General features: G+C 68.5%; 213 protein-coding genes, 2 tRNA genes and 1 pseudogene (1 of these 216 cut by a window edge). 113 read left to right on the top strand and 103 right to left on the bottom strand.

Annotated elements, in window-relative coordinates; all coding sequences use genetic code 11:
- Positions 1-416, top strand: the 3' portion of a protein-coding gene (gene pknB, locus IFR14_RS01075) for a Stk1 family PASTA domain-containing Ser/Thr kinase (RefSeq protein ID WP_191939954.1). Its footprint begins 1,276 nt before the window's first position; the window shows 416 of its 1,692 coding nt (coding positions 1,277-1,692); its start codon lies off the left edge, out of view; its stop codon occupies positions 414-416.
- Between the two features lie 30 nt (positions 417-446).
- Here pknB and IFR14_RS01070 read toward each other — a convergent pair whose 3' ends face one another.
- From IFR14_RS01070 to IFR14_RS01060, 3 genes are read right to left on the bottom strand one after another with little or no spacing between them, the layout of a single operon-like run.
- Positions 447-1,082, bottom strand: coding sequence for an anthranilate synthase component II (locus IFR14_RS01070; protein ID WP_137242928.1), 636 nt, complete (start codon positions 1,080-1,082; stop codon positions 447-449).
- A complete protein-coding gene (locus IFR14_RS01065; RefSeq protein WP_162852296.1) occupies positions 1,079-1,240 on the bottom strand; it encodes a hypothetical protein in 162 nt (53 codons plus the stop codon). Before IFR14_RS01065 ends, IFR14_RS01070 begins: the two co-directional genes overlap by 4 nt.
- Positions 1,241-1,242: 2 nt before the next feature.
- On the bottom strand, positions 1,243-2,049 hold the full coding sequence (locus tag IFR14_RS01060; RefSeq protein WP_191939953.1) for a class E sortase: 807 nt from the start codon (positions 2,047-2,049) through the stop codon (positions 1,243-1,245).
- 78 nt (positions 2,050-2,127) lie between these two features.
- Between IFR14_RS01060 and IFR14_RS01055 the strand changes: the two genes are divergently transcribed.
- A complete protein-coding gene (locus tag IFR14_RS01055; RefSeq protein WP_064294026.1) occupies positions 2,128-2,373 on the top strand; it encodes a cell division protein CrgA in 246 nt (81 codons plus the stop codon).
- Positions 2,374-2,772: 399 nt separating this feature from the next.
- Here IFR14_RS01055 and IFR14_RS01050 read toward each other — a convergent pair whose 3' ends face one another.
- Positions 2,773-3,465, bottom strand: a complete 693-nt coding sequence (locus IFR14_RS01050) for a rhomboid family intramembrane serine protease (RefSeq protein WP_228501411.1) — start codon at positions 3,463-3,465, stop codon at positions 2,773-2,775.
- 165 nt (positions 3,466-3,630) lie between these two features.
- The gene (locus IFR14_RS01045) at positions 3,631-4,188 is read right to left on the bottom strand and encodes a peptidylprolyl isomerase (RefSeq protein ID WP_064294028.1); all 558 of its coding nucleotides are present in this window, start codon (positions 4,186-4,188) and stop codon (positions 3,631-3,633) included.
- Between the two features lie 104 nt (positions 4,189-4,292).
- On the opposite strand from IFR14_RS01045, the gene IFR14_RS01040 reads away from it, so the two are divergent.
- Positions 4,293-4,817: a hypothetical protein gene (locus IFR14_RS01040; RefSeq protein ID WP_079704327.1), complete on the top strand. Its 525-nt coding sequence runs from the start codon at positions 4,293-4,295 to the stop codon at positions 4,815-4,817.
- Positions 4,818-4,887: 70 nt separating this feature from the next.
- Here IFR14_RS01040 and IFR14_RS01035 read toward each other — a convergent pair whose 3' ends face one another.
- From IFR14_RS01035 to dnaA, 11 genes are all read right to left on the bottom strand, one after another.
- Positions 4,888-5,310, bottom strand: coding sequence for an NUDIX hydrolase (locus IFR14_RS01035; protein WP_079704326.1), 423 nt, complete (start codon positions 5,308-5,310; stop codon positions 4,888-4,890).
- A gap of 74 nt (positions 5,311-5,384) precedes the next feature.
- A tRNA-Ala gene (locus tag IFR14_RS01030) sits at positions 5,385-5,457 on the bottom strand.
- A gap of 55 nt (positions 5,458-5,512) precedes the next feature.
- Positions 5,513-5,586: transfer RNA gene (locus IFR14_RS01025), tRNA-Ile, on the bottom strand.
- A gap of 87 nt (positions 5,587-5,673) precedes the next feature.
- Positions 5,674-6,081 (bottom strand): DUF3566 domain-containing protein, encoded by a 408-nt coding sequence (locus IFR14_RS01020; RefSeq protein ID WP_056010202.1) that lies wholly within the window; start codon positions 6,079-6,081, stop codon positions 5,674-5,676.
- The gene (gene gyrA, locus IFR14_RS01015; RefSeq protein WP_079704324.1) at positions 6,071-8,695 is read right to left on the bottom strand and encodes a DNA gyrase subunit A; all 2,625 of its coding nucleotides are present in this window, start codon (positions 8,693-8,695) and stop codon (positions 6,071-6,073) included. Before gyrA ends, IFR14_RS01020 begins: the two co-directional genes overlap by 11 nt.
- Positions 8,696-8,821: 126 nt before the next feature.
- Positions 8,822-10,831 carry a DNA topoisomerase (ATP-hydrolyzing) subunit B gene (gyrB, locus tag IFR14_RS01010; protein ID WP_064294034.1) on the bottom strand — a complete coding sequence of 670 codons (2,010 nt, stop codon included), beginning with the start codon at positions 10,829-10,831 and terminating at the stop codon, positions 8,822-8,824.
- 123 nt (positions 10,832-10,954) lie between these two features.
- A complete protein-coding gene (locus IFR14_RS01005; RefSeq protein WP_137242931.1) occupies positions 10,955-11,479 on the bottom strand; it encodes a DUF721 domain-containing protein in 525 nt (174 codons plus the stop codon).
- The gene (recF, locus tag IFR14_RS01000) at positions 11,472-12,692 is read right to left on the bottom strand and encodes a DNA replication/repair protein RecF (RefSeq protein ID WP_191939951.1); all 1,221 of its coding nucleotides are present in this window, start codon (positions 12,690-12,692) and stop codon (positions 11,472-11,474) included. The genes IFR14_RS01005 and recF overlap by 8 nt, the downstream gene beginning before the upstream one ends.
- 160 nt (positions 12,693-12,852) lie before the next feature.
- Positions 12,853-13,743: a phosphogluconate dehydrogenase (NAD(+)-dependent, decarboxylating) gene (gnd, locus tag IFR14_RS00995; RefSeq protein ID WP_056010210.1), complete on the bottom strand. Its 891-nt coding sequence runs from the start codon at positions 13,741-13,743 to the stop codon at positions 12,853-12,855.
- 17 nt (positions 13,744-13,760) lie between these two features.
- Positions 13,761-14,912 carry a DNA polymerase III subunit beta gene (dnaN, locus tag IFR14_RS00990; protein ID WP_064294037.1) on the bottom strand — a complete coding sequence of 384 codons (1,152 nt, stop codon included), beginning with the start codon at positions 14,910-14,912 and terminating at the stop codon, positions 13,761-13,763.
- 560 nt (positions 14,913-15,472) lie between these two features.
- Positions 15,473-16,894, bottom strand: coding sequence for a chromosomal replication initiator protein DnaA (dnaA, locus tag IFR14_RS00985; RefSeq protein WP_064294038.1), 1,422 nt, complete (start codon positions 16,892-16,894; stop codon positions 15,473-15,475).
- Between the two features lie 327 nt (positions 16,895-17,221).
- Here dnaA and rpmH point away from each other — a divergent pair, with 327 nt between their 5' ends.
- From rpmH to IFR14_RS00945, 8 genes are all read left to right on the top strand, one after another.
- Positions 17,222-17,359, top strand: coding sequence for a 50S ribosomal protein L34 (rpmH, locus tag IFR14_RS00980; protein ID WP_056010217.1), 138 nt, complete (start codon positions 17,222-17,224; stop codon positions 17,357-17,359).
- Positions 17,298-17,729, top strand: a complete 432-nt coding sequence (gene rnpA / locus IFR14_RS00975; RefSeq protein ID WP_342365615.1) for a ribonuclease P protein component — start codon at positions 17,298-17,300, stop codon at positions 17,727-17,729. Before rpmH ends, rnpA begins: the two co-directional genes overlap by 62 nt.
- Positions 17,726-18,037 carry a membrane protein insertion efficiency factor YidD gene (yidD, locus tag IFR14_RS00970; protein WP_079003764.1) on the top strand — a complete coding sequence of 104 codons (312 nt, stop codon included), beginning with the start codon at positions 17,726-17,728 and terminating at the stop codon, positions 18,035-18,037. The genes rnpA and yidD overlap by 4 nt, the downstream gene beginning before the upstream one ends.
- 9 nt (positions 18,038-18,046) lie before the next feature.
- Positions 18,047-19,030, top strand: coding sequence for a membrane protein insertase YidC (yidC, locus tag IFR14_RS00965; RefSeq protein ID WP_064294040.1), 984 nt, complete (start codon positions 18,047-18,049; stop codon positions 19,028-19,030).
- An 8-nt stretch (positions 19,031-19,038) separates the two neighbouring features.
- A complete protein-coding gene (locus IFR14_RS00960; RefSeq protein WP_064294041.1) occupies positions 19,039-19,542 on the top strand; it encodes a Jag family protein in 504 nt (167 codons plus the stop codon).
- 30 nt (positions 19,543-19,572) lie between these two features.
- Positions 19,573-20,214, top strand: coding sequence for a 16S rRNA (guanine(527)-N(7))-methyltransferase RsmG (gene rsmG, locus IFR14_RS00955; RefSeq protein ID WP_191939950.1), 642 nt, complete (start codon positions 19,573-19,575; stop codon positions 20,212-20,214).
- Positions 20,215-22,412: 2,198 nt separating this feature from the next.
- Positions 22,413-23,315, top strand: coding sequence for a ParA family protein (locus IFR14_RS00950; protein WP_274500041.1), 903 nt, complete (start codon positions 22,413-22,415; stop codon positions 23,313-23,315).
- Positions 23,315-24,373 (top strand): ParB/RepB/Spo0J family partition protein, encoded by a 1,059-nt coding sequence (locus IFR14_RS00945; RefSeq protein ID WP_137242936.1) that lies wholly within the window; start codon positions 23,315-23,317, stop codon positions 24,371-24,373. Before IFR14_RS00950 ends, IFR14_RS00945 begins: the two co-directional genes overlap by 1 nt.
- A gap of 268 nt (positions 24,374-24,641) precedes the next feature.
- Here IFR14_RS00945 and trxA read toward each other — a convergent pair whose 3' ends face one another.
- From trxA to IFR14_RS00910, 7 genes are all read right to left on the bottom strand, one after another.
- Positions 24,642-24,962 (bottom strand): thioredoxin, encoded by a 321-nt coding sequence (trxA, locus tag IFR14_RS00940; protein ID WP_064294045.1) that lies wholly within the window; start codon positions 24,960-24,962, stop codon positions 24,642-24,644.
- 45 nt (positions 24,963-25,007) lie between these two features.
- Positions 25,008-26,018 (bottom strand): thioredoxin-disulfide reductase, encoded by a 1,011-nt coding sequence (gene trxB / locus IFR14_RS00935; RefSeq protein WP_137242937.1) that lies wholly within the window; start codon positions 26,016-26,018, stop codon positions 25,008-25,010.
- 151 nt (positions 26,019-26,169) lie between these two features.
- Positions 26,170-27,786: a murein biosynthesis integral membrane protein MurJ gene (gene murJ, locus IFR14_RS00930; RefSeq protein WP_191939949.1), complete on the bottom strand. Its 1,617-nt coding sequence runs from the start codon at positions 27,784-27,786 to the stop codon at positions 26,170-26,172.
- Complete coding sequence (locus IFR14_RS00925) at positions 27,779-30,118, bottom strand: DUF6049 family protein (protein WP_137242939.1); 2,340 nt, start codon at positions 30,116-30,118, stop codon at positions 27,779-27,781. Before IFR14_RS00925 ends, murJ begins: the two co-directional genes overlap by 8 nt.
- Positions 30,119-30,252: 134 nt before the next feature.
- Positions 30,253-31,932: a DHA2 family efflux MFS transporter permease subunit gene (locus IFR14_RS00920; RefSeq protein WP_191939948.1), complete on the bottom strand. Its 1,680-nt coding sequence runs from the start codon at positions 31,930-31,932 to the stop codon at positions 30,253-30,255.
- A 76-nt stretch (positions 31,933-32,008) separates the two neighbouring features.
- Positions 32,009-32,734, bottom strand: coding sequence for an IclR family transcriptional regulator (locus IFR14_RS00915; protein ID WP_137242941.1), 726 nt, complete (start codon positions 32,732-32,734; stop codon positions 32,009-32,011).
- Positions 32,731-34,221, bottom strand: a complete 1,491-nt coding sequence (locus IFR14_RS00910; RefSeq protein ID WP_191939947.1) for an amino acid permease — start codon at positions 34,219-34,221, stop codon at positions 32,731-32,733. Before IFR14_RS00910 ends, IFR14_RS00915 begins: the two co-directional genes overlap by 4 nt.
- A 212-nt stretch (positions 34,222-34,433) precedes the next feature.
- On the opposite strand from IFR14_RS00910, the gene IFR14_RS00905 reads away from it, so the two are divergent.
- From IFR14_RS00905 to IFR14_RS00895, 3 genes are all read left to right on the top strand, one after another.
- Positions 34,434-35,912: an APC family permease gene (locus tag IFR14_RS00905; protein ID WP_086472465.1), complete on the top strand. Its 1,479-nt coding sequence runs from the start codon at positions 34,434-34,436 to the stop codon at positions 35,910-35,912.
- Positions 35,913-35,973: 61 nt separating this feature from the next.
- Positions 35,974-38,016: a primary-amine oxidase gene (locus IFR14_RS00900; RefSeq protein WP_191939946.1), complete on the top strand. Its 2,043-nt coding sequence runs from the start codon at positions 35,974-35,976 to the stop codon at positions 38,014-38,016.
- Between the two features lie 9 nt (positions 38,017-38,025).
- Positions 38,026-38,598, top strand: coding sequence for a hypothetical protein (locus tag IFR14_RS00895; protein WP_191939945.1), 573 nt, complete (start codon positions 38,026-38,028; stop codon positions 38,596-38,598).
- 19 nt (positions 38,599-38,617) lie between these two features.
- On the opposite strand, the gene IFR14_RS00890 is transcribed toward IFR14_RS00895, so the two are convergent.
- Positions 38,618-38,998 (bottom strand): hypothetical protein, encoded by a 381-nt coding sequence (locus IFR14_RS00890; protein WP_064294055.1) that lies wholly within the window; start codon positions 38,996-38,998, stop codon positions 38,618-38,620.
- Between the two features lie 256 nt (positions 38,999-39,254).
- On the opposite strand from IFR14_RS00890, the gene IFR14_RS20675 reads away from it, so the two are divergent.
- Together IFR14_RS20675 and IFR14_RS00880 are read left to right on the top strand one after the other, a co-directional pair.
- On the top strand, positions 39,255-42,836 hold the full coding sequence (locus IFR14_RS20675) for an efflux RND transporter permease subunit (RefSeq protein WP_249406881.1): 3,582 nt from the start codon (positions 39,255-39,257) through the stop codon (positions 42,834-42,836).
- Entirely contained in the window at positions 42,799-44,424 is a 1,626-nt protein-coding gene (locus tag IFR14_RS00880; protein ID WP_191939944.1) for a DUF7059 domain-containing protein, read from the top strand. Before IFR14_RS20675 ends, IFR14_RS00880 begins: the two co-directional genes overlap by 38 nt.
- Positions 44,425-44,444: 20 nt before the next feature.
- On the opposite strand, the gene IFR14_RS00875 is transcribed toward IFR14_RS00880, so the two are convergent.
- Positions 44,445-44,702, bottom strand: a complete 258-nt coding sequence (locus tag IFR14_RS00875) for a Txe/YoeB family addiction module toxin (protein ID WP_064294057.1) — start codon at positions 44,700-44,702, stop codon at positions 44,445-44,447.
- A gap of 5 nt (positions 44,703-44,707) precedes the next feature.
- A complete protein-coding gene (locus IFR14_RS00870; RefSeq protein ID WP_064294058.1) occupies positions 44,708-44,959 on the bottom strand; it encodes a type II toxin-antitoxin system Phd/YefM family antitoxin in 252 nt (83 codons plus the stop codon).
- A gap of 150 nt (positions 44,960-45,109) precedes the next feature.
- Between IFR14_RS00870 and IFR14_RS00865 the strand changes: the two genes are divergently transcribed.
- The 3 genes from IFR14_RS00865 to IFR14_RS00855 all read left to right on the top strand — a co-directional run bounded on the left by IFR14_RS00865 (position 45,110) and on the right by IFR14_RS00855 (position 47,751).
- On the top strand, positions 45,110-46,054 hold the full coding sequence (locus IFR14_RS00865) for a J domain-containing protein (RefSeq protein WP_191939943.1): 945 nt from the start codon (positions 45,110-45,112) through the stop codon (positions 46,052-46,054).
- A gap of 88 nt (positions 46,055-46,142) precedes the next feature.
- Positions 46,143-47,090, top strand: coding sequence for a G5 domain-containing protein (locus IFR14_RS00860; RefSeq protein ID WP_191939942.1), 948 nt, complete (start codon positions 46,143-46,145; stop codon positions 47,088-47,090).
- A 109-nt stretch (positions 47,091-47,199) separates the two neighbouring features.
- Positions 47,200-47,751, top strand: a complete 552-nt coding sequence (locus IFR14_RS00855; RefSeq protein WP_079003748.1) for a type 1 glutamine amidotransferase domain-containing protein — start codon at positions 47,200-47,202, stop codon at positions 47,749-47,751.
- Between the two features lie 296 nt (positions 47,752-48,047).
- On the opposite strand, the gene IFR14_RS00850 is transcribed toward IFR14_RS00855, so the two are convergent.
- Positions 48,048-48,311 (bottom strand): GlsB/YeaQ/YmgE family stress response membrane protein, encoded by a 264-nt coding sequence (locus tag IFR14_RS00850; RefSeq protein ID WP_064294061.1) that lies wholly within the window; start codon positions 48,309-48,311, stop codon positions 48,048-48,050.
- 96 nt (positions 48,312-48,407) lie between these two features.
- On the bottom strand, positions 48,408-48,581 hold the full coding sequence (locus IFR14_RS00845) for a CsbD family protein (RefSeq protein ID WP_064294062.1): 174 nt from the start codon (positions 48,579-48,581) through the stop codon (positions 48,408-48,410).
- A gap of 194 nt (positions 48,582-48,775) precedes the next feature.
- Between IFR14_RS00845 and IFR14_RS00840 the strand changes: the two genes are divergently transcribed.
- Positions 48,776-49,858, top strand: coding sequence for an alpha/beta hydrolase (locus IFR14_RS00840; protein WP_161578587.1), 1,083 nt, complete (start codon positions 48,776-48,778; stop codon positions 49,856-49,858).
- A 10-nt stretch (positions 49,859-49,868) separates the two neighbouring features.
- On the opposite strand, the gene IFR14_RS00835 is transcribed toward IFR14_RS00840, so the two are convergent.
- Together IFR14_RS00835 and IFR14_RS00830 are read right to left on the bottom strand one after the other, a co-directional pair.
- Positions 49,869-50,789, bottom strand: a complete 921-nt coding sequence (locus IFR14_RS00835; RefSeq protein ID WP_124767816.1) for a hypothetical protein — start codon at positions 50,787-50,789, stop codon at positions 49,869-49,871.
- Positions 50,790-50,900: 111 nt separating this feature from the next.
- Positions 50,901-51,674: a lysophospholipid acyltransferase family protein gene (locus IFR14_RS00830; protein WP_124767815.1), complete on the bottom strand. Its 774-nt coding sequence runs from the start codon at positions 51,672-51,674 to the stop codon at positions 50,901-50,903.
- A gap of 119 nt (positions 51,675-51,793) precedes the next feature.
- Between IFR14_RS00830 and IFR14_RS00825 the strand changes: the two genes are divergently transcribed.
- From IFR14_RS00825 to IFR14_RS00815, 3 genes are all read left to right on the top strand, one after another.
- Positions 51,794-52,405, top strand: a complete 612-nt coding sequence (locus tag IFR14_RS00825) for a TetR/AcrR family transcriptional regulator (RefSeq protein WP_064294065.1) — start codon at positions 51,794-51,796, stop codon at positions 52,403-52,405.
- Between the two features lie 156 nt (positions 52,406-52,561).
- Positions 52,562-53,008: a Fur family transcriptional regulator gene (locus IFR14_RS00820; RefSeq protein ID WP_191939941.1), complete on the top strand. Its 447-nt coding sequence runs from the start codon at positions 52,562-52,564 to the stop codon at positions 53,006-53,008.
- Positions 53,009-53,123: 115 nt separating this feature from the next.
- Positions 53,124-54,581, top strand: coding sequence for a catalase (locus IFR14_RS00815; RefSeq protein WP_191939940.1), 1,458 nt, complete (start codon positions 53,124-53,126; stop codon positions 54,579-54,581).
- Positions 54,582-54,653: 72 nt separating this feature from the next.
- Here the strand turns inward: IFR14_RS00815 and IFR14_RS00810 are convergent, their stop codons facing one another.
- A complete protein-coding gene (locus tag IFR14_RS00810; RefSeq protein ID WP_079704298.1) occupies positions 54,654-54,866 on the bottom strand; it encodes a hypothetical protein in 213 nt (70 codons plus the stop codon).
- Between the two features lie 98 nt (positions 54,867-54,964).
- The gene (locus IFR14_RS00805; protein WP_158596626.1) at positions 54,965-55,600 is read right to left on the bottom strand and encodes a uracil-DNA glycosylase; all 636 of its coding nucleotides are present in this window, start codon (positions 55,598-55,600) and stop codon (positions 54,965-54,967) included.
- Positions 55,601-55,736: 136 nt separating this feature from the next.
- On the opposite strand from IFR14_RS00805, the gene IFR14_RS00800 reads away from it, so the two are divergent.
- The 3 genes from IFR14_RS00800 (at position 55,737) to IFR14_RS00790 (ending at position 59,097) form a co-directional block, all read left to right on the top strand.
- Positions 55,737-57,215 (top strand): MFS transporter, encoded by a 1,479-nt coding sequence (locus IFR14_RS00800; protein WP_124767811.1) that lies wholly within the window; start codon positions 55,737-55,739, stop codon positions 57,213-57,215.
- 63 nt (positions 57,216-57,278) lie between these two features.
- Positions 57,279-58,112, top strand: a complete 834-nt coding sequence (locus tag IFR14_RS00795; protein ID WP_124767810.1) for a siderophore-interacting protein — start codon at positions 57,279-57,281, stop codon at positions 58,110-58,112.
- Between the two features lie 109 nt (positions 58,113-58,221).
- Positions 58,222-59,097, top strand: coding sequence for a hypothetical protein (locus tag IFR14_RS00790; RefSeq protein ID WP_124767809.1), 876 nt, complete (start codon positions 58,222-58,224; stop codon positions 59,095-59,097).
- Between the two features lie 18 nt (positions 59,098-59,115).
- Here the strand turns inward: IFR14_RS00790 and IFR14_RS00785 are convergent, their stop codons facing one another.
- Positions 59,116-59,508: a (deoxy)nucleoside triphosphate pyrophosphohydrolase gene (locus tag IFR14_RS00785; protein WP_124767808.1), complete on the bottom strand. Its 393-nt coding sequence runs from the start codon at positions 59,506-59,508 to the stop codon at positions 59,116-59,118.
- A 214-nt stretch (positions 59,509-59,722) separates the two neighbouring features.
- Between IFR14_RS00785 and IFR14_RS00780 the strand changes: the two genes are divergently transcribed.
- Entirely contained in the window at positions 59,723-63,256 is a 3,534-nt protein-coding gene (locus tag IFR14_RS00780) for a TM0106 family RecB-like putative nuclease (RefSeq protein ID WP_191939939.1), read from the top strand.
- On the opposite strand, the gene IFR14_RS00775 is transcribed toward IFR14_RS00780, so the two are convergent.
- Positions 63,231-63,854: an NAD(P)H-dependent oxidoreductase gene (locus IFR14_RS00775; protein ID WP_137242957.1), complete on the bottom strand. Its 624-nt coding sequence runs from the start codon at positions 63,852-63,854 to the stop codon at positions 63,231-63,233. The two genes, IFR14_RS00780 and IFR14_RS00775, sit on opposite strands and share 26 nt — an antisense overlap.
- Positions 63,855-63,947: 93 nt before the next feature.
- Between IFR14_RS00775 and IFR14_RS00770 the strand changes: the two genes are divergently transcribed.
- The 3 genes from IFR14_RS00770 (at position 63,948) to IFR14_RS00760 (ending at position 67,566) form a co-directional block, all read left to right on the top strand.
- A complete protein-coding gene (locus IFR14_RS00770; RefSeq protein ID WP_229939165.1) occupies positions 63,948-64,529 on the top strand; it encodes a TetR/AcrR family transcriptional regulator in 582 nt (193 codons plus the stop codon).
- A 143-nt stretch (positions 64,530-64,672) separates the two neighbouring features.
- The gene (locus IFR14_RS20590) at positions 64,673-66,223 is read left to right on the top strand and encodes a S1C family serine protease (protein WP_342365614.1); all 1,551 of its coding nucleotides are present in this window, start codon (positions 64,673-64,675) and stop codon (positions 66,221-66,223) included.
- Between the two features lie 125 nt (positions 66,224-66,348).
- On the top strand, positions 66,349-67,566 hold the full coding sequence (locus IFR14_RS00760) for a DUF429 domain-containing protein (RefSeq protein WP_191939937.1): 1,218 nt from the start codon (positions 66,349-66,351) through the stop codon (positions 67,564-67,566).
- Positions 67,567-67,574: 8 nt separating this feature from the next.
- On the opposite strand, the gene IFR14_RS00755 is transcribed toward IFR14_RS00760, so the two are convergent.
- Positions 67,575-68,072, bottom strand: a complete 498-nt coding sequence (locus tag IFR14_RS00755; RefSeq protein ID WP_124767802.1) for a ribosomal maturation YjgA family protein — start codon at positions 68,070-68,072, stop codon at positions 67,575-67,577.
- Complete coding sequence (locus tag IFR14_RS00750) at positions 68,069-69,433, bottom strand: LssY C-terminal domain-containing protein (RefSeq protein ID WP_342365613.1); 1,365 nt, start codon at positions 69,431-69,433, stop codon at positions 68,069-68,071. The genes IFR14_RS00755 and IFR14_RS00750 overlap by 4 nt, the downstream gene beginning before the upstream one ends.
- A 63-nt stretch (positions 69,434-69,496) precedes the next feature.
- Here IFR14_RS00750 and IFR14_RS00745 point away from each other — a divergent pair, with 63 nt between their 5' ends.
- Positions 69,497-70,780, top strand: a complete 1,284-nt coding sequence (locus IFR14_RS00745) for a M18 family aminopeptidase (protein WP_191939936.1) — start codon at positions 69,497-69,499, stop codon at positions 70,778-70,780.
- Between the two features lie 91 nt (positions 70,781-70,871).
- On the opposite strand, the gene IFR14_RS00740 is transcribed toward IFR14_RS00745, so the two are convergent.
- Positions 70,872-71,957: an NYN domain-containing protein gene (locus IFR14_RS00740; protein WP_079704288.1), complete on the bottom strand. Its 1,086-nt coding sequence runs from the start codon at positions 71,955-71,957 to the stop codon at positions 70,872-70,874.
- A 201-nt stretch (positions 71,958-72,158) separates the two neighbouring features.
- Between IFR14_RS00740 and IFR14_RS00735 the strand changes: the two genes are divergently transcribed.
- Both IFR14_RS00735 and IFR14_RS00730 read left to right on the top strand, forming a co-directional pair.
- Positions 72,159-72,416 (top strand): CopG family ribbon-helix-helix protein, encoded by a 258-nt coding sequence (locus IFR14_RS00735; RefSeq protein ID WP_159876470.1) that lies wholly within the window; start codon positions 72,159-72,161, stop codon positions 72,414-72,416.
- The gene (locus IFR14_RS00730; protein ID WP_342365612.1) at positions 72,413-72,757 is read left to right on the top strand and encodes a type II toxin-antitoxin system PemK/MazF family toxin; all 345 of its coding nucleotides are present in this window, start codon (positions 72,413-72,415) and stop codon (positions 72,755-72,757) included. The genes IFR14_RS00735 and IFR14_RS00730 overlap by 4 nt, the downstream gene beginning before the upstream one ends.
- Positions 72,758-72,778: 21 nt before the next feature.
- Here the strand turns inward: IFR14_RS00730 and IFR14_RS00725 are convergent, their stop codons facing one another.
- The gene (locus tag IFR14_RS00725) at positions 72,779-74,257 is read right to left on the bottom strand and encodes a SulP family inorganic anion transporter (protein WP_191941195.1); all 1,479 of its coding nucleotides are present in this window, start codon (positions 74,255-74,257) and stop codon (positions 72,779-72,781) included.
- A gap of 131 nt (positions 74,258-74,388) precedes the next feature.
- On the bottom strand, positions 74,389-75,801 hold the full coding sequence (locus IFR14_RS00720; RefSeq protein WP_191939934.1) for an aminopeptidase P family protein: 1,413 nt from the start codon (positions 75,799-75,801) through the stop codon (positions 74,389-74,391).
- Between the two features lie 181 nt (positions 75,802-75,982).
- On the opposite strand from IFR14_RS00720, the gene IFR14_RS00715 reads away from it, so the two are divergent.
- Positions 75,983-76,366: a hypothetical protein gene (locus tag IFR14_RS00715; protein ID WP_198425018.1), complete on the top strand. Its 384-nt coding sequence runs from the start codon at positions 75,983-75,985 to the stop codon at positions 76,364-76,366.
- Between the two features lie 23 nt (positions 76,367-76,389).
- Here the strand turns inward: IFR14_RS00715 and IFR14_RS00710 are convergent, their stop codons facing one another.
- Positions 76,390-76,950, bottom strand: a complete 561-nt coding sequence (locus IFR14_RS00710; RefSeq protein ID WP_079003723.1) for an Lrp/AsnC family transcriptional regulator — start codon at positions 76,948-76,950, stop codon at positions 76,390-76,392.
- A 174-nt stretch (positions 76,951-77,124) separates the two neighbouring features.
- Here IFR14_RS00710 and IFR14_RS00705 point away from each other — a divergent pair, with 174 nt between their 5' ends.
- Genes IFR14_RS00705 through IFR14_RS00685 form a run of 5 tightly spaced genes read left to right on the top strand, consistent with a single transcriptional unit; the run spans position 77,125 to position 82,279 of the window.
- The gene (locus IFR14_RS00705; RefSeq protein ID WP_197977346.1) at positions 77,125-78,708 is read left to right on the top strand and encodes an ABC transporter substrate-binding protein; all 1,584 of its coding nucleotides are present in this window, start codon (positions 77,125-77,127) and stop codon (positions 78,706-78,708) included.
- Complete coding sequence (locus IFR14_RS00700; protein WP_228501403.1) at positions 78,692-79,765, top strand: ABC transporter permease; 1,074 nt, start codon at positions 78,692-78,694, stop codon at positions 79,763-79,765. Before IFR14_RS00705 ends, IFR14_RS00700 begins: the two co-directional genes overlap by 17 nt.
- Positions 79,762-80,643, top strand: a complete 882-nt coding sequence (locus IFR14_RS00695; protein ID WP_079704282.1) for an ABC transporter permease — start codon at positions 79,762-79,764, stop codon at positions 80,641-80,643. Before IFR14_RS00700 ends, IFR14_RS00695 begins: the two co-directional genes overlap by 4 nt.
- Positions 80,644-80,681: 38 nt before the next feature.
- The gene (locus IFR14_RS00690; protein ID WP_159876468.1) at positions 80,682-81,503 is read left to right on the top strand and encodes an ABC transporter ATP-binding protein; all 822 of its coding nucleotides are present in this window, start codon (positions 80,682-80,684) and stop codon (positions 81,501-81,503) included.
- On the top strand, positions 81,500-82,279 hold the full coding sequence (locus IFR14_RS00685; protein WP_079003721.1) for an ABC transporter ATP-binding protein: 780 nt from the start codon (positions 81,500-81,502) through the stop codon (positions 82,277-82,279). The genes IFR14_RS00690 and IFR14_RS00685 overlap by 4 nt, the downstream gene beginning before the upstream one ends.
- 94 nt (positions 82,280-82,373) lie before the next feature.
- On the opposite strand, the gene IFR14_RS00680 is transcribed toward IFR14_RS00685, so the two are convergent.
- Entirely contained in the window at positions 82,374-83,141 is a 768-nt protein-coding gene (locus IFR14_RS00680) for a DUF1353 domain-containing protein (RefSeq protein ID WP_124767795.1), read from the bottom strand.
- Between the two features lie 179 nt (positions 83,142-83,320).
- On the opposite strand from IFR14_RS00680, the gene IFR14_RS00675 reads away from it, so the two are divergent.
- Positions 83,321-84,259 (top strand): phosphodiesterase, encoded by a 939-nt coding sequence (locus IFR14_RS00675; RefSeq protein WP_234994036.1) that lies wholly within the window; start codon positions 83,321-83,323, stop codon positions 84,257-84,259.
- Between the two features lie 136 nt (positions 84,260-84,395).
- Positions 84,396-85,475: an SDR family oxidoreductase gene (locus IFR14_RS00670; protein WP_124767794.1), complete on the top strand. Its 1,080-nt coding sequence runs from the start codon at positions 84,396-84,398 to the stop codon at positions 85,473-85,475.
- 90 nt (positions 85,476-85,565) lie between these two features.
- Here the strand turns inward: IFR14_RS00670 and IFR14_RS00665 are convergent, their stop codons facing one another.
- The gene (locus IFR14_RS00665; protein ID WP_124767793.1) at positions 85,566-87,311 is read right to left on the bottom strand and encodes a stealth family protein; all 1,746 of its coding nucleotides are present in this window, start codon (positions 87,309-87,311) and stop codon (positions 85,566-85,568) included.
- Positions 87,312-87,394: 83 nt separating this feature from the next.
- Here IFR14_RS00665 and IFR14_RS00660 point away from each other — a divergent pair, with 83 nt between their 5' ends.
- The 7 genes from IFR14_RS00660 (at position 87,395) to IFR14_RS00630 (ending at position 97,264) form a co-directional block, all read left to right on the top strand.
- Positions 87,395-88,846 carry a CCA tRNA nucleotidyltransferase gene (locus IFR14_RS00660; RefSeq protein WP_124767792.1) on the top strand — a complete coding sequence of 484 codons (1,452 nt, stop codon included), beginning with the start codon at positions 87,395-87,397 and terminating at the stop codon, positions 88,844-88,846.
- Between the two features lie 129 nt (positions 88,847-88,975).
- The gene (locus tag IFR14_RS00655) at positions 88,976-90,292 is read left to right on the top strand and encodes an ABC transporter substrate-binding protein (protein WP_191939933.1); all 1,317 of its coding nucleotides are present in this window, start codon (positions 88,976-88,978) and stop codon (positions 90,290-90,292) included.
- A 38-nt stretch (positions 90,293-90,330) separates the two neighbouring features.
- Entirely contained in the window at positions 90,331-91,350 is a 1,020-nt protein-coding gene (locus IFR14_RS00650) for a D-2-hydroxyacid dehydrogenase (RefSeq protein ID WP_124767790.1), read from the top strand.
- A 242-nt stretch (positions 91,351-91,592) separates the two neighbouring features.
- A complete protein-coding gene (locus IFR14_RS00645) occupies positions 91,593-93,221 on the top strand; it encodes an ABC transporter substrate-binding protein (protein ID WP_124767789.1) in 1,629 nt (542 codons plus the stop codon).
- 124 nt (positions 93,222-93,345) lie between these two features.
- Positions 93,346-94,419, top strand: a complete 1,074-nt coding sequence (locus IFR14_RS00640; RefSeq protein ID WP_124767788.1) for an ABC transporter permease — start codon at positions 93,346-93,348, stop codon at positions 94,417-94,419.
- A gap of 2 nt (positions 94,420-94,421) precedes the next feature.
- Positions 94,422-95,546, top strand: a complete 1,125-nt coding sequence (locus IFR14_RS00635) for an ABC transporter permease (RefSeq protein ID WP_124767787.1) — start codon at positions 94,422-94,424, stop codon at positions 95,544-95,546.
- Positions 95,543-97,264 carry a dipeptide ABC transporter ATP-binding protein gene (locus IFR14_RS00630; protein WP_191939932.1) on the top strand — a complete coding sequence of 574 codons (1,722 nt, stop codon included), beginning with the start codon at positions 95,543-95,545 and terminating at the stop codon, positions 97,262-97,264. The genes IFR14_RS00635 and IFR14_RS00630 overlap by 4 nt, the downstream gene beginning before the upstream one ends.
- A gap of 186 nt (positions 97,265-97,450) precedes the next feature.
- On the opposite strand, the gene IFR14_RS00625 is transcribed toward IFR14_RS00630, so the two are convergent.
- Positions 97,451-97,765: a YbjQ family protein gene (locus tag IFR14_RS00625; protein WP_064294105.1), complete on the bottom strand. Its 315-nt coding sequence runs from the start codon at positions 97,763-97,765 to the stop codon at positions 97,451-97,453.
- A gap of 218 nt (positions 97,766-97,983) precedes the next feature.
- Between IFR14_RS00625 and IFR14_RS00620 the strand changes: the two genes are divergently transcribed.
- Positions 97,984-99,702, top strand: a complete 1,719-nt coding sequence (locus tag IFR14_RS00620) for a bifunctional 3'-5' exonuclease/DNA polymerase (protein WP_191939931.1) — start codon at positions 97,984-97,986, stop codon at positions 99,700-99,702.
- A 70-nt stretch (positions 99,703-99,772) separates the two neighbouring features.
- On the opposite strand, the gene IFR14_RS00615 is transcribed toward IFR14_RS00620, so the two are convergent.
- The 10 genes from IFR14_RS00615 to IFR14_RS00570 all read right to left on the bottom strand — a co-directional run bounded on the left by IFR14_RS00615 (position 99,773) and on the right by IFR14_RS00570 (position 114,621).
- Positions 99,773-100,915, bottom strand: a complete 1,143-nt coding sequence (locus IFR14_RS00615; protein ID WP_191939930.1) for a M20/M25/M40 family metallo-hydrolase — start codon at positions 100,913-100,915, stop codon at positions 99,773-99,775.
- Positions 100,916-100,917: 2 nt separating this feature from the next.
- Entirely contained in the window at positions 100,918-102,051 is a 1,134-nt protein-coding gene (locus IFR14_RS00610; protein WP_191939929.1) for a membrane dipeptidase, read from the bottom strand.
- Positions 102,048-103,178: an o-succinylbenzoate synthase gene (gene menC / locus IFR14_RS00605; RefSeq protein WP_191939928.1), complete on the bottom strand. Its 1,131-nt coding sequence runs from the start codon at positions 103,176-103,178 to the stop codon at positions 102,048-102,050. The genes IFR14_RS00610 and menC overlap by 4 nt, the downstream gene beginning before the upstream one ends.
- Positions 103,165-104,046, bottom strand: coding sequence for a GNAT family N-acetyltransferase (locus IFR14_RS00600; protein WP_191939927.1), 882 nt, complete (start codon positions 104,044-104,046; stop codon positions 103,165-103,167). Before IFR14_RS00600 ends, menC begins: the two co-directional genes overlap by 14 nt.
- The gene (locus IFR14_RS00595) at positions 104,043-107,537 is read right to left on the bottom strand and encodes a serine hydrolase (protein WP_191939926.1); all 3,495 of its coding nucleotides are present in this window, start codon (positions 107,535-107,537) and stop codon (positions 104,043-104,045) included. Before IFR14_RS00595 ends, IFR14_RS00600 begins: the two co-directional genes overlap by 4 nt.
- Positions 107,534-108,361, bottom strand: a complete 828-nt coding sequence (locus IFR14_RS00590; protein WP_124767781.1) for an ABC transporter ATP-binding protein — start codon at positions 108,359-108,361, stop codon at positions 107,534-107,536. The genes IFR14_RS00595 and IFR14_RS00590 overlap by 4 nt, the downstream gene beginning before the upstream one ends.
- Entirely contained in the window at positions 108,358-110,199 is a 1,842-nt protein-coding gene (locus IFR14_RS00585) for a dipeptide/oligopeptide/nickel ABC transporter permease/ATP-binding protein (protein WP_191939925.1), read from the bottom strand. The genes IFR14_RS00590 and IFR14_RS00585 overlap by 4 nt, the downstream gene beginning before the upstream one ends.
- 1 nt (position 110,200) lies before the next feature.
- Positions 110,201-111,226: an ABC transporter permease gene (locus IFR14_RS00580; RefSeq protein WP_191939924.1), complete on the bottom strand. Its 1,026-nt coding sequence runs from the start codon at positions 111,224-111,226 to the stop codon at positions 110,201-110,203.
- Between the two features lie 14 nt (positions 111,227-111,240).
- Positions 111,241-112,845 carry an ABC transporter substrate-binding protein gene (locus IFR14_RS00575; RefSeq protein WP_191939923.1) on the bottom strand — a complete coding sequence of 535 codons (1,605 nt, stop codon included), beginning with the start codon at positions 112,843-112,845 and terminating at the stop codon, positions 111,241-111,243.
- Positions 112,846-112,992: 147 nt separating this feature from the next.
- Positions 112,993-114,621 carry a PucR family transcriptional regulator gene (locus IFR14_RS00570; protein ID WP_161578588.1) on the bottom strand — a complete coding sequence of 543 codons (1,629 nt, stop codon included), beginning with the start codon at positions 114,619-114,621 and terminating at the stop codon, positions 112,993-112,995.
- 93 nt (positions 114,622-114,714) lie between these two features.
- Here IFR14_RS00570 and IFR14_RS00565 point away from each other — a divergent pair, with 93 nt between their 5' ends.
- Together IFR14_RS00565 and IFR14_RS00560 are read left to right on the top strand one after the other, a co-directional pair.
- Positions 114,715-115,656: a serine hydrolase gene (locus tag IFR14_RS00565; RefSeq protein WP_191939922.1), complete on the top strand. Its 942-nt coding sequence runs from the start codon at positions 114,715-114,717 to the stop codon at positions 115,654-115,656.
- Positions 115,653-116,507: a M55 family metallopeptidase gene (locus IFR14_RS00560; protein ID WP_194718733.1), complete on the top strand. Its 855-nt coding sequence runs from the start codon at positions 115,653-115,655 to the stop codon at positions 116,505-116,507. The genes IFR14_RS00565 and IFR14_RS00560 overlap by 4 nt, the downstream gene beginning before the upstream one ends.
- 77 nt (positions 116,508-116,584) lie before the next feature.
- Here IFR14_RS00560 and IFR14_RS00555 read toward each other — a convergent pair whose 3' ends face one another.
- Together IFR14_RS00555 and IFR14_RS00550 are read right to left on the bottom strand one after the other, a co-directional pair.
- Positions 116,585-117,688, bottom strand: a complete 1,104-nt coding sequence (locus IFR14_RS00555) for a hypothetical protein (protein WP_191939921.1) — start codon at positions 117,686-117,688, stop codon at positions 116,585-116,587.
- Positions 117,685-118,992 carry a heparan-alpha-glucosaminide N-acetyltransferase domain-containing protein gene (locus IFR14_RS00550; RefSeq protein ID WP_191939920.1) on the bottom strand — a complete coding sequence of 436 codons (1,308 nt, stop codon included), beginning with the start codon at positions 118,990-118,992 and terminating at the stop codon, positions 117,685-117,687. Before IFR14_RS00550 ends, IFR14_RS00555 begins: the two co-directional genes overlap by 4 nt.
- Positions 118,993-119,196: 204 nt before the next feature.
- On the opposite strand from IFR14_RS00550, the gene rpsF reads away from it, so the two are divergent.
- The 5 genes from rpsF (at position 119,197) to dnaB (ending at position 122,874) form a co-directional block, all read left to right on the top strand.
- Positions 119,197-119,604 (top strand): 30S ribosomal protein S6, encoded by a 408-nt coding sequence (rpsF, locus tag IFR14_RS00545; protein WP_194718777.1) that lies wholly within the window; start codon positions 119,197-119,199, stop codon positions 119,602-119,604.
- 5 nt (positions 119,605-119,609) lie between these two features.
- Positions 119,610-120,131, top strand: coding sequence for a single-stranded DNA-binding protein (locus tag IFR14_RS00540; RefSeq protein WP_064295656.1), 522 nt, complete (start codon positions 119,610-119,612; stop codon positions 120,129-120,131).
- 65 nt (positions 120,132-120,196) lie between these two features.
- The gene (gene rpsR / locus IFR14_RS00535; protein WP_056010351.1) at positions 120,197-120,460 is read left to right on the top strand and encodes a 30S ribosomal protein S18; all 264 of its coding nucleotides are present in this window, start codon (positions 120,197-120,199) and stop codon (positions 120,458-120,460) included.
- Between the two features lie 12 nt (positions 120,461-120,472).
- The gene (gene rplI / locus IFR14_RS00530) at positions 120,473-120,925 is read left to right on the top strand and encodes a 50S ribosomal protein L9 (RefSeq protein WP_056010352.1); all 453 of its coding nucleotides are present in this window, start codon (positions 120,473-120,475) and stop codon (positions 120,923-120,925) included.
- Between the two features lie 575 nt (positions 120,926-121,500).
- Complete coding sequence (gene dnaB / locus IFR14_RS00525) at positions 121,501-122,874, top strand: replicative DNA helicase (protein WP_369808454.1); 1,374 nt, start codon at positions 121,501-121,503, stop codon at positions 122,872-122,874.
- 155 nt (positions 122,875-123,029) lie between these two features.
- Here the strand turns inward: dnaB and IFR14_RS00520 are convergent, their stop codons facing one another.
- The gene (locus IFR14_RS00520) at positions 123,030-125,678 is read right to left on the bottom strand and encodes an alpha-L-rhamnosidase (RefSeq protein ID WP_137242986.1); all 2,649 of its coding nucleotides are present in this window, start codon (positions 125,676-125,678) and stop codon (positions 123,030-123,032) included.
- Between the two features lie 21 nt (positions 125,679-125,699).
- Positions 125,700-127,058: an MFS transporter gene (locus IFR14_RS00515; protein ID WP_194718732.1), complete on the bottom strand. Its 1,359-nt coding sequence runs from the start codon at positions 127,056-127,058 to the stop codon at positions 125,700-125,702.
- 108 nt (positions 127,059-127,166) lie between these two features.
- Here IFR14_RS00515 and IFR14_RS00510 point away from each other — a divergent pair, with 108 nt between their 5' ends.
- Positions 127,167-127,751: a MarR family winged helix-turn-helix transcriptional regulator gene (locus tag IFR14_RS00510; RefSeq protein WP_124767772.1), complete on the top strand. Its 585-nt coding sequence runs from the start codon at positions 127,167-127,169 to the stop codon at positions 127,749-127,751.
- Positions 127,752-128,628: 877 nt separating this feature from the next.
- Here IFR14_RS00510 and IFR14_RS00505 read toward each other — a convergent pair.
- Positions 128,629-129,222 carry a TetR/AcrR family transcriptional regulator gene (locus IFR14_RS00505; RefSeq protein WP_079704262.1) on the bottom strand — a complete coding sequence of 198 codons (594 nt, stop codon included), beginning with the start codon at positions 129,220-129,222 and terminating at the stop codon, positions 128,629-128,631.
- Between the two features lie 98 nt (positions 129,223-129,320).
- On the opposite strand from IFR14_RS00505, the gene IFR14_RS00500 reads away from it, so the two are divergent.
- A complete protein-coding gene (locus IFR14_RS00500) occupies positions 129,321-131,492 on the top strand; it encodes a glycoside hydrolase family 3 protein (RefSeq protein WP_244650515.1) in 2,172 nt (723 codons plus the stop codon).
- A gap of 154 nt (positions 131,493-131,646) precedes the next feature.
- Here the strand turns inward: IFR14_RS00500 and IFR14_RS00495 are convergent, their stop codons facing one another.
- Positions 131,647-132,597 carry a LacI family DNA-binding transcriptional regulator gene (locus tag IFR14_RS00495; RefSeq protein ID WP_191939918.1) on the bottom strand — a complete coding sequence of 317 codons (951 nt, stop codon included), beginning with the start codon at positions 132,595-132,597 and terminating at the stop codon, positions 131,647-131,649.
- 224 nt (positions 132,598-132,821) lie between these two features.
- On the opposite strand from IFR14_RS00495, the gene IFR14_RS00490 reads away from it, so the two are divergent.
- Together IFR14_RS00490 and IFR14_RS00485 are read left to right on the top strand one after the other, a co-directional pair.
- Positions 132,822-134,036, top strand: a complete 1,215-nt coding sequence (locus tag IFR14_RS00490) for an MFS transporter (RefSeq protein WP_191939917.1) — start codon at positions 132,822-132,824, stop codon at positions 134,034-134,036.
- Positions 134,037-134,088: 52 nt separating this feature from the next.
- Positions 134,089-136,512 carry a glycoside hydrolase family 2 TIM barrel-domain containing protein gene (locus IFR14_RS00485; RefSeq protein WP_191939916.1) on the top strand — a complete coding sequence of 808 codons (2,424 nt, stop codon included), beginning with the start codon at positions 134,089-134,091 and terminating at the stop codon, positions 136,510-136,512.
- Positions 136,513-136,927: 415 nt separating this feature from the next.
- On the opposite strand, the gene IFR14_RS00480 is transcribed toward IFR14_RS00485, so the two are convergent.
- Both IFR14_RS00480 and IFR14_RS00475 read right to left on the bottom strand, forming a co-directional pair.
- A complete protein-coding gene (locus IFR14_RS00480) occupies positions 136,928-138,598 on the bottom strand; it encodes a CTP synthase (protein ID WP_191939915.1) in 1,671 nt (556 codons plus the stop codon).
- 145 nt (positions 138,599-138,743) lie between these two features.
- Positions 138,744-139,127 carry a MerR family transcriptional regulator gene (locus IFR14_RS00475; RefSeq protein ID WP_056781292.1) on the bottom strand — a complete coding sequence of 128 codons (384 nt, stop codon included), beginning with the start codon at positions 139,125-139,127 and terminating at the stop codon, positions 138,744-138,746.
- A gap of 114 nt (positions 139,128-139,241) precedes the next feature.
- On the opposite strand from IFR14_RS00475, the gene IFR14_RS00470 reads away from it, so the two are divergent.
- Together IFR14_RS00470 and IFR14_RS00465 are read left to right on the top strand one after the other, a co-directional pair.
- On the top strand, positions 139,242-140,183 hold the full coding sequence (locus tag IFR14_RS00470; RefSeq protein ID WP_191939914.1) for an aromatic alcohol reductase: 942 nt from the start codon (positions 139,242-139,244) through the stop codon (positions 140,181-140,183).
- A gap of 142 nt (positions 140,184-140,325) precedes the next feature.
- Positions 140,326-140,613, top strand: coding sequence for a hypothetical protein (locus IFR14_RS00465; protein ID WP_139382337.1), 288 nt, complete (start codon positions 140,326-140,328; stop codon positions 140,611-140,613).
- A 571-nt stretch (positions 140,614-141,184) separates the two neighbouring features.
- On the opposite strand, the gene IFR14_RS21305 is transcribed toward IFR14_RS00465, so the two are convergent.
- Positions 141,185-142,195: a substrate-binding domain-containing protein gene (locus IFR14_RS21305; RefSeq protein WP_191939913.1), complete on the bottom strand. Its 1,011-nt coding sequence runs from the start codon at positions 142,193-142,195 to the stop codon at positions 141,185-141,187.
- 102 nt (positions 142,196-142,297) lie between these two features.
- Here IFR14_RS21305 and IFR14_RS00455 point away from each other — a divergent pair, with 102 nt between their 5' ends.
- From IFR14_RS00455 to IFR14_RS00435, 5 genes are all read left to right on the top strand, one after another.
- Complete coding sequence (locus IFR14_RS00455) at positions 142,298-143,650, top strand: MFS transporter (protein ID WP_191939912.1); 1,353 nt, start codon at positions 142,298-142,300, stop codon at positions 143,648-143,650.
- A gap of 27 nt (positions 143,651-143,677) precedes the next feature.
- Positions 143,678-146,173, top strand: a complete 2,496-nt coding sequence (locus IFR14_RS00450) for an alpha-L-rhamnosidase (RefSeq protein WP_191939911.1) — start codon at positions 143,678-143,680, stop codon at positions 146,171-146,173.
- Positions 146,170-148,422 (top strand): glycoside hydrolase family 3 C-terminal domain-containing protein, encoded by a 2,253-nt coding sequence (locus tag IFR14_RS00445; protein ID WP_191939910.1) that lies wholly within the window; start codon positions 146,170-146,172, stop codon positions 148,420-148,422. Before IFR14_RS00450 ends, IFR14_RS00445 begins: the two co-directional genes overlap by 4 nt.
- Positions 148,423-148,508: 86 nt before the next feature.
- Positions 148,509-149,294: an SDR family NAD(P)-dependent oxidoreductase gene (locus IFR14_RS00440; protein WP_191939909.1), complete on the top strand. Its 786-nt coding sequence runs from the start codon at positions 148,509-148,511 to the stop codon at positions 149,292-149,294.
- 61 nt (positions 149,295-149,355) lie between these two features.
- Positions 149,356-149,865 (top strand): RES family NAD+ phosphorylase, encoded by a 510-nt coding sequence (locus IFR14_RS00435; RefSeq protein WP_342365611.1) that lies wholly within the window; start codon positions 149,356-149,358, stop codon positions 149,863-149,865.
- Between the two features lie 46 nt (positions 149,866-149,911).
- Here the strand turns inward: IFR14_RS00435 and IFR14_RS00430 are convergent, their stop codons facing one another.
- Positions 149,912-150,409, bottom strand: a complete 498-nt coding sequence (locus IFR14_RS00430; protein WP_191939908.1) for a CGNR zinc finger domain-containing protein — start codon at positions 150,407-150,409, stop codon at positions 149,912-149,914.
- Between the two features lie 85 nt (positions 150,410-150,494).
- Between IFR14_RS00430 and IFR14_RS00425 the strand changes: the two genes are divergently transcribed.
- Positions 150,495-151,367 (top strand): alpha/beta fold hydrolase, encoded by an 873-nt coding sequence (locus tag IFR14_RS00425; protein WP_191939907.1) that lies wholly within the window; start codon positions 150,495-150,497, stop codon positions 151,365-151,367.
- 62 nt (positions 151,368-151,429) lie between these two features.
- Here the strand turns inward: IFR14_RS00425 and IFR14_RS00420 are convergent, their stop codons facing one another.
- From IFR14_RS00420 to IFR14_RS00405, 4 genes are all read right to left on the bottom strand, one after another.
- Positions 151,430-152,227, bottom strand: coding sequence for a hypothetical protein (locus IFR14_RS00420; protein WP_191939906.1), 798 nt, complete (start codon positions 152,225-152,227; stop codon positions 151,430-151,432).
- Positions 152,228-152,398: 171 nt separating this feature from the next.
- Positions 152,399-153,328, bottom strand: a complete 930-nt coding sequence (locus tag IFR14_RS00415) for a hypothetical protein (RefSeq protein WP_191939905.1) — start codon at positions 153,326-153,328, stop codon at positions 152,399-152,401.
- A gap of 129 nt (positions 153,329-153,457) precedes the next feature.
- Positions 153,458-153,634 carry a hypothetical protein gene (locus tag IFR14_RS00410; RefSeq protein WP_191939904.1) on the bottom strand — a complete coding sequence of 59 codons (177 nt, stop codon included), beginning with the start codon at positions 153,632-153,634 and terminating at the stop codon, positions 153,458-153,460.
- Between the two features lie 32 nt (positions 153,635-153,666).
- Positions 153,667-154,557: a hypothetical protein gene (locus IFR14_RS00405; RefSeq protein ID WP_191939903.1), complete on the bottom strand. Its 891-nt coding sequence runs from the start codon at positions 154,555-154,557 to the stop codon at positions 153,667-153,669.
- Between the two features lie 138 nt (positions 154,558-154,695).
- Here IFR14_RS00405 and IFR14_RS00400 point away from each other — a divergent pair, with 138 nt between their 5' ends.
- Positions 154,696-155,583: a MerR family transcriptional regulator gene (locus tag IFR14_RS00400; RefSeq protein ID WP_191939902.1), complete on the top strand. Its 888-nt coding sequence runs from the start codon at positions 154,696-154,698 to the stop codon at positions 155,581-155,583.
- A 112-nt stretch (positions 155,584-155,695) separates the two neighbouring features.
- Positions 155,696-156,202: a hypothetical protein gene (locus tag IFR14_RS00395; RefSeq protein WP_191939901.1), complete on the top strand. Its 507-nt coding sequence runs from the start codon at positions 155,696-155,698 to the stop codon at positions 156,200-156,202.
- A 29-nt stretch (positions 156,203-156,231) separates the two neighbouring features.
- On the opposite strand, the gene IFR14_RS21300 is transcribed toward IFR14_RS00395, so the two are convergent.
- Complete coding sequence (locus tag IFR14_RS21300; RefSeq protein ID WP_342365610.1) at positions 156,232-156,435, bottom strand: winged helix-turn-helix domain-containing protein; 204 nt, start codon at positions 156,433-156,435, stop codon at positions 156,232-156,234.
- Positions 156,436-156,515: 80 nt separating this feature from the next.
- Between IFR14_RS21300 and IFR14_RS00385 the strand changes: the two genes are divergently transcribed.
- Positions 156,516-156,914, top strand: a complete 399-nt coding sequence (locus IFR14_RS00385; RefSeq protein WP_137242998.1) for a hypothetical protein — start codon at positions 156,516-156,518, stop codon at positions 156,912-156,914.
- A gap of 153 nt (positions 156,915-157,067) precedes the next feature.
- Here IFR14_RS00385 and IFR14_RS00380 read toward each other — a convergent pair whose 3' ends face one another.
- The 3 genes from IFR14_RS00380 to IFR14_RS00370 all read right to left on the bottom strand — a co-directional run bounded on the left by IFR14_RS00380 (position 157,068) and on the right by IFR14_RS00370 (position 159,631).
- The gene (locus IFR14_RS00380) at positions 157,068-157,412 is read right to left on the bottom strand and encodes a cupin domain-containing protein (protein ID WP_191939900.1); all 345 of its coding nucleotides are present in this window, start codon (positions 157,410-157,412) and stop codon (positions 157,068-157,070) included.
- A gap of 51 nt (positions 157,413-157,463) precedes the next feature.
- Positions 157,464-158,681 carry a Fic family protein gene (locus IFR14_RS00375; RefSeq protein WP_191939899.1) on the bottom strand — a complete coding sequence of 406 codons (1,218 nt, stop codon included), beginning with the start codon at positions 158,679-158,681 and terminating at the stop codon, positions 157,464-157,466.
- A gap of 113 nt (positions 158,682-158,794) precedes the next feature.
- Positions 158,795-159,631: a hypothetical protein gene (locus IFR14_RS00370; protein WP_137243001.1), complete on the bottom strand. Its 837-nt coding sequence runs from the start codon at positions 159,629-159,631 to the stop codon at positions 158,795-158,797.
- Positions 159,632-159,763: 132 nt separating this feature from the next.
- Between IFR14_RS00370 and IFR14_RS00365 the strand changes: the two genes are divergently transcribed.
- The gene (locus IFR14_RS00365; protein WP_191939898.1) at positions 159,764-160,477 is read left to right on the top strand and encodes a hypothetical protein; all 714 of its coding nucleotides are present in this window, start codon (positions 159,764-159,766) and stop codon (positions 160,475-160,477) included.
- A gap of 81 nt (positions 160,478-160,558) precedes the next feature.
- Positions 160,559-161,245: an ankyrin repeat domain-containing protein gene (locus tag IFR14_RS00360; protein WP_137243004.1), complete on the top strand. Its 687-nt coding sequence runs from the start codon at positions 160,559-160,561 to the stop codon at positions 161,243-161,245.
- 124 nt (positions 161,246-161,369) lie between these two features.
- Here IFR14_RS00360 and IFR14_RS00355 read toward each other — a convergent pair whose 3' ends face one another.
- From IFR14_RS00355 to IFR14_RS00330, 6 genes are all read right to left on the bottom strand, one after another.
- Positions 161,370-161,732, bottom strand: a complete 363-nt coding sequence (locus IFR14_RS00355; protein ID WP_191939897.1) for a hypothetical protein — start codon at positions 161,730-161,732, stop codon at positions 161,370-161,372.
- A 64-nt stretch (positions 161,733-161,796) separates the two neighbouring features.
- Positions 161,797-164,610 (bottom strand): FAD-binding and (Fe-S)-binding domain-containing protein, encoded by a 2,814-nt coding sequence (locus IFR14_RS00350; RefSeq protein ID WP_191941192.1) that lies wholly within the window; start codon positions 164,608-164,610, stop codon positions 161,797-161,799.
- Positions 164,611-164,770: 160 nt separating this feature from the next.
- A complete protein-coding gene (gene nagB / locus IFR14_RS00345) occupies positions 164,771-165,556 on the bottom strand; it encodes a glucosamine-6-phosphate deaminase (RefSeq protein WP_137243006.1) in 786 nt (261 codons plus the stop codon).
- A 19-nt stretch (positions 165,557-165,575) separates the two neighbouring features.
- Positions 165,576-166,472, bottom strand: coding sequence for an N-acetylmuramic acid 6-phosphate etherase (gene murQ, locus IFR14_RS00340; protein ID WP_191939896.1), 897 nt, complete (start codon positions 166,470-166,472; stop codon positions 165,576-165,578).
- 87 nt (positions 166,473-166,559) lie between these two features.
- Positions 166,560-167,723 carry an anhydro-N-acetylmuramic acid kinase gene (locus IFR14_RS00335; RefSeq protein ID WP_342365609.1) on the bottom strand — a complete coding sequence of 388 codons (1,164 nt, stop codon included), beginning with the start codon at positions 167,721-167,723 and terminating at the stop codon, positions 166,560-166,562.
- Positions 167,720-169,042 carry an MFS transporter gene (locus tag IFR14_RS00330; RefSeq protein ID WP_198425017.1) on the bottom strand — a complete coding sequence of 441 codons (1,323 nt, stop codon included), beginning with the start codon at positions 169,040-169,042 and terminating at the stop codon, positions 167,720-167,722. Before IFR14_RS00330 ends, IFR14_RS00335 begins: the two co-directional genes overlap by 4 nt.
- Positions 169,043-169,244: 202 nt before the next feature.
- Between IFR14_RS00330 and IFR14_RS00325 the strand changes: the two genes are divergently transcribed.
- The gene (locus IFR14_RS00325) at positions 169,245-170,135 is read left to right on the top strand and encodes a MurR/RpiR family transcriptional regulator (protein ID WP_191939894.1); all 891 of its coding nucleotides are present in this window, start codon (positions 169,245-169,247) and stop codon (positions 170,133-170,135) included.
- 229 nt (positions 170,136-170,364) lie between these two features.
- Positions 170,365-171,681: a DUF7507 domain-containing protein gene (locus IFR14_RS00320; RefSeq protein ID WP_137243011.1), complete on the top strand. Its 1,317-nt coding sequence runs from the start codon at positions 170,365-170,367 to the stop codon at positions 171,679-171,681.
- A 58-nt stretch (positions 171,682-171,739) separates the two neighbouring features.
- On the opposite strand, the gene IFR14_RS00315 is transcribed toward IFR14_RS00320, so the two are convergent.
- On the bottom strand, positions 171,740-172,531 hold the full coding sequence (locus tag IFR14_RS00315; RefSeq protein WP_191939893.1) for an SDR family NAD(P)-dependent oxidoreductase: 792 nt from the start codon (positions 172,529-172,531) through the stop codon (positions 171,740-171,742).
- Positions 172,532-172,627: 96 nt separating this feature from the next.
- Here IFR14_RS00315 and IFR14_RS00310 point away from each other — a divergent pair, with 96 nt between their 5' ends.
- A complete protein-coding gene (locus IFR14_RS00310) occupies positions 172,628-173,116 on the top strand; it encodes a MarR family winged helix-turn-helix transcriptional regulator (RefSeq protein ID WP_137243013.1) in 489 nt (162 codons plus the stop codon).
- Between the two features lie 53 nt (positions 173,117-173,169).
- Positions 173,170-173,574: a VOC family protein gene (locus IFR14_RS00305; protein ID WP_124767731.1), complete on the top strand. Its 405-nt coding sequence runs from the start codon at positions 173,170-173,172 to the stop codon at positions 173,572-173,574.
- On the opposite strand, the gene IFR14_RS00300 is transcribed toward IFR14_RS00305, so the two are convergent.
- From IFR14_RS00300 to IFR14_RS00285, 4 genes are all read right to left on the bottom strand, one after another.
- Positions 173,529-174,038 (bottom strand): hypothetical protein, encoded by a 510-nt coding sequence (locus IFR14_RS00300; RefSeq protein ID WP_191939892.1) that lies wholly within the window; start codon positions 174,036-174,038, stop codon positions 173,529-173,531. The two genes, IFR14_RS00305 and IFR14_RS00300, sit on opposite strands and share 46 nt — an antisense overlap.
- A 143-nt stretch (positions 174,039-174,181) precedes the next feature.
- The gene (locus IFR14_RS00295; protein WP_191939891.1) at positions 174,182-174,655 is read right to left on the bottom strand and encodes a GNAT family N-acetyltransferase; all 474 of its coding nucleotides are present in this window, start codon (positions 174,653-174,655) and stop codon (positions 174,182-174,184) included.
- A 101-nt stretch (positions 174,656-174,756) separates the two neighbouring features.
- Positions 174,757-175,539, bottom strand: a complete 783-nt coding sequence (locus IFR14_RS00290; RefSeq protein WP_198425016.1) for a phosphotransferase — start codon at positions 175,537-175,539, stop codon at positions 174,757-174,759.
- Between the two features lie 49 nt (positions 175,540-175,588).
- Positions 175,589-176,224 (bottom strand): phosphatase PAP2 family protein, encoded by a 636-nt coding sequence (locus IFR14_RS00285; RefSeq protein WP_191939890.1) that lies wholly within the window; start codon positions 176,222-176,224, stop codon positions 175,589-175,591.
- Between the two features lie 230 nt (positions 176,225-176,454).
- On the opposite strand from IFR14_RS00285, the gene IFR14_RS00280 reads away from it, so the two are divergent.
- From IFR14_RS00280 to IFR14_RS00260, 5 genes are all read left to right on the top strand, one after another.
- The gene (locus IFR14_RS00280) at positions 176,455-177,483 is read left to right on the top strand and encodes a hypothetical protein (RefSeq protein ID WP_191939889.1); all 1,029 of its coding nucleotides are present in this window, start codon (positions 176,455-176,457) and stop codon (positions 177,481-177,483) included.
- Complete coding sequence (locus tag IFR14_RS00275) at positions 177,480-177,851, top strand: GntR family transcriptional regulator (RefSeq protein ID WP_086472357.1); 372 nt, start codon at positions 177,480-177,482, stop codon at positions 177,849-177,851. Before IFR14_RS00280 ends, IFR14_RS00275 begins: the two co-directional genes overlap by 4 nt.
- A 73-nt stretch (positions 177,852-177,924) precedes the next feature.
- Positions 177,925-178,308, top strand: coding sequence for a cupin domain-containing protein (locus IFR14_RS00270; RefSeq protein ID WP_191939888.1), 384 nt, complete (start codon positions 177,925-177,927; stop codon positions 178,306-178,308).
- A 41-nt stretch (positions 178,309-178,349) separates the two neighbouring features.
- A complete protein-coding gene (locus IFR14_RS00265; protein WP_191939887.1) occupies positions 178,350-178,925 on the top strand; it encodes an NUDIX hydrolase in 576 nt (191 codons plus the stop codon).
- A gap of 75 nt (positions 178,926-179,000) precedes the next feature.
- Positions 179,001-179,459 (top strand): NUDIX hydrolase, encoded by a 459-nt coding sequence (locus IFR14_RS00260; RefSeq protein WP_191939886.1) that lies wholly within the window; start codon positions 179,001-179,003, stop codon positions 179,457-179,459.
- 9 nt (positions 179,460-179,468) lie between these two features.
- Here the strand turns inward: IFR14_RS00260 and IFR14_RS00255 are convergent, their stop codons facing one another.
- Both IFR14_RS00255 and IFR14_RS00250 read right to left on the bottom strand, forming a co-directional pair.
- Entirely contained in the window at positions 179,469-179,867 is a 399-nt protein-coding gene (locus IFR14_RS00255; protein WP_342365608.1) for a GyrI-like domain-containing protein, read from the bottom strand.
- Positions 179,868-180,010: 143 nt separating this feature from the next.
- Positions 180,011-180,847, bottom strand: coding sequence for an alpha/beta fold hydrolase (locus IFR14_RS00250; protein ID WP_086472353.1), 837 nt, complete (start codon positions 180,845-180,847; stop codon positions 180,011-180,013).
- A 239-nt stretch (positions 180,848-181,086) separates the two neighbouring features.
- Between IFR14_RS00250 and IFR14_RS00245 the strand changes: the two genes are divergently transcribed.
- The gene (locus IFR14_RS00245; RefSeq protein WP_191939884.1) at positions 181,087-181,401 is read left to right on the top strand and encodes a DUF6412 domain-containing protein; all 315 of its coding nucleotides are present in this window, start codon (positions 181,087-181,089) and stop codon (positions 181,399-181,401) included.
- A gap of 62 nt (positions 181,402-181,463) precedes the next feature.
- Positions 181,464-182,234: a membrane protein insertase YidC gene (gene yidC / locus IFR14_RS00240; RefSeq protein WP_191939883.1), complete on the top strand. Its 771-nt coding sequence runs from the start codon at positions 181,464-181,466 to the stop codon at positions 182,232-182,234.
- Positions 182,235-182,345: 111 nt separating this feature from the next.
- Here the strand turns inward: yidC (IFR14_RS00240) and IFR14_RS00235 are convergent, their stop codons facing one another.
- Entirely contained in the window at positions 182,346-182,954 is a 609-nt protein-coding gene (locus IFR14_RS00235) for a hypothetical protein (RefSeq protein ID WP_137243026.1), read from the bottom strand.
- Positions 182,955-183,128: 174 nt separating this feature from the next.
- Here IFR14_RS00235 and IFR14_RS00230 point away from each other — a divergent pair, with 174 nt between their 5' ends.
- The 3 genes from IFR14_RS00230 to bla all read left to right on the top strand — a co-directional run bounded on the left by IFR14_RS00230 (position 183,129) and on the right by bla (position 184,760).
- Positions 183,129-183,509, top strand: coding sequence for an SRPBCC family protein (locus IFR14_RS00230; protein ID WP_137243027.1), 381 nt, complete (start codon positions 183,129-183,131; stop codon positions 183,507-183,509).
- Positions 183,510-183,585: 76 nt separating this feature from the next.
- Positions 183,586-183,837 (top strand): hypothetical protein, encoded by a 252-nt coding sequence (locus tag IFR14_RS00225; protein WP_137243028.1) that lies wholly within the window; start codon positions 183,586-183,588, stop codon positions 183,835-183,837.
- 131 nt (positions 183,838-183,968) lie between these two features.
- Positions 183,969-184,760, top strand: coding sequence for a class A beta-lactamase (gene bla / locus IFR14_RS00220; RefSeq protein ID WP_198425015.1), 792 nt, complete (start codon positions 183,969-183,971; stop codon positions 184,758-184,760).
- 36 nt (positions 184,761-184,796) lie between these two features.
- Here the strand turns inward: bla and IFR14_RS00215 are convergent, their stop codons facing one another.
- Positions 184,797-185,291 (bottom strand): hypothetical protein, encoded by a 495-nt coding sequence (locus IFR14_RS00215; RefSeq protein WP_191939880.1) that lies wholly within the window; start codon positions 185,289-185,291, stop codon positions 184,797-184,799.
- A gap of 88 nt (positions 185,292-185,379) precedes the next feature.
- Entirely contained in the window at positions 185,380-186,429 is a 1,050-nt protein-coding gene (locus IFR14_RS00210; RefSeq protein ID WP_191939879.1) for an SDR family oxidoreductase, read from the bottom strand.
- A gap of 85 nt (positions 186,430-186,514) precedes the next feature.
- On the opposite strand from IFR14_RS00210, the gene IFR14_RS00205 reads away from it, so the two are divergent.
- The 8 genes from IFR14_RS00205 (at position 186,515) to IFR14_RS00170 (ending at position 191,557) form a co-directional block, all read left to right on the top strand.
- Positions 186,515-186,829, top strand: coding sequence for an ArsR/SmtB family transcription factor (locus IFR14_RS00205; protein ID WP_191939878.1), 315 nt, complete (start codon positions 186,515-186,517; stop codon positions 186,827-186,829).
- A gap of 119 nt (positions 186,830-186,948) precedes the next feature.
- A complete protein-coding gene (locus IFR14_RS00200; RefSeq protein ID WP_191939877.1) occupies positions 186,949-187,365 on the top strand; it encodes a hypothetical protein in 417 nt (138 codons plus the stop codon).
- Positions 187,366-187,374: 9 nt separating this feature from the next.
- Entirely contained in the window at positions 187,375-187,791 is a 417-nt protein-coding gene (locus IFR14_RS00195) for a MerR family transcriptional regulator (protein ID WP_191939876.1), read from the top strand.
- Between the two features lie 107 nt (positions 187,792-187,898).
- Positions 187,899-188,342: a hypothetical protein gene (locus tag IFR14_RS00190; protein WP_191939875.1), complete on the top strand. Its 444-nt coding sequence runs from the start codon at positions 187,899-187,901 to the stop codon at positions 188,340-188,342.
- Entirely contained in the window at positions 188,335-188,661 is a 327-nt protein-coding gene (locus tag IFR14_RS00185; protein ID WP_191939874.1) for a transcriptional regulator, read from the top strand. Before IFR14_RS00190 ends, IFR14_RS00185 begins: the two co-directional genes overlap by 8 nt.
- 119 nt (positions 188,662-188,780) lie before the next feature.
- Complete coding sequence (locus IFR14_RS00180) at positions 188,781-189,920, top strand: FAD binding domain-containing protein (RefSeq protein ID WP_191939873.1); 1,140 nt, start codon at positions 188,781-188,783, stop codon at positions 189,918-189,920.
- A 27-nt stretch (positions 189,921-189,947) separates the two neighbouring features.
- A complete protein-coding gene (locus IFR14_RS00175) occupies positions 189,948-190,301 on the top strand; it encodes a UBP-type zinc finger domain-containing protein (protein ID WP_191939872.1) in 354 nt (117 codons plus the stop codon).
- Positions 190,298-191,557, top strand: coding sequence for an FAD-dependent oxidoreductase (locus tag IFR14_RS00170; RefSeq protein WP_191939871.1), 1,260 nt, complete (start codon positions 190,298-190,300; stop codon positions 191,555-191,557). The genes IFR14_RS00175 and IFR14_RS00170 overlap by 4 nt, the downstream gene beginning before the upstream one ends.
- A 41-nt stretch (positions 191,558-191,598) precedes the next feature.
- Here the strand turns inward: IFR14_RS00170 and IFR14_RS00165 are convergent, their stop codons facing one another.
- Positions 191,599-192,819: an MFS transporter gene (locus tag IFR14_RS00165; protein WP_191939870.1), complete on the bottom strand. Its 1,221-nt coding sequence runs from the start codon at positions 192,817-192,819 to the stop codon at positions 191,599-191,601.
- Between the two features lie 31 nt (positions 192,820-192,850).
- On the bottom strand, positions 192,851-193,666 hold the full coding sequence (locus IFR14_RS00160) for an SDR family NAD(P)-dependent oxidoreductase (RefSeq protein WP_194718731.1): 816 nt from the start codon (positions 193,664-193,666) through the stop codon (positions 192,851-192,853).
- Positions 193,667-193,840: 174 nt separating this feature from the next.
- Here IFR14_RS00160 and IFR14_RS00155 point away from each other — a divergent pair, with 174 nt between their 5' ends.
- Entirely contained in the window at positions 193,841-194,920 is a 1,080-nt protein-coding gene (locus tag IFR14_RS00155) for a GlxA family transcriptional regulator (RefSeq protein ID WP_191939869.1), read from the top strand.
- Here IFR14_RS00155 and IFR14_RS00150 read toward each other — a convergent pair.
- The 5 genes from IFR14_RS00150 to IFR14_RS00130 all read right to left on the bottom strand — a co-directional run bounded on the left by IFR14_RS00150 (position 194,917) and on the right by IFR14_RS00130 (position 199,683).
- Complete coding sequence (locus IFR14_RS00150; RefSeq protein ID WP_191939868.1) at positions 194,917-195,720, bottom strand: family 1 encapsulin nanocompartment shell protein; 804 nt, start codon at positions 195,718-195,720, stop codon at positions 194,917-194,919. The genes IFR14_RS00155 and IFR14_RS00150 overlap by 4 nt on opposite strands.
- A 2-nt stretch (positions 195,721-195,722) precedes the next feature.
- A complete protein-coding gene (locus tag IFR14_RS00145; protein ID WP_342365607.1) occupies positions 195,723-196,790 on the bottom strand; it encodes a Dyp-type peroxidase in 1,068 nt (355 codons plus the stop codon).
- Positions 196,791-196,798: 8 nt separating this feature from the next.
- Positions 196,799-197,698: a helix-turn-helix domain-containing protein gene (locus tag IFR14_RS20660; RefSeq protein WP_191939867.1), complete on the bottom strand. Its 900-nt coding sequence runs from the start codon at positions 197,696-197,698 to the stop codon at positions 196,799-196,801.
- Positions 197,699-197,793: 95 nt separating this feature from the next.
- A complete protein-coding gene (locus IFR14_RS00135; RefSeq protein WP_159876330.1) occupies positions 197,794-199,011 on the bottom strand; it encodes a cupin domain-containing protein in 1,218 nt (405 codons plus the stop codon).
- A gap of 126 nt (positions 199,012-199,137) precedes the next feature.
- Positions 199,138-199,683 carry an MmyB family transcriptional regulator gene (locus IFR14_RS00130; RefSeq protein ID WP_191939866.1) on the bottom strand — a complete coding sequence of 182 codons (546 nt, stop codon included), beginning with the start codon at positions 199,681-199,683 and terminating at the stop codon, positions 199,138-199,140.
- A gap of 184 nt (positions 199,684-199,867) precedes the next feature.
- Here IFR14_RS00130 and IFR14_RS00125 point away from each other — a divergent pair.
- Positions 199,868-200,689 (top strand): annotated as a pseudogene (locus tag IFR14_RS00125) (helix-turn-helix transcriptional regulator); the annotation flags it as partial.
- Positions 200,690-200,727: 38 nt separating this feature from the next.
- On the opposite strand, the gene IFR14_RS20655 reads toward IFR14_RS00125, so the two are convergent.
- The 6 genes from IFR14_RS20655 to IFR14_RS00100 all read right to left on the bottom strand — a co-directional run bounded on the left by IFR14_RS20655 (position 200,728) and on the right by IFR14_RS00100 (position 207,101).
- Positions 200,728-201,297: an MmyB family transcriptional regulator gene (locus IFR14_RS20655; RefSeq protein ID WP_159876324.1), complete on the bottom strand. Its 570-nt coding sequence runs from the start codon at positions 201,295-201,297 to the stop codon at positions 200,728-200,730.
- A gap of 97 nt (positions 201,298-201,394) precedes the next feature.
- Positions 201,395-202,255: a helix-turn-helix transcriptional regulator gene (locus tag IFR14_RS00120; RefSeq protein ID WP_191939865.1), complete on the bottom strand. Its 861-nt coding sequence runs from the start codon at positions 202,253-202,255 to the stop codon at positions 201,395-201,397.
- Positions 202,256-202,262: 7 nt separating this feature from the next.
- A complete protein-coding gene (locus IFR14_RS00115; RefSeq protein WP_191939864.1) occupies positions 202,263-203,894 on the bottom strand; it encodes a chromosome partitioning protein ParA in 1,632 nt (543 codons plus the stop codon).
- Between the two features lie 124 nt (positions 203,895-204,018).
- Complete coding sequence (locus IFR14_RS00110) at positions 204,019-204,753, bottom strand: FadR/GntR family transcriptional regulator (RefSeq protein WP_137243039.1); 735 nt, start codon at positions 204,751-204,753, stop codon at positions 204,019-204,021.
- A 41-nt stretch (positions 204,754-204,794) separates the two neighbouring features.
- The gene (locus IFR14_RS00105; protein WP_137243040.1) at positions 204,795-206,261 is read right to left on the bottom strand and encodes an APC family permease; all 1,467 of its coding nucleotides are present in this window, start codon (positions 206,259-206,261) and stop codon (positions 204,795-204,797) included.
- A 60-nt stretch (positions 206,262-206,321) separates the two neighbouring features.
- Positions 206,322-207,101 carry a carbon-nitrogen hydrolase family protein gene (locus IFR14_RS00100; RefSeq protein ID WP_191939863.1) on the bottom strand — a complete coding sequence of 260 codons (780 nt, stop codon included), beginning with the start codon at positions 207,099-207,101 and terminating at the stop codon, positions 206,322-206,324.
- A 124-nt stretch (positions 207,102-207,225) separates the two neighbouring features.
- Here IFR14_RS00100 and IFR14_RS00095 point away from each other — a divergent pair, with 124 nt between their 5' ends.
- The 3 genes from IFR14_RS00095 to IFR14_RS00085 all read left to right on the top strand — a co-directional run bounded on the left by IFR14_RS00095 (position 207,226) and on the right by IFR14_RS00085 (position 209,274).
- A complete protein-coding gene (locus tag IFR14_RS00095) occupies positions 207,226-208,281 on the top strand; it encodes a nitronate monooxygenase (protein WP_191939862.1) in 1,056 nt (351 codons plus the stop codon).
- 70 nt (positions 208,282-208,351) lie between these two features.
- The gene (locus IFR14_RS00090) at positions 208,352-209,011 is read left to right on the top strand and encodes a hypothetical protein (RefSeq protein ID WP_191939861.1); all 660 of its coding nucleotides are present in this window, start codon (positions 208,352-208,354) and stop codon (positions 209,009-209,011) included.
- Positions 209,008-209,274 carry a hypothetical protein gene (locus tag IFR14_RS00085; RefSeq protein WP_056010480.1) on the top strand — a complete coding sequence of 89 codons (267 nt, stop codon included), beginning with the start codon at positions 209,008-209,010 and terminating at the stop codon, positions 209,272-209,274. The genes IFR14_RS00090 and IFR14_RS00085 overlap by 4 nt, the downstream gene beginning before the upstream one ends.
- Positions 209,275-209,467: 193 nt before the next feature.
- Here the strand turns inward: IFR14_RS00085 and purB are convergent, their stop codons facing one another.
- Both purB and IFR14_RS00075 read right to left on the bottom strand, forming a co-directional pair.
- Positions 209,468-210,850, bottom strand: coding sequence for an adenylosuccinate lyase (purB, locus tag IFR14_RS00080; RefSeq protein ID WP_191939860.1), 1,383 nt, complete (start codon positions 210,848-210,850; stop codon positions 209,468-209,470).
- Positions 210,847-211,374: a low molecular weight protein-tyrosine-phosphatase gene (locus IFR14_RS00075; protein ID WP_191939859.1), complete on the bottom strand. Its 528-nt coding sequence runs from the start codon at positions 211,372-211,374 to the stop codon at positions 210,847-210,849. The genes purB and IFR14_RS00075 overlap by 4 nt, the downstream gene beginning before the upstream one ends.
- A gap of 206 nt (positions 211,375-211,580) precedes the next feature.
- Here IFR14_RS00075 and IFR14_RS00070 point away from each other — a divergent pair, with 206 nt between their 5' ends.
- Both IFR14_RS00070 and IFR14_RS00065 read left to right on the top strand, forming a co-directional pair.
- On the top strand, positions 211,581-211,859 hold the full coding sequence (locus IFR14_RS00070; RefSeq protein ID WP_191939858.1) for a hypothetical protein: 279 nt from the start codon (positions 211,581-211,583) through the stop codon (positions 211,857-211,859).
- Entirely contained in the window at positions 211,856-213,310 is a 1,455-nt protein-coding gene (locus IFR14_RS00065; RefSeq protein WP_191939857.1) for a hypothetical protein, read from the top strand. Before IFR14_RS00070 ends, IFR14_RS00065 begins: the two co-directional genes overlap by 4 nt.
- A gap of 29 nt (positions 213,311-213,339) precedes the next feature.
- Here IFR14_RS00065 and IFR14_RS00060 read toward each other — a convergent pair whose 3' ends face one another.
- Positions 213,340-213,732, bottom strand: coding sequence for a phage holin family protein (locus IFR14_RS00060; RefSeq protein WP_191939856.1), 393 nt, complete (start codon positions 213,730-213,732; stop codon positions 213,340-213,342).
- 100 nt (positions 213,733-213,832) lie between these two features.
- Between IFR14_RS00060 and IFR14_RS00055 the strand changes: the two genes are divergently transcribed.
- The 11 genes from IFR14_RS00055 to IFR14_RS00005 all read left to right on the top strand — a co-directional run bounded on the left by IFR14_RS00055 (position 213,833) and on the right by IFR14_RS00005 (position 225,167).
- Positions 213,833-214,984, top strand: coding sequence for a histidinol-phosphate transaminase (locus IFR14_RS00055; protein ID WP_342365606.1), 1,152 nt, complete (start codon positions 213,833-213,835; stop codon positions 214,982-214,984).
- Positions 214,981-216,120: a thiamine pyrophosphate-dependent enzyme gene (locus tag IFR14_RS00050; RefSeq protein ID WP_079704171.1), complete on the top strand. Its 1,140-nt coding sequence runs from the start codon at positions 214,981-214,983 to the stop codon at positions 216,118-216,120. The genes IFR14_RS00055 and IFR14_RS00050 overlap by 4 nt, the downstream gene beginning before the upstream one ends.
- Positions 216,117-217,097 carry an alpha-ketoacid dehydrogenase subunit beta gene (locus IFR14_RS00045; protein ID WP_370282136.1) on the top strand — a complete coding sequence of 327 codons (981 nt, stop codon included), beginning with the start codon at positions 216,117-216,119 and terminating at the stop codon, positions 217,095-217,097. The genes IFR14_RS00050 and IFR14_RS00045 overlap by 4 nt, the downstream gene beginning before the upstream one ends.
- Before the next feature lie 26 nt (positions 217,098-217,123).
- Positions 217,124-218,497 (top strand): dihydrolipoamide acetyltransferase family protein, encoded by a 1,374-nt coding sequence (locus IFR14_RS00040; protein WP_191939855.1) that lies wholly within the window; start codon positions 217,124-217,126, stop codon positions 218,495-218,497.
- Between the two features lie 97 nt (positions 218,498-218,594).
- The gene (locus IFR14_RS00035) at positions 218,595-219,569 is read left to right on the top strand and encodes a metal ABC transporter solute-binding protein, Zn/Mn family (protein ID WP_191939854.1); all 975 of its coding nucleotides are present in this window, start codon (positions 218,595-218,597) and stop codon (positions 219,567-219,569) included.
- Complete coding sequence (locus tag IFR14_RS00030) at positions 219,566-220,420, top strand: metal ABC transporter ATP-binding protein (protein WP_191939853.1); 855 nt, start codon at positions 219,566-219,568, stop codon at positions 220,418-220,420. The genes IFR14_RS00035 and IFR14_RS00030 overlap by 4 nt, the downstream gene beginning before the upstream one ends.
- Complete coding sequence (locus tag IFR14_RS00025; protein ID WP_079704166.1) at positions 220,417-221,313, top strand: metal ABC transporter permease; 897 nt, start codon at positions 220,417-220,419, stop codon at positions 221,311-221,313. The genes IFR14_RS00030 and IFR14_RS00025 overlap by 4 nt, the downstream gene beginning before the upstream one ends.
- Positions 221,314-221,408: 95 nt before the next feature.
- Complete coding sequence (locus IFR14_RS00020; protein WP_079704165.1) at positions 221,409-221,810, top strand: Fur family transcriptional regulator; 402 nt, start codon at positions 221,409-221,411, stop codon at positions 221,808-221,810.
- Between the two features lie 7 nt (positions 221,811-221,817).
- The gene (locus tag IFR14_RS00015) at positions 221,818-222,906 is read left to right on the top strand and encodes a permease (RefSeq protein WP_369821859.1); all 1,089 of its coding nucleotides are present in this window, start codon (positions 221,818-221,820) and stop codon (positions 222,904-222,906) included.
- Entirely contained in the window at positions 222,899-223,711 is an 813-nt protein-coding gene (locus IFR14_RS00010; RefSeq protein ID WP_244175350.1) for a TIGR03943 family putative permease subunit, read from the top strand. The genes IFR14_RS00015 and IFR14_RS00010 overlap by 8 nt, the downstream gene beginning before the upstream one ends.
- Complete coding sequence (locus IFR14_RS00005) at positions 223,701-225,167, top strand: hypothetical protein (RefSeq protein WP_191939852.1); 1,467 nt, start codon at positions 223,701-223,703, stop codon at positions 225,165-225,167. The genes IFR14_RS00010 and IFR14_RS00005 overlap by 11 nt, the downstream gene beginning before the upstream one ends.
- Positions 225,168-225,544: the final 377 nt, after the last annotated feature.

Raw genomic sequence — 225,544 nt, 5'->3', positions numbered from 1 at the left:
CCGGTCGCGCTCAGGTCGAGGTACCCGACGTCACCAACCAATCCTCCGAGGCCGCGTGGGCCGCGGTCACCGCTGCCGGCCTCACCCAAGGCTCCGTGACCCGCGAGAACTCGCCGACCGTGCCGGCAGGTGTCGTGCTGCGGATGGATCCCGGAGCGGGTACCTCCGTCGACCAGGGGTCCACGGTGAACCTCGTCGTCTCCAGCGGGAACGTCACGCTGACGGACGTCGTCGGGCAGCCACTCCTCGACGCGACGAACTACCTGCAGGATGCGACGAGGCAGTTCACCGTGCAGCCGCAGGCCGACGCGACGTGCAAGGCCGTCGCCGGCGACCCGGTGACGGCCATGTCACCCGCACCGGGCGACATCCCGCAGAAGTCGGTCATCACACTCACCTACTGCACCGGTCCGTAGGCTCTCCGGTCCCTGAGCCTGTCGAAGGGCCTACCGGGTCATGAGCGGACTGAGCCCTCGTGCCCGCTCATGCGCACCGGTGAGCCCGGCCGTCTCGAGCCAGTTCGCCAGGAGCTGGTAGCCGCCCTCGGAGAGCACCGACTCCGGATGGAACTGCACGCCGTGGATCGGGGCGTCACGATGGCGGAGGCCCATGATGACGCCGCCGGTCGTCCGGCTCGTCACGACGAGCTCCTCGGGAACGCTGCCGTCGACGACGGCCAGCGAGTGGTACCGGGTGGCGTTGAACTGCTGCGGGATCCCGCGGTAGAGGGCACTACCGTCGTGTTCCACGAGCGAACTCTGCCCGTGCATCAGCTCGTCGGCGGTGTGCACGGTCGCTCCGAACGCCTCGGCGATCGCCTGGTGGCCGAGGCACACCCCGAGGAGCGGTGTCCCGGTGCGGTACGCGGCGCGCACGGTGGCCAGCGAGATCCCGGCGTCACCGGGCCGGCCGGGTCCGGGCGAGACGAGCACGCCGTCGAACTCGAGGATCCGCTGCTCGAGGTCGTCGAGCGCGATGCCGTCGTTCTGCACGACGAGGGTCTCTGCACCCAGTTGTTCGACGTACCCGTTCAGCGTGTAGACGAAGCTGTCGTAGTTGTCGATGACCAGGACTCGGGTCATTCGTCGCCGACGGTCACATTCTGATCGACGATGAACGAGTCCACGTAGGGGAACACCCACGTGAAGAGGGCGGCCACGACCGCCACGAACAGGACGACGAGGATGATGATCCTCAGCCAGACGGGTCCGGGCAGGACCCTCCAGAGTGCGCCGTACATCGTCAGCCTCCAGCGGCCGCGACGGACGCGGCGATCTCGGCGGGCGGCCCGGCGGACAGCGGCTGCCAGGACTCGTACACCGCGTAAGCGATACTGCGTTCCGCTGTCGAATAGAGCGGGTTGCAGGTGGTCAGGGTGAGGATGCGCTGCGTGGGTGCGACGCCGTCCACCTGTGGGACGGGATTGAGGACGTCCACCTGGGTGGGCAACACGTAGGTGATGTTCCGGAACACGTAGGTGTAATAGCCGTCGGCCGTCTGGACGTAGACCTTGTCGCCGATCTGCAGGTCACTGATCAGGGTCATCGCGCCGCCGTAAGCCTTGCGGTGACCGGCGACGACGAAGTTGCCGACCTCTCCGGGCATCTGGGTGCTCGGGTAGTGACCGACGCCGAGGTCGAAGCTGTTGAGGACGGTCGCGGTGTCGACACCCTCGGCGACCACGCGGCGGTAGTCGGCACCGTACCGCGGCACGTAGAGCACCGCGAACGGGTCGCCCGGCGCGGGCCGGGCGGTCACGGGCGGCTCACCGTAGTTCGGCGCGCCGGTCGCATCGACGGTCGGTTCGGGCGCCGGAGCGCTCTCGGCGTTCTTGATCCACTCCTGCGACTGGTTCGACGCGGCGTTCGCCTGGCTGCCGGCCATGATCATGTCGTTCCACCAGAGCTGCCAGGCGAGGAACAGCAGGACCACCATGCCCGCGGTGATGAGCAGCTCCCCGGCCACCCCGAAGACGCTGATCCGGTGCTTCGACGGCGCTCTGCGCTCAGCGGCGCGTGCGCTCGCTCGCGAAGGTAGGTCGTCGGTCACGCATGGATTCTACCGAGAAGAACCCGGGATCGGCTGATCCCCAAGGCACCGATTGGGGTGAACAGGTAGAATGTCGGCATGGCACGCACGAAGTCACGAAGCAAACCGTCCCGCGAACCCGAGCAGACGAGCGGCGAACCCGCACCGAACGCGGTCTGGTTCAAGCCGGTCATGTTCGGCTTCATGCTCCTCGGCCTCGCCTGGATCGTCGTCTACTACCTGAGCGGCACGCTGCTCCCGATCCAGTCGCTCGGCCCGTGGAACATCCTCGTCGGCTTCGGCATCGCTTTCATCGGCTTCCTCATGACCACCAGGTGGCGCTAGCCTCTCTCACTTCACGTCGTGCACAGCGGGTCGTCCTCTCGGACGGCCCGCTGTTTCGTTGTACTCGGGATCCGGCGTATCGAGTTCTCCACAGGAATGTGGAGAACTTCCGAGTTATCCACATGCCGGTGTGGAGAACCGCAGGGAGTCCCGGAAACACGGGGAACCACACCGGTGTAATTATCCCCAGTGTTCATAACTCTGTGGATAACTCGAGAAACCTTCAACGTCTGCTGCACGGTTGTGGCGCGCCGCCGGGCGCACCACTGGTCGACGCGGGTCACCGGGCAGTACCCGGTCACGGATTCGAGCCCGGTCACCGAGCCACACCGGGTCACCGAGCCAAACCCGGTCACTGAGCCAAACCCGGTCACTGAGCCTGTCGAAGTGCGGTCCCGCTCAGAGGAGGGCGGGCAGCAGGCTGGCACCCACGAGGACGACGCTCAAGGCGCCGATCAGGACCGCCTGGAGCGGCTGCTGCGTGCGCTTGCGGGTGTTGACGAGGATGAGGCCGACGAGGGCGCCTCCGACGAGCCCGCCCAGGTGGGCCTGCCAGGCGATGTTCACGCCGGGGATGAAACCGATGACGAGGTTGATACCCAGGAGCACCAGCAGCCCGCGGGTGTCGGCACCCATGCGTCGCTGGATGACGAGGAACGCCCCGAGGAGACCGAAGATCGCGCCCGAGGCGCCGACGACGGCCGTCCTCGGGTCGGCGAGGAACAGGACACCGACCGAACCGGCGAACCCGGCGACCAGGTAGAGGGCGAGGAACCGCCAGTGCCCGAGCATCGTCTCGAGGATCCGGCCGAAGATCCAGAGCGTGTACATGTTCAGCAGGATGTGGAAGATGAACCCCTGCGAGTGCACGAACACGGCGGTCAGCATCCGCCAGGGCTGGAAGGCGCCGTACGACGGATCGGAGTACACGCCGGCGTAGAGGAGCGCGTTCGTGACGCCGAGCCCGGGGATCCACTGCAACAGGAACACGAACGCCGTCACGGCGATGATCGCGTACGTGACGATGGGGGAGGAGTTGCTGATCCTCGCGCCGAGGCGGTTGCGAGGGGCGCTCTGTCGTTGCGCCTTCATGTCCTCCGGACAGATGAAACCGACTGCCCCGGGCGTCTGGCATTCTCCACAGATCGTCCGACCGCAACGCTGGCAGAGCACGAAGCTCTGTCGGTCGGGGTGGCGATAGCAGAAGTTGGCCGACGGATCCCGGGGCAGGGTCACGGTCTGTCCTCCGAGCGGGGCCTAGGCCTCGGAGATGGTGACGCTCTCGAGGACGACGGGCTCGATCGGCTTGTCGCCGGCACCGGTCGGGACGGCCTGGATGGCGTCGACGACCGCGCGGGACTCAGCGTCGGCGACCTCACCGAAGATGGTGTGCTTGCCCTGGAGCCACTGCGTGGGAACGGTGGTGATGAAGAACTGCGAACCGTTCGTGCCCTCGACGGCGCCCGTGATGGCGTTGCGGCGCTTGCCGGCGTTCGCCATGGCGAGGATGTAGGGCTCGTCGAAGTTGAGCTCCGGGTGGATCTCGTCGTCGAAGTTGTAGCCCGGGCCACCGGTGCCGGTTCCGAGCGGGTCGCCGCCCTGGATCATGAACGCCGGGATGATGCGGTGGAAGATGAGGTCGCTGTACAGCGCGTCGTTCCGGGTCTGGCCCGTCTTCGAGTCCGTCCACTCGCGCCCGCCGGTCGCCAGGTCGGTGAAGTTCTTGACCGTCTTGGGAGCGTGGTCCCCGAAGAGGTTGACCTTGATCTCACCGTGGTTGGTGTGCAACGTGGCGACTGCGGTGTGCTTTGACATACTCCCAATTCTTGCACAAGGGTTCGGGACTCTCGGATGGTATCCAGGGGTCTAAGTGGCAAGATGGAGGTTACGTTGTTGCCGCGATCATTGGAGATGACCACATGAGCCTGTCACGCAAGCGCCGGAAAGAGCTCAAGAAGCTCAAGGGTTCCGCTGCCGACCTCTGGGACTCCCAGCAGGATGTCCTGAACCACGCCAACGAAGTCGCTCGTGAGGTGAGCCGTCAGCTCGGGAACTTCTCGAAGGAGCAGGTGGTCCCCGTCGTGCGCGACACCTACGAGCACCGCGTCGTCCCGACGGTCGACCGGGGGATCAAGGTCTCCCGCAACGCCGTCGACGGCGTGCGCAAGGGCATCTCGGATGGCGTCGTCCCCGCTGTCGGTGGCGTCGTCGGTACGGTGCTGAGCATCGGCGACATCGCCAAGGACACCCGCGTGCAGGCGGCCCTCCGTCGCCTCCACGTCCCCGAGCAGGTGCTGCCCGCCAAGAAGGGCGCGAGCGCCGGTACCGTCATCGCGATCGGCCTCGGCGTCCTCGCCGCTGCCGGTGTCGCCTACGCCGTCTGGCAGACGTTCCGCGCAGACGACGAGCTGTGGGTCTCCGACGAGGAGCCTGCCGCTTCCTGATCTCGCTTCGCACGACGCAGCCCCTCGCCGGTTCCGACCGGGGAGGGGCTTCGTGTTGTGACGGCTGTGCTCAGATGAGGCCGGCGAAGCGTCGTCCGACGTCGACGAGGCTGACGCGGTCGAGTGAGCCGACCTCCTCGAGCGGGTACCACGCGGCGTAGTCGGTGCTGCCGTCGGCCTCGTAGGTCAGCGTGCCGCCGGTGAGGTGCGCCCGGTAGACGATGCGCAGCGTGTGGAGCGGCCCGGTGGCCGTCGTGCTGAGGCGACGCTCCGCCGGCACGACCTGCGAGTCGACGCCGATCAGGTCGTCGAGCTCGGCGTGGTAGCCGGTCTCCTCGAACACCTCGCGGACCGCAGCGTCGGCCGGGTCCTCACCGGGGTCGATCCCGCCGCCCGGGAGCGTCCATCCGCTGTGTCCGCTCTCGTTCCAGTGGGAGAGGAGCATGCCCCGTTCGTCGACGATGACGGCATATGCAGCGACGCGGATATCCATGCCGCCAGCCTAACCGCCGGTCCCCGCGACAACGGAGAACGCCCCCGGCGTCTGCCGAGGGCGTTTCTGGACTGTGGAGCCTGGGAGAATCGAACTCCCGACATCCTGCTTGCAAAGCAGGCGCTCTACCAACTGAGCTAAGGCCCCGGATGGAGCAGATCCGGGGATCCGATCCAATCGGTGTATTACTGGTCGTGCAGGGTGGGGCTACCAGGACTTGAACCTGGGACCTCTTCGTTATCAGCGAAGCGCTCTAACCGCCTGAGCTATAGCCCCGTTTTGAACCTTGTTGAGACTACCCGATTCCCGCCGCAACTCATAATCGAGCGGCGCCGCACGGGGCGGCGCCGACCCGAAGGAGCGTCAGTTGTTGGTGAACCCGACGAGGAGGCCACCCGTGATCTTCACGCTGAGGTTGTAGAGCCCCGCGAGAAGGGCTCCCATCAGCGTGATGACGATGAGGTTGAGCAGCGCCACGATGCCGGCGAAGGCCATGACCTGCGGCAGGTTGACGTACTGGAGGATGTTGTTCCCCGGGCCGGCGATGTCGGTGAACAGGCCACCGACCTTCGTGAAGACACCGGTGGTGTTGAGCACCGTGTAGACGAGGAAGAAGAACACCACGATGACCACGGCGACCGCGATCGCCGCCAGGAACGACAGCTTCACCGCCGACCAGAAGTCGATGTACACCAGCTTCAGGCGCACCTGCTTGGTGCTGGTGCGTTTGGTCGACTTCTTGGCCAACTTCTCTGCGACGCTACTGCTCATCTACTTCTTCCTTCATCGCCGGAGTCTCGTCCGGCACGGATGCCTCGGGTTCTGCACCCTCCGTGGCGGCTGCGTCTGCAACCGTCTCCGGAACATCCTGGGTCTCAAGGTTTCGGTCACTGTTCTTGGCCAGCGCGATGATTCGGTCGCTCTCCGCGAAACGTGCGAAGACGACGCCCATCGTGTCGCGCCCCTTCGCTGGAACTTCGGCCACGGCAGACCTTACCACCTTGCCACTGGCAAGAACCACAAGGACCTCGTCGCTCTCGTCGACGATCAACGCGCCCGCGAGCGTGCCTCGATCGTCGTTCAGCTTGGCCACCTTGATGCCCAGACCGCCGCGGTTCTGGCCGCGGTACTGGTCGATGTTGGTGCGCTTCGCGTAGCCGCCCTCGGTCACGACGAAGACGAACGCCTCGCGTTCCTCACCCTCGACTGACGGCAGCACCGACGCCGAGAGCAGCTTGTCGTCGTCGCGGAAGTGCATGCCGATCACGCCGCTCGTCGCTCGTCCCATCGGCCGCAGGGTCTCGTCGCTCGCCGTGAAGCGGATCGACATACCCTTGCGGGACACCAGCAGGACGTCGCTGTCGTTCTCCACGAGCAGTGCGGAGGTGAGCTCGTCGCCCTCGCGCAGGTTGATCGCGATGATGCCGCCCGAGCGGTTCGTGTCGTACTCCGAGAGCGCCGTCTTCTTGACGAGGCCGTCGTGTGTCGCGAGGACCAGGTACGTCGCGGCCTCGTAGTCGCGGATGTCGAGGATCTCGGCGATCTCCTCATCCGGCTGCATGGCGAGCAGGTTGGCGACGTGCTGGCCCTTGGCGTCGCGGCCGGCCTCCTGCAACTCGTAGGCCTTCGCGCGGTACACGCGGCCCTTCGTGGTGAAGAAGAGGAGCCAGTGGTGCGTCGTCGTCACGAAGAAGTGGTCGACCACGTCGTCCGCGCGCAGCTGGGCACCCTTGACACCCTTGCCACCGCGGTGCTGCTGACGGTAGTTGTCGCTCCGCGTGCGCTTGATGTACCCGCCGCGGGTGACGGTGATGACCATCTCCTCTTCGGGGATCAGGTCTTCCATGTTCATGTCGCCGTCGAAGCCGAACATGATCTCGGTGCGGCGGTCGTCGCCGTACTTGTCGACGATCGCGGTCAGTTCCTCGCTGACGATCTCACGCTGGCGGACCGGCTTCGCGAGGATGTCCTTGAGGTCGGCGATCTGCGCTTCGATCTCGGCGGCCTCGTCGATGATCTTCTGACGCTCGAGGGCGGCGAGACGACGCAGCTGCATGTCGAGGATCGCGCTGGCCTGGAGCTCGTCGATCTCGAGGAGGTCCATGAGGCCCGTGCGCGCCTCGTCGGCGGACGGCGAACGGCGGATGAGCGCGATGACCTCGTCCAGGGCGTCGAGCGCCTTCAGGTAGCCGCGGAGGATGTGTGCGCGCTCCTCCTTCTTGCGGAGTCGGAACACGGTGCGGCGGACGATGACCTCGACCTGGTGCGTCACCCAGTTGGTGATGAACCCGTCGAGCGGCAGCGTGCGCGGGATGCCGTCGACGATCGCGAGCATGTTCGCGCCGAAGTTGTCCTGCAGCTGCGTGTGCTTGTAGAGGTTGTTGAGGACGACCTTCGCGACCGCATCGCGCTTCAGCACGATGACGAGCCGCTGGCCGGTGCGACCGGAGGTCTCGTCGCGGATGTCGGCGACGCCGCCGAGACGGCCCTCCTTGACGAGGTCGGCGATCTTCAGCGCGAGGTTGTCGGGGTTCACCTGGTACGGGAGCTCGGTGACGACGAGGCAGGTCCGGCCCTGGATCTCCTCGACGTTCACGACGGCCCGCATGGTGATGGAACCGCGACCCGTGCGGTAGGCGTCCTGGATGCCCTTGATACCGAGGATCTGCGCGCCGGTCGGGAAGTCCGGCCCCTTGATGCGCTGCATGAGCGCCTCGAGGAGCTCTTCCCGGCTGGCCTCGGGGTTCGCCAGGTGCCACAGGGCACCGTCGGCGACCTCGCGGAGGTTGTGCGGCGGGATGTTCGTGGCCATGCCGACCGCGATGCCGACGGAACCGTTGACGAGGAGGTTCGGGAAGCGCGCCGGCAGGACGACCGGCTCCTGGGACTCGCCGTCGTAGTTGGGCTGGAAGTCGACGGTCTCCTCGTCGATGTCGCGCACCATCTCCATGGCGAGTGGGGCCATCTTCGTCTCGGTGTACCGAGGGGCGGCCGCGCCGTCGTTGCCCGGTGAGCCGAAGTTGCCCTGGCCGAGCGCCAACGGGTACCGAAGGCTCCACGGCTGGACGAGGCGGACGAGCGCGTCGTAGATGGCCGTGTCGCCGTGCGGGTGGAACTGACCCATGACGTCGCCGACGACGCGCGCGCACTTGGAGAACGAGCGGTCGGGGCGGTAGCCGCCGTCGTACATCGCGTAGATCACGCGGCGGTGGACGGGCTTCAGACCGTCGCGGACGTCGGGCAGGGCGCGGCCGACGATGACGCTCATCGCGTAGTCGAGGTAGCTGCGCTGCATCTCGAGCTGCAGGTCGACCTGGTCGATCCGTCCGTGCACGCCGTGGTCCTCGTCCGGGACCGTGATCTCGTCGTTGGTTTCGTCTGCCATGTGTCTACTGACTCTTTCGATTGCGGAGCTGAACGATCTTCGCTCCCCGAGCTTGTCGAGGGGCTATGTCGGGGCCGGACGGTCCTCGAGGCTGTCGCACTTCGACAAGCTCAGTGACCGGGCCGGCTAGATGTCGAGGAAGCGGACGTCTTTCGCGTTCTTCTGGATGAAGGTCCGGCGGGACTCCACGTCCTCGCCCATGAGCGTGGAGAAGATCTCATCGGCAGCCGCGGCGTCGTCGAGGGTGACCTGGAGGAGCGTCCGCGTCTGCGGGTCCATCGTGGTCTCCCACAACTCCTTGTAGTTCATCTCGCCGAGACCCTTGTAGCGCTGGATCCCGTTCTCCTTCGGGATGCGCTTGCCCGAGGCGACACCGTCGGTGAGGAGGGCGTCGCGTTCGCGGTCGCTGTACACGTACTGGTGGTCGGCGTTCGACCACTTCAGGCGGTAGAGCGGCGGCTGCGCGAGGTACACGTATCCGAGGTCGACGAGCGGGCGCATGTAGCGGAACAGGAGGGTCAGCAGCAGCGTCGTGATGTGCTGGCCGTCGACATCGGCATCGGCCATGAGCACGATCTTGTGGTACCGCACCTTGTCGGGGTTGAAGTCCTCACCGATGCCGGCACCGAAGGCCGTGATCATGGCCTGGACCTCGTTGTTCGCGAGCGCGCGGTCGAGGCGTGCCTTCTCGACGTTGAGGATCTTGCCACGGAGCGGGAGGATCGCCTGGGTCTCCGGGTTGCGCCCCTGCACGGCGGAGCCGCCTGCGGAGTCACCCTCGACGATGAAGATCTCGGACAGCGACGGGTCCTTCGACTGGCAGTCCTTGAGCTTGCCGGGCATGCCGCCACCCTCGAGGAGGCCCTTGCGACGGGCCGTCTCGCGGGCCTTGCGGGCGGCGAGACGAGCGGTCGCGGCCTGCAGCGCCTTCCGGATGATCTCCTTGGCCTGGTTCGGGTTGCGGTCGAACCAGTCGTTGAGCTGCTCGCTGACGACCTTCTGCACGAACGCCTTCGCCTCGGTGTTGCCGAGCTTGGTCTTCGTCTGGCCCTCGAACTGCGGCTCGGAGAGCTTCACGGAGATGACGGCGGTGAGGCCCTCGCGGACGTCGTCGCCGGAGAGGTTGTCGTCCTTCTCCTTGAGGATGCCCTTCTCACGTGCGTAGCGGTTCACGAGCGTGGTGAGCGCCGCGCGGAACCCTTCTTCGTGGGTGCCACCCTCGTGCGTGTTGATCGTGTTCGCGTAGGTGTGGACGCTCTCGTTGTACGCCGTCGTCCACTGCATCGCGACCTCGAGCGCGATCTTGCGCTCGGTGTTCTCCGACTCGAAGGAGATGATCTCGTCGTGGACGAGCTCGGCACGCTTGGCCTTGTTCAGGTACTCGACGTAGTCCTCGAGACCGCGCTCGTAGAAGAAGACGTCCTTGCGCTGCGAGTGTGCCGCCGAGTTGTCGTCGACGTCGTCGGCCTCGATGGCGTCGCGCAACGGACGCTCGTCGGCGAGCTCGATGCGGAGGCCCTTGTTGAGGAAGGCCATCTGCTGGAAGCGGGTCCGGAGCGTCTCGTAGTCGAACTCCGTCGTCTCGAACGTCTCGGCGGACGGCCAGAAGGTGATCGTGGTGCCCGTCTCGGAGGACGGCTCGTCCTCGTGGAGCGGGGCGTCGGGGACACCGTGCTGGAAGCTCTGGCGCCAGACCGAACCCTGACGACGGACCTCGACGGAGAGGCGCGTGGACAGTGCGTTGACGACGGACGAACCGACGCCGTGGAGCCCACCGGAGACCGCGTACCCGCCGCCGCCGAACTTGCCGCCGGCGTGCAGGATGGTCAGGACGACCTCGACGGTCGACTTCTTCTCCACCGGGTGGATGTCGACCGGGATGCCTCGACCGTTGTCGATGACGCGGACGCCGCCGTCCTCCAGGATGGTCACGAGGATCGTGTCGCAGTAGCCGGCGAGGGCCTCGTCCACGGAGTTGTCGACGATCTCGTAGACCAGGTGGTGCAGACCACGTGGACCGGTGGACCCGATGTACATACCGGGCCGCTTCCGGACGGCTTCGAGACCTTCGAGAACCTGGATGGCACTTGCGCCGTAATCAGAGTCTTGGGCGTGCGTGTTGGGTTCTGATGTCATAGGAAAAGAGGGCTCCAAACCGTCGAGATTCGACCGTTCCATCCTACCAAACAGACCCCGTGAAGCCGCGAGAAAACGCCCGTTTGAGGCACTTTTCCATGCCCGGAGGCCGTATTTGCCTCCCTAGCCGTAAGTATCGCGTGGACCACGCCCTGGGATCGACCTGGGGCCTCTTTTCCAGGAGGGTGCTCCGGGGCCCTGGAAACGGATCGTGTCGACACCGGCGTCGGGATAGCGTTCGGCGATGCGGACGAGGATCTCATGGCGCATGTGCCGGAGTTGCGTCGCCCAGGCCGTGGACTGGCATTGGACGATCAGGACGCCGTCCGCGATCGACACCGGTTCGGAGTATCTGGCGGTGTCCTCGCCGCACAACTCCGCCCAGTTCCCGAGGACCTCGTGCTGGGCGAGCGGCGAGTTCCACCCGAGTCCGGCGGTCAGTGAATCGATGACCGTCCCGAGGCCCTTCGGGTCGCGACCGACACCGTACGGCACCGAGTCCTGCGGCCCCTCGGCCGAGCGTTCGCGGCGCTTGCGATCACGGGAGACCCGTTCGCCGCCGAAGATCTCCTTGAACCGGAGGTACACCGTGGCGGAGAGTTCCCCCGCCGGGTCGGCGTCCCGTCCGAGTCGCCGCGGCTCAGTCATGCGTCGACTCCGTGGGGCTCACGAAGGAGGCCGCCTCGTCCGGACCGTCCACGATCCGTCCGGCCTCGATGCGCACGACGTGCGCGGTGAACCGTTCGGGGACGTCGTCGAACACGGCCGCGGTGATGATGACCTGGTCGTACTCCGCGACCGCGGCCGCGAGGCGTTCCCGGCGACGCGAATCGAGCTCGGCGAAGACGTCGTCGAGGATGAGCACCGGATCGCCGAGGGACGAGTCGGCCCGGAGGAGCTCGGCCGAGGCGAGTTTGGCGGCGAGCGCGAACGACCACGATTCACCGTGGCTCGCGTACCCCTTGACCGGCAGCCCGTTGAGACCGAAGAACACGTCGTCGCGGTGCGGTCCGACGAGCGTCAGGCCCCGCTCGAGCTCGGCCGGCCGGCGCTGCGCGAGCGCCGCACGGAACCGTTCCGCGATGCGCGCCAGATCGACGGGGGCGCCCGGCTCCACGCCCTCCGTGGGATCGGCGGCTGCCGACTCGTCCTCGGCATCGGTGCCGGCGATACTGAGCACGGGCAGGAGGACCGGTCGGTGATCGTCGCCGGCCACGGCCTCGTACGCTCCGCGCAGTGGTCCACCGAGCATGGCCAGGAGCTGCAGACGTTCGGCGATGATCTCCGTGCCGTACTGCACGAGTCGGTCGTCCCAGAGGTCGAGCGTCGCCAGGGGCCCGGATTTCAGCCCACGCGCCCTCGCCGATTTGAGGAGCGAGTTCCGCTGCTTCAGGGAGCGGTCGTAGTCGGCCATCACGCCGGCCAGCCGGGGGATCCGCTGCACGAGGAGCTGGTCGATGAACCGCCGGCGCGCCGACGGGTCGCCGCGGACGATCAGGAGGTCCTCCGGGGCGAACAGCACGGTGGACACGTATCGCGGCAGTTCGCGCGGCTTGATCTGGGACCGGTTCACCTGGGCGCGGTTGGCCGAACCCCGGTTGAGCTGCACCTCGGCGAGCAGCTCACGACCGTCGTGCACGATGCGCGCCCTGATGATCGCCGCGTCGGCACCGTGTCGGATGAGCGCCTGCTCGGAGGAGACCCGATGGGACCCGAGGCTGCTGAGGTATCCGATCGCCTCGACGAGGTTGGTCTTGCCCTGGCCGTTGCGACCCACGAACAGATTGGGTCCGGGTTCGAGCGCCACGTCGACCACCGCGTAGTTGCGGTAGTCGGTGAGATTCAAGTGCCGCACGATCACCACGTCACCCTACCGCCTCGCCCTGACGCCGAACGGGTCGGGGCGCCGTCGGACGTCTGAGCGCGCCCGTCACGACGACGCAGGGTGAACGAAATCGACCCTCCAGCGAAGCGGAATGCTCCGGGAGGGTCGATTTCGTTCGTCAGGAGACGTCGTGTCGTCAGTCGTCGGCCTTCTTGACCGCGTGACCGCCGAACTGGTTGCGGAGTGCCGCGACCGCCTTCATGGCCGGCGAGTCCTCCTGGCGCGACACGAAGCGGGCGAAGATCGATGCCGAGATGGTCGGGACGGGCACCGCGTTCGCGATGGCCTCCTCGATCGTCCAGCGGCCCTCGCCCGAGTCCTCGACGTAGCCCTCGATCTGCTCGAAATCAGGGTCCTCCTCGAGGGCGCGGACGAGCAGCTCGAGCAGCCAGGACCGCACGACGGTCCCGCGCTGCCAGGCCTTGAAGGTGCCCGGGACGTCCTTGATGATGTCTTCGCGCTTGTCCAGGAGCTCGAAGCCCTCGGCGTACGCCTGCATGAGCGCGTACTCGATGCCGTTGTGCACCATCTTCGCGTAGTGGCCGGCGCCGACCTCTCCGACGTGGACGAAGCCCTCATCGCGCGGGCCTTCAGGACGCAGCGCGTCGAAGACGGGCATGACCCGCTCCACCTGCTCCTTGGAACCGCCGACCATGAGGCCGTAGCCGTTGTCGACACCCCAGACACCGCCGGAGACGCCGGCGTCGATGTAGTCGATGCCCTTCGCCGACAGCAGTTCAGCGTGCTTGAAGTCGTCCGTGAAGCGGCTGTTGCCGCCGTCGATGACCAGGTCGCCGGCCTCGAGCAGGCCGTTCAGCTCCTCGACGACGGAGTCGGTGATGGCCCCGGCGGGGACCATGACCCAGACCGTGCGAGGTGCCGGGAGCGCAGCGACGAGGTCGCTGATCGTCGCGACGTCGGTGACATCGGGGTTCCGGTCGAAACCGGTGACCTCGATGCCGTTCGCACGCAGGCGCGTGCGCATGTTGTTGCCCATCTTGCCGAGACCGACGAGACCGATGTGCATGGAGGATCCTTTGCGTGTCAGCGCAGCAGCAGGTTCGGCTGCAGCAGGTACTTGTAACTGTCGGCACCCGGCTGATCCTTGGAGGATTGGCTCGTGATGAGCATGGGTCCCGGCTTGTTCGTGTTCTCCGTCTTCGTGAACGAGAACCGCACATACTCGCTCCGGACCGCGGTCAGACCGTCGATCAGGAACTGCGGCTTGAGGGAGAGCACGATGTCGTCGCCGGTGAGGAGGGCGTCGATGCCCTCAGATGCCTGCGCCTGCTCGGATCCGACGGCCTCGAGCGTGAGGCCGTCGATGGTGAAGGTGAAGCGGAGGGCCGCTTCGCGCTCGAGGACGAGCGACATACGCCTGGTCGCCTCGATGAGTTCCGCGGTGTTGATGATCGCGTAGTTGTCGGTCGTCTCGGGGAAGAGCCGCTTGACCGGCGGGAAGTTGCCCTTGATCAGCAGCGAGGTGACCGTCTTGCGGTCAGCCCGGAACGCGATGAGCTCGCGGTCGTCGCGATTCGTGATCGCGACGTTGATGTTGCCGCTGTGGCCGAAGGTCTTGCCGACCTCCTGGAGCGTGCGGGCCGGCACGAGGGCCGTGATCGTCTCGCTGGAACCGTCGCCCTGGCCCGAGTCCCAGTCGATCTCGCGCACCGCGACCCGGTAGCGGTCGGTCGCGACGAGGCTGAGGCTCGTCTTGGAGACCTCGAGCTGCACGCCGGTGATGACCGGGGTCACGTCGTCGCGGCTTGCCGCGACGGCCACCTGGCTCACTGCAGTGGCGAACTCGTCGGCGGGCACGAGACCGAAGTCGGCGTCGACCTGCGGGATCGTCGGGTACTCCTCGACGGGCATCGATCCGAGCGTGAACCGGGCTGAACCACAGGTGACCTCGATGCGGTTCTCGACCTTGCTGAACCGGACGGGCGCGTTCGGGAGTCGGCTGGCGATCTCCGAGAGCAGCCGGCCGTTGACGAGTGCCGTACCGGCCTCCTCGACTTCGGCTGCGATTCCGGTCTGGCTGGACACCTCGTAGTCGAAGGAGGACAGGATGAGACCGTCGTCACCGGCTTCGATGAGGATGCCGTTGAGGATCGGCAGCGTCGGGCGCTGCGGGAGCAGCTTCACTGCGAACGAGACGGCTTCGCTGAATACATCCCGGTTGACGCTGAATCGCACGACAAGTCCCCTGTCTCTGGCTCTCGATGACGTCACCAATGCTAGTGGGTCTGCTTCCGGGGTCGAGTGGGACGAGGTGCTGTGGAGAAGCGAGCCTGGGGAAAGGTTGTTTGGCGGAGAGATCATTGAATTAACGGTTAACAGTCTTAACCGGTGTGGAAACTGTGGATAAGTCCGCCGAACCCGCTCGAACACAGGGAACTACATGTGTGTAACTTGGTGGCGGCCTGTGGAGAGAACGACGCGAGGGTGTGGGACGCGGAGGCGGGTGAACGGTGTTCACTCACAAGCGTGCCCGGAGCTTCCACATCCCTCCACAGGTTATCCACAGGGCTGCGAGGCCGGAATGTGGACAGATCGGACGCGGATCATGTCGTCGAATGAGCGCTCGTCGTCGCCTGATGAACGAAATCGGCCCCTTGAGCGCACCGAGTGCGTCGAGGGGCCGGAAACGTTCATCAGGACGCCTCAGGCGCCGTAGCGGTTCCCCGGTCCCCGAGCCTGTCGAGGGCCCTTCGACAAGCTCAGGGACCGAGTGAGGCTCAGTGACCGAACAGGGGTCAGGCGCCGTAGCGGAGGTTCTGCTTGATGCGGCTCGTGAGCTCGGTCACCTGGTTGTAGATCGAGCGCTTCTCCTGCATGAGGTCGGTGATCTTCCGGTTGGCGTACATGACCGTCGTGTGGTCCCGGTTGCCGAACAGCTGACCGATCTTCGGGAGCGAGAGGTTCGTGAGCTCGCGACAGAGGTACATCGCGATCTGCCGCGCCGTCGCCACGGCCTGCGACCGACTCGAGCCGTACAGGTCGTCGACCGAGAGCTTGAAGTAGTCGGCCGTGGTGTTGATGATGTCGATCGGCGAGATGACGTTGTCGTCGTCGAGGCTGATGACGTCCTTCAGCACCGTCTGGGCCAACGTCATGTCGACGGCGGTCCGGTTCAGGCTCGCGAATGCGACGACCCGGATGAGCGTGCCCTCCAGCTCACGGATGTTGCTCGACACCTTGGTGGCGATGAATTCGAGGACCTCGTCCGGGATGTGCAGCTTCTCGTTCTGCGCCTTCTTGCGCAGGATCGCGATGCGCGTCTCGAGGTCGGGAGCCTGGACGTCGGTGATGAGTCCCCACTCGAAGCGTGAACGCATCCGCTCTTCGAAGCCGGTGAGCGCCTTCGGGGGCAGGTCGCTGGTGATGACCACCTGCTTGTTGTGATCGTGCAGGGTGTTGAAGGTGTGGAAGAACGCCTCCTGCGTCTCCGCCTTGCCCTGGAGGAACTGGATGTCGTCGATCAGCAGGATGTCGATGTCGCGGTACCGCGACTGGAAGAACGAGCCGCGGTTGTTGGCGATCGAGTTGATGAAATCGTTCGTGAACTCCTCGCTGGACACGTACCGGACGCGGATCCCCGCGTAGAGGTTCATCGCGTAGTGGCCGATGGCGTGGAGGAGGTGGGTCTTGCCGAGCCCGGAGTCGCCGTACACGAACAGCGGGTTGTAGGCCTTCGCCGGCGCTTCGGCCACGGCGACCGCGGCCGCGTGCGCGAACCGGTTGGACTGGCCGATGACGAAGTTGTCGAAGCTGTACTTCGGGTTGAGTCGGGTGTCGTTCTCGCGCGCCGGCAGCGTGGGCGTCGGGGTCAGCTGCGGCTGCGGCGACTCGAGCGGTGCCGGGTCGATGTGCTGGAAGCCGGTCTGCTCGTACCGTTCCTCGACGATGTCGGGGTTGACGACGATCGCGTAGTTGCCGACGGGACCGCCGTCGACGATGGACGCGAGTGCGGCGAGGATCGGTGCCCGCATGCGCTGGTTGAGCATGCCCATCGTGAACTCGTTGGGCACCTCGAGGTAGAAGGTGCCGCCCATGATGCCCTTGGGGACGATGAGGTTGAGGAACCCGCGGAGTGGCGGGGTGATGCGGTCGTCGACGGAGAGGATCTCGAGCACCGATTGCCAGGTCTCAGCGATCGCATCGTCGGCGTCCGACATAGTTCTCCCCACACATACTCACAGGTTCATCCACAGGCTCTCCCCTGAGTATTCGGGGCTGAGCGCGGTGCTATCCACACGCTGTGCATAACCCGAGGGCTTACGCTAACAACACGTCGCCCCAGTCCCAAATCACTGTACGGCCGCCCTGCGTGTCACTGCTACAATTTCTGAGAATCCTGTGGATAATCATTCGTTTGGGCGCCGCTGGTTTGACCTTCGCGCGAGTAGACCGTAGGTTTAATCAGTTGACTTCTGCCCACGGGCACCCTTCCGTACCCTGCTGCCACCTGTGCAGTGGTGGGTCATGATCCGGAGATCGTAATTATGAGCAAGAGAACCTTCCAGCCGAACAACCGTCGTCGCGCCAAGAAGCACGGCTTCCGTCTGCGCATGCGCACGCGTGCCGGCCGCGGCATCCTGTCGGCTCGTCGCGCCAAGGGCCGCACCGAACTCTCCGCGTAGAGCCGTCGTGCTCGAGCGTGCGAGCCGGATCACGTCCGGCGACGACTACCGAGGGGTAGTTCGTCGCGGGTCCCGGTTCGTCGGCGAGCACACGGTCATGTACGTACGCATGAACCCGAAGGGCGGACAGCCGCGCTTCGGGTTCATCGTTGCGAAAACGGTCGGTAACGCAGTGACCCGCAATCTCGTCAGACGTCGCCTGAAGGCCATCTGCCACGACAGCGTCGTTCAGGCTGCCCACGGCGCTGACGTGGTCATCCGAGCACTGCCGTCTGCAGCAACGGCGCCGTTCGCCTCGCTCCATGCCGAGGTCGATCGTGCCTTCGCCAAACGCGGCGTCATCGTCGAGGCTTCGGACGCGCACCGATGAACGGCGTCCTCGCTGCCACCTGCCTCGCGCCCCGCAATGCTGCGGTGCTGGCGCTCCGCGGGTATCGCGCCGCGATCTCCCCGCTGTACGGCGACGTCTGCCGGTATTACCCCAGCTGTTCCGCGTACGCTCTGGGAGCGGTGCAGCAACATGGTGTCGTCGTCGGTTCGGCGATGGCAGCGGCCCGCATCGCGAGATGCCACCCCTGGGCTGCACCTCGTTTCGACGAGGTACCACCCAAGAAGAACTTTCGGTACAGCGTCACTTCTCACGGATTTGTCGTGCAACCGAGCCACGGAAAGGGCTGACCCGCACCTATGGACATCATCGGCACAATTCTCTGGCCGCTCAAATGGGCGGTCGAGCTGCTCCTCGTGGGCTGGCACCTGCTGTGGACGGCCATCGGACTCGACCCCGCGGCCGGTCTCACCTGGGTCCTCTCGATCGTCGGGCTCGTCCTCGTCGTCCGTGCCGCGCTCATCCCCCTGTTCATCAAGCAGATCAAGAGCCAGCGCAAGATGCTCGAGATCGCGCCGCAGATGAAGAAGGTGCAGGAGAAGTACAAGGGCAAACGCGACCAGGCCAGCCGCGAGGCGATGTCCCGCGAGACGATGGAGCTGTACAAGAAGCACGGCACCTCCCCCGTCAGCGGATGTCTGCCGCTGCTCGTCCAGATGCCGATCTTCTTCGCTCTGTTCTCCGTGCTCAACGACGCCCAGAAGAGCAAAGCCGGCGTCGGTCCCCTGAACGAGACCCTCGCCGTGCAGTTCGGCGACGCGAACCTGTTCGGGATCGCTCCGCTGCACACGAGCATGCAGGCGGCACTCGCCGGCAACCCGGTCAACTGGGCGGTCGTCATCATCGCCGCCGTCATGGTCATCCTCATGTGCGCGTCGCAGTTCATCACGCAGCTGCAGATCGTGTCGAAGAACATGTCGGCCGAGACGAAGGCCAGCCCGCAGTTCAAGCAGCAGCGGATCCTCCTCTACATCCTGCCCTTCGTGTTCCTCTTCTCCGGCTTCGCCTTCCCGCTCGGCGTCATGTTCTACTGGCTGACGTCCAACGCGTGGACGATGGTGCAGCAGTTCCTCGTCATCCGGAACATGCCGACGCCTGGTTCCGACGCTGCGAAGGCTCGTGAGGAGCGTCTCGCGCGGAAGGGCAAGCTCATGACGCCGAACGGCGACGTCATCTCGATCTCCGAGGCGCCGGTACCCGAGAAGAAGACCCCGACGCAGCGCCAGCAGCCCATGGGCAAGGCGCGTGCGAAGAAGCAGCAGACCGACGGACGAGACAAGTAGGAGTATCGGTGACTGACCAGGAACTGGCCCCGGCCCAGGACGAAGCACCCACCATCACGCAGCTCGAAGAAGAGGGCGACGTCGCAGCGGACTACATCGAGGAGTTCCTCGACATCTGCGACATCGATGGCGACATCGACATCGATGCCCGCAATGGTCGTGCGTACGTGTCGATCGACTCCCCCACGGAGAGCAACCTGCGTCTCCTGTCGCGTCCCGACACGGTCAACGCGCTGCAGGAGCTGACCCGCCTAGCTGTTCAGAACCGTACCGGTGGCTTCTCCCGGCTCATCCTCGACATCGGCGGATCCCGCGAAGCGCGTCAGCAGGAGCTCGGCGCCCTCGTGGAGCGAGCGGTCGAGCGCATCGAGGCTGGTTCCACCGAGGCGGCACTCCCCCCGATGTCGAGCTACGAGCGCAAGCTCGTCCACGACATCGTGTCGGCTCGCGGCTTCGTGTCCGAGTCGCACGGCGAAGGCCGCGACCGTCACACCGTCATCACCCGCGGCTGACGCGGCCTGATCGTTTCACGTGAAACTGCGATGACTGACGTGCCTGCAGGACTCGAACCGGAACCGGCGGAAGCGTCCGAGTTGTTCGGTGACCGGATCGATGTCGGTCGTGCATTCGCCGCGAACCTGGCGGAGTTCGGTGAGCCACTCGGGCTGATCGGGCCCCTGGAGCTTCCGCGTCTCTGGACGCGCCACATCCTCAACAGCGTGATTGTGGCTCCGCTCCTTCGTCCCGGCAGAGTCGGGGATGTCGGCACTGGCGCGGGGCTGCCTGGACTGGTCCTCGCGATCGCCCGGCCGGACGTCGAGTTCGTGCTCATCGAGCCGATGGAACGTCGAGTCGCCTGGCTCAACGATCAGGTCGGAGTCCTCGGGCTCGAGAACGTCACCGTCGTGCGAGCGCGCGCTGAGGAGGTTCGTCTTGATGAGCCCCTCGACCAGGTGACCGCGCGCGCGGTCAGTGCGCTCCGCAAGTTGCTCCCCCTCACCGCTCCCCTGCTTCGGGACGGCGGAGAGCTGGTCCTCATGAAGGGTGCCGGCGCGCAGGCGGAGGTCGATGCATCGACCAAGGAGCTTCGCAAGTACCGGGTCTCCGGTGTCGAGGTTCGAACGCTTGGCGAGGGCGTTCTCGCGGAGCCGACCCGAGTCATCGTTGGAACCGTCCGCGGCTGAGGTCAGTCGGGAACGCTCGGGGCCTCCGCGAGGGGCACCGCAGACAATCTTCCGCGGCTTGCGAGCTCTCGGGAGAATGGCTCCTGACGAACCGGCCCGGAACCTGCGGCCAATTCAGAGGTCCTGAGTTCGTCAGGAACGATTCTCCGGTCTAATTTGACACGAATCTGGGGTGCCGGGTGGGCCGGATTCGAGTGTTTTCTGACGTTTGCCAGCGGTAATGCTTCTGGTATCTCATATATGTTCTTCACTTGGCCTGTAGCCCCAGTCTTGTGACGCGGCGCCGGCACCGCGATCGACGGGCGGCGATGCTCCGCGCTTCGGTGGTCGGCGCCCCCAGACGTCGATGCTGTTGTGCGCGGTGGCCGGCCAGCTAGCTGCCCCCTCGGAGATGACGGACGAGTGCGGGTGGCAACGGTGGACCTCCCAGGTTGGTGATCCGGTCGGGCGTGTCAGTGATCTGTGGCCTTCGTTCGAACCCCGGGTAGGTCCGAGGCGTTCCTTGGTTGCAGGGAAGATGCGTCACCCCGTCCCCGTCCCACACGTTCAACTGACTCGCGGGGGTGCATCACGTGGCGGACCTGTCGTTGGAGAACTGCTGCGAGATGCGCATTCCGCCAGTTCCCTATGTGCCTGCGGGCCGACTGGCGCCCGACCGTCGGCAAGCTCATGTGCACCGGCGGGTCGGCGCTGGCTGAGGTGTGGGTGAGCTGCCGGCCGAAGAAGGAGAGGATGGTCGGCCTGTTGCTATCGCGTGCGTCGAAGGCGCCCCGGTCTTGGAGGCTCTGGCGCCGTGCGGTGCGGTCACGCCGGAGCCCCTGCTGCTACTCCGAGCGCTTTCCCCGACGGGGCTGCGACGCACGGTGCACGGCGGCCACTCGGCGTAACGATGTGTCGAAGTGCGCCGGCGCTGCGGAGGTCGTGCTCGTGACTCCTGTCAGCTTGGAATGAGCTGGTGTACTTCCGACTGACGATGCATGGTTCTGCGCCCAGATAGGCTCGGCGGAGCGTGCTTGCCGCCGGAAGGATGAGATTGAGCGACGTTTCACGTGGAACGTGGGACGATGCCACTCGCTTGAGTTCTTCGTTTTCAGGAGTGGTTCCTATCGGCCTGGAGTCGTGTGTGCCAGTTCACTCAGTGAGTGCGCTCCCAGGCCGTCGTGCCGGGACCGCCGCGGTGTTCGATGTTTCACGTGGAACATGGGTGGCGGTCTGCTCCTGCGCGGCTGTAGCGCGGCGGTGGAGACAAGTTGAGTTCGACGAGCACAGGGCGCGGTAGCAGTCTGGCCTGCGCTCGAGACCACCCCATCCGTTGCGTTGGTCCTGTCGAGAGTGTTTCACGTGAAACAGCGGGCGGGTACGACGGACCGCGTGTGGGATCGGACCGGTTGCGTGATGCTTCGTCGCTACCGCTCCCCCACTGTCGGATCACCCCGGTGAGGCGGACAGCGGGCTGTGGCCAGAGGCTGGAAAGGCGCCTATCGATGTGAGCCGCGGGACGGCTCGGCGTGCACGGAGTCTTGGTTTCACGTGAAACGCTGGCGCGGACTTGCGCCAGTCGTACAGCTCTCCACCATACGAGCGCGTGGAGATAGCGCCTGTGGATAACTCTGTGGACAGTTCTCGCACGTAGCCGGAGGAACCGGCGATCCTCCGTGAAGAACCGGGCCCCAACCGGCGTACCACCGAACTGTGGTCAACACGCACCGGGGCAAGAGCCTGGACGTACTGGACCCGGCGTGGGGCGATCGGGTGCGAACTTCCGCGGAAAGACGCGGATCTCTGACTGATTGCAGAGGCACTTCCCCCATGGTTGTCAACATACGTCCGCCGGGCTCGTCTCGTGTTGATCTGACCAGCTTCGACCTGCACGCCCGAGGCGCACGCGGTTCCGCGGCATCGGGTATCTCGGAGCCCTGTGGATAACCCTGTGGAAGAGAGAGGGCGAGGCGTCCCTTCTGGGCGCCATGCGGGGCGATCGACGACATGCGGGTGTCGCGAAACGGCGCTCGAGGGCCGCGACGCTTCCACACTCCCCCGATCGCTGTCGGAGATCGCTCCCCTGGCGTCAGCCCACGCTGGTACGGTTGAAGTACACGTTTCGAGCAAGAAGGTTTCACGTGAAACAACCCGAACCAACGCATTCCGCGGCTCCCGAGCGCGACTCCGTTGGTAGCGCCTTCGACGCGTCCACGCCGTTGGCTCGCGAGCTCCATCATCTGACTGAGAGGCGTAAAGCCTTGGCTCACGCAACCTTGCCGACGCCCGACCACACTCGGGTCTTCACGGTCTCCAACCAGAAGGGTGGAGTCGGCAAGACGACGACCACCGTCAACATCGGCGCCGCCCTCGCCCGTTCGGGTGCACGTGTCCTCGTGATCGATCTGGATCCCCAGGGGAACGCGTCCACCGCACTCGGCGTCGAGCATCACTCGGATGTCCCGAGTGTCTACGACGTCCTGATCGACGACTTCCCCCTAGCCGATGTCGTCCAGCAGAGCCCCGAGTTCCCCACGCTCTTCTGCGCTCCCTCGACGATCCATCTCGCCGGCGCGGAGATCGAACTCGTGTCACAGGTCGCGCGTGAGCACCGTCTCCGCACGGCCCTCGAACAGTTCATCCAGGACGCCGAAGAGCCGTTCCACTATGTCTTGATCGATTGCCCGCCGTCCCTCGGACTCCTGACGATCAATGCCTTCGTCGCGGCCAAGGAAGTCCTCATCCCCATCCAGTGCGAGTACTACGCGCTCGAGGGATTGAGTCAGCTCCTCAGTAGCATCCAGCTGATCCAGCGGCACCTGAACCCAGGGCTCGCCGTCAGCACCATCCTCCTGACGATGTACGACGGGCGCACCAACCTCGCGCAGCAGGTGGCTCAGGACGTCCGAGACCATTTCACCGGGCAGGTCCTCGAGTCGGTCATCCCACGAGCGGTGCGTATCTCTGAAGCCCCCAGCTTCGGGCAGAGCGTCATCAGCTACGACCCCACGTCGCTCGGCGCGGTGTCCTATCTCGAAGCAGCGGCGGAGATCGCCAACCGATGGGCCGCAGGCTCCTCCGATACACCCGATACGAACCACCCTGAGGGAGTCAGTCACTGATGGCAACGAAACGAACTGGACTCGGTCGCGGGATCGGTGCACTCATTCCGACGACGAGTTCAGACTCGCAGGCGAACCGTCCCGTCGACGTCTTCTTCCCCGACAACCAGGGCACTGCCCGCAAGGCAGCGAAGGACGCGGCTACCGCCGCTGCGGACGCCGCCGCAGCAGAGGCGGCGGCAGCTGACGCCCCCACTGCACCGGACGCCGCTGCTACCACGGCAGATGGGCCGCAGCTCGTGGCCGTCCCCGGTGCCCGGTTGGCGTACCTCTCCCCCGAACTGATCGTGCCGAACGCCAACCAGCCGCGCACGGTCTTCGATGAGGACCACCTCGCCGAACTCGTCACGAGCATCCGTGAGGTCGGCGTACTGCAGCCGATCGTGGTCCGGCCGATCCCTGGCGACGACGAGCGATACGAACTCATCATGGGTGAGCGGCGTCTTCGCGCTTCGAAGGAGGTGGGTCTCGACCGCATCCCCGCGATCATCAAGGACACCGCCGACGAGGACATGCTGCGCGATGCGCTGCTCGAGAACCTGCACCGATCCGAGCTGAATCCGCTCGAGGAGGCTTCTGCATACCAGCAGCTCCTGGCCGACTTCGGAATCACCCAGGACGAGCTTGCCAACCGCATCGGTCGTTCCCGCCCCCAGATCAGCAACACCATCCGCCTGCTCAAGCTGCCGGCGGCCGTGCAGCAGCGCGTCGCTGCCGGTGTGCTGAGCGCCGGACATGCCCGCGCCATCCTGTCGCTGACCGATCCTGAGGCACAGCAGCGCTTGGCCGACAAGATCGTGAACGAAGACTTGTCGGTGCGTGCCGCGGAAGCTGCGGCGGCTCAGGGCGTTCAGGCGAAGAAGCCGCGTCCGATCGCCGGATCGCGACGCGGGCAACTCGACGAAATCGCAGACCGCCTCGGCGACCGTCTGAACACCCGCGTGAAGGTGACGCTCGGCGCGAAGAAGGGACAGATGGTCGTGGAGTTCGCGACCATCGCCGACCTCAACCGAATCCTGAGCGAGCTTGGCGAGTCGGGATTCGGTCAGTCCTCCTGACGCTGTTTCACGTGAAACATGGGCCAGTCGGCCGCGGGGTACCGTATGCCCTTCGACAAGCTCAGGGACCAAGGCGGCGGAATCCGTGGATTGGCGGACGGCCGCCCCATCTCGGTTACTGAGCCTGTCGAAGTGCCGCGCGCGTGCTCTGTGATTGATAAAACCTGATCAGAGCGATAATTCGGGATGTTTCACGTGAAACACCCCGACAACGAAGAACCGCCCGACTCGGATGAGTCGGGCGGTTCCGTGATTTAGAAAAACCTGATCAGGCGAGGAAAGCTGCAAGATCCTTCTCGAGTGCTGCCTTCGGCTTGGCACCGATGACGGTCTGCACGACCTCGCCGCCCTTGAAGACCTTCATCGCGGGGATGGAGGTGATCTGGTACTTCATGGCCAGGTTCGGGTTCTCGTCGACGTTCAGCTTGAGAACGGTGATCTTGTCGCTGTTCTCGGAACCGATCGTGTCGAGGATCGGGCCGACCGCGCGACACGGACCGCACCAGGCGGCCCAGAAGTCGACGAGGACGGGCTTGTCGCTGTTGATGACCAGTTCGTCGAACGTGGCCTCGGTGACTGCATCTGACATGAGTGTTCTCCTTCGTGGTGGCCAGGCCGACAGCCTGGCCGTCGATCAAACGGTGGTGGTGAGCACTGGGTCGGCCGGCTGCGGACGACCGGCCGTCTGTGCTTCGCCGATGGCCGACGCTTCCCCAGCAGCCTGCTCGAGGTCTGCGAGGTAGTGCTCCGCGTCGAGGGCGGCGATGGTGCCGCTGCCGGCCGCGGTGATGGCCTGTCGGTACGTGGGGTCGATGACGTCGCCCGCGGCGAAGACGCCGGGGAGGTTGGTCTTCGACGAGCGGCCCTTGACGGCGATCGTGCCCTCGGGGGCGAGCTCCAGCTGGCCGTGGATGAGGTGCGTGCGCGGGTCGTTGCCGATCGCGATGAACAGGCCACCGAGCGGCAGATGGGTCTCCGTGCCGTCGGTGGTCGAGCGCAGCGTCACGCCGTCGACCGCGTCGGCACCGGTGATGCCGGCGACTTCGCTGTTCCAGATGAACTCGATCTTCTCGTTCGCGAACGCACGGTCCTGCATGATCTTCGACGCCCGCAGGGTGTCCTTGCGGTGGATGACGTACACCTTCGACGCGAACCGTGTGAGGAAGGTGGCCTCCTCCATGGCGCTGTCGCCGCCGCCGATGACCGCGATCGTCTTCTCCTTGAAGAAGAAGCCGTCGCAGGTGGCGCACCAGGACACACCGTGGCCGGAGAGCCGCTCTTCGTCTTGCAGACCGAGCTTGCGGTAGGCGGAGCCGGTGGCGAAGATCACGGTGTGGGCCTCGTGCACCTGTCCGTTGCCGAGGGTGACCGTCTTGACGTCGCCGTCGAGCTTGAGCTCGGTGACGTCGTCGTAGAGGACCTCCGTGCCGAACCGCTCGGCCTGCTCCTGGAGCTTCATCATGAGCTCGGGGCCCTGGATGCCCTCGGGGAAGCCGGGGAAGTTCTCGATCTCGGTGGTGTTCATGAGCTCGCCGCCGGCCTCGACCGATGACGCGACGAGCAGCGGCTGCAGCGAGGCGCGGGCAGCGTAGATCGCCGCCGTGTAGCCGGCGGGTCCTGATCCGATGATGATGACCTGACGCACGATGCTCCTCAGTGGTTCGTGGGCTCCCGGACCAGGTGGGTTCCGGGGTTCCGAGTGGTGTAACACATCCTAACCGGCCGCTATTCCGCTCCCCCCGGGGCCTCGGGCAGCTCTCAGCCGGTGTGCGTGAGGTGGTGTCGACGCGTGGGTGTCAGCGCCCGAACCGGGCGAGGACGGGCGCCAAGGCCGCCTTGAGCTCCGGCGTGCGCAGGAGGGCGAGCACCGCGAGGTACACGGCGGCCATCGCCGCCCCGACGACGGCCATGGTGACGATGGCGCCGGGGATCGTGGCGGTCGGGAACCCCTCCTCGCTGACACCGCCGAGCAGCAGCAGCACGACGACTCCGACCACAGCCGCAGGCACGGCGGCGGCGATGAACCGGACCAGGCTCAGGACGATACGTCGGCCGTCGAGACCCCCCAGCCGGCGCCGGAGCAGCAGTGCGGCGACCACGGTCTGTGCGATGCACGCGATCGTGATGGCGAGCGCGACGCCGGCACCCACCAGATGCGGTGGGAGGACCAGGAGCACGATCAGCGCCAGGAGGACGAACAGGAGGGTCTGGAACAGGGTGAAGAAGAAGGGCGTCTTCGTGTCTCCGAGGGCGTAGAAGGCGCGCTGGAGGACGAAGAGGATGCAGAAGGGCACGAGTCCGATCACGAACGCGATGATGATGCCGCCCATCGCCTGCGCCTGTTCGAACGTCTCGGCGAAGACACTGCCGAACGGCACGGCGACCACCATGATGACGGCCGCGGCGAGCACGATGAGCACGCTCGCGACGCGGACGGCCCCGGAGATGTCGGCCTGCAGCCGCTGGATGTCCCGTCCGCGATCGCGTGTGCCTTGCGCGTGCTCGCTCATCCGGGTGAAATAGGCCGTCGCGATCGAGACGGTGATGATCGAGTGCGGGAGCATGAAGATCAGCCAGGCGTAGTTGAGGATCGCGACCGAGGGTCCCTGCTTGCTCACGGAAGCGACGATCTGGGTCTCGACGATCCCCGCACCGGTCGTCAGGAGCAGCATGCCGAAGGTCCAGCTGGCGATCCGCCCAGTGGCGCGGAGGCCGACGCCTCGCCACTGGAAGTCCGGTCGGAAACGCAGTCCGGCTCGACGCCAGAACAGCATGAGGAAGGCGGCCTGGACGACGACGCCGAGGGTGGCGGAGCCTGCGAGGAGCACCGTTCGACCGTCGGTCCACTCGCTGACCGCGAGGTCGCCGCGGCCGTACAGCGTGATGAAGGCGATCAGCCCGGCGATCGCGATGACGTTGTTGAGCACCGGTGCCCAGGTGAACGGCCCGAACATCTTGCGTGCGTTCAGGACCTCGCCGAGGACGGTGTAGAGCGCGTAGAACAGGATCTGCGGGAGACACCAGTAGGCGAACGCCGTCGCGAGCGCGAATTGATCAGGAGACAGCGTCGCGGCGACGATGAACACGAACACGGGTGCGAGCAGGGTGATGAGCGCGGTGGCCCCGCCGATGAAGACGAGGGTGATGGTGACGAGCTTGTTGATGTAGGCGTTGCCACCGTCGGCATGGATCCCCGCACGGACGATCTGCGGCACGAGCACGGCGCTGAGCACGCCGCCGCCGATGATGACGTAGATCGTGTTCGGGAGCTGGTTGGCGATCGCGAAGGTGTCGCCGATGACCAGGACGCCGATGGCCTGAGCCACGAGTACCGCTTTGACGAAGCCGAGCAGTCGGGAGACGAGCGTTCCCGAGGCGAGGAGCGCGCTCGCCCTGCCGATGCCGTCAGCCATTCGTCTCCTGTCGTCCGGGTGACGACTCTACCGGGGGCTCACCGCCGGGGGGCTGACCGCTGTCCGGAGCATCTGCGGAGGCGGCGGAGGCGGCACCCGGGCCGCGTCGCTTGGCTCGTCGACTGAGGACCATGCGGACCACACCGCTGACGAACAGCAGGGCGACGAGCAGGGCGAGGACGACGGCACCGATGCCCTCCCAGTCGGCGCGGACGTTCACGCCCACGAAGGACTGTTCACCGATCGCCTGCCCGCTGGTGCTGAAGAGTTGCAGACGGAGGGTGACGTCGCCGTTGCCGATCTGCGACTGCACGGGGACGAGCACGGTGGCGCGCGAGTCCGCGGCGATCTCCTGCGTCACGGAACCGGAGATGCTCAGTCGACCGTTGCTCGGCGAGGCCTCCATGACCACGGTGACGGGATAGGGCAGGTCGTTGCGCACGGCGAACGGCAGGGACACCTCGCCGCCGACCATGTTGATGCGACTGCTGTCGGTGACGCGCACCGACGCGAGGACCGTGTCCGTCCGTTCCTGCTGTGCGGTGACCGCCGATCCCCAGCCGCCCTCCGCACGCAGCCAGCCGGCCGCGAGGGTGGAGAGCAGGGTGGCGCGCTCCCGTCCGGTCAGCAGCTCGGGTTCGTCGAGCACCGAGGAGAAGGCGGTGACGTCCTGTTCCTCGTCGAGGAGGACCTGCACGTCGGACACGCGTTCACTGTCGGGTGCCATCGCCCCGAGCGTCGCCGCGGCCGGAGGCTCGGCGAGCGTCGCCGCCAGGGAGGTCTGCGTCGTGGCCGGCAGGGAGCGGAGCGCGTTCACGGTGTCGGCGAGGGCGGGCAGGGTCGCGTCCACTCCCCGAGGCAGCACGGCGACGACCGTTCCGCCGGCCGAACCCTCCGTGCCGATGGCGGCCGCCCGCGCGTTCACGTCGGCGATGGCGCTCTCGAACGCGGCGTCCGTCGTGGCCGCGGCGGCCTCGTCCAGTGACTCGGCAAGGCCGTGGTCGGCCAGCAGCGTCTGTGTCGTGCCGACCGTCGCCGAGGCGCGCACGGACTGTCCGGTGTCGGTCGTGTTCGCGGAGTCGAGCATCGTGACCGTTCCGCCCGATGCGGCGAAGACGGCGAGATCCGCATCGGTCACCGCGCCTCCCGCCCACACGATGCTGGGGAGCGAGTAACTCCACCTGAGGAGCTCGTCCATCGTCGGAACGGTCGGCACCGCCTGGCCGGGCGTCTCGGAGGGGCTCGGTGTGGGTGTCGGCTCGTCCGACGGAGTGACTGCCGCCGACGGGTCGGACGCCGTGGCCGGCGAGGACCCCGCCTGCGGCGTCGGCTGGACGTCGTCGGGCCCGATGGTCGGCGACCCGGTCGGGGTGGGCGTCTCGGTCGGCTGCACGACGGGGAAGTCGGCGACGTTCAGGGCGAAGGAGAACGAACTCGGGGTCAGCAGTCGGTCGAGGCCGGCTTCGGCCTGTACAGCGGGTTCGGCGTCGCCGTACTGGAGCGCGAACGTCTCGTTCGGTGCGGCCTCGAGGCGGGCGAGCCAGGCGACAGCGCTCTCCGGTGCGCGCGTGCCGAGCGCGCGGACGGACGCGATGATGCGTGGGTCGATCCCGAGCGCGATCTGCTCGCCGAAGAGTGCGTCGAGCTGCGTCGTGAGCGCACCGTCGTCGGCCGTGAGCTCGGCGAGTTCGTCCGCATCGAGGAGTCCGCCGTAGCTGAGGGGCACGGTGAGCGGGGCCACGAGCGCGACGGTGGCTGACGTGGGTTGTCCTTGCGCCCGCCAGACCAGCGCCGTCCGACCTCCGGCTGCCGTGTCGCCCGCGACGTAGCCGGCTGAGACGCCGTAGGAGCCCCACGCGTCGGCGTCGTCGAAGCCCAGCGCCGGAGGCGTGAAGTCGAGCCCACTGACGACGTACTGCTGTCCGGCGATGAGCTCGGGGATGTCGATCGTCCGTACCACGGTGGTGCCGGCGGGCGTCGCAGCGGCGTCCGCCCCGGTCGTGTCGAGCCAGGCGTCGAGCGCCGCGGTGCCCGTGATCCGCGCCGTGGTGACCGCCACGGACACGGAGCCGGCGGGGAGGTCGGCGTCGGTGCCGTTCGTGAGCGTGATGCCGAACGAGGTGAGGGACGAGGGTTCGACCGCTCCTCCGTCGCTCGGGCTCACCTCGACGGACACGAGGCCGTCGGGAGTCGATGCCGTGTTCGCGCTCAGCTCGGGCGAGGCGACTGCGCCGGAACCCGTGGACCATGCGCCGGCGGACACCACGGCGAACGACAGCGCGGCTGCGGCGAGGGCGCTGAGGAGGCGTGGGCGGTGGCGGTGGCGTGTCATGGGCGGTGGGGACGGTCCGCTCGGGCGGAGCCGTCCGGTGACGATTGTACGGGGGCCTCCCAGTCGAACCTGGGTGCTTGTGTCCTGGGAGACGCCGATGCGGAGGTCGCCGGGGTGTGAGGCGGCCTCGAGCCCTACGTCCGCGAGGTCGGGTCGGACGTCTCGGAGGAGTCCGTCCCGCCTGCTCGTGCTCCGGCGTCGCCCGGTCGGTCCTCTCGGCGCCCGGCGCCGAGCGACAGGGTGGCGAGGAAGCCGACCGCGAGGAATCCTGCGGCGGCGAACGCCGCGGAGCGGGTGCCGTCCGACAGGGCGATCCTGGCGTCCTCGGCCACCGTCGCGGTCGCCGGGTTCGCGTCGAGACCGGCGATGGCGGCGCCCGAGCTGTCGACGACGCTCGTCACGAGAGCGTCGCGCTGGGCGGTCGGCACACCGGCGTCCTCGAGTCGTTCGTCGAGGACCGACGCCGTGCTCACGAAGAGGATGGTCCCGAGGACGGCGATACCGAGCGCCGAGCCGATCTGCCTCGCCGTGCTCTGTGTTCCGGAGCCCTGGCCGCTCTGCTCGACGGGCACGTCCTTCAGAACGACGCCCGTCAGCTGTGCGGTGGCGAGACCGACGCCGAAGCCGTAGACGAACAGGAACGGCACGATCGCGAACCATTCGGTCGCCGGCCCGACGACCAGCCCGATGCCCGCGACACCGATGATCTCCGCGACGATGCCGACGCGGACGATCAGGACGGGCGCGACCCGGTTGCCGAACGCGCCGGCGAACCCGCTCGCGACGAAGGAACCGATCGCGAGGGCCAGGAGGATCAGACCGGTCTGCAGCGCGCTGTAGCCGAGGACGAACTGGAGCCAGATCGGCAGCGAGAGGATGATGCCGAACTCCCCCAGCGAGACGATGAGGGCGGCGATGTTGCCGTTCCGGAACGACGGCAGCGAGAACAGGGAGAACGCGATGATCGTGCTGCGCCCCTGGCGCATCCGGTGGCGTCCCCAGAGGACGAACGCGACACCTGCGACGACCGTGACCATGAGGGCCACAGGTACCGGTGAGAGGCTGAACGGCCAGGTCCAGTCCCCGATGACGAGCGGGTTGTCCGTGAGCCACCACCCGAGACTCCGGCCCTCGATGAGTCCGTAGACGAGGGACGCGCTCGTCAGGATCGACAGGACGGCTCCGACGGCGTCGATGCGGTCGGTCGCGGGTTCTCGGGACTCCCCCACGAACAGGAGGAGTCCGACGATGATGAGGACACCGAGCGGCACGTTGATCCCGAACGCCCAGCGCCAGGAGAAGTCGGTGGTGAGCCAGCCGCCGAGGAGCGGACCGACCGCCACCATGCCCCCGATCGTGGAGCCCCACACCGCGAAGGCGATCGCACGGTCGCGGCCTCGGAAGGTCGCGTTGATGATCGAGAGGGTCGTCGGCAGGATCATCGCGCCGCCGACGCCCTGGATGACCCGGGACAGGATCAGGAGGTCGCCCGTCGGCGCGATGGCGGCGAAGACGGAGGCTCCGCCGAAGACCACGACACCGACGAGCAGCATGCGACGACGGCCGAACCGGTCGGCGAGCGTGCCGAACACGATCAGCAGTGCGGCGAAGACGAGCGTGTAGGACTCCTGGACCCACTGCACCTGGGTCGAGGAGATCCCGAGGTCGTCGACGATCGACGGGATCGCCACGTTGACGATCGTCGAGTCGACGATGATGAGGGCGACGGCGATGCTGATGACGACGAGGCCGAACCATTTGCGACGGTCCGACGGCGAGCGCTCAGGCTTCGCGGAAGGCGTGGACTCCGTCATGCGCGGAAACGATCAGCTGGCTGCATATTCTGATTATGCGCCTTCTCGAGGCTGATGTCACACGGACGTCCGGCGGTCAGACGAGGAGCGGCTGCAGCTGACGCGAGCCGTCGATCAGGAGGTCGAGGAGTGCGGCGGGGCGCTCGATCCGCTCACTCGGTGCCGAGAGCGACAGCCCCGCGACGAGACCGCCGCGGTCGTCCCGGATCGGGACCACGAGGCAACCGTGACCGGGCGTGACCTCACCCACTTGCCGTGCGTACCCGAGTCGTTCGACGTCGTGGATCAAGGGCTCGGCGTCCCGGAACGGCCGCTGGACGAGTCCTGACCAGTCGTATCCGCCGTGAGCGAGCTCGTGCAGGAGCAGACGCCCGATCGCGGAGGTGTCGAGACGCCTGACGATCCGCTGCTCGTCACTCAACGGGAAGTCGGGATCCGCATCCGCGATCCTGATCCGATCGCCCTCGTACCGTACGAGGTGGACGCCGCCTCGCACGCTCGACCGCAATCGTCCGATCACCTCGCGCGCAGCGAGCGGGGGTGGTGCTGGAGCGACGAGATGGGCGAGCTCGACGACCTTCCGTCCGAGCGCGAATCCACGGAGATCGGGCATGCGGACGAGGTATTCGTCCTGGACGAGGAGGTTGAGGAGTCGGTACGTGGTCGCCCTCGGCATGTCGAGTCCGGCCGAGACCTCCTGCGCCGTCACACCGGCACCGCATCGCGCGACCTCCTCGAGCACGGTGAGCGCGCTGTGCACGGCCTTCGGTTGTCGGGCGCGGAGCTCGCCCGAGCCGCTCACCGGGGCTCCGCGGACGGTCCGCCGAGCACGTCGGCGCTCACCGTCTCGTCGTAGACCCCCACGGTCGAACTCAGCCACGGTCGGCGTCGATGCCGGATCGCCCAGATCGCGATGCCGAGCGCCATCGTGATGAGGAACACCCAGACGCCGACAGCCCGCTCGCCGGCGCTCTCGACGACCAGATAGACGACGAGCGCGACGGACAGCAGCACCCCGGCCACCACCGCTCGGAGGAGCGGCCAGAGCGTCAGTTCTCCGATCCGCCAGAGGAAGACCGGGGCTGCGATGCAGACGAGGACGTAGGCGGTGATGTACCCGGCCGCGGCCACGACGATGAGGACCTGCATCGCCGCCCAGGCTCCTCCGGTCAGTACGAGCGCGAGCACCGAGACGGGCGTGACGATCGCCAGAGCCGTGATGATCGCCACATGGGGCGTACGGAACCGGCCGTGCGTGGTCCCGAGGCGCGACGGGAGGACCCCTTCTCGACCCATCGAGAACACGACCCGCGAGAACGCCGTGATGGAGGCGATCGCACAGGCGAGGAACGACGCCGCGACGGACAGGTCGAGCAGCAGCCCCATCCATTCGACGCCGAAGGCCAGCGCCAGGTCGTTGATGGGCGTCCGTGTCGCGGTGATGTCCTTCCCCAACGCCGCGAAGCCCGCCAGCTGACTGTACGAGGTGACGAGGAAGAGGAGACCCGCGCCGACGACGGTCCAGACCAGGGACCGGGGGATGCTCGCGAACGGCCGACGGGCTTCGACGCCGAGTGTCGAGGAGCTCTCGAATCCGACGAAGGCGGTCACGGCGAGGACCGATCCGACCGCGAGGTGCTCCGGGGAGGCGTCCAGCCCGAGCACGGCCCAGTCGGGCGTCGGTCCGAGCTGCGAGAGGAGCACGCCCACGAGGATGAGGATGGTCGCGACCGAGGCGCTCTCCACGATCAGGGTCACCCGGGTGGACAGGTGGATCCCGCGGACGAGCACGACGAGGCAGACGACGGCCATGCACACGAGGAGTGCGGAAACGACACCCGTCGAACTCGGCATACCGGGCCAGAACCGGTGCAGCAGGATCGACAGGTAGTACCCGGCACCGGCCAGGGCGAACATGGCGATGAAGCCGTACCCGATGAGCAGCGCGACGCCCGTGACGAAGGCCGCACCTGTTCCGAGCCCCTTCGACACGAAGGTGTACAGCGAGCCGGTTGCGGCGATGCGCTTCGCGAACACGTTCACGGTGGTGGCGACGAGCAATGACAGCAGCATCGCGATGGCGAGCGACCACATGGTCGCCCCGCCCGCGGTCACGGTGACGATCAACGGGATCGTCGTCGCAGCGGCGGACGGCGCCACCGCCGAGACGGACTGGGCGAACACGTCGATGAACCCGACACTGCGCCGCTGGAGGCCGTCGACCGGTGACCGGGACTCGAGACCGCGGACGCTCGGAGGATTGCTGATCGCGCGTTCCAGAGCCGTCACGTCCTTCACCTCCTCCTCGTCGTTCAGGCTAGGCGCGTCCCGTTGCACCGGCGTGGCGGGCGTGTTTCGGCTTCATGACCGTCAAATGAGACAGCGGTGTCGACCGGTCTCATTCGGTGCCGAGCAGGTGTTACGGCGACGAGACGAGGCGGCAACAGGAGACCGGGATGCTGGCCTCGTCCCGATACCGCCGCATTGCTCGAGGAGTGTCCATGACCGTCACGAAAGGTCCGGCCACCGATGCCGGACAGCCCACCCGGTCCCTGAAGGGATCGCTCGGCGTCACCGCCATCGTCTTCATGGTCGTCGCCGCGGCGTCGCCGTTGACGGTCGTCGGTGGAGCCGCACCGCTCGGCATCCTGCTCGGCAACGGGGTCGGGTTCCCGAGCATGTACGTCGTGTCCGCGGTGATCCTCCTGCTGTTCGCCGTCGGACTCTCGGCCATGACCCGGCATGTGCCCAAGCCGGGTGCCTTCTTCACCTTCGTCGGATACGGACTCGGCAAACCGGCCGGTCTCGCGTCGGCGTTCCTCGCCCTCCTGACCTACACGACCATACAGGTGTCGGTGTACGGCTACATCGGCTACCTGTTGAGCGTGACCTTCGCCGGTCTCGGCGCTCCGGAGATCCCCTGGTACCTCTACTCGCTCGCGTCGATCGCCGTCGTCGGTCTGCTCGGCTACCGCCACATCGACCTCAGCTCGAAGGTCCTCGGCGTCCTGCTTGTGGCGGAGGTCGGGATCGTCCTCGTCCTCGCCGGGGCGGTCATCGTGACCGGCGGTGCCGACGGGCTGTCGGCCGAGCCGTTCGTGCCCGAGCAGGTGTTCTCCGGGTCGCCCGGTGTCGGACTGATGTTCGCGATCGCGGCGTTCATCGGGTTCGAGGCGACCGCGATCTTCCGCGACGAGGCGAAGGACCCGTCCCGCACGATCCCACGGGCGACCTACATCGCGGTGATCGGGATCGGCCTGTTCTACACCCTCGCCTCCTGGGCGCTCGTCATGGCCTGGGGCCCGGACGACGTCCTCGCCGTGGCCGGTGAGGATCCCGGCGCGATGATCCTCCGCACCACCCTGCTCTACCTCGGCCCGGTCGGAGAGCTCGTCATCAACGTCCTCCTCATCACGAGCATGTTCGCCTGCGTCCTGTCCTTCCACAACGTCATCACCCGGTACCAGCACACGATGTCGAACGCCGGCGTCCTGCCGGGCCGGCTCGGCGGCGTCCACCCCAAGCACCTCTCGCCGCACACCTCGTCGCTCGTCCAGAGCGCCACCGCGGCGATCCTGATCGTCGTCTTCGCCGTGCTCGGTCTCGACCCCGTCCTGCAGGTGTTCACGTGGTTCGCCGGCGTCGCTACCCTCGCGATCGCGATCCTCATGGCGGTCACGAGCCTCGCGGTGATCGTGTACTTCGCTCGCACGAAGCAGGATCGGCGGGTGTGGAACACGGTCGTCGCACCCGGCCTCGGGTTCATCGGACTCGTCGGTTCGGCCGTCGTGATCGTCGTCTACTTCCCGATGCTGGTGGGAGACGTGGATGCGGGCGGCAACCCCGTGTTCGGAACCGTGAGCGCCGTCCTCCTCGCCCTCATCGCGGTCTGCCCCGTCGTCGGCCTCGTGCAGGCCGCGTACCTGCGTCGTCGTCGCCCGGCCGCCTACGCCGACGTCATGGACGCCATCGGCGGTTGACCATCCGACCCTTCCCCTCACCTTCCGAGACCAGCCGCATCACCGAACCAGGAGCCTCACGATGACCATCACCGACCCCACAAACCTGCGCAGCGCCGACGACGACGCCCCCGTCCAGCACCCGCTCGCCAGCCTGTCCGCACCCGAGTTCGACCGCATCCGCGACATCGTCACCGGCTTCGACGACTTCACCGAGACGACCCGGTTCGCCTACGTCGGCCTCGAGGAGCCCCACAAGCGGGCGGTGCTCGCCTGGCAGGCCGGCGACGGTCCACTGCCGGAACGCCTCGCCCGCGTGATGTTGCTCGACATGGCCACGGGTCGATCGACGGACAACGTGGTGTCCATCGACAGCGGGTCCCTGCTCAGCACGGTCGTGCTGGACGGCTCCCGCGGCCAACTGCCGATCCTCATCGAGGAGTTCGACGCCATCGCGGAGATCGTGGCGGAGGACGAGGGGTGGGTCGCCGCCCTCGCCGCCCGTGGCTGCACGGTCGACGAGGTGAAGGTCGTCCCGCTGTCGGCCGGCTTCTACGACTATCCCGAGGAGGTCGGGCGCCGGATCGTCCGGGTCCTCGCCTTCCGTCAGGACTACCCGGCCGACCACCCGTGGGCCCACCCCGTCGACGGACTGAGCGCCTATGTCGACACCGCGGCGCGGCGGATCACCCGGCTGATCGACGCGACTGCGCTGGCCATTCCGGCGGAGCCGGGGAACTTCGACGACCCGGCGGTCCAGGGTGCTCCGCTCTCCTCGCTCAAGCCGATCGTCATCACCCAGCCGGAGGGTCCGAGCTTCCAGGTCGACGGCGAGTTCGTCGAGTGGGGCAATTGGCGGTTCCAGGTCGGGTTCGACGTCCGCGAGGGCCTCGTCCTCCGTCAGCTGTCGTTCGACGACGCCGGCGAGGAACGACCGATCATCTACCGGGCGTCGATCAACGAGATGCTGGTCCCCTACGGCGACCCCTCCCCCGTGCGCTTCTGGCAGAACTACTTCGACACCGGCGAGTACCTGTTCGGCCGGTTCACGAACTCCTTGGCGCTCGGGTGCGACTGCGTGGGCGAGATCAAGTACTTCGACGCGGTCCTCGCCGATGAGCTCGGCAACCCGTTCACGATCGAGAACGGGATCTGCATGCACGAGGAGGACTTCGGCACCCTCTGGAAGCACTCCGACCTGTACACCGGCTCGAACGAGGTCCGGCGGTCGCGTCGGCTGGTCCTCTCCTTCTTCACGACCGTCGGCAACTACGACTACGGGTTCTACTGGTACCTGTACCTCGACGGCACCATCGAGTGCGAGTCGAAGCTGACGGGCATCCTCTTCACCTCCGCGTACCCCGGGCTCGACGCGGAGGGCGCCGACTACCCGTACGCCTCGGAGGTCGCGCCCGGGCTCGGTGGGCCCTACCACCAGCACCTCTTCTCGGCCCGTCTGGACATGATGGTCGACGGTCTGTCGAACGCGGTCGAGGAGGTGGACGCGGTCCGGGTGCCGATCGGGCCGGGGAACGAGCACGGCAACGGCTTCACGAAGCGGGTCACGCGGCTCAGCACGGAAGCGGGATCCGGACGCGTGGCGGACGGCTCGGCCGCTCGAGCCTGGCACATCGTCAACACGGAGAAGACGAACCGGATGGGACGCCCGACGGGGTACGTGCTGTACCCGCAGGAGTCGCCGACGCTCATGGCCGACGCGTCGTCGTCGATCGCCAAGCGGGCGGAGTTCGCGACGAAGCACCTCTTCGTCACGAAGTACGACCCGGCTGAACGATACGCGGCGGGCGACTTCGTCCACCAGAACCCGGGTGGCGACGGCATCACGCGGTTCATCGAGGGCGACGAGTCGATCGACGGCGAGGACATCGTGCTCTGGCACACCTTCGGACCGACGCACTTCCCCCGTCCAGAGGACTGGCCGGTGATGCCGGTGGACTACGCCCGGTTCACGCTCAAGCCCTACGGTTTCTTCGGCAAGAACCCGACCCTGAACGTCCCGCCGAACGAAGCGGTCGGGCACTGTTCGCACGACACCGGCGCCGCGCACGCGGGACAAGGAGGTCACGACCAGGGCGCCGAGGAGCACTGTGGCCACGGGCACTAGGTCGCGGCGATGAGCGAGGTCCTCCACCTCGGGGCGCTCGTCCCGGCCGCCGTCGGCGCCTGTTGCACCGTCGGCGGCCGACGCGGACCCCTCGACCTCGTGGCCGCGATCGTCATGCTCGCGGCGATGCTCGACCTGGCGACCGGTGTCGGGATGCTGCATCCGTTGCTCTGGGCCGTCGTCCTGATCGTCCTCGCCGTCGCCTCGGCGGTCCGGCTGCGGTCCATCGCCGGGCTGCCGTCTCCGGTCGACGACGCTGTGTCGCTCGCCGTCACGCGCCACCGTGCGGCGATGACCGTGCACACCTCAGGCGGTCTCGTCATCATGGCGGCGCTCGTGTGCACCATGGCGGGTCATGCCGCCGGGAGCATATATGCCGGATCGGGTATACATCCGGCAGGCCATCAGTTCGGAACCAGTGCCCTCCCCGCCGTGCTCCTGGCGGGCGGCATGGCGGGGTTCGTCGCCCTGTCCACGCGGCTGGCGGTCGAGACGGCTCGACGGCGTGAGCGGGTCGTGGTCGTCGAGGTGGTGAGCATGACGGTCTCCGTCGTCACCATGGGGCTCGCCGCGGCGCTGTGACCTGGGCGGCGGCGTCGATCTACTCGGCGTCGTCGCCCTCCCACGGCGGCCGGGCTACCTTGCCGGACATCCGCCATACCGCTCGGGTCAACTCGGGGTGCACGCGGGCGATCTCACGGAGTACCTCGTACTCCAAGTGGTCCGCGTTGTCGCGGTGGTCCTGGGCGTCGTCGAGCGACGAGTACCCGGCGAGCCGCGCCATCGCGTGCTGGGCGGCCAGACCCCGGGCGTGCAGCGCGTCGTCCCGGAGGACGGCGACGACGAGCTCGTCGACCGTCGGCATCGAGGGCAGGAAGTCCCAGGGGTCCTCACCGTCGCGGGCGCGGTGCTCGATGATCACCTCGCGCTCGAGCTGTGCGTCGCGGCGCAACCTGGGGAGGTCGACGGCCTGCAGATCCACGTACCCTCCTCGCTCCGGCGCACCCCGCGGCGCGCACTCGGGTATCAAGGGTACGCCCGGTATCGGTGGACCATGCCGTCAAGGCGCAGCACCCTCGCGGCCGAGGCTGGTACCGCAGGACCACCGATGTCGTCCGATCGGCGGATGCCGGGGTCGCATCAGGTCCATCCTCATGCGGATGTGGTCGGTGGCGGCGCTCCATAGCGTGGAGTGGGGCGGATCGCGCCCACTCCGCGACCGAGAGGCCCGTCCTTCCATGTCATTCCTCACGAGGCTCAGCCTCGCCAATCGACTGATCGTCGGCCTCATCACCGCGGCGATCGTGGCCTTCGGACTCTTCGCGGTCGGTTCCTTGAAGCAGGAACTGCTGCCGTCCGTGCAGCAGCCGGGTGCCGTCGTGGCCGCGACCTACCCCGGCGCCTCACCGTCGTCGGTGGAGCGCGAGGTCACGAAGCCCGTCGAGCAGGCGGTGCAGGGGGTCAAGGGCGTCACCGGCGTCACCTCGACGTCGGTCAGCGGTTCCACGTCCGTGCAGGTGAGCTGGGACTTCGGCCAGGACGACGAGAAGATCGTCGGTGACATCCGCAGCGCCCTCGCCGGCTTGAAGAGCACGCTTCCGAACGACACGACCACCGAGGTCTATGCCGGTGGAAGCGAGGACATCCCCGTGCTGCAGCTCGCGGTCGCGTCCGAGGACGAGTCCGGTGAGTTCGCGGGCAAGGTCGAGAGCACGGTGCTCCCCGCGCTCCGTGGGATCGCCGGCGTGCGTCAGGTCGATCTCGCCGGTGAGAACGCCACGCAGCTCGTCATCACGATGCGTCCGGCCGACCTCGCGGCCAAGAAGGTGACCGCGGAGGAGGTCATGGCGGCCGTCCAAGCGAGTGGTGTCATCACGGCTGCCGGGACGAGTGTCGACGCCGGCAAGGAGCTCTCGATCGAGGTCGGCTCGCCCGTCGGCTCGCTGGCCGAGGTGCAGGCCCTGCCAATCCAGCACGAGGACGGGCCCTTCGCGCTCTCCGCCGTCGCGGACGTGGAGCTCGTGCCCGCAGCCGAGACCTCCATCGCCCGGGCGGACGGTCTCCCGTCGCTGTCGCTCACCATCCTCAAGGACCCGTCGGCCAACGCCGTCCAACTCGCCCACACCATCCGTGACGCCCTCCCCGGGCTGGAGCAGGAGCTCGGCTCGGGTGCGGCGTTCACCGTCGTCTTCGACCAGTCGCCGATGGTCGAGCAGTCCATCCACGACCTCTCCGTCGAGGGCGGGCTCGGGCTGTTGTTCGCGATCATCGTGATCCTGGTCTTCCTGCTGTCGATCCGGTCCACGATCATCACGGCCGTGTCGATCCCGCTCTCCCTCCTCATCGCGATGATCGGTCTGTGGATCGGCGACTACTCGCTCAACATCTTCACGCTCGCAGCGCTGACCGTCGCGGTCGGGCGGGTGGTCGACGACTCGATCGTGGTGATCGAGAACATCAAACGTCGGCACACCGGGCGGGCGATGACGACCACGAGTGTCGTCGAGGCGGTCCGCGAGGTCGCCGGGGCCGTGACCGCGTCGACGATCACGACCGTGGCCGTGTTCCTCCCGGTCGCCTTCGTCGGCGGGACGGTCGGCGAGCTGTTCCGACCGTTCGCCGTCACCGTGTCGGTCGCGCTCATCGCGTCGCTCGTGGTGTCGCTCACGATCGTGCCGGTGCTCGCCTACTGGTTCAGGCGAGGCTCCTCCGCCCCGGTTGTGGGCAAGGTCACCGACGAGGCGTCCGTCGTCGAGGACGAGTCCGAGGCGTACTCCAAGCTCCAGCGCGCCTACCTGCCGGTCCTGCGCACCGCCTTGAAGCGTCCGGTCGTGACCCTGCTCGTGGCCGCGGTCGTGTTCGCCGGGACGATCGTCTCGGCCGGGTTCCTGAAGACCGACTACCTCGGCGACATCGGGGGCGAGAACACCGTCACGGTCACGCAGGAGCTCCCCGAGGGGACGAGCCTCGACGTGACCAGCGACGCGGCCGCGGCCGTCGAAGCGGTCCTCGCGAAGACCGCCGGCGTCTCCGGATACCTGACAACCGTCGGTGGGAACGGCTCGAGCAACACGGCACAGATCAGCGTGACCGTCGGTGAGGAGAGCTCACGTGAGGGCGTCGCCGACACCATCCGGGACGCCGTGGCGAAGCTCGACGACGTGGGCGAGGTCACCGTCGGTGACGCCGGAGGCGGCTTCACCGGTGGCGGAGGCGGCATGGAGGTCACACTGCAGGGTGAGGACCCCGCGGCGCTCGCCACAGCGGCGGCAGCGGTACAAGACATGCTCAGCGGTACGGACGGCCTCCGCGATGCGACGAGCGACCTCGCCGACGAGCAGGGTCTGCTCAAGGTGAACGTCGACCGCGCCGCCGCCGCCCGGTACGGCTTCACGCAGGAACAGATCGGCCAGGCCATCGCCAGTGCGCTCCGAGGCACGCCGATGGGTTCGGTCATCCTCGAGGGCTCGTCTCGCGACATCATCGTGCGCTCGCAGCGGGTCGGCACGACACCGGCCGAGATCGCCGCGCTCCCCCTTCCGGTCAGCGCGCTGCAGCAGGCCGCGGCTCAGAAGGCCGCGACCGACGCCCTCACGGCCGAGCAGGACGAGGCCACCCAGCGTGCGAAGGACGAGGCGGCATCCCAGGCCGCGACCCAGCGCTCGGAACTCCAGGAGGCCCGCTCGACCGCGGCGTCGCAGCTCGACGCCCTGCGGGCTCAGCTGAGCGCGTTGCAAGCGGCTCCCGTCGAGGTGCCACCGGTCACGCCCACGACACCGGAGGAGGAGGCGGCACGGCAGGCCTATGAGGCCCGCGCCGCCCAACTCGTCGGGCTGAGCGACGCCATCTCCCAGCTCCAGGGTTCGATCACGACCATCGACGAGCAGCTGACCGCGATGCGGGACGCCGAGAGCGAGGCGGCCGAGCAGCAGGCGGAGGCGGACCGCCTCACCCAGGCGCAGAAGGACCTCGCCAACGTCAGCGCCGTCCCGATCCCGGTCAGCGCCGTCGCGCAGGTGGGCGAGGAACGCGCCGCAGCGGCGATCACGCGCATCGACGGCGTCCGGACCGTGACCGTGTCGGCGACGCCGACGGGTGACGACCTCAGCGCGACGACGCTCGCCGTCCGGGAGGGCCTCGACGGCCTGGACCTGCCGAGCGGGGTCACCGCCTCGGTCGGTGGTGTCGCCCAGGACCAGGAGGAGTCGTTCGCGCAGCTCGGCCTCGCGATGCTCATCGCGATCGTGCTCGTCTTCATCGTCATGGTGGCGACGTTCCGGAGCCTCCTGCAGCCGCTCATCCTGCTGGTCTCCGTGCCCTTCGCGGCGACCGGCGCGATCGCGGCCCTGCTCATCACGGGGACCCCGCTCGGCATCCCGTCGATGATCGGCCTCCTCATGCTCATCGGCATCGTCGTCACGAACGCGATCGTCCTCATCGACCTGGTCAACTCGTACCGGGCTCGGGGCGACGGCATCGACGACGCGGTCCTGCACGGAGCCCGACTCCGTCTGCGGCCGATCATCATGACCGCCTGCGCGACGATCTTCGCGCTCGTGCCGATGTCGCTCGGCCTCACCGGCGGTGGGGTGTTCATCTCGCAGTCGCTCGCGATCGTCGTGATCGGCGGCCTGGTGTCGTCGACGCTCCTGACGCTCATCCTCGTGCCCGTGCTGTACCTGCTGCTGGAGCGCCGGACCGAGCGCCGTCTGGCGAAGCGCGAGCGGAAGCGCACGGCGAAGGCCGCGCAGCGCGAGGTCGAGGAGCACGACGAGCAGACCGATGAGGACCTCGACGCGATCCTCACCACGGATCGCTGACGGCGGCTGCAGGGTGGGCGGCTCGGCCCACCCCGCAGCTGGCACACTGGTGGGCGTGGACCAGCGACTGATCGACCTCCTCCGTTCCGACCTCGATGCGGCCGGGTACACGGTGGAACGGGTGCGTGGTCTCTGGGGTGAGACGGCCGAGGCCGCCCTGCACCGCTCCAACCGGGTCGTGGCGATCCGCTCGCTCGACGAACGCCGCTGGACGGCGGGAGCGGAACCGCTCGCGACACTGGCGACACTCTTCGTGCTCGGTGTCGCCGTGGGGGCCGATGACGCGACGCGTGCTCTGCCGTCGCTCGGTCTCGACGGCGCGGTGGCGCTCGGTCTCGTCGGTTTGAGCGACGACGGATCGGTCGCCCCGGCCATCGACCTGCGTCCGTACGCCTGGGTCGACGCCAACGGGAGCGGTGCCTGGTGGATCGCCTCCGACCTGGGCGAGCTCGCTCTGGGTCATGAGCTCGGCGAGGAGCACGTCCTCGGGGTCGGCGGCGCATCGATGACCCTGAGCGGCATCATCCTCCCCGAGCGGATCGGAACGGCACTGGACCTCGGTACCGGGTGCGGCATCCAGGCGCTCCACCTGTCGCGGATCGCCGATCACGTGGTCGCGACGGACATCTCCGAACGGGCCCTCGAGCTCGCCGCACTCAACGCGCACCTGAACGGCATCGACTCGATCGAATTCCGCCACGGCAGCATGTTCGAACCCGTCGTCGGTGAACGGTTCGACCGCATCGTCTCCAACCCCCCGTTCGTCATCACCCCGCGTGCCGAGGGCGTGCCGAGCTACGAGTACCGCGACGGCGGTCTCGTCGGCGATGCGCTCGTCGAGTCCGTGTTCCTCGAGGCCGCCCGGCACTTGACGCCCGGCGGCGTGGCGCAGTTCCTCGGGAACTGGGAGTACCGCGACGGCGCCGACGGGCTCGAGCGCGTCGCCGAGTGGGTGGATCGCAGTCCGGAACCGGTCGACGCCTGGGTCATCGAGCGCGAGGTGCAGGATCCGGCCGAATACGCGGAGACCTGGATCCGGGACGGTGGCACCCGCCTCGGGACGCCGGAGTTCGAGCGCCTCGCGGGAGCCTGGCTCGACGACTTCGCGGCTCGGGCCGTGACCGGCGTCGGCTTCGGGTATGTCCTGCTCCGTCGATCGGACCCGTCCACTCCGCTGCGCCGTTTCGAGCGGCTGCACGGGCAGGCGGGTTCGAACGCCGCCGGGCTCGGTGCGCACCTCGCCGTGTGTCTCCTCGCACACGACTGGCAGGTCGCGCTCGACGACGAGCAGCTGCTCGGCGAACGCGTCATCCTCGCGGGCGACGTCACCGAGGAGCGCCACTACTGGCCCGGGGACGAGGACCCGACGGCGATGACCCTGCGGCAGGGTGGCGGCTTGGCCCGCTCGGTGGGCATCGACACAGGCCTGGCGGGGCTCGTCGGGGCCTGCGACGGCGAGTTGACCCTGGGAGCCATCATCGACGCGATCGCCCAGCTCGTCGAGGTCGATGCGGCGGAACTCCGCGCCGAACTCCTCCCCCGGGTCCGCGCATTGCTGGACGACGGCATCCTCCTGCCGAGCTCCTGAGGTGTTCCGGCACGCTGGCCCTACTCGTAGTGGAAGCGTGCCTGGGCGATGAGGACGCCGTCGTCCGTGAGGCGGTAGACCAGTCGATGTTCGTCGGTGATCCGTCGTGACCAGAATCCCTGGAAGCCGTGCTTGAGCGCCTCAGGTTTGCCGATGCCCTCGTTGCCGTTCCGGATGATGTCCTTCAGGAGGAGATTGATCCGTTTGACGATGCGCCGATCCTGTTGCTGCCAGTGGCAGTAGTCCTCCCAGGCGGCGTCGGACCAGATGAGCCGCACGCCGACTACTCGACCAGGTCGTGCTCGGTGCCCGCGCCGGCCTCGAGGTCGTCGATGGCCTGGAGGAGCCGACGTGCGTTCGACGGCGTGCGGAGCAGATACGCCGATTCCTTCAAGGACTCGTAGTCGTCGAGCGCGACGATCACGACCGGGTCGCGCCCCGCTCTGGTGATGATCACCTCCTCGCGGTCGTCGAGGACCGAATCGAGGGTGGCCGCGTAGTTCGCGCGGGATTCCGAATAACTGAGGGTACGCATCGACATCCTCCAAGTACAACAAACTGTACGTCGGCTCGCTGGAGTTGTCCACAGCCCCGACAGGGTGCCGGTTCGGGCGGTCTTCCAGGTGATGGCGATAGTCTGCCGTGTCGGACCGACCGACGCCGCCGACGAAAGCGACCACCCTCCATGCCGGAGAGCCCACTCTCAGCCAGCCCGTACGAGGTGCTCGGCGTGAGCACGACGGCGACGCAGGACGAGCTCCGGAGGGCCTACCGACGGCTCATGCGCGAGACCCACCCCGACCTCGGCGGAAGCGCGCGGCAGTTCAACGCCGTCCAGCTCGCCTGGGAGCGCGTCGGAACCGAGCAGGACCGGGCCGCCTACGACCGCGGTCGCAACGTGCCGTCCTCCGACGCGGGCGACGACGACGCTCCGACCTGGTCGGCGTCGACCACTGGTCGGTCGGGTACGCAGCGCGCCGACTCACGACCCCGCGCTCGAGCCTACGGACACCCCGGCGGAGACTCGCGCGAGGCCTACCTCGGGCTCATCCGCGAATGGGTCGGCCGTGGTGTCCCGCTCGACGACCCCTACGACCCGAAGCTCGTGCGCTCGGCTCCGCGCGAGATCCGGCACCAGTTGGCCAACGCGCTCGCCGAGGAGCAGACGGCGCGCACCGTGGCGACGCTCGGCATCGGATACACGGTCTGGCACGACGTCCTGGCGCCGGGCGAGGCGAAGCTCGACCATGTCATCCTCGGCCCGACCGGCCTCTTCGCGGTCAAGTCGGAGGACTGGGGTGGGTCGGTCCGGGTGCACCGTGGAGAGGTCGTCGGGGAGACGCTCGATCCTCGCGAGGAGCCCGTCCGGTCGATCGTGCGCTCGGCGCGGACCGTCGCGAAGGCGGCCCGCGTGAAGTTCACGGCCTCCGTCATCGTCGTGCCGGACGGCGCCACCCCGGAGTCGGTGGAGTTCATCGGTCGCAAGCATCCGGTGACGGTCCTCGTCGAGCGCTCCCGCCTGGCCGACCTCCTCCGCACCGGTCTCCCGGGCCTCGACCGCATGGGCGGCAACCAGCTGTTCGACATCCGCACGCGCCTGCAGCAGACCATCCGCTTCGTCGGCCTCTGACACGCGCCGCGACACGGCACGGGAGGAATCCCCTCCAGCCCCACTCGGGGACCTTGTGTCGTCGTGCTCCAGGCCCCAGCATCAGGGCATGACGTCTCCCGCGGGCTGGTATCCCGATCCCGAGCAGCCCGGCCAGCAACGATGGTGGACCGGAGTCGGCTGGGGTGGGCAACGCGTGCCGACGGCCGTGCCCGCTCCCCCGGCCACCGTCCCTGCTGCAGCTGCAGCTGCCGGGGCCACGCGTACGCGCCGCCTCGGTCCGCTCCACATCGTCCTGCTCAGCCTCGTCGGAGCGCTGTTGCTCGTCAGCGCCGTCGGTGGCGCGTTCTGGGCGATGCTCGCACTCGTCGCCCTGGTGGCCGTGGTGATCGGCGTGGTCGCGCTCGTCCGTGGTCGCGTCTCCTCCCTCGGGATCCGCAACCGCGGGATCGCGGCCGCGGTGATCGGAGCGGCCCTGTGCGTGTTCGTCGTGGGCGGGAGCGCCAATGCGGCCATCCACCCGGTCGGGAGCCGGCCCGCGGCACTGCTGTCGGCTCCGGAGGGGACGTCCGTCGCCAAGCCGAGTGCCACGCCGTCCCCCACCCCGACCGACGTCGTCACCGAGGTGACGGAGGTCGTGGAGATCCCGTTCGCTGCGACCGAGGTCCAAGACCCGAACGTCGACGTCGGCCAAGTCGTCGTGACGACCACGGGCGTCCCCGGACAGCAGACGAACACCTACCGCGTCACCACGCGAGCCGGGGTCGAGATCACTCGAGAGCTCGTCGCGCAGCTCGTGTCGGTCCAACCGGTCGCGCAGGTGACGTCCGTCGGGACGCGGCAACCCGCTCCGCCGCCTCCCGCCCCAGTCGCCGATCCGGCCGGCGGAGGGTGCGACCCGAACTACGAGGGGCAGTGCGTTCCGGTCGCGAGCGACGTCGACTGCGCCGGCGGAAGCGGCAACGGGCCGGCGTACACGCCCGGCCCGGTGTACGTCGTCGGGAGCGACGTCTACGACCTCGATAGGGACGGCGACGGCATCGCCTGCGACACCTGAGCAACCCCGTTCGCGCTCGGCGGAAGCCCGGGTCCGCGAGGTGGAGCCGAGCGTATCGTCGCTGGCGAGGCGCCGGACGGTGCCTCGACGCTGACGGATTGGAGCGACGATGAGCGCAGAACTCAACGGCAAGCAGGTGGCCTTCCTGCTCACGGACGGCTACGAGGACAGTGAACTGACGAGCCCCTGGGAGGCGGTCACCGGAGCCGGAGCGACCGCCCGACTGGTGTCGCCCGCCACCCAGGACGTGACCGGCAAGAACGGACACGTCCAGCCCGTCGACGTCGCGGTCGCCGAGGCGTCCTCCGACGACTACCACGCACTCGTGCTGCCGGGCGGCGTCGTCAACGCGGACGACCTCCGCGTGGACGAGTCCTCGGTCGCCTTCGCGAAGGCGTTCTTCGAGCAGGGCAAGCCGGTCGGGGTGATCTGCCACGGCGCCTGGATCCTCATCGAGGCGGACGTCGTCCGTGGTCGTGAGCTCACGAGCTACCCGAGCCTCAAGACGGACCTGCGGAACGCGGGTGCATCCTGGGTGGACGAGGAGGTCGTCGTCGACCAGGGACTCGTCTCGAGCCGGACGCCCGACGACCTCCCGGCCTTCAACGCGAAGCTCGTCGAGGAGATCGGCGAAGGCGAGCACGAGGGCCAGCACGCCTGACTCCGGTCGCAACGCGACGCACGAACGCCCGGTCCTGGTGGACCGGGCGTTCGTCCGTGCGGGTCAGACCCAGCCGCAGATCGCGCGGAGCAGCTCGAGCAGCTTCCGGTAGAAGTCCATGAGACCCCCTCCTCTCATATCAGATGCTGATATCGGACATCAGTCATCCTGGCAGAGCACAGGAGGTCGCACAGTCCCCGGAACGGCGGACACCGTGCTGTCGGCGTTGTCGTCCAGCACGCACGAACGCCCGGCCCCTTGGAGGGGCCGGGCGTCCGAGTGCTGTGTGGAGGCGCTTACGCCTTCTTGTTGCGGGTCAGTGCGCCGTAGATGAGCAGCACGACGATCGATCCGCCGATGGCGAGGAGCCACGTCTGCAGCGAGAAGAACTCCTGCAGGTTCGCGCCGAAGAGGATGCCGCCGAGCCAGCCGCCGAGCAGTGCTCCGACGACGCCGAGCAGCAGCGTGATCAACCAGCCGCCGCCCTGACGGCCCGGAAGGATTGCCTTGGCGAGGGCGCCGGCGATGAGGCCGAGCAGCAGGAAGCCGAGAAAACTCATGATGTCTCCAAATGTGATTACTGGATCGAACGGGGTGCCGGTCGACCGTGTTACCGCCCCCGCCGGTGGGCGGGGGCAGCCACTGTATCGCGAGGACTAGTGCTTGAACGCGTCCTTGACATTCTCGCCGGCCTTCTTGGCGTCGGCCTTCGTCTGGTCGGCCTTGCCCTCTGCGACCTTGCTGTCGTCGCCGGTGACCTTGCCCAGAGCTTCCTTCGCCTTGCCCGCGAGGTCCTCAGCGGCGTTCTGGATCTTGTCCGATGCACTCATGGCGTTCTCCTTCGTCTGCGTTGGAAACCGGTGATGATGTCCGGTCATCGGGTAAGACGCAGCTCGGCGGGCATTCGTCACGGAATCCGTCGAAAAACTTCCCGGGCGCCGGCGGAGTGCGATCGAATGCGAGACTGGAGGTTCGTGTTCCGCCAGGCAGCGCCGCCGTCCAGACCCGCCAGGAGGTGAATCGCTTGAGGACAGCACCCCCTCGCTCGGGCTTCGCGCGCTTCCTGCGTGTCGTCCGCAACACGATGTTCTGGATCATCGGCGTGATCCTCGCCATCGCGCTGGTGATCTTCGTCTGGTTGCAGCTGACCCCGTGGCCGGGCTCGATGGTCATCCGCATGGCCTTCGACGAGCGGGCGAAGGTCGTGCAATCCGACCTCGTGAAGTACGTCCCAGACGGTGTCGACGTCCGACAGGACATCCCGTACCGCTCCGGCGACGCGGACGCGCTGCTCGACGTCTACACGCCCGACGGGGTGCGCGGCAGCGGTGCCGCCCTCCCGACGATCGTGTGGGTGCACGGTGGAGCGTGGATCTCCGGCAGCAAGGAACTCATCTCCAACTACATGCGCGTGCTGGCCGGCGAGGGGTACACGGCGATCGCGGTCGAGTACACGATCGCGCCAGAGGGCCAGTACCCGTTGCCCATCGAGCAGGTCGCCGACTCGCTCGGCTACCTCGACGCCAACGCTCGCGCACTCAACGTGGATTCGTCCAAGCTCATCCTCGCCGGTGACTCCGCCGGTGCCCAGATCGCCGCCCAGGTCGCGAACGTGGTCACGAGTTCCGAGTACGCCAGCTCCATCAAGGTCGAATCGCCGATCGAACCGGAGCAGCTCGCCGGGGTGGTCCTCGCCTGCGGGGCCTACGACCTCAGCCTGGTCAACGCCGAGGGCAGCTTCGGGTGGTTCCTCGACACGGTGCTCTGGTCGTACTTCGGAGCGCGCGACTACAAGACCCGACCGGAGGTGGCGTCCGCGTCCGTCGTCGACTATCTGACGGCGAAGTATCCACCGACGTACATCACGGTCGGCAACTGGGATCCGCTCTACCCGCAGTCGGTCGAGTTCAAGGCGAAGCTCCAGGGCCTCGGTGTCGACGTGCAATCGATGATCTTCAACCCGGACTTCCGACCGGGGCTCGAGCACGAGTACCAGTTCCTGCTCAACGACCAGGGCCGGTTCAACCTCCAGCGCATGGACGCCTTCATCGACGGCGTCACCGACACGAGTCTGCCGTTCGGCCAGCAGGGTCCGCCCGTCCGCTGAACGATCGGCGTCAGGGCAGGCGGATGCGTTCGCCGTCCTCGACGAGACGACCGTGGAGCACCGCCTGGGCGAGCGTGAGGTCGAGCCAACGTCGAGCGGTCTCGCCGAGGCGACCGTAGCCGAGCACGGACGCCGCCTGCATCGGCAGCTGCTCGCGGTCGACCTCGTGCTCGGGGCTCGCGGTGATCACGAGCTCCATGGCGTTGCAGATCTCCGCGGGACTGATGTCGGTGACCGCGCGGTGATCGCGATGCACGACCCGGCGGACGCCTCGCCACGTGACGACGTCGAGTCCGGTGGGCCAGGCGAAGCCGTTCTGGACGACGAACGCCTCCGTCACCAGCGCTGACAGCTCGGTGCGGGACTCCTCGGACGGTCGGTCGACGCCGAAGCGCCGGGCGACGATGGTCACGAGTCGCGGGACGGCGATCGGGCCCTCGGTCGTGAGGATCGTCGATGCGACGCGGGTCACGGCGGCCTTCGTGAGCTCGAGGTTGTCGAGGACGGACGCGGGGCCGATGACGGAGTCGTCGGCGAGCTCGAAATCGGTGATGGCGACGCTCAGGGGGACGACCGGGGCCGACGCGGTGACGGGGAGGGCGACCGGGTCGACCAGGCCGGTCGTGGACCGGTCATGGGCTGGTGCTACCTCGCCGACGTCCGGGCCGGCGACGGGCGTCCGGGGTGCGTGCGCGTCGCGGTCGTCCAGCGGCGCCGAGTCGTCGGGCTGCTGAGTAGGGGGTGTCGGCGTCGCCCGGGATGTGGGATCCGGCGTGCGCCGTGGCGAGTGGTCCGCTGCGGACTCGGCGTCGTTCGTGTCCGGCGTGGCCGGCGTCGAGGGGTCCTCCGAGAGCGCACGTTCAGCGCGTTCGCGCCAGGCCTTCGGGAGCCATGTCGACTTCGCGACGAAGCCGTTCCACCCGCGACTCACGGTGCCACGCTCCGCTCGGAGCGCGGGCTGGCAGAGCGACGATGCCCTGCGGGGTGGGTCGACGAGGTCAGAGGTGGCACCTCCACAGGATAGACCGCGGCGGACGTGCGCTCAGCTCGCCGTCTGCCGACGCGCCTCACGTCGGCGCTCGCGTTCGAGGTCGGCGGCTGCAGCCTCGGCAGGCGTGGGAGCCGTTCCGCCCAGGGCGCGAGGTTGCCACCACGCCCCGGTCCCATCGACGGGATAGTCGCGTTGCAGCTCGTCGACCATGCCCTGCAGACGGTCGCGGAGCTGCTCGGTACTCGTGCCGACGTCATCACCGGGCGCGACGATGATCGGCTCGCCGAACGAGAAGTGCACGGGGACCCCGAACCGCTCGCGGAAGCCGACCCGGTGGTTCTTCGTCATGAGGCGATGACCGCCCCAGACCGCGACGGGGATGATCGGCACGCCGGCCTCCTGCGCGAGGCGCACCGCGCCCGACTTGAGCTCGCGGACGGTGAACGAGGCGCTGACACCGGCCTCGGGGAAGACCCCGACCAGCTCGCCGCTGCGGAGCGCTGCGACGGCGTCGGCATAGGCGGCCGCACCGGCACGCATGTCGACGGCGATGTGCCGCATGCTCCGGAGGAGACGGCCCACGATGGGCTGGTCGAAGGCACCCTGCTTGGCCATGAAGCGGATACGGCGGCGGTTGTGGAGCACGGTCGCCCACTCGACGAGTGCGAACTCGAGGTACCCGAAGTGGGTCATCGCGACCACCGCGCCCCCCTCGTCGGGGAGGTGCTCGATGCCGGTGGCGTGACGGCGCAGGCGCCAGAAGCCGAAGAGGGAGCGACCGACACCGACGGCGGTGTCGTACACGGGCTCGATGCGGCGTCTCATGGCGACACCGTACGACAGGGACCTGGGGAAGTACCGGGCTGGACACCTGGGGAAGGACCGGGCTAGGGGCGCCTCGGGAACCCTTCGCCGGCGGACCGCACGCCCGATACGATCGCAGGATGACGGTGACGCAGACGGGCCGCTCCCGCGGCAGTTACGCCAAGACGGCGGCGAGACGCCGGGAGATCCTCGAGGCGGGGATGGACGTCTTCGCCGAGCAGGGGTTCCGCAGTGGATCGCTCCGCGAGGTCGCGGAGCGCGTGGGCATGAGCCAGGCCGGCCTCCTCCACCATTTCTCGACCAAGAACGATCTACTCGCCGCGATCCTCGACTTCCGGGACGACCGGGATCGCGAGGAGTCCGGCATCGAGATCGGGAGCGGCATCGAAGGCATCCGCGGGCTCCTCCGCCTCGTCGAGCACAACATGCGCGTCCCCGGTCTCGTCGAGCTCCACTGCGTCCTGTCCGCCGAGGCGACCTCACCGGACCACCCGGCGCACGAGCACTTCGTCCGGCGGTACAGCTGGTTGATCGACGGGATGACCGTCTCCTTCGAGGTGATGGCGCGCGAGGGCCAGCTGGTGGCCGGCGTCGAGCCTGCGAGCGCGGCACGCATGCTCATCGCGATGATGGACGGTCTCCAGCTGCAGTGGCTGCTCGACCGTGATTCGGTGGACATGGCCGAGGAGACCCGACGTTCGCTGCGGCCCCTGTTGACCGTCGAGCTGTAGCCCGCGCTCCCCCGCCGTGACCGGGAATTCTCCACATCCGGCGTCATCCATCGGTCCACAACTCATATCTGATATTAGAGTTGGGGTGGCTGCGGGACAACGCGGAGGGGAAGTCCTTATTTTGACTAATTCAAAACAACTCGGTACGGTGGCTGCATGAACGGATTGGAGGTGGAGTCGGCGACGTTCGACTTCAACACGAAGATCCGGGCAGCCGGGCTGCGGGTGACCACGGGACGCCTCGCCGTCCTCGAGATCCTCGCCCGGACACCGCACGCTGATGTGGAGCAGGTGGTCGCGTCCTTGAAGCCGCGAGCCCCGCAGACCTCCCCACAGGCCGTGTACAGCGTGCTCAACGCCTTCGTCGCAGCCGGTCTCGTGCGCAGGATCGAACCGGACGGCCATCCCGGCCGGTACGAGCTGCGCGTCGACGACAACCACCATCACCTGGTGTGCAGCTCGTGCGGCGCCGTGGTCGACGTCGACTGCACGCAGGGTGCGGCGCCATGCATGCACCCCGACGACACGGCTGGGTACGTCATCGACACGGCCGAGATCACGTTCTGGGGCGTATGCCCCGCGTGCCAGGCGGATGCTGCCTGACGCCGTTCCACAGACCACTCGACGGCACCTCCATGCCGATCGTCAGCTGTCACCGCCAAGGTGGCAGTGCTGAATCCATCCGACCGTCCGACCAGCCCCACCCTCGAGGAGAGACATGTCCGAGACCAGCTACACCACCACCAACAGCGGAGCACCCGTCGCGAGCGACGAGCACTCCCAGAGCGTCGGCGCAGACGGAGCGATCGCGCTCCACGACCACTACCTGGTCGAGAAGCTCGCGCAGTTCAACCGCGAACGGGTGCCGGAGCGTGTCGTCCACGCCAAGGGCGGCGGTGCGTTCGGACGGTTCGTCACGACCGGTGACGTCTCCCAGTTCACGCGCGCCGCGCTGTTCCAGCCGGGCGTCGAGACCGAGATGCTCGCACGCTTCTCCACCGTCGCCGGTGAGCAGGGCAGCCCCGACACCTGGCGCGACCCCCGTGGCTTCGCGCTGAAGTTCTACACGAGCGAGGGCAACTACGACCTCGTCGGCAACAACACGCCGGTGTTCTTCATCCGCGACGGCATCAAGTTCCCCGACTTCATCCGCTCGCAGAAGCGTCTCCCGGGTTCGCACCTGCGCGACCACGACATGCAGTGGGACTTCTGGACGCTCTCCCCCGAGAGCGCGCACCAGGTCACCTGGCTCATGGGCGACCGCGGTCTGCCGGGCTCCTGGCGCCACATGGACGGCTTCGGGTCGCACACCTACCAGTGGGTCAACGCCGCAGGCGAGCGGTTCTGGGTGAAGTACCACTTCAAGACCGACCAGGGCATCGAGATCCTCACGCAGGACCAGGCCGACCAGATCGCCGGCGAGGACGCCGACTTCCACATTCGCGACCTCTCCGAGGCCATCACGCGAGGGGAGCACCCGAGCTGGACGCTCTCCGTGCAGGTCATGCCCTACGCCGACGCCGCGGGCTACCGCTTCAACCCGTTCGACCTCACCAAGGTCTGGCCGCACAGCGACTACCCGCTCATCGAGGTCGGCAAGATGACCCTCGACCGCAACCCGGAGAACTACTTCGCGCAGATCGAGCAGGCGACCTTCGCGCCGTCGAACTTCGTCCCCGGAATCGCTGCGAGCCCCGACAAGATGCTCCTGGCCCGCATCTTCAGCTACGCGGACGCACACCGCTACCGCGTGGGCACCAACCACGCACAGCTGCCGGTCAACGCGCCGCACGCGCCGATGCACACGTACTCGAAGGAAGGCGCCATGCGCTACACCTTCAACGACGCGGACGCGCCGGTCTACGCACCCAACTCGGTCGGTGGCGCCCACGCCGACCCTGCGCGTGCCGCTGAATCCAACGGCTGGCAGTCCGACGGCGAGCTCGTGCGGGCAGCCGCGACGCTGCACGCCGAGGACGACGACTTCGGCCAGGCCGGGACCCTCGTGCGCGAGGTGCTCGACGACGCCGCCCGCGACCGTCTCGTCGGCAACATCATCGGCCACGTCTCGAAGGTGACGCGCCCCGAGCTCCGTGCGCGGGTCATCGCCTACTGGACCGCCGTCGACGGCACGCTGGGCGCGCGCGTCGCAGCCGGCCTCCCGCCGCTCGTCTAGAGCTCACCGCCGAACACGCGGAAACGGTCGCCATCCTTTGCGGATGGCGACCGTTTCTGCGATCTCGTGGGTTCAGACGCCCATCGGGCCGCCACCACGGCGCGGAACGCCGCCGGTGCCTTCGGCCAGGCCTCTCGCGCGTTCGCGCTCGACCTCCGCGTCGTTGTCGTGCGAATGGTGTTCGTCGGCCGAGCGCGCGGCGCGGTCTCGCCGTGACACGTACCAGACGGCCGCGATCGCCAGGAGGACGAGCGCGGCGAGGATGACGATGGTGCCGATGTCCATGTGATGCTCCTCTCCTCGTCCATCGACCCTAACGAGGCCTCAGATGCACGCAACCCCCTCGCCCGACGGGCGAGGGGGTTGCGGAACGGGGTGTGTGATCAGCCGGCGACCTGTTTGGCGCGGGCGAAGACCTTCTCGATCTCCTCACGACGACCCGGCTGCTTCAGGGACAACGGCGAGGGGTGCGGAGCGTTGAAGGCGCTGTAGGTGTTGCCGAGCAGGGGCTCGACGTGCTTCCACCAACCGTCCTGGGCGTGGGGTCCGCAGAGGACGACGACGCGCAGGTTCTTGAGGAGGGGCAGGAGGGCACGCAGTTCCATCGCTCCCTGAGCGACCTCGGGCGCGTTCGGCTTCTTCCGCCCGGCGCTCAGGTACCACGGGACGATGTTCCACACCATGACGTCGTCGAAGCCGATGTCGTTCCGCAGATTCCAGAGGCTCTCGGCGATCGGGTCGTCGTTGTCGACCGAGGCGAAGCCGGATCCCGGGGCGTCGAGGCTGTCGGGGGCCAGGGTCCCCGGGGCGTCGAGGAGGATCAGTGTCTTCGCGTTGACGGCCGCATCGGCCGGGTCGACGAGCGGGAGGACGAGGTCCGCCTGCCGCCGTCCTCGGCGGGTCATCATCGCGTCCGACCAGTCGCGCAGCGGCGCGAGTGCCGGCGACTCGGCCAGCATGCGGTGTCGTTCGGCCAGTTCGTCGGGGTCTTGCAGCCCGCGAGGGGCATCCATATGCATCTTCCGAGCGTAGCCCGTGACGGCTGCCCCGTCATCGTCTGAGCCGGTTCTGAGGGTGAAGATGCTGCACAGGACGGCGGATCCGTGCCCGTCAAGCCGGCGTGGCCCGGGTTGACGCGGGCCTAGGCTGGCCAGGATGACTGACGAGCGAACCGCCCCCGACGACCGGACGAAGTGGCGCGCGTTCGCCATCTGCGTGTCGGTCGCCGCCCTCACGATCCTCGACCTCTCGAAGGTCAATGTCGGACTGCCGTCGATCGAGCAGGCGCTCGACGCCGGCCCGACCGCCCTGCAGCTGATCGTCGCCGGGTACGCCCTGGCCTTCGGTCTCATCCTCGTGCCCGCCGGGCGTTACGGCGACCTGCACTCGCGGCGTCGCATGTTCATGATCGGCCTGAGCGTGTTCGGGGCGGCCAGTCTCGCGTGCGCCGTCGCACCGAGCGTCGGCATCCTCATCGGCGGGCGGATCCTCCAGGGCATCGCCGCGGGTCTGCTGATGCCGCAGGTCATCGGGCTCATCCAGCAGTTGTTCGTGGGGAAGGAGCGCGGCCGCGCCTTCGGGCTCTTCGGAGCCATCATCGGCCTCTCGACGGCGTTCGGACCGACGCTCGGCGGTCTGCTCATCGCCATCGGCGGCCCGGAGGACGGCTGGCGCCTGCTCTTCTGGATGAACGTCCCGCTCGCGATCATTCTGTTGCCGATCGCCGCCCGATTGCTGCCCAAGCAGCAGCCGCACGAGGCGGGTGCCGGATCGCTCGACCCGGTGGGCATCGTGTTCCTCGGTCTCGCCGTGCTGTCGCTCATGCTGCCGTTCGTCCTGACGACCGGTTCCCCGGGCGACGACCCGGCGCGTTGGTGGTTGCTGGTCGCGTTCGCCGTCTTCGCCGGCCTCTTCGCCTGGTGGGAGGGTCGCTACCAACGCGCCGGGAAGACACCCGTCGTCGACTTCTCCCTGTTCAAGCTCGGCAGCTACCGCAACGGCGTCCTGATCTCCACGACGTACTTCGCGGCGATGCCGGCCACCTTCCTCACGCTCACGCTGTTCGTGCAGCAGGGGCTCGGGCTCGAGCCGGTCTTCGCGGGCATGATCACGATCCCCTTCGCCCTCGCCTCGGCCGTCAGCTCGTGGTTGAGCGGGCGGGTCGTCGACCGCCTCGGACGCCCCCTGGTCGTCGGTGGGCTCGTACTGGTCGTGGTGGGGTTCAGTCTCAACTCGCTCCTCGCGTTCATCACGCCCCCGGAGATCACGCCGTACGCGATGGGTGCCGCGATGCTCCTGGCCGGCATCGGCGGCGGCGCGGTGATCTCTCCCAACCAGACGCTGATGCTCGCGGACATCCCCGTGGCCTCCGGTGGTGTCGCCGGATCGATCGGTCAGCTCGGCCAGCGCATCGGCACCGCGGTCGGGCTCGCCGCCGCGACGGCCACCTTCTACGCGACCGTGTACTCGGAGAACGGCGGCGATGCGTCGGGCGCCTCGCTCGACGTCTATCACGACGCGTACCGCAACAGCACCCTCGTGACGATCGGCTTCGTCGTCGTGGCGCTCGTCTTCGCGCTGCTCGACACCCGTTCGCGGAAGGTCAACGCCGTCGCACCCGAATCCTCCAAGTAAGGGTGACCTGAGTTAGGGTAGCCTCAGTCGCGGCCGCCGGAGCCGCCGGAGGAAGGGGCTCGAGTGGCTCGCACGAATGCCGAGACGGCGCGCATCAAACCCGAGGCGGCGACACTCCTCACGCTGCGGGTCGTCCGCCGCTCGCGTATCTCGCCGAACATCGCCAGGGTCACCCTCGGTGGCGGTGACATCGCCGACTTCACGTTCCTCGGTTACGACCAGTGGTTCCGGTTCTTCATCCCGGTCTCCGAGGGCGGGCTCGAGCGGCTGCCGACCAAGCTCGACATGCTGGCCTACGCCAAGTACCTCGCGATCTCCAAGTCCGTGCGACCGGTGCTCCGGAACTACACGGTGCGGGATTTCCGGCGCGACGGGCCCGACGGGCCGGAGCTGGACGTCGACTTCGTCATCCACGGGTCGGCCGCCGAGGGGACTGCGGGGCCTGCGGCGAGCTGGGCCCAGTCATGCGAGGTGGGCGATGCGGTGGCACTGCTGGACGAGGGGCGCATGTTCAACCTCCCGGCCGACGTCGACCGGGTGCTGCTGGTCGCGGACGAGACCGGACTCCCCGCCGTCGCAGGCATCCTGACCTCGCTTCCGGCGTCGACCGTCGGGACGGCGATCGTCGAGATCCCCTCCGCCGCCGACGCGCAGGACGTGCGAGTCCCGGACGGGGTCGAGCTGCGATGGGTGGTCCGAGAGGATCCGCACGACATCCCTGGACGAGCGGCGCTGGCGGCCGCGACGGCCCTCGGCGTGCCGCCCAGCCCGTGCTACGGATGGGTCGTCGGAGAGCAGTCCCTGGCCGCGAACGTGCGTCGGCTCTGGGTCCGTGGTGGCATGCCGAAGGACCGTGTCATGTTCTGTGGCTACTGGAAGGCCGGCAAGGCGCACTGATCGGCCGCTGGTGTCGGCGTTCTGGTCGACCTCGCCGCTAATTGGGTCGATCGCCCGAATTCGGGGTGTCCCCGACGCGCTGGGCTGACGGCTCCACTAACCTCACGACATGCCTTCTCCCGCCGGTGCGACCGGAAACACGATCGGCGCGCTGCCGACCGGCGTCGCGACGGGTCTGATCCGGACGGTGACCGGTGGATCCGCCGACCGGGCGTTCGAGGTCGATGTCCCCGAAACAGCCTCGAGCGCTGCGGACACGTCGTCGCACTCGCACGACGCCCTCCGCAGCTGGGACGTCGTCCGCTCCACCTTCCGACCAGGTGAGGCCCTGACCTTCGACGAGCGCTACCGGTACGCCCAGCTCCCCCTGATCGACGCCGACCACCCGCTCGCGCTCGCGGCGAGTCCTGACGGCGTCTACCGTGGCGGGCGGTACGCCGAGGCGCGCCTGGCGGTCGTCGTCCCCGTCCCGATCGAACGACTGTTCGTCGATCCGATCTTCCTGAGCTACGAGGCCGATCTCGCCTCGGCACCCTTCGCCCCCAAACTCGCACGAGGCATCGAGCTCCGACGCGCCCACCGCTTGCACGCGACGCTCTCCTCCATCGATGCGGACTCCGGGTTCCTCGACGGGCTGCGGACGAGCGTCGGCGCGTTCACGCCCTTCCGGGTCAGGCTGGCGGGCCCCGTCATCGGCGGCTTCAACCGCGGACGCTGTTACCTCCCCGCCATCGCGGACGCCTTCGGCCCCATCCAGCGGGCCGTCGGTGGGCGTCCATCACCGCTCGTCGGGGTGGGCCTGCACCACTTCCGCGATGAGCTCGACGCTGCCGAGACCGCGGCGCTCGCCGCATTCCTCGAGCGTTGGCGCGACGTCACCCTGTTCGAGTGGACGGTCACCGAGCTGGCGATCACCTCGACCAACGACGATCTCGTGCTCAGTGGACGCACGCTCGCGCGCATTCCGCTCCACGCGGCCGACTGACACGCCGCGTCTCCGGGGTCAGCTCGCGGTGAGTCGCCTGACCATCGGGAGGTCGGGGGTCGCCCAGTCCAGTCCGAGGAGCTGTTCGCGGGTGACCCAGCGCAGTTCGTCATGGTCCGTGCTGTGGACCGGGGGTGCCCCTCGGAAGACGACCTCGTAGCAGGCGAGGTCGATGACGAGCTCGCCCACGGTGACGGTGGAGCGGTCCAGCAGCGCCCCCACAGCGACGTCGGCGTCGAGCTCCTCGCGCAGCTCACGAGCCAGCGCGTCCTGCGGTTGCTCGCCGGGCTCGACCTTGCCGCCGGGGAACTCCCACAGTCCACCGGACGCCCGCCCGGGTGCCCGCCGACATGCGAGCACGGTGTCGTCCTGTGAGGCGACACCCGCGACGACCTGGATCGTGGTGGTCATCATGCGCTCCTGTCCCGTGGCGTCGTGGTCGCTGTCCAGGCTAGGGGACGCGGGATTGAGGGTGCCCGACGCCGCTCCACAGACGGCTCCCCCTCGGCTGACGACAGCCTGCGTCCCGCGGCGGCGCCGTGGTCGGTGGTGCGTGCCAGACTGACAGCGATCGGAGGCGGACCAGCCCCCGCAGTAGTCGTCTCGAAAGGCACCCACCGCACCGATGTTCCTCCTCGACGGTTCCGCCATCACGAGCGCCAGCGACCTCTCCAACGCCTCCTACTGCGAGTTCGCCTTCCTGCGCACGGTCGACGCGAAGCTCGGTCGGATCGAACCGATCGTCGAGCCCGAGGACGAGATGCTGATGCGCACCTCCAAGCTCGGCGACCAGCACGAGCTGCGCGTCCTCGAGTCGTACCGCGCCGAGTTCGGCACCGGCGTCGTCGAGCTCGACCGCCCCGACGTCCGAGACGCGGTGGCGCTCGCCGCAGCCGTCGAGTCGACGATCACGGCGTTCCGCGACGGAGCCCCGGTCGTCTTCCAGGCCGCGTTCTTCGACGGATCGTTCATCGGCTTCGCCGACTTCATCGTGCGCCGGCCCGACGGCCGGTATCGCGTGCAGGACACCAAACTCGCGCGCTCACCGAAGGTGACCGCCCTCCTCCAGCTCGCCGCCTACGTGGAGCAGCTGGAGACGGCCGGGATCCCGGTCGACGACGACGTCGACCTCATCCTGGGAGACGGCACCGTCAGCACCCACGCGGTGGCCGACATCCTGCCGGTGTACCGTCGCCGCCGTGCGCGCCTGCTGCGGATCGTCGCCGAACGGCTCGAAGCCGACGCCCCGGTGGCCTGGGGCGATCAGCGCTACAGCGTCTGCGGACGATGCGCGTGGTGCGACGCCGAGATCACAGCCTCACGCGACGTCCTGCTGGTGGCCGGGCTCCGGTTGACGCAGCGCGACCGCCTGCTGGCGGCCGGCATCGCCACGATCGACGATCTGGCGTCGCTCACGCTCACCGGGTCGACCGAGCGACCAGGGCCGCACGGGCCGTCGGGTGGCGCCGGCGGGACGGTCGACGGCATCGCCGAGAGCACGCTCGCTGCGCTGCGCGAGCAGGCGCACCTGCAGCTCGAGCCGTCACCCGCCGCCGGCGTGCCGGCGTTCCGCGTGCACGACGCCGCGGCGCTCGGGCTCCTGCCGCAACCCGATCCGGGCGACGTCTTCTTCGATTTCGAGGGCGACCCGCTGTACACCGAGGGCGAGCCGGGCGACTCCCGACGGGGCGACCGCACGAGGTGGGGCATCGACTACCTGTTCGGCCTGGTCGACACCGACGGCCGGTTCCGATCCTGGTGGGCGCACGACTTCCATGAGGAGCGCACGGCCCTGATCGACTTCCTCGCCTACCTCACCGCCCGCCGTGCCGAGTTCCCGGGCATGCACGTGTACCACTACGCCGCCTACGAGCGGACGCACCTGCTCTCGCTGGCCGCCCGGCACGGGGTCGGGGAGGACACGATCGACGACCTCCTCCGCGAGGCCGTGCTGTTCGACCTCTACCCGTTCGTCCGCAAGACGGTGCGTGTCGGATCGCGGTCGTACTCGATCAAGAAGCTCGAGCCGCTCTACATGGGTGAGGACCACCGCGACAGCGACGTCACCGACGCCGCGGCATCCATCACCGCCTACGCGGAGGCGCGCGAGCTGAGTCGGAGCGGCGACCCGGAGCTCGTCGCCGAAGGCGAACGGAAGCTCGCCGAGATCGCCGAGTACAACGCGTACGACTGCGAGTCGACCCGTCGGCTGCGGAACTGGTTGCTCGACCTCGGTGCGGAACGGGGCGTGCTGCCGGGCACCTTCGTCACCGACGCACCTGAGCCCCTGGTGGACGAACCGACGCCGCTCCACGACGCGCTGACGGCGTTGGCCGGAGACCCCCTCGACCCCGAACGCTCCGACGACGCCACCGCGTATGCGCTCGCGGCGGCCGCCATCGACTACCACCGGCGTGAGCACAAATCGTTCTGGCAGGAGCACTTCTCCCGACTCATCGCCGCGCGCGACGAATGGGAGGACACCCGGAACGTCTTCACCGTCACCTCGGGAATTGTCGAGCGCGACTGGTTCCGCGAGGGACGGCAGCGCAGCGACCGCCGTCACGTCCGACTCCGCGGCCGATGGGCTCCCGGCAGCAGTGTGAAGGTCGGCGCCGACCCGTTCGCCGTCTACGACCACCCGGGACCGTACACGCTCCCCCGCGCCGAGCCCGGCTCGCGACCGGCGGGGCAGATCACGGTCCTCGAGGTCGACGACGACTCCCTGCTCATCCAGGAGACGCTCAAGACGGATCGTGAGCCCTACACGGAGCTGCCGGTCGCGCTCACGCCGTCTCCTCCCCCGCGACCCGGAACACAGGTCGACGCGATCGCCGAGTGGGGGCAAGCGGTCCTCGACGCCTCTCCAGGGTGGCCGGACGACGGCGTCGTCGACATCCTGCGGCGACGGCCGCCCCGCACGAGCTCGGGTGAGCCGCTCCCCCACCGCGGAGACGGGCGGACGATCGAGGACGTGACCGCCGCGTTGCTCGACCTCGACGACTCGGCGCTCGCCGTCCAGGGGCCGCCCGGAACCGGCAAGACCTACGTCGCCTCGCACGTCATCACGGCCCTCGTGCAGCAGCACGGCTGGCGGATCGGGGTCGTGGCGCAGTCGCACGACGTCGTCGAGAACCTCCTCGAGCGTGTGGTGAAGGCGGGGCTCTCCCCCGCGCTCGTGGCGAAGACCCTACGATCCGGTGCCGACCCGGATGCTGAGCGCGGCTACACGGTCCTCCCGGCCAATGGTCATGGCGCGTTCATGGCCGAGCAGACCGGCGGCTTCGTCATCGGCGGGACGGCCTGGGACTTCAGCAACCCCAACCGGTTCGACCGGAGATCGCTCGACCTCCTCGTCGTCGACGAAGCCGGTCAGTTCTCGCTCGCCTACACGATCGCGGCGAGCGTCGCCGCGCGGAACCTCCTGCTCCTGGGCGACCCGCAGCAGCTGCCGCAGGTGAGCCAGGGGACGCATCCCGAACCGATCGACACCTCGGCCCTCGGATTCGTGGCCGACGGTCGCGACGTCCTCCCTCCGGAACTCGGCTACTTCCTCCACGAGACCTGGCGGATGGATGCCGCGGTCACCGAGCCGGTCTCGCGGTTGTCGTACGGCGGCGAGCTGCGCTCAGCAGCGGCCACGACGAAGCGGCGTCTGGAGGGTCGTGCGCCGGGACTGCACGTCGTCCCGGTCCACCACGTCGGAAACGCGACGAGTTCGCAGGAGGAGGCCGACCGCGTCGCCGAGCTCGTCCGGTCGAGCATCGGGCTCCGTTGGACCGATCCGGATGCCGGCCGCATCGACGACCCGGTGGGCGAGGCCGACATCATCGTCGTCTGTCCCTACAACGCCCACGTCGCCGTCGTCCGAGCGACGCTCGACGCGGCCGGGTTCGACGGGGTGCGCGTCGGGACCGTCGACAAGTTCCAGGGTCAGGAGGCCGTCATCGCGATCGTGTCGCTGGCCGCGTCCTCCCCCGCCGACGTCCCGCGGGGCATGTCGTTCCTCTTGATGAAGAACCGACTGAACGTCGGGATCTCCCGCGCCCAGTGGGCGGCGTACCTCGTGCACTCCCCCGCGCTCACCGAGTACCTGCCGGTCACGCCGGAGGGCGTGGCCGAGCTCAGTGCCTTCATCCGGTTGGTCGACGGCCACTGACCAGCTCCGCCGGGGCTGCGGAGGGGCGAGGATTCCGTCGCGCCGCGTCGGTGCGACCGTTCTGCGCCGCCTTCGCGAGCCACCGCTGACGCTGCTCCACGGTCGAATCCTTCACCCGACCGAACCGGTTCACGGCGACCGGCTTGATCCCGCAGAACCGGAGGGTGGTGGTACGGAGTTGCTTCACCGTCGTGTCGCCGACGAGCGGCAGGTACCACGAGGGCGAGTCCGACGTGACGATCACCCGCCCGGTACGGCCCGCCAGCAGCCCCTCAGGGAGGCCGTTGGACTTCATCCGGTAGGCGCGACGGGGCAGCAGCAGGCGATCGAAGAACCCCTTGAGCAGTGCGGGCATCGATCCCCACCAGACCGGAGCCACGATCACGATGTGGTCCGCGGCGAGGATCTGCTCCCACGCCCGTTCGAGGTCGGGTTCCAGGTCTTGACGGCGGGTGTAACCGAGGCGGAGGTTCGGGTCGAACGCGAGGTCGCGGACGGCGAGGACGGTGGCGTCGCCGTGCGCCTCCGCGTAGCTGGTGGCGAGGGCGGCGCAGAGGGACCCGGGGTTCGGGTGTCCGTCGATGACGAGGGCGGGCATGAGTTCTCCAACAGTTGTAGGTCTGGACAGTGCCAAGAATCTGGACACTGTCCACTTCCGGCTGGAACCGACTCTACGGGTACGATGTTGCTTGTGTCAAGATCGACGACGACGTACCACCACGGCAACCTCGGGCCGGCGCTCGAGGACGCTGCACTCGAACTCATGCGGACGCAGGGCCATGCTTCGTTGAGCCTGCGGGAGGTCGCACGCCGTGCCGGGGTCAGTCACAACGCGCCGTACCACCACTTCGGCGACCGGACCGCGCTCCTGAAGCGGCTGAGTGAACGCGGCATGGCCGAGCTCTTGGACGCCATGCGCGAAGAGCGGGAGGCGACGGCGGGTCGAGACCCACGGGAGGCGGCCGTCCGGATCGGTTCGACGTATGTGCACTACGCGGCGCAGCACCCGGAGCGGTTCCGCCTGATTTACGACCCCGAAGTCTGTGTCCCCGGCTCACCGAGTGAGGCTATGGCGCCACTCATCGGAGGCGTCGAGGCGCTGCTCGCCGAGACGACGGCGTCGCTGGCCCCCGGCGCCGAGCCGCAGGTCATCGCCGCCCTGACCACGGCGGTCTGGGCGGCGGTCCACGGGCTCGCGGAACTCGTCGTCGCCGGACACATCTCCGAGGCAGCGGCCCGCCCTGCGCTGGAGGCGTTGCTCACGCGACCCTGAGGTGGCGTCTCGCATGGAGCCTGTACACGATCGTCATCCGGGAAACGGTCGGGAAGCTCAAAGGTCGTTCATGGTCGAACCAGACGATTCACTCGGATTGCGGGAGTCAGATGATCTCAGCACCCCCGCCGAGAGGAATCCCCGTGAACACCACCCCAGACCCAGAACGCCCTGAGCCGCGTCCAACGGACGGCACTCGAGCGGCGGAGACGCCACAGTCGTCCCCCGCTCTCGATCCGTACCAGCCGCCCACCGGCTCGTACCAGCCCCAGCCCGGTGTGGACGTCACTCCCCCGGCCGGCTACCCCGGGAACACGGCCGCGGGTGGTCAACGACGCGAGCCCACGACGCCCTTCGGTTACGCGACGGCTCCCCACGCGACGAGCGGTCAAGTGTGGCCCGGTCATCACCAGGGCCCGCAGGGTCAGTACGGACCGTACGCCGCCGGCCAGGGCCAGTACGCGCCCTCCGGCACCTGGCAGCCCCAACCGTACGGACAGCAGACGATCCCTCAGCCGCTGTCGACCACGGGTACTCCCGCGAAGAAGCAGCCCATCGGCTGGATCATCGCCGCTGCGACGGCCGCCACGGTCGTGTCCCTCGTGACCGGTGGCCTCGGCCTCGCTTCGCTGGCGGCCGGCGCGTTCCAGAGCGTCGCCGCCTCCTCACAGGTGATGGAGACGGTGCCGGACGACGGCGGTCAGAGCTTCCGCGCTCCCGGTGGGCAGCCTGGGCCGCAGCAGGCGACGCCGGATGCCGCGACGGCGAACACCCGGAGTGCCACCGCCGCTGAATCCGTGGGAGTCGTCGACATCGACACCGAGCTGGCCTACCAGGGGGCCGCCGCCGCGGGAACCGGGATGATCCTCACCGCCGATGGCCAGATCCTGACCAACAACCACGTCGTCGCGGGAGCGACGAGCATCGTCGTCACCGTCGTGGCGACCGGAGAGAAGTACGACGCACGCGTCGTCGGGACGGATGCCACGAACGACGTCGCGCTCCTGCAGCTCGACGGCGCCTCAGGGCTGGACACCGTCACGATCGACGACGACGGCGGCGCAGCCGTCGGTGACGCCGTCACCGGGGTCGGGAACGCGGGAGGCACGGGTGGGACGCCCAGCGCGGCGGACGGGTCCGTGACCGCCCTCGAGCAGGACATCACGGTCCAGGATGAGGCGACCGGGGCGGGCAAGCAGCTGACCGGATTGATCCAGACGGACGCGGACATCCAGTCGGGCGACTCCGGCGGGCCGCTCTACGACTCGGAGGGCGAGGTCGTCGGCGTCGACACCGCTGCCTCCTCCGGTGGGACCGACATCGACGGATTCGCCATCCCGATCGACGACGCGTTGTCCATCGTCGACCAGATCCGCACCGGCGTCGAGACCGATACCGTCTCGATCGGCTACCCGGCCTTCATCGGGATCGGGCTGGCCGCGTCCGGCGCAGCCCAGACCGTGCCGGGTGCCGTGGTCGGTTCGGTGATCGAGAACACGCCGGCGGCGTCGATCGGCCTCGCAGCCGGCGACGTCATCACCGGCATCAACGGTGCCGCCATCGACTCCGCTCAGACCCTGACGGCGACCATGGCCACGCTCGAGCCCGGCCAGACGGTCTCCGTCACCTGGACCACGGCGAGTGGGACCTCCCAGACCGCTGACGTGACGCTGATCGAGGGCCCGGTCGGCTGATCGCGCGCTCGGGACGCTCGACGACTTCTCACCTCCGGCCCGCCGCCGGATCCGAGGAGTCGTCGACGTCTGCCCAGTAGGCTCGGGAGGCGGTGCCTCGCCGCGTCCACCGGAAGGAACCGCTCGTGACCCGCTTCCTCGGAGTCGACCTCGCCTGGGGCGAGGGGACCGGCTCCCGCGCCGCGAACGAGTCGGGACTGGTGTGCATCGACGAGACCGGGACGGTCATCGAGGCCGGGTGGGCCGTGGGCATCGACGCCGTCGTCGCCTGGATCGTCGCCACCGCCTCACCGGGCGCCGTGATCGCAGTCGACGCCCCTCTGCTCGTCCAGAACGAGACCGGCATGCGTCTCTGTGAACGTGAGGTCGGGCAGCGGTACGGGCGCTGGCAGGTCTCGGCCTACCCGTCGAACCTCGGCCTGCCCGCGCTCGGTGGTGTCGCGCTCTTCACGGCGCTGGAGGCGGCGGGGTTCCAGTACTTCGACGGACTGAGCACGCCGGCGGCGGATGCCGTCGTGTTCTTCGAGGCCTATCCCCACACCACGTTGGTGGGTGCCGAGGAGTTCGGGTATCCGGATGCGCGGCCCCGCTACAAGCGCCTCGACCCCGGTCTCCCCGTCGCCGAGCGACGGCGACGCCGCGCGGAGGTCTGTGACGACCTCATCTCGCGCCTGCAGGCGCTGACCTCGGCGACTCCGCCACTCGACCTCGACACCCACCCGGTGACGGCGCTCCTCGTCGCGGAACCGTCGCCGCTGAAGGAGTCGGCGCACAAGCACCGCGAGGACCTCATCGACGCGGCCATCTGCGCGTGGACGGCATCCGCTTGGTCCCGTTGGGGGCTCGAACGGTTCCAGGTCCTCGGTGCCTCGGATGCTCCGGACGACCGTGGGCGTGTTCCGACGCTCCTCGCGGTGGCGCGACCCGAACAGCGCCCCAAGCCGGACATTCCGCTGTCGGCATATATCACTTCTTGTCCAGGACTGGCATCCTCGCCACCATTGGAGCCCGTCGCGCCGCAAGCCACAACAGTTCACAACCTCGATGAAGGACATATGAAGAAGAAGGCATACGCTCAGGACGACGCTCCGGCGGAATCGAACACGATCGAGTTCGTCCCCGGCGGAGCGGCGAACGCCGACGCGTCACCCGCAGCCTCGACGCGAGCGCCCTCCCCCGCTCCGACGACCGTCGAACTCCTGCGCAGTGCCACCTGGCACCTCGAGCACGCACGGGTGGTGGGCCACCCCGACGACGTCGAGTTCGAAGCGGCGAGGTCGGCGTTGGCGGAGGCCGTCTTCGACCTCGAGCACGTCCAGTACGGGGAGACGACTCGCGGCTAGGGCACCCGTCAGGCGGGTCCTGAGTCCGATCGGCGCCGCGCCGCCCGGTCCGCCCGTGCGCGTCGTTCGAGGATGTCGTTGCGAACCCAACGGATCACCAGCGACATGGCGAGCGACAGGAACAGGAACGCCGCCGCGCCCAGGGCGTAGGAGATGAAGTCCGTCGGGATGAACGTCGTGCCGAGCACGAGCGCCGAGGGCGGCCACTGGTCCGCGAGTGCGGCCGGCACGCCCGTGGCCTGGAAGCACTCGATCGCCGCCGAGAAGCCGAACGCGCCGAGGGCGATCTGCCACAGCGGACGCCGTGGGGCGGCGAAGGCCAGGAGGAGCGCGACGAGCACCGTGTAGAGCGCGTTGGTCACGGGGTTCGCCCAGGCCGCTGCCACCGACCAGTGCACCGTCAGCCCGGCGACGATCGTGATGATGGCTGCGCCGAGGAGCAGCGCGCGCTTGAGCGAGGTGGCGGGGCGTGGCCCCTCGTCCGTCTGGTCGGGTGCGTCGGTCATGCTTTCGTCCTCCGGGTGCGTCGTTGTCGCCCGCGGGCCCAGTCACGGGCCTCGGTTCCGGAGAGGGCGAGGATGATGGAACAGTCGACCGCGAAGCCGATCAGGTTGGTCTGCAGCGTCAATCCGCCGGCGCCGGCGACATAGCTCGCGGCGAGGGTGGCGATGGACGTCGAGCTGAAGGTCATGGCGAGCAGGCGCGCGAGGTTGCCTCCCCGATGGACCCGCCAGGCGAGGACGAGGTAGCAGAGCGTCACCACGGCCGACAGGGCCAGCACGGCTCCGACGACCCACGGGATGAGGACGACGTCGTCGGCCGTCGCGGCCGTCGCGCGGGCCTCCGAGATGACCTGCTTCCAATCGGAGACCAGGAGGACACCGGAGAGCACGGTGGACAGTGCCGCGACGACCATAAGGACCACACCGACGGTGGTGTCCAGGGGCCGCGGGTCGCCGGCCCGGATGAGGGAGCGCGTCGGGGGAGCGTCGGCGGCCGGCAGGGTCGCCGCCGCCGGCACGACCACGGCGCTGAGATCGATGATCGGCAGGTCGCCGTCGGTGACGATCGCGTCGCCTCCGCCGTTCCGCGAGTGGTAGCCGGTGGAGAAGTTGTCGATCACGGACGTCGACGCCCCGAGGTCCGCGGCCGCGATCGACGCGACGATGTGATCGCGTTCGTCGTCGACGTCGTCGGCGATCCGATGGGTCACCTGCAGGGTGAAGACGCTGATGCCGACCGATCTGTCGTACGTCCCGGCGGCCAGCCAATCCGCCTGGTAGCCGCCCGGGAGCAGCCAGCCCTCGGGGGTCGGCCAGAACCGGACGTGGTGCCGCTTCCCCGGACTGCCGTCGACCTCCTGCTGGTAGCAGAACGCCTGGGGACGACCGAACAGGTAGAGCGACGAGACGGGTGCCTCGGAGTAGCTGCGCCTGGTCAGCGTCGAGGTCACGATCCGCAGGTTCGCGCGCAGGCCGAGGTCGTCGGCGAGCGTCCAGCCCGCCGAGAGCATCGCCATGTGGATCTGCTCCTCCCGACCTCGGAGGCCGAGGTTCACGGGATCACCGAGGATGCCCTCGCGCGTGCGGGTGCGTCCGATGAAGTAGTCAGGCAGGTAGACGCGCGACAGCACGGTGTGCAGGCGGGGGAGGATCAGGTAGGCGATGACGAGGTAGATGACGAGGATGAACCAGGCTTGGGCCCAACCGCGGGCGAACGCCTCGGTGAGCAGCACGTACGCCAGGAAGACGGCCGCCGCCGTGCCGAAGGCGAAGAACCAACCGTCGACGATGCGTGCGATCCGTCCGCGACGATCCTCGGACAGGCCGCTTGCGGGCCCGATGAGGTCGCTGCGGGTCTTCGTCACCCGTCCAGGGTAGGGCCTGGTGCATCCACGTGCCGGGTGCGTGGGTGGTGGGAGGATGGTGGGATGGACTCCGTCGCCCACATCACCGACCTCGCCGACTTCATCGTCGCCTCGCCCACCTCGTATCACGCGGTCGCGGAGAGTGCTCGGCGCCTCACGGCGGCCGGCTTCACCCGGCGGCTCGAGACCGAGTCCTGGGACGGCGGCGCCGGCCGGTTCTTCGTCGAACGCGAGGGCGCGGTGATCGCCTGGGTGCAGCCCGAGCAGGCCCACGCCACGACGCCGTTCCGCATCCTCGGCTCGCATACCGACTCGCCGAGCTTCAAACTCAAGCCGAAGCCGACGACCGGCGCTCACGGGTGGCTGCAGGCCGGCGTGGAGGTCTACGGGGGACCGCTCCTCAACTCCTGGCTCGACCGCGAGCTCGAACTCGCCGGACGCCTGGTGACGCTCGACGGCACCGTGCACCTCGTCCGGACCGGTCCGTTCCTGCGCATCCCGCAGCTCGCCGTGCACCTCGATCGAGGTGTCAACGACGGCCTCGTCCTCGATCGCCAGCGCCACCTGCAGCCGGTGTACGGGGTCGGCGACCTCGCCTACGCCGACGTGCTCGCGCACCTGGCGACGATCGCAGGTGTCGACCCCACCGCGATCGCCGGGTACGACGTGCTCGTCGCCGACACCCAGGAGCCTCGGCGATTCGGTCTCGACGGTCAGCTGTTCGCCGCCGGACGCATGGACAACCTGACCTCGGTCCACGCGGGACTCGCGGCGTTGCTGGCCGCGAGCGACGGGGGAGCGACGGACGACGCCGGACACATCACGGTCTTCGCCGCCTTCGACCACGAGGAGCTCGGTTCGGCCTCGACGTCCGGTGCCAGCGGTCCGTTCCTCGACGACGTCCTCACCCGCATCGGCGCATCGCTGGGCGCGACGACGTCCGAACGGCTCCAGGCCTATGCGGCCTCCTGGTGCCTGTCAGCAGACGCCGGCCACGCGATCCACCCGAACTACCCGGAGCGCCACGACCCGGCCAACCGTCCGATCGCCGGTGGCGGGCCACTGCTCAAGATCAACGCGAACCAGCGTTACGCCACCGACGCCCTCGGGGCCGCACTGTGGGCCCGGAGCTGCGCCGCCGCAGGTGTGCCCTCGCAGGACTTCGTGTCGAACAACACGGTGCCGTGCGGCTCGACCATCGGTCCACTCACCGCGACACGGCTCGGCATCCGGACGGTCGACGTCGGGACGCCGCTGCTGTCGATGCATTCCGCCCGCGAGCTGTGCCACATCGACGATCCGACCGCCCTGAGTGCAGCGGTCCAGGCGTTCTTCCGAGGCGCCTGAGCAGCGCCGCAGCAGGACATCCGCGCGGGAACAGGACGCCCGAAGGCGGACGGTCCTGCTGCGGCGCTGATCTCCGGCTGCGGGGCCGGCCTCAGCCCAGTTCGCGCAGTCGCAGACGACGTCCGTCGGGGCTCGCGTCCGGGTTCACCTCGACGAGGTCGGAGCGCGAGTTGATGAAGTCGCTGAACGAGCGGTAGCCGAGCGGCTTCTCCTTGAACGCCGGATCCATGCGGATCATCTGGTTCTTCACCTCGGCGTTCAGCAGCCAGTCCTCGTCGTCGTTCTTGGCGTGCACGAGGCGGAGCGCCCGCACGAGGAGCTCGGTCGCCGCACGCTGTGCGTCGGGGCCGGAGGGGTCCGCGGTCTCCTCGTCGGTGTCGTCCAGGTCGTCGGCGTCGCGGTGGCTGAAGACCGGTTCAGTGAAGAGGCCGCCGATGCGGGGAGGTGTCTGGGCGACCGGCGCTTCGGCCGTCGGCGTGGACCCGGACGAGGCGCGACGACGCCCGCCGGACTTGGGCGCGGACTTCGGCGCCTCCTCCGGGGAGACCTCCGCCGTGCTCTCGACGGCGGCAGGGGTCCGGGGCGTGCGCGTGACGACCGGCCGGACGATCCCGGGGATGTCGTCGTAGTCGGAGAACTCGTCACACGCCGCCATGAGCGCACGACTCGTCGCACCGGCGACACCGATCCCGATCACGTGGCGACCGAGGCGTCGGCAGCGCTGCGCGAGGGAGATGTAGTCCGAGTCACCGGCGACGATCACGATGTGGGTGAGGTCGGGGAGGCGGAAGAGGTCCTCGACGACGTCGACGGCGAGGCGGATGTCGGCACCGTTCTTCATCGCCTTCGTCGTGGGGAACATCTGCGTGAGGTCGACCGCACGGTCCACGAGGTCCTTCTGATACGCGGAGTTGACCGGCTCGGACCAGTCGGCGTAGGAACGGCTGATGACGATGTTCCCGAACGACGAGGTGTAGTCGAGGATGGCGCCCACGTCGACGCGAGCGGCCTGCAGGCGCTCGGAGATCTCGTCGCCTTCGGGTGCGGCGGAGGGCACGTGGGACCGCGCGCGATCCCGGCTGAACGCCGCCTTCCCGTAGAGCTGGTTGTAGCGCGAGATGACGATGTTGTCGAAGTCGATGTAGACCGCGACTCTGGGCGTTCCGGTTTCTGCCATGACTCCATCATCCTCTGGTGGCCCGCGAATCGGCGACTTCAGTCCTCCACAGCCCGGCTTGCGGGGCTCCTCTCCACCGCCGCTGCGCCGGCCAGGCCGTGACCGACCTGGGCTGCGTACCGTGGTCGCATGCCCAGTCACGCCGTCGACATCTTCAGCCCAGGGTCGCAACCCAAGTTATACCCGGTTATACTCTCACCTGTGAAGACCGCCATCTCGTTGCCTGATGAACTGTTCACCCGCGTCGAGGCTCGCGCCGCCGAGCTCGGTGTCAACCGGTCCGAATTCTTCGCGGCGGCGGCGAGTCGGTATCTCGACGAGACCGATGCCGCCGGTCTCACTGACGCAGTGGACACCGCGCTGCGGCGTGCGGGAGTCGCTTCAGCGGAGGAAGCACGGGGCGTCGCCGCGGCCGGACGCGACCGCCTTGCCGAACTCACTGCCGGAGACGATTGGTGATCCGCCGCGGTGACATCCGGTGGGTCGATCTCGGCCCTCGCGGACGGGGGAGTGCGCCCGCCGGTCGGCGCCCGGTCGTCGTCGTCCAACATGACGCCTACACGCGGAGCGCACTCCGGACCGTAATCATCGCGGTCGTCACGTCGAACACGGCGCTCGCCGAGCTCCCGGGCAACGTGTTCCTCCCTGCGACGGCCTCCGGCCTGCCGAAGGACTCGGTCGTGAACACCACGCAGCTGCTCACCCTCGATGAGGACGACCTCGGTCCGGCCGCCGGGAGGGTTCCCGTCACCCTGTCACTGGATCTGGATGCGGGGCTCCGGCGAGTGCTGCACCTCTGAGGTGGTGCCGGAGCGATCGGCTCAGAGGTGGCCGGTGAGCTTTCCGTGGAACGCCGAGCTTCGTTCGTCGAGTCCGGTGAACACGACCTGCTTGCCGTGTGCGGCGTACTTCTCCTGCACGGCGTCGAGGACGGCGACGCTCGAGGCGTCCCAGATCTGCGAGGCGGTGAAGTCGACGACGACGTCAGTGGGATCGGCCGCGTAGTCGAACTGTTCGACCAGGTCGTTGCTGCTGCCGAAGAACAGGGGGCCGATGACGCTGTAGCGGACGGAGGCGGCGTCGTCCGCGAGGACCCGGCGGACGCGGATCACGTGGGCCACGCGCCGCGCGAAGAGCACCATCGCGAGGACGGCTCCTGCAGCGACGCCGATTGCGAGGTTGTGTGTGATGACGACCACCGCGACGGTCACCACCATCACGACCGTCTCGGGGATCGGCATCCGTCGCAGGGTCGCCGGGCGCACGCTGTGCCAGTCGACGGTCTTGATGGCGACGATCATCATCACGGCGGCCAGCGCGACCATCGGGATCTGCGCCATCACCGGGCTGAGCGCGGTCACGAGCAGCAGGAGGAAGACGCCGGCGACGAAGGTGGAGATCCTCGTCCGAGCTCGGCCCAGTTTGACGTTCACGACCGTCTGACCGATCATCGCGCAGCCGGCGATCCCGCCGTACCAACCGGCCAGGATGTTGGCGACGCCGAGGGCCCACGACTCACGCCCCTTCGACGAGGTCGTGTCGGTGATGTCGTCGACGAGTTTCGCCGTGAGGAGGGTCTCCATGAGCCCCACGAACGCGACGCTCAGCGCGGTCGGCCAGATGATGCCGAGCGTCTCGAGGTTCAGCGGCACGAGCAGCGCGGTCAGGCCGGGGAGGCCGCCGGAGACGTCGCCCTGGTCGCCGACGGTCGGCACGGCGGCGTGCGCGATCATCGTGATCGCGGTGACGACGACGATGGCGACGAGCGGCGCCGGCACCGCGGTGGTGAGCTTGGGGAGCAGCAGGACGATCAGCACCGTGATGACGAACAGGGGGTAGACGAGCCACGGGACGCCGAGCAGGTGGGGGACCTGGGCGACGAAGATGAGGATGCCGAGCGCGTTGACGAACCCGATCATCACCGAGCGGGGGATGAACCGCATGAGCCGGGAGAGACCGGTGACGCCGAACACGATCTGGATGAGGCCCGCGAGGATGACGGCGGGGAGCAGGTACTCCACGCCGTTTTCCTTGACGAGCGGCGCGACGACGAGGGCGACGGCTCCCGCGGCGGCCGTGATCATCGCCGGACGCCCGCCGAGGATCGACATCGAGATGGCGAGCACGACGGAGGCGATGAGGCTGACCTTCGGGTCGACGCCGGCGATGATCGAGAAGGAGATGACCTCGGGGATGAGCGCCAGCGTCGTCACGATCCCGGCGAGGATCTCGACACTGAAGGCCCTGGGGTTCCGCAGGGTCGCGATGACGCCCGGGCTCGGGCGGACGGCGGTGCGCATGGGGGCGTCGGGCTGACTCACCGTGCAAGCCTAGGCTCGTTCGCAACGCAGGACGCACCGGGCGAGTCGCTGCTGGTGCCGCAGGGGCGCGTCGCGACACGCGGCGACCGTCCTGAGTTGTGAACCGTCGGTCAGCTCCGCAACCAGGCCTCGAGACCGTCCGCGCTGATCGGGAGTGCTGCGGAGAGGACCTCGTGGCCGGTGGCGGTCACGAGCAGGTCGTCCTCGATGCGGACGCCGATACCGCGCAGCTCCGGCGGCACGGTGAGGTCGTTCGCGTGGAAGTAGAGGCCGGGTTCGACCGTCAGGACGGCGCCCGGTTGCAACGGCCCGTCGAGGTACCGCTCGTCACCGATGCGGGCGCAGTCGTGCACGTCGAGTCCGAGATGGTGGCCGGTGCCGCTCGGCAGGTAGCGGCGGTGCTGCTGGCCGTTCGGCGACATCGCCTCGTCGACCGACACCTGCAGGATGCCGAGGTCGCGGAGGCTCGTGGCGATCTGCTCGTAGGCCGTGTTCCGCATGTCGATGAACGACCGGCCGGGGCCGACCTGTGACATCGCGGCGCGGTGGGCCCGCTCGACGTGGTCGTGGACCTCGCGCTGGGCCGCGGTGTAGGACCCGCTCGCCGGGAAGGTCCTCGTGACGTCGGCTGTGTACAGCGAGCGCGCTTCGACACCGGCGTCCATGAGGATGAGGTGCTCGGGGAGGACCGGACCGTCGCAGCGCGTCCAGTGCAGCGTGGGAGCGTGTGGTCCGCTGCCGATGATGGTCGAGTACCCGACACCGTTGCCGAAGGTGCGGGCGTGGCGCTCGAAGGTCGACTGCAACCAGCGTTCGCCGCCGAACTCGATGGCGGCGGACAGTTCGCGTGCCACGGAGCGGAACCCGCCGACCGTGGCGTCCACGGCGGCGCGGAGCTGCGCGATCTCCCAGTCGTCCTTGACGAGCTTCGCGGCGGACAGGGCGATGAGGAGCGCTCGCGACGCCGCGAATCGACCGTCGACCCGGGGTTCCGGGGCGCCTGCGCGGAGCGCGTCGGCGGGCACGAGCGCGAGGGACTCCTCCAGCACCTCGAGTGAGCGGACCTCGATGCCGAGCGCCTCCGCCCACTGGGGGAGTCCGGCGGACGGGCCGATCCAGAGCTCGCCGCGCATGGCGTCGGCGTAGAACGCCTCCTCACCGGGACCGACGGGCTCGGCGAGGTACAGCGTCGCGTCGTGCCCACCGGCGGTCGGCTGCATGACGAGGACCGAGCCCTCCGCCTGACAGGAGGTGAGCCACACAAAATCGCTGTCGGGCCGGAACGGGAACTCGGTGTCGTTCGCGCGCGTCACGGCGCGTCCCGCGGTGACCGCGAGCCACTGGCCGGGGAACTGCGCGCTGACGACGTCGCGGTGACGCCCGGCGGCTGCGCCGGCACCCTCGGCGAGGTCGACGGAGCGGTCCACTGCGCCCCAGCCCGTCGCGAGGTACTCGCGGAACGCGTCGTCCCGGGGGAGTGGCTGGGTGCGGGGGTCGCGGAACTGCAGGCTGTCTGGACACATGGAGATCAGTAAGCCACCCGAGGTGGACGCCGTCAAGCTGCGGGTCCCGGAGCCACCGGAACATCTCGGCCGTACCGTCTGATCCGGCGTTTCGTCCTGTCCGACCGGCTCAGGCGACCGGCGGGATGGACGGATCGTCGGCAGGTTGACACCTGTTCGGACGCCTCCGCAGAATGACGGCATGACAGGAACCGCCGACACCGGCACCAGCGCCACGCTCGATTTCAACCTCGACGCGAAGGTGTTCGACATGGTGTCGTCGTCCGCGAGCGTCGTCGACGCCGACGCGCCCACGCGATTCGTCTACCACGAGACGCACGGCGTGCTCTGGGGCGAATACGTCGGCGACACCGTCTCCGTCGGACGGTTCTGCGGGGTGCGCACCGGCGAACGCATCGACATCTCGTTCGTGCACCGCAATCGTGCCGGCGACCTGACGACGCGCGGCGAAGCGAGCTCGATCATCTCCCGCGCCGAGGACGGCTCGTTCGTCCTCACCGAGGACTTCATCGGCCCGGACGGGCAGGCCCACGTCAGCGTCTGTCGGGAGATCGCCGCCGCCTGAACCGGCCAGCCACCCTCGCTGGGTCAGCGTCCGCGTCGCTCCGGCACCCGCTGGGCGCGCTCGTCGCTCGTGCGGACGAACCGCGTCATGCCGAAGCGCTCGCCGGAGTCCTCGACGCTCGTGCGCTCGGACCTCGTCATGCGGAGCGACACGTTCGACCGCTCCTCGTCCATGAGGAAGACGGTCGTCGTCGCCTTGATGGACGGCCACTGCGCGAGCCGGGTGGCGACCAGTTCGTGGATCGCCGCCACGTCGGGGGCCCGGATCAGCATCATCGCGTCGTGCTCGCCGGTCGTGACGGCGAAGTACTCCAGCTCCGGGACCGAGGACAGCCGCGCGCGGAAGTCCGCCCATTGGCTCTGGCGCAGCGTGATGAAGACCATGGCCGCGACACCGAGCCCGACCGTGGCCGGCTCGATCTCCGCGTGGACCCCCTTCAGGACGCCGGCGCGGAGCATCGCCTCGTAGCGCGAGTAGGCGTTCGAGCGGGAGATCCCGAGTTCCTCCGCGAGTGCGGCGACCGAAGCCCGCCCGTCCTCCCGGAGCAGCTCCAACATGCGGATGTGGGTGTCGTCGAGTTGCATCGATTGCTCCAAACGTCCAGATTCAGCGGTGGTCCTGGCGGTCGATTGAGAGGATATGGCAGATTCGCCGCGAAATCGAGACAATTCTTCTTTGGTAACGGCTTGTGGATTGACGAATGATCGCGTATCGCACTACTTTCAGCTCATCCCTCCAACCAGATAAGGAGCTCCACCTTGTCACGATCCTTCAGCCGCACGAGCCGGCGCGGCATGGCGGCCCTCGGCCTCGCCCTCGCCGCCGGCCTCGCGCTCAGCGCCTGCTCCCCCTCAGGTGGCTCCGATGACAGCGCGGGCAAGTCGCTCGTCGTCGACGCGTCCTTCGACCTCAAGACCGCCGACCCGAACCGCGAGTACGAGACGACCGGCTCGATCGTCGCGAAGGCGCTCTACGAGACCCTCCTCACCTTCAAGGGCGACGACGTCACCGCCCCCGTCGACGGCCTCGCGAGCTACGAGATGAACGCCGACAACACGGTGATGACCCTCACGATGAAGGACGGCAAGAAGTTCTCCGACGGCTCCGACGTGACCGTCGACGACGCGGTGTTCTCGCTGCAGCGCGTCCAGGGCGTGAAGGGCAACCCGTCCTTCCTGCTCGACGGCGTCACGATCGAGAAGACCTCGGACACGACCCTCACGCTCACCTCGGCGACGCCGAACCCCGCCCTCCCGTTCATCCTGCCGAACCCAGCCCTCGGCGTCGTGAACAAGAAGGTCGTCGAAGAGAACGGTGGCAGCGCGACCGCCGACGACGCGGCCGAGTCGTTCCTCAACACCACTTCCGCGGGCTCCGGCCCGTACAAGCTCGAATCCTTCGACGCCGCCTCGCAGGTCGTCTTCACGGCGAACCCCGAGTACACGGGGACCAAGCCCGCGTACGAGCGCGTCGTCCTCCGCAACGTGCAGGGCCCGACCCAGAAGCTCAACGTCGAGGCCGGTGACTCGCAGGTCGCCCTCGACCTGAACCCCGACCAGGTCTCCGAGCTCGACGACTCGAAGGTGAAGATCATCGCGAACCCCTCGCGCTACATGATCTTCCTCATGCTCAACCAGGACCCCGCGATCAGCGACATCACGAGCAACCCGAAGTTCCTCGAGGCCGTCAAGCTCGGCATCGACTACGACAAGATCGTCGACCTCGCCGGCGACGGTTCCGTCCGTCCCGGTGGCTTCATCCCCTCGATCTTCAACGGGGCGCTCGACGCGGCCGACGGCAACCAGTTCGACGCCGATGCGGCGAAGGCGGCCCTCAAGGAGTCCGGCTACGCCGGTGAAGCCGTCACGCTGAACTTCCCGAACGACATCACGGTGCAGGGGCTGTCGCTCCAGAGCATCGCCGAGTCGGTCCAGGCGCAGCTGAAGTCGGTCGGCATCACCATCACGCTGGCCCCGGCTCCGGTCGCCACCGAGCTGGACGCCTACCGCGACGGCAAGGAGACCGTGGGTCTCTGGTACTGGGGCCCGGACTTCCCGGACCCGTCGAACTACCTCGCGTTCACGCCGGGTGAGCTCGTCGGCCTCCGCGCGGGCTGGCCGGCCGGCGCCGACCCGACCGTGACCGACCTCGCGAACGCGGCGCTCGCCGCGACCGACACGGACGCCCGTGCCGCCGCGTACCAGGACCTCCAGAAGGCGCAGAACGCGAGCGGACCGTTCATCCCGCTCCTGCAGCCGGCGCAGAACGTGGTCACCGCGACCACGATCACCGAGGTTCCGCTGAACCCGACGTGGACCGTCGATCTTGCCGGAATCAAGTAGCGTCGCACCGACGACGTCCAGCGCGCGAGCGGGTCTCCACCCGCTCGCGCGCTACCTCGGCATCCGGCTCGGACTCACGGTCCTCCTGATGTTCGGGGTGACGCTCGTCACCTTCACGCTGACCAACCTCGTCCCCGCGGACCCCGTGCAGGCGGCGCTCGGTGAGCAGGCCGCGGCTGATCCGACGATCGTCGCGCAGTTCCGCGAGAGCGCCGGCCTCGACAAGCCACTGCCCGTCCAGTACGTCACGTACGTCGCGAACCTGTTCCAGGGTGACCTCGGGACTTCGCAGCAGACCCGCGGCGCCGTCGCGGACGAACTCGGTCGTGCCTTCCCGGCCACGGCCGAGCTGGCGCTCACCGCCATCGTCATCTCGATCATCATCGGCGTCGGTCTCGGCATGTGGGCCGCGCTGCGCCGCAAGACGATCACCGACCAGGTCATCCGGGTCGTGAGCCTCATCGGCATCTCGGTGCCGTCGTTCTGGCTCGCACTCGTCGTCTACTTCGTGTTCTTCTCCCAGCTGCACTGGTTCCCGGGCTCCGGGCGGCTCTCGCCCGCGGCGATCCCGCCGCCGAAGGTCACCGGGATGTACACGATCGACGCGTTGCTCGCCGGCCAGTGGTCGACCTTCGGCGACGCCATCGCCCACCTGATCCTGCCCGCCTCGGTCCTGGCGCTCTACACGATCGGTCTGCTCACCCGGTTCGCACGGTCGGCGATCCTCGAGGTGCTCGACCTCGATTACGTGCGTGCAGCGCGGGCGAAGGGCCTTCCCGGCCACGTCGTCGTGACCCGGTACGTGCTCCGCGGGGCGCTCGTCCCCATCATCACCGTGCTCGGCGTCGCCTTCGGGTCGCTGCTGTCCGGGACGGTCCTCGTCGAGAAGGTGTACTCGTGGCACGGCCTCGGCGAGTACGCGTACTCCGCGGCGACCAAACTCGACCTGCCCGCGATCATGGGCGTCGGGCTCATCGTTGGCTTCGTGTACATCGGCCTGAACTTCCTGGTCGACGTGCTGTACGGCTTCATCGACCCGAGAGTGAGGGTGGCATGACCGACGTCCTCGCCGTCCAGACCAAGCGCAAGGGCCGCCTCCGCATCTCGAAGCAGCTGCGCACCCCGCTCGCCGTCGCGGGTGGTGTGATCGTGCTCTTCTGGCTGCTCGTCGCGGTGCTCGCGCCGTGGATCCGGCCGTTCGACCCGCTCGCCCAGGACTTCGACCGGCTGCAGGCCCCGAGTGCCGCGCACTGGTTCGGCACCGACCAGGTGGGCCGCGACGTCCTGTCCCGGGTCGTCAGCGGCGCACAGGTCTCGATCCCGCTCGCCCTCATGCTCGTGATCTTCGCGATGCTCATCGGTTCGCTGCTCGGGGCGATCGCCGGCTACTTCGGCAAGGCCCTCGACGAGACCATCATGCGGATCGCGGACCTCGTGTTCGCGTTCCCGACGATCATCCTCGCGATGGTCATCGCGGCTGCGCTCGGCCCGAGCCTCACGAACGCCGTCATCGCGATGCTCATCGTGTCGTGGCCGGCCTACGCCCGAGTGACGCGTTCACTCGTCATCGGAGCCAGGGGTGCCGAGTACGTCATCGCCGGTCGTCTGCTCGGCAACGGGCCGTTCACCTCGCTCGGCAAGGACATCCTGCCGAACGTCGTGTCGCCGGTCGTCGTGCTCGCCACACTCGACGTCGGTACGGCCATCCTGCTGCTGTCGGGGCTCTCGTTCCTCGGCCTCGGTGCCGTCCCGCCGACGCCGGACTGGGGCGCGATGGTGTCCGACGGGGTGCAGAACTTCTCCTCCTGGTGGATCGCGGTCTTCCCTGGACTCGCCATCCTCACGGTGGTGCTCGCCTTCAACTTCCTCGGCGACGCCCTCCGCGACGCCCTCGACCCCCGGTCGCAGGAAGCCGTCCAGGGGCGCGCGCTGTGAGCGGCGAGCACGGAGTGACCGATCCGAAAGGACGCGACATGACCCAGTCAGCAGGCAGCAGCGGTGGCGGGATCGTCATCGAGGGGCTCACGCTCGGCTTCGGTCGCGGCGCCGCCGCCAAGCAGATCCTCCGCGGCATCGACCTCGAGGTCCCCGCCGGTCGCATCACGGGGCTGGCCGGTGAGTCGGGGTCAGGTAAGACCATGACCGGGCTCGCGATCTGCGGGCTCCTGCCGGCCGGCGCGGACCTCGGCGGCAGCATCCGATTCGACGGCACCGAACTCGTCGGGCTCAAGCAGCGCACCATGAACCGGTACCGCGGCACGGAGATCGCGATGATCTTCCAGGACCCGACCGCGAGCCTGCACCCCATGCTCACGGTCGAGGCCCAGCTCGTCGACCACTACCGGCACCACACGGGAGCCTCGAAGGCGGCCGCCCACGCGCGGGCGCTGGAGATGCTCGGCCTCGTCGCCGTCCCGAACCCGGAGGCGGCGCTGCGCAAGTACCCGCACCAGTTCTCGGGCGGGCAGCTGCAGCGCATCGCGATCGCCTCGGCGCTCATGTGCGAGCCCTCGGTGCTCATCGCCGACGAACCGACCACGGCCCTCGACGTCACGGTCCAGGCCGGCATCCTCCGCCTGCTGCGGAAGCTGTGCGACGAGCTCGGGATCGCGATCATCCTCGTCACCCACGACCTCGGAGTGATGTCGGCGCTCGCCGACACGATCGCGGTCATGCGGCTCGGCGAGATCGTCGAGCACGGCAGCCGGTACCAGGTCATCACCGATCCGCAGCACGAGTACACCAAGGCGCTCATCGACGCGCTGCCCGACACGGGAACGGAGGCGGCGTCATGACGCTGCTGCACCTCGACGACGTCCACGTGACGTACAAGCTGCCCGGTCGCGGCACGCTGAACGCGGTCGACGGCGTGAGCTTCGACCTCGAACCCCGACAGGTGCTCGGCCTGGTGGGGGAGTCGGGCTGCGGCAAGTCGACCCTCGCGCGAGCGGTCTGCGGGCTGGAACCGACCTCGGGTGGCGCGATCACGTTCAACGGGACGCCGATCGGCAAGCTGGGTCTCCGGAAGCGCGCACCGGAGCTGCTGCGGATCCAGATGGTCTTCCAGAACCCGTACGCCTCGCTGAACCCGCGCCGCACGGTCGGGAGTCAGATCGAGGACGGCCTCCGGGTCAACCCGGTGCGCGACGCGTGGGACGTCGGTCAGCTGCTCGAGCACGTCGAACTCGACGCCGCCAGCCGCACCCGCTACCCGCACCAGTTCTCGGGCGGCCAGCGGCAGCGCATCGCGATCGCCCGGGCCATCGCGGCGGGCCCCGAGCTGCTCATCGGTGACGAGCCGATCGCGTCGCTCGACGCCTCCCTGCAGGCACGGGTGGCGAAGCTCATGCGGAAGCTCGCGGTCGAGACCGGCGCGGCGCTCCTGTTCATCAGCCACGACCTGTCCGTCGTGCGGGTCATCGCGGACGACGTGGCGGTCATGAGCGCCGGGCGCATCGTCGAGCACGGTCCGGTCGACCGCGTCTGGTCCGACCCGCAGGACGCCTACACGCAGCGGCTCCTCGCGGCGATCCCGGTCGTGGACGGACTCGGCACCCTCCCCGGCGCCTAGCCGGACCCCTGCTCCGTCCCTGTCTCAGGAGCGTCTCGGCGTGTCGGGTCCCCCGCGCTCGACACGCCGAGGCGTTCCTGAGTCAGGGAACGGGTCAGCGGAGGGTCGGCGGGCCGACGGGGCCGGGGGAGTCGTCGATGAACGGGCGGTCGATGGTCTCCCGCACGAGGAGTTCGAGGAGGCGGAACGCGCCGACCGCTGCGAGCTGGACGAGGAGGAGCGGCCCGAGGAGTGCACCGGCGTACGGCAACCAGACGAGGAGTCTCCGTTCCTCCCGCCAGCACACGGCGAGGACGGCGGGTGCCATCGCGAGGCCGAGCCACCCGGGCGTCGGAGCGCCGAGCACGGGCGTGACGAGTCCGATCGTCGCGACCCAGACGGCCAGGACGCCGAGGACCGACTGCCCGATCAGCACGGCGGCGACGCCAGGAGCGTGTCGGACGTACCGCTCGACCGACACGACGGCCCACATGAGCCAGGCCCGGAGGAGCGGCACCCGCTGGTGGCGGAGGCCGACGCGGAACTGTCGGTCGTCCTCGAACCGCTGCTCGAGTGCCTGGTCCGGCGGGAGCCCGAGCGCGAGGAGTGCCCGGTGGTCGTGCACGACGGCCGGCGCGGATTGCCGGCCGTAGCTGCCGATGAAGCTCCACAGGACGCCCGGGACGGACGCGAGGTCGGTCCATCCCTCCGCCCGGTCGCCGTCGTGCCCGTCGTCGGACGCCGGTGCCCACACGACGGGACCGTCAGGAGCGTGCTCCTGGAACCCGATCCGCCGCTCGAGCCGGAACCGGCGTCCGGTCGGGGGGATCTGCGCCAGATCGATCCGCTGCAGCGGCTGCTCATCGTCGTCGAGGTAGGGCATGCGGACATCCTCCCGCAGCCCACCGTCAGGTGTGAGTCCCCTGGATGTCGGCTCCTGACCTTGCTCACGAGTTTCCCGCGTCGTAGCGTGGCGTTCCGTTGCCGTTCAACCGAGTCTGGTCAGATGGTCAAACAGCTGCGATGCGGTTCGGAGAGCATCGCTCGAACGAGAGTTGTCACGTGAGTCTTCGCACGGCCGAGTACCCGAGGCCCGATCACTTCCTGCTCCATGTGAGCGACACGCACCTCCTCGCCGGCGGGGGGAGCCTCTACGACAGTGTCGACAGCGAGACGCACCTGCGTCGCCTGTTCGCCGAGTTCGAGGCGTCCGGCGGTCGGCCCGAAGCGATCGTCTTCACGGGTGACCTCGCCGACAAGGGCGAACCCGACGCGTACGACCGCATCCGCTCGATCGTCGAGCCGGTCGCCGAGCGCCTCGGATCGCAGATCATCTGGGTGATGGGCAACCACGACGACCGCCAGGCGTTCCGGGCCGGGCTGTTCGGTGAAGTGCCGACCACCCGTCCGGTCGACCGCGTCTACGACGTCAACGGCCTCCGCGTCATCACCCTCGACTCGAGCGTCCCCGGGCACCACCACGGTGAGGTGTCGGACGAGCAGCTCGACTGGCTCGCCGAGGAACTCTCGACGAAGGCGCCCCACGGCACGATCCTCGCGATGCACCACCCGCCCGTCCCGAGCGTGCTCGACCTCGCCGTGAGCGTCGAGCTGCGCGATCAGGCGAAGCTCGCCGAAGTGCTCGAGGGATCCGACGTCCGGAGCATCATCGCCGGGCACCTGCACTACTCCTCGACCGCGACCTTCGCGGGCATCCCGGTGTCGGTCGCCTCGGCCACGTGCTACACGCAGGACCTCAACGTGCCCGTCGGCGGGACGCGTGGTCGCGACGGCGCGCGGGCGTTCAACCTCGTCCACGTCTACGGCAAGACGGTCCTGCACTCGGTGGTGCCGCTGGGTGAGACCCCGCCGTTGCACTACATCGACGCCGAGGAGAGTGCGCGCCTGCTCGCTCGCGACGGCATCGAGCTGCCCGTGTCCGACACGGTGCCCGTGCAGCCGGAGCCGCCGCTGACGATGCCGATCGGCGTCCTCGTCTAGGGCGGCACCTCCCCGGTCCCTGAACTTCCCTCCGGTCCCCGAACTTGTCGAAGGGCCGCAGCCGGGCAGGGTACCGCAGCCCGGCGGGTCCGCCGTTCCGGGAGCCTCCCCAGACCGACGCGCCTATCGTGGACGGATGACCTCCCCAGAAGCACCACGCACCGCACTCGTCGTCGGCGCCAGCGGCATCACCGGTTCCGCGATCGTGTCGCAGCTCCTCGAGGACGGTGGCTGGCGGATCCTCGCCCTCGCTCGCCGAGCGCCGGCGGCCCACCCGCAGGTCGAGCACGTCGCGGCCGACCTCCGGGACGCGGACGACCTCGCGCGCGCCCTCGGCGGCACCGGCGTCACCCACGTGTTCTTCACCGCCTGGTCACGTCAGGACACCGAGGCCGAGAACATCCGGGTCAACGGCGGCATGGTCCGCGACCTGCTGGCAGCCCTCTCCGCCGAGCCCGTTCAGCACGTCGCCCTGGTCACCGGCCTGAAGCACTACCTCGGCCCGTTCGAGGCCTATGCGGCGGGCGAGATGCCCGACACCCCGTTCCACGAGGACGAGGACCGACTCGACACGCCCAACTTCTACTACGAGCAGGAGGACGAGCTCTTCGCCGCGGCTGCGCGAGCGGGGTTCACCTGGTCGGTACACCGCTCCCACACCGTGATCGGACATGCGGTCGGCAACGCGATGAACATGGCGTCCACGCTCGCGGTGCAGGCGGCGCTCTGCAAGCGGCTCGACCGACCGTTCGTGTTCCCCGGTTCCGAGACCCAGTGGAACGGCCTCACCGACATGACCGACGCCGGACTCCTCGCCGAGCAGATGCTCTGGGCTGCGACCTCACCGGCCGGTGCGGACGAGGCGTTCAACATCGTCAACGGCGACGTCTTCCGCTGGCGCTGGATGTGGCCGCGACTGGCTGCGCACCTCGGCGTCGAGCCGGAGGGTTTCGACACCGAGCCGCGTCCGCTCGAGCAGCAGATGGCGGGCGTCGAGGGCACCTGGGCCGAGCTGGTGGCCGAACACGGTCTCGTCGAGGCCGATCTCTCCCGCGTGGCGTCGTGGTGGCACACCGACGGCGATCTCGGCCGGGACATCGAGGTGGTCACCGACATGAGCAAGAGCCGACTCGCCGGCTTCACCGGCTACCGGCGGACGCTGGACGCCTTCACCGCGATCTTCGACCGCCTCCGCGCAGAGCGCATCGTCCCCTGACCGGCCCCGGTCCCCGGGCGCCCTTCCGGCCCCTGGGCACCCGTCCGGTCCCTGGGCGCCCGTCCGGTCCCTGAGCCTGTCGAAGGGCGGTCAGCTGAGCTTGGCGGGCTCGACCTCGAGCGCGTTCGGCACGGCGGCCTCGCGCTCCCACGGGGCCGGGAACGGGAAGTACCGCTCGAGGAAGTCGATCACCGCGGTGGTGCGCTGTTCCACCGAGATCTCCGGCCTGCTGCCGTCGTTCAAGCAGAACATGTCCTGGTCGCGTCGCTTGAGGAGTCGCTCCATCTGCCCGAGCGACTGCTTGAGGGTCGTCTCGATGTAGCGGACCTTCGCCTGGGTCTGCTGCACCGCGCGACCCGTCATGAGGCCGTAGTAGTGGTAGAACGAGTTCGTCACCGAGATGTTGTCCGCCGCACGGAACGCGCTGTGGGAGGTCGCGCGGAACTCCTCGGCGAACTCCTGCTCCATCTCCGCCATGATGCTCCGGCGGAGGGGCGCGGCGCAGTGCTCGAGGTGACGGGTGGTGACGCGGCCGAAGCGCTCGTGCAGGAGCCGGCGGTTCACGCGGGCCGCGTTCTCGAAGCCGCTGCGCGAGGGGTCGTTCGCCCCGAGGCCGATGCGGGTGGTCGCCTCCACGAACTTGCTGATGCCGCCCGGTGAGAAGAACAGTTCGGGACTGATCGGTCGGCCGAGGAACATGTCGTCGTTGGAGTAGAGGAAGTGCTCCGACAGCCCCTCGATGCGATGCAGCTGGCTCTCGACGGCCATGGAGTTGTGCGTCGGGAGAGCGTCGAGGTCGCCGAAGAACTCCTCGCTGCGAACGATGGTGACCTTCGGGTGCTCCGCCAGCCATTCGGGCGCGGGGGAGTCGGTCGCGATGAAGATGCGCCGGATCCAGGGGGCGAAGGTGTGCACGCTCCGGAGGGCGTACTTGAGCTCGTTGATCTGGCGGAAGCGGGCGTCGGAGTCGTCGCCGTCGCCGACGACGTAGCTCTGCATCCGCTTGGCGCGGGCGCGCTGGAACTCCTCGGAGGAGCCGTCCACCCACGAGAAGACGAGGTCGATGTCGAAGGTGACGTCGCTCGCGAGCGCGCCGAACATGTGCTCGAGCGTCCGCCAGCTGCGGCCGTATCGTTCCACGGTCGTCTCGACGGCCTCCGTCCGCGGCATGTACGTCCGCATGAGGACGTTCTCCACGGGAGCGGTGATCTCCTCGTCGCCGAAGCGCCAGAGTTCGAGCTGCAGGGCGGTCTCCATGCCGTAGCGGAGGCGGCCGAGCGGTTCGATGCGCGGCCGGTACAGCCGGAACACCTCGGCCTTGCGGGCGCCGGTGAGCAGGCCGTCGGAGAGGAGGTGAGGATCGCCGGCCGGCTTCACCGTCGACATGCGCGCTTTGAGCGGCACGCTGTAGAAGGGCTCGTCGGCGAACGCCTCCGCGAGTGCGGTCTGCAAGCGCTTGCGCAGGGAGCGGTCGACGACGATGACGGGGCGGTCGTGCTCGCCCCGGATGAGGAGGTATTCGATCTCGGCCGCGTCGAGCACGTCGGCGACGGCGAGCAGGTCCTCCACCATCGACTGCTGTGGGGTCAGGTGACCGTTGATGAGGGTGTACACGCCCTTGCGCTGCACGACGTCGGGGCGGTCGAAGCGCTGCGATCGGGAGCCACCGGTCACGAGGACGAGCTCAGGGGCGGTGGTGAACGGGAGTTCCGGCGGAATCGGGTCCTTCACGGTACTGGTGAAGGCCGTCGGTGCCTGAGTGCCGACGGTTGGCCGCTGGTCGTCGAGTTCGTTCGTGATCGTGTCCGCCTCTGGTCTGCTGGGGAGTGGGTTCATCGTTATTGTACGGCCGTCGCCCGGGACCGCTCGCGGCTTGACGGCGACGGGGTCGCAGGCGGCGTCCGGGTACGATTGACCCCATGGTGAGCGTGGCGGAATCCTTGGTGCGCCTGCAGGACCTGGCCTCGTCGCCCGTGGTCGCTCGGGTGGCGTCGGCGTTCGCCGAAGCCGGGTACGAACTGGCCCTCGTCGGCGGACCGGTTCGCGATGCGATGCTCGGTCGCACCGTGAGCGACCTCGACTTCACGTCGAACGCCTCGCCCGACCAGATCCTCGCGGTCCTCAAGCCGATGGCGAGCGCCTGGTGGGACGTCGGCCGCGACTTCGGGACGATCGGCGCGAAGGTCACCGTCACCGACGACGACGGCGTCGAGCACGCCGACACGGTCGAGATCACGACCTATCGGGCCGACGCCTACGACGGCGTGACCCGCAAGCCGGTCGTCGCGTTCGGCGACACCCTCGAAGACGATCTGCGTCGGCGCGACTTCACCGTCAACTCGATGGCGCTCCGCATCCCCGAGATCACCCTCGTCGACCCGTCCGGCGGCGTCGAGGACCTCGTCGCCCACCTGCTGCGGACGCCGAGCTCGCCCGAGGTCTCCTTCGGCGACGACCCGTTGCGTATGCTCCGAGCCGCGCGGTTCGCTTCGCAGCTCGGCTTCCGGCCCACCGACGACGTGATCGAGGCGATGGAGGAGCGTCGCGAGACCATCTCCATCGTGAGTCCGGAACGGATCCAGGCGGAGCTCGGCAAGCTGCTCGCGACCGACCACCCGCGCGCGGGCCTCGAGCTCCTCGTCGACACCGGCATCGCCGATATCGTGCTGCCCGAGCTGCCGGCGCTGCGACTCGAGCCCGACGAGCACCACCACCACAAGGACGTCTACCAGCACTCGCTCACGGTGCTCGAGCAGGCGATCGGCTACGAGCACTCGCGGCACCCCGGCGAGGCGCCCGACCTCGTTCTGCGTTGGGCCGCGCTGCTCCATGACATCGGCAAGCCGGCGACGAAGAAGACCGGCCCCGGCGCAGCCGTCACCTTCTACCACCACGACCTCGTGGGTGCGAAGCTGGCGAAGAAACGCCTCACCGCGCTCCGCTACGACGGCGACACGATCAAGAGCGTCGCGCGGCTCGTCGAGCTGCACATGCGGTTCTTCGGGTACTCCGAGGGCGTGTGGGCCGACTCAGCGGTGCGGCGCTACGTCCGCGACGCCGGTCCGCTGCTCGAGCGGCTGCACATGCTCGTCCGCGCCGATGTCACGACCCGCAACCGGCGCAAGGCCGACCGCCTCGGCTTCGCCTACGACGACCTCGAGCAGCGCATCGTCGAGCTCCAGGAGCAGGAGGAGCTCGAGTCCGTCCGGCCCGACCTCGACGGCAACCGCATCCAGGAGGTGTTGGGCATCGCACCCGGTCGCGAGGTCGGCGAGGCGTACCGCTGGCTGCTGGAGCTGCGCCTCGACGAGGGCCCGCTCGGCGAGGAGGAGGCCACCCGCCGCCTCCTCGACTGGTGGTCCTCCCGGTGACAGCCCCACCTGCCCGCGAACTGTCACAAACGCACAGTCAGACGGCGTCACACTGGCCGTTTCTGACAGCTCGCGGGCGTTCAGACTGAACTGCTAGCCTCCCTGAGGTTCACGGAACGAAGGATTCTCATGCTCAAGCGCCACGCCGCCCTCGCGATCGCGGCCGCCTCCGCCCTGATGCTGAGCGGTTGCGCCGCCGGATCCACGGAGCGCACGACGGTCACGGTGCGCGTCTGGGATGCCGCCGTCGCCGACGCCTATGAGACCTCATTCGCCGCCTTCGAGCGCGAGAACCCCGACATCCGCGTCCGCGTCGACGTCGTCGAGTGGGCCGACTACTGGACGAAGCTCCGCACCGACGTCGCGGCGGACACCGCTCCCGACGTCTTCTGGTTGAACAACTCCTACCTCGCCGGGTACGCGGACAGCGGGAGCGTCCTCGACGTCGGGCAGACGCTCGGCAAGGACGCCTCGAAGGACTGGGCACCGAGCGTGGTCAGCCAGTTCACCCGGAACGACAAGCTCTGGGCCGTCCCGCAGCTGTCCGACGCCGGCATCGCGGTCTACTACAACGCCGACCTCCTCGACGCGGCCGGCGTGAAGCCCGCCGAGCTCGAGGACGCGACCTGGTCGCCCGACGCGACGAAGGACACGTTCCTGCCCCTGGCGAAGAAGCTGACGAAGGACGCGGCCGGGGTCTCGGCCGACCAGCCCGGCTTCAACCCCGCGGCGCCCGCGACCTACGGCACCGGCCTCGGGTACGACCTGCAGGCCGTGCTCCTGCCGTTCATCGGCTCGAACGGCGGGAAGTACCAGGACGGCGACGACTTCGCGTTCAACGACCCGAAGACGAGCGAGTCCGTGAGCTACCTCGTCAACGCGATCAACGGTGCCAAGGTCGCCCCGCCGGCCGCCTCCACGAACGCCGACGGCGACTTCGCCCGCGACGCCTTCCTCCAAGGCAAGGTCGCGATGTTCCAGTCGGGGCTCTACAGTCTGAAGGCCGTGCACGACGGCGCCGACTTCCGCTGGGGTGTCGCGGAGCTCCCGTCCGGCCCTGCGGGCAAGGTCAGCGTCACGAACGGGATCGCCGCAGCGGGCAACGCGGCCACGAAGCACCCCGACCAGGTGAAGAAGGTGCTCGCGTGGCTGGGCAGCACCGAGGGCAACGCGCCCGTCGGTGCGTCCGGCTCGGCGGTCCCCGCCGTCACCGCGGCCCAGAAGCAGTACTTCGACTACTGGAAGGGCCAGGACGTCGACGTGCAGCCCTTCTTCGACGTGATCGCCGACGACGCGAAGACCATCGCGCCACCGACCGGTGCCGGGTATGCGAAGGGACTCGCCGCCTACGACCCGATCTTCAAGGAGATCTTCGCCGGCACGACGCCCGTCGCCGACGGCCTCAAGAAGGCGCAGGAGGCGGCCAACGCCGCCATCAACGACTGACCCCGGGCGCAGGGCATCGCAGGGCATGATGGACCATCATGCGGATCCTCATCGCGAGCCACCTCGAGCCTGAGCACGTCGAGGCGATCAGCGCCTCCCTCCCCGATGTCGAGGTGCTGTACGACCCGACGCTCGTCGCGGTCCCGCAGTACGTCGCCGATCACCGCGGGCCGTCACCCGAGCTGTCCGCAGCGGACCAGCAGCGGTGGGAGGACATGCTCGCCCGGGCGGACGTCGCGTTCGACTTCGACTGGCAGGACCCGGCCGCGCTCCCGCAGCGCGCCCCGAACCTGAGATGGATCCAGGCGACGAGCGCCGGCATCGGTGCGTTCATGCGTCGCACCGGACTCGACCGCAGCGGCATCACCGTCACGACGGCAGGTGGCGTGCATGCCGTCCCACTCGCCGAGTTCGCCCTCACCGGTGCGCTCTTCGTCGTGAAGGGTGTTCCGTTCCTCCAGCGCCGGCAGCGGGAGCGCCGGTTCGAGCGATACACGACCAGACAGTTGGCCGGGATGCGCGTCACCGTCGTCGGCGTCGGCGGCATGGGGTCGAACGTGGTGCGGACCTTCGACACCATCGGCGCACGGGTGACCGCGGTGGGTCGGGTCGGCGGCACCTATGAGCTCCCCGACGGCGTCGAGCTGAGCGATGTGGACCGGCTCGACGAGGTGCTGCCGGGCACCGACGTGCTCGTGCTCTGCACGGCGCTCACGCCCGAGACCGAGAACCTCATCGGCGCCGACCGGATCGCGCTCCTGCGCGACGGCGCCGCCATCGTCAACATCTCCCGTGGGCAGGTCGTCGACGAGGACGCGCTGATCGAGGCGCTCCGCTCGGGCAAGCTGGGTGGCGCGGCGCTCGACGTCTTCCGCGAGGAGCCGCTGCCCTCGGACTCACCGCTCTGGGACCTCGACAACGTGCTCATCTCGCCCCACTCGGCGTCCACGGTCGAGAGCGAGAACGCGACACTCACGGCACTGTTCATCGAGAACCTCGCCCGTTACCGCGCAGGCGAACCACTGCTGAACCGGTTCGACGCCGAGCGCGGGTACTGACCGACCCCGGCTGTGCGTCTGTCGGGCGCGGGATCTCGGTAGCGTCCGAACCGGACGAAACGCGCGGTCATTGCGCTACAGATGTCGCTCGCGCACGTTTCGTGCTCGTAACGAATCTGCACCGGAAGCCTTCTCGGTTTGAGTGATTTGTTCGGAGCGTGCTGTAATCCTCTACAAGCACGTGCGAAGAACCTGCACACAGCCGTGCCGTCTCTCACACACAGAAAATGAGGTCGACATCAATGTCATCCCCACGTAGTGGATTCCGGAAGAGCGCCGTCGCGCTCGCGGGTCTGTCCATCACCGCCCTCGCCCTCGCCGGCTGCGCCGCCGGTGGCAGCGGCTCCAGCAGCGGTGCCAGCGGCACGATCGTCATCGGCACGACCGACAAGGTCACGACGCTCGACCCGGCCGGATCCTACGACAACGGCTCCTTCGCCGTCATGAACCAGGTCTACCCCTTCCTCCTGAACACGCCGTACAACAGCCCGGACGTCGAGCCCGACATCGCCGAGTCGGCCGAGTTCACCTCGCCGACCGAGTACACGGTGAAGCTCAAGAAGGGCCTCAAGTGGGCCAACGGCAACGACCTCACCTCGTCCGACGTGAAGTTCAGCTTCGACCGTCAGCTCGCCATCGCCGACGACAACGGCCCGTCGTCGCTCCTCGGCAACCTCGAGAAGACCGATGCGCCCGACGACCTCACCGTCGTCTTCACGCTGAAGACCGAGAACGACCAGACCTTCCCGCAGGTGCTCTCGAGCCCCGTCGGTCCGATCGTCGACGAGGACGTCTTCTCCGCCACCGAGCTCACGCCTGACAACGACATCGTCAAGGGCAAGGCGTTCGCCGGTCAGTACACGATCGACAGCTACAAGTTCAACGAGCTCATCTCGTACAAGAAGTACGCCGACTACCAGGGCCTCCTCGGCGAGGCGAAGAACGACACCGTCAACGTGAAGTACTACACCGACGAGTCCAACCTGAAGCTCGACGTCAAGCAGGGCAACATCGACGTCGCGTCGCGCAGCCTCTCCGCGACCGACATCGAAGACCTGAAGAAGGACAAGAACGTCAAGGTCGTCGACGGCCCCGGTGGCGAGATCCGCTACTTCGTCTTCAACTTCGACACGATGCCCTACGGAGCGACCACCGCTGACGCCGACGCCGCGAAGGCGCTCGCCGTCCGCCAGGCCGCTGCCGACTTGATCGACCGCGCTGCGATCGCCAAGGACGTCTACAAAGACACCTACACGCCGCTCTACTCCTACGTGCCCGCCGGCCTGACCGGTGCCACCGAGTCCCTCAAGGGCCTCTACGGCGACGGCGACGGCGGCCCGGACGCCGCGAAGGCCAAGGAGACGCTCGAGGCAGCCGGTGTGACCGTTCCGGTCGCGCTCAACCTCCAGTACAACGGTGACCACTACGGTTCCGGCTCCGGCGACGAGTACGCGCTCATCAAGGACCAGCTCGAGGCCGACGGCCTGTTCACCGTCAACCTGCAGCAGACCGAGTGGGTGCAGTACTCGAAGGACCGCACGACGGACGTCTACCCGGCCTACCAGCTGGGTTGGTTCCCGGACTACTCCGACGCCGACAACTACCTGTCGCCGTTCTTCGCCACGGACAACTTCCTCGCGAACCACTACGACAACCCGGCCGTCAACGATCTGATCAACGAGCAGCGCTCGACGACGGACGCCGATGCGCGGACGAAGCTCATCGAGCAGATCCAGGACACGGAGGCGGCCGACCTGTCGACCATCCCGCTGCTCCAGGGCGCTCAGGTGGCGGTCGTCGGCAAGGACATCGAGGGCACCGTCCTCGACGCGTCGTTCAAGTTCCGCTACGCACCCATCACCAAGGGCTGAGTAGCCTGACCAACTGATATCCGACTATGGTGAGTCGGACGTCGCGATCGGGGTGGCTCCACAGAGCCGCCCCGATCGTCTGTCCGGGCTCTACCGAGTCGGTGATCGAGGAGGATCCACTGCAATGACGGCAGCTGTCGCAACCCCACCCCCCAAGGCGGCCAGACGTTCCGGAGGTGGCGGACTCTGGCGGTACCTCGTCATCCGCTTCCTGCTGATCATCCCGACGGTGTTCATCCTCGTCACCATGGTCTTCTTCCTGATGCGCCTGACCGGTGACCCGATCACCGCGGCGCTCGGAGGCCGCCTCCCGGCCGATCAGCTCGCGGAACGCATCAGCGCCGCCGGCTACGACCGGCCGCTCTTCGTCCAGTACTTCGAGTTCCTCGGGCAGATCGCCGTCGGCAACTTCGGCACGACGATCTCCGACAACCGGCCGGTCATCGAGGTCCTCCTCACGTACGGCTCCGCGACCCTCGAACTCGCGATCTACGCCCTCATCGTCGCGTTCATCGTCGGCATCCCGCTCGGCATGCTCGCCGCGGCCCGCCGCGACCGCTGGCAGGACGCGGGCCTCCGCGTCTTCGCCATCCTCAGCTACGCCACCCCGGTGTTCTTCGCCGGCCTGCTGCTCAAGCTCGTCTTCTCCGTCTGGCTCGGGATCCTCCCGGTCGCCGGTCGAGCCAGCACCGGCACCGAGCTGACCCTCCAGACCATCTCCAACCCGTCCGGCATCTACCTGATCGACGCGATCCGCCTCGGCGACCCGACGGCGATCAGCGACGTCCTCGCCCACGCGGTGCTCCCGGCGATCGCCCTCGGCCTGCTGACGGCGGGCGTGTTCCTGCGGCTGGTCCGCACCAACGTCATCGGCACGCTCGGTTCCGGCTACGTCGACGCGGCCCGGTCGCGCGGCGTCAGCGAGTTCCGGCTCGTGACGAAGCACGCCTATCGTCCGGCGCTCATCCCGATCATCACGGTCATCGGCCTGCAGATCGCGCTCCTCCTCGCGGGCGCGGTCCTCACCGAGACGACGTTCGAATGGAAGGGCCTCGGCTTCATGCTGAGCGAGTACCTGAAGGCGCGTGACTTCGTCGCCGTCCAGGGGATCGTCGCGCTGCTGGCCGTCATCGTCGCCCTGACCAACTTCATCGTCGACATCATCGCGGCGATCATCGACCCGAGGGTGAGGTACTGAGCATGAGTGCTCCGACAGCCACCACCGCCGTGCAGACCGCGCCGGCGAAGCGTCCGCTGCGCGACCGCCTGCCCGTCGTCAAGCAGTTCCGCCAGTCGGTCGGGCTGCAGCGGGCGATGCTCGTCATCGGTCTCGTCGTCACGGGCGTGTTCGTGCTCATCGCGATCCTCGCGCCGCTCGTCGCGCCGTACCGCTACAACCAGCTGCGCGGCGACGACGGTTCGTTCGGTACGCAGCAGGCGCCGAACGCGACGAACCTCCTCGGCACGACCGTCGGTGGGTACGACGTCCTGTCCCGGGTGCTCTGGGGCGCCCAGACCGCGCTCTTCGTCATCGTGTCCGCGATCATCCTGTCGATCTTCATCGGCGTCCTGCTCGGGCTCGTCGCCGGGTACTTCGGTGGCTGGCTCGACCGCGTGCTCGTGGTCGTGTGCGACGCGGTCTATGCCTTCCCGTCGCTGCTGCTCGCGATCGTCATGTCGATCGTCATCAGCCGGGGCCAGTCGAGTCTCTGGGGTGGCATCCTCGCCGCCGCGATCTCGATCACCGTGGTCTTCATCCCGCAGTACTTCCGGGTGATCCGCTCCGAGGTCGTGCGCATCAAGAGCGAGGCGTTCGTCGAGTCGGCGAAGGTCATCGGTGCGTCGAGCTCCCGCATCATGTTCCGTCACGTGCTGCGGAACGCGACGCGGACCCTGCCGCTCATCATCACCCTCAACGCCTCCGAGGCCATCCTCACGCTCGCGGGGCTCGGCTTCCTCGGGTTCGGCATCGAGCCGACTGCGGCCGCCGAGTGGGGCTACGACCTCAACCGGTCCGTCTCCGACGTCACGAGCGGGATCTGGTGGACCGCGCTGTTCCCCGGCCTCGCGATCGTCCTCGTCGTGCTCGGCATCACGCTCGTCGGTGAGAGCCTCAACGACCTGTCCGACCCGCGTCTGCGCAGCCGTCGTCGTGTCGGCGCGTCGAGCGGATCGGTCGCTGCGACGTCGAGCATCACGACCACCGGTGGCACGCCCGACAGCCCCGGTGGCGCCGGGATGATGGACGCCGAGTCGCTGGGAGCCGTGAGCGACGCCGCGGCGGACAGCGATCTGGAGAACCGACGAGAGGACGAGCGCTCATGAGCCAGTCGACGCCGACCACCGGTCCACGCGACCTCGGCACCAAGGACATCGTCAGCATCCGCGACCTCGGGGTCTCGTTCTCGACCGACGCCGGCGCCGTGAAGGCGATCAACGACATCTCGCTGTCGGTCGCACCGCGCGAGATCGTCGCGATCGTCGGTGAGTCCGGCTCGGGCAAGACGGTCACGGCCAAGACCATCCTCGGTCTGCTCCCGGAGACGGCCACGGCCTCCGGCGCGGTCGTCCTGCGCTCGCGCGACGGTTCGACCGAGCAGGACGTCGTCACGGCGTCGGCGGAGCAGCTGCGGTCCATCCGCGGCAGCGACGCGGCGATGGTGTTCCAGGAGCCGTCCACGGCCCTCAACCCCGTCTACAAGGTGGGGTGGCAGATCGCCGAAGGTCTCCGCGCGCACGGGTCGTACACGAAGGCCGAGGCGCGGGCCAAGGCCATCGACATCCTGCGTCGCGTCGGCATCCCGGAGCCGGAGGAGCGGGTCGACTACTTCCCGCACCAGTTCTCCGGCGGGCAGAAGCAGCGCATCGTCATCGCGATGGCGCTCGTGCTCGACCCCGGACTGATCGTGGCGGACGAGCCGACGACGGCGCTCGACGTCACAGTGCAGGCGGAGATCCTCGACCTCCTGCGTCGGTGCCGCGACGAGTTCGGCACGGCCATCGTCCTCATCACCCACAACATGGGCGTCGTGGCCGACCTCGCCGACCGCGTCGTGGTCATGTACCAGGGCGACATCGTCGAGGAGGCCCCCGTCCAGGAGCTGTTCTCCTCACCGAAGGCCGAGTACACCAAGAAGCTCCTGTCGTCGGTGCCGCACGTCGGCCGCGGCAAGAGCTCTACGCCGGCCGAGGTCGAGCGCGGCAAGCAGTTGCAGCTCGGTGAGCCGGTGGTCGTCGCGAAGGGGCTCGAGATCGAGTACCCGGGTCGTTTCGGCCGTGCCGGGTTCCGTGCGGTCAAGGGCGTCGACTTCACGATCCACGCGGGCGAGGTCCTCGGCCTGGTGGGGGAGTCGGGGTCGGGCAAGACCACGATCGGCCGCGCGATCGCCGGGCTCACCAAGGTGACCGGCGGCTCGCTGTCGGTGCTCGGTGTGGAGATGAACCGGGTGAAGGAGCGCGAGTTCGCCCCGAAGCGCCGCGAGATCGGGTTCGTGTTCCAAGACCCGGCGACGAGCTTCAACCCACTGCTCACGATCGCGGAGTGCGTGGCGGAGCCGCTCATCGTGCACGGCCGCTTCGGCGACGCACGGGCGGCCCGTCGTCGGGTGGACGAGCTCCTCGAGGCGGTCCAGCTGCCGAAGGCGTTCGGCGACCGGTTCCCGCACGAGCTCTCCGGTGGGCAGCGGCAGCGCGCTTCGCTTGCGCGGGCGTTGGCGCTCGAACCGGCACTGCTGGTCGCCGACGAACCGACCTCGGCACTCGACGTGTCGGTGCAGGCCCGCGTGCTGGAACTCTTCGCCGAGCTGCAGCGTGAGTTCGGGTTCGCGTCGCTGTTCATCAGCCACGACCTCGCGGTCGTCGACATCCTCGCCGACCGCATCGTCGTGTTGTATCGCGGCGACATCGTGGAGGAGGGGCCCGGCTCAGTGGTGCTCGGTGCGCCGAGCGACGTCTACACGCGTCGTCTCCTCGCGTCTCTCCCCGTGCCCGACCCGGCCGAACAGGCCGTGCGTCGCGAGGAGCTCAAGCGCCTCCGCGCCTGATCCTTCTTCGGTCCCTGAGCCTGTCGAAGGGCCCGGTCCCTGAGCCTCACCCCCCGGTCCCTGAGCCTCACCCCCCGGTCCCTGAGCCTCACCCCCCCCCGGTCACTGAGCTTGTCGAAGTGCGCCCTTCGACAAGCTCAGTGACCGGGATGGAGCTCAGGGACCGCGTCGGTTCATGCCCCGCACTCAGCCGAGCTTGACGGCGGTGCCGTAGGCGACGACCTCCTGGTAGTTCTGGCCGACCTCGGCCGCGTCGAACCGCATCGCGAGCACCGCGTCGGCACCGAGCGCGGTGGCCGCCTCGATGAGTCGCTGCTTCGCCTCCTCGCGGCTCTCAGCGAGCTGCTTGGTGAGCCCGGAGAGCTCACCGCCCAGCAGTGCCTTGAAGTTGGCGCCGAGTTGCACGCCCGCGTTGCGTGCACGGACCGTGAGGCCGGTCACTTCGCCCAGCACCTCGGTGACCTGGCGGCCGGGGACATCGTTCATCGTCGAGATCAGCATGCTCGCAGTCTGGCACCGCTGCGCCCGCCCCCATAGGGGGGATGTCCCGTCTTCGGGGGACTGCTTGGCCGTGCCTGCCGCCCAGCGAGCCCGCCCCCCGCTCCGTCCCTGCGCTGCCCGCACGGGACCCGGACGGAATCCGCGATTCCGTCCGGGTCTCGTGTCTCCAGCGAGAGGTCGCGTCGGGCGAGGTCGGCGGGTGACGGCAGACTGGAGTGGTGCACATCGTCCTCCAGCAGCTCGACGGCGCCCGCGTGCGCGTCGTGCACCTCGAGGACCGCCCCACTCCGTCCGGCGAGCCACCTCCGGTCTCCGAGACCACCATCCCGCGCGCCGACCTCGCGGCTTTCGTCCGGCGTCTCGAAGCCGAGCCGAACCCGCCGCGCTGGGTCTGGGACGACACCACGCTCTGGTACCCGGCGCTCCTCGCCGCGGGTGTCCGGGTCGCCCGCTGCGTCGACCTCCGGCTCTCCCACAACCTCCTCCGCAACGCCTCCTTCACCGCCGACTCCGCCCTCGCGACGGCTCCGGCCGGCCCGTGGGACGAGGTCCTCGATCCGCGCGTCGCCCAGCGTGCGGAGGCCGTCGGGACCCTCTTCGACCTCGACCTCCCGGGTGGCGAGCGCGATCCCATCGCCGAGTTCACGCTCCAGCGTGACGCCGTCGACGGCGCGACACCGCAGGGACGCTCGCAGCTCGGACTCCTCCTCGCGGCCGAGTCCGCCGGTGCCCTCATCGCCACGGAGATGACCTTCGCCGGTCTTCCGTGGGACGCCGAGGCCCACGACCGCATCCTCGCCGAGGCCCTCGGCCCCAAGGTGCCGCCCGGTGTCCGTCCGGCGAAGCTGGCCGCGGTCCTCGAGGAGGTCAAGGCCGCCCTCGGGGTGCAGGAGCTCAGCCCCGAGTCGCCTGGCGAACTCCTCAAGGCCCTGCAGCGTGCCGGCATCAACGCGACGTCCACTCGCCAGTGGGAGCTGCAGGAGATCGAGCACCCCGTCATCGAGCCGCTGCTCCGGTACAAGAAGCTGTCCCGCCTCCTCACCGCGAACGGTTGGACGTGGGTCGAGACCTGGGTGAAGGACGGACGCTTCCGCCCCACCTACGTGCCCGGAGGGGTCGTCACCGGCCGCTGGGCGTCCGACGGCGGCGGTGCCCTCCAGCTGCCGCACCAGGTCCGCGGTGCCGTCCTCGCGGACGAGGGCTGGCGTTTCGTCGTCGCCGACGCCGCGCAGCTCGAGCCACGGATCCTCACGGCGATGTCCGGCGACCGCGCGATGGCCGATGCCGGACGCGGCGTCGACCTCTACCAGGGCATGGTCGACGTCGGCGCGGTCGACACCAGACCGCATGCGAAGATCGCGATGCTCGGTGCCATGTACGGCGCGACGACGGGGGAGAGCGGGCGCCTCCTGCCCCGGCTCACGAGGGCGTTCCCGCGGGCGATCGAGTTCGTCGAGACGGCCGCCAGAGCCGGTGAACGCGGTGAGCGGGTCAGCACCCGGCTCGGTCGTACGTCACCGCTGCCCGGCGAGACCTGGCGGGAGATCCAGTCGGCCGCGTCGATGGAGGGCGCCAACGCCGCCGCGACACAGCGCGCCCGCATGGAGGCGCGCAGCTGGGGTCGCTTCACCCGCAACTTCGTGGTGCAGGGCACTGCCGCCGAATGGGCGCTGTGCTGGATGGCCGGCCTCCGGACACGGCTGCGGGCGCTCGCCGCAGAGACGGTCGGTCCGGCGGCCGCGCTCACCGAGTCGGCCCACCTCGTCTTCTTCCTCCACGACGAGATCGTCGTCCACTGCCCCGAGCACCAGACCGAGCGGGTCGTGGCCCTCGTGCGTGAGGCGGCGGCGGAGGCCGGTCGCCTGATCTTCGGCACCGCGCCGGTCGAGTTCCCGGTCACCACCGCCGTCGTCACCTCCTACGCCGACGCCAAGTAGCCCGCGAACTGTCAGTTGATGCGGGTGCGCGTGGCCCGCACTGTTCCGAAGTGACAGTTCGCGAGCCAGCTCAGGGGAGGAGGTCCGCGACGAGGTGAACCAGGAGCGCCGTCCGCGGGGCGATCGAGTCCACGAGCGCGTGCTCATCGGCCGCGTGAGCGCCGCCACCGACCGCGCCGAGACCGTCCAGCGTGGGTACCCCGATCCCCGCAGTGAAGTTGCCGTCGGAACCGCCGCCGACATCGATCCCCGTCAGTGGGCCGAGGTCGTGCTCTGCCGCGAGTCGGAGCGCACGGGCGAACACCGGTCCGGTGTGCTCGTGGTCCATGGGCGGTCGGTTCGGTGCGCCGTCCACCGTGACCAGCGCACCGGCCAGGACCGGTGTGAGTGCATGCATCGCGGCATCGACGCGCGACTGTTCGTCGAGACTCGTCGCACGCGAGTCCACGAGGAGGTGCGCGGCGGCCGGAACGGTGTTCGACGTGGTGCCGACACCGGCGGCGGTGGGGGTGACGGTGGTTCCGAGCGCCGACCGGCCGAACTCGCTGATCCGGAGGATCTGGTGCGCCAACTCGACACCGGCATTGACGCCCAGCTCCGGCTCGAGCCCGGCATGGGCGGCCCGACCGGTGATGTCCACGCGGTACACCGCGACGCCCTTGCGTCCGATCTTCAGCGCACCGCCGTCACCGGAGGCCTCCAGGACGAGCGCGGCCGAGCAGCCGACTGCGTCCGCCTCGATGAGTTCGCGCGAATCGGGGGAGCCGAGCTCCTCATCGCCGGTCACCAGCAGCTCGATCCCGTCGAGTGCCTCGTCGCCGCCGCGGTCACGGAGCGTCGCCATGGCGTGGATGGCCTGCACGAGGCCGACCTTCATGTCGAAGCACCCGGGACCCCGGATGACCCCGTCCACGATGGAGAACGGCTGGACGGCGAGGGAGCCGAGCGGCCACACCGTGTCGTGATGGGCGAGCAGGAGCACCCGAGTCGTGCCGAACCGCAGCCGGACATGGGTGCAGCCGTTCTCCACGAGTATCTCGGGCGTGCGGCCCAGTCGCTGCTCGACCAGCTCCGCGACGACGGCGGCGCTCGCTGCGACCGCTGCGTGATCCCCCGACGGAGACTCGGTCTCGACGAGGCGTTGCAGGTCGGAGAGCATCTCGGGCAGTCGCAGGGTCGTGTCGTCGAGGACCGTCGTCTCGTTCGCTGGCATGGTCAGGGTCCTTCCGGAGATGGTGTGCGCCCGCTCCCGGGTGCCCGTCGGTCGAGGTCGTCGGTGACGCCCGGCACTGAGCGCTCTGTGTCGCCGATGACGCGGAGGGCGTTCAGGCCCGCGAGCCGGTCCAGGTCGTCGTCGCTCCACCGTCGCTCGCGGAGCGCATCACGCACGCGGGCGTAGGAGGTCACGTCGTCCATGCCGACCGGGAAGTCGTCGAAGCCGTCGTAGTCGCCGCCGAGCCCGATGTGCTCGATGCCGGCGACATCACGAGCGTGCTCGATGTGGCGGACGACGTCGTCGATGGTCACCGTCGGCTTCGGCCCGTGCCGACCGCCGCGCCACCAGTCGGCGTACTCGTCGCTCAGGAAGGGCGGGACGAACGCCACCATGACGACGCCGCCGTTGCCGGGGAGTCGTTCGAGGACCGCGTCGGGGACGTTGCGCTCGTGCGAGCAGAGCGCTCGGCAGGACGAGTGACTGAAGATCACGGGGGCGGTCGTCGCGTCGAGCGCGTCCGTCATCGTGCTGGTCGCGACGTGTGAGAGGTCGACGATCATCCCGATGCGGTTCATCTCGGCGACGATCTCCCTCCCGCGTTCGGTGAGTCCACCGTGCACCGGCTCGTCCGTCGCCGAGTCCGCCCAGGGGGTGTTGTCGTTGTGGGTCAGCGTGAGGTACCGGACACCGAGTCGTGCGAGCATCCGCAGGGTCGGGAGTGAGTCGCCGATGCTGTGTCCACCCTCCGCGCCGAGGAGTGAGGCGATGCGTCCGGTCGCCCAGGCGTGCCTGACGTCCTCGGCGGTGCGGGCGAGGGACAGGCGATCGGGGTACTGGGCGATGAGCCGGTGTACGAAGTCGATCTGCTCGAGGGTGGCCTGGACCGCATCGCCGGGAGCGAGTTCGACCGGGACGTAGACGGACCAGAACTGCCCTCGGACGCCGCCGCGTTCGAGCCGCGCGAGGTCGGTCTGGAAAGCGGATGCGCCGCCGTCGCCGTCCAAGCCGGCGACGGCGTACCCGGAACCCTCCCTGGCCGCCCAGGGCAGGTCGTTGTGTCCGTCGATCACGGGGAAGCTCCCGGGGGCGACGCCCGTCGGCCGCCCCGGGGAGACCTTCGACGCGTTCGTCACGAGGCGCGCAGGGTGACCGTGTGCACCGTCACGTCGGCGAGGACCTCGGGGATCGGCTCGACCCCGAGACCTGGACCGGTCGGGATCGCGATGTCGCCGCCGTCGAGGACGAACGGCGCCGTGATGTCCTCGCGGTAGAAGCGGTCGGACGCGGAGATGTCGCCGGGTAGCGTGAAGCCCGGCATACCGGCCAGCGCCGCGTTGGCCGCTCTCCCGATGCCGGTCTCGAGCATGCCGCCGCACCAGACTGCGACTCCGTTCGCGCTCGCGATGTCGTGGATGCGTTTCGCCTCCAGGTACCCGCCCACCCGCCCGGGTTTGATGTTGATGATGGCGGCCGCGCCCCACGCGATGGCGTCGGCGGCGCGTGCCGCGGAGACGATGGACTCGTCGAGGCACATGGGGGTGGTCATCAGCGTCGCCAACTGCGCGTGCTGCCGGAGGTCGTCCTCGGCGAGCGGCTGCTCGATCAGGAGGAGGTCGAAGGCGTCGAGTCGCCGGAGCAAGGGTGCGTCGAGCAGGGTGTAGGCGGCGTTCGCGTCGACCTGCAGGGGGATGTCGCCGAACCGCTCGCGTACGGCGCGCACGGGTTCGATGTCCCAGCCGGGCTTGATCTTCAGCTTGATGCGCACGTAGCCCTGCTCGAGGTACCCGCCGACCGCGTCGAGTAGTTGCGCGGTGGACTCGTGGATACCGACGGACACCCCGGACGGCACCCGGTCGACCGTTGCGCCGAAGAAGTCCGCGAAGGAGCGGCCCGCCGCGCGCAGCTGGGCGTCCAGCACGGCCATCTCCAGTGCGGACTTCGCCATGCGGTGTCCGACGATGTGCCGGAGGACGTGGCCGACCCGCTCTGCGGTGATGTCCGTCCCGGCCGCCTGTGCTGCGAACAGGATCGGGATCAGATAGCTCTCGAGCATCGATCGCGCGCCGTCGAGGTACTCCTCGGAGTACACCGGGTCGTTCAGGGCGACGCACTCGCCCCACCCGACGGTGCGGACGCCGTCCTCGAGCGCCGTGACCTTGACGAGGAGCGGGGTCCGCTCGGTCTGGGTGCTGAAGGAGGTGGTGAACGGGCTGACCAGGGGGAGCCGGACGGTGATGAGCTCGACGTCAAGGATGTGCATGGGTGGTCCTCTCCGCGCGGTAGAACCCGCGGCGGTCGAAATCGGTGAGCTGCCAGCCGTCGGCGAGCAGTCCTGTCGTGACTGAGCGCAACGCGTCGCGCCAGGCACGAGCGGTCGTCGCGTCCCGCGCTCGGAGGGCTTCGACGTCTTCCGGGAGGTCGATGCGGATGGCGTTGACGCCGTCTGCGGGTGCTGAGCCGATGATCGGCCCCTCGGGACCGCGGAGCAGCAACGCGACCGCCGGTTGCTCGAGCGGAGCGGCTCGGACAAGCGGTGACTCCAGGTCCCATTCGAGCAGCATGCGGTCGCTCGGTTGGCCCAGGTTCAGCTCGTCGAGCATCGGCCCGTAGAAGTCGGGTAGGTATGCCACCGCTCGCCCGCCGAGTTTGCGGAGGTTGAAATACGCGTTGCGGGCGACGAGCGGGTCGAACGTCCACGTCATGGTGGTGACCGATCGCTCGAGGCACCAGGCGCGCTGGTGGAACTTCAGCGCCGCGCCGATCCCGTGTCCCGAGTACGCACGCAGCACACCCGTGATGTGGGAGTGCATCGCGTGGGCGAGCGGCGGGTGGAAGAAGCCGACCGACGCGGCGACGAGCGCGTCGTCGACGAACGCTCCTGCGACGTAGTTGCCGGAGTGCACCATGGCGACGAGCATGCTGGGATCGAGCCTCGAGTGCTTCGCCTCCATGCCCCAGACGTCGGCCAGGAGGGCGGCCGCCGCCGCCATCTCGGCGGGCGACGCGAGCAGGCGGACGACGACCCCGCTCTGCTCGGCGTATCGACCCGCCGTCGTCTGCGCCTCGTCGAGGACGGACGCGGGTGATGGAGACGACCGCGGTACCTCCGCGGTCGTCCGGCTGCTCATACCTCGACCTCGTCACGGACCTCACGCGGCAGGAATCGCAGGCCGACGTAGGTGCCGCCGCGGTGCGGTCGCACCTGCGCCCAGCCGGCGCTGCCCGGCGCCCGCATCACCCAGACGCCGGGAAGGGAAGACGGCATCAGCTTGACGACGTTCGCCGGCGTCGGTGCCGGGTCGGCGGTCCGGGTGTCGTCCGTCGAGGAGTCCGCCGAATCGTCGGTCGCATCCACCGCGCTCTCGTCCGCTGGTTCGGTGACGGCGCTCGCCGCCTCGGCCGCCGCGGTGGCGACCTCCGGTTCGCTCTCCGAGGGCACCACCTGGACCCGCTCGGTGACGACCATCTCGAGGTGCTCCTCGGCCTCGCGGATCTCGATGCCGAGGCCGCTGGTCCCGTAGGTGCCGAGCGCGACCTCCGCGGGGACCTCGGCGCGATCGATCGGACTGGCTCCCGCCGGTGCGTGCAGCCCGGCGATGGTCGACGCGGCGCTCTCGAAGAGGTCGTGGTAGAGCCCGTCCGGGCGGCCACCCGTCGTGAGGAGACCGATCGCGAGCTGCTGCTCGGGGAACACCCGGAGGTAGGCGCGCTGACCGATCGTGCCACCGTCGTGGCCGTACACGCGTGCACCGGACCATTCCTCGAGGAACCAGCCGAGTCCCCAGCCGGTGAGCGACGGGTAGATGTCGGTCAGGTCGATCTGCTCCTGCTGCATCAGCACGGCGGACTCGCGGGAGAGGATCCGCGTCCCGTCGGCGGTCTCGCCCAGGCGGAGCCCCAACTCGGCGAAGGTGAGCAGGTCGCCGATGCTCGCCACGATGTTGCCGGCCGCCCCCATCGAACGGGTGATCGGCCAGACCGACGCGGGAACGCCGTCTGGGCGGTGTCCGGCGGCCGCAGCGAACCGGGGGACGTCCTCCAGGAGCGTCACGGTGTGCTCGAGACCGAGCGGCTGGATGAGCCGCTCGCGCAGGATCGCGTCGTACTGCCCGTCGCGGAGCACCTCGACGATCCGACCGAGGATGACGAAGCCGGAGTTGCAGTAGGAGAAGCCGTCGTCGAGGGCGTGGACCTGGCGGGCGGTCTGCAGCGTCGCGACGTACAGCTCGATGCAGTCGTCGCCGCGCCCCGTGTTCGTGAACAGGTCGCCGTCGATGCCGCTCCGGTGGGAGAGCAGCGACCTGATGGTGACGTTCGCCGCGGTCTCCTCGTCGTCGAGCGCGAAGTCGGGCAGCACGGATCGGACGGTGTCCTCCAGCGACAGCAGCCCCTCGTCCACGAGCTGCATGATGAGCGTGGTGGTCCAGACCTTGGTGATGGAACCGATCTGGAAGATGGCGTCCACACCGGCCGGTGCGCCCGTCGCGGCGTTCAGGACTCCGGAGGCGACCGTGGTGCGGGAGAGCGGTCGACCCTCCGCGGTCAGTTCGACGATGCCGAACTGCGCGCCGGTGACGCCGTATCGCTCACGCAGCACGTCGAGCTCGGACTGCCAGGCGGCGGTGTCGAGGGCGGCGCGGGCGGGACCGACGGAGCGGGCGGGCACGGGCGGCGTGTAGCGCTCGACCCAGTCGATGACGCGACGGTTGTAATCCATCCGCTGGCTGAGCGATCCCGTGACGACGAACGCGTGGGTGGCGCCGGGGTACGAGACCAGACGCACGGGCACCTCCTGCGATCGCAGGCCCGAGAACCACTGCTCGGCCTGGTTGAGCGGGCAGCGCTGGTCTTCGGCGCCGTGCAGGATGAGCGTCGGCGTCGTCACATTCCCGACCGCGCTGATCGGCGATGCGGCGAGGAACTTCTCGGCGTCGTCGACGACCGTGCCGCCGACGGAGATCTTCGCGAGGTAGCCTCCGGCGTCGGACGCCCCGGCCACCGCCGTGAAGTCGCAGACCAGACCGCCCGCGACGGCCGCCGCGAACCGGTCACTGTGAGCGGTGAGGTACGCGGTGCTGAAACCGCCGTAGCTGTAGCCGGTCACCGCGAGGCGGTCGGCGTCGACGAGACCCTCCGCGATCAGCGCGTCGATCGGTTCGTGGAAGTCGGGGCCGTCGGCACTGCCCCAGCCGCCGATGACGGCGCGCATGAACTCCTCGCCGTAGCCGTCGGAACCGCGCGGGTTCAGCGTGAGGATCCGCCAGCCCGAGGCCGCGAGCACCTGGTGGTACAGGTGGGCGCTGTCCGCGACGCCGGTCCACGAGTTGTGTGGTCCGCCGTGGATGTCGAGGAGGAGTGGCGCGGCACCGTCGGTCTCGGGAGCGGAGAGCAGCCACCCGTGAACCGTGCCGCCGTCGGAGATCGCGAACTCGCGCTGCTCGGCGGCGAGGACCGTGACGTCGGGCAGGGCGTCCGCGGTGAGGGTCGTGAGGACGGACACCTCGCCGGTGTCCAGATCGACGACGGCCACCTCGCCGAAGCTCGACTGCGTCGTCAGGATCACCGAAGCGCGGCGGGCGTCGCGGGCGACGGACAGGGCGGAGACCACCTCGTCCTCGTTCGCGATCACCGTGCGGATGCCGTTGCCGTCGGTGCCGATGGCGTACAAGTGGGTCCATCCGCGATCACGGACGCAGAAGACGATCTCCGCGGCCCCGCCGACGTGATGGCTGAGACCTGGCCGGCCGCCGGGGTAGCCGGGGCCGCCGAGCATCACGTTCCGGTCCAGGTCCGCCGTGAGGGCGACGTCCGGCTCGTCGGCGCCACCGCCGAGCAGGATGAGATCCGCGTTCCCGACACGGAGGTCGGCGCCTCCGACCGCGACCAGTCCGTCGTCGTCGAGGCGCAGCAGCGGCCCGCCGATGAAGGCGGCCGAGCCGACTGGCGCCGGGGCGACGATCGGGTCGTCGACGACGATCCGGTAGGCACGCGAGACGTTGTCGAGATCGCCGTCCGGTTCGAGGTCGGCGGTGAATGCGAGGCCGGTGCCGTCGGTCGACCAGGCGGGCTCTCCCGCGTTCCAGTCACCGTCGGTCAGGCGTCGTGCGGGCGCGTCCCCGGTCGTGTCGACGACGAACAGGTGCATGCGCTTGTCGCCCAACCAGCCGACACCGTCCGCCTTGTAGCCGAGACGGTCGGTGACGATCGGTGCTTCGGGATCGGCGCCCGCCGTGCGGGTGACCGGCGCGGTGAAGGCGATCCGAGTGCCGTCCGGGCTCCAGGCGGCTGCTCCGGCGCCCATCGGAAGCGTCGACGCCGAGGTCAGGCGGACGGGCTCGCCGCCGTCGAGGTCGAGGCGGTGCAGCTGCGGTGCCCCCTCGACGACTCGGAGGAACGCGAGGGATCCGCCGTCGGGGGAGAAGCGCGGGCTGCTGTCGCCGGGGCCCGCCGTCATCCGCCGGGCTGCGCTGCCGGACCGGACGCTCCAGAGCGACGTCGTGGTCTTGCCGGCGACCACCTCGGAGCGGGTGAACACCACGAGTCCACCGTCCGGCGAGATGGCGGTGTCGGTCGGGGTGACGAGTCGTGCGAGGTCGTCGATGGTGAGTGAGCGGGTCATGCGTTGGTTCCTTCCGAGGTGAACAGCGGGACGCCGAGGCGAGGTACGGCGCCGATGAGTTCGCGGGTGTAGTCGTGTGCGGGGCGTTCGAGGACGTCGAGGACGGGGCCGTGTTCGACGATGCGACCGTCGCGCATCACGGCGACCTCGTCGCAGAGCTGGCGTACGACGGCGAGGTTGTGGCTGATGAAGAGGACGGTCAGGGAGAGCCGCTCGCGGATCTCCGACAGGAGGTTGAGCACGGACCCCTGCACCGACACGTCGAGCGCGGAGGTGATCTCGTCCGCGAGGAGCACGTCGGGTTCCGCAGCGAGTGCCCTGGCGATCGCGACGCGCTGCCGCTGGCCACCGGAGAGACCGCCCGGCAGCGACGACGCCCGGTCGGGATCGAGGTGGACCAACTGCAGGAGTTCGGCGGTCCGTTGCCGGCGTCGTGCCGCCGTGCTGCGGCCCGTCGACGATCCCTCGCGGCGCGAACGACGGTCGGTGACCTCGATGGCCTCCTCGATCGAGGCGCCGATCGTCATCCGTGGGTCGAGACAGGAGTACGGGTCTTGGAACACCATCTGGATGCGCTGGCGACGGATGGCGTTCTTGCCGCGGGCATGGGCGACATCGACCCCATCGAGGAGGATCCGACCATCGCTCGGCTCGTGCAGCCCGACGGCCGCCCGCGCGATGGTCGACTTGCCGGAACCGGACTCGCCGACGAGACCGACCATCGCCCCTGACGCGATGAACAGGTCGACCTCGGACACGGCGTGGACGGCCGACCGGCCTGCTCCGAAACGGACGTCGAGGCCCTGGAACTCGAGACTGCTCATGCGTTCACTCCCTGTGTCTCCGTCGTCCGGGTCCGCGCCGCTTCGGTCTGGAAGTCGGTCCCCTCGGCGATCGTCGCGAACGGTGTTCCTGGCTCGGCATCGAAGTCCGGCACGGCGTCGAGCAGCGCCCGCGTGTAGGGGTGCTGCGCTTCGCCGGCCAGGAGTGCGTCCACGCTCAGGTCCTCGACCATGCGGCCTCGGTACATCACCATCACGCGGGTGCAGAGGCCCGTGACCACGGCGATGTCGTGCGACACGAGCAGCACGGCGGCCCCCGTCTCGCGGTTCACCGCGTGCAGCAGGCTGAGCACCTCGCGCTGCACCGTGACGTCGAGCGCGGTGGTGGGCTCGTCCGCGATGATGAGCGCCGGTTCGCCCATGAGTCCCATGGCGATCATCGCCCGTTGCCGCATGCCGCCGGAGAACTCGTGCGGATACTGCTTCGCGCGTCGCTCCGGGTCGGAGATCCGGACGTCGGCGAGGCGCCCGACGGCCCGCTCGGCTGCTGCACGGCGACCGAGGCCCTCGTGCAGGAGGCCGATCTCCGCGACCTGTGGGCCGATGCGCAGGGCCGGGTTGAGGGAGGTCGAGGGGTCCTGGAACACCATCGCCAGGCGGGTGCCGAGCTGCTTCGCGAGTGCACGGGTGGAGGCTCGACCGGGGACGACGCCGTGGCGGGTGAGTTCGCTACCGTCAAAGCGCACGTGCCCCGCGGTGACGACGAGCGGATCCTCGAGCAGCGCCGCGACGGCCATGCAGGTGAGCGACTTCCCGGAGCCCGATTCGCCGACGAGCCCGACGATCTCCCCGGGGGCGATGTCGAAGTCGACGCCCGCGACGGGGTGGGTCCATCCGTCCCCGGACGGAGCCGCCACGTGCAGGTCGCGGACGCTGAGCACGGCGCCGGACGCCGTGTCGAGCGCTGCGGGGTCGGCCTCGACGCGGGCCGAACGCGGGGCGCGCGTGGTCTGGCGTCGGCTGCCCAGCGAATCGATCCCGAACGCACGCGACAGGGTCTCGCCGAGGAGGGTGAAGACGACACCGGCGAAGATGACCGCCGCGCCGGGGGCCAGCGCCGTCGCCGGGTTCACATAGATCTTCGCGAGCCCTTCGTTGAGCATGCGGCCCCAGTCCGTCTCCGGTGCCTGCACCCCGAGACCGAGGAAGGACAGTCCGGCGAACGCGATGAGCGACCCGCCGGCGCCGATGCTGGCGTTGACGATGAGTGGTTCCCGGACGTTCGGCAGGATGTGCCGGACGAGGATGCGCCACCGCGGGACGCCGAGGATCCGCGCGGCCGACACGAAGTCGCGACCGGCGATACTCGCGGACATCGTCTGTGCGAGCCGTGCGAAGAACGGGATCATGGCGAACCCGATCGCGAGGACGGCGCCGAGTGACGACGCTCCCACCGAGATCGAGAGCACGATGGCGAGCAGCAGCGACGGGAAGGCGAGGGCGATGCCAGTGCCGCTCACGATGAAGGCGGCTGCCGGTCGCGGGAGGATCGACGGCAGGAACCCGACGACGATACCGAGCGTGACGCCGATCGCGGTGGCGGCGAGTGCCATGACCACCGACAGCCGGGTCGCGGTCATCACTCTCGCGAACACGTCGCGTCCGGCCGCGTCGGTGCCGAACGGGTGCGCGGCACTCGGCTTCGCGGACAGCTGGGTGACGTCCGTCACCATCGACTGCGTGCCCCAGATGACGGGGCCGAGGACGGTCGCGGTGATGAGGATGGCGAGCCCGACGACGGTGGCGATGCCGAGCGGGGATCGAAGCACGCGTGAGAGCCGGCTCGGGCCACGTCGGTCGGAGGACTGCACGGTCGCCATGTCAGTTCTCCTTCAGGGCGCTGCGGGGGTCGAGCAGGACGAGGACCACGTCGACGAGCAGCGTGACGAGCAGGACGATGAGTCCGTAGAGGATGATGACGCCCTGGGCGACCGGGTAGTCCTTGTCCCTGATCGAGTTGACGATCGTGAGCCCGAGTCCCGGCCAGGAGAAGATCGTCTCCACGAGGACCGTTCCGGCGATGAGTCCGCCGAGGACCAGTCCGCCGATGGTGAGCGCCGAGGTGAGGAGGTTGGGCAGCGCGTGCCGCAGGTAGACGCGCCAGGCGGGCATGCGTTTCGCCCGAGCCGTCCGGATGTAGTCCTGGTCGAGCACGGTGAGGGCCTCGGCCCGCACGATGCGCGACATGGCCGCGATGCTCCCGATCGAGAGTGCTGCCACGGGGAGCAGGTACGACGCAGGGCCGGTCCGGCCGGCGACCGGCAGGAGGTGGAGCTGGACGGCGAACACGTAGATGAGGCCGACGCCGATGAGGAACTCCGGCACGACGGCGAAGAATCCGCTCACCGAGGTGTAGCCGAGCTCGAGACCGCGTCGCCGCCCGCCGCGGGTGAGTGCGGCGGCGGCGAGACCGATCGGGATCGCGAACACGAGCATCGTCACCAGGGCGAGGAGTGCGAGTTCCAGGGTGGCCGGGAGGCGCTGGGCGATGATCTGCGAGACGGGGATCTGGAGCGAGAACGACTCGCCCAGATCGCCCGTGAACAGCCCCTGCCAGAAACGCAGGTACTGCTCCCAGAGCGGCAGGTTCAGCCCGAGGGCCTCCCTGCGGGCCTCCACGACAGCGGTCGTGGCGTTGATGCCGAGCGCGTTCCGGATGGGGTCACCGGGGACCAGGCGGATCATGAAGAAGGACACGGTCACCAGCACCACGATCGAGATCGCGAGGCGACCGAGCCTCCGGAGGAGGAACGCGCTCCAGGTGCCGCGGGCGCGGCCCTGGCGGCGTCGACGCGTCGCCGTGAGGACGCCGCTCCCGGTCGTCGCTGCGATCTGCTGCTGCGTCATGATGCCGGCGACCGCTACTTCAGGACCCGGATGCCGGCACCGGGGATGAGCCCGCCGGAGGGGTCGATCACGGTCGTGGCACCGTTGAAGTACATGTTGCTCTTCGTGATCGAGATCGGGATGATGTCGGCCGACTCGAACAGTGCGCGCTCCGCCTGCTCCCAGGTCGCGCAGGACTCGTCGCCGGCGAGCGATGCGGCCGTGGTGGCCAGCTCGGTGTACTCCGGGTTGTCGACCGAGGCGAAGTTGATGCCGTCCGGCGGGATCGCTCCGGAGAGGTACGGCGGGAGGATCGACGGGGTGTTGGTCTGGATCGTGAGACCGAGCACGACGCTCCAGGAGCTCGGGTCGGGCGCCGAGAAGGTGTTCGACAGGAGCGCGTTGCGGTCGCCACCGACGAGCTTGACGGTGACGCCGAGCTCCTCCCAGAGCCCGGCGAGGTATTCCGCACCGGCGCTCTGCGCATCGATCGAGTTGATGTACACGACGCTGATGGCGAGTGGACTGCCGTCGCGCTCCAGCTTGCCGCCGGCGCCCTTCGTCCAGCCGGCGTCGGCGAGCGTCTTGGCGGCCGCCTTCGCGTCGAAGCCCGGGACCGCGCCGTCGACGCTGTCGTAGGTGCACATGAGCGGTTCGGGAGCGAGGAGGGAGGTCGCCCGCACGCCCTTCTCCGCGGTGTTGATCGTCGTGTACGTGTCGAGGTCGGCGGCTTGGATGAGCGCCTGGCGTACCGCGACATCGGCCGTCGGCAGCCCCTCGTACTGGTTGAACATGATCTCGCCGGACATCGCGGAGTAGGAGCGGGAGTCGAGCGACGCGCCGATCACGCGTTCCTCATCGGCGCCGGTGACGGGAGCGGCGTTCAGCTCGCCGGCGAGGAGCAGGTTCGCGGCGGTGCTCGGGTCGGTGACGATCTTGACGGTCACCGTCTTCGGCACCCCGGCTGCGGCGGTCGTGAGACCGTCAGGACCCCAGGCGTAGTCGTCACGACGCTCGAGCGTGATGTGGTCGTTCGGCACGACCTCGGTGATGGTGAACGGACCGGTGCCGACGCTGGCTGCGCTGGCCGCCTTCGGGTCCTCGAGCGCGGCGGGACATGCGAGGGCGGCGGAGCCGATGATCTTCAGGAGGAAGGGCGACGGGCCGGGCGTCGTGACGGTCAGGACGTCACCCTCGGCGGTCGCGACGGTACCGGCCGGGACGGTCGTGCCCATGAGCGGGGAGCCGTTGGCGGGGTCGGCGACCCAGGAGAAGTTGTCGGCAGCGACCTGGGCGGTGAACGGTGTGCCGTCTGAGCAGGTGATGTCGTCCCGCAGCGTGAAGGAGACGCGGTCCGCGCCGTCCTCCCAGCTCGTGGCGAGATACGGCTTGGGGTCGCCAGTCGACGGCTCGACGAAGAGCAGGGAGTCGTAGGCGTAGGCGTTGACGAACTGGGCGGAGACGAGGTTGGTGACGAGCGGGTTCAGGTCGCCGGGGTCCTGGGAGATCATCGTCGTGAACGTGCCGTCCTCGGCGAAGTCCTCGGAGGACGACCCTCCCGGTGCGGCGGCGCTGCAGGAGACGAGGGCGAGCATGCCGACTGCGGCGAGGGCCGCGGTGGCGAGGGCGCGTACGGTCATTCGATCGGCCTTCTGTTCGATGTGCGGGCGGCGGATGACGGTTACGTCACCGGTTGTTCAACCTTGCGCCCTGCCCTCGAACCGATCATCGTGTGATCGGACGAGTATCGACGTCCCGATCGTCGGATCGAACAGTCCGCGATCGCGTCAGCCGAGGAGCCGGAGCTGCAACATCAGACCGAACCGGCTGCCGGCATCGTCGAGGTCGATGCCGGCGATCTCGGACAGTCGACCCAGTCGGTAGCGGAACGTGTTCGTGTGCACATGCATCGCCTGGGAGGCCGAACGGACGTCCCCGAAGTGGTCCAACCAGGAGCGCAGTGTCGCGACGAACTCGGTCCCGTGCTGCGCGTCGTAGGTGCGGAGGGTCGCGAGCGGGCCGGTGGCGACGATCCCGTCGACCGCCAGCGAATCGGAGATCCGCAGCATCAGCCAATCCACCTGCACCTCGTCGGCGGTCGCCACCTGCTCGCCGACGACCGCACGGCTCCGGAGCACACGGAGGGCTCCGTCGGCCTCGGCCTTCGACTCGGTGAGCTCCGACACGCTCGGGACCACGCTCCCCACACCGGCGAAGAACCGGCTCGGCGCGTCCATCCGCGACACGAACTCCCGCGCGAGCTGCACCATCTCGGACTGCATCCGCTCCTCGGCCGCGCGCAGCGGGACGACCGCATAGATGACTCCGCCGAGGAGCGCGGCGATGGCCCTCGGGTAGATCGGCTGCAGGTACATGTTCAAGGTGCTCGTCACCCGCTGCAGCTCCGCCTCCGATTTCGCTTCGTCCCCAGCTCCGCGCTCGCCGGGCCCGAGGGCGATGACGCACGCGGCGTCGGCGGCGATGTCGAGCTGTGTCGCCGCCTCCCGCGCGCGGATACCGCCGTCGAGCAGCATGCTGACGAGCCCGAGCCGCAGTCGAGCGGAAGCGTCGAACGCCACGCGCGCTCGCAGCATGGTGAGCGCGACGACACGCGCGGCTTCCACCATGCCCTGGGCCCGCTGGGCCGTGAGCGGCTCCTCGACGACCGCCCAGATCGACCCGAGGACCTCCTCGCCGGCCTTCACCCGCATCGCGACCCGCGGGAGGCTTCCGCTGACGACGGACTTCACGAACACCGGTGTCGGCGAGGTGTAGATCTGGCGGAACACCCCCTGGGCGCGGTGCATGTCGCCGTAGACGTCGGGCACCTGCAGGCCGAGGATGGTCTGCCGCCGCGGTTCATCCGTGCCGGCCTGGTCGGCGGAGAAGGCCAGCACACGTGAGGACAGGTTCTCGATCGTGACGGGTGCCTGCAGCAAGGCGGCGACCGCGTCGGCGAGTTCGAAGAGCTCGGCCGCCGCATCCGTCCCCGAGCCGACGATTCCGCTCTCCGAGCCCTCGGGGCTCAGTGTCGAGTTCAGCATGGTCGCCACCTGGATCCACGAGGCGCCGCGGATCAGCCCGAGGAGCACCATGTCGCTCTCGGCGATGGCCTCGGCGACCTCGCGACTCGTCGGCACCGGTTCACGCACCACGAGCGCGACCGCCCCGTCCGCCGCGAGGGAGCGGATCTGGGCCGCCATCTGCTCCGGGCCGGTGAGGCCGACGCCGAGCACGATCGTGCCGCTCGTGATCGTCGGCGGGTCGAGCGGGTCGTAGAGGACGACCGCAGACACCTGCGTGCTCGCATCCAGGTGCCCTGCCTCCAGCGAGAGCAGCGTGGAGCCGAGTCGATCGAACAGCCGCCCCAGCGTCGCTGCAGTGGTGACTCGATCCGGTGAGCGCTGCTCGTTCATCTGACCCGTTTCTGCTCGATCGAACAGCTCGAACCCCCAAGAGTTGGACTCTTGGACGAATCGGCTCCATTGGTGCACGAAGATACTGGGTGGATGACGATCACTCAAGACTCCGATCCGGTCATCGCAGCTCGGATCGAATCGGTCCTCGTGCCGCTCGGTGTCCGCGGATACGTGCACGCCGTCGACATCGACTCGGGCGTCGAGGTCGGGCTGGACGCCGACACCGACGTCGTCACCGCGAGCGTCTTCAAGCTGCCCGTGCTCGTCGAGCTCGCTCGGCAGTACGAGGCCGGAGCCCTCGACCCACGACAGCGGATCCACGTCGGAGCCGATGAACGCCGCACCGACGGGCCGACCGGCCTCTCGATCCTCCTCGACGACGTCGAGCTGTCGCTCCGTGACCTCTCCGTCCTGATGATGTCGGTCAGCGACAACCGCGCCACCGACCTCATCACCGATCTCGTCGGCCTCGACGCGGTGAACGCCACGATGCGGAGCTTCGGGCTCGAGCGGACGGTCGTCCCGGTGGACTGCGACGCACTGTTCCGCATGATGGCCGAGGACCTCGGCGAGTCACTGGGCGAACTGGAGGTTCGCCTCCGGGCCGGGACCCTGACCGCCGCCGACCTCGCGCAGCTGCAGTCCTCACGGGTCTCGAACCCCGAGTCGAACGACCGGACGACGCCCCGCGAGATCACGACGCTGCTGGCGGCCGTCTGGCGCGACGAGGTCATCGGGGCGGCTGCTGCGGCCGAGGTGCGCCGGGTGCTCGGGCTGCAGGCCTGGTCACATCGACTCGTTGCAGGATTCCCCGATTCCCGCGTGAAGGTCAGTGGCAAGACGGGCACGCTCTTCTTCATCCGCAACGAGGCGGGCGTCGTGGAGTACCCGGACGGCGGACGGTACGCGGTGGGGGTGTTCCTCCGGGAGTCGAGCCTCGAACTGCGCCACCCCGATGCCGACCGCGCGATCGGCACGGTGGCCCGCGTCGCCGTCGACGCTCTGCGTTCGAGCCAGGGACTGCCGGTATGAGTGCGGTGAAGGTGTACCTGTCGGTCGACATGGAGGGCATCGCGGGGATCGCGACGTTCGACCAGGTGGTCCGCGGCGGGCATGGATACCCGCGTTCCCAGGAGCTCATGACGCTGGAGACGAACGCGGCGATCTCCGGTGCGTTCGACGGGGGTGCCACGGAGGTCGTCGTCAACGACTCGCACGGCACGATGGACAACCTCCTGCACGAACTGCTCGATCCCAGGGCCCGTCTCGTCTTCGGGAGCCCGAAGCTGCAGTGCATGGCCGAGGGGCTCACGGCCGACTGCGACCTCGCGCTCTTCATCGGCTACCACGCGCCCGCCGGCGGGCCGGGAGTCCTCGCGCACACCTTCTCCAGTCACTTCACGGGCGTCCGGATCAACGGTCAGGCGGTGTCCGAGGCGGAGGTCAACGCCCTGTACGCGGCGTCGCTCGGTGTTCCGGTCGGTCTCGTGACGGGCGACGATGTCATCTGCGAGGTCGTGCGGGATCGGATCCCCGGTGCTGCGGTCGCCGAGGTGAAGATCGCTCACGGGTACGCCGCGACGAATTCGCTCGCGCCGTCGGTGGCCAGAGAGGTCGTGCGTTCAGCCGCAGAGCGTGCCGTCCGGGGTCACGCCGAGCTGCCGCGACCGGTGCTGCCGGAGGAGCTGGTCCTGGAGGTCGATCTGCCACTCACCGTCGCGGCCGAGATGGCCGTCGGGATCCCGGGTGTCGAGCGCGTCGGTGACCGCACCGTGCGCCGGACCCTGGCCACGACGGATGAGGTCATCGGCATCATCACGGTCTACTACCAGCTCGCCGCAGCAGCCGTCGCCGCGCGCCAAGCACTCATCACTCGCGTTTGAGCCCGCGAACTGTCACTTGATGCGAGTGTGCGCGGCTCGCACTGTTCCGAAGTGACAGTTCGCGAGCTGGGACGGGCTCAGCCGCCGGTGATCGCCCGGACCGCGTCGCCGATGATGAGATACCACCCGTAGACGGCGAGGGCGAGCCCGATCACCCACCACCATCCCGTCCGCCGGGACAGACGTCGGCCCTGCCCGGCCACCCCTCGGGGCGGACGGATCAGCGGGAACGAACCCGGCATCATCGCCGCGTCGACCGGTTCCAGACGGCGATCCCGCCAACGCTCCCACTGCGTGATGCGCTCGGTCAGGATGTCGACGACCGACATCAGCCACCTCCACACCTCGGGCTCGAGGGTCGAGAGGTCCTTCGGCGAGTAGAGGAAGAGGTGGTCGTCGACGATCTCGACATCGAGCTCGGCGACGGTGTCGATGAACCTCGCCATGATGTCGGGCGTGAAGAGGTAGAGGGCGTCGGTCTCGTAGCCGCGCGGGCAGTACAGCTCGAAGTGGCGGTCGAAGTCGCCTTCGAGTGAGAGCCGCTGGTCCTTGGCGTAGGTGACGGGCAAGCGGGGGTGCAGGAGCGAGTTGTTGCCGACGGCGTCCAAGACGATGTGGGGGAGCGCCACCGGCAGCCGGAGCGCCACGTAGCCCCACCGATGCTCCTTGCGGTTCCGTCCCGAACCGATGGTCGTGCGCAGGTTCCCGACGGACAACGGCGACCGGCCGCCCCGCCACAGCATGTCCCTGACCACGCTCGTCCCGCCCATCGTGAAGATGAGGCCGGGCAACGCCACCGGTATGGCGAACGGTCGGTAGCTCAGGCCGTTCGCCCGCGCGAACCGGTCCAGCCGGAACTGGCGGACGCCGCTGCGTCGTCGGACCGTGCGCACCAGCAGGACGAGCATGCCGACGGGCAGCGCGAGGTAGGGCAGGAGGATCAGGGCCGACCAGTCCCAGGGCTCATCCGACATCGAGCCGTCTTCGAGCACGAACCACCAGGCGGAGAGGAAGCCGATCGGCAGCACCGCCAGCACGACGGCGGGCCAGATCGCCGCCATGAGTGGTGGACGGACCTCGCCCGGGAGGCCCGTGCGGTACTCGCGAAGCGCGCGTCGGTCGATCCGTTCGGTGAGTGGTCGCGTGTCCAGCGTCGTGGTTCGTGTCGTCGGAGCGGTCATCGTACGTGCGGTGTTCCGTGGGGTACGGGCGTGGGCGTCATCGTCGCGGGCGTCCGGCCAGAGCGGTTCGCGGCGACCGTGAGTGCCCGGCCGGCCGCGTGGACGAGCGCCTCGAGCGGACCGCGACGCTTGATGAGGGCGATGATCCAGCCGAGGAGGAGCGCACCGGCGACGTGGATGAGCCAGAGCTGCGAGCTCGAGATCAGCCACGCCGTGTCCGCATACGTCCCGGCGATCGCGGCGATCAAGGCACCCACCGACGCCATGAAGACGTGCGCCGAATAGACGGTGAGCGGAGCGGCTCCGGCGCCGGTCGCCGGCAGGAGTGCGAGCGACCAGCCGCGGTTCAGGACCGTGCCGAGTGCCAGGCACAGGCCGATGACGACCGCCGCGATCCCGATCGTGAAGACGAGGTCGAGCGTGGTGCCCGAGTGCGGGGCGCGGGCGATGAGCCACCAGAAGGACTCCGTAGGGCTCGTGCCGTACATCCCTTCGGCGAGGGCGTCCTCGACGGCGGTGATCGTCGTCGGATCGGGCTCGAGGCCGCCGGTCCAGGCGCGCGCGATGCCCTGCACGCCGCCGACGGGACCGAGGAGCAGGGCGGCGAGGCGATCCGCGGCGATGGCGACGACGAGTCCGATCGCCGCAAGCCGGAGTGCGAAACGCCGCAGGGTCCCGTCCGCCCGAGCATCCATGAGCAGCCGACCGACCGCCATCCCGACGAGGACGTAGACGATCCAGGTGAGCGCCGGGTACACGCCGGTGAGGAGCAGCCCGCGGGCGAACCCGCCGCCCGAGACGTCGAACCAGGACGCACTGCCGATCTCGGGGGAGTCGACGCCACTGAGCGGCACCCGGAGCGCCTGCGAGCAGATCGGCCAGACCACCGCCCAGACGGCCGCGACGATCAGCAACGTGCGCGGACGCCACGTGACGGCCGGGATCGCGAGCCAGAAGGTCACGCCGTAGTAGGCGATGATCACGTAGATGCCGCCGGGCAGGACGCCGAGGGTGAGGCCGAGGACGAGCAGGGCGAAGCCGCGCCCGAAGAGGTTGAGGCGCGCTGCCGCGGGGGAACCGGCGGCGAGGTCGCGGCGGCTCGTGAGCACGATCCCGATCCCGGCCAGCACGGCGAACAGGGCCGCGGCCTTGCCCGAGAGGACCGCCGTGATCGGCGTGTGTCCACCGGTCGCGATGTCGAAGGCCCAGACGTGCGTGGCCATCATGCCGATGAGCGCGAGGAAGCGCGCGAGGTCGAGACCGATCAGTCGGTCGGCGCGCTGTCGGCTGGCTGGGCTGCTCATCGGGTCCAGCATCCCACGCGCGGCGGCTCCGCGACAGGCCCGCGGTGGCGGTACGGGCTCCCGTCCGGTACGCTGTGAAGGTTGCCCGGGTGCGTCCGCTCTGTTCTCGCCCGATCGCAACGATGCTTACACCCTCCTGCCACAGAAAGTCTGTGGCCGTTCGAGTCCGAAGGAGGTGGGTTAGTGACGCATCAGTACGAACTCATGGTCATCCTCGACCCCGAGATTGACGAGCGCACGGTTGCACCGAGCCTCGACAAGTTCCTCAACGTCATCCGCAACGATGGTGGAACCATCGACAAGGTCGACATCTGGGGCCGTCGTCGTCTCGCTTACGAGATCAACAAGAAGACCGAAGGCATCTACGCCGTCGTGGACTTCACTGCATCGAGCGCTGCCACGCAGGAGCTCGACCGCCAGCTGAAGCTCTCCGAGGCCGTCATGCGCACCAAGGTGCTGCGTGCCGAAGAGGCCATCGCTCAGGTCGCCACCGAGACGAAGCGAAGCGAAGAGAAGGCCGCCCGCAAGGCTGCCGCCAAGCCCGCTGCTGCTGTCGCCGCGGCTCCCAAGGCAGACGCGGCTCCGGCTGCGGCTGAGACCAAGGAAGCCTAGGGCTCATGGCCGGCGAGACCGTCATCACCGTGGTGGGCAACCTGACCAGCGATCCGGAACTGCGTTTCACGCAGAACGGCCTGGCTGTCGCCAACTTCACCATCGCTTCCACGCCGCGCAACTTCGATCGCGCGACGAACGAATGGAAGGACGGCGAAGCGCTGTTCCTGCGCGCGAGCGTCTGGCGTGAATTCGCCGAGCACGTGGCCGGATCGCTCACCAAGGGAAGCCGCGTCATCGCGACCGGGCGTCTCAAGCAGCGTTCCTACGAGACGAAGGAAGGCGAGAAGCGGACTTCGATGGAACTCGAAGTCGACGAGATCGGCCCTTCGCTCCGGTACGCGACCGCGACCATCAGCCGTGCACCCTCGGGTGGCGGCGGCGGTGGTCAGCAGCGCGGCGGCGGAGCTCCGCAGGTGCAGCAGAACGAGCCCTGGGCTCAGAGCGCACCCGCAGCTTCCGGCGGCAACGGCGGTGCAGATGCCTGGAACACTCCGGGCAGCTACAGCGACGAGACCCCCTTCTAAACAGATTCGATCGGTCCGGTTCTGCCGGCTAGCCGATCACTCCATTCACACGCAAAGGAACAACCATGGCTGGAAAGTCGAGCGGCGACCGCCGCAAGCCTGCCCGCGGTGCTAAGGGCGGCAAGAACGTCGCTCCCGCGAAGGCGATCCGCGTTGGTGTCATCGATTACAAGGATGTCGCCACGCTTCGCAAGTTCATCTCCGAGCGGGGAAAGATCCGCGCTCGTCGTATCACCGGTGTCAACGTCCAGGAGCAGCGACTCATCGCACGTGCGGTCAAGAACGCACGCGAGATGGCGCTCCTGCCCTACGCCGGCTCTGGCCGCTAGGAGGCGCCGCACATGTCGAAAGTGATTCTGACGCACGAGGTCTCCGGCCTCGGCTCCGCTGGTGACGTCGTCGACGTCAAGAACGGCTACGCTCGCAACTTCCTCGTTCCCCAGGGTTTCGCGACCCCGTGGACCCGCGGTGGCGAGAAGCAGGTCGAGCAGATCAAGTCGGCCCGCGCTGCGCGCGAGCACGCCACGATCGAAGAGGCCCAGGACCTGAAGGCTCGCCTCCAGGCCACCAAGGTCAAGCTCACGGTCAAGACGGGTGGCGAAGGCCGTCTGTTCGGTTCCGTGAAGCCTGCCGACATCGCGAAGGCCGTGGCGGAAGCCGGGCTGGGCGAGGTCGACAAGCGCAAGATCGAGATCCACACCCCGATCAAGTACGTCGGCGAGCACGAGGCCACCATCAGCCTCCGCGACGAGATCGTCGCCACGATCACCCTTCAGGTGGTCGCGGCCAAGTAGTACCCGCCGTGCGGTGTCGGGCCTTCGGGTCCGGCGCCTCATGCACGTCGTGATGAGCGCGATGGCGGTGGACCGAGAGGTCTGCCGCCATCGCGTTTTTCTGTGCCCAGAACGGGGGCGACGCGTCGCCCCGACAGCTGTGTGCTACACCCGTTTCGCCCTCTGCGTCAAGCAAGTTGTACACAGGTGACCCCCGTTCTCCCCAACGTTCGACACAGGATCGAAAGAACTTTCCACACACAGCCTGTGGAATCAGAATCTCCTGGTCAGCGACGTATTGCGCGGCAGAAAAACTTCTCTCTCCACAGGGTTTCCCACAGCTTGTGCACACGACACGCGGCGTTTCCCCCGATCTCTCCACAGAGTTATCCACAGGCAGAGTTGGTTGTGGAGACGAGTGGCCCTATCGTGAGTCATCGGCGTCTCGGAACAGCCGGACGAGCAGGCTGAGCAGCCCTCGTCCGTGGCCCTCGAGCGCCCCGCAGGGCCCGTGCGTGTCGCATGCTCCTGCTACACCTGAGTCGTCACCACCCGCACCACCCGAGTCCACATCGAGAAGGGATGTCCACTTGTCGATCGCTCACCTCAACCGCTCCGAAGGCGGCGGATCGTACGACGAGCCGCGCGGCAACGAGCGGGTCCCTCCGCACGACCTCCTCGCGGAGCAGAGTGCACTCGGCGGCATGCTGCTGTCGAAGGACGCGGTCGCCGACGTGGTCGAGACGCTCCGTGGCGTGGACTTCTACATCCCGAAGCATGAGGTCATCTACGACGCCCTGCTGACGCTGTACTCGCACGGTGAGCCCACCGACGTCATCACCGTCACCGACGAGCTCGTCAAGACGGGCGAGCTGTCCCGCGCCGGTGGAGCTGACTACCTCCACACGCTGACGAGCCTCGTGCCGACCGCGGCGAACGCCGGCTACTACGCCCGCATCGTCGCGGAGCGCGCGCTGCTGCGTCGTCTCGTCGAGGCTGGCACCCGCATCGTGCAGATGGGCTATGCGGCCGAGGGTGAGGCCGTGGAGCTCGTCAACTCCGCCCAGGCCGAGATCTACGCCGTCTCCGGTAACCAGGAGGTCGAGGACTACGTCCCGCTGACCGACGCGGTGAGTGCCGCGATCGACGAGATCGAGGCCGCCAAGCACACCGATGGTTCCATGACCGGCGTGCCGACGGGCTTCCGCGAGCTCGACGAACTGACGAACGGTCTGCACCCGGGTCAGCTCATCATCGTCGCCGCCCGACCCGCTATCGGTAAATCCACGCTCGCGCTCGACTTCGCCCGTGCAGCCTCGGTTCACTACAACCAGCCGTCGATCTTCTTCTCGCTCGAGATGGGGCGCAGCGAGATCGCGATGCGTCTCATGAGCGCGGAGGCGTCCGTGCCGCTGCAGCTCATGCGTAAGGGCACGGTGGACTCGCAGGACTGGACGAAGATCGCGCAGGTGCGTGGCCGCATCAACGACGCACCGCTCTACATCGACGACAGCCCGAACATGACGCTCGTCGAGATCCGCGCGAAGTGCCGTCGGCTCAAGCAGCGCGTGGGGCTGAAGATGGTCGTCATCGACTACCTGCAGCTGCTGACGTCCGGTAAGCGTGTCGAGAGCCGTCAGCAGGAGGTCTCGGAGTTCTCCCGTGCGCTGAAGCTCATGGCGAAGGAGCTCCAGGTCCCCGTCATCGCGCTGTCACAGCTGAACCGTGGTGCTGAGCAGCGTGCCGACAAGATGCCGGCGCTGTCCGACCTCCGTGAGTCGGGCTCGATCGAGCAGGATGCCGACATGGTGGTGCTCCTGCACCGCGAGTCCGCCTACGAGAAGGACAGCCCGCGAGCCGGCGAGGCCGACCTTATCATCGCCAAGCACCGTAACGGTCCGACGCGCACGATCACCGTCGGCTTCCACGGGCACTTCTCGCGCTTCGCCGACATGGCGCCGGGGATGTAGTGTGAACGCTCAACGCAAAGTGTCGCTTCGCAACCTAAAGCGTCGCTTTCTGTTCGGAGCGACACTTTAGGCTGCGAGAACGCTCCGGTGGCGGCTTGGTGGCGGTGAGACCCTCCGAGGTGCAGTGCAGCCATCTGAGCGTTGCTGAAGGGTGGCTACTGGCTGCTGCGGGCCGTCTCCGATGCGTTCGAGGTGAACCGGTGAGTCCCAGATCCTACTTCTGTCGAGATTTCTCCGAACACGATGTCCGCCCGGACGCCGGGGGGTACTTCGACGGTGAGGGAGACCGCTCCGGTGTCGTCACGAGCCCAGGCCGACGACGCACGGCCGAACGGGGTGTCGATCGTGACCGCGGCGGAGGTCAGGCCCCCGCCGATGATGGGGGCGATGCGGAGGCGGGCGTATCCAGGAGCTGCGGGCGCGAGGCCGGCTATGCGCTCCTGCAGGAATGCGGCGACGGCACCGAATGCGTAGTGGTTGTGTGATGCTTCGGGTTCGCCCTCCTTGTAGCCGGCCCAGGTCTCCCAGGTGGTCGTTGCTCCGCGTTCGACGGCCTGCAGCCAGGATGGGGCGCTGGTCTGGAGCAGGATGCTCAGAGCGACGTCGGGGTGGCCGGTGTTGACGAGTGTGTCGAGGAGCATCGGTGTGCTCAGGAATCCGGTGGCCAGGTGGTTCCCTGCCTGCTGGACGAGTCCGACGAGGCGGGTAGCCGCTCGGTCGCGGTGCTGTGGTTCCAGGAGGTCGAACGCGAGGGCGCGGACGTAGTCGTCCTGCCGGTCGTCACCGATGCGCCCTCCGCCGTCGGCCACGAAGGCGGCCCGCCAGGCGGAGCTGGCGTTCTCGGCCAGGGTGGCGTAGCGATGGGAATCCGCGTCTTCGCCCAGGACGTCGGCGATCCGGGACAGGAGTCGTGCGGAGTGGGCGAGGTAGGCCGTTGCGACGCTGGTGCGTCGTCCGAGGAAGTTCCCGGGCATCTCCGACGCGAGAGATTCTCCGGGTCGGAGCCACTCTCCCCAGTGATAGCCGGTGTCGACGACGTACCGCTCGAGTTGTCCGACGCCGCGCCGCAACCTGCGCCTGATGCCTCGTTTGCGCGCGGCGCGCGTCGCCAGCTGGTCCACCCACGCCTTCGAGCTGGCGTACTGGTCGCGAAGTGCCGCGGTGTCGCCGTAGTACTGGTACAGCGTCCACGGGAGCATGACAGCGACATCGCCCCATCCTGCCGAGGTGCGGGTGAAGCCCAAGGGGTTGCGGCTGATCCCTGGTGCTGCCTCCGAGGGGATGAACGGAGGGATCGTTCCGTCTGAGTGCTGCTCTGCCGCGAGGTTGCGGAGGTAGCGGCGAAGGTAGGCGCCGGCGTCGACGAGTTGCACGGCGGTGGTCCCGAACACTTGGATGTCTCCCGTCCAGCCGCTGCGTTCTCGGGTCGGGCAGTCGGTCGGGGTGTCGGTGAAGTTCGAGCGCAGTGACCACACGACGTTTTTCCACAGCTGGTTCAGCCGGTCATCCGAACTGTGGAACTCGCTGACCGCAGGGAGTGGCGTCGAGAGGACGATGGCCTCGACGTCGTCCGCGGAGATCGGGTCGGCGGGCCCCTCGATGCTCAGGTAGCGGAAGCCTTTGATCGTGGCGCCGGGGGTGTAGACGACGGGTTCGGCTGCCAGGATCGCCTCATCGCGCTGGAACCAATCCTTCTTGGACGGGCCGCCCCCGAGGTAGCCGGTCGCGATCTCCCCGCTCGAGGCCAGCACCTCGCTGTACAGCAGCCGCACCGTGGCGCCCTCGGGGCCTGACAGGCGGACGCGTGCGACGCCGGAGAGGTTCTGGCCGAAGTCGATCAGCTGCTTGCCCGATGGGGTCCGTGACACTGTCCCGGGGCGTTGGTCGATCTGCTCGACCCGTGCGACGGATTCCGCGATCATCCGGCGCCGCTCAGGGACGACCACCGCTGAGACGGAGCCTTCCGCGGGACCCTGCAGCCACGGCAATTCCGGGAGGCGAAGGTCGACCCGCTCACCGTCCTTCGGGTCCGCGACCCGCACCCGCCCGTGGCTGGCAGTCCAACCTGCGTCACTCGTCGCCTGGACCGTAGTGCCGTCGGCGAGTTCCAGTTCCAGCTGCAGGAGCGCGGCGAGTTGGTCGCCGTAGCGGTTGGGGAGGGAGAAGGCGCCGAGGCGTCCGCGGAATCGTCCTTCGGAGACGATGATGCCGATGGTGTTGGTGCCGGCCCGCAGCGCGTGGACGGTGTCGTACACCTGGTACTCCGTGTACTCGTGGAACGGTGTCCACCGCGGCACCAGGGCGGTACCGGTGATGTCGTGCTCGTTGATGAAGAGCCGGTACCAACCAAGCGCGCTCGCGTACGCACGCGCTCGGACGACGTCCCCTGGAAGCTCGATCGTCGTCGAGAGGTAGATGCTGCGGGGGTCGTTCTTTTTGGTGAGCGGGTGGCTGATCCAGTCGGCCTGCCAGTCGCTCGGACTCAGAAGCCCGGTCTCGAACGACGCGGCAGCCCACTCACTGACGGCGCCTTCGGCTCCGTGCACCCGCACCCGCCAGTGGTACTCGGTGCGGGACCGGAGCGCGACGCCGGCATAGAAGACGCCGTAGGGGGTCGTGCTCCTCACCCGGCCGCTCGTCCAGAGGACGTCGTGAAGGGCGAACGACGAGTCGGTGGAGACTTCGATCTCGTATCCAAGCTGTGAAGGTGCGTCGTTCGGGAGCTTCCAGGCGAATTCCGGGGTGGCTGAGTCGATGCCGAACGGCGCGGGGCGTCGATCGACGGTGAGCGAGTGCGGGGTCATGGTGGAGTCCTCTTGACAGGGTTAGTGGAAGGCGATCGGCGCGGAGCGTTCTGCTGGTTCAGTCGCACCGGCCTCTGACTCGAACTCGTCGTGTCGGTCGCGGGTGCGGAACACGATCCAGGCCCAGCCGACTCCGATGGCGGAGCCGACGGTCAGGATGCCGAACAGGAGTGACGGCCCGCCGATGAGGAGGGTCGGGGTGACGCTCGCGAGGGCGGCTGCCGTGAAGCGCTGGATGGCGATGATGCTGCCCTGCGCCGTCGTGCGCAGGAGCGTGGGGAACTGTTCCTGTGCCCACACTCGTTGGATGCCTTCGAATGCGAAGGCCGAACCGACGCCCATGAGCAGCAGGCTGACGAGGTAGACGGGGACGCTTGCGCCGAAGAGTGCGACGACCAGCGGAGAGAGCACGAATGCGATGCCTCCCGCCTGGAAGTAGCGGAACCGGACGGGCTTGTCGGCGATCTTCATGAACCAGAGGTACCCGATGATGCTCACCGGTAGCAGCGGAAGGGTGACCAGTGATGCCTGGCTGATCGAGACGTCCCCGAAGTTCACGAGGATGTAGGTGCCGTAACTGCCGATCGTGCTCGCGATGAGGTTGGTCAGCGAGGCGAACATGATCAGAGCGAGGAAGACCGTGCCGTAAGGGCCACGGAACAGGATGCGAATGCCGGCGCGCTCCGCGCGGACCGTCTTCACGCCGGCCCGTCGTTCGGCCCGGGCTGCGAGCCACGTTGCCGACTCGGGGATCGTCAGCCGTCCGAGGAGGATCAGGGCGCCGACCACGGCGATGTGCCCGAACAGGATCATCGGTGCCACTGCGCCCAGATCGCCGACGAGGGTGCTGATGACGATGTTCGCGATGATGCCTGCCATCCACAGGAGGTTGGTGAACCCGATGAGGCGGCCCCGGTTGTGCTCGGTCGCCGCCTCGGAGATGGTCGACAGTGAGACCGGTAGGTCGGCACCGCTTGCGAATCCGAGCATGATCGCCCCGATGAGGATGACGGGGAACGAGGATGCGAACACCAGCACGACAGCGCCGATGATGAGCGCGATCATCGTCGCGGTGAACACTGGACGACGACCGAAGCGATCGCCGAGCCGGCCGCCGACGAGCGCGCCGATGGCCATGGAAGCGGTGAGTGCTCCGCCGGCCATGCCGATCTGGATCTCGTTCAGCCCGAGGATCTGCTGGAAGACGACGATCGCGGTGGCGAAGCCGGTGATGGCGGCAGCGTCGACGTACGAGGCCATGCCGGAAACAACGGCGACCCACCACGGGCGGGGGGCTGGTTTTGATGTGAGTGACACGGGACTTCTCCTTTGAAGTGCACGAGCGCGGGAATCGTCGGGGGACGAAATGAAACGAATCAACGCGCCAACAGTGCCACCAAGTATGTTCCTGAGTCAAATAGTTTTACAGGATTCTCTCGCGGAGCGCTCTATGCTGGGGAGCCCGAGTCGTAGAAAGAGTCCCGTCCGATGCCGAGAAGCAAGAACACGCTCCCGCTGGACGCCCTCGCGGCCGAGGACGTTGCTCCACTCGTTGGAGGCGATGCGCCGAGCTTCCAATCGGCGTTCCAGGCCATCGTTGCGTGGGGGACGTCGCGGTCGTACCGCGAGCAAGTCATGCGCGACAGCGGGTTCCCATTTCCGAAGGATCTGCCAGCGTTCCTGGTGATCAACCAGCTCATCTATCGCGGATTGGCGACGCCCACCGCACTTGCCGACGCGGTCGACACGACGCGGTCGAACATGAGCCGGGTCATCGCTCGTCTGGAGAGCGCTGGCCTGGTGTTCCGCGCGCACGACCCGCGAGACGCGCGCGGTGCTGTCATCGGGCTGACTGCCTCGGGCCGAGCGCTCGGCTCCCGCGTGTTGGACGCCATGCAGGATGTCAGTGTGCTGACCGGGTGGAGCGCAGAGGAGATCGAGACGCTCGAGCGGTTGACGATCAAGCTCGCGAGCACGCTTGATGCGTTTCCGAATCATCCGCTCACGGTTACCGCGGGCGTTCCGTTTGCCTCTGTGCAGCGATGGCCGGCTGTGGTTGAACAGGGCCGCTGACATCGCTCCCGTTGGCGAGGGCACAGCCGGAGGCTGATGAATGCCACGAGTGAGGCACGATCCGGACCCAAATGCCCCATGAGCAGATCCGTTCCCGGGATTCACCGTGGAGATCCCTTCGGCTCTCCGATCGCGCCAACACGAGCGCTGTCACGCGTCCGTGCAGGGGCAAGTATTCGGTTTCTACGGCGCCGATAACGCAGCCGGTGTCGTCGAGCTGGTCGGTGCTTGCCGGGAGCACAAGGCAGCGGGAGAGTTCGAGGACGCCCGCCCCTAGTTCGACGAAAGTTTGGGGCTGATGGCATCGAGCCGACGTGCTTTACGGACGAGAGGCAGCGCCACCAGATGACCCCAAGTCGGCCTCAAACCCCGGAATCACGCAGGCGTGTTCGGGGCGACACTTTGCGCTGGAAACGGCGGCGACACTTTATGTTGGAAACCCGCTCGTTCACTGGCCCCGCGGCGACACTTTACGTCCGCGTTCACATGTAGTGTGAACGCACGTCGTAAAGTGTCGCTTTGCAGTCTAAATTGTCGCTTTCTGTTCGGAGCGACGTTTTAGATTGCAAAACGTCCTCGCGGCGATGTCTTGTGGCAGTCGCGGCTGCATCCGAGCGGCTTGAGCGGTCCAGCCGCCGAAGCTAGCAAGTGAGCGCCCCGGCGGCGAGGCCGGTGCCTCGGATTGCCGGAGTGTGTGGGTGGCGTTCAGGCCGCGGTGTCAGTAGGTATCGTTGGTCCAGAAGACATGCTGGCGGCCGCCGGTGAATGCGTAGTCGACACCGATCAAAACTGCAATCGCGACCCGGGAGCCGCCCAGCGCTGCCCGGAATCGCTGACCCGCTGACGGGTCGTCTCGATGGCGAGACCAGAACTGTTTTCACGCCGTCTTGCGAGCCAGCGCGCCTCCGGCGCCCTTCCATAGGGCGACCAGGTCTTCGTCGGGGAAGCGCAGCCATTGGAGCTGCAGCCCGTCGAGGACCGCGAGCACTGCGAGCGCGAAGGCCCGTGGTTGCGGGTGCCATGAACCGGACAGGTCCGCGAGCAGGTCGCGTGCAGTTCGAGTGCGCTCAGCAAAGTAGTCATGTGCCGGGTGCTGCGGATCAAGCGCCTCGGCGCCGAGGATCGTGTAGAGCCGCAGGAGCTCAGGTTGCCCCGCATTTCGTATCACCAGGTTGTCGAGCACTTTCCACGCGCTGTCCTCATCGAAGGTCCGGGGGTCTCGTCCCTCGACGGGTGTGGTGATCGCGAAGGCGTCGAGGTCGTCCCGATGGAGGAGGACGGCGATCAGTAGCTCCTCGCGCGACGAGAAGTGATGCTCGATACCTGCTCGAGTCATCCCGCAGTCCTCGGCCAGCTTGGAAAGAGTGAACGTGTTGTATCCGCCCTCTGCGATCTGACGGGTTGCCGCGTCGATGATCAGCGCTCGTCGCTCACTGGGCGCAAGGCGCGTTCTCCGCTGCTGCTCGGTCATGGACTCAAGCGTCGCATATCCGTCCTTGTGAAATTTGTTGCGGCTCCCTACAATTCCCTTACCTGCATCGGTGCAGGTAAGGGATGAAAGGTTTTGTGATGTCGACGAAGACGACGGAGTTCTCGCGCAGTCTCGAACGCGTCAAGAGCGGTGCCGAGCTTGCTACCGAAGTGGACGCGCTGCTCGCGTTGCTGACGGACGAGGAGAAGCTGTGGCTGCTTGACGGGGATGATGAGTTCTGGCCCGGCATGGGCGAGATGAGCGCTGGTTACAACATGCGGCCGATCATCATGGGACGCGTGGATCGACTCGGGATCCCTGGGTTGCGGTTCAGCGACGGGCCGCGGGGCGTCGTCATGGGCAACTCCACAGCATTCCCGGTCGCGATGGCGCGCGGCGCCACCTGGGATGTCGACCTGGAGGAACGCATCGGAACGGCGATCGGCGCCGAGATGCGGGCACAGGGAGCGAACTTCTTCGGAGGCGTCTGCATCAACCTCCCTCGGCACCCTGCCTGGGGGCGGGCCCAGGAGACGTACGGCGAGGACAGTCTGCTGCTCGGGGAGTTCGGGGTGGCGCTGACCCGCGGTGTCCGTCGGCACGCCATGGCTGTTGCGAAGCACTACGCGCTGAACTCGATGGAGAACGCCCGGTTCACGATCGACGTCACGGCCGATGATGCCACCTTGCACGAGGTGTATCTGCCGCACTTCCGCCGCGTCGTCGAGGCAGGTGTCGACGGCATCATGACCGCATACAACAGCGTTAACGGCGAGTGGGCAGGCGAGAACGAACGACTCATGGAGGGCATTCTCCGCGAAGAGTGGGGATTCGCCGGCGTCACCGTCTCCGACTTCATCTTCGGCCTGCGCGACGCGGCCAAGTCCCTCCGAGCCGGTCTCGACGTTGAAGAGCCGTTCCGACAGCAGCGGGCCGGGCAACTGCCTGCCGACCTCGAAGCGGGTCGAGTGGTGTGGTCCGACGTCGATCGGGCGGCACGTCGGATCCTCGCGACGCAGCTCGCATTCTTCGCTCGGCCGCTCGATGCGGAGCCAGGCCTCGAGGTCGTCTTTTCGCCCGAGCACCGTGCACTGTCGCGGGAGGCCGCCGCGACGGCGATCGTGCTCCTCAAGAACGACGACGTCAACGGTGCACCGCTCCTCCCGCTGAACCGTGAGGGGCTGGATCGGGTTGCGGTCATCGGGCGTCTCGCCGACCTGCCGAACACGGGCGACGGCGGTTCCTCGAATGTCCGCTCACCCGAGGTCATCACGCCGTTGCGCGGTCTGCAGGCCGCGCTGCCGGACGCTACGGTGACGTTCGCCGGCGAAGACGACCCACAAGCAGCCGCTATCGCGGCAGCAGGAGCCGATGTGGCGATCGTTGTCGTTGGATACACCGCGGCCGACGAAGGTGAATACATGGGCGATCTCACATCACAGCCCGAGCTGTTGAACCTGTTTCCACCAGCTCCCGAGGGCGTGGACCTCGCCGCACTCATGGCCGGCGCCGGCGACTCGCAGCACACCATGGGAACAGCGCTCGGCGGTGACCGGCGCTCCCTCCGCGTCCGCCCAGTCGATGCCGAGATCATCCGAGCGACCGCGGCCGCGAATCCGCGGACCGTCGTCGTCATCGTCACCGCCGGTGCGGTGATCACGGAAGAATGGCGCGACGCTGTCCCCGCCGTGCTCGTCGGCTGGTACAGCGGCAGCGAAGGCGGCACGGCACTGGCGGACGTCATCCTCGGCGAACGCGATGCAACCGGACGACTCCCGTATTCGATTCCCACCAGTGAAGACCACCTCCCCCCGTTCGACATCGACGCCGCCGCCATCACCTACGACCGTTGGCACGGTCAGCGACTGCTCGACCGGGACGGCCACCAGGCCGCCTTCCCTCTCGGCTTCGGTATGTCGTACACCTCGTTCGACATCGAGACGATTGAGCTCGGCGACGTCGACGGCGAGGAATTCTCCGCCTTCGTCACCGTCCGGAACACCGGTAAACGTCCCGGACGACACGTGGTGCAGCTCTACGCTGCGGTCGAGGCTCCGGACTTTCCAAAGCGGGTCCTCGTCGGATTCGCTCCGCTGACGCTTGAGGCAGGAAAGGCCCGGACGGTCCGCCTCGCGGGTTCCACCCGTCCACTTCAGCGATGGACAGACGCCGGGTTCGCGCCTGCCGCAGACAGTGTTCGCATCGAGGCAGCAGCGTACTCGGGCGACCACGACGCCGTATCGGCAGGGCTGCATCTAGCGCGCTCCTGACGAGTATCGCCACCGCGGCGCACGGCTTCCGTCCTGGCTGGCCGGCGCCGCGGCTAGCAGGACGAGTTTCGGTCGCTGCGCCACCCTGGCCGAGAAAGCGAGATCCGACTGGGCAAGCAACCTGGTGACCAATGGGGCATCTCAGTGCCCGCCGTCAGGCGGAGCCGCCGTGTACGACGTTGAGCACAAGTCGATCCGCGAGGGAGTCGACGGGAACAGAACCGGACAGCTGGCTCACGATGTTGTCGACCATTGCGTGCAAAGCGGTCGTCGTGTCGACCGCGATGGTGGTCAGCCGGGGCGACATGAGGGCACCGATCCGAGTCGCGTCCACTCCAAGCAGAGCGACATCCTCCGGAACGCGACGTCCGAGTTCTCGTGCTGCGGCGAGGAGCGCGATAGCCACGTCGTCGTTGTAGCAGGCGATGGCCACTCCGGTAGGAAGGTCGCGCAAGACGGACACTGCGTCCACCAGGTCGACAGACAGCCGAATCGATTTCGGCGCTGCAATCGCGTGCTCGCGGCAGGAATCGGCGAGTCCTCGTTCCCGCATGTCGCCGTACACGTCGATGCGGGCGTCGTGCAGGTGCGCGTAGACGAGCGCCTGGTGCCCCTTCGATACCAGATACTCGCCTTGCATTTGACCGATGCGATAGTTCACATCCTCTCCCGCGGCCAGATCGATCAGGGTAACCCCGCTGCCTTCTATGAACTTCCGCTCCGCAGCCGTGGCAGCGACGAAGGGCGCGACCACTGCGCGCGGTCGAACGGTCGTGACGAAGTGCTCGAGCAGTTCCACGGGAGAACTCGCGAAACGCAGAACGAGCGTCAGGCCGACTTGAGCGAGCTCTGCGGTGAGCACGTCGATGACGTCTTGCAGATTGGTGCCGAACGTGGTGTTGGGCACGAGAGCGACCACGACGTCGCTCGTTCCGGTGGCAAGCGTCCGAGCGGCCGCTGACGGGCGGTAGTTCATGGCCGCAGCCATCTCTTCCACTCGTCGGATGGTCTCCGGAGCGAACCGTCCTCGCCCGTTCAGGATCTGACTGACTGCCGGCCGAGATACCCCCGCAGCGCGTGCAACGTCATCGCTCGTGACTGCCATCCCGCGTTCCCCCTTGTGTCTGTCCGACCAGTGTAGTTGACGCGCGTAATCAGATGATGTTAGATGAGGCGATAACGCGCGTAAGCGTTTCCCTCACAGAGCCGTGGAGATCCTCAATGTCGACCAACAGCGTTCAACCCGAAACCGGCCCTCATCAAGCCCCTGTACCCGGTTCAGCAGTTACACCGGATGCCCTTCTCGAGCCATCGACGGGTCCCCAGCACATGAGCCGATGGCTCTGGGTCATCTATCCGCTGGCGATGATCAGTGTCAACGTCGTCTGGGGTGGCGTGCTTCAGGTGATGCTCGGCAGACAGGTCGCCGAGCTGCTCGGAGAGACGACCGGGGCAGCCGGCATGCTGGGCCTCGTGATCAGTGCTGGTGCGATCTCGAGCTTGGTGGCGCAGCCACTGCTCGGACTCCTCTCAGACAAGACGAGCAGCCGTTTCCTTGGCCGGCGCAACATCTGGATCTTGGGATCCGCGGTCGCCGCGGCCCTCGCCCTGCTCGTCACCGCCAGCAGCCCGAGCCCGCTCGTCCTCGCCATCACGTGGGCGATCGCGATGTGGCCTCTGAGCGGTTTGCAGGCGGCCCTGACCGCCGTTCTCCCCGAACGCGTCCCGATCCGGAACCGGGGGACCATGTCCGGATTGGTCGGAGCGTCGTCGATCCTTGGTGCATTCGGAGGGATCACGATCGCCGGCCTGACGACGAACCTCTTCGTAGGGTACGTGGGCATCGCTGCGGTTGTGCTCGTCCTTGGGACGATCTTCGCGTTGACGACGAAGGACTACGTGCCGGTCCGTGCCGCGGTTCACGCCTCCAAGGCCGAGCGTCGGGCGGCGGCTCGCTTTCCGAGCTTCCGGAGCGCGCCTGACTTCTGGTGGACGTTCGCCGGCCGGTTCCTGATCATCTTCGGCTACAACTTCATGTCCGGCATGCAGCTGTACATCCTCGCTGACTACATCGGTGTCGGTACGGTCACGGAAGCCGCCGCCGTCCTCGTCGCTGTGCAGGGAGTGAGCACGCTCGGACTCCTCGTCTTCTCGATCATCGGCGGATGGCTGTCGGACAGGTTCGGACGAATCCGTGTGTTCGTGGGCCTGTCGAGTCTCCTCTTCGCCCCGGGCGCCCTCGTCTACCTCCTGGTGCCCACGCTCACCGGCGCTTTCATCGCCAGCGGCATCTTCGGCGTCGCCTTCGGCGTCTACCTCGCCGTCGACCAATCGCTGATCACTCGAGTCCTCCCGAATATGGACAACGCCGCACGGGATCTTGGCGTGATGAACGTCGCCAATGCCGGACCGCAGGTGATCGCCCCCGTTCTGGCCGGCGCCGTCGTCGCGGCGACCGGGCTCTACCAGCCGCTCTTCATCGTGACCATCGTCGCCGTCATCCTCGGTGCCATCAGCGTCCGATTCATCAAGGGCGTTCGGTGACCACCCATCCCGCATCCGACCACCTATCGCACATCGCCAGAAAGGCACTCGCATGATCCGTACACCCTTCAACAGCGACTGGACCGTCGGTCACAAGGGTTCACCCTTCGACGCCTTCAGCGGCGGATCAGCCAAGACGGCCGTCACGCTCCCGCACGATGGCCTCCGAGACTTGCCGCGGTCCGCAGACAGCCCCAATGGCAGTCACACCGGTTACTACCCGAGCGCGCACCTCGAGTACACCAAGACCATCGATGTGCCGGCCCAATGGCGTGATCAGAGCGTCGTCCTCGACATCGAGGGTGCCTACCGTGATGCTGTCGTGTACGTCAACGGCGACTTCGCCGCTCAGCGCCCGAACGGGTACGTCGGGTTCTCCGTTGCGCTGGACCCGTTTCTCCGGTTCGGTGAGGCGAACACCATCAGCGTCGAGGTCCGTACCCACGAAGACAGCCGGTGGTACGCCGGCGCCGGTCTCTATCGCAACGTGTGGCTCGTCACCGCCGAGCCGGTGCACATCCCGCTCGATGGTGTGCGCATCACCACCCCCGTCATCGAGCCCGACCTGGCATCCGTGATCACCACCGTCGAGGTCGCCAACGAGACCCGTCACACGCGCACCGTCCGGGTCGAAACAGAGATCCGCGACGATGCCGATGTGGTGCTCAGCCTGCAGACCGCGCCGATCACCCTGCTCCCCGGGACGACTGGACGAGTGCACCTCCGTCACTACCTCCCCGAGCCAGCACTCTGGAATGTCGACGACCCGCGACTGCACACCGCGCACACTCGGGTGCGAGAGGGCGACACCCTGCTCGATGAGGACGAATCCGTCTTCGGTGTACGATCCGTCACCGTCGATCCGGTGCATGGTCTGCGGATCAACGGGCGCTCGGTGAAGCTTCGGGGTGGCTGCATCCACCACGACAACGGCCCGCTCGGCAGTGCAGCCCACCCGCGCGCGGAGGAGCGTCGCGTGCAACTGCTCAAGGCGGCGGGCTACAACGCCGTCCGTAGTTCCCACAACAACATCAGCCGTGCCTTTCTCGACGCCTGTGACCGCCACGGGCTCCTTGTCTGGGACGAAGTGTCCGACGTATGGACGAAGAGCAAGACCGCTTTCGACTACTCGCTCGACTTCCCGGAGTGGTGGGAACGAGACGTCGAGTCGATGGTCGCCAAGGACTTCAATCACCCAAGCGTCATCATGTACTCGACCGGCAACGAGATCTTCGAGACCGGCAGCGCTATCGGATCTACTTGGGGGCGGGCGCTTGCAGAGAAAGTGCGCTCGCTCGACGACTCGCGACTCATCACCAATGCCATCAACGGGATGGTCGCCACCATGGACGTCTTCGCCGCACAGATGGCCTCGGGCGACACCCCGATGAACATCAACGCGCTCATGGGGTCGATGGAAGACATGATGAACACGCTCGGCTCCACGGCGTTGGTCTCCGATCGAATCGAAGAATCCCAGTCGCAGCTCGACGTCAGTGGGATCAACTACGCCGAAGCCCGCTACGCGATCGACGCCGAGCATCACCCGAACCGCATCCTCGTAGGATCCGAGACCTTCCCGCGCGCGCTCGACCGGATCTGGCCGCTGGTCGAGCAGCACCCGACGGTGATCGGTGACTTCGCCTGGACCGCTTGGGACTACATCGGGGAAGCGAGCATCGGTCGACCGGTCTACCCGGACGACGCTGATGTGCCGACAGGCACGAGCTCCCCCTATCCCTGGATGCTCGCCCAATCCGGCACGATCGACATCCTCGGGAATCGTCGCCCCGTCTCGTTCTGGCAGGAAACCGTCTGGGGGCTGCGAAGCCAACCGTACATCGCAGTGCAACGACCCGAGCATCACGGACGCGAGGTGCTCGTGGGTGGGTGGTCCTGGGATGACGTCGTCAGCAGCTGGAGTTGGGCCGTCCCGCCAGGATCAGCGATCAAGGTCGACGTGTACAGCGATGCGGACGAGGTCGAGCTCCGTCGCGACGGCACGATCATCGGTCGTGCTCAGGTCGGCGTCCACAAGGCGTGCATCGCGAAATTCGACACCGAATATCACCCGGGTGAGCTCACGGCGATCGCCATACGAGACGGGATCGAGGTCGGCAGCAGCACGCTCCGCACTCGCAGCGACATCATCCAGTTGGCCCTCACGCCAGATCGCACCGAACTGACAGCTGATGGCGGAGATCTCGCGTATCTCAGCGTCGAACTCTCCGACGAGACGGGGACGATCGCGACTGACGTCGCCACCGCCGTCTCGGTGGAGATCGAGGGCCCCGGAATCCTCGCCGGCTTCGGCAGCGCCCAGCCGGACAGCATCGAAGAGTTCGCGGCGGCGACAAGGACCACCTACGACGGACGGGCCCTGGCCATCATCCGTCCAACCGGCCCCGGGACGATCACCGTGCGCGCTGCAGCGGCGGGCCTTCCGCCGCAGTACGTGAATCTCACGGCCCGGTGAGCACGACGGGTGGTCAGTGCACCCATGAAGCACTGACCACCCCGGCGCCCGGCTAGCGACGACCGTCGGACTTGATGCGGCCTGCGGTGGCCATCCGTATGGGCTGTCTGGTTGGGATCGAGGGGATCACCGGGCGCTCTTCACCGCGACGCCAGATGCCCTCGAATAGGGTGCTCATTCTGAGCGGCTGTCCCGACTGCTGGCCTGAGTGACGACAGCGAGCTTCTCCGCGGCGAGGTGGGAGATGGGCGCGGCCACTCGAACCTAGGGCGCTCCTCACATGGGCGATGCCGGCTTCGCGGGACGAGCGAGCCACGCAAGGGTTCGGCCATCCGGCTGGTGCGGATCCGAGCGGAGGGAAAGGTGCCGCTCGTGTCGAGCACGACAGTCGGGTGGGTGTCCTTGCAGAGGATCATCACGCTTGGATCTGTTCTGAGTTGATCTCTCGAGTGAAGAGTCTGGATGAGTCACGCCTCGTCATGGCCGCGCCGACCAGTCCTGCGAACAAGGGGTGTGGGTTGGTCGGGCGAGAGCGGAGTTCAGGATGTGCCTGGGTACCGATGTAGAACGGGTGCACGCCGCGGTCGAGCTCGACGTACTCGACGAGAGTGCCGTCAGGTGATGTGCCGGAGAAAGCGAGTCCGGCCGCCGCGATCTGATCACGGTAAGTGTTGTTGACCTCGTAGCGGTGACGGTGCCGCTCGGATGCTGTCACAGCGCCGTACAGGTCGGCGGCTAGAGAGCCCGTCGTGAACGAAGCCGGATAGAGCCCAAGGCGCATCGTGCCACCCAGCTCGCCCGTCGCGATGATGTCGACCTGCGCGGCCATGGTCGCTATGACCGGGGTCGATGTCTCCGGGTCGAATTCGGTGCTCGAGGCCTCCGGCAGGGCGGCTTCGTGGCGGGCGTATTCAATGACCATGCACTGCATCCCGAGGCACAGGCCAAGCGTCGGGATGCTCTGTTCGCGAGCGAATTTCAGCGCTCCGACTTTGCCCTCGATGCCGCGCACACCGAACCCGCCGGGCACGCAGATGCCGTCCACGTCGCCGAGCTGCTCCGCGGCGCCCTCCGCTGTGATGCAGTCGTCCGAAGCGATCCACTTCAGATTCACCGTGGTGCGGTGTGCGAAGCCGCCCGCCCGGAGGGCTGCGGTGACGGACAGGTACGCATCTGGCAAGTCGATGTACTTGCCGACCAGGGCGATGGTGACATCCCCCTCCGGCTCGTGCACGGCATCAAGAACCGGCTTCCAAGCCGACCAGTCCATGTCATGCGCGTCGAGCTGCAGTGCGTCGATGATGACCTGGTCGAGGCTCTGGTCATGGAGCAGCGTCGGTAGGTCATAGATCGACGGCACGTCTATGGCGTTCACCACGGCGTTTTCGTCGACATCGCACATCAGGGCGATCTTCGTCTTGTTCGACCCGCTGACTGGACGGTCGCTGCGCAGGACGAGCGCGTCAGGTTGGATTCCAAGGGAGCGGAGCTGTGCCACCGAATGCTGTGTTGGCTTGGTCTTCTGCTCACCAGAAGTGCCCATGTACGGCACGAGGGAGATGTGTACGAAGAAGACGTTGTCACGGCCGAGCTCGTGACGCACCTGTCGGGCCGCCTCGATGAACGGCTGGGACTCGATGTCGCCGATCGTGCCGCCGACCTCGGTGATGATGACGTCGGGCTGGGGGGAATCGGAAGCTTGCAACCGCATGCGGCGCTTGATCTCGTCGGTGATGTGCGGGATGACCTGGACGGTGTCCCCGAGGTACTCGCCGCGGCGCTCCTTCGCGATGACCGTCGAGTAGATCTGGCCGGTCGTGACATTCGCGCCCTGGTTGAGGTTGATGCCAAGGAAGCGTTCGTAGTGCCCGATGTCGAGATCCGTCTCGGCTCCATCGTCGGTCACGAAGACCTCACCGTGCTGGAACGGATTCATCGTTCCCGGGTCGACGTTGAGGTACGGGTCGAGCTTCTGCATCACGACGTTGATACCCCGGGCCGTGAGCAGGTTGCCGAGGCTGGCCGCCGTCAGGCCTTTGCCGAGCGAGGAGACGACCCCGCCCGTGACGAAGATCTGTTTCGTCACTCTGGGAGCTGAGATCGAGGGCGGGGTGCTGGTTCCGTTGCTTCGAGTATTCGCCACGGGACTCCATACTAACTTCACGCCGCGGTTAGTTCAGCGCTCGATCAGTGTCTGCACCGTGCGCCGGGATTCCTCTGGCAGCGACGGTTCAGGGCCGCGCGGGCGACAGCAGATCGGCGTGGTCGGTGTGCTGGAGGTAGTGGATGACCGCGTCACGGCTTTTCTCAAGACACACGATCCTGTCTTCCACGACGCGCAATTCTCGTGCCAGATCCTCCGCCAATGCGCGACTGCACGAGGCAGACTGCTGTCCCGGCTGTGGTGCTTCGATGTCCAGAACGATTTTGATCATGCGTGTGGACAAGCCGGCTTGGACCAGGGCGCGGACATGGCGGGCGTGTTCGACCTGCTCGTCGGAGTACTCGCGGTAGCCGTTCGCCGATCGCGTCGACTGGATCAGTCCTTGTTGTTCGTAGTAGCGCAGCATGCGCGTCGGAGCGCCGACCACAGCAGCCGCTTCACCGATCTTCATCCTTCAGCCATCCCTTCACCGCACCCGGAGTTGACATTGACACTGGTGTCAAACTTTACGCTGGCTGACATGATGGGCGCCCAACCGTTGGGCGACCAAAGGAAGGACACACCTATGTCGGCGACCGCCTCCAGCGCCCCCTCGCGGAACATTCTCGTCATCGGAGCAGGAGAACTCGGCATGCCTGTCCTCCGCAACGTCGTGAGGCGCGCCTCACCAGCTCTGGAAGCGTCCGTCGATGTGCTCCTGCGGTCGAACACGATCGACTCCACCACTCCCGCGAAGCAGCGCAACGTCGCTGAGATCCGCGCTTTGGGAGTCGGCATCGTTCAAGGGGATCTCGTTGGGCAGTCAATCGATGAACTCGCGGCCATCTTCGCGGAATATGACACCGTGATCGGCTGCACCGGGATCACAGCCGGCGTTGAAACTCCGATGAAAGTCGCACAGGCCGCTTTGCAGGCGAAGATTCCGCGGTACTTCCCGTGGCAGTTCGGCGTCGACTTCGATGTGATCGGGCGTGGCAGTCCACAGGACATTTTCGACTCGCAACTCGACGTGCGAGATCTGCTCAGGGCGCAGCACGACACCGAGTGGGTGATCATCTCCACCGGCATGTTCATGAACTACCTCTTCGAGCCAGGCTCGGGAATGGTCGACCTGCCGAACCACACCGTCAACGCGCTCGGCAGCCCCGACACCGCGGTCACGGTGACCACGCCGGAAGACATCGGTGCACTCACGGCGGAGATTCTGTTCGAGGAGCCCCGGATCCGCAACGAGATCGTCTACGTAGCAGGCGACACGATCACGTATCGCCAGGTCGCTGAAACCCTGGAAGCAGTCCTTGGTCGTCCGTTCGAACTTGCAGTTTGGACAGAGTCGTCGCTGATGAACGAGCTGGCGAACGACCCAGACAACATGACCCGGAAGTACCGCGCCGTGTTCGCGCAGGGGCGAGGCGTAGCCTGGGACAAGAGCGACACGTTTAACGAGCGCCGGTCGATCCCGACTACAACGCTCCGGGAGTGGGCCCAGCAGAACCTCGTCGCCTGAGTACCGGATCCAAGCGGCGTAGAGCTCGAGAGGAGGCGCCCATGAGCACTCCACGCGGGGCGCACTGCTTGACACTTTGCGCGCGCGTTCACAAGTAGCTGTCTTATGTCTTCCAGGTGAAGATGTCATATTCCACGCCCGGTTGACCTTCACCGAAGGCGACGTGCGATACAGCACGCTCGCCACGGGGCTGTTCCTGACCGAAGGAGGCGGGGCGATGTCCAATGTCCCATCGCAAATCCTCGTCCCGGTCATGCACGGTGTGACATTCGAGGAGCTCGATCAAGTCACCCCCACCCTTGCGTCGCGCGGTGGATTCAGCACGGCCGAAGAGCCAATGGAGGACATTGCCGTGAAGATAGCCGAGCTCGTCGGAATCGTCACGGAAGAAGAAGCCGACGAACTCAACATGGTGCCTGCCACCAGCTAGCCCCGGGGAAACGAATCGTGCTTCACTCCAGTCGCGGCCCTGCAGACGCCTGGATGCGACTGCTCTCGGTTCCATCAAATAGCGGTTAGTCGCCTTCGTTATCCGGCGCAACCGTTAGCGGAACGGAGGAGGAGCGTTCGCGGCCTCCTAGAGGATGACCCGCGAGACGCCCCATGAACAACGAGTTGCAGGACGGTTGCCGGTGAACCACTACGTGGCTCGGCGGGTTGGGGTCAATGGTCTAGGTGTTTCAGGGCCGTCGAGTTCGAGCGAAGATCTGCGATGTCGCGGCACACATCCTGACGGTGAGTGTGGGGCCGCGCTACTGTCGAGCGCGACAACTATGCAGACCGGTCACTCCAGGCCGGGCCTCGGCGGAGGGCGCCACCAAATGCCCCCAGCCCGTCCTCAGATCCGCGGAATCACGCGGGCATGTTCGGAGCGACACGTTGTGTTGGAAACGCCGGCGACACTTTACGTTGGAAACCCGCTGATTCAGCGGGACCGTGGCGACACTTTGCGTGCGCGTTCACATGTAGGTAGGACCGCGTTTCGCGAGGTCGCCCGCCGTTCAGCGAACGAGCTGGTCCGAGGCGGGTATCGCGGCGCAGGAGTCACGGACGATGACCTGTTCCAGGACCGCTTCGGAGAGATCCGGCAGCTCGGTCCCGCTGGCTTGGGCGATTGCGACGGCTGCGAAGTTCGCGCCGTCGGCTTCTTCGTTGCGGCGTACGGTCGTCAGGGAGGGGACGAAGAGGGCTGCGATCGGTGCGTCGTCGTGGCCGATCACGGAGAGATCGTTCGGCACGCTGAGGCCGAGTCGCAGAGCCGCTCCCACGATGAGGGCCGCGACGTCGTCGTTGTAGGCGGCTACGGCGGTGACTCCGGCGGCGCGCCAGTCACGGACCGCTTCGATCGCATCGTCCTGCCCGGCCAGTGTCCGCACGTCGAGTGGAACCCGGTCGTGTCGTTGCTCGTGCTGCTGAGCTGCCTGGACGCGCACGCTGGCGAGATCAGTCAGCCGGGGATCAGCCGTCGAGGCATAAGCGATGCGGCGGTGTCCGAGGCCGTGCAGGAACCTGAGTTGCTCGGCAGGTCCCGTATCGGGTGAGGCGCTGCCGCCGATGTCGTCGGGGAAGATGTGATTGATGCCCTGAGCGCGCATGCTCAAGAGTTGCTCCGGCGTGAACGGGGCGAACCCCATCACGACCTCCGGCTCCAGCAGCTCCCACAGTGGCCGAACGGCGCTTTCGCGGCGAGGCGTATACGTCACCAGGGTGTACCCCGCATCGTCGAGCACGCTGCTGGCTGCCTCGATCAACCGCTGCATGCTCGCGCCGACAGGCCAGTCGGGGAGGACGAGGAGGACGATGCGGCTCGCCCCTCGGGCGAGTGCCTGCGCTCCGGCGTGCGGCCGGTAGCCGATCCGCTCGGCCGCCTCCAACACGCGTGCGCGGGTACTCGACGAGATCGTCTGTCCGGCGGTCTGGTTGAAGACGAACCCGACGGTCGCGCGCGACACTCCGGCTTCGCGTCCGACGTCGGCGGCCGTTGGGCGTTTCTTCACGAGGGGATCGCTCACCGGACCACTCTGCCGTACTTGTGCTTGCGCGTGCTAGTTCGATCGGACTAGAGTGCAGAACTAGCGCGCGCTACCCGGCGCCATTTCGACAACGGAGTCCCCATGACACACGAGCCCCCACGCAACGAGACGCCGCGAGCGTCCGCTGCCCCCGCCCAGCCGTTCCCTGCAGCGCCGGCAGCCGTCGAGGAGGTCATCGACAGCGCACCCACCCGGGCCGAGCCGCAGGCGAGCCCGTCCTACATCTGGTTCCAGGTACTGGGGCAGTTCGGCGTCTTCGTCGCCTTCATCACTCCGCTGGCGATCTCCCTGGCGATCCGCCTCTCGGAGCTTGCTCCCGGCCGTGACGAGTACCTCGGCTACATCACCGGGTCGGGTGCCCTCGTCGTGATGCTCACCGCTCCGTTGTTCGGGGTGCTCAGCGACCGCACGCGTACGCGGATCGGGCGTCGTCGTCCGTTCATGATCGCGGGCACGGTGTTGGGTGTGGTCTCCCTCGTGGTGATGGCGCTCGCTCCATCCGTGTTGGTGCTCGGTTTCGGCTGGGTTCTCGCGCAGATCGGCTGGGGTCAGGTGCTGCAGAATCTGCAGACGTCGATGGCGGACAAGCTGTCTGAAACACAGCGTGGCAAGGTCGCCGGACTCGCGGGGTTCGCGACCCAGGTGGCGCCGGTGTTCGGTGTCGTGATCGCCGGGTCGTTCTCCGGGAACGCTCTGCTCCTCTTCCTGCTCCCGGGGCTCGTCGGAGTGATCTTCGTCGCCATGTTCGTGCTCTTCACGCGGGAACCGGACACGCGGGGGGCCCGCTTCGATGAGCGGCTCTCGCCGAAGACCTTGTTCAGTAAGTATCTGTACAACCCGCGGCGGTTCCCGGACTTCTCGCTGGTCTGGCTGGGGCGGTTCCTCTTCTACTTCGGTCTCACCCTGAACACGACCTTCACCGCGTTCTTCTTCGCCTCACGGCTCGGCGTCGAGGTGACCGAGGTCGCACCGATCATCGCCACCCTCGGCCTGTTCGGGATCGGAGCGACGACCCTGGGCGCGATCGGGGGCGGGTTCCTGTCGGACAAGGTCCGCCGCCGACGCGTCTTCGTCCTCCTCGGCGCCGTGCTGTTCGCCGTCGGCGCGATCGTGATGGCCCTGGCTTCCGACGTCCCGGTGCTGTACACCGGGTCGCTGATCACGTCGGTCGGCATCGGGATGTTCGCCGCGGTCGATCAGGCGCTGATCCTGGACGTCCTGCCGGAGAAGGCCACCAACGCCGGGCGGTACATGGGGATCATCGGCTTCGCCGTGTCGATCCCGCAGGCCGTCGCGCCGTTCATCGCGCCCGTCTTCCTCGCGATCGGCGTGACCGCCGGCGGCGGTAAGAACTACACACTGCTCTACATCATCGCCGCAGCGTTCACCCTGCTCGGAGGGCTCGTGGTCCTGAGAATCCGATCCGTCCGATAGCCCGTCACCACCGCTCGAGGAGCCACCATGTCGACCTGGACCGCGTCCTTCATCACTTCAGCCACCCCCAGTCCAGCGCCCGAGGGCCCTGCCGCGTACCTTCGCAAGGAATTCACGCTCACGAGACAGCCTGCTGCCGCGACACTGCGAGTCACCGCCGTGGGGTTGATCGAACCCCACCTCAACGGATCAGTGGTCGGTGATGAGGTCCTCACTCCGGGCTGGACGTCCTATCGTCACCGCCTCGTGGTGAGCAGCCACGAGGTGACCGATCGCATCCGCATAGGCGGCAACGTGATCGGTGCCGTCTTGGGCGAGGGGTGGGCGCTGGGGCGACTCGGGTGGGAGGGCAAGCGCCACCACTACTCGGAGCGACCCGCCGGCTGGTTGCAGCTCGAGCTCGAATACGCCGACGGCAGCACCGAGGTGATCGTGAGCGACGACACCTTCCGATCCAGCACCGGTGGGGGGCTGACCGACAGCATCTACGACGGTGAAGAGTTCGACGCGCGCCTGGAGCCATCAGGGTGGGACGCGCCGGGCTTCGACGACAGTGCTTGGGATGGTGTGTCCCTGATGGACTGGCCGCAGGAGTCCCTCGTCGAACCCATCGCCCCGCCGATCCGGCGCATCGAGGAGCTCGCGCCGGTGGACATCCTCACCACACCCGCTGGTCTCACCGTGCTGGACTTCGGCCAGATCATCTCCGGATGGGTGCGACTGCAGGTCACGGGCCCCGCCGGCACGACCATCGCGCTCCGCCACGCAGAGGTCATGACCGACGGCGAGCCTGACTACGAGACGATCCGCACAGCGCGGGCGACGGACCGGTACACCTTGAGCGGTGGTGGCCCCGAGGTGTGGGAGCCGCGCTTCACGTTCCACGGCTTCCGGTACGTGCAGGTCGACGGGTGGCCCGGTGAACTCACCGCCGATTCGGTTCGCGCGATCGTCGTGCACTCCGACATGCGGCGCACCGGGTGGCTCGAGACGTCCGATCCGCTGCTGAACCAACTCCACGCGAATGCCGTCTGGTCGATGCGCGACAACTTCGTCGGCGTGCCCACCGACTGCCCGCAGCGGGACGAGCGGCTGGGCTGGACCGGCGACATCAACGCCTTCGCGCCCTCCGCCGCGTTCCTCTACGACGTCCGCGGTGTGCTCGGATCCTGGCTGCGCGACCTCGCCGCCGAGCAGGCGGTGCGGGGCTTCGTGCCCTGGGTCGTCCCCGACGTCCTGTCCACGCCGTCCTCGCCGACGGCCCTGTGGAGCGACGTGGCCGTCAGCCTGCCCTGGACGCTCTATCGGGAGTACGGCGACCCGCGGATCCTCGCAGAGGCCTACCCCTCGATGACCGCGTTCATCCGCCAGGTGGCCGATCTGCTCGACGAGAACGGGCTGTGGAGCAGCGGATTCCAGTACGGGGACTGGCTCGACCCCGATGCGCCGGCCGACAACCCGGCCGGCGGGAAGACCGATCGGCACCTGGTCGCTGCGGCCTATCTCTGCCGGACCACTCGGGAGATGGCCGACACCGCCGGCGTCCTCGAGCGGCCCGACGATGCAGCGGAGTTCCGAGCGCTGGCCGAACGCGTGCGGACCGCCTTCCTGAATGAATACGTCAGTGCGAACGGGCGAGTGGTCGACGAGACCGCGACCGCCTACGCGCTGGCGATCGCGTTCGACATCCTCGACGAGTCCCAGCGGGCACACGCGGGGGACCGGCTCGCAGCGATCGTCGCGAAGGCCGGCTACCGCATCTCGACCGGATTCGCCGGCACTCCGTTGGTCACCGACGCCCTGTCCTCGACAGGCCACCTCGATGCGGCCTACCTGCTCCTCCTGGAGACGGGCTGCCCGTCGTTCCTGTACCCCGTGACCATGGGGGCCACGACCGTCTGGGAGCGATGGGACTCGATCCGTCCCGACGGCTCGATCAACCCGTCCGGCATGACCTCCCTGAACCACTACGCGCTCGGCGCCGTCGTCGACTGGATGCACCGCACGATCGGCGGCCTCACCCCGGTCGAGCCCGGCTACTGCAGGATGCGCATCGCGCCCCGGCCTGGCCGCGGTGTCACTTCCGCAGTGCTCAGACACACCACTGTCCACGGCGACGTCCTCGTCGACTGGCGGATCGTCGACGGCGAGGGCCGTGTGCTCGTCACCATCCCGGACGGCACGACCGCCGAGGTCGAGCTCCCCCTGCACCCGGATGCGGCAGTGTTCGAGATCGTTGCCGGGTCGCACGAGTGGAACTACCCCGTGGAGGACGCGGGCCAGGGCGGTTCGTACAACTTGGACTCGACCCTGGGCGATATCGCCGCCGACCCGAACGCCTGGCGCCTGTTCACCGACGCGTTCGGCCGACACGTCCCTGGCGTGCCACTGGACGGCGACGACCCCGGCGCCTCGGCCCTGTCCATCAGAACACTCCTGGACTACATCCCGGGCGCATCCGAGGAACTGAAGACCGACATCGAAGCGTCCCTCGACGCCGCAACCACTGGAGCATCAGCATGACGTTCGATCCATCCGCACTGACCCTCGCGCAGAAGGCAGCCCTCCTCTCCGGCGCCGACTTCTGGTCCACGAAGAGCCTGCCCGACGCGGGCATCCCGTCGATCGTGCTCACCGACGGACCCCACGGCGTGCGACGCCAGGCCGGGGACGCCGACCACCTCGGGATCAACGACAGCCTGCCCTCGACGTGCTTCCCCCTCGCCGTGGCGGTGGGGAGCAGCTGGGACCCGCAGCTCGCCGCAGAGGTGGGTGCCGCCGTCGGCCGGGAAGCACGGGCGTTCGGAGTCTCCGTCGTCCTCGGACCGGGGGTGAACATCAAACGCAGCCCGCTGTGCGGCCGGAACTTCGAGTACTACTCAGAGGACCCCTACCTCTCCGGAGTGCTCGGCGCCGCTCACGTCACCGCGATGCAGGAGACGGGGGTGGGGGCTTCGGTCAAGCACTTCGCCGCGAACAACCAGGAACACGAACGGATGCGCATCAGCGCAGACGTGGACGAGCGCACCCTCCGGGAGATCTACTTCCCGGCCTTCGAACGAGTCGTCCGGGAGGCCAGGCCCGCCACCGTGATGTGTTCGTACAACAAGATCAACGGGGTCTACGCCTCCCACAACCGATGGCTGCTTACGGACATCCTGCGCACCGATTGGGGCTTCGAGGGCTCGGTGGTCTCCGATTGGGGCGCCGTCAGTGACCGCGTCGCAGGTGTGGCAGCCGGGATGGACCTGGAGATGCCCGGCAGTGGAGGAGCCACCGACCAGCAGATCGTCGACGCCGTGCTGGCCGGGCGACTCGACGAAGAGCTCGTGGACGAATCCGTCCGCAGGGTCGTGGCGCTCACCGAGCTGGCAAGCGATGCCACCGGTGATCTCGACGTGGACGGCCACCACACGCTGGCCCGACAGGTCGCGGCGGATTCGATCGTGCTGCTCAAGAACGATGAGTCCACCCTCCCCATCCGGCCGGACACCCGCATCGCCGTGCTCGGCGCCTTCGCGACCACGCCCCGGTATCAGGGAGGCGGCAGCTCCCACATCAACGCCACCCGCGTGGACGCCGCCCTCGACGCCATCCGCGACCAGTCGTGGGCGGAGGGGGTGACCATCGAGCACGCGACCGGGTTCACCGAGGACGGCTCCGGTGACACCGCCGCGCTCCTCGACGAAGCGGTCGCCGTCGCCGCCCGTGCAGACGTCGCCATGCTGTTCGTCGGGCTGGGAGACCGCGACGAGTCCGAAGGGTTCGACCGCGACACCCTCGCCCTCCCGGCCCCGCAGGTCGATCTCATCCACGCCGTCGCAGCGACAGCGGCGAAGACCGTCGTCGTGCTCTCGAATGGAGGCGTCGTCTCGCTCGAAGGCTGGCACGACGAGGTCGACGCGATCCTGGAAGGGTGGCTGCTCGGTCAGGCGAGCGGCTCAGCCATGTCGGATGTGCTGTTCGGCCGGGTCAACCCGTCCGGCCACCTGGCGGAATCGATCCCGCTCCGTTTGGAAGACACCCCCAGCTGGGTGAACTTCCCCGGCGAGCAAGGCCACGTGCGGTACGGCGAAGGCGTCTTCGTCGGGTACCGGTACTACACCTCGGCGGAGGTGCCGGTGCGGTACCCGTTCGGTCGCGGACTCAGTTACACCACGTTCTCCACCGAGAGCGTCGTCGCCCGGGTCGTCGGTGACGCCGAGGTCGAGGTCGACGTCACCGTGACCAACACCGGTGAGCGCACTGGCAAGCACGTCGTCCAGCTCTACGTCGCCCCGGCACCGGCGCCGGTGCGCCGCCCGGTTCGAGAGCTGCGCGGTTTCGCGAAGGTCGACCTCGGTGCCGGCGAGAGCACCACGGTCACGCTGCGGCTCGATCGGCGCGCCTTCGCCTATTGGGACATCGAGCTCGACCGGTGGGTCGTCACCGCCGGCGACCACCTGATCCAGGTCGGCTCGGACGCCGCCACCATCACCCGCGAGACGGCCGTGACGCTGAGCGGAGACACGATCGTCCGCGAACTCACCCTGGCGTCCACGGTCGGCGACTGGTTCGGTCACCCCGAGGTCGGACCCTTGCTCATGCAGGGCATGTCCGCGGGGATGACCGCGGAGCAGGCCCAGCAGGCCGCGGAGAACCCCGACCAGCTCAAGATGGTCGAATCCATGCCCATGCAGCAGTTCCTCGCATTCGTCCAGGGCGCCATCCCCGAGGAGTCCCTCGAGCAGATGATGCAGCTGTCGCGATCCGCTGCGGGTGTCGCACGATGACGAGGGTGCCGCCGCCTGGCGGTCAGGGCTCGCCGGTCAGCCGGCCACAGAACATCCCGAGAACGACGACGCCGATGGAGGCACACATGAACAGATACGACGACAGGCGAGTCCTCATCACCGGGGCAGGCTCCGGTATCGGACAGGCGACGACCCTGCGGATCCTCGCGGAAGGCGGGACGGTCGTCGCCGCGGACATCAGCGACACAGGCCTGGCGGACACCGCGTCGAAGGCAGGCTCTGACCTCGAACGCTTCCATCCGGTGATCATCGACATCGGTGACGAAGGATCGGTCCGTGGCGGCGTGGAGGAGGCCGTCGGAATCCTCGGCGGGCTCGACGTCCTCGTCAACGCGGCCGGCATCCTGCGTTCCTCCCACACGGCGACGACCAGCCTGGAGAGCTTCCAACAGATCATCCGCGTCAACCTCACCGGGACGTTCCTCATGATCCGCGAGGCCCTTCCAGCCCTGCAGCGGGGTACTGGAGCTGCCGTCGTGAACTTCAGCTCCACATCCGCCGGCTTCGCCCATCCCTACATGGCCGCGTACGCCGCGAGCAAGGGAGGCGTGCAGTCGATGACGCACGCGCTCGCCGCCGAGTACGCCAAGGATGGCATCCGGTTCACCTCCGTCCAGCCGGGCTCCATCTCATCCGGGATGACCAGCGGGACGGGCATGAGCGGTCAAAGCGTGGGTCCGGGCCTGCCGGACGACGTCGACTACAGCCTCATGATGAAGCTCCAACCCATGCTCGGTGAAGGCTTCGCCTCACCCGATGCCGTCGCGGGCGTCGTCGCGATGCTCGCGAGCGCCGACGGCGCGTTCATCACGGGCACGGAGATCCGGATCGACGGCGGAACCCACGCCTGACCCCTCGATCACCTGCTGACATCGGGTCGCGCGCGACATTCCGCGGTGAGAAGCTTGCGTTGTGACCGGTATCGACCTGACCTTCGCGCCACCGCTGAGGGGCACGTTCTACCGCGCGATCGACCCGAGGTTCCGCGAGTTTGCGATCGCCGGATCGCGCACCGCTGGGCGCTATTCGCGGGCGAACGAGCCGACGCTGTACCTGAGCTCGTCCATCGATGGCGTCGAGGCCGCGATGCTCGCCCACCAGGACGCTCGGGCGGCGGCGCGTGAGATCGTGGAGATCGATGTCGAGGCGTCCGGCATCGTCGATCTGCGCGACGCGGGGGCTCTGGAATCGGCAGGCATCGACCTCGCTGACGCAGCGACCCCATGGCAGGACGTCGTCGCCGGCGGAGGCACGCCGACATCGTGGAGGGTCCGCGACCGCCTCCTTGCCGGCGGCGCGAACGGATTGATCGACCCCTCGCGAAAGCGACCGGGGCTCTGGCATCTGGTGCTCTTCCGCTGGAACGAGCCTGGTGCGCCGACCGTCAGCTTGAGAGGGATTCATGTTGCCGCCGCGAACTGATGCCGTAATACGACGTTCGTCCTGATCCGAGCGTGTGCCGGGCCGCTCAGCTCTGAGCGCGGCGCGCATGCGTGCGCGCCTTCATCCGGTTGCCGCAGACCGCCATCGAACACCACTTCGCGGTGCCAGGTCGACTGTGGTCGACGAGGAACTGCGTGCACTCGTGGTTCGCGCAGGCGCGGAGGCGCCCGGGGAACTCCGTGATCACGCTCGACCACGCCAGCACGACCCCCGCCACCAAGCGATCGTCGTCAGGGACCTGAAGCTCCCAGACCACGCCATCCGGGGTGATACGCGGCGTGCGCACGGCATCGTCGAGGATGCCCGCGAGGTCGCTGATCGCTCCTCCGTCATCTCCACGGACCATGGTCTGCAGCGCCTGTCTCGCACGTCGGAGGCGCGCCACCTCGTCCACGGATCCCGTGCCGCCCCAGCTGCGCGCCAGGTCTTGTCCGGTCGCCCCCTCGAGACGGTCGGTCGGGGTGCCCTCGACGACCGGCGCACTGTTCAACAGGCCCAGCAGCAGCTCCTCGTCGCGAAGCATCGTTCTCCGTTCTCGTGCGCCGTCCGACGCCCTGGATCCATGCTACCGTCTGACTAACCAGTAAAACAATCTAAAGGGGTTAGCAATGGTCACCGTCCACCACCGCACCGTCTCGATCGACGGGCTCGACGTCTTCTATCGCGAGGCTGGCCCGGCAGACGCTCCCGTGCTTCTGCTCCTCCACGGGTACCCGAGCAGCTCCCACATGTTCCGGCACCTCATCCCGGCGCTTGCCGGCCAGTACCGCGTCATCGCTCCGGACCACATCGGCTTCGGTCGCTCCTCCACCCCATCGGTCGACGAGTTCGAGTACACCTTCGCGGCCCTCGCAGGGGTCACCGGCCGGTTCCTCTCGACCATCGGCGTGACGCAGTACACGATCTACGTCCAGGACTACGGCGCCCCGGTCGGCTGGCGCCTGGCCCTCAACGACCCCACTGCCGTCGTCGGAGTCATCTCCCAGAACGGCAACGCCTACGAAGAGGGCTTCATTTCGAGCTTCTGGGACCCGATCTGGGCCGACGCCGCCGAACGGACCACCGAGACGCGCGATGCGCTCCGTCCAGCCCTCGGACGGGAAGCCGTCGAATGGCAGTACACCCACGGCGTGCCAGATGTGACGACCGTCGACCCCGACGCCTGGGAGCACGACCTCGCGCTCCTCGCCCGTCCGGGTCAGGACGACGTGCAGCTGGCGCTCTTCCGCGACTACGCCACCAATCGGGACCTGTACCCCGCGGTGCACGAATGGCTCCGCACCTCACAGGTGCCGGTGCTCGCGATCTGGGGGCGTCACGACGAGATCTTCGCCGCCGCCGGCGCCACAGCGTTCACCCGTGATGCCCCCGATGCTCGCGTCGAACTCGTCGACGGCGGACACTTCCTCCTCGAATCCGACCTCGACCACGTCGCTGACACCATCACGGACTGGCTCCGGACGACTGACCGGAGCGCATAGCTCGGCGGGTCGGTCCATCCATCCAGACTGCGTTCAGCGGCGGCGCGTTCGGCTCGGACGGCTCAGGCTGCTGGCGGGTTGATCGTGAGCTCGCCGGGGAGTCCGGAGACTGCGAACGCCGCTTGCATGGCAGCGGTGACCTGGTCATCCGGCTTGCTGAGGTTGGCGTGGAGCGTGGTTTCGCCGTCGGCGACGGTGTAGATGATGCTGTCCAGGCCCGATGATCCCTGGAACGGGATGGTGAGCGCTTCGAGGAATTCGGCGAGCGCGGCGGGCGGTGTCTCGTCAGTGGTGATGCGCACGCCCTTGTAGGCGCCGGTGCCGCTGTCCCAGGTCAGGGTCCACCGGACGGGACCGACGGTGTCCTCGAGGCGGTCGCCGGTCGTGTGCTGACGGAGCAGGTCGACGAAGTCGGTGTACCGTCCCCGCTCGGAAGCGTCCAGATGGGCGGGGGCGTCGATGGCGAAGTACAGCGTGATCGGCCCCGGCTCGGCAAGGTGGTCGGCGACCGACACCCAGCCGTCGTCGGAGATGGTGTTCCAGTTCTCGGCGAACACGGTCGAACGGGCGGCCGTTTCGACGGTGCTGATGTCGCAGGGTGCGAAGCGGTCGGTGGGTGCGAGTGACTGCAGGACCGTCGCCGTCTGATCGACCGTGATGTCCTCGTCGAGGTCCACCGACAGGGTGCAGCTCGAGCCGGAGCTGTAGGTGAACTCCTTCGCGTACGCCGAGACGGTGCCGTGATCGCCGACGACCTCCTGGAGGACCGGCGTCACCCGCCAGGAGGCGATCCTCATCGTCGAGCAGGAGTACAGGATCATCGCTGCGATGCAGGCCATGGCGATGAGGAGGACGAGCACGGCGATCCGGCCGGCCCTACTGCGGCGGGTGCGTGGCGATCTCGGTCGAGGCTCGCGAAGGGTTGGCTGGAAGAACATCTCACACCACTTCCTGGGTGGCCGACCTGCGTCGGCGGAGGCGGCCGGTGCCGACGGCGGCCGCACGAGGTCTGATCGTCGCCGTCGCGGACATCATCGTCGGGAGAAGAGCCGCTCGAACAGCGAGGGCTTCGGAGCGGGCCGGCTGCCGGCGATCCGGCGCATCCGTGCCTGGATCTCCGGATCGCTCTGCATCGCCAACATCGCCAACCGCGCCGATCCGAGACCCCACTGCGACCAGTGCTTCGCGTGAGCCGTCACCGCCGTGATCTGGCTGAGCTGGTTCAGATCGCTGAGTTCCCGCCATCGCGTGAGGTCGAGCATCGCGATCTCCTCGGCATAGGTCTCGTTCACCCGGGTGATCCCGGCATTGCCCGCTCGACGGCGCGCAGGGGTCTCGGCCGAGGCGTCGCCCGTCGCGAGGTGGATGGTGGCGAGCTCGTCGAGCAACTCCTCGAACACTGCGTGCAGCTCGGAACGGACCTTTGGGGCTGTCACCATGACCTGGTCCTCCTCGGTCCTCCACGCGATCAGCACGCCGCCGGAGCAGAGGCGGCACAGTTGCCTGGGCACGATGCGGCTCGTGGCGTAGCCGCACTGGCAATACCCCGCGATGTTGGCAAGGGTGTCGTCGAGTGAGACGAAGGTGCTGTTCTCCTCCGACTCCGCCTCTTCCACGGACTCCATCAGCAGCAGGGCTCCGGGCACGCCCACGGCCGCCGCTCGTCCGACATAGCTGCCGGGCACCCGGCTGATCTTCGCGGTCCACAGGTCGACGTCTTCGGCACTGAACAGCCCACTGGCCTGACGGACGTACTCACTGACGCTCCGCTCGACGATCGCCTCGAGCTCGGTGTCGAGTCGTTTCATCGCGGCATCGTCCGACGGGTCGTCGAATCGTTCGTTCAGCGCGATCACCGCTTCGCGGCCGCGAGCCGCGATCGCCTGGTGCACGGCTGCGGCGCGCGGGTTCCGCTGCAGCAGCAGCTCCTCAGTGCCGAGTATCTCGATGCTCGTGATCATGGGGTTCCTCGCAATCGGGGACACCGGCTCATCCGGTGTGCTGACAGGACGTGTGCCCGGTGGGGCCGCGCCGGGTTTGACAGCCCGCAGGACGAGCCCACCGTGGACCGGCTAAAGAGGCCCAGCACCTCAGCGGGTGAAGGCGATGGCGCCAGCAGCGTCACGGGTCAACACTCCTGTGTAGGAGACGGTCAGGATGGGCAGGGCGTCGTCGGAGAAGCGGATCCGGAACGCCGACGTGGCGTGATACTCGCCGTCGATCAACACGATCTCCGGACCCGGCTCGCGGAACCATTCAGCCGTCACCGCATCACCGAGCGGTCCTGGCAGCACACTCGTCAGCTCTTCCGGACAGGACGGTCCGACGAAGTGCTCGGCCCGCATGCCGCCTGCAGCCCCTCGATCGCCGCGGCCAGTCCGGTTTCCACGTCTGACATGAACGCCGGCGAGAAGCTGAAGCCGTCTCCCGTGGCCTGTCCATCGGCATCGACCAGATCCGGGACGTACGCGGTGAACGCATCCTCTTTCCCGATCAGCTTCACCAAGCCGGTCGGATCCTCGAAGGCCACGGCATAGGCGCCGGGGAGCAGCTGCAACTCGTTTCCGTCCTCAGCGAGCACGTATTTCAGCTGATCGTTGACGGTCACGGTACCGACCGACTCCATGCGGCTGATCGTGATCGGGCCGTCCCCTCGCCAGCTGGCGATCCTGAGTTCTCCGTCGTCAGGAACGACCCGGAGTTCGAGCCGTCCGGTTCCCTCGGCGCCCTCGAGTGTGTAGTCGACGGTGGCGGTGAACCCACCTGCGTCATAGCCCGTCGTCTTGACGATGCGCGCGTCAGATGGGAGCGCGTCGGACGCGCGGTAGAAGTCGTCGTCGATGAACTCCTCGGGGAAGTCGATGCTGGTCAAGGCTGCGGCCGCGGTCGCTTCACCCGCCTCGAGGTGTGCGATGAACGCTTCGACGAGCGCGATGCTGTCGGAATCGTCCGTGTCGATGGGACGTGCGCAGGCCGTGAGCGCGAGCGCGACGGCGCAGACGACGGCGGCGAGGCGCGCAACCCGTACCGAACGTCTGATCTGTGGCCTCGCGGTCGCGCTCGGCACCTCCACTGGCGGTGCGCCCCGGAGACTCACTGGTTCAATCCGACAAGTGTGATGCGATTCCCCATGGCCAAACAGTACTGGTCCCGCTCTGCCGAGCGAATGGGGACCGCTCCCCATCATCACGGCGGCGGCGGGCCGCTCACTGGCCGGGGTCCGACGGAACGCGTGAGCAACTGGACGCCACATCGTGCGCGGACTTGCACCTGCCGTAGCGTCATGTGGTGCAGTGGACGTATTCCGCCCACCGAGGAAGGCCCCCACATGTTCTCGTCCTTCACCCCACCGCGCCAGGTCACGATCGGAGGCGCCGCTGCGTTCGTCGGCACCACCCCACGGGCGATCCGTCACTACCACCAGATCGGTCTGCTCCCTGAGCCCGAGCGGGGGAGTGACGGTCGCCGCCGCTACGGCTACGACGAGATGATCCGGCTGCTGTGGATCCGTCGGATGGCAGACGCCGGCATCGCCCTCGACGACATCCGCGACGCCTTCGCGGACGGCGGCGCCGACACCGACGACGATGTCGCGCGCATCCTGGACCGCCTGGAGGGCTCCCTCATCGCTCGGCAGGCGGAACTCGAGCAGCAGCGGACCGCCGTGCAACGCATGCGTGCGCAGGGCAGCAGGTTGGGGCTGCTCTCCGACGTCGTGAGCGACCGCCTCACAGACCTGCCCGAGGGCGCTCTGCGGCAGGACGACCTGGACACCCTGCTCGTGACCGAACGGATCTTCGGCGGGCTCGGCGCGTCCGTCCAGGCGTCGCGGTTCATCGCCCTGGCAACCCACCCGGAGCTGCGGGAGGAGTCCGACCGGGTCGACGCCGCCGAAGCAGCACTCGACGACACGGTCGCTGTCGACGACCCCCGGGTGGCGGAGATCGCCGCCGAACGGCATGCCTTCGAGGCGGCCCTCCGCACGGTCATCGAGGACTCCGGTCTGGCGCAGACTGACGACGACCGCTTCGACGCGTGGGACGAGTCCCACCCCCTTCCCGACGACGAGGACGGCGCAGGCTCGACGTGCGGCTCGACGGGCCTCACCGAGGCCGTCCGGATGATGCCCTACGACTTCTCCCGCGCACGCCTGCGGTGCATGGAACTGGTCCTGGAACTCGATGCGCTCGACGTCGCGCCACCGGTCGAACGCTGAGTCGTCGACCGCGATCGTCCGTGTCGCGACTGGGCGTCACCGCGCCCGTCATCGTCTTCATGACCTGATCATCCGCGCTGCTCGGTGTCACCGACACGGGTAGGTTCGGTGCATGGAGCAGACGCAGAACATCCAGGGCTTCCGGAAACTCGTCGATGAGCCGCTCTCCACCTGGCCCGGAGCACTGGTCGTACTCCTGGCTGTGTTGGGCGTCGGTTTCGTCGCAACGGCGGCGGCTGTGGGCCCACTGGACGACTATTCGGAGGAGGAGCTGGCGCAGACCCTGCCGGTCATCGTGATCTCGCTCGGGGCGTCGCTCTTGGCTGTCGTAGTCGTCGTCCAGCAGGTCGCGGGAGCGGTGCAGCTGCGGATCGACGCCTCTGCCCGCGTCGTGGAGCGGCTGTCCGAGCCGACGGCCGCCGCTCCGACCACACCGGCAGACGACGCCTTGCGCCGTCGTTTCGCAGCAGAACTCGCGATGCACGTGGAGACCGTCACCCGCCTGCGTCGACGTCTCGGTCTCGCCAGGAGGATCAGCGCGGGCCTCGTGTGTGCTGCCGGGCTGGTGCTCGTCTCGGGTGCCGTGCTGAGCTTCTGGGCGCTGCCTGTCCTGACCTGAGCCAGCGGCGCGAGGCGTCCGGGCCTCGCTCAGCCCGCGTGGAGGGTGCACCCGACCCCGTAGACGGTGACGAGGCGGGTGGGCTGCTGCGGATCGGACTCGATCTTGGCCCGGAGGTTCTTCACGTGGGTGTCGATGGTGCGGCCTCCGATCCAGCGGTCGGTCCCGTGGCCACGATCGGGCCGGGCTGGCGCGCGGATCGTCGAAGTGGGACGCGCGCCCGCGAGTAACACGCCTTCGTCCTTGACTTCAAGCGACGACGGGTGGGTACGGTGTCGGCTTCGGAAACAAACGAGACAAAGGAGTATCTCTGATGCGTACGAAGTTCTCTCGGATCCTGATCACCGCGGTCGCAGCGATGGGGCTGACCGTCGGCGCGGCGGGCGCCGCGAACGCCGAACCCGCTGGGCAGTACGAATACGTCTGCGTCGGCACCGACGGCTCGTCCTACAGCATGACCAAGGGCGCGGCGCTGAGCACCTGCAAGGGCTCGTACCTGCAGAAGTACATCAACGGCAAGCAGATCGAGACCATCGCGCTGACCGGACACGGGACCATCGCCGATCCGAACGCCATCAACATGGATTGCCTGGTCGCCGTCGTCGGCACCGGCGCGTCGGCGTACGGCATCGTCCAGACGGCCGGTACCGGCGTCGTCGCCTACGTGGGCCTGGCTGCTTCCGTCTACGGACTGAAGTCCTGCGTCGCGTAAGCGCACACGGTGCGATGACGGGCCCCGGGAGACCTCTCGGGGCCCGTCCGCGGTCAGACCCGGATTCGTGCGGGTCCGACACCTCCGACACCGACCGTCACGTCCACGCCCAATGCCGCTTGGTCGGACGTCAGGCGGGCACTTCGCCCATCGTCAGGCGGGCACTTCGCCCATCGTCAGTTCCGGCTCGACGCCGGCCGGCAGCGGGAACCATGCGAGGAAGGTGACGCCCTCGTCGGTCGCGTCGAAGACGATCGTCTCGTCAGCCGGCTCGTGGAAGGTGTCGCCGGCGCGCAGGACGGTCCGAGGCCCAGCCCCCACCTGGAAGTTCACGGAGCCGGTTTCGATGGTGCCGAAGACCGGGCCGTTGTGCCAGTGCGGCCCGACGTGGAAGTCGGGGGCGATCGTGATGCGTCGCACTTCGACGGAGGCGAAGCTCGGAGCCCCATCGAGCGTCACCGTGCTCAGGGTCGTTCGTTCGATCGGGGATTCACTCATGGGTCGATGATGCCAGTGGTCGGTGCTCGGCGGCGCCGGGCCGACCAGAGGTCAGGAACCTCCCCGACGACGACGGGCCCGTGCGCCGAACTCGTCCAGCGCCTGCAGGACCTCGCTGGCCTGCCAGTGGCGGTTCCGTCGGCCGGCGCTGGACTGGACGAGGATCCCGGCGTCGACGAGCTTCTGCACCGAGGTGTCCGCTGTCGAGAAGTGCAGCCCCAGGGTCGATGCCACCAGCGACGTCGTGATCACCGGCTGCCGCAGGAGCAGCTGCTTCAGACGCTGCACGGATGAATCGCTGCGCACCTTCACGGTTTCGTCCCACCGCTCTGCGATCGACGTGATGTCGCGCTCCAGCGTTCGGCCGTTGGCGACCGCCGCGTACGCGGCTTCCGTCATCGTCTCGATGATCGGGCGCAGGTCACCGGATCGGTACGCCGTGAGCGCGCGGAAGTAGTGGTCAGTGTCGCCGAGCAGGCCAGCGGACACGGGTACAGTGACGTTCCTCGTCACGTCAGCTGCCCGCAGCATGCCCTGCACGAGCGCGCGGCCAGTGCGTCCGTTGCCGTCCGGGAAGGGGTGGATCGTCCCGAACTGAGCGTGAGCGATCGCGATCTGCGCCATGACGGGCACATCGAGACGGTTCGCGAACGCCATCACATCCGCCATGAGCTCAGGCACACGATCCTGATGCGGGGGGACGAATGCGGCGCCGTGCGGGGAGAAGCCGGTTCCGCCGATCCACACCTGGTCGTCGCGCCACCGACCCACGATGTCGGGATCGGACCGATCCAGCAGTGCGCGGTGCATCGTGAGGATCGCCTTCGGGTCCAGATGATCCGCCAGGGTTACGGCCGCCTCCACGGCGGCGACGTTCTGTACGACGAGCTTGGCGTTGACCGACGTCGAGTCGCCGATCTCGGCGAGCGCCACCTGCTTCGCGCTCGAGGTGAGATGTTCCACCTCAGAGCTCGATGCGCTCTCGGTCCGCAGCAGGATCGACGAGAACGGAGCTGCGAGCGTACCGACCTCGGCGTCGAAGCGGGTCAGCTCACGGCCGGCGTCCTCGCTTGCAGCCACGAGGTCCGCGGGCAGCTCGACGGACAGATGAGCGATGAGGGGAGGGACTGCCGCCTGATATGGGCCCGCGGCCGACCGGCGGCGTCGCTTGGGCGCGACCGCGTCGCTGTCGTGCGTCCATGGCCGCGGTTCGTAATTCGTCGCCGGCCAGGACCGTTCCAGCCCTGCGGAGTCGGTAGGCGAGATCATGGCGCTACCTTATTCGGGTTTACTGAAATTAACCCGAATACAGATCGCGATCCCGAGCATGGTGAACGCGACGGCGATCACCACGGTCGGGACGGCCTCGGGTACATCAGCGATCAGGACGGATGGCCGATCGTGACGCTCTCCCGCTCGGCGCGGGTGAGTTTGACCCGGGCGAGGCGGATCCGCTGCCCGCCCTTCACTGGTCGCGGAAGGGCCACGGTGAGCGGTCCCTCGTCCTGGGCGCCGAACAGGCAACCGTCCGCTTGTGGAAACACCACCGTCGCGGGAATGGCGCGAAAGACGCCGATCTGCTGCTTGAGCACCGCCAGTCGGTGGATGTCGAATGCACGCGCCACCGTGGCCGCGCGGACCGTGCGCAGGGCGCCCGCGAACACCCACGTCGGCATCCGCGGGCCTGAGACGAGCATGAACGGCTTCTGGAGATCACGAGCGCGAGCTTCACCCCTGCCGCCGACCAGACGCTGGTCGTACGTGATGGTGGGCGAACCCTCGCCACCCCATTCGGCGAGGCCGCTCGGTGCCTGCAGGGCGACCCAGCCGTCCTTGCGGAAGATCCCGAACTCTCGCCGGAGACGGACCTGTATCGACACCACCGAGATGGCGATCAGCAGGAGGCCCGTGGCGACCCACCCTGCCACGGCCGGCCTCGAGAGCCATTCCCCGAGCACGCCGATGCCGGGCTCGGATGCTGTCGTGAAGGCATCGACCAGTCCGAAGACCTGTGGGATCAGGAACGGGATCCCGAGCACCAGCCCGAGTATGGAGTACTCGCCTTCAGTCTTCAACCGGCGACGGAAGCCGCCGAGGGTGCTGATCTCCTGCTCGATGCTCCACCGCAACTCGTCGAGGCGGCGAGGATCGACGCTCGCTTCCCAATCCGGGCCGAGCCAGCCACGCACCGGCCCACTGTCGTTCCGAGGAATGCTCACAGAACCAGGGTAGAGGCACCGCCGCACTGCTCGACGAGTGGCCGAGAGACGTGTTCCGACTCAGTAACCGGTTGCGACATCCGCTTGGGGAAGCTATCTTCCTATAAACACGTTCCATGAACATTGGGGGAGATGATGATTCGCAAGAAGATCCTGGTACTGCTCACGTCCGGACTGGTGGTCGCCGGCGGACTCGGCGGTGTGGCGGCTAACGCCGTGGCGAGCTCCGCGGAGGCGGAGGCGACCGCGACGCCGACCGAGAGCGCGACGCCGACCGCGACCACGCCGCCCACCGAGTCCACGCACATCAACGAGTTCTACCTGCAGGGCCTCTGGCAGCGATTCTTCGAGGTTGGTACAGCCGCGATGGCGTCCTGCATGACCGAAGCGGGGTTCGGGTTCGACGACACCAGCTTCGACGGGATGCCGCCAGGTCTGAGCGAGGCCGACCAGGACGCCTGGCAGGCGGCCGCGGTCCCCTGTCGTGAGGAGCGGGACGCGGCGACCGCTGCTGCCGAGGCGGCCTACGTGCCGACCGAGGAGGAGCGTGCCACGGCGCTGGCGTTCGCGACGCAGTATCAGGGCTGGATCGATGCGATGCGCTCATGCATGGCCGACCGCGGCCACGAGTTCGTGGGCGCCGTCGACATGACGCTCCAGGCCTACCCGTATCCCGAAGGTCAGCAGGCGACCGGGATGCCCGACGGCCTGTCTCCGGAGGAGAGCCACCAGTGGAAGTTGGATGCCACCGGCTACGACTACTCCTTCCCCGAGTCGGAGCAGAGCACCTGGGAGGCGTCCTGCGGTTTCGTCGCCGACGCCGCCTACGGTGGGCCCGGTCACTGATCGGTCTGTCGAGAGTCGGTCTCGTGTCCGCCACAGAGCGTCGGACACGAGACCGGCCACCGAGTGGGTGAGGATGGGGCCATGCGCGCAATCTTCACGGACATCGTCAACGGGGCCGAGCAGCAGGTCCGAGACCGGATCGCACAGGATCCGTCGGTCGTCGGAGCCGTCGCCGCGGGTACGCCGAAGCAGTACGCCGGACAATCCACTCTGCAGGTGGCAGTCCGTTCCGGCGAATTCGCCATCGCGCATTTCTTGCTGGCGAGCGGCGCCGATCCCGGGTTCGTCGACGTCGATTCGCCGAGTGGATGGGCCAAACCTGTGCTCCACGATGCGCTCGTGGCTGCAGTGCAACGCTCACGCTGGATGCGTCAGACGTTCACTGCGCAGTCGGAGCGAGCGTTCCGAACGGTGAACAGCGCATCGAAGTCGGACGACGCGTACAGCGTCGTCGTGGCGCTGCTCGATGCGGGCGCCGATGTACGCGCAGTGGATTCGAAAGGATGCACGCCGCTCGGTCGCGCCGCACGCGCAGCACACGACGTCCTTCCTCGCAGGCCGCACGGACAGCCCGATGCGCGAGACGGCAGACCGTTGAACCCGGAGCTCGTCGAAGACCTCTCGCGGATCTTCGACCTCCTCCGCCAGCGTGGGGCCGACCCGGCACTCCGAGAGCCGCAACTGGACATGTCGTTGAGCACCTACTACGAGACCGAACTCGTCGGGGCTTTCCTCGCAGGTGACGCGCGACCGGATCCCGCACCGTAGTCGACGCCTGCCCTGCCCATGGTGGGGGCAGTGGAGTGCGGGGTCATTCGGCTTGGAAGCCCTGGTCGTCGGTCTGTCGACGATCACCTCCTCGCTGGATGCCGGTCCGGGTCGTCATCCACGGTCACCGGATGCGTGTTCCGGCGCGGCGGGCCGGGCGAACGGAGCCCCCGGCGAGGACGAGCAGCGAGCTGGCTGGGATGGCGAGTACAGCCATCCCCGCGGCGGAGAGGGAGCGCCGATTGGCGCAGACGTCGTAGGGCGGCTCCGAGGTGTCTGTCGAGACGATCCCGCGAGCGACCATCCGGTCGCCTCCCGCGCCGAGCTCGCGGGGCCAGACGGCGACGACCACGGATGAGCACACGGTGGTGTATCCGGGATGATCATCGCCGTCGACCCGCTCGTGGACGGTCGACGGGAGGAACGCGCGCACGCCCATCGCCACGACGGACGCCAGCCCGGCCACGTAGTGACACTTAACGCGCATACGTGACACCAACTGGTGGGATCGTGACAGGTCGGTCCAACCGGCCGGCAACCCGGTGCGGGGATCAGCGCGGGCCGACGGACGCGCTGCCCGCGGGCGCTGACGACGCGGCGTCGAGCAGCTCGAGCACGTGGCGGTAGTCCTCGCCCGTCGCACGGGTCATCCCGAGTTCGCACGTGCGGTTGCAGGATGCGTGCGCATCGGCGCCGAGGGCGGCGACCTCGGTGGCCTCGGCCTTCGTCGCGGACGCCGTCAGCTCGGGGTGCAGCATGCCGCGGTCGCCCGCGAAGGCGCAGCAGCCCCAGTCGTCCGGGACGTGCACGCGCTCGGCCACGGCTTCGCCGATCAGCACGAGATCCGGGTCGAGGCCCATCTGTCGTGAGGAGCAGGTCGGGTGCAGGACGAGTTGCTCGATCTGCGCTGACACGTCGACCCGGGGCAAGATCTCACGGGCGGCGAAGGCCACCGCGTCCTCGACGACCACGCCGCTCTCGCTGAGGAGCTTCGCGAAGCCCTCGGTGCAGCTCGACGCGTCGCTGACGACCACGAGCCCACTGTCGGCCACGGCCGCTCGGATGCGTTCGACCGTGCGTTGCTCGTTCACCGCAGCACCGGACGCGAACCCCTTCGACGACCACGGGGTGCCGCAACAGATCGACTCGACGCCGTCGGGGACCATCATGCTCAGGCCCGCCCGCTCGAGCAGTCGGGTGAAAGCGCCCATGACGCCGTCCCCGCCGTCCGCCGCGCCGAACATGCTGTTCACGCACGCCGGGACGTAGATGCCGACGGTCGGACCGTCACCGGCGCCCACCGTCCGACCGAGTGCCTTCCGCGAGCGTCCGCCGCCCGGCAGATCGCCCGAGTACTTCGGCACGGTGTCCGCGCCGAGCACGGCACGCGCGACGTCTGTCACCGCACCGACCACCGGAGCCGGCAGGAGCTTCGCGCCGGAGAGCGCGACCGAACCGATCCTCGTGACCGGCCCCCAACCGGTGGCAGCAGCCTTCCAGCCCGCGGCGGCGACCGGAGCCGCCTCGGTGCGCCGGATGCGCTTGACCAGCGCGCCCGTGTTGATCTGGACCGGGCACGCCGTCTGGCACATCCCGTCGACGGCACAGGTCTGCACGCCGGCGTAGTCGTAGTCGTCCGCGAGCTCCTCCGCGAGGGCGATGTCCCCGCGAGCGCGAGCGGACTCCTCGGCACGGCGGACGACGATGCGCTGCCGCGGCGTCAGCGTCAGGTCGCGACTCGGGCAGACGGGTTCGCAGTACCCGCACTCCACGCAGCGGTCGACCTCCTCCTCGACGGTCGGCTGGAGCTTGATCCCCTGGAGGTGTGCCTTGGGATCCTCGTCGATCAGCACGCCGGGGTTCATCACCCCGGCCGGGTCGACCAACTGCTTCAGCTCGAGCATCACCCCGTACAGTTCATCGCCGTACTGTCGGCGGACGTACGGTGCCATGGCGCGACCCGTGCCGTGCTCGGCCTTCAGGTTGCCGCCCGCCGCGAGGACGAGGTCGACCATCTGTTCCGTGAAGCCGTTGAACCGGCCGAGCGCGGCGTCGCCCTCGAACCGGTCGGTCAGCATGAAGTGGATGTTGCCGTCCTTCGCGTGGCCGAAGATGACCGAGTCGCGATAGGCGTGCTGCACGAAGAGCTCCTGCAGGCTCGCGCAGGTGTCTGCGAGGGCGGCGGTCGGGACGACGATGTCTTCGAGCAGGGCCGTGGTGCCGGAGGGGCGTGCTCCCGCGACCGAGGCGTAGAGACCCTTCCGGAGTGCCCACGCCCGTGACCGCTGGGAGGCATCGCTCGAGAACACCACCGGCGCGTGCACGTCCAGACCGTTCAGGAGCACACCGCCCGCCGTCGCGCGGTCCCTGAGTTCGACGGCGTCCTCGGAGCGGTACTCGACGAGGAGCGCCGCGTGATCCTGCGGCGTGAACCCCTGGATCTCCGCCGGGCTGCCGGGGAGACGCTGCCCGACCGTCAGGGACGTGGCGTCCATGAGTTCGAGCGTGGCGGCTCCGGACGCGACCAGCTCGGGCAGCGCGCGCGTCGCCGCATCGAGGGAGGGGAACACGGCCAGCGCCGTCGACACCAGCGGGAGGATGGGGACGGTGCGGAAGGTCGCCTCGGCGACGAACGCCAGCGTGCCCTCCGAGCCGATGATGAGGTGCTGCAGGACGTCCACGGGCGACTCGAAGTCGAGGAACGCGTTGATGCCGTACCCCATGGTGTTCTTCAGGGAGAACTGGCGCTCGATGGACGCGACGGAGGCCGGGTTGGATCGCACGCGGCGCTGCAGGCGCTCGATCCCCTCGGCGAGCTCCGGTTCCGCTTCGTGGAGCTGTCGGTCGGCCGTCGGATCGGCCGTGTCGATCGTGGTGCCGGACGGGAGGACGAACACCATCGACTCCAGTGTCCGATAGGTGTTCTCGTCGATCCCGCAGGCCATGCCGCTGGAGTTGTTCGCGATGACGCCGCCGATCGTGCACGCGACCTCGCTCGCCGGGTCGGGGCCGAGGCGGTAGCCGAGTCGCGTGAGTCGCGCATTGACCTGCGCCACCGTCGCCCCTGGCTGCACCCGGACGCGCTTGCCGTCGTCGAGGACCTCGATGGACTTGAACCGCTGCCTCGTGTCGACGATGATGCCGGAACCGGACGCCTGACCGGACAGGCTGGTACCGCCCGACCGGAACGTGACGGGCGCGGCGGACCGCGTCGCCGCCCGGAGGATCGCCGCGACCTCGGCAGCGCTCTCCGCGATGACGACCGCCTCGGGCGTCAGCAGGTAGTGCGATGCATCCCCGGCGTACGCGGCCAGGTCGATCGCCCGGGTGCGGATCCGGGAGGGGTCGCCCACGGCTTCGCCCATGGCTTCGGTGATGAGGGACGGGACGGTGGTCGGGTGTGCCACGAGGCTTCCTTCTCGAATGCGGGCGTCAGCGGGGTGCAGGGGAGTGGGGTGCTGGGTTGCGGCTGCGGTGGCCGGACGCCTCAGAGGATGGGGCGTCGTCGGCCATCGCCCGGCCGATTCATTCGAAGCGTTGCCAGTCCGGCCGGTTGTCGTAGGTGTAGCGATAGTAGTCCGACAACCGCAGCCCTGATGCCGCCGCCTCGTCGACGATGACGGTCGCGTGCTCGTGCAACTGGAGTGCCGACCCGGGGACGAACGCGCTGAGCGGTCCTTCGACGGCGGCCGCGACGGCGTCGGCCTTCCCCGCCCCCTGGGCGACCAACACGAGCTCGCGCGCCTCGAGGATGGTCCCGAGTCCCTGCGTCATGCAGTGGGTCGGCACCTGGTCGGGCGAGTCGAAGAAGCGGGCGTTGTCCTGTCTGGTCTTCGGTGCCAGGGTCTTGATGCGCGTGCGGGACGCGAACGACGACGTGGGCTCGTTGAACCCGATGTGTCCGTTCGACCCGATGCCGAGGATCTGCACGTCGATGCCGCCGGCCTCCGCGATGGCCCGGTCGTACTCCTTCGCGGCGGCCGCGAGGTCCGCGGCGCGACCGTCCGGGACGCGGACGCGCGAGGGGTCGAAGCCGAGCGGGGCGACGACCTCACGCGCGATCACGCTGGCGTACGACTCGGGGTGGTCGGCGGGGATGCCCACGTACTCGTCCAGCGCGAAGCCGCGCGCTTCGGCGAACGACAGCGAGCCCGCCTGCACGCGACGGGCCAGTTCCGCGTAGATTCCCTGCGGGCTGGACCCGGTCGCGAGCCCGATGACGGCCTGGGGCCGCCCGGCGACGATCGACGCGATCTTCGCGCCGGCGACGCGACCGACCTCGGCGGCGTCGGGAAGGATGATGATCTCCACGGTGTCCTCTCGTTCCTGCTCAGGCGCTCGCCGCGGCCACGGCCGAGCGGACGTCGCCGTCGTGCGATTCCAACAGCCGGGCGGCCGTCGCTGCGTCCACGTCGGCGAGGAGCATGACGACGGCGGTCTTCGCGTGGGCGCCGGCCTGCTCCAGGGCGTCGTCGGCGATCGACCGTTCGACACCGGTTGCGTCGGCGACGATCCGCTGCGCGCGGTCGACGAGCTTCTCGTTCGTCGGCTTCACGTCGACCATCAGATTGGAGAAGACCTTGCCCGAGCGCACCATGGACGCGGTGGACAGCATGTTGCACACGAGCTTCTGCGCGGTGCCGGCCTTCAGGCGGGTCGAACCGGTGAGCGCCTCGGGGCCGGTCATCACCTCGATGGCGATGTCCGCCTCGGCGCTGATCCGGGCGTTCCGGTTGCAGGACACGGCGATCGTCCCCGCGCCCAGGTGGCGTGCGTAGCGCAGGCCGCCGATGACGTACGGGGTGCGACCGCTGGCCGCGAGACCGACGACGACGTCCGTGGGGCGGAGGTCGGCCGCGATGAGTTCCGAGGCGCCGAGCTCGATGTCGTCCTCAGCACCCTCGACGGCGACGACGAAGGCGTGCTCGCCCCCGGCGATGAGCCCAACGACCTCGGAGGGGTCGGTGCCGAAGGTCGGCGGGCACTCGACCGCGTCGAGCAGTCCGATCCGACCGCTCGTCCCCGCGCCGAGGTAGATCAGTCGTCCACCCTGCCGACGAGCCTCCGTGATGCGCTCCACGGCGCGCGCGATGCTCGGCAGTTCCGCTCGGACCGCGTCGGCGACGAGTCGGTCCTCGTCGTTGATCACCTCGAGCAGCCGGAGCGTGTCCAGCGTGTCGAGGTCGACCGTGCGCGGGTTGCGTCCCTCGGTGGAGAGCGCTGCCAAGGTACTCGATGCTTCAGGCACGATCGGCCCTCCGTTCTGGGTCGGACGGGCTGGCGCCGTCGTGGTGGTCCGTGGGGCTGTCGACGGTCATGCTTCGAACCGCAGCGAGCGAGGCGGCCCGTCGAGCGTCCGCGCGGGGAGCGAGTGCCCCGGGACGATCGCGCCCAGGACGCTGCCGTGCGAGGCGCCGGTGGCCGAGGGGAGGGACCCCGCCTGGCCGTTCACCGTCAGGAAGCCGAGGACGGCGAAGGCGAGCGCCTCCTTCGCGTCGGACGGGAGGCCCGCGTCGTCGCTGCTGACGACGTCGGCCTCGGGGAGTGCAGCCCGGATGCGCGCGACGAGCTGGGGATTGCGCACCCCTCCGCCGGCGAGGATGACGCGCTCCACCCCACGGACGGCGTCGGCGACGGTCCGTGCGGTCAGCTCGGTCAGGGTCGCGACGAGGTCCTCGATCGGAAGCGTCGGACGGTCGGCGAGCTGCTCGCGGAGGTAGTCGAGGTGGAACAGTTCCTTGCCCGTCGACTTCGGGGCGGGGCGCTGGTAGTACGGCTCGCGCAGGAGGAGGTCGAGCGTCTCCTCGTCGACGGTTCCACGCGCGGCGAGCTCGCCGTCGGCGTCGAACTGCCGGGCGCCGCCGGTGTACTCGGCGACGACGGCGTCGATGAGTGCGTTCGCCGGGCCGCTGTCGAACGCGATCGGGTCCTGGCCCGGCCGCACGATGGTGGCGTTGGCGATGCCGCCGAGGTTGACGGCCGCAGCGGTCTCGCCGCCCAGCCAGAGCGCGTCGATCATGCTGACCAGCGGAGCACCCTGCCCGCCGGCTGCGACGTCACGCGAACGCAGGTCGGCGACGACGGTGCAGCCGGTGCGCTCGGCGATCCAGGCCGGCTGGCCGAGCTGCAGCGTGCCCTCGACCCGGCCGTCCTCGACCCAGTGGTACATCGTCTGGCCGTGGGAGACGATCAGGTCGGCGTCACCGTCGCAGAGCTCCGCGACCGCTCGCACCGCGAGATCGGCGAAGGCCTGCCCGATCCGCGTGTCCAACCGACAGATGTCGTCGACACTGGTGGTCGCCGGTGGCAGGGCTGCGGTGATCGCGGCTCGCAGTTCCGGGTCGTACCCGGCGGTGAGCATCCCGAGCGGGCGGACGACGAGGGTGTCGCCGTCCACGCTGATCTCGGCTGCGGCGGCGTCGATCGCATCGTGCGAGGTGCCGGACATGAGGCCGATGACGCGCATCGGGCGGCTCACTTGCGCAGCTCCGCCCGGTGGGCGTTCCCGCGGAGCGTGCCGATGGCGATCGCGCTCACCAGGCAGGTCGCCATCACGTAGTACGCCGGGACGTCGACGTTGCCGGTCGAGGCGATCAGCGAGGTGATGATGAGGCCCGCGCTGCCCGAGAAGACGGCGTTCGAGATCGAGTAGGACAGCCCGAGGCCGGTGTACCGCACGGAGGTCGGGAACATCTCGGCGAGCATGGCGGGGCCCGGGCCTGCGATCAGGCCGACGACCGCTCCGGCGACGAATACGGCGAGGCCGTGGACTCCGACGCCGAGGTCCGGGTTCTGCAGCACGTTGAGCAGGGGCAGCGCCAGGATCACGATGAGCCCGGTGCCGGTGAGCATCACCCAACGCCGACCGATCTTGTCCGACAGCCACCCGGCCGGGAGGATCGTCGCGGCGAAGCCGGCGTTCGCGAGGACCGTGGAGATCAGTGCCTCCTGGAAGGACGCGTTGAGGCTGCTCTGGAGGTAGGAGGGCATGACGACGAGGAAGGTGTACCCGGCGGCGGACCAGCCCATCAGGCGACCGATCCCCAGGAGGATCGCCTTGGCGGTCTCGGCGGCGCCCGCACGCACGACCGGCTCGGCGACCTCGGTGGAGTCTGCGGTGGCGACCTTCTGGAACTCCGGGGTCTCCTCGAGCTTCAGGCGGAGGAACAGGGCGACCGCGCCGAGGGGGATGGCGAGCAGGAAGGCGATCCGCCAGCCCCACGCCGCCAGATCGGCTTCGGACAGCAGGGATGCCAGCAGCGCGACGGTACCGGCGCCGCCGAGGAGTCCGAGCGCGACCGTGAACGACTGCCACGATCCGTAGAAGCCGCGCTTCCCGGCCGGTGCGAACTCGGTCATGACCGAGACGGCGCCACCGAACTCACCGCCGGCGGAGAGACCCTGCAGGATGCGCACGATCGTGAGCAGGATGGGCGCCGCGATGCCGATGGAGGCGTACGTCGGGAGGATACCGATGAGTGCGGTCGCCCCGGACATCATGACCAGGACGAGGATGAGGGTCGGCTTGCGGCCGATCCGATCGCCGATCCGGCCGAAGAGCGCCGCCCCGACCGGGCGGAAGAAGAAGGCGATCGCGAAGGACGCGTAGGTCGCGATGAGCGACTCGATACCGGTCTGCTGGCCGTCACTGAAGAACTGTGCGGCGAGGATCGTGGCGAGGAACCCGTAGATCCCGAACTCGTACCACTCGATGAAGTTGCCGACGCTGCCGGCGACGATGGCCCGGCGTCGGGCGGTGCTGCTGATCACGTCGCTGCGTGGTGTGGAGCTGGTCACGGGACCTCCCTTGGTTCCTGGATCGTGCATGCCGGCAGCACCCGCGGTACTCCGCTACACGTGTCGGCCAGTCCGCACCTGAGGAGGGCACTGGTCGCGAGTCGGTGCAACAAACATACACAATTCAACGACGGATGGTAATTTCCATACATCCTGCCGGTGGGTGCCGACGGTACAGTGTTGACGGTCGAGAGGAGCACCGATGGGAGCCGACGTCCACCGGACATCACGGGCGGTGTCCACCGAGGTGCGCGCTCGTATCGACGAACTCCGTCCCTCCGAGCGGCGGATCGCCGAATCGCTGCTCGCCGACCCGGGCGCCTTCGCGACGCGGTCGGTCGCCGAGATCGCCGAAGAGGCGTCGACGTCGACGACGACGGTCGTCCGTTTCACGCGCAAGATCGGCTACGACCGCTTCAAGGACTTCCGCCACGACCTGACCGAGGAGAACCTCCGCGAGCGGCTCGCGCTCGCCGGGACGAACGTGCAGTCGCCCGACATCGTCGCCGGAGACAGCCTCGACGACATCGTCGCGAAGGTCGCCGCGAACGAATCCCTCTCGATCGCCGACACCGCACAGGCGCTCGACACGGCAGCCCTCACGCGTGCGGTCGCCGCGGTCGCCGGCGCTTGCCGGGTCGACATCTTCGGTGTCGGAGCGAGCTCCATCGTCGCCGTCGACCTGCAGCGGAAGCTCTCGCGGATCGGGCGCGTGGCGCTCGAATGGCCCGACCCGCATGCCGCCTGGACCGCCGCTGCGATCCTCGACGAGCAGGCGGTCGCCGTCGCGATCTCGCACTCCGGCGCGACCGCTGACACCGTCGACTACCTCCGGCTCGCGGCCCGCTCCGGGGCGACGACCATCGCGATCACCAACCACGCGGAGTCGACCCTGGCGACCAGCGCGGACATCGTCCTCCAGACGTCCGCGCGGGAGACGGCGTTCCGCTCGGGAGCGCTCGGCAGCCGGATCGCACAGCTGATGGTCGTCGACTGCCTCTTCATCGGAGTCGCCCAGGTCGACTCCGAAGCGTCCATCGGTGCGCTGCAGCGGACCTTCGACGCGGTCCGGGAGCGTCGCTCGACCGAGTGACGTCGACCGTGTGGTTGCACTCCGCAACGACGGTTGAGTATTTCGCATTCGTCATATAAAGTCTTACATATCAGTTACTCAAACGAGTCGATATGTGGCGAGACCTGACGTCCTCCCCGAGGCGTCGTCATGACGTTCCGCCGCACCGCCCCTTCACCGGATGTCGATGACCCGCGTTCGCGACAGCTTCGGTGAGGCCCACCCATGCACCGCGCCCCCTAGGAGAACCATGTCCACGAAACGGACGACGAACCTCATCACTCTGGCGGTCCTCGCCACCGTCGGCTCGACGCTGATGGCCGCGCCGGCTCACGCGGCGTCTGCACCGATGACGCCGGACCACCCGATCGGAACCACCGTCCCACCCCTGACCAGCGATGGCGTGACCGGCCTGACCGGAATGGACCAGACCACGCTGGCTGATGGCCAGACCTACCCACTGCGATTCCGCGAGCCGGACCCGTCGACCGGCAAGGTGCTCCCGCCGGCAGCGATCGGCGAGGTCCAGATGGCCGTGTCGACCAGTGGTCGGACAGATGCCGGTACCTTCCTGCCGACGATCGGACCCAAGTTCAACAACGCCGAACAGACGCCCGTCGGGCAGGTGTACGCGGATTCCTGGACGGTCTTCAACAACGAGGGGAGCGCCACCTACACCTTCGACTTCTCCGGCCTGCAGGGTGGCGCCCTTCCCGCGGGCGCGGTCCTGGCGTTCAACGACGTCGACGTGTGCCGCGACGGGGCGTCGGAGAGTGCCCAGCTGTCCTCCGACGTCGCCGGGTCCTGGCTGGACTACCGGGCGGACACCGGATCCGGAACCCCCGGCGCGGTCACGGTGGATGCGCAGACGGGTCAGGTCGACATCAGTTCGGTGTGCCCCGGCGGAGCGAACGGCGTCACGCAGACCTTCACCACCAACACCGAGATCTCCGAGCTCACGATCACGCTGAACGGCTCCTCGCCGAACACCACTCCCATGTCCGGGTTGTGGTGGGCGTTCGAACTCCCGCTCGAGGCGGTCGCGCCAGCAATCTCGATGGAGAAGTTCACCAACGATCAGGATGTCACCGAGGCACCCGGCCCGGAGATCGTGATCGACAGCGCCGTCGCCTGGACCTACCGGGTCGGCAACGCCGGCAACACCCACCTCGCCGAGGTCGTCGTCACGGACGACCAGGTCGACGGCGCCGACATCGTCTGTGGTGATGGCGGCAACGTGATCGCGCTGCTCGCCCCCGGCGAGTCGGTGACCTGCGTCGCGAACGGAACGGCCATCGACGGGCCCTACATGAACACCGCGACGGCCGTCGGTGTCCCTGCCGACTCGACCGGCGCCGCACGACCCGACCTGGAGACCGTGTCGGTGTCGGATGCCTCGTGGTACACGGGCGTCCCTGCGGCAGTGACTCCTGTCGTGCCCACCGATGGGCGTCCCGGAGGAGAGCTGGCACGAACGGGTGCGGAGCTGTGGGCGTCGGTGGGTGGCGCACTGGCGCTGCTGGCCGGAGGCGCGGCGTTCCTGCTCGTCCGCCGCCGGAACGCCTGAGCCGAGTTCCTCAGCGAGACGACGTGATCTCGACGAGCGGCGGAGTGCTTGGCTGGGTTCAGAGCATCCCGGTCAGCACTCCGCCGTCCGCGCGGAGGGCTGCACCGTTCGTCGCCGACGCCAGTGGGCTCGCGAGGTAGGCCGCCAGCGAGGCGATCTCCTCGGGCTCCATGAAGCGTTCGAGCAGAGTGGTGGTGTTGCGACCGATGATCGAGGCCTTCACCGCGTCGACCGGCGCGGCCTGGCCGGCGGCGATCGACTCGATCGTCGTGGCGACGCCGGCCGAGTAGGTCGGGCCGCCGAGGATCGTGTTGACCGTCACGGCGCTGCCGCGGGTCAGCTTCGCGAGTCCGTTGCCGAGGGCGATCATCGCCGCCTTGGAGACGCCGTAGTGGATCATGTCGGCGGGGATGTTCACGCCGGACTCGCTGCTGATGAAGAGGATGCGCCCCCAGCCACGATCCAACATGCCTGGCAGGGCGTGCCGGGACAGCCGGACGCCGCTCATCAGGTTGACCTCGAGGACGTGGGACCAGTCGTCGTCCGAGATGGCCTCGAATTCCGCGAGACCGAACTGGCCCACGTTGTTCACGAGGATGTCCACGGCGCCGAGGTCACCGAGCAGTCGCTCGACGGAGGCGGGATCGGCGAAATCCGCGACGATCCCGTCGTGGCCGGCATCGGGGTGCGTGCGCCGAAGCGCGGCGACCGCGTCCTGCACCGCCTGCTCGGAGCGTCCGTTCACGATGACGCGTGCGCCTTCGGCAGCGAGCCTCCGCGCGACGGCGGCACCGATGCCGCCGGTCGATCCGCTGATGAACGCCGTCTTGCCGCGGAGTTGTAGGTCCATGTCGTCTCCCTCTGTCGGCGATACGCCGCCTCACTTGCTCAGGCAAGTCACTCTAGGTCGGTTCACTTGCTCAAGCAAGTCGAATAGGCTTGCCCCATGACCGAATCCGCCGAACATCCTGGCCTCAGCGGCGAGCGGCTCGCGGCCTGGGCCTCCGTCGCCACCTTGGTGGAGCGGCTTCCCGCGGCACTCGACGCCCAGCTGCAGCGAGACAGCGGGCTGACCCACTACGAGCACGGGCTGCTCTTCGCGCTCGACACCGCCCCGGACCGCACACTCCGGATGAGCACGCTCGCCGGGTACGCGAGCAGCACGCTCTCGCGGCTCTCCCGCGCGGTCTCGCGACTCGAGAAGCAGGGCTGGGTGCGACGCGAGGTCGACCCCACCGATGGTCGGTTCACCCTCGCCGTCCTCACGGACGACGGCCACGCGCACGTCGCCCGGTCCACGCCGGCACACCACGCCCTCGTCGAGGAGCTCGTCTTCGGCTCGCTCACGGAGGCGCAGGTGCGGCAACTGGCCGAGATCAGCGCGAGGATCGCGACGACGATCGATCCGACCGTGCCGTGGGCGCCGTCCGAGTGAACCTCGGAAAGACGTCCTTGTGGGCGCGCTCACGCCGGGCGTAGCTTGACCGCATGAGCCTCTTCATCACGTGTCCGGTCGAGAGCGTCGAACGCGCGACCGCCTTCTACGACGCCCTCGGCTGGACCCGCAACGCGGCGATGTCCTCTGACCAGGTCTCCTGTTTCGAGATCGCTCCCGGGCAATACGTCATGCTCGGGAGCCGAGAGATGTACGCGAGCGTCGGCGGCACCGAGGAGCTGATCGGCGGACCGGACACGCCCTCGAAGGTGACGGTCTCCTTCGACCTCGGCAGTCGCGAGGCGGTCGACGAGCTCGTCGAGCGCGCCGGTGCCGCGGGTGGACGGATCGGCGACACCGACGACTACCCGTTCATGTACCAGCGCCAGTTCGACGACCCCGACGGGTACCACTACTCGCCGTTCTGGATGAAGCCCGACGCCGAGCCGACCGCCTGAACGACCTCCCCGCGACACGGCGCGGCGAGCAGGTCGCCGGACGCGAGGTCGCGGGGGAGCAGCACGCGCTGCTCGGTTCCTGCCGCGCTGTCGAGGTGGAACGACACTGTGTGCGTCGTCGACGCTCGCCCGATCAGCCGGAGTTCCGACCAGCACGGCTCGACGTCTGCGAGACAGGCGTCGAGGGTGAGGTGATGGCCGTCCTCGCCGAACGTCGCACCGACGACGCGCATGACGACCACGGAGGTCTGTTCGACGGGCGAGGGGCATCCGCCTGTGCCGGGGATCACCGCTGCCGCCGAGTGGACGCACGGGGTACCGCACTGCTCGACGAGGCGCAGCATCGGAACGTCGTCGACGATCACGTCCGTGGTGCTGAGGTGGGTGTGTGCCGGCCATCGGTCGGGGACGAACGGGTCCGGGATGCTGCGGCGGAGCGAGGGCAGGATCGTCGTGAGGGTCATGACCTCCGGTCTACGCCTCACGGTCTGCCTGAGCGACCGCCCTCACGGGATCCATACGTCGTTCACCGGAACCCAGACGGTCTGCTCACGTCGCGCGCGGGCGAGTGGAGGCATCAGGCCTCGACCATGGTTTACGTCTCCTCTCAGAGTTCGCGCGCGAACGACACCGTCGTGGCCGTGCGTCCGGTCTCTGCGAGTCCCGCCTTCAGGAGGACCCGCTGGGATGCGAGGTTGGCGACGTCGGTCTCAGCGGCCGCCCGTTCTGCGCCATGCGCTGCGGCGAACGACAGCGCGCCGACGACCGCTTCCGTCGCGAGTCCGACCCCGCGAGCGGCGGGGACGAGACCGTAGCCGAACTCGACGCGACCGTCGCTGTCGGGCGGCCCGAAGAAGCCGAGTCCACCGACGGCCGAACCGTCGGCATCACGGATGAGGTACATCGTGAAGATCGGGTCACTGTCGGTCGATTCCGCGAGACCGCGGAGTGGGCCGAGCTCATCGGCGAAGGGGTACTCCGGGTGCCAGGCGTCACCCTCACGCTCGTCGCGTTCGACGATGCGTCGCGCGAGCGCCGGTGAGATCGGTTCGAGGGTGGTTCGTTCGGTGCGGATGATCATCGACGCCAGTCTGGCAGGGGCCAGACACGCATGATCGACATGCGGTATCGGCCGGTCTGACGCCTCCGCCCAGAGCGCCCGTTCTGCTCTTGCCCGGAGCGTCAGGGGACGGATTGCGCACTCTCGGCGGCTTGCTCGAGGAGCTCCAGTTCGCGACGCACATGGTCCAACGCGTTCCCGGGGTGGCGATGCTGCAGGTCGTGCAGCATGAACCGGCAGGCCCAGATGCGCGCAGCCGTCGACGCCTCGTCGAGGTTCGCGCCGTCGGTCCAACCTGCGAGGAACGCCCGCCACACCGGTTGGTCGAGCAGCGGTATCGCGTGGGGGTCCAGCCGGAAGATGGCGGAGGTCCTGGCCCTGTCGTAGTCCGGCGACCCCGCCCCGGCGTTGGTCCAGTCGATGACCGCGGTCACGCGGTCGTCCGGCCCCAGCAGGATGTTCAACGGGTGGAGATCGAGGTGCAGGAGCGAGCGTTCGCCGTCGATGGAGGCGAACGCCGGAGGGGCGAGGACCGTCCACAGCGCCGCCTGCGCACGACCACAGGCCAGACCCCGGGTGAATGCCCGCTCCGCCGTCACGCCGCTGAGATCGGCGGCGACGGTGCCGCTGAGCCGCTCGATGAGCGAGGCCGCCCATGGTCCGCCGTCGGTCGGGACGAAGGTACCGAGGGTCGCTGGAACCGGCACCGCCACGGCGGCTGCGTTCGCAGCGGCGAGTTCGTGCGCGATCGTCTCCGGGGAGCCGAGGCGCAGCACGACGTCGTCGATCCCGAACACCCGCCCGGTCATCCCGCCGAGCGGCTCGAGGCGTTCATGATCGAGCCCGAAGTGGTCGCTCGCTTCGGTGAGGGCGCGACGGAATCCGCGCTCGTTGTCGTCGACCATCACGTCATCGTAGGTGAGGTGCGCCGTCGGGTCACGGGTGTGGTCACCGTCACCCCAGCGACGAGCGGGCCGCGGCCGAGCGGCGCTGCCATGTCGCCGTAGCGGCGACGAGGGCGGCGGTGACCGCCAGGCCGAGGACCGCTCCCATGGCGACATCGTGGACGTAGTGCACGCCTTGCGCGACCCGGCCGGCGGCGACGAGCGCCGCCAGTGCGAGCGCCGAGCACGTGACCCACCATCGGCCGACGGCGATCGCGCTGACGACGGTCGCTCCAAATGCGAGCGTCGCGTGGTTCGACGGCAGTGACCAGTCACCGGCCGGCGGGCATTCGGTCGCGATCGACCACCGGGTGCATGGTCGGGGTTGGGCGAAGAGGAGTTTCAGTCCCTCGCTCGCGGCGTAGGCGAGGCCGACCCCGGCGGCGCCGGCCAGGAGCCGCGCCCGCCGTTCCGGGTGGCGGATCCAGGCGAACGCCGCCGTCGAGATCGTCGTCGCCGCCAGGAGCGCGAGGCCGATCTCCGAGGCGAGTTCGACGTTCGGGATGGCCGAGCCGAGGGAAGCGAGCCAGCGCGTGCCGACGACGCTGACGCTGGCCGGTGCTGGGACGACGAGTAGGACGAGAGCGATGAGGGTCGCAGTGGCGAACGGCAGTAGGGCGCGGCGACGTGGTACAGAGAGCGGCATTCCTCGACCGTATTGACTCGCCACCGGCATCGCATCGGACTCCGGTTGGCCTTGATGTCGGCGCCGAGTCGGATGCGGAGGGCGCTGAGATCGTGCAGTCGGCGCGTCCGGCGCTGCACGTGTGTGGTCGGAAGGCCACTCCCAGCTTGAGCTGCGTTCGCAGTACAAGTTTGTGCTACCTTGTCAGCACAAGGCACGCTGCGCTCCGTCCGACGTTCTGAAAGGTACCGATGCTCACGACACTCCTCACGCTGCTGTTCGAGGTCAAGCAGATCCTGCCCCTCGAGAACGCACTGACCTTCGGCTTGGCGATCTTCGCGCTGTCCTGGGTGCGCCCGCGTCGCATCGTCTCGTTGCCCGAGCGAGGCTTCCGTCACACCGTGCTCCGCTGGGCAGGGACGGCGGGCGCCGTCGCGATCGTGGCCACCGCGACCCTCGCGAGTGCTCTGAACGTCGGCGTGTACGACGCGTCCGGATACGACGGTTGGTGGCGGCGGCCGGCGCCGCTCGTCGTGGCGACCCTCGTGATCGTGATCGCGGCGCTCGCCTTGCGTCGTGTCCCCGTGCCCGCGCCGGGTGAGCGGGCGATCACGCCATTGCGGGCGTGGAACACCTTCGCACCACGGGTGTCGTTGTGGATCGCGGCAATCGCGGCGTCGCTCGCCCTCCTGACCGCCACCTGGCAGATCGCCAGTGCGACGACGGCGCCCGAGAACGGCCAGTTCTTCGGACATGTCCCCGACTATTCGCCCCTGCCGATCTACACGAACTTCAACAACGGGTTCGGTTACGTGTCCGGCTCGGGATGGCCGAACCACCTCGCCACGGTCATCGTCATCGTGCTCGCCGCACTGACGCTCGTCCTCGTGCTCCGCACCGACGCCAACCGGCCGATCCTCGCCCGGTCCACCGCTCCGAGTGTCCGACCGGACCGTGAGTCGACCGCCCGGGTGTTCACGCTCCTCATGCTCGCCGGCCTCACCGCCACACTCGGCGCCGTCTGGATGCACGTGGGGTCGGCTGGGACGTCGCTCGTCGGGATCGACGAGTACTGGGTGTCGGAGAACGTCTCGAACACGCGCCTGTTCATCGACGGCGGATACAGCGCGATCGCCCGGCCGATGAACCTCGCCGGCTACGCCCTCCAAGGAGCCGGTGTCGCTCTGGCGCTCCGAGTCGCGGTGGACACCGTCAGGGCGGCGGTCGCGACACGAACCCGCTCCGACGTGGACGTCGAGTTCGCCGGGGCGGCTCGATGAACCACCTGTCGGCCGACGAGATCACCGAACTCTTCCGCGGCGCGATCCGGTCGGGGCTGCTGGGAGACGGCGAACGCCTCCCGACGGTGCGGCAGACCGCTCGGGACTTCGCGGTCGCCCAAGCCACGGCGGCGAAGGCCTATCGGGCGCTCGAACAGGAGGGTCTCGTCGTGACCCGGACCGCGGCCGGCACCCGCGTCGCCCCCGGAGCCTCGCGGGCGCCGCAAGCGGTCATCGAACGGGCTCGTGCGCTCGTCGAGGCGAGCGACGCGGCCGGGGTGGCCGTCGAGGACGTCCTGGCGATCGTCCGTGCGATCGCGAACCGTCGCGTGGAGGAGCCGTCGACGACGGACCGGCTGGACGGCTGACCGAGCCGGCGCGGACCGAGACCGAATGGCTCTGCCGTGCCACTCCGCGCGTCAGCCGGGAGAGGATGGACGCATGAACGCTCTCCGCGGAATCGATATCGCCGCCGAACTCCGACAGGTCGAGGCCCATTGGACTCCTCGAGTGGTCGGGCGGGTCAACGATCAATACGTGAAGGTCGCGAAGCTCCTCGGCCAGTTGGTCTGGCACGACCATGCGAACGAGGACGAGATGTTCCTCGTCGTGTCGGGCACGCTCCGTATCCAGCTCCCCGACGGCGAGGAGGTCGTGCTCACGCCGGGCCAGTTCTTCGTGGTGCCGCGGGGCGTGCAGCACAATCCCATCGCCGACGAGGAGGTCGAGATCGTGTTGATCGAGACCGTCACGACCGCGCACACCGGCGACGTGATCGTCGAGGGCACGGTGCCCGTCGAGCGTCAGCTGGGCGACTTCCGCTGACGACATGATCGCCGGACGGCACGCGACCGTAGGGTGGGCGGATGCCTGTTCCGGATGAATCACGTTGGACCACGCTCGGGAAGACGGCGGTCCACCGAGGTCGGGTCACCTTGGTCGATCACGAGGTCCGATTGCCGGACGGGTCGCGATCGAGGTATCTCGTCGACGAGAGCATTCCCTTCTCCGTCGCCTCGCTGATCATCGACGGCGACGACGTGCTCCTCGCCCGGCAGTACCGATACCCGCTCGACCGCTGGATCCACGACCTGCCGGGCGGTGCCGGTCGCACGGACGAGGCGCCGTTCGATGCCGCCCGGCGTGAGCTCGAAGAAGAGCTCGGTATCGTTCCGGACGACCTCCGACCGCTGCACACCTTCTTCATGAACCCGGGGCGAGCGTCCTGGCCGACACACCTGTTCATCTCGACTCGAGGCATCCGTTCCGGCCTGGCAGACTTGTCGGATCCCGCGGAGCAGGTGCGGCTCGTGCGCATCCCGCTGTCCGAGCTCGACGCACTGATCGCCACTGGGACGATCGTCGACCCGCCGCTCATCGTCGCCCGAGCCACGGCGGCGGCCCAGGGCATCCTCCCTCCGCTCGGAGTGGCCGACGAGTAGCGATCTGGCTGAGCGCATCTGACCGAGAGCTCGAGCAGGCGGCACCGGTCATGCGTCCTCGGGTACGCTCGCGGCGTGAACGAAGACGAGACGCTCGTCCATGTGACGCACGATGCGCCGTGGCTGCCGCCTGGAGGCAGGGCCGAGGTGATCCGCCGGACGATGCCACCCCGGCCGATGGCGGTCGTACGCTTGCTCCTCTGCGACTCCGACCGGGTGTTCTGCGTGCCGAGGCAGGAGACAGGTCGGCTCGATCTCCCGATGCTCGAGGCTGCACGCGATGACCTCGACGGCACAGTGACCGTCCGTGAGCTGGCCCAGAGCATCACCGGCGAGGCCATTGGCCTTCGGTTCATCGGCGCCGTGCGCAATGTCGTGGAGGCACCGGCCGACGGATACGACTGGCCGGTCCCTGTCGCCCACTTCGGCGTGTGGGCTTCGGACGCGACTCCGAAGGCTCACGGCACGTGGGTGCGTCTCGACGATGACGAGCATCAGCTGCGCGACCGGCACTGGTACCCGTTGGTGGGCTGAGCCGACAGCTCAGCTGGGCGACCTGACCGGAACGAGGCAGTCGACCTCGCCCTCGCGCCGATAGTGCTCGATGTGGGGGCGGTCTTCGTCGTGATCGGCGAGGTCGAAGAGCACGTCGAAGGCGTCGCCGATCCGGGCGTAGACGCCGGGCGCCTCGCCGCGAAGACGCAGCCTGAGGTAGTCGCCGCCGGGGATCACGGTCTCGTCCAGGCCGAGCGGGTTTTCGGCATCCCGGTCCAGCCGCGCGGACGCCATGCGGTACCTGTCACTTCCTCCGTAGACCAGGCCCATCATCTTGCGACCCTGCAGCGAGTCGAACGAGTTCTCGAACGCCGGCCAAGTCGCCTGCACCTGCTCGATATCGAGTGCGACGTCCTGGCTGAGGGCGGCGATGTCGTCGAGCGTCACGACATCGATCCGGCCGAGGTCATGCGTCATCGGGAAGTGCGTCATGCCTCGTGTCTAACACGTCCCCGGCCGGACTCGGCCATCGCGCGAACGGCGCACCCGAGATCACCCGGGTGCGCCGCACGTCTCCGACGGTGGTTCCCTTACTGCTCGATGAAGGCGAGGAGGTCGGGGTTGATGATGTCGGCGTGCGTGGTCAGCATGCCGTGCGGGAAGCCCTCGTAGACCTTGAGGGTCGCGTTGCTGAGGAGTTCGGCCTGCTTGATGACCGCGTCCTTGTACGGCACGACCTGGTCGTCGTCACCCTGCATGCAGAGGACCGGCACGGAGATCGCCTTGAGGTCCTCGGTCTGGTCGGTCTCGGAGAACGCCTTGATGCCCTCGTAGTGCGCCACGGCGCTGCCGGTCATGCCCTGGCGCCACCAGTTGTCGATGACGGGCTGGGACACCGTCACACCGTCGCGGTTGAATCCGTAGAACGGGCCCGAAGCCACGGCCTGGAAGAACTCCGCCCGGTTCGCGGCGAGCGCGCTCCGGAAGCCGTCGAAGACCGAGATGGGTGTCCCTTCGGGGTTGGCGTCGGTCTGCACCATCAGCGGAGGCACGGACGAGACCAGGACGGCCTTCGCTACACGACCCTGCGGCTCGCCGTACTTGGCGACGTACCGCGCGACCTGACCGCCGCCCGTCGAGTGGCCGATGTGGACGACGTTGCGCAGGTCGAGGTGCTCGACGACCGCCGACACGTCGCTGGCGTAGTGGTCCATGTCGTGGCCGGACCCGATCTCCGAGGACCGCCCGTGTCCACGTCGATCGCTGGCCACGACGCGGTACCCCTTCGACAGGAAGAAGAGCACCTGCGCGTCCCAGTCGTCCGACGAGAGCGGCCAACCGTGGTGGAACATGATGGGCTGCGCCGCCGGGTCGCCCAGATCCTTGTAGTAGATTTCCGTGCCGTCGTCCGTTGTCACGAATGGCATGACTGACCTCCAAGCTCATGTCGAGCCAAGCCGTGCTCGGAACGACTCTCGCGAATTCCGCTTCCACGGAATGTGGGAGCGCGACCACGGTAACGCGACGAAGCGGCGGTTTCGACGGCCGGCTGAAAGTCCCGACACCTGTCCAAACCGGTTGATGCAGACGTCCAGTTCCGGGCATGCGGACGGCGATCCTCGGGACCGACCCGTCCTGAGGGGAAGGCCGCTGCTAGCCTCGGACCATGGTCGGTCTGCTCGAACTCCTGGCGCGCACGTTCGCGCTGCTCGGAGCAGGGGGCAGCGGGAACGTCGTGATCCCGGCCCTCATGGTGTTCGGGTTCATCGGGGCCGTTTCCGCGGCGGCTGTCCTCATCGCCGTCATCCTGCAGGTGCGCGTGACGCTCAGGCCACGCACCGGTCCGGTTGAACTGCGCGAGGTCGAGAACCTGCGCGTGCTGGTCACGCACAACAACCCCGACGCACCGGGGCACGTCCGGTCTCGAGCGCCCGGAAGCGCGATCGTGACCGCCAGAACGGCCGGATTCAGCGTGCAGTAGCGCCCCCGGTGGTCCGTGGCGGTCGAACGATCCTCTCCCGTTCTCGACCGAAGGACCCACCCATGGACCTCTCCACCATCCCATTCGTCTCCACCATCCTCGACGGCCTCGCCGGGTTCGTCGCAGCGACCGGTACCGTCCTCGAACCGCTTGTCGGCTCGTGGGCACCGCTGCTCGCCATCGTCGTCCTCACCGTGCTCGTCCGGCTGCTCCTGCTCCCGGTCGGGATCTCGCAGGTGCGTGCTGAACGCACCAGGAGTCGTCTCGCCCCTGAGCTGGCGGCCCTCCGGAAGCGCTACGCCGGCCGCCCCGAGGAGCTGAACCGCGCGGTCATCGAGCTCTACCAGCGCCACGGCACCTCGCCGGTCGCGGGCTGCCTGCCGCTCCTCGCGCAGGCTCCGGTCGTCTCGGCGGTGTACGCGTTGTTCGTCCATCAGGACATCGCCGGTCATGCCAACGCGCTGCTCTCCGCAGCGGTCGGGGGTGTTCCGCTCGGCTCGAACCTGTTTCAGCTGATCGGCACCACGGTCACGGCGATCTGGCCGTTCCTCGTCGTCCTGCTGCTCCTCAGCCTCGCGATCGAACTCACGAGGCGGGCGAGTGCACGATGGGTGGCCGTCCCGGACGAAGCTGCAGCGGTGCGGACGCCTGCTCCCGCCGGCGCCGCCGCGATCGCACCCATCATGCGCTGGCTCCCGTTCCTCTCGGTCGGCTTCGCGGCCATCGTCCCGTTCGCGGCCGCCGTCTACCTCGCGACGAGCGCACTGTGGACGGTCGCCGAGCGGGCGGTCCTCCGACGCGCGCTCCGCGACCCGTACGCACCGGCGGTCTGAGCGCGTCGCGCCGAGAGTGCTCGGGCTGCTCGCCGAGAGTGCCCGATCTGCTCGCCGAGCGTGCTCGGAACAGCAGAACGGGCACTCTCGGCGGCGAGCATCAGTCGGCCGTCACTCGCTCGGGATCTGCAGCGATCCGTCCATCGGCCCACCCCACTCGGTGGTGTATCGCAGGATGAATGTGCCGTCCGCGAGCTCGTCGACCCGGTACTCATCCCCGACGAAGGCGCCGCGGTGCTCGTACGACGGGGCATCGGGGAAGTTCAGCGTCGGTATGCGGTCGAAGGTGAATCCGTTACCGTGATGCAGGGTGTACGACGAGGTCATGCTCAATGGCACGTATTCGCACACGGCCCAGTCGCGGGAGGCGTCCGGCATCGTGAGCACTGTGCACGCGGTCGGTGAATGGACGAACAGCAGCACCAAGCCGACGGGCAGGATGAGCAGGCCGGTCACGACCAGGAGGACGAACGCCTGGATCGGATGACTGTCGGAGCCAAGGTTGACCATGGTCCGCAGGGAGCCAGCCAACGCGATCACGGCTGCGGTGCCGAGCAGCCAGGCGATGAGCCACTCTCCGTCGACCGGGGCGAGCAGCAGCGCCCGATTGCCGTTGAGGAGGGCGTGGGTGAGCCCGGCGACGAACACGCACCCGATGAACACCCACGCTGCCACCCGCCACCGCGAGGGTCGGCGTCGTGTCGTCAGGGTGACGTGCATGGGGACGAGCGTACGGCCTCACGGAACGGTGAGCGGTGGTGTGGCGCACGCAATCGGCCAGGAGTGCGCCCTTGAGCCGCGCGCGCGGCGCACTCATGGTTCTCGGATCTGCATCACGCCGACTGCGCGGTCGCCGCGCGTGCCTGGCAAGATGCGTCCATGAGAAGTCATCACGTGAGCCGGGTCATCAGCGCCTCGCCGGATGCCGTCTACGAGTACGCGTCGGACATTGACAACCTCCCGCGGTGGGCGGCCGGTCTCGCGCAGGCCGAGGTGGTGCGCGAAGGTGACTCGCTGTTCGTCGAGTCGCCGATGGGTCGGGTGGAGGTCCGGTTCGTCGAGCGCAACCGCTTCGGCGTGCTCGACCACGACGTGACCCTGCCGTCCGGGACCGTGGTGACCAACCCGGTGCGTGTCCTGGCCCATCCGGAGGGTGCCGAGGTGGTGTTCACGGTGCGCCAGATCGAGCTGGACGACGACGCGTTCGCGCGGGACGTCGCGATGGTCGCGGCGGACCTCGAGCGCCTCGATCGTCGGCTCACCGGGCAGGAGTGATCGGCGCACGCCCGACCTGGCCCTGGTCTCGTCGGTTCGTGCGCCGTCGTTCCGGATCTCGCGATAGCGTCCTCACATGGACTCGCTCGTGCAGCAACGGCTCGCCTTCGAACGTGAGCGCACCTTCGGCTGGGTGATGATCACGATCGGTCTGCTCTTCGTGGCCGGCTCCGTCTGGTTCGCAGCCGCGGGCTCCCCACTCAGCTGGGCGATGGCGGTGTTCTGGACCGTCTGGGCGTGCTTCGGCATCCGGCGGGTGGCGACTTCGCGTCGGACGCAGCAGGCGTTCGAGCGGGAGCACGGCGCTACCGCCGGCGTTCGTCGATGAAGCGGGGCGTCGCCGTCGCTCTCATCGGCGGGCTGGTGCTCGGGCTCGTGGGGTGCGCCTCCGCTACTCCGTCCCCTTCGGCGTCACCGAGCTCCCCAACCTCGGCCCCGGCGTCGGCCCCGCCCACCCCGATGCTCGACCGGTCCGTCGAGTTCAAAGCCCTGGAGGCCGAGTTCGGCGCGCGCGTCGGCGTGAGCGCCCTCGATACGGGGACCGGTGCCCGGTTGTCCTACCGCGCGGACGAGCGTTTCGGGTACGCCTCGACGATCAAGGCGCTCGCCGCAGCCGTCTTCCTCCACGAGGTGCGTGGCGCTGCTCGGGACGAGCTCGTCACGTGGTCGGCTGAGGATGTCGAGGCGGCCGGCTATTCGCCGGTGACGAGTGAACAGGTCGAGACCGGCCTGACTCTGTCGCAGCTCGCCGAGGCCGCCGTCCGGCGGAGCGACAACACGGCCCTCAACCTCGTCCTCGCCCGGATCGGTGGGCCGGCAGCGCTGGATGCAGCGCTGGGTGCGCTCGGCGATGAGGTGACCGAGGTCGTCAACGCGGAGCCGCTGTTGAACGTGATCGAACCGGGCAGCACCGATGACACCACCACCCCTGCCGCGTTCACCGACGACCTGACCCGCCTCGTCGACGGCTCCTACCTGGAGTCCGCCGACCGGGCGACGCTCCTCGCCTGGATGAGCGGCAACGCGACGGGCGACAACCTCATCCGGGCCGGTGCTCCGGCGGGATGGCAGGTGGCCGACAAGTCCGGGGGTGCAGGTGGGATCCGGAACGACATCGCGATCATCCACCGGCCGGGCGGCGACCCGATCGTCCTGACCATCCTTACGAACACACTCGATCCGGACGCCGAGTATGACGACGCGTTGGTCGCGGAGGCGGCGAGAGTCGCGCTCGCTGCATTCGATCGATAGCGGTCGCTCACCGGAGTGTCCGTGGCGATCCCAGCTCTACGCCGCCGACCGCGGCTCCGGCAGGATCTCCGCCCGTCCGAACCACCCCAGCAGGAGCAGCAGGAGCGCGCCGCCCGAGAGGAGCCCGTCCGCCACTCCGGCGGGCAGCATGAAGATCATCAGCACCAGCGTCACGGTGCAGTTCACGAGTGACAGCGCGAAGCCCCACTGCCGATTGCGGAGGACCCCGATAGCTCCGATCGTCCTGAGCGCACCGAAGACACCGCTCATGAACATCATGACGCCGAGGTTGTCGTCGAGGTAGGGGAGCGCGAAGACGTGGATCCCCGTCGGGAGATCGTCTGGCGCAACGCCGAGGATCAGGAGTACCGGCAGCGCCAGGGCGACCAGCCCCTCCATCAGGACACCCTGCAGCAGGAGCAGGATGCCTGCGGCTCGGAGCTGTCGATGTCGCACCACCTGGTCGTGCCCAGAACCGCGCGTGGGATCGGGCCGGAGCGGCAGTGTCGGTGATGCGGTTCGCTCGGCCATACTGCGACGCTAGTCAGGCGATGGCGGCCGGCACATCGACCATCCGGTGGATCGGTGATCCGTCCTGTGCGGATCACCGACCCGACGCCTACGGGATGAGTCGCTGCTCCCGCAGGTCCTGGAAGATCCGGAGGAACATCGCCTCCGTGTCGACGTACTCGTGGAATCCGGCTCGGCGGGACTTCGAGGTGTCGGCGATGACGTCGTAGTCCCACGCGAAGACGAAGTCGCCGAACGCCCACGACGACACCTCGGCGTAGCTGGTGGGCGCGAGGCCGTGCCGCTCGACCATCGCGTTCCACAGGGCCTCCTTGTCGGCCATCACCTCGGCGAGGCTCATCTCGAGTGGCGGCGCGCCGTCGAGGTCGAAGAAGGCGGCGATCTTCGGCCACATCGACGACCACCGGAACACGTCGCCGTTCGTGATGTTGAACGCCTCGTTGCGGGCATGCTCCGTGGTCGCCGCCCACACCGTGGCCTTCGCGAGGAGGTCGGCGTCCGTCATCTCGATGAGGCTCGTGTACGCGCCGGGCCTGCCGGGGAAGCGCAGCGGGATGCCCAGTTCCTTGCTCATGGACGCGTAGACGGCGATGACCATCGCCAGGTTCATCGGGTTGCCCAGGCCGATCCCGGCGACGACCGACGGCCGCAACGCCGACCATGACCAGGCCGCCCCGACCTGGCGGCGCTCGAGGAACTGCTGCTGGTCGACGTTGAACTCCGGCGGCATGTGCGGCGGGTCGGACTCCTTCGCGGGTGTCGCGAAGGGCCCCAGGTGTGCGCCGTAGACCTTGTAGCCCTGCATCAGACTGATGTGTTCGAGGCCCGGCGCGACGGCTTCGACGGCGTCGACGACGTTGGTGAGCATCGCGAGGTTCGGTGCGACGAGCTCGGCCCAGCTGGGGCGGTCCTGGTAGGCGGCGTAGAACAGGTGCGTCACCTCCGACAGGCCCCGCAACTGGTGGATGGTCGCGTCGCGGTCGAGCAGGTCCACCGCGAGGTGCCTGACTGATCCCCGGTCGGTACCGCCGCGGCGGGACAACCCGATCACGTCCCAGCCGAGCCCCTCGAGGTGTGTGATCAGGTTCCCGCCGATCACTCCGCGGGCTCCGACCACCAGTGCTGTGTGCTGTGTCATGACATCTCCATCGTTAGATCGCGATTTACCGATCCACAGTGTCGCACAACATCGTGGAATCGCGATATTGCGATATGGTCGACGTATGACGAACGCTGACGACTTGGACCTGGTGGCGATCTTCAAAGCGCTCGGCCATCCGACTCGCCTCGCGATCCTCGGGTGGTTGAAGGATCCTGAGTCGTTCCCGCCGCAGGATCAGCCGGCGGCCGAGGTCGGCGTATGCCTCAAGCACATCCAGGCGAGGGCCGAGGTGTCACAGTCGACCGCCTCGCAGTTCATGGCGACACTTCAGCGTGCCGGCCTCGTGACGTGCACCCGGATCGGCCAGTGGTCGCACTATCAGCGCGACGAGGCCGCGATCGAAGCGCTCGGTCGGCGGCTGTCCCTCGACCTCTGATCGCCGAGACGGCGTGCCGCCAGCTGTCTCCGGAGCTCTTGGCCCATCACCGAGCTCTCGCTGGAGTGTGTGGGGTGGGCCTTGACCTTGCACCGGGGTGCAGGGTCGACAGTGAGGACATGACTTCCTCGATCGTGCGACGCACCGTGCGCCTGTCCGCCCTCTACGACCTCGTCGTCACCGCCGGGTTCGCCCTACCGTTCACCGCACCGACGCTGTTCGCCGGATTGGGCGTCATCCACTCCGCACTGGCACTTCCCGGGGTCGTTCCCGACCCTGGAGACGTGTTCGCGGTGATGTTCGCCAACCTCATGGGTTCGCTCGTGGTGGTCTGGTCGGCCTTCCGCCTGATGCGCCCGACGTGGGCGGCCGGTGTGGCCGACACCGCCGGGAGGCTGCTCTTCTCGCTCGGCATGGGGGCCGCGTTGCTGCATGGCGCGTCACCGCTGGTCCTCGGGATGCTCGTGTTCGAGCTGGTCTGGGCGGCCGTCCAGGGCGGCGTCATGCTGTCGGCTCGTCGGGCGGCCTTGGCCTAGGGTCGGCTTGTGCGTATCGCTGAGCTGGCCCGGCTGGCCAAGGTGAAGGTGTCCACGGTCCGGTTCTACGAACGGTCCGGTGTGCTCGCCGAGCCCGAACGGACCACCGGCGGTTATCGCGACTATCGGGAGACCGATGTCGTCCGCCTCCGGTTCCTCCGTCGCGGCCAGGAGCTCGGGTTCACGCTGGCGGAGCTCCACGACTTCGACCGGCTGTCTCAAGCGGCGCGGAGCGGCGGCGCTTCCGCCGGTGACGTCGCCGCCGCGGCCGCGCAGAAGCTGCAGGAGATCGACGAGAAGGTCGCCGACCTGCAACGGACACGTTCCGCCATCTCGGATCTGCTCGATGCCCAGTGCGTCGATCCGTCGGTGCCCTGCCCGATCGTCAGTGCCCTCGCCGGCGTGGCTGAGGCTGAGCCGTCCTGAGAAGGGGGCTGCTACCGCGACCTCGCGTGCCGTGACCCCGGTGCTGGTTGTTTCCTTTGGGGAAACACTGTGATAGTTTCTTCAGACGCAACGACTGGAGGTCGATCATGGATCATGAAGACGAACAGGACCGCTTGAACCAGGCGCGAGACGCCTCGCGCCGCTCCGCCCGCCAGGGAGCGCTCACCACCGCCATCCTCACCGCGGTACTCATCATCGCGCTCGGGGTCGTCGTCGACCTCGACATGGTCTGGCTGCTCGGACTCGTCGCCATCGGGTTCGTCGCCCTGTCCCTCGCGCGTCCGGTGAGGCTCCGCCTCGACTGGTCGGACCGGACCGGCGTCCTGCTGCTCACTGCGAGTGGCGTTGCGGTCGCCGTGGTCTACGTCGTGACCCAGTGGATCGCCCGTTCCGCAGGCGTCTCCGTACCGAACACGGTGTCCGCGGTCGTCGCAGCCGTCGTCGTGTTCGCCGCCTGTCTGCCCGCACTGGTGCGCCTCGCGAACGGCTCCACGCCGCTCCGCGGACGGTCGGGGTCGCGCGATGCCTGACGACGATGGCGCCGAGGACGCCGCGGTCAGCCGCCGGGCGCTGAACCCGCTCTTCCACGAGCCTGCCCGCCTCGCCCTGCTGTCCGCACTCGCGCCCGCCGAGTACACCGACTTCGCCTCGCTCCTGCGCATCACCGGCGTCAGCAAGTCGGCGCTCTCGAAGCACCTCTCGGCGCTCGCCGACGCCGGGGTGATCGAGGTCGGGAAGAGCGACACGGACCGCCGCGGCCGCCGCATCGCACTCACGATGGAGGGGCGAGTCGCCTTCGAGTCCTACCTCGACGCCCTCGACGCCATCGTGCAGCGGGCGCGTCGGTGACGCGGGGTCTTCCAGCGGCGAGCGGCGCGCATGGCTCGGCACCGGACTTCCGACGGACGTCGCAACGAGGCGTGACCCGCCCGACCTACGGTGGAAGCAGACCATCAGAAGGGGGCGCGATGCGAGCGACACCTGCTGGAGAGCGCCTGTCGATCGGGATCGTGGGCGGCTCCCTCGGTGGCCTGTTCGCGGCTTCCCTCCTCACGCGTCGCGGACATCGTGTGACGGTCTTCGAGCGGTCCAGGACCGGGCTCGAACGCCGCGGCGCGGGGCTCGTCGCCCAGCAGGAGCTCTACGACCTGCTGCACGCGGTGGGCCGTGACGCCGAGGCCCGCGTCGGCGTGGTCGCCACCGATCGCATCACCCTCGCTCGAGACGGCCGGGTCCTGACGAGCGACCCCACACCGCAGATCCAAGTCTCCTGGGACCACACCTACTCGGTCTTCCGCAGCCTCGTCCCGCCCGAGGGGTACCGGCTCGGACAGGCAGTCGCCACCGTGCACGACCGCGACGAGGGTGCCACCGTCGAGACGGCGACGGGGGAGCTGCACGAGTTCGACCTCGTCGTCGGCGCCGACGGACTCCGTTCGGTCACCAGGCATGCCGTCGCCCCCGACGACGAACGCAACCGGTACGCCGGGTACATCACCTGGCGCGGCCTCATCCCCGAAGCCGAGCTCCCAGCCGCCGCCGCACGCACCTTGCTCGGACGTTTCGCCTTCTACTCCGGTCCCGAGGTGCACATGCTCGGGTACCTCGTCCCCGGCGCGGACGGGGAGACCGAGCCCGGTGCACGCCGCTACAGCTGGGTCTGGTACCGCAGCATGTCCGAGCACGAACTCGCCGACCTCATGCGGCTGACGCACCGGCCGGCCGGGAGCTCTTCGACCGCGCCCGGCGACCTGCCGAACGAGCTCCGCGAACGACTCCTCGCCGAGGCGGAGCAGCTCCTCCCGCCGCCGTTCGCCGCAGCGGTGGCAGCCGAGCCGCGCCCATTCATGCAGGCGATCTACGACTACGTGCCGCCGCGCATGACGAGCGGTCGCATCGCGCTCCTCGGAGACGCTGCAGCCGTGGTCCGCCCGCACACCGCCAGGGGAGCCGCCAAAGCGGCCGGCGATGCACTCGCGCTCGCCGCGGGCCTGGACCTGGGGCTCGGTGTCGAGGCGGCGCTCGCGCAGTACGAGGCCGAACGACTCCCGGTCGCGCGGGCGATCAGCGACTACGGACGTCGCATCGCTCGTTCCCTGCAGCTCTGACCGCACACTCATCAGGAGGAGAACACCATGGACGACGTCGAGCAGTACATCAAGCCGGACGTCCCGCCGTCCGGGCCCGGTTGCGTCGAGTGCGAGGCGACCGACAGTTGGTGGCTGCATCTCCGCCGCTGCACGTTCTGCGGGCACATCGGATGCTGCGACGACTCCCTGAACAAGCACGCGACGAAGCACGCGACCACCACCGGTCATCGCGTGATCCGCAGCTACGAGCCGGGCGAGGACTGGTTCTACGACTACGGCACGGAGGAGTCGTTCGCCGGTCCCACCCTCGCGCCCCCGCTCAGTCACCCGCGCTCGCAGACGGTCCCCGGGCCGCACGATCGTGTCCCCGCCCAGTGGGAACGACTCCTCGGTTCATGACCGTCGTCGGGGAGGTGGCGATCGCACCACTGCTCGTGTTCGAGCGGTCCTTCGGTCGCGAGGCCTTCGCGATCCGCGACTACCTCACCCGCAGCGGTGTCCCGTTCCAGACGGTGGTGGTCGAGACGGACGAGGACTGTCGGACACAGCTCGGTTCGGGTTTGGCAGAGGCCCGGCTTCCCGTCGTCGCCTTCCCCGACGGCACCCGGCTCGCCGATCCGACGCCCGCGCAGATCGCCGAACACTTCGGGTGGATCAAGCGACCGCAACGCAGCGAGTACGACGTCCTCGTCTACGGTGCCGGACCGGCCGGGCTTTCGGCCGCGGTCTATGCGGCGTCCGAGGGACTCGATGTCGCCGTGGTCGAACGGGACGCCGTCGGCGGTCAGGCCGGTTCCAGCAGCCTCATCGAGAACTACCTCGGCTTCGCGCATGGCATCTCAGGCGCAGCGCTCGCTGAGCAGGCGCGACGACAGGCGATCGCGTTCGGCGCCGAACTGCTCGTCATGCGTCACAGTCTGAGCCGGAGCTTCGGCGACCATCACATGCAGGCCGAGCTCGCGGACGGCTCGCGACTCTCCGCACGGGCGGTCGTCTGCGCGACGGGGGTGCAGTGGCGTCGCCTCGGCTTGCCGAAGGAGGACGAGCTGGAGGGCTCCGGTGTCTACTACGGCGCCGGCACGAGCGAAGCGTCCTCGTGCGTCGGCGAGCACGTCTACATCGTGGGCGGTGCGAACTCGGCGGGCCAGGCGGCGATGAACCTCGCCGCGCACGCTGAGCGGGTCACCGTCCTCGTCCGCGGTCACTCCCTCTCGTCGACGATGTCGACCTACCTCCTGCGCCGCTTGCTCGCGGCCCCCAACGTCGAGATCCTCGTGGACACGACGGTCACCGCACTCCACGGCGAGGACCGCCTGCAGTCACTGACCGTCGACTCGGCCGGGACGACGACCGACGTGCCTGCGTCGCGCCTGTTCATCTGCATCGGCGGGAGCCCCAACACCGCCTGGGCCAGCGACTCCGCGGTCGCGCTGGACCCTCGCGGTTTCCTGCTCACCGGAGGCGACCTGCTGCCGGAGCACCTGTCGGCGTGGCCGCTCCGCCGTCAGCCCCTGCACCTCGAGACGAACCAGCCCGGTGTGTTCGCCGCCGGAGACGTCCGCGCCAACTCCATCAAGCGGGTCGCGTCGGCCGTCGGCGAGGGTGCGATGGCGGTCTCCCTCGTCCATCGCTACCTCGCCGAGACGTTCGGGTAGGCCGAAGCCGACACCGCCCGTTCAGTGGCAGCCGGGCCCGGTCAGGGGCGTCCGGCCGCTCGCCGGGTCATCGCGACACCGGCGAGCACCGTCGTCACCAGTACGAGCGAGACGAAGATCAGTAGCACGTCGATCTCCGGTGCGAAGGTGAGGGCGAAGCCGATGGCGAGCACCGGGAGAGCGAGGCCGCAGTAGGCGATCAGGAACACGAGCGACAGCGTCTCGCCCCGGCGGGCGGGGTCGGCGAGCGATCCGGCGGTCGCGATCGCCGACTTGAACAGGACGCCGACACCGAGTCCGGCGATGACACCGCCGACGAGGAAGACCCCCAGCTGCGGCAGGACCGCCCCCGCGGCGACCGCGGCGAGTCCGACACCGCAGCTGACCGTCGCGATCAGGAGTTGGCGCTGCAACGGGAGTCGGGCGAGCAGCACCTGACCGAGCGCGGCGGCTCCGAACACGGAGAAGGTCGTCACACCGGCGAGCAGGTGGTCGGTGGCGTCGAAGGTGCCGATGAGGATGGTGGGCGCGAGCGAGGTGAACAGTCCGAGGAGCGCGAACCCCGCGACGGCACCGAACCCTGCCGCGATGAACGCCCCGCGGGACGACGCCGGGACCGCGAGGCGCTGTGGTCGATAGCGCCTCCGTGGTTCGCTCTGCTCGACGGTCTCGGGCACGGAGACCATGACGATCGCGGCGATGACGAGCGCGACGAGGAACACCGCGTGCGGGAGCACCAGCGGGTTCGGGAGGAACTCGGCGAAGAGTCCTCCGATGAGTGGTCCGAGGGCGAGACCGCCCAGGTTGCTTGCCCCGGCGACCGATGCCGCGACGATCGAGTTCTCGTCCGGCCGGGCGACCGCGCGCAGTTCGCCGAGGTGCGCGGTCGCCGTCGCGGTGAGCACGCCGACGCTGACGCCGTTGACGACCCGCGCGACGATCAACCCCTCGACGCTGCTCCAGAGGAGGAACAGCACTGCCGACAGCGCCGAGATCAGGATCGCGATGAGCAGCATCCGCCGCCGCCCGACCCAGTCGCTGATGTGGCCGACGAAGAAGAGGCTGAACACGACGCCGACGGCGTAGGCGGCGAAGATGACGGTGATCGTCGATACGGGGAACCCGTCCCTCGCCTGGTACAGCGCGTACAGCGGCGTCGGGACGGTCGAGTAGGCCATCACCAGCAGGAACGTGGTCGCGACGATCCAGAACCCGGCACCGTGGGAGACGCGGGATCGGGTCGAAACAGGGGAGGTCGTCATCGGGTCGCTCGGCTCTCGGTCGGTGTCGACGTCAGGGCAGGATCGAGTCGACGTAGCCGCCGTCGACCCGGAGCGCGCCGCCGGTGGTGCCGGACGCGAGCGGAGAGGCGAGGTACACCACGAGGTTCGCGATCTCGATGGGTTCGAGGAGGCGGCCGATCAGCGACTGCGGGCGGTGCAGCCGCATGAACTCCCGCTGGGCGTCGTCCCACTCGAGCTCGTCGCCGACGAGCTGCCGGACGAAGGTCTCCACGCCCGGCGTGTGGGTGGGGCCGGCGATCACCGAGTTCACCGTCACGCCCGTCCCGGCGGCGGCCTTCGCGAAGCCGCGGCTCACCGCGAGGAGTGCGGTCTTCGACATGCCGTAGTGGATCATCTCCTCGGGGATGACCACGGCGGAGTCGCTGGCGATGTCGACGACACGACCCCAGCCGCGACCGGACATGCCGGGGAGCAGGAGCCGGGTGAGGCGAGCGGCCGACAGCACGTTGACCTCGAACATCGACCGCCACTGCTCGTCGGTGATGTCCAGCGGCGGTACGGCCTCGAAGACACCGAGGTTGTTGACGAGGATGTCGACCTGGCCGGCCTCAGCGACGAGCCGTTCAGCTCCCTCCAGGGTGGTCGCGTCGGCCGTGATCCCACGCACCGACTCCACCGATTCGGTGTCGAGCGAGAGGACGGCGGCCTCGAGGCGGTCGGCGTCGCGGCCGTTGACGATGACGTCCGCCCCCGCCTCGACGAGCCGCGCGGCGATGGCGTAGCCGATCCCGCTCGTCGAGCCGGTCACCAGCGCGGTGCGATGGGTGAGGTCGAGGGGGATGGTCCCCGCGCGTTCGAGTCGCATGAGCGGATCTCCTTGGGCGTCGTGGAGTGGATGGCCCGGATCCCAGGCGGCGGGCCGGTCCGACCGAGGCTACGCCGGCGCCGGGCCGGAGTCTTCGGACGTTCGTCGGCGGCAGGTGCGACAGAAGTCGAATCCGACGTTGGCCGGGGCGCTCTCGTCGGGCAGGATGTGGGGATGAGCCCGCCCCAGCAGGAGCCAGGACCACAGCCCACCCTCGGAGGGCCTTCGCGACGACGCCGCGTCGGGATCTTCCTGTTCGACCAGGTGAAGACGCTCGACTTCGTCGGCCCGGCCGAGGTGTTCACCGAGGCGAACCAGCGCGTCGACGGCTACGACGTCCGGTTCTTCTCCCACGACGGCGAGGACGTCGTCACGTCGATGGGACTCCGGGTCGGCGTGGACGCCGCCGCGGCCGACAGCGGACCGCTCGACCTCGTGATCGTCCCGGGGAGCGAGTCCGCACCACAGGTGTACCGCCCGGAGGAGGTGCAGCGTGCGGTCCGCCACCTCGCGGCCCGAGCCGAGCGGGTGGCATCGATCTGCAGCGGAGCGTTCGCCCTCGCGGTCACCGGGCTCCTCGACGGCAAGTCGGCGACGACCCACTGGAAGTTCACCGGCGCGCTCGCCACCGCCTACCCCTCCATCGACGTCCGCCCCGACTCGATCTTCGTCCGCGACGGCGACACCTACTCCTCGGCCGGGGTAGCCGCCGGGATCGACCTCGCGCTCGCGATCGTGGAGGAGGACCACGGTGCGGACGTCGCACGCTCCATCGCGCAGCTGCTGCTCGTCTACATGCGCAGGTCCGGCGGCCAGTCGCAGTTCTCCGCCTCCGTCCGCGCGAAGCCGGCGCGGACCTCGATCGCGAAGGCCGTCGCGGACTACATCCACGGCGATCCGACCCGGGCGGGATCGTTGGCCGACATCGCCGCACACGCGAACGTCGGCGTCCGCCATCTCAACCGGGTCATCCGGGACGAGCTCGGCATGACGCCCATCCAGTACGTCGGCTCGCTCCGACTCGACGTCGCGCTCGGCATGCTGGAGGCCGGGGACACGGTGGGGCAGGTCGCCGCTGCCGCCGGGTACGCCAGCCCGATCGCCTTCCGCCGCGCGTTCGCGGCACGGTACAACACGACGCCCTCCGAGTACCAGCGACGGTTCCGCACGACGGGTGTCGGCGTGGCCGAGGCGTCCCTGCAGACCCGATCGCGCCTGGCTGACCCGATCGACGGAGCCGTGTCGCCGCGCTAACGGATCGCGATGGCAGCCTCTGGCGTCACGACGCGGAAGCTGAAACTCTCCTCGAGGTACAGGCTCACCGACTCGGCCGAGTGCGCCGCATAGCCGAGGGCGATGTCCTGACCGGATTCGAACAGGAAGTCGCCGCCACGTCGGCTGAGGACGACGGCTCCCTCGATACCAGGCGTCCAGACGACCTCCCCGCCGAGGATCGCCTCGATGTGCGAGGACAGCCGCGCACCACCGCTGTCGTTGCCGCCCGTGACCGACACCCAGCCCGGTGCGTCGATGGCCAGGGCGTAGGGGCCGCCGACCCCGGCCCGCGCGAGCGTCTCGACCGCCGTGGCGACCACCTGTGCGAACCGCGTCGGGTCGTCGTCCCGTGTCAGCGGTGGGTGCGGCGAGGCAGCCGTCGCACCCGTGTACCCGGCCGCGGACCAGCCGGACAGGATCGCCGCGTTCTCCACCGTGGACAAGCGGGTGACCGCGTCGTCGAGCGGGGAGAGGTCCACGTCGAGTGCGCCTCTCGCCGCGCTGTCCAGCTCGCTGCGCATGAGCGCGAAGTCGGCACGCACCTCCGTCAGGGGCAGCGACGCACGCTGTCGGGCGATCACCCCGTCCATCGGGGCGTCGACGACCGCGCCGACACGGCCGATGTCGGTGGAGGAGTGCTCCCAACCCAGCGGGCCGGCGAAGTCGACCACCCGTCGGCCGCCGAGTACCGGGGTGAGGCGCGCACGGGCCTCGTCGTCGAGCATCTGCCAGGTCTCATCGGTGATCGGCGCGAGGTGTCGGAAGAGATGGTTGTTCACGGTCACGTCCTTTCGGGAGCGGTTTGGAGCGAGCCGAGACCGAGGGAACCGTCGGCGGGCTCGGGCGGCGAGGCAGGGATGACGGCGCTCGCCGGATCAGCGGGGCCGGACGGGGCCGGATCGTCGTCCATCGCCTCGAGGAACGCGGCGCTCGGAGCGAAGAACGCGGAGCCGGTCCGGGCGGTCGAGAAGTCGAGGAGTCGGTCGTGGAGTCCCGGTGGGTCACCGATGAACATGCGCTCGAGCATCCGCTCGATGACCCAGAGCCGTCGGGCGTACCCGATGAAGTAGGTGCCGAACTCGCCGCCGGCCGGGCTCCCGAACGGCATGTTGTCGCGGAGGATGTCGTGCTCGGCACCGTCGACGACGATCGTGGACAGGGTCTTGTGCGACTTCTGGCCGGTCTCCGCATCGTCGAGTTCGACGTTGTCGGCCTTCGTGCGGCCGATGATCGCCTCCTGCTGTTCCGTGGTGAGCGCGCGCCAGCGGTCGAGCGGATGCGTGTACTTCTGCACCACGACGTAGCTGCCACCGGCGAAGGCCGGGTCCTCGTCACCGACGAGCGTGGCGTCGGGAAGGTCCTGCCCGACGGGGTTCGCCGTGCCGTCGACGAAGCCGAGCAGGTCGCGGACGTCGAAGTACCGGAAGCCGACCGTCTCGTCCACGACCTCGACGGCGTCGCCGAGCAGGTCCAGGAGCTGCCGCTCGAACTCGAAGCACAGGTCGCGTCTCGCAGCGCGGATGTGGAGCAGGACGTCGCCGGGCGTGGAGGGCGCGGTGTGCCGGTCGCCGACGACCGCGGGGAAGACATGGAGCTCCCTCGGTGCGGGACTGCGCGTGAGCTCACTCCAGACGCGCGCGCCGATCCCGACGGTGCAGGACAGGGCGGCGTCGAGGTCGCGGAAGGCGACGTTCTTCAGGACATCGGCGACACCCGCCAGGGTGCTGCGGACGGTGTCGATCGCGCCGACCGCGTCGCCCACCGTGAGCACGAGGAAGACGGCGGTCCCGCTGAGCGGCGCGTCCACGGCCTGAGGCTCGATCGGGACGCGTCGTGCTGAACTGGTCACGTCGACCTCTACTCGGTGCCAGCGGTCTGCGGGTGCAGCTGCCGCACCGGGGCGACGGTACGGGTCTCCGAAACGCGTCGGCGTCGGCTGGACGCGGACGACCGCTCCGACGCGGTGGGGACGTCGTTCCAGAGGCGGAGCAGCTTCAGCGACAGGTGCAGCGTGCTCCGCTTCAAGCCGTCGGCCAGCGCGTCGCGCACGACCTCCGGCATGGTGTCGAGCCGGTAGTAGAGCGTCGTGCGGTGGATGTGGAGCCGCTCGCACGCGACGACGACGTTGCACCCGGCGTCGAGGTAGGTCTCCACCGTCTCCCGACGCACGGGATCCGCGTGCCAGAGCTCGTCGGCCGCCGGTGACGCCGAGGTCACGAGCTGCGGCCCGCCGCCGATCGCGTGCAGGAGTCGCCACCCGCCGAGATCCTCCGCGCGGGTCGACCCGAGCGCGTCCCCGACCTGACCGACGATCTCGGCAGCGGTGCGCGCCTCGTCGACGACGCCGAGCAGGTCGTCCTCGTCCGCGTGCAGCACGGCCGAACCGATCGCGGAGATACGGACACCGGCCGGCGCGACGGAGCGGACCCACTCGTCGACGGGCGAGGCGGCGCGTCGTTCGGAGGTCACGAGGACGAAGCCGCCGACGTGATCGAGGACGAGCGTGTGGTCGCGGCCGTCGTGACGGAGGGCCCGCGCATACTCGTCCCGCTCCATCGTGCTCGTGGTCCCGAGCAGCACCGAGCGCACGACCACCTCACCGTAGGAGTCGAGCCAGCGCCTCGAGCGCGCGGTCCTGAGCGCGTGGCGCCGCCGATCCCGGTGGTCGCTGAGCATGTCGATGAGGACGAACGCCCGGTCGTCCGAGATGGACCAGGAGCCCTCGGCCGGTTCGATCGTGCTGCGTTCGCTGTTCATCGGTGCCTCCGCGCGGTTGAACGAGTGGTGTCCCGCTCAAGCTAGGACGGATGGCCCTGGGCGAGCGTGGCCCGCCGAGAGCCACCCTGCCCGGATCACGGACGCAGCGGCGTGATCCCCTGCGCTTCCCGGGGGAAGGTCGCCAGGGTCGCCTCGTCGATGTTCAGGTGTGCGGCGACGAGCGACGGCGGCACGTGCGCCAGCCAGTTCGCGAGGGAGACCTCCTCGTAGCGGTCCGTGCGGAACACCTCGAGGAACTGCAGCACGTCGTCACCGGTGTTCTCCACGTAGTGTCCGAGGTTCTTCTTCACGACGCCGATGTCGCCGGGGCGGAAGTCGGTCGTGTTCGCGTGGGGTCCGGTGTTGAACACGGTCATCCTGGCGGATCCGCGCAGGTAGTACTGCCACTCGTCGGCGTTGGGATGCCAGTGCAGCTCGCGCATCGACCCGGGTTCCACCGTCACGAGCGCTGCGGCGACCGACTGCGACAGCGGGAAGTTGGTGCTGTCCGCGATCTGGATGCTCCCGCCGCTGTTCCGGTGGAGTGGCTTGGACCGCGACAGTCGGAAGATGATCGGTTCCGACGCTCCCCACTCGACTCCGGCGTCCTCCTGGTCCTTGGCGAGCGGGCCGGGCTCGTCGCCGGGAAAGATCCAGAGGTTGTGGAGCGGGATGTCCGCGAAGGTCTCCTGGGCCACCCCGAAGTTCTTCGCCAGCACGTCCGGCGGCGTGTGGGCGAACCAGTCCGTGAGCAGCAGGGTGTTGGACTCCGACTGGTCGCCGTCGTCGAAGGCGAGCACGAACTCGGCGCCATCGGGACCCAGCCCCTGCAGGGAGTGCGGCGTCCCGGCGGGGAAGAACCACAGATCGCCTTCCTCCACGTCCTCGACGCTGGGCATCCCGGATCGGCTGAGGGTGGTGACCCGGCACCTGCCACGGGTCATGACGGCCCACTCGGCCGTCTGGTGCCAGTGGAGCTCGCGGATGCCGCCTGACTCGAGGTACATGTTCACGCCGGCGATCTCGTCGGAGATTGCGAAGTCCTGCTTCGTCACCTCGCGCGCCCACCCGCCATCCTGCACACGGCGGGGCGAGATGTTGAAGGACGACCAGAAGAACGCCTGCGTGCTGATGTCGGTTCCCGGAGCGTCGATCTGATTCGGGAACTGGCTTGCGACTGCCGGGTTCTGCGGGCCGGTCATCTGTGTGCTCTGCGGGTGGCGGAACGTGTTCACCTCGCCCTCCGCCGGAAGATCCGGGTTGCCCAGACTCGGGGTCTCGTGGTGCGGGACGGTGTCGTCCGTCGAATCCATGGTGTCCTCCTCGCTCCGCCGCCCTGCGGCCTGGATCGTCTCCAGCCCAGCAGGGACGGCACGACAACCCTTCCGACGGATGACGAGATCGTGCCCGTCGGCGGTCGGATCGTAGCGGCCCGCTCGTCAGGTCCGGTCGGGGGACTGCCCGGCGAGGACCGCGAGCAGCCGTGCCGAAGCCTCGTCGCACGCTCGCCAGACCACGAGACTCATGCCGAAGTGCTCGGGGACCTCCAACTGGAGGTAGCGCAGCTCGAGGCGCCCGAGATCCGGACGGTCGAAGGTGAACGACTCGGCCGCATCGGGTCGAAGGCCCGGCTCCAGCCCGGCCCAGGCCTCGGCGAAGCGGTTGTTCCCGGAGCGGAGTTCGTCCACGAGGCCCTCGAAGACCGCGTCCCACTCATGGGTGCCGAGCGACTTCCGGAGTTCGCCCACCACATGCTCGGTGACGAGGCCGGGATCGGGACTCGCCCGGAGGACCTCCGGGCGGAGGAACGTCGAGCGCAGCAGGTTGGCTCCTGGACGGAAGGCCTGCGACAACGCCTGGGCGAGGTGGTTGGCGTGCAGCACCGTGAAGTGGCGGTCATGGACGAACGCGGGGACGGTCGACCAGGAGTCGACGAGATCGACCAGGTCCTGAGGGAGCCGATCGGCGGGTCCGCGCTCAACCATGCGACCACGATAGTGACGTCGGGCGGCGACCGGGTGGGACGCGCAGGGTCAGGCTCAGCGAACGACCGATCGTCGGTCGACATGTCCAGAAACGACCCATGATCGGCCGCGGAAGGATGCATACAGACGAGCTTGCTGGGGGAGGATTGGCGTCGATCCCACTCGCTCTCCGGAGGACGCGGCGATGTCACCAACTCGGCTGTCGAATGCTCTCGGCGAGTTCCTCCGCGCGCGCCGGGAGTTCGTGCGGCCAGAGCAGGTCGGCATCGGCGCCGACACGTCCCGACGGGTGCCGGGCCTGCGCCGCGAGGAGGTCGCGCACCTTGCGAGCATCAGCCCCGAGTACTACCTGCGGATCGAGCAGGGTCGTGTGCGGCGGCCGTCGGAGCAGGTCCTCCTCGGGCTCGCCCGTGCCCTGCTGCTGGACGACAGTGGACGCCGATACCTGCTCCGGTTGGCGAGCCCGAGGCCGTTCATGCGCGCGGTCGACGACCGGTCGACGCGACTCGACGACCGGGTCGCCCGGCTCCTCGCGCACTGGTCCGGCACGCCCGCGTACGTGAGCGACGACAATCAGTACGTCGTCGCCGCGAACGCGCTCGCGCGGGCATGGGTGCCGCCGGGCATGCTCGACCCCGGGGTCAACCTGCTCGTCTCGGCCTTCGAGCAGTACGCCGACTTCCGAGGCACCACGTCGCCCGACGCACCGGAGTACGAGCGCATGCACCGGGAGTGGGAAGGGACCCTCCGCGACCTCACCGCCCCGCTCCGCTACTACGGCCGACCGGACGATCCGCGCCTCCAGGAGATCGTCGGGATGCTTTCGGCACGGCACCCGGTGTTCCGGACGATCTGGGCGGAACACCTCGTCAAACCGCAGATGTCCCGGCGGACGCGCACGTTCATCGAGCCGCTCGGCTGGGTCGACTTCCGGGCGCAGACCTTCGAGGTCCCGCACACGGACCAGTTCCTCACGGTGTTCTTCGACGAGCCAGGCTCAGCTGCGGCGGCGGCGATCGCCTACCTCGCAGCTCGGGACGAGCTTCAGCGGGAGGGCACCGGATCGCTCGAGGTGGAGGGCTCGTCCGGCGAGACCGCCTCGGACAGCCGCTTCAGCCGCGCCCGGGACGATGCTCCCGACGGGACGAAGACCAGCAGCAGGTCGCCCTCGGGCCCGGGAGCGTTCAAGACGTTGTAGACCATCCGGACCTCCCCGGCCGGCGTGGGGAAGACGATGGGGCCCGACGTCCCGGAGTGCCCGTCGCCCGAGGCCCAGGTCTGAGCGAAGTCGCGAGACTTCGCGGAGAGTTCACCGATGATCCGAGCCGCCGGACGATCCGTATCGTGCTCCTCGACCGACCGCTTGAGGAGCTCCGCGGTGGTCTCGGACATCCGGGTCCACAGCGGATCGCCGACGACCCGGTCGGGGGAGAGGAACGCGAAGCGCGCCAGGTTGACGCCGGTGTGGAACGCCGGCGTCAAGCGTGCCGCCGCCGGATTCGCCTCGAGGACGTCCAGCGTGCGGTCGCAGAGGACCACGGGTACCTCTCGCCAGGAGTCGATGAAGTCCCTGATCCGGTCCCGGCGCTCACGCACGCCCTCGTTCGCGATCATGCGTCCACGGTAGGCGCTGCGACCGCCGTCGGCTACCCCTCTGGTGCCCGTCGGCCCACCTCGGTCAGCGTGCGCCGGTCATCGCTCCTGATGGCGGTCAGTCGGCCCGGGCGGCGAGGTAGGCGAGCACCGCGGCCCCTGGGGAGCCGCGCTCTGCGAAGACCGTCGTCAACTGATGACCGGGCCAGTCGGGGACGAGGAGGTGCTGATACTGCAGCTCGACGGTCCCGAACTCGTCGATCGAGGCCCGAAGTGGACCGCCGGCGAGTGGACGGGCGTCATGGCGAGCCCACAGGCGGGCGAACAGCGGACTGCGGGCGGTGAGCTCCTCGACGATCGTCCGCAACCGAGGGCTGCTCGGATCGCTGCTGTAGCGGAGCGCTGCGACCACGGCCGGAGCGCTCACCTCCCACTCCGGGGCGATGGACCGCACCCGATCGTCGAAGTACCCGAGCACGTCGTTCTGCCCGACGTCGAGGAGGCCGCCGCCGATGCGTCGCGCGAGCGCGTTCGATGCGACGATGTCCCGGTTGCCGTCGGTGATGTACGCCCCGGTGTCCGACCAGTGGTCGAGGAGTGTCGTGTCCGGGACGGATCGTCCGGCCGGTGCTGGCGTGCCGGCGTCCAACGGTCGGCGCTCGGCCGGGAAGAGGTCGACGTCATAGGCGAGCCGGAAGAGGTAGTCCACGGCGTGCTCGTCGAGTCGAAGGGCCCGACCGATGCCCGCCAGCACCTCTTCCGACGGGCGCTGATCCCGCCCCTGCTCGAGGCGGAGGTAGTAGTCGGCGCTGACGTCCGCGAGGGCTGCCACCTCGGTGCGTCGGAGTCCGGCGACCCGCCGCCCGTCCTCCGGGACGAACCCCGCGTCCTCCGGTCGGACCAGTCCTCGACGAGCCCTGAGGTAGTCGCCGAGCGCGGCCGCCCGCGTGATTCCGGTCTCCGATGCTCCCTGCGTCATGGCCCGGTCAGAGTCCGCGCGACACCGCGGCTGCCGCTGCGAGCCACGCCCGCTGCGTGCTCGACCGCAGGGCGTCGTGACGGATGACGCCGTTCTTCAAGGCGGGATCGAAGGGGACGACGACCACGTCGCGCACGTAGGGTCGGAAGTCCTCGGCGTACGCGTTGGCGATCGACGTGTCCTTGGCCTCGGCCTCGGAGACGATGACGACGGCATTCCGCGCGAGTTCAGCACCGCGCTCGCTCACGCGGCTGACGGCGGTGAGGGTGAGCCGCGCGCCCTCCTTCTTGTCCTCGACGGTCGTGGTCGGGATGACGAGCTGGTCGGTCAGCTCCACCATGCGCCGCCAGTTGGGGGCACCGGCAGAGTTGCCCGAGTCCATGACGATCAGGCGGTAGTACTTCGCGAGGACGCGATGGACGAGGTCGACCTCGTCGGCGGTCACCACATGCTCGCCGTCGGCCGCGGATCGCAGCACCTCGTACTTGTCGCCGGGCTGGTGGTGGACGAACCGCGACAGGTCGGCTCGCTCGGCGCCGGGGGAGAGGAGGTCACTCGCCGCGGCGAGGAGGTCGAGGACGGTCGAATCATGGCCGCCCTGCTCGGTCCGCCAGCCGAGCGTGCCCATGGTCTCGTTGTTGTCCCAGGCCGCGACGCCGCCACCGCCGTACCGGGCGAAGACGGACGACAGGTTGACGACGGTCGGCGTCTTGTTGGCGCCGCCCTTCTGGTTCGCGACGGAGATGGTGCGACGCCTCGGGAAGTGGCGTGACACGGCGTGGACGTCGTCACGCTCGGCGCGCTCGCTCGCGGACGGCGGCACCGAGAAGCCGAGCTTGTTGAGCAGGCCGGCGAGCCCGTGCTGCGCCGGGCCGATCGTGGGCGGCGCGAGGAACGAGGGCGCATCGCGCAGGTCGCGGCGAGCCGGGGCGGCCGGCAGGCCCGGAGCCTGCTGCTGCTGTGGGATCGGGTGCTGCTGCTGCGCGGGCGCGGCCGGCAGTGCCTGCACCGAATGCTGGGCCGGGACCGCCCGCTGCGCCGGCACCGGCTGCTGCGCGTTCGGCTGGTTCGAGACCGGCTGGAACGGCGGTGTGCCGAACGCGGGCTGCTGCACGGTCGGGCGCTGCGGCGGGACGGGCTGTGGTGCCGAGGTCGCCTGCGGGTTGGCGGAGACCGGCGGCGTGGGCTGCGCCGGGACCGGCGCAGCCGTCGACGGCTGGGCGGGGGTGGCGCGGGGCGGTGTCTGCGGCTGAACCGGGGCCGGACGCGCGGGTCCCGGCTGGGCGGGCGCGGGCGGTGGAGCTTGGATGAGCGGCACCCGTTGCGCGGCAGCGGGCGGTGGCGTGGTCCGTTGTGCGGTGCGCGCGGGCGCTGCGGACTGTGGTTCCTCCTGCAGTTCGCCGTCGACACCGATGAGGAGCACGGTGACGCTCGTGGGGTCGGTCACCGTCACGCGGATCGGTCGACCCGCCTTCCGGGCCTCCGCCTGCATCAGTTCGACGAGCTGGCGGCGGGCCGTTCCCGCGTCGGTGGCGGTCAGGTACTGCTCGGCGGTGCCGACGCGGAACACGCCGGAATTGTCCGCCAGCAGCGATGCCGTCATCGGCGGGAAGTCCTGTATCGAGGCCTTGTCGATCATGCTCTCACTCCTTCGCGGCGGGGGTGAACCCGTCCCCACTATGCCTTAGTACGGCGCATGTCGGATTTCCGGCCCCAGCCGTGACGCCTCGCCGAGGGCGCGCCTTCGATCGTCTCCAAGCGCTTCAAGGAGTGGATTGCGCGCCGTCGGTGTGGCCCGCGAGGCCGACGTACATCGAGCGGTGGAGCTCCGCGACGTGGTCGAAGGCAAGGCGACTCGCTGCTGCCGCATCGCCGTCACGGAGCGCGGCGACGAGCAGAGCATGCTCCTCGTTCGACGCGCGCAGGTACTCGATCCGGTAGGGGATGAAGTAGGAGTACAGCTCGCGGGACACGCGGTCGTGGAGGTCGGCCGCCCCCGGCACGCCTGCCGACACCGCCAGCTCGGCGTGGAACGCCGCATCGGCTTCGCGGAACCTGCTCCAGTCCGGCTCCGTTCGCATGGTCGCCACGAGGTCGTCGAGTCGACGCAGGGACGACGCTTCCGGTTCGGCCGCCGAGAGCGCCGCCAGCCCGGCTTCGAGCGTCGCGCGCTGGTCGATGAGCGCGTGCACGTGGACGGCGTCCTCGCGGTAGGCGGCGATCTCGGGCACGGTGCCCACCGCGGGCGCATCCGCGATGAACGTGCCACCCGTGTTGCCCTGCCTCCGGACGACGACGCCCTCGTCGCTCAACGCCCGATAGGCGCGCCGCACCGACATCTCGCTGACCCCGAACGCTCGAGCCGCTTCCTCGGGTGCCGGGAGCCGTTGGCCGGGCACCAGCATCCCGAGCTCCAGCGCCAGCGAGATGCGCGCGCGGACGGTGTCGACGGCGGTCGTCCGGCGGATCGCTCCGAGTGAGGGCGAACCCAGATCCATGGCACCCTCGTCTCGTCGCTGATCGACTCCGCGACCCTGGGTCAGCCGGCGGTCGGTTGGTCGGCGGTCGCCTCGCTCACCGCGCCGTCCGGCTCGGCGTCCAGAGGGAACCGCTTCCCCAACACGATACCGATCAGCATGGCGACCACGGGGATGAGGGCGAGCACGACACTCACGGTGACGCTTCCGCCGGTGACGAGCGTGAAGTTCGACAGCACGAGCCACAGCGCGAACGCGAGTCCGACCACCGCGAGGATCGGGAACACCCGCGCACCCCACGTGCGGCCGGCGACCAGCTCGGGTCGGCGCGCGAAGAACACGAGGACGGCGACCGAGGTCGTCAGCATGAGCAGCACCATCCCGACGGTCGCCACCCCGGCCATGGATCCGAAGACCCCGACGAGCGGGTCGAGGCCGGCGATGGCGAGCCCGGCGAGGACGATGGCCGCCGTCACGGTCTGCACGATCGAGGAGGTCGACGGCGAGTGGTGTGCGGGGTGACGCCGGCCGAGACGGGCGGGCAGCACCGCCTTCTGCGCCAGCGTGAACTGGTAGCGCGCGATGACGTTGTGGAAGGACAGCACGCACGCGAACAGGCTCGTGATGAGCAGCACCTGGACGACGTCGCGCATGATCGGGCCGAGGTAGGTCGTCGTCGTGTCGAGCAGGAGGTTGCCCTCGCCGGCGAGCGTCTGCTGGGCGACCGCGACGGCGTTCCCCGCGCCGACGCCCGTCACGAGCGCCCAGCAGGAGATGGCGTAGAACACGCCGATGATGACGACGGCCAGGTACGTGGCTCGCGGGATGGTGCGTTCCGGGTTGCGCGCCTCGTCTCGGAAGACCGCGGTCGCCTCGAATCCGATGAAGCCGGTGAGCGCGAAGAGCACGGCGACGCCGATCCCACCGGTGAAGATGTTGGCGGGGTCGAAGGTCTCGACCGCGATGCCGTCCGCACCGCCCGTCGCGAAGATGACGACGTCGAGCACGACGACCACGAGGATCTCGAGCGTCAGGGCGATGCCCAGCACCTTCGCGCTCAGGTCGATGTGCCGGTAGCCGAGCACCGCGACGATCGCCATCGTCGCGAAGGAGTACAGCCACCAGGGCAGGCTCGGGCCGCCGAAGTACGTGACGAGGTCGTCGAGCGCCCACCCCATGTAGCCGTACACGCCCACCTGGATCGCCGTGTAGGCCACGAGCGCGGTGAACGCGGAACCGAGGCCGAGGCGCGAGCCGAGTCCGGCCGTCACGTAGGAGAAGAACGCGCCCGCCTCGCGGACGAACGGCGTCATGGTGACGAAGCCGACGGAGAAGACGAGGAGGATGACGGCGGCGAGGGCGAAGCCGATCGGGGCTCCGGCGCCGTTGCCGGTGCCGATCGCGATGGGGACGTTGCCGCCGATCACGGTGAGTGGTGCGGCGGCGGCGATCACCATGAAGACGATGGAGCCGGTACCGAGCTGGCCGTCGAGGCGCTGACGCGGCTCGGCGATGGGGTTCACGGTCATGAGGTCACTTTCCAGGGGAGTCGGGGGACTCGGAGGGGAGGGGAGGAAGGACGGGATCCTTCAATACAGCTCGGCGCGGCGGTCGGCGAGGTAGGGGTTCTCCTGCCTGGCGCGCTTGGTGGCCTCGGGATCGATCGTGGCGATCATGAGACCGACGGCGTCCCCGTCGAGCGCGTCGAGGACCACGCCGTCCGGGCCGACGATGCTGCTGCGACCGACGTAGGTGAGGTCTCCTTCGGAGCCGACGCGGTTGACGTAGACGAGGTGGACCTGGTTCTCCCAGGCGCGCACCGGGATGAGCCGCTCGGCGATGTGCGCGTACGGCTCCATCTGCGCGGTGGGGACGATCACGACGTCAGCACCGTCGAGGGCCGCCGCGCGGACGGTCTCGGGGAACTCGACGTCGTAACAGATGAGGACGGCGACGCGGACGCCACCCAGGTCGACGGTCGGTGCGAGGGTGTCACCGGCCACGAAGAGCTGTCGGTCGAGCTCGCCGAACAGGTGCGTCTTGCGGTACCGGAGCAGCTCGATTCCGTCAGGACCGACGAGGACGAGGGCGTTCGCGACGGCTCCGCCGGGGAGTGGTTCGGGCAGGCCGGCGAGGATCGCGATCCCGGTCTCGTCTGCGATGGCGGCGACCCGGTCGACCAGCTCCGGGGTGGCGAGCGGGGCGAGGCGGTCGCCGAGGTTGTAGCCGGTGACGAACATCTCGGGGGTGACGAGCAGATCCGCGCCGCGATCCGATGCCTGTCTGGCGGCGTCGGCGACGAGCGCGAGGTTCGCCTCGACGTCTCCGGGGACGCCGTGGTGCTGAAGTCCGGCGATGGTCAGGGTCATGGCGGTGGAGCTCCTCGGTGGGCGTGCGTCGATGCACTCAGTAAACAGCTCAAAGTGAAATGTTTGATGTCCATCATGTTTCGATCCGGTTTCACCCGCAAGAGGCGAGGGACATACTGGGGGCGTGCGTGCCCTTCCTGTCGACGTCCCGATCGTGCTCGGCCCCTTCGGGGGCCTGTCCTCCGTCGAGCTCACCGCGACGGTGAGTGAGCTGGGCGGCCTGGGTTCCTTCGGTCTCTACGGCTACGACGCCGAGCGCATCGAGCGGACGGTCACGGCGCTCCGCGAGCGGACCGCGGCGCCCTTCGCGCTGAACCTGTGGCTGCCGCGTGGAGACGAGCTGTCGCCCGACGACTCCGAGGCGTCCTTCGCAGCCGCGGTCGAGGCGCTCAGATCCGTGTTCGACGAGTTGTCGCTCGAGCTGCCCGATCGCCCGGCCCGGTACGTGCCGCCGTTCGACGAGCAGATCGAGGCCGTCCTGGAGGTGCGGCCCGCCGTGGTCAGCTTCGTCTTCGGGGTTCCGCCGCGGCCGGTGGTCGACGCGGCGCACGAGCGGGGCATCGTCGTGGTCGGGACGGCGACCACGGTTGCCGAGGGACTCGCCCTGCAGGAGGGCGGCGTCGACGTCGTCGTCGGCACGGGCATGGAGGCCGGCGGTCACCGCGTCTCGTTCCTGCGAGCAGCCGAGGACTCCCTCGTCGGCCTGGTCGCCCTGATCCCGCAGCTCGTCGACGCCTTGGACGTCCCGGTGATCGCCGCCGGCGGTATCGCCGACCGACGTGGTGTCGCCGCCGCACGGGCGCTCGGCGCCGCCGGCGTGCAGGTCGGGACCGCCTTCCTCCGCACGAGCGTCTCCGCTGCGACGGCCGAGCATCGGGCGGCCATCGTTGCGACGCCCGCCGACGGCACCGTCCTCACGCGCGCGATGAGCGGCAGGCTCGGCCGGGGTGTCCCGAACCGGGTGCTGCGACAGATCGAGGCGTCGAGGGTCGTCGCCCCGTTCCCGGTCCAGAACTGGCTGACCGGGCGGTTCCGCACCGTCGCCTCCGAGCGGGGCGTCGCGGACCTCCAAGGCTTCTGGGCTGGGCAGGCGTCACTGCTGACCCGGGATCGGGCCGATGCTGCGGCCGTCTTCGTGGAACTCGCCGCGGGCCTGTCGGTCCCACCCAGGGCACCCTGACCCCGGTCCGCGTCCCCCGCAGGACCGCGTAAGCTGGAGAGGACTTCCTGCAAGAGATGAGACGTTCACCGTGCCCAGCATTCCGTTCGACGGCGCCAAGCACGATCGGTACTGGATGGTCCCGATCCTGCGTGCGGTGATCGCGCTCGCCACGGCGGGGGTCGTCACCTTCACGCAGGGCCACTCTTCGCAGTTCGGCCTCGTGGTCTTCGGGGTCTTCGCGCTGTTGTCCGGCGCGATCGTCGGCGCCTTCGCGTTCCCGAACTTCTCCGACACCGTGACGCGCGCGTTCTTCCTCGGCCAGGGCGTCATCGGCGTCGTGACCGGCGTCTTCTCGCTGCTCGTGAGCGGCGGCGGGCTGAGCATCTTCCTCTACGTCGTCACCCTGTGGGCGGCCCTCACCGGATTCCTCGAGCTGTACAGCGGGATCCGCTGGCGCGGACGCCTCGCCGCGGCGAAGGACTGGACCGCGGTCGGTGCCTTCACGGTGCTGCTCGCCATCGCGACGCTCCTCGTCCCGCCCGGACTCGAGCAGCGATTCGCCGCCCCGGGAGGTGTCGAGGGTGTCCTCCGTGCGGACATCGTCGTCGTCGGCCTCGTCGGAGCATACGCCGCGATCATCGGCGTCTACCTCGTCATCGGCGGACTGTCGCTGCGGTGGGCGGGCAAGCGCCCGGTCACCGGCGCAGCCACCGACGACACCACCGGCACGGCTGGAGCCGCATCATGAGCAAGCCCAACCGCGACGACGTCCTGCGGCCGATCGAGCTCCTCGTGCTCTCGGGCGTCATGGGGGTCTTCACCGGCGTCGTCGTTCTGATGTCGACCCGCGAGATCGTCCTGTCGCTCATCGGCCTGGGCATCGCGTTCATCGCCTCGCTCGTCGTCCTCGCGATGCTGGCGCTCGCCGTGAAGCCCGACTTCCAGGAGAAGCTCGACCTCGACGAGCAGGACGGCGACGACAAGCGTCCGCCGCGCCCCTCCGGCCACTGACCGTCTCGTCCCTCCGGCCCGGAGCGTTCTTCCGGGCCCCGACTGCAGCGCGCCGTCCCTGAGCGTTCCTTCCGGTCCCTGAGCGTTCCTTCCGGTCCCTGAGCGTTCCTTCCGGTCCCTGAGCTTGTCGAAGGGCGCACGCCGACAGGCTCGGTGCCCGGTCTCCCGTTCCCCGAGCCTGTCGATGGGCGACCTACGGCAGGTAGTCCACCAGGTCGTCGGAGAGCCCGAGGTACGTCGCCGGGGTGAGCTCGAGCAGGCGCTGCTTCGCGGCGTCGCCGATGTCGAGCTTGGAGACGAACTCGACGAGCTCCGCCTGGCCGAGACGCTTGCCGCGCGTGAGCTCCTTGAGGAGCGCGTAGGGGTCCTCGATGTTCGAGCGACCCGCGGTCACCTCGGCGCGGATGACCGTCTGGATGGCCTCCGCGAGCACCTCCCAGTTGTGGTCGAGGTCCGCAGCGAGCACGTCCTCCGCGAGGTCGATCTGCCCGAGGCCGCCGAGGATGTTGTCGAGGGCGAGCAGCGAGTGGCCGAACCCGACACCGATGTTGCGCTGGGCGCTCGAGTCGGTGAGGTCGCGCTGGAGTCGCGAGGTGACGAGGGTGGCGGCGAGGGAGTCGAGGATCGCGCTCGACAGCTCCAGGTTGGCCTCGGCGTTCTCGAAGCGGATCGGGTTGACCTTGTGCGGCATGGTCGACGAGCCGGTGGCGCCCGCGACCGGGATCTGCCGGAAGTAGCCGATGGAGATGTACGTCCACATGTCCGTCGCGAGGTTGTGCAGCACGCGGTTGGCGTGGGAGATCTTGCCGTACAGCTCCGCCTGCCAGTCGTGCGACTCGATCTGCGTCGTCAGCGGGTTCCAGTCGAGGCCGAGTCCCTCGACGAACTCGCGCGAGATGGCGGGCCAGTCCGCGTCGGGATCGGCGACGACATGGGCGGCGAACGTGCCGGTCGCGCCGGAGAACTTGCCGAGGTACTCGTTCGCCTCGATCTGCACGGCGATGCGCTCGAGTCGGTAGACGGTGACGGCGAGCTCGCGGCCCATCGTGGTGGGCGTCGCCGGCTGGCCGTGCGTGCGGGCGAGCATCGGGACGGCCCGGAAGTCGACGGCCTTGGTGCGCAGGGAGTCGAGGACGAGGCGCAGCTTCGGCAGCCAGATGGCGCGGACGGCCTGCGACACCGTGAGCGCGTAGGAGAGGTTGTTGATGTCCTCGCTCGTGCAGGCGATGTGGGTGAGTTCGGCGATGCGGTCGAGCCCGAGCTCGGACAGGCGGTGGCGCACGAGGTATTCGACGGCCTTCACATCGTGACGCGTGACGGCCTCCTTCTCGGCGAGCCAGTCGATGTCGGCCCGGCCGAAGTCGAGGTAGAGCGCGCGGAGCTGTTCGATCTCCGCCGGGGTGAGCGGGGAGGAGCCGAACATCGAGTGTTCGGTGAGGTAGACGAGCCACTCGACCTCGACCTGCACGCGGGCGCGGTTCAGACCGGCCTCCGAGAGGTACTCTCCGAGCGCCGTCACGGCGGGGCGGTAGCGACCGTCGAGCGGGCTGAGCGGCTGGGCGGGGAATTCGGTCATGGGGTGGCTCCCTGGGTCAGTGCTGGTTCGAGCTGGTGGAAGAGGGATCTGCAGGCATGGTCGATCATGCCGAGGACGGTCTCGAACATCTGGGCGTCCGAGTAATAGGGGTCGGGCACGTCGCGGGTCCCGGAGGTGCTGTCGAAGCTCAGGAGCAGGTGCACCTTGGAACGGTCGGCGTCGTTGCCCGCCCAGGCCCGCAGGATGCGTTCGTGACTGCGGTCGAGGGCGACGACGAGGTCGTAACTGTCGAAGCGGTCGGGGTCGAACTGCTTGGCCCGGTGGGCGGTGGCGTCGTGGCCGTGCGCTCGCAGCGCGGTGACCGTGCGGTGGTCGGCGTACTCGCCGACGTGCCAGTCGCCGGTGCCGGCGGAGGAGACCTCCACCACCCGCTCCAGCCCGGCGGCCGCGACGAGGTCGGTGAAGACGCTCTCGGCCATCGGGGATCGACAGATGTTGCCCGCGCAGACGAAGCACACGCGGAACGGGGTCGTGCCGGGGTCGGCCTCCCCGAGGGTGTTCATGCGTCTATTCTGGCCGACCGCGCCCGAGCCGTCGAACCGTTCTCAGCTGACTCCACTCCACAGCTCCACTCCGGTCGGCTTCCTCCACATCAGCACGGTGTGCCGTCGTGACCGCTCCGCCGGTTGGGCAGAGTCGAGCGTGATGCCGGCGGTGGGCGGGCGGAGGGCGAGGCGACATGGCGTTGGAGTACTACGACCCGTTTGCGATGGATTCCCCGTCGGAATGGACTGCGGAGGAGGCCCTCGCGGTACTTGAGTCGCGGGCGCAGTGCGTCGACGCCGTCCTGAGCGCGCTGAGCACCGGCATCACGGACTTCATGCACGGGCGATCCGGATTGGACTGGGTAGGGCCGGCGGCGATGGAGTTCTCCTGGGCGGCGGACGACCTCGTCGGGCGGTTGCGTGAAGCAGCGTCGGCGCTCGACGAGGCGCTTCGGAGATCACTCGGAGCCGCTGGGACCATCTCGGCTGGGAGCCTCCGGTGAGCGACGACCTCGTGCTCCGTGGTGGAGGGGTGGTCGCTGTCGCGACGGACGGCCATCTGAACCTCGCGCGCATCCTGGTTTCGCTCGGCGCCTCATGCGAGGAATGGGCAGGGCGGCTTGACGCCGTGGGTCGCATGGACACCTCCCATGCGCCGGCCGGACCGCTCCTGGTCCCACAGCTCGACGGAGAGGCGGGCCGGGAGTCCGCCGCGCGGGCAGCAGCCCTGCTCAGGCAAGCCGGGGGCGAGGCGACTCACCTCGGAGAACGACTCCTCCTGTCGGCTGAGGCGTACGGCGACATCGAGCGCACGGTCGCGTCCCTCTTCGAGCTGACCGATGGCGCCAACGCCTGGGCCCTGGGCGCATCTCCAGCGTCCTGGGTGCCCGGCGCTGTCGGTATCGGAGCCGTGCTGCTGCTCGGATCCGTCGTCCGCGCGGTCGTCGGCGCGGTGTCGGAAGGGGCAGGCGAGCAGTTCGACGCCACCGCCGAACGGGGCTTGCGTGACCTCATGGCCACACCGCTCTTTGCGGATGCGGTGCGTCGCATCGTCTCGTCGGCGGATGAGTGGTTGGTCGGGGCCGGGGGGCTCCCCGCCGGCATCCTCTCCATGATGGCCACTGCCGACGGGGTGCCGGGCGTCGCGCTCGCCGCCTTGGTCGTGGCGCGCACTGCCGATGCGACCGGCGTCCTGACGGCCTCCGGGGTGCGGACATCTCCCGTCCCTCGGGCAGACGGCGAGGACGACCGCGTCTCCCCGCCGACGACGTACGAGGAGCTGGCCCGACGGATGCCGCACGGAGGGGAGGGGAGCCCCCAGATCCGGGTCGAGCGGCATGTCGACGCCACCGGGTCGGAGCAGTGGATCGTGTGGTCGGGCGGCACGATCGACACGGGTCTTCCGAACACCGGATCGGAGCCGTGGGACAACCAGAGCAATCTGGACGCCGTCGCCGCTTCAGCCCTCCCGGGTCTCGCCGCCGACAGCACGAGGGCGACCCTCGACGCCATGGAACTCGCAGGTGTCCCGAAAGGAGCATCGGTGCTGCACGTCGGGTACTCGCAGGGTGGGATCGTCGCGGCAGCCATCGCAGCCAGCGGTGACTACGACTCGTCGCTCGTCACCTTCGGGGCGCCGGTCAACACGATCGTCTTCGACGAAGACGTGCCGCGAGCGCACTTCGAGCACACGGAGGACGTCATCCCAGCGCTGTCAGGGCGCCGTCAGGGCCAGCCTGATGGAGGAACGGTCGTCAGCCGGTCGCTGTTCGACGGTGCGCCTCCGCCGAGCGGCGACGACCCGCTGCCGGCCCACCGGCTCGAGAACTACCGAGACACGGCGCGGCTCGCCGACGCGTCGTCGGATCCGCGCCTCCAGGAAGTCGTCAAGCCGCTCTCCGAGCTCGCCGGTGACGGCGAGACATCGCAGTACCGAGCGGATCGAGTGGAGTGAACCGCAATCGGATGAGTTCTTCGCGCCGGTCAGTCCTTGGTCTTCGGGCGGATGACGATGCCGAGCAGCCAGTTCACGATCGAGATGACGATCGCCCCGAGGACGCCCCACCAGAAGCCGTCGACGGTCAGGCCGAACCCGAACCAGCCGCTGATGCCCGCGGTGATGAGGAGGAGGAGTCCGTTGATGAGGAGCCCGATCAGACCGAGCGTGAGGATGTAGAGGGGGAACGCGAGCACCTTGATGACCGAACCGATGATGGTGTTCACGACCGCGAAGATGAGCGCGACGAGCGCGAAGGTCAGGATCGTCTCCAGCGTGCCGCCAGGCGCGTACGGCGTCACGTTCACACCGGCGACGATGAGGGTCGTGACCCAGATGGCGAAGCCGTTGACGATCAGGTTCAGCAGAAAACGTCCCATGAGGGCAATCCTCCCACCCTTGCCACAGCGGGCAAAGGGCCGATTCGGACCGGCGCACTGCATTCCGACGCAGGTATCCTTCGCGGCCTAGACTCGTCGAGTGAGTGACAACCTGCCAACCACCGCCCAGCCGGCCGCTCAGCCGGGCCGGAGCCCGGTCCGTCTCCGTCCGGAGATCGCAGATCTGCCGCCCTACCGTCAGGGCAAGCCGGCCGCACCCGACGCCTTCAAGCTCTCCAGCAACGAGGTCCCGTTCCCGCCGCTCGACGCCGTCCTCTCGGCCATCACCGACACGGCTGCGCACTCCCACCGCTACCCCGACGGCGCCGCACTCGCACTGCGCACGGCGCTCGCCGAAGCCAACGGGGTCACGCCCGAACGCATCCACATCGGAGCCGGCTCGGTCGCACTCCTCAGCCAGTTCATCACCGCGACCGCCGGTCCGGGAGACGAAGTCGTCTTCGCCTGGCGCTCCTTCGAGGCCTACCCGGGTCTCGTGACCGTCGCCGGCGCGACGTCGGTGCGTGTCCCCAACCGGCCCGACGGCTCCCACGACCTCGAGGCGATGGCCGCAGCCGTCACCGACCGAACCCGCGTCGTCATCGTCTGCACGCCGAACAACCCCACGGGGCCGGTCGTCGAACGCGCCGCCTTCCTCGCCTTCCTCCGCTCCGTGCCGTCCGACGTGCTGGTCCTCCTCGACGAGGCCTACCGCGAGTTCGTCACCGACGATGACGCCGTCAACGGCATCCCGCTCCTCGACGAGCACCCGAACCTCGTCGTGCTCCGCACCTTCTCGAAGGCCTACGGACTCGCCGGCCTCCGCGTCGGCTGGGCCATCGGCCACGAGCTCGTCCTCGACGGCGCCCGCAACGCGGCCATCCCGCTCTCCAGCACCGCGCCCGCCCAGCAGGCGGCCATCGCCGGACTCGCGAACGCCGAAGACATCCGAGCCCGCGTCGCGGTCATCACCGCACGACGCGACGACCTCGCCGCCGCACTCCGCGAGCAGGGCTGGTTCATCCCCGCGGCACAGGGCAACTTCGTCTGGTTCGGCCTCGGCGAGCAGACGGCCGCCGCGAACGAGACCTTCCTCGCGCACGGTATCGTCGGCCGCGCCTTCCCCGGCGACGGCGTCCGCATCTCGATCGGTGAAGCCGAGTCGATCGAACCGCTCCTCGCCGCCGCTGCAGAGATCCTCGCCGGACTGCCGGCCGACCACCCGACACGAGAGGGAGTGCGCTCACGATGAGCCGTTCCGGAGACGACCCCACCGTGCCCAGCGTCCAGTTCATCGACGCGGCCGGCACCTTCGCGCCGAACGAACACGCGGAGCGCTATCAGCCGTTCCTCGATCGCCTGACCGAGACCGACCTGCAGCAGTTCTACCGCGATATGGCGAACGTCCGCGCCTTCGACATCGAAGCGACGAACCTGCAGCGCCAGGGCCAGATGGCGCTGTGGCCGCCGAGTCACGGGCAGGAGGCGGCACAGGTCGGTTCGGCCCGTGCGGCGCGAGCCCAGGACCACATCTTCCCCTCCTACCGCGAACACGTCGTCGCGATGATCCGCGGTGTCGACCCCATCGACATCGTCCGCCTCATGCGCGGCAACACGCACGGCGGCTGGGACCCGGCAGATCCGTCCAACGGCAACATGCACCTGTACACACTCGTGCTCGCCGCTCAGACCCTCCACGCGACCGGCTACGCGATGGGCCTGAACTTCGACAAGGCCGTCGGCACCGGCGACCCCGACCGCGACACGGCCGTGCTCGTCTACTTCGGCGACGGCTCGAGCTCCGAGGGCGACGCGAACGAGGCGTACATCTACGCCGCCAGCTACCAGACGCCGCAGGTGTTCTTCCTGCAGAACAACCAGTGGGCCATCTCCGTCCCCGTCTCCCGCCAGGCCCGCGAGCCGCTCTACCAGCGCGCAGCCGGCTTCGGCCTCGACAGCGTCCGCATCGACGGCAACGACGTGCTCGCGAGCTACGCGACGGCGGCGAAGCACCTCGACGACGCCCGCGCCGGCCACGGCCCGAGCCTCATCGAGGCGATGACCTACCGCGTCGGCGCCCACACCACGAGCGACGACCCGACCAAGTACCGGACCGACGACGAACTCCAGTCCTGGATCGCCCGCGACCCGATCGTCCGGTTCAAGACGTATCTCCAGGGGCTCGGCGCCTCGGACGCGTTCTTCGCCGAGGTCGACGAAGAGGCTGCTGCGCTCGCGGAGGACACCCGCGTCCGCACGCTCGCCCTGGAAGCGCCCGGCCGAGAGCTCATCTTCGACGGCGTCTACTCCGAACCGCACCCGCTCATGGTCGAGCAGCAGGCCTGGCTCGAACGCTACGAAGCCTCGCTCGAAGGAGGCAACGCATGACGATGACCACCATGCCGATGGCGAAGGCGTTGAACGCCGGCCTGCGCAAGGCGATGACCGAGGACGACAAGGTCCTGCTGATGGGCGAGGACATCGGCCCGCTCGGCGGCGTCTTCCGCGTCACCGAGGGCTTGCACGCCGAGTTCGGCGGCGACCGCGTGCTCGACACCCCGCTGGCGGAGTCCGGCATCGTCGGCACCGCGATCGGCCTCGCCATGCGCGGCTACCGTCCGGTGTGCGAGATCCAGTTCGACGGCTTCGTGTTCCCGGCCTTCAACCAGATCACGACGCAGCTCGCGAAGCTCACCAACCGGCACGAGGGCAAGCTGCAGATGCCCGTCGTCATCCGGATCCCCTACGGCGGACACATCGGCGCGGTCGAGCACCACCAGGAGAGCCCCGAGGCGTACTTCGCCCACACGGCCGGCCTGCGCGTGGTCAGCCCGTCGACCCCGAACGACGCCTACTGGATGATCCAGGAGGCCATCGCCTCGAACGACCCGGTCGTCTTCCTCGAACCGAAGAGCCGCTACTGGCCGAAGGGCGAGGTCGACCTCGACGGCTCGGCCGCGCCACTGCACGGCAGCCGCATCGTCCGCACCGGCACGGAGGTCACCCTCGCCGGACACGGCGCGATCGTGAGCGTCATGCTGCAGGCGGCTGAACTGGCCGCCACGGAGGGCACGAGCGTCGAGGTCGTCGACATGCGCTCGCTGTCGCCCATCGACTACGACCCGCTCGTCGAATCCGTCCGCCGGACCGGCCGCCTCGTCTACGTGCAGGAGGCGCCCGGCTTCACGAGCGTCGGCTCGGAGATCGCGGCGACCGTCACCGAGCGCGCCTTCTACTCGCTCGAGGCACCCGTTCTTCGGGTGTCCGGGTTCGACACCCCGTTCCCGCCGGCGAAGCTCGAAGGCGTCTACCTCCCGGATGCCGACCGCATCCTCGAGGCCGTCGATCGCTCGCTGGCGTACTGAACACCGAAGGAAGACGAGGAACCACGATGAGTGATCTCCAGTTCGAACTGCCGGACGTCGGCGAAGGCCTGACCGAGGCCGAGATCGTCGCATGGAAGGTCGCGCCGGGCGACGCCGTCTCGGTCAACCAGGTGCTGGTCGAGATCGAGACCGCGAAGTCGCTCGTCGAACTCCCGTCGCCGTTCGCCGGGACCGTCGGTGCCCTGCTCGTCGAGGAGGGCCAGACCGTCGACGTCGGGACGCCCATCATCAGCGTGAGCACCGGTGGTGGAGCAGTGACCGCCGAGCCGACCGCGCCCGCACCGGCGGTCGTCGAGTCGGAGGAGGCCACGCTGGCCGCCGACACCGCGGCGAGCGTCTCTCCCGCCGAAGAGCCGCGCCCTGGCGCCGTGCTCGTCGGATACGGCAGCGCCGGCCACACTTCGAGCCGTCGCCGTGGCCGTGGCGCGACGCCCGTCGTCGAGCCGGCGAGCCCGGCCGTCACCCCGCAGCCGCCCGTGCGCCGCCAGCCGCCGTCGAGCATCCCCGCCGCGTCCGCGCTGCCGGTCATCGCCAAGCCGCCGATCCGGAAGCTCGCGAAGGACCTCGAGGTCGACCTCACGGCCATCGAGGGCACCGGACTCGCGGGGGAGATCACCCGCGACGACGTCATCCGTGAGGCCAGCCAGGCGAGCGTGTTCCGCAACATCGAGACGCCGGAGTGGGCCGACGAGCGCGAGGAGCGCATCCCGGTCAAGGGCGTCCGCAAGGCCATCGCGACGGCCATGACCCGCAGCGCCTTCACCGCGCCGCACGTCTCCCTCTTCGTCGACGTCGACGCGACGCGCACGATGGAGTTCGTCAAGCGTCTGAAGAACTCGACGGACTTCGCCGGCGTCAAGGTCTCGCCGCTGCTCATCATGGCCAAGGCGATGATCTGGGCGGTCCGCCGCAACCCCACGGTCAACAGCGAGTGGACCGACCAGGAGATCATCGTCCGCCACTACGTGAACCTCGGCGTCGCCGCCGCGACACCGCGCGGACTGATCGTCCCGAACGTCAAGGAGGCGCAGGCGATGAGCCTGCTCGAGCTGGCGCGAGCCCTCGAGACCCTCACCATCACGGCCCGCGACGGCAAGACGCCGCCGGCCGACCAGCAGAACGGCACGATCACGGTGACGAACATCGGTGTCTTCGGCATGGACACCGGTACCCCGATCCTCAACCCGGGTGAGGTCGGCATCGTCGCGCTCGGCACGATCAAGCAGAAGCCATGGGTCGTCGACGGCGAGGTGCGCAGTCGGTTCGTCACGACGCTCGGCGCCTCCTTCGACCACCGCGTGGTGGACGGCGACGTCGCGAGCCGCTTCCTGGCGGACGTCGCGTCGATCATCGAGGAGCCTGCGCTGCTGCTCGACTGAGTACACCTGCCCAGGAACCTTCCAGCCGGGCGATTTTGAGAATCAGTATCAATAGGCGTAGCGTTGGCCTTCTCACCCCGATCGAGAAGGTTCATCAATGCGCGCTCGCACCCTGCTCCCGGCCTTGGCCATCGTCCCGGCAGCCGCCCTCGTACTCGCGGGCTGCTCCGGCAGCAGCGCGTCGAGCGCGGCCGACGACGGCAAGATCAACATCGTCGCCTCCACGAACGTGTACGGCGACATCGCCTCGAAGATCGGCGGCAAGGACGTCGAGGTGACCTCGCTCATCTCCTCGGCCGCCCAGGACCCGCACTCCTACGAGGCGAGCACGCAGGACCAGCTCTCCATCAAGAACGCCGACCTCGTCATCGAGAACGGCGGCGGCTACGACCCGTTCGTCGACACGCTCCTCGACGCCGCCAAGAACGAGTCCGTCGAGGTCGTCAACGTCGTCGACCTGTCGGGCCTCGCCCCGGACGACGACCACGCCGACGAGCAGCACACGGACGAGGCGCACGCCGAGGACGACGGCCACGACCACATCGAGGGCTTCAACGAGCACGTCTGGTACAGCCTCCCGACGATGGCGAAGCTCGCCGACGAGCTGGCCAAGGAGCTCGGCGAACTCGACAGCGCGAACGCAGCCACGTACACCGCGAACGCGAAGGCCTTCACCGAGTCCCTCGGCACGATCGAGACGGCCCAGGCCGCGATCAAGACCGCACACGACGGGGAGGGCGTCGCCATCACCGAGCCCGTCCCGCTCTACCTGCTCGAGGGCGCCGGACTCGTGAACCGCACCCCCGAGGCGTTCAGCGAGGCGATCGAGGAGGGCACCGACGTGTCGCCGACCGTCCTCAAGGAGACGCTCGACCTCTTCGGCGGCGGATCGGTCGCGCTGCTTGCCTACAATGAGCAGACGAGTGGCGGCGAGACCGAGCAGGTCAAGACCGCCGCGGAGAACGCAGGCGTGCCGGTGCTGTCATTCACCGAGACCCTCCCGGACGGCAAGGACTACCTCTCGTGGATGACCGAGAACGTCGACGCCGTGGCGGACGCCCTGGATCGATGACCAGCGGTTCTGCCAACGGCTCAGGCCCCGTCGACGTCCTCGCACTCGCCGGGGCCGAGCTCGGTTTCGGCGGACGAACGCTCTGGGACGGCCTCGACCTCTCGGTGCACCCGGGGGAGTTCCTCGCTGTGCTCGGCCCGAACGGCTCCGGCAAGACGAGTCTGCTGCGCACCATCCTCGGGCAGCAGCAGCTCGACCGCGGGACCATCAGGGTCGCCGGAGGCCCGGTGCACCGCGGCGACCGCCGCATCGGCTACATCCCGCAGCAGAAGCTCATCCCCGCCGGCACGCCGATGCGCGGTCGCGATCTCGTCGCCCTCGGCGTCGACGGTCACCGCTTCGGACTCCCCATCCGCACCGCGGCGACGAAGCGTCGGGTCGACGAGCTGATCGCCTCCGTCGGCGCGACCGCCTACGCCGATGGCGCGGTGGGCACCCTGTCCGGCGGTGAGCAGCAGCGGCTCCGCGTCGCCCAGGCGCTCGCGGACGACCCGATCCTCCTCCTCTGCGACGAACCACTGCTCAGCCTCGACCTCCAGCATCAGCGCGGGGTCAGCGAACTCATCGACCGTCGCCGACGTGAACACGACACGGCGGTGGTCTTCGTCACCCACGACGTGAACCCGGTGCTCCCCATGGTCGACCGCATCCTGTACCTCGCCGGCGGGCGGTTCCGGGAGGGCACCCCCGACGAGGTGCTCCGCAGCGAGGTGCTGTCGGAGCTCTACGGCACGCCCGTCGACGTGCTCCGCAGTCACGGCCGGGTCGTCGTGGTCGGCATCCCCGACAGCGAGACCCACCACCATCACCATGACGATCCGCACACCGGTGCGGTGGGGGTCGGCGCATGAACACCGACGACCTCTGGGGACGCCTGTTCAACTTCCAGGACTACGGCGCACTCCTCGAACTCGTGCAGAACTCGATCATCGCCGGCGCGGTCCTGGGCATCGTCGGCGGCCTCATCGGTGTGTTCGTGATGCAGCGGGACATGGCGTTCGCGGTGCACGGGATCAGCGAGCTGTCCTTCGCCGGTGCTGCCGGTGCGCTGCTGTTCGGGGCGAATGTCGTCGTCGGGTCCCTCGCGGGGTCCCTCGTCGCCGCGATCCTCATCGGCCTGCTCGGCTCGAAGGCGCGCGACCGCAACTCGATCATCGGGGTGCTCATGCCGTTCGGCCTCGGCCTCGGCATCCTCTTCCTCGCGCTCTATCCGGGCCGGAGTGCCAACAAGTTCGGGCTCCTCACGGGGCAGATCGTGTCGGTCGACGACCCGCAGCTGGGCCTCCTCATCGTCATCAGCATCGTCGTGCTGGTCGCGCTCCTCCTCCTGTGGCGACCCCTCAGCTTCGACAGCCTCGACCCGGACGTCGCCGCAGCACGCGGGGTGCCGAGCCGGTTCGTCTCGCTCGCCTTCATGGTGCTGCTCGGGCTCACCGTCGCGGTGTCGGTGCAGATCATCGGTGCGCTGCTCGTCCTCGCGCTGCTCGTGACACCTGCTGCCGCGGCGCTCCGGGTGTCGTCGTCGCCCGTCCTCGTCCCGGTGTTGAGCATGCTCTTCGGCTTCGTCTCGGCGGTCGGCGGCATCCTGCTCGCCATCGGTGGATCGCTTCCGATCAGCCCCTACATCACGACGATCTCCTTCCTCATCTACCTCGTCTGCCGCATCGTCGGGCCGCGCACCGCGTCCGGGCGACGTGGTCGTCGGGCACCCGTCGGCGAGACGCGGCACGCCCAGGTCGCGTGATGATCGTGGACCGTGCACCGCGTCCGCGTGGAGCTGCTTCGGAGCGTCCTCCGAGCGGTTCCCGGGTACCCTTGAAGCGACAGGCAGGAGCACCCGTGGCGAAGCGCAACACCTGGCAGCGAGAAGCTGTCCGCGAGGCCCTCGGCGGCAACGACGGATTCATCAGCGCCCAGGGTTTGCACGCCGAACTCCGCGACACCGGTTCGCCGATCGGGCTCGCGACCGTGTACCGCGCCCTCTCCGACCTCGCGGTCGAGGGCGAAGCGGACTCCCTGCAGTCGCCCGAGGGCGAGAACCTCTACCGCGCCTGCACGCCGGGCACCCACCATCACCACCTCATCTGCCGCAACTGTGGTCTCACCATCGAGATCGAGGCCGACGAGGTCGAAGCCTGGGCGCGCTCGGTCGCGTCGCAGCACGGGTTCACCGAGGCGAAGCACGTCGTCGACGTCTTCGGGCTCTGCGAGAACTGCTCGGCGGCGGCCCAGCGCGCGTGAGGCCGGAGTGAGCAGGACGACCGGAACCCTCGGGGTCGACGACGACTGGACCGCGCCCGACGACGACGGCGCGGAGCACTGGGGTCGCACCGAAGGACGTGATCCACGGAACCTGCGGACACCGCTCCTGATCGGCGTCGCACTGCTCGTGGTGGTCGGCCTCTTCGTGCTCCGGGCGCTCATGCCGCTCGGTGAGGCGCTCACCCCGCCCACCGCGGTGCGCGACTTCGTGACCCTGACGCTCAGCGTGGTGGTGGAGTCGCTGCCGTTCGTGGTGCTCGGCATCGTGCTGTCGATCCTCGTGCAGATCTGGCTTCCCGACGGCTGGCTCGAGCGGTGGTTGCCGACGCAGCCGATCCTCCGCCGAGCCTGCATCTCGTTGCTCGGCATGTTCCTGCCGGTCTGCGAGTGCGGGAACGTCCCGCTCGCCCGCGGCCTCATCGTGCGCGGGTTCACGGTGCCGGAGTCGATCACCTTCCTGCTCGCGGCGCCGATCCTCAACCCGATCGTCATCGTCACGACGCATCAGGCCTTCGGCTGGGACGGCGGGATCCTCGTCGCCCGGCTCGTCGGCGGGTTCCTGCTCGCGAACCTCATCGGGTGGCTCTTCAGCAAGCACCCCGACCCCAGCTCGCTGCTCACGCCGACCTTCCAAGCCAGCTGCGAGGTGACCGAGCAGCACGGGCACGAGCACACGAAGGTGGAGCGCAGCCTGCAGCAGTTCGTCGCGGAGGCGCGCGCGATCATGCCGGCGCTGCTCATCGGGTCCGCCGTGGCCGGCGCCGTACAGGTGCTGGTGCCGCGCGAGGTGCTCGTCACCCTCGGCGCGAACCCCGTCTGGTCGGTGCTCGCGATGATGACGCTCGCCGTGATCGTCTCGATCTGCTCGAACGTCGACGCCTTCTTCGTGCTGTCCTTCGGATCCACGTTCATGCCCGGCTCGATCGTCGCCTTCCTCGTCCTCGGCCCCGTCGTCGACGTCAAGATGCTCGCGCTCATGCGCACCACCTACACGACCAGGACCCTCGTGATCATCACCGCGGTCGCCGTGCTGTTCTCGGCGGCCCTCGGATTCGGAGTGAACGCCCTTGCCTGATCAGAACGCCACGCACGGACACGCGCACGCCGAGACGTCGACGGCCGGCGATCGTCGCGTCCCACTGCTCGAACGCCTCCGGCAGCGATGGTGGGGCGTGCTGCTGCTCGTCACCGCCGCCGTGTGCATCCTCTGGCTCGCACTGACCGATCGCCTCGGGCTCTACATCCACCCGCGATACTTCGTCTTCACCGTCATCATGGCGCTCATCGCGGTCGCGCTCGGCATCGTCAGCGTCCTCGTCCATGTGGACGTCGAGGAGGTGCCGAAGCGTCGCGGGCGAACGGCGCTGCAGCTCGCCTCCGTCGTGGGAAGTCTCGCGGTCGTCGGCGCGATGGTGGTGCTCCCGCCGTCGACGCTGTCGGTCGCGACGGCCGACCAGCGCGCGGTGAACTCCGGCACGCTCGCGGGTGAGGTCCAGGGGCAGGACGCCCAGACGGTGCTGACCTCGAACCCGGACTTCAGCACCTTCGGCATCAAGGACTGGGCGACGCTGTTGCGCCAGACGACTCGACCCGCCGACCTCGAAGGGCGCGCCTTCACCGGGGTCGGCTTCGTGATCGCCGATCCGGACGCGGCCGACGTCTTCTACGTCTCGCGGTTCGTCGTGAACTGCTGCGCCGTGGACGCCCAGCCGGTCGGTGTGCCCGTGCAGCTCGACGGGTGGGACCAACAGCTCAAGCCCGGCGACTGGGTCGAGGTCTCGGGCGCGCTCACCGCGAGCGACGCCTCGCATCTGCCGTTGGTGGTCGGGACGGCGAAGGTCGACAAGGTCGAGGAGCCGGCGGACCCGTATGACTACTGATCGCCGGGATGCTGCACGAGGCCGGTCGACGCCGGCCGCCGGCGACCGGAGCGGTTTCGGCCGACTGGTCGCGATCGTGCTGATCGCGCTCGTCGTCATCGGCGGCGGCGCGGCCGTCGTGGGCTTGACCCAGGGGCCGAAGCTCGTCCGCACGGTGGTCGACCCGACCGGACTCGTGGAGTCCTGGGGCCAGCGGGTCGTCCTGGCGGTGAACCAACCGATCGCGGATCTCGGCTCGGACCGGGTGCGGATCGAGCCGGCAGCCGACTTCGACGTCACTACCGGGGCCGGCGGCATCACGCTGGTCTTCCCTGAGCCGCTCGCCTACGCGACGGACTACCGGATCACGGTCGACGGGGTCACCGCGCCGGGTGGCGGACCGGCGGCCACGCTCACGACGTCGTTCTCGACGCCGCCCGTCGAGGGGTTCTCGCTCGTGCGGAGTCCGGTCAAGGAGGGCGGCTCGGCGGCGACGAAGGCGGACGACCGGATCGTGCGGCTCTCGATCGGCGGTGGTGAACCCGAGACCGCGTACGAAGCGGCGAAGATCCAGGAGTTCGCGACGATCGGCGACTCCCTGATCGTCGTGGAGCAGGAGACGAGCGGGCTCGGTCGCATCGTGGTGGTGGACACGACCGACGGGAGTACCCAGGAGGTGGCCCTCCCGATGGGCGGGATGATCACCTCCTTGCAGACCGCTCCGGCGCAGAGTCGGGTGGGGTTCCTGTTCACGGAACAGTCGTTCGGCCGCGACGGCGGCGACAACCTCACGCTGTACTCGTTCGAGCTGCGGCAGGGGAAACCCACGGAGGCCGCCCGGGTCGGCGGGATCGACGGGGCTGCGGTCCAGGCGGCGGAGTGGTCGTTCGTGCCCCGGACCTCCTCGATGCTCGTCCGCACGGTGGACAACTCGCTCGAGCTGCTCGATCCTGCTGCGACGACCGATCCGGTGCTGCTCGGCCGGGCCTCCCTCATCTCGAGCTACATCCCGGGCACCACCAAGGTCGTCATCGAGCAGGTCGACGGTGTGGTCGTGCTCGACCTTGCGACGGGGAAGAGCGAACCGTTCGTCCTGCCCTCGGTGGCACCCACCGAGATCCCCGGACAACTCGTCGCACTGTCCGAGTCCCTGTCGGCCAGGATCTACGCCGATTACGACCGTGCCGCCGGAACCACGGAGCAGCGGGTACTGGCGATCAAGGACGGCGCGACCGCCGAGCTCTATCGACCTGACGCGGGTGCCGTCATCTGGTCACTGTGCGCGAGCCCGAACGCGGAGTACGTCGCGGTCGTCGTCGTCCCCGACTTCGCGAAGGCCGGCTTCGACGGGTACGCCAACGCGCCGATGCCCAACGGTCCCGAGATCGAGGTCGTCGACGCCCGCACCGGCAAGGTGGTCGGGACGCAGGCCGGTTTCGATCTGTCCTGGTGCGCCGGCACGGGAGTCGCGCAGTGACCCTGCGCCGACCCGTTCGCGGCCGCCTCGGCGAAAACCGCGTGATTCCGGGCGACACGCCCGGGATGCAAGCGGAATTTGCCACGATCCCGAGACACACGTAGAGTAATCACTCGTCACCCCAAAGGTGCGGGAAGCGGAAGAGCTTCTCGGCCTCAAGCGGGGACAATCCCCAGCCAAAAGCGAGAACATTTCGATGTTACCGTTTCAAGTCTCGGTTGGATGACTTCCTCCTGGTGTCACTCGTGCTCAGCATGACTCTGTTCGCAGAGCGGCTGAAACGCCGAGTTGACAACAAGCCGGGAAGATGTAAGATAGAGAAGTTGCCCTGCAGGGCGGTCGTGATGGCCAAAGGCAGGAGCATCCGATCCTTGAGA

The organism is Plantibacter sp. CFBP 8775 (genome assembly GCF_014839505.1).
Lineage (GTDB): Bacteria > Actinomycetota > Actinomycetes > Actinomycetales > Microbacteriaceae > Plantibacter > Plantibacter auratus.
This window is presented reverse-complemented; position numbering and strand designations above follow the sequence as displayed.

Excerpts from the sequence above, each read along its gene's own strand:
- IFR14_RS01070 (WP_137242928.1), bottom strand. The coding sequence starts at position 1,082 with ATGACCCGAGTCCTGGTCATCGACAACTACGACAGCTTCGTCTACACG.
- IFR14_RS01065 (WP_162852296.1), bottom strand. The coding sequence starts at position 1,240 with ATGTACGGCGCACTCTGGAGGGTCCTGCCCGGACCCGTCTGGCTGAGG.
- IFR14_RS01055 (WP_064294026.1), top strand. The coding sequence starts at position 2,128 with ATGGCACGCACGAAGTCACGAAGCAAACCGTCCCGCGAACCCGAGCAG.
- IFR14_RS01050 (WP_228501411.1), bottom strand. The coding sequence starts at position 3,465 with ATGAAGGCGCAACGACAGAGCGCCCCTCGCAACCGCCTCGGCGCGAGG.
- IFR14_RS01045 (WP_064294028.1), bottom strand. The coding sequence starts at position 4,188 with ATGTCAAAGCACACCGCAGTCGCCACGTTGCACACCAACCACGGTGAG.
- IFR14_RS01040 (WP_079704327.1), top strand. The coding sequence starts at position 4,293 with ATGAGCCTGTCACGCAAGCGCCGGAAAGAGCTCAAGAAGCTCAAGGGT.
- IFR14_RS01035 (WP_079704326.1), bottom strand. The coding sequence starts at position 5,310 with ATGGATATCCGCGTCGCTGCATATGCCGTCATCGTCGACGAACGGGGC.
- IFR14_RS01020 (WP_056010202.1), bottom strand. The coding sequence starts at position 6,081 with ATGAGCAGTAGCGTCGCAGAGAAGTTGGCCAAGAAGTCGACCAAACGC.
- gyrA (WP_079704324.1), bottom strand. The coding sequence starts at position 8,695 with ATGGCAGACGAAACCAACGACGAGATCACGGTCCCGGACGAGGACCAC.
- gyrB (WP_064294034.1), bottom strand. The coding sequence starts at position 10,831 with ATGACATCAGAACCCAACACGCACGCCCAAGACTCTGATTACGGCGCA.
- IFR14_RS01005 (WP_137242931.1), bottom strand. The coding sequence starts at position 11,479 with ATGACTGAGCCGCGGCGACTCGGACGGGACGCCGACCCGGCGGGGGAA.
- gnd (WP_056010210.1), bottom strand. The coding sequence starts at position 13,743 with ATGCACATCGGTCTCGTCGGTCTCGGCAAGATGGGCAACAACATGCGC.
- dnaA (WP_064294038.1), bottom strand. The coding sequence starts at position 16,894 with ATGTCGGACGCCGACGATGCGATCGCTGAGACCTGGCAATCGGTGCTC.
- rpmH (WP_056010217.1), top strand. The coding sequence starts at position 17,222 with ATGAGCAAGAGAACCTTCCAGCCGAACAACCGTCGTCGCGCCAAGAAG.
- yidD (WP_079003764.1), top strand. The coding sequence starts at position 17,726 with ATGAACGGCGTCCTCGCTGCCACCTGCCTCGCGCCCCGCAATGCTGCG.
- yidC (WP_064294040.1), top strand. The coding sequence starts at position 18,047 with ATGGACATCATCGGCACAATTCTCTGGCCGCTCAAATGGGCGGTCGAG.
- rsmG (WP_191939950.1), top strand. The coding sequence starts at position 19,573 with ATGACTGACGTGCCTGCAGGACTCGAACCGGAACCGGCGGAAGCGTCC.
- IFR14_RS00945 (WP_137242936.1), top strand. The coding sequence starts at position 23,315 with ATGGCAACGAAACGAACTGGACTCGGTCGCGGGATCGGTGCACTCATT.
- trxA (WP_064294045.1), bottom strand. The coding sequence starts at position 24,962 with ATGTCAGATGCAGTCACCGAGGCCACGTTCGACGAACTGGTCATCAAC.
- murJ (WP_191939949.1), bottom strand. The coding sequence starts at position 27,786 with ATGGCTGACGGCATCGGCAGGGCGAGCGCGCTCCTCGCCTCGGGAACG.
- IFR14_RS00925 (WP_137242939.1), bottom strand. The coding sequence starts at position 30,118 with ATGACACGCCACCGCCACCGCCCACGCCTCCTCAGCGCCCTCGCCGCA.
- IFR14_RS00920 (WP_191939948.1), bottom strand. The coding sequence starts at position 31,932 with ATGACGGAGTCCACGCCTTCCGCGAAGCCTGAGCGCTCGCCGTCGGAC.
- IFR14_RS00905 (WP_086472465.1), top strand. The coding sequence starts at position 34,434 with ATGACCGTCACGAAAGGTCCGGCCACCGATGCCGGACAGCCCACCCGG.
- IFR14_RS00900 (WP_191939946.1), top strand. The coding sequence starts at position 35,974 with ATGACCATCACCGACCCCACAAACCTGCGCAGCGCCGACGACGACGCC.
- IFR14_RS00895 (WP_191939945.1), top strand. The coding sequence starts at position 38,026 with ATGAGCGAGGTCCTCCACCTCGGGGCGCTCGTCCCGGCCGCCGTCGGC.
- IFR14_RS20675 (WP_249406881.1), top strand. The coding sequence starts at position 39,255 with ATGTCATTCCTCACGAGGCTCAGCCTCGCCAATCGACTGATCGTCGGC.
- IFR14_RS00880 (WP_191939944.1), top strand. The coding sequence starts at position 42,799 with ATGAGGACCTCGACGCGATCCTCACCACGGATCGCTGACGGCGGCTGC.
- IFR14_RS00870 (WP_064294058.1), bottom strand. The coding sequence starts at position 44,959 with ATGCGTACCCTCAGTTATTCGGAATCCCGCGCGAACTACGCGGCCACC.
- IFR14_RS00865 (WP_191939943.1), top strand. The coding sequence starts at position 45,110 with ATGCCGGAGAGCCCACTCTCAGCCAGCCCGTACGAGGTGCTCGGCGTG.
- IFR14_RS00860 (WP_191939942.1), top strand. The coding sequence starts at position 46,143 with ATGACGTCTCCCGCGGGCTGGTATCCCGATCCCGAGCAGCCCGGCCAG.
- IFR14_RS00855 (WP_079003748.1), top strand. The coding sequence starts at position 47,200 with ATGAGCGCAGAACTCAACGGCAAGCAGGTGGCCTTCCTGCTCACGGAC.
- IFR14_RS00850 (WP_064294061.1), bottom strand. The coding sequence starts at position 48,311 with ATGAGTTTTCTCGGCTTCCTGCTGCTCGGCCTCATCGCCGGCGCCCTC.
- IFR14_RS00845 (WP_064294062.1), bottom strand. The coding sequence starts at position 48,581 with ATGAGTGCATCGGACAAGATCCAGAACGCCGCTGAGGACCTCGCGGGC.
- IFR14_RS00830 (WP_124767815.1), bottom strand. The coding sequence starts at position 51,674 with ATGAGACGCCGCATCGAGCCCGTGTACGACACCGCCGTCGGTGTCGGT.
- IFR14_RS00825 (WP_064294065.1), top strand. The coding sequence starts at position 51,794 with ATGACGGTGACGCAGACGGGCCGCTCCCGCGGCAGTTACGCCAAGACG.
- IFR14_RS00820 (WP_191939941.1), top strand. The coding sequence starts at position 52,562 with ATGAACGGATTGGAGGTGGAGTCGGCGACGTTCGACTTCAACACGAAG.
- IFR14_RS00815 (WP_191939940.1), top strand. The coding sequence starts at position 53,124 with ATGTCCGAGACCAGCTACACCACCACCAACAGCGGAGCACCCGTCGCG.
- IFR14_RS00810 (WP_079704298.1), bottom strand. The coding sequence starts at position 54,866 with ATGGACATCGGCACCATCGTCATCCTCGCCGCGCTCGTCCTCCTGGCG.
- IFR14_RS00805 (WP_158596626.1), bottom strand. The coding sequence starts at position 55,600 with ATGCATATGGATGCCCCTCGCGGGCTGCAAGACCCCGACGAACTGGCC.
- IFR14_RS00800 (WP_124767811.1), top strand. The coding sequence starts at position 55,737 with ATGACTGACGAGCGAACCGCCCCCGACGACCGGACGAAGTGGCGCGCG.
- IFR14_RS00790 (WP_124767809.1), top strand. The coding sequence starts at position 58,222 with ATGCCTTCTCCCGCCGGTGCGACCGGAAACACGATCGGCGCGCTGCCG.
- IFR14_RS00785 (WP_124767808.1), bottom strand. The coding sequence starts at position 59,508 with ATGACCACCACGATCCAGGTCGTCGCGGGTGTCGCCTCACAGGACGAC.
- IFR14_RS00780 (WP_191939939.1), top strand. The coding sequence starts at position 59,723 with ATGTTCCTCCTCGACGGTTCCGCCATCACGAGCGCCAGCGACCTCTCC.
- IFR14_RS00775 (WP_137242957.1), bottom strand. The coding sequence starts at position 63,854 with ATGCCCGCCCTCGTCATCGACGGACACCCGAACCCCGGGTCCCTCTGC.
- IFR14_RS00755 (WP_124767802.1), bottom strand. The coding sequence starts at position 68,072 with ATGACCGACGCACCCGACCAGACGGACGAGGGGCCACGCCCCGCCACC.
- IFR14_RS00745 (WP_191939936.1), top strand. The coding sequence starts at position 69,497 with ATGGACTCCGTCGCCCACATCACCGACCTCGCCGACTTCATCGTCGCC.
- IFR14_RS00740 (WP_079704288.1), bottom strand. The coding sequence starts at position 71,957 with ATGGCAGAAACCGGAACGCCCAGAGTCGCGGTCTACATCGACTTCGAC.
- IFR14_RS00725 (WP_191941195.1), bottom strand. The coding sequence starts at position 74,257 with ATGCGCACCGCCGTCCGCCCGAGCCCGGGCGTCATCGCGACCCTGCGG.
- IFR14_RS00720 (WP_191939934.1), bottom strand. The coding sequence starts at position 75,801 with ATGTGTCCAGACAGCCTGCAGTTCCGCGACCCCCGCACCCAGCCACTC.
- IFR14_RS00715 (WP_198425018.1), top strand. The coding sequence starts at position 75,983 with ATGACAGGAACCGCCGACACCGGCACCAGCGCCACGCTCGATTTCAAC.
- IFR14_RS00710 (WP_079003723.1), bottom strand. The coding sequence starts at position 76,950 with ATGCAACTCGACGACACCCACATCCGCATGTTGGAGCTGCTCCGGGAG.
- IFR14_RS00695 (WP_079704282.1), top strand. The coding sequence starts at position 79,762 with ATGACCGACGTCCTCGCCGTCCAGACCAAGCGCAAGGGCCGCCTCCGC.
- IFR14_RS00690 (WP_159876468.1), top strand. The coding sequence starts at position 80,682 with ATGACCCAGTCAGCAGGCAGCAGCGGTGGCGGGATCGTCATCGAGGGG.
- IFR14_RS00685 (WP_079003721.1), top strand. The coding sequence starts at position 81,500 with ATGACGCTGCTGCACCTCGACGACGTCCACGTGACGTACAAGCTGCCC.
- IFR14_RS00680 (WP_124767795.1), bottom strand. The coding sequence starts at position 83,141 with ATGCCCTACCTCGACGACGATGAGCAGCCGCTGCAGCGGATCGATCTG.
- IFR14_RS00670 (WP_124767794.1), top strand. The coding sequence starts at position 84,396 with ATGACCTCCCCAGAAGCACCACGCACCGCACTCGTCGTCGGCGCCAGC.
- IFR14_RS00665 (WP_124767793.1), bottom strand. The coding sequence starts at position 87,311 with ATGAACCCACTCCCCAGCAGACCAGAGGCGGACACGATCACGAACGAA.
- IFR14_RS00660 (WP_124767792.1), top strand. The coding sequence starts at position 87,395 with ATGGTGAGCGTGGCGGAATCCTTGGTGCGCCTGCAGGACCTGGCCTCG.
- IFR14_RS00655 (WP_191939933.1), top strand. The coding sequence starts at position 88,976 with ATGCTCAAGCGCCACGCCGCCCTCGCGATCGCGGCCGCCTCCGCCCTG.
- IFR14_RS00650 (WP_124767790.1), top strand. The coding sequence starts at position 90,331 with ATGCGGATCCTCATCGCGAGCCACCTCGAGCCTGAGCACGTCGAGGCG.
- IFR14_RS00645 (WP_124767789.1), top strand. The coding sequence starts at position 91,593 with ATGTCATCCCCACGTAGTGGATTCCGGAAGAGCGCCGTCGCGCTCGCG.
- IFR14_RS00640 (WP_124767788.1), top strand. The coding sequence starts at position 93,346 with ATGACGGCAGCTGTCGCAACCCCACCCCCCAAGGCGGCCAGACGTTCC.
- IFR14_RS00635 (WP_124767787.1), top strand. The coding sequence starts at position 94,422 with ATGAGTGCTCCGACAGCCACCACCGCCGTGCAGACCGCGCCGGCGAAG.
- IFR14_RS00630 (WP_191939932.1), top strand. The coding sequence starts at position 95,543 with ATGAGCCAGTCGACGCCGACCACCGGTCCACGCGACCTCGGCACCAAG.
- IFR14_RS00625 (WP_064294105.1), bottom strand. The coding sequence starts at position 97,765 with ATGCTGATCTCGACGATGAACGATGTCCCCGGCCGCCAGGTCACCGAG.
- IFR14_RS00615 (WP_191939930.1), bottom strand. The coding sequence starts at position 100,915 with ATGCCAGCGAACGAGACGACGGTCCTCGACGACACGACCCTGCGACTG.
- menC (WP_191939928.1), bottom strand. The coding sequence starts at position 103,178 with ATGCACATCCTTGACGTCGAGCTCATCACCGTCCGGCTCCCCCTGGTC.
- IFR14_RS00600 (WP_191939927.1), bottom strand. The coding sequence starts at position 104,046 with ATGAGCAGCCGGACGACCGCGGAGGTACCGCGGTCGTCTCCATCACCC.
- IFR14_RS00595 (WP_191939926.1), bottom strand. The coding sequence starts at position 107,537 with ATGACCCGCTCACTCACCATCGACGACCTCGCACGACTCGTCACCCCG.
- IFR14_RS00590 (WP_124767781.1), bottom strand. The coding sequence starts at position 108,361 with ATGAGCAGTCTCGAGTTCCAGGGCCTCGACGTCCGTTTCGGAGCAGGC.
- IFR14_RS00585 (WP_191939925.1), bottom strand. The coding sequence starts at position 110,199 with ATGGCGACCGTGCAGTCCTCCGACCGACGTGGCCCGAGCCGGCTCTCA.
- IFR14_RS00580 (WP_191939924.1), bottom strand. The coding sequence starts at position 111,226 with ATGACGCAGCAGCAGATCGCAGCGACGACCGGGAGCGGCGTCCTCACG.
- IFR14_RS00575 (WP_191939923.1), bottom strand. The coding sequence starts at position 112,845 with ATGACCGTACGCGCCCTCGCCACCGCGGCCCTCGCCGCAGTCGGCATG.
- IFR14_RS00570 (WP_161578588.1), bottom strand. The coding sequence starts at position 114,621 with ATGAACGAGCAGCGCTCACCGGATCGAGTCACCACTGCAGCGACGCTG.
- IFR14_RS00565 (WP_191939922.1), top strand. The coding sequence starts at position 114,715 with ATGACGATCACTCAAGACTCCGATCCGGTCATCGCAGCTCGGATCGAA.
- IFR14_RS00560 (WP_194718733.1), top strand. The coding sequence starts at position 115,653 with ATGAGTGCGGTGAAGGTGTACCTGTCGGTCGACATGGAGGGCATCGCG.
- IFR14_RS00555 (WP_191939921.1), bottom strand. The coding sequence starts at position 117,688 with ATGACCGCTCCGACGACACGAACCACGACGCTGGACACGCGACCACTC.
- IFR14_RS00550 (WP_191939920.1), bottom strand. The coding sequence starts at position 118,992 with ATGAGCAGCCCAGCCAGCCGACAGCGCGCCGACCGACTGATCGGTCTC.
- rpsF (WP_194718777.1), top strand. The coding sequence starts at position 119,197 with ATGGTCATCCTCGACCCCGAGATTGACGAGCGCACGGTTGCACCGAGC.
- IFR14_RS00540 (WP_064295656.1), top strand. The coding sequence starts at position 119,610 with ATGGCCGGCGAGACCGTCATCACCGTGGTGGGCAACCTGACCAGCGAT.
- rpsR (WP_056010351.1), top strand. The coding sequence starts at position 120,197 with ATGGCTGGAAAGTCGAGCGGCGACCGCCGCAAGCCTGCCCGCGGTGCT.
- rplI (WP_056010352.1), top strand. The coding sequence starts at position 120,473 with ATGTCGAAAGTGATTCTGACGCACGAGGTCTCCGGCCTCGGCTCCGCT.
- IFR14_RS00520 (WP_137242986.1), bottom strand. The coding sequence starts at position 125,678 with ATGACCCCGCACTCGCTCACCGTCGATCGACGCCCCGCGCCGTTCGGC.
- IFR14_RS00510 (WP_124767772.1), top strand. The coding sequence starts at position 127,167 with ATGCCGAGAAGCAAGAACACGCTCCCGCTGGACGCCCTCGCGGCCGAG.
- IFR14_RS00505 (WP_079704262.1), bottom strand. The coding sequence starts at position 129,222 with ATGACCGAGCAGCAGCGGAGAACGCGCCTTGCGCCCAGTGAGCGACGA.
- IFR14_RS00500 (WP_244650515.1), top strand. The coding sequence starts at position 129,321 with ATGTCGACGAAGACGACGGAGTTCTCGCGCAGTCTCGAACGCGTCAAG.
- IFR14_RS00495 (WP_191939918.1), bottom strand. The coding sequence starts at position 132,597 with ATGGCAGTCACGAGCGATGACGTTGCACGCGCTGCGGGGGTATCTCGG.
- IFR14_RS00490 (WP_191939917.1), top strand. The coding sequence starts at position 132,822 with ATGAGCCGATGGCTCTGGGTCATCTATCCGCTGGCGATGATCAGTGTC.
- IFR14_RS00485 (WP_191939916.1), top strand. The coding sequence starts at position 134,089 with ATGATCCGTACACCCTTCAACAGCGACTGGACCGTCGGTCACAAGGGT.
- IFR14_RS00475 (WP_056781292.1), bottom strand. The coding sequence starts at position 139,127 with ATGAAGATCGGTGAAGCGGCTGCTGTGGTCGGCGCTCCGACGCGCATG.
- IFR14_RS00470 (WP_191939914.1), top strand. The coding sequence starts at position 139,242 with ATGTCGGCGACCGCCTCCAGCGCCCCCTCGCGGAACATTCTCGTCATC.
- IFR14_RS00455 (WP_191939912.1), top strand. The coding sequence starts at position 142,298 with ATGACACACGAGCCCCCACGCAACGAGACGCCGCGAGCGTCCGCTGCC.
- IFR14_RS00450 (WP_191939911.1), top strand. The coding sequence starts at position 143,678 with ATGTCGACCTGGACCGCGTCCTTCATCACTTCAGCCACCCCCAGTCCA.
- IFR14_RS00445 (WP_191939910.1), top strand. The coding sequence starts at position 146,170 with ATGACGTTCGATCCATCCGCACTGACCCTCGCGCAGAAGGCAGCCCTC.
- IFR14_RS00440 (WP_191939909.1), top strand. The coding sequence starts at position 148,509 with ATGAACAGATACGACGACAGGCGAGTCCTCATCACCGGGGCAGGCTCC.
- IFR14_RS00430 (WP_191939908.1), bottom strand. The coding sequence starts at position 150,409 with ATGCTTCGCGACGAGGAGCTGCTGCTGGGCCTGTTGAACAGTGCGCCG.
- IFR14_RS00425 (WP_191939907.1), top strand. The coding sequence starts at position 150,495 with ATGGTCACCGTCCACCACCGCACCGTCTCGATCGACGGGCTCGACGTC.
- IFR14_RS00415 (WP_191939905.1), bottom strand. The coding sequence starts at position 153,328 with ATGATCACGAGCATCGAGATACTCGGCACTGAGGAGCTGCTGCTGCAG.
- IFR14_RS00400 (WP_191939902.1), top strand. The coding sequence starts at position 154,696 with ATGTTCTCGTCCTTCACCCCACCGCGCCAGGTCACGATCGGAGGCGCC.
- IFR14_RS00395 (WP_191939901.1), top strand. The coding sequence starts at position 155,696 with ATGGAGCAGACGCAGAACATCCAGGGCTTCCGGAAACTCGTCGATGAG.
- IFR14_RS00385 (WP_137242998.1), top strand. The coding sequence starts at position 156,516 with ATGCGTACGAAGTTCTCTCGGATCCTGATCACCGCGGTCGCAGCGATG.
- IFR14_RS00380 (WP_191939900.1), bottom strand. The coding sequence starts at position 157,412 with ATGAGTGAATCCCCGATCGAACGAACGACCCTGAGCACGGTGACGCTC.
- IFR14_RS00375 (WP_191939899.1), bottom strand. The coding sequence starts at position 158,681 with ATGATCTCGCCTACCGACTCCGCAGGGCTGGAACGGTCCTGGCCGGCG.
- IFR14_RS00365 (WP_191939898.1), top strand. The coding sequence starts at position 159,764 with ATGATGATTCGCAAGAAGATCCTGGTACTGCTCACGTCCGGACTGGTG.
- IFR14_RS00360 (WP_137243004.1), top strand. The coding sequence starts at position 160,559 with ATGCGCGCAATCTTCACGGACATCGTCAACGGGGCCGAGCAGCAGGTC.
- IFR14_RS00355 (WP_191939897.1), bottom strand. The coding sequence starts at position 161,732 with ATGCGCGTTAAGTGTCACTACGTGGCCGGGCTGGCGTCCGTCGTGGCG.
- IFR14_RS00350 (WP_191941192.1), bottom strand. The coding sequence starts at position 164,610 with ATGGGCGAAGCCGTGGGCGACCCCTCCCGGATCCGCACCCGGGCGATC.
- IFR14_RS00325 (WP_191939894.1), top strand. The coding sequence starts at position 169,245 with ATGGGAGCCGACGTCCACCGGACATCACGGGCGGTGTCCACCGAGGTG.
- IFR14_RS00320 (WP_137243011.1), top strand. The coding sequence starts at position 170,365 with ATGTCCACGAAACGGACGACGAACCTCATCACTCTGGCGGTCCTCGCC.
- IFR14_RS00315 (WP_191939893.1), bottom strand. The coding sequence starts at position 172,531 with ATGGACCTACAACTCCGCGGCAAGACGGCGTTCATCAGCGGATCGACC.
- IFR14_RS00310 (WP_137243013.1), top strand. The coding sequence starts at position 172,628 with ATGACCGAATCCGCCGAACATCCTGGCCTCAGCGGCGAGCGGCTCGCG.
- IFR14_RS00305 (WP_124767731.1), top strand. The coding sequence starts at position 173,170 with ATGAGCCTCTTCATCACGTGTCCGGTCGAGAGCGTCGAACGCGCGACC.
- IFR14_RS00300 (WP_191939892.1), bottom strand. The coding sequence starts at position 174,038 with ATGACCCTCACGACGATCCTGCCCTCGCTCCGCCGCAGCATCCCGGAC.
- IFR14_RS00295 (WP_191939891.1), bottom strand. The coding sequence starts at position 174,655 with ATGATCATCCGCACCGAACGAACCACCCTCGAACCGATCTCACCGGCG.
- IFR14_RS00290 (WP_198425016.1), bottom strand. The coding sequence starts at position 175,539 with ATGGTCGACGACAACGAGCGCGGATTCCGTCGCGCCCTCACCGAAGCG.
- IFR14_RS00285 (WP_191939890.1), bottom strand. The coding sequence starts at position 176,224 with ATGCCGCTCTCTGTACCACGTCGCCGCGCCCTACTGCCGTTCGCCACT.
- IFR14_RS00280 (WP_191939889.1), top strand. The coding sequence starts at position 176,455 with ATGCTCACGACACTCCTCACGCTGCTGTTCGAGGTCAAGCAGATCCTG.
- IFR14_RS00275 (WP_086472357.1), top strand. The coding sequence starts at position 177,480 with ATGAACCACCTGTCGGCCGACGAGATCACCGAACTCTTCCGCGGCGCG.
- IFR14_RS00270 (WP_191939888.1), top strand. The coding sequence starts at position 177,925 with ATGAACGCTCTCCGCGGAATCGATATCGCCGCCGAACTCCGACAGGTC.
- IFR14_RS00265 (WP_191939887.1), top strand. The coding sequence starts at position 178,350 with ATGCCTGTTCCGGATGAATCACGTTGGACCACGCTCGGGAAGACGGCG.
- IFR14_RS00250 (WP_086472353.1), bottom strand. The coding sequence starts at position 180,847 with ATGCCATTCGTGACAACGGACGACGGCACGGAAATCTACTACAAGGAT.
- IFR14_RS00245 (WP_191939884.1), top strand. The coding sequence starts at position 181,087 with ATGGTCGGTCTGCTCGAACTCCTGGCGCGCACGTTCGCGCTGCTCGGA.
- yidC (WP_191939883.1), top strand. The coding sequence starts at position 181,464 with ATGGACCTCTCCACCATCCCATTCGTCTCCACCATCCTCGACGGCCTC.
- IFR14_RS00235 (WP_137243026.1), bottom strand. The coding sequence starts at position 182,954 with ATGCACGTCACCCTGACGACACGACGCCGACCCTCGCGGTGGCGGGTG.
- IFR14_RS00225 (WP_137243028.1), top strand. The coding sequence starts at position 183,586 with ATGGACTCGCTCGTGCAGCAACGGCTCGCCTTCGAACGTGAGCGCACC.
- bla (WP_198425015.1), top strand. The coding sequence starts at position 183,969 with ATGCTCGACCGGTCCGTCGAGTTCAAAGCCCTGGAGGCCGAGTTCGGC.
- IFR14_RS00215 (WP_191939880.1), bottom strand. The coding sequence starts at position 185,291 with ATGGCCGAGCGAACCGCATCACCGACACTGCCGCTCCGGCCCGATCCC.
- IFR14_RS00210 (WP_191939879.1), bottom strand. The coding sequence starts at position 186,429 with ATGACACAGCACACAGCACTGGTGGTCGGAGCCCGCGGAGTGATCGGC.
- IFR14_RS00205 (WP_191939878.1), top strand. The coding sequence starts at position 186,515 with ATGACGAACGCTGACGACTTGGACCTGGTGGCGATCTTCAAAGCGCTC.
- IFR14_RS00200 (WP_191939877.1), top strand. The coding sequence starts at position 186,949 with ATGACTTCCTCGATCGTGCGACGCACCGTGCGCCTGTCCGCCCTCTAC.
- IFR14_RS00190 (WP_191939875.1), top strand. The coding sequence starts at position 187,899 with ATGGATCATGAAGACGAACAGGACCGCTTGAACCAGGCGCGAGACGCC.
- IFR14_RS00185 (WP_191939874.1), top strand. The coding sequence starts at position 188,335 with ATGCCTGACGACGATGGCGCCGAGGACGCCGCGGTCAGCCGCCGGGCG.
- IFR14_RS00180 (WP_191939873.1), top strand. The coding sequence starts at position 188,781 with ATGCGAGCGACACCTGCTGGAGAGCGCCTGTCGATCGGGATCGTGGGC.
- IFR14_RS00175 (WP_191939872.1), top strand. The coding sequence starts at position 189,948 with ATGGACGACGTCGAGCAGTACATCAAGCCGGACGTCCCGCCGTCCGGG.
- IFR14_RS00170 (WP_191939871.1), top strand. The coding sequence starts at position 190,298 with ATGACCGTCGTCGGGGAGGTGGCGATCGCACCACTGCTCGTGTTCGAG.
- IFR14_RS00165 (WP_191939870.1), bottom strand. The coding sequence starts at position 192,819 with ATGACGACCTCCCCTGTTTCGACCCGATCCCGCGTCTCCCACGGTGCC.
- IFR14_RS00160 (WP_194718731.1), bottom strand. The coding sequence starts at position 193,666 with ATGCGACTCGAACGCGCGGGGACCATCCCCCTCGACCTCACCCATCGC.
- IFR14_RS00155 (WP_191939869.1), top strand. The coding sequence starts at position 193,841 with ATGAGCCCGCCCCAGCAGGAGCCAGGACCACAGCCCACCCTCGGAGGG.
- IFR14_RS20660 (WP_191939867.1), bottom strand. The coding sequence starts at position 197,698 with ATGAACAGCGAACGCAGCACGATCGAACCGGCCGAGGGCTCCTGGTCC.
- IFR14_RS00135 (WP_159876330.1), bottom strand. The coding sequence starts at position 199,011 with ATGGATTCGACGGACGACACCGTCCCGCACCACGAGACCCCGAGTCTG.
- IFR14_RS00130 (WP_191939866.1), bottom strand. The coding sequence starts at position 199,683 with ATGGTTGAGCGCGGACCCGCCGATCGGCTCCCTCAGGACCTGGTCGAT.
- IFR14_RS20655 (WP_159876324.1), bottom strand. The coding sequence starts at position 201,297 with ATGATCGCGAACGAGGGCGTGCGTGAGCGCCGGGACCGGATCAGGGAC.
- IFR14_RS00120 (WP_191939865.1), bottom strand. The coding sequence starts at position 202,255 with ATGACGCAGGGAGCATCGGAGACCGGAATCACGCGGGCGGCCGCGCTC.
- IFR14_RS00115 (WP_191939864.1), bottom strand. The coding sequence starts at position 203,894 with ATGATCGACAAGGCCTCGATACAGGACTTCCCGCCGATGACGGCATCG.
- IFR14_RS00110 (WP_137243039.1), bottom strand. The coding sequence starts at position 204,753 with ATGGATCTGGGTTCGCCCTCACTCGGAGCGATCCGCCGGACGACCGCC.
- IFR14_RS00105 (WP_137243040.1), bottom strand. The coding sequence starts at position 206,261 with ATGACCGTGAACCCCATCGCCGAGCCGCGTCAGCGCCTCGACGGCCAG.
- IFR14_RS00100 (WP_191939863.1), bottom strand. The coding sequence starts at position 207,101 with ATGACCCTGACCATCGCCGGACTTCAGCACCACGGCGTCCCCGGAGAC.
- IFR14_RS00085 (WP_056010480.1), top strand. The coding sequence starts at position 209,008 with ATGAGCAAGCCCAACCGCGACGACGTCCTGCGGCCGATCGAGCTCCTC.
- purB (WP_191939860.1), bottom strand. The coding sequence starts at position 210,850 with ATGACCGAATTCCCCGCCCAGCCGCTCAGCCCGCTCGACGGTCGCTAC.
- IFR14_RS00075 (WP_191939859.1), bottom strand. The coding sequence starts at position 211,374 with ATGAACACCCTCGGGGAGGCCGACCCCGGCACGACCCCGTTCCGCGTG.
- IFR14_RS00070 (WP_191939858.1), top strand. The coding sequence starts at position 211,581 with ATGGATTCCCCGTCGGAATGGACTGCGGAGGAGGCCCTCGCGGTACTT.
- IFR14_RS00060 (WP_191939856.1), bottom strand. The coding sequence starts at position 213,732 with ATGGGACGTTTTCTGCTGAACCTGATCGTCAACGGCTTCGCCATCTGG.
- IFR14_RS00050 (WP_079704171.1), top strand. The coding sequence starts at position 214,981 with ATGAGCCGTTCCGGAGACGACCCCACCGTGCCCAGCGTCCAGTTCATC.
- IFR14_RS00045 (WP_370282136.1), top strand. The coding sequence starts at position 216,117 with ATGACGATGACCACCATGCCGATGGCGAAGGCGTTGAACGCCGGCCTG.
- IFR14_RS00040 (WP_191939855.1), top strand. The coding sequence starts at position 217,124 with ATGAGTGATCTCCAGTTCGAACTGCCGGACGTCGGCGAAGGCCTGACC.
- IFR14_RS00035 (WP_191939854.1), top strand. The coding sequence starts at position 218,595 with ATGCGCGCTCGCACCCTGCTCCCGGCCTTGGCCATCGTCCCGGCAGCC.
- IFR14_RS00030 (WP_191939853.1), top strand. The coding sequence starts at position 219,566 with ATGACCAGCGGTTCTGCCAACGGCTCAGGCCCCGTCGACGTCCTCGCA.
- IFR14_RS00025 (WP_079704166.1), top strand. The coding sequence starts at position 220,417 with ATGAACACCGACGACCTCTGGGGACGCCTGTTCAACTTCCAGGACTAC.
- IFR14_RS00005 (WP_191939852.1), top strand. The coding sequence starts at position 223,701 with ATGACTACTGATCGCCGGGATGCTGCACGAGGCCGGTCGACGCCGGCC.